This window comes from Lysinibacillus irui (assembly GCF_028877475.1).
Taxonomy (GTDB): domain Bacteria; phylum Bacillota; class Bacilli; order Bacillales_A; family Planococcaceae; genus Lysinibacillus; species Lysinibacillus irui.
The window spans coordinates 2,594,240-2,824,925 of record NZ_CP113527.1; the positions used below are offsets into that span (position 1 = coordinate 2,594,240).

216 protein-coding genes, 3 rRNA genes and 4 riboswitches (2 of these 223 cut by a window edge) are annotated in these 230,686 nt (G+C 38.3%); of the genes, 35 read left to right on the plus strand and 184 right to left on the minus strand.

Translation table 11 applies throughout. The features are described from left to right. Positions 1–610, minus strand: the 5' end (the start) of a protein-coding gene (locus tag OU989_RS13150) for an ABC transporter ATP-binding protein (protein ID WP_274793491.1). It extends 1,151 nt beyond the left edge of the window; 610 of the gene's 1,761 nt are visible here — the first part of the coding sequence; its start codon is at positions 608–610; its stop codon lies beyond the left edge, outside the window. Between the two features lie 418 nt (positions 611–1,028). On the opposite strand from OU989_RS13150, the gene OU989_RS13155 reads away from it, so the two are divergent. Together OU989_RS13155 and OU989_RS13160 are read left to right on the plus strand one after the other, a co-directional pair. Continuing rightward, entirely contained in the window at positions 1,029–1,790 is a 762-nt protein-coding gene (locus OU989_RS13155) for a TerC family protein (protein ID WP_274793492.1), read from the plus strand. 203 nt (positions 1,791–1,993) lie between these two features. Beyond that, on the plus strand, positions 1,994–2,503 hold the full coding sequence (locus OU989_RS13160) for a ferritin (RefSeq protein WP_274793493.1): 510 nt from the start codon (positions 1,994–1,996) through the stop codon (positions 2,501–2,503). 45 nt (positions 2,504–2,548) lie between these two features. Here the strand turns inward: OU989_RS13160 and OU989_RS13165 are convergent, their stop codons facing one another. From OU989_RS13165 to OU989_RS13275, 23 genes are all read right to left on the minus strand, one after another. Next, positions 2,549–3,850: a DUF4179 domain-containing protein gene (locus tag OU989_RS13165; protein ID WP_274793494.1), complete on the minus strand. Its 1,302-nt coding sequence runs from the start codon at positions 3,848–3,850 to the stop codon at positions 2,549–2,551. After that, complete coding sequence (locus OU989_RS13170; protein WP_274793495.1) at positions 3,851–4,360, minus strand: sigma-70 family RNA polymerase sigma factor; 510 nt, start codon at positions 4,358–4,360, stop codon at positions 3,851–3,853. It abuts the gene before it with no gap. A 123-nt stretch (positions 4,361–4,483) separates the two neighbouring features. Further along, a complete protein-coding gene (locus OU989_RS13175) occupies positions 4,484–5,656 on the minus strand; it encodes an iron-containing alcohol dehydrogenase (protein ID WP_274793496.1) in 1,173 nt (390 codons plus the stop codon). A gap of 17 nt (positions 5,657–5,673) precedes the next feature. Beyond that, on the minus strand, positions 5,674–6,519 hold the full coding sequence (gene ahlS / locus OU989_RS13180; protein WP_274793497.1) for an AhlS family quorum-quenching N-acyl homoserine lactonase: 846 nt from the start codon (positions 6,517–6,519) through the stop codon (positions 5,674–5,676). 20 nt (positions 6,520–6,539) lie between these two features. Then, the gene (locus tag OU989_RS13185) at positions 6,540–7,961 is read right to left on the minus strand and encodes an aldehyde dehydrogenase family protein (RefSeq protein ID WP_274793498.1); all 1,422 of its coding nucleotides are present in this window, start codon (positions 7,959–7,961) and stop codon (positions 6,540–6,542) included. Positions 7,962–8,053: 92 nt separating this feature from the next. Further along, positions 8,054–9,052 (minus strand): LacI family DNA-binding transcriptional regulator, encoded by a 999-nt coding sequence (locus tag OU989_RS13190; RefSeq protein WP_274793499.1) that lies wholly within the window; start codon positions 9,050–9,052, stop codon positions 8,054–8,056. Positions 9,053–9,118: 66 nt separating this feature from the next. After that, positions 9,119–10,351: an RtcB family protein gene (locus tag OU989_RS13195; RefSeq protein WP_274793500.1), complete on the minus strand. Its 1,233-nt coding sequence runs from the start codon at positions 10,349–10,351 to the stop codon at positions 9,119–9,121. A 104-nt stretch (positions 10,352–10,455) separates the two neighbouring features. Further along, a complete protein-coding gene (locus OU989_RS13200) occupies positions 10,456–12,306 on the minus strand; it encodes a dynamin family protein (RefSeq protein ID WP_274793501.1) in 1,851 nt (616 codons plus the stop codon). 292 nt (positions 12,307–12,598) lie between these two features. Next, entirely contained in the window at positions 12,599–13,477 is an 879-nt protein-coding gene (gene rbsK / locus OU989_RS13205) for a ribokinase (RefSeq protein ID WP_274793502.1), read from the minus strand. 75 nt (positions 13,478–13,552) lie between these two features. Next, positions 13,553–13,723 carry a hypothetical protein gene (locus OU989_RS13210; protein ID WP_274793503.1) on the minus strand — a complete coding sequence of 57 codons (171 nt, stop codon included), beginning with the start codon at positions 13,721–13,723 and terminating at the stop codon, positions 13,553–13,555. A 511-nt stretch (positions 13,724–14,234) separates the two neighbouring features. Further along, a 5S ribosomal RNA gene (gene rrf / locus OU989_RS13215) occupies positions 14,235–14,350 on the minus strand. Between the two features lie 167 nt (positions 14,351–14,517). Further along, positions 14,518–17,445, minus strand: a 23S ribosomal RNA gene (locus OU989_RS13220). Between the two features lie 366 nt (positions 17,446–17,811). Beyond that, positions 17,812–19,364: ribosomal RNA gene (locus tag OU989_RS13225) — 16S ribosomal RNA — on the minus strand. The 16S, 23S and 5S rRNA genes sit together here, the layout of an rRNA operon. Positions 19,365–20,218: 854 nt before the next feature. Continuing rightward, complete coding sequence (gene leuD, locus OU989_RS13230; RefSeq protein ID WP_274793504.1) at positions 20,219–20,809, minus strand: 3-isopropylmalate dehydratase small subunit; 591 nt, start codon at positions 20,807–20,809, stop codon at positions 20,219–20,221. Positions 20,810–20,840: 31 nt separating this feature from the next. Further along, positions 20,841–22,250, minus strand: coding sequence for a 3-isopropylmalate dehydratase large subunit (leuC, locus tag OU989_RS13235; RefSeq protein WP_274793505.1), 1,410 nt, complete (start codon positions 22,248–22,250; stop codon positions 20,841–20,843). A 17-nt stretch (positions 22,251–22,267) separates the two neighbouring features. Further along, positions 22,268–23,368, minus strand: coding sequence for a 3-isopropylmalate dehydrogenase (gene leuB / locus OU989_RS13240; RefSeq protein ID WP_274793507.1), 1,101 nt, complete (start codon positions 23,366–23,368; stop codon positions 22,268–22,270). A 183-nt stretch (positions 23,369–23,551) separates the two neighbouring features. Further along, positions 23,552–25,087: a 2-isopropylmalate synthase gene (locus OU989_RS13245; protein WP_274793508.1), complete on the minus strand. Its 1,536-nt coding sequence runs from the start codon at positions 25,085–25,087 to the stop codon at positions 23,552–23,554. Continuing rightward, positions 25,074–26,108, minus strand: coding sequence for a ketol-acid reductoisomerase (ilvC, locus tag OU989_RS13250; RefSeq protein ID WP_274793509.1), 1,035 nt, complete (start codon positions 26,106–26,108; stop codon positions 25,074–25,076). Before ilvC ends, OU989_RS13245 begins: the two co-directional genes overlap by 14 nt. A 68-nt stretch (positions 26,109–26,176) precedes the next feature. Next, positions 26,177–26,692 carry an acetolactate synthase small subunit gene (gene ilvN / locus OU989_RS13255; RefSeq protein ID WP_274793510.1) on the minus strand — a complete coding sequence of 172 codons (516 nt, stop codon included), beginning with the start codon at positions 26,690–26,692 and terminating at the stop codon, positions 26,177–26,179. Continuing rightward, positions 26,689–28,455 carry a biosynthetic-type acetolactate synthase large subunit gene (ilvB, locus tag OU989_RS13260; RefSeq protein WP_274793511.1) on the minus strand — a complete coding sequence of 589 codons (1,767 nt, stop codon included), beginning with the start codon at positions 28,453–28,455 and terminating at the stop codon, positions 26,689–26,691. Before ilvB ends, ilvN begins: the two co-directional genes overlap by 4 nt. Before the next feature lie 482 nt (positions 28,456–28,937). Further along, complete coding sequence (gene ilvD, locus OU989_RS13265; RefSeq protein ID WP_274793512.1) at positions 28,938–30,608, minus strand: dihydroxy-acid dehydratase; 1,671 nt, start codon at positions 30,606–30,608, stop codon at positions 28,938–28,940. A 372-nt stretch (positions 30,609–30,980) separates the two neighbouring features. Next, positions 30,981–32,303, minus strand: coding sequence for a D-arabinono-1,4-lactone oxidase (locus OU989_RS13270; RefSeq protein ID WP_274793513.1), 1,323 nt, complete (start codon positions 32,301–32,303; stop codon positions 30,981–30,983). Then, a complete protein-coding gene (locus tag OU989_RS13275; RefSeq protein ID WP_274793514.1) occupies positions 32,291–33,469 on the minus strand; it encodes an amino acid deaminase/aldolase in 1,179 nt (392 codons plus the stop codon). The genes OU989_RS13270 and OU989_RS13275 overlap by 13 nt, the downstream gene beginning before the upstream one ends. Before the next feature lie 840 nt (positions 33,470–34,309). Here OU989_RS13275 and OU989_RS13280 point away from each other — a divergent pair. After that, positions 34,310–34,567, plus strand: a complete 258-nt coding sequence (locus tag OU989_RS13280; protein WP_274793515.1) for a GlsB/YeaQ/YmgE family stress response membrane protein — start codon at positions 34,310–34,312, stop codon at positions 34,565–34,567. A 38-nt stretch (positions 34,568–34,605) separates the two neighbouring features. Here the strand turns inward: OU989_RS13280 and OU989_RS13285 are convergent, their stop codons facing one another. Then, on the minus strand, positions 34,606–35,301 hold the full coding sequence (locus tag OU989_RS13285; RefSeq protein ID WP_274793516.1) for a lytic transglycosylase domain-containing protein: 696 nt from the start codon (positions 35,299–35,301) through the stop codon (positions 34,606–34,608). A gap of 192 nt (positions 35,302–35,493) precedes the next feature. Here OU989_RS13285 and mscL point away from each other — a divergent pair, with 192 nt between their 5' ends. From mscL to OU989_RS13300, 3 genes are all read left to right on the plus strand, one after another. Then, the gene (gene mscL / locus OU989_RS13290; RefSeq protein ID WP_274793517.1) at positions 35,494–35,883 is read left to right on the plus strand and encodes a large conductance mechanosensitive channel protein MscL; all 390 of its coding nucleotides are present in this window, start codon (positions 35,494–35,496) and stop codon (positions 35,881–35,883) included. Positions 35,884–36,212: 329 nt separating this feature from the next. After that, positions 36,213–37,328, plus strand: coding sequence for a methionine biosynthesis PLP-dependent protein (locus OU989_RS13295; protein ID WP_274793518.1), 1,116 nt, complete (start codon positions 36,213–36,215; stop codon positions 37,326–37,328). A gap of 3 nt (positions 37,329–37,331) precedes the next feature. Next, complete coding sequence (locus OU989_RS13300) at positions 37,332–38,492, plus strand: aminotransferase class I/II-fold pyridoxal phosphate-dependent enzyme (RefSeq protein WP_274793519.1); 1,161 nt, start codon at positions 37,332–37,334, stop codon at positions 38,490–38,492. 54 nt (positions 38,493–38,546) lie between these two features. Here OU989_RS13300 and OU989_RS13305 read toward each other — a convergent pair whose 3' ends face one another. From OU989_RS13305 to OU989_RS13385, 17 genes are all read right to left on the minus strand, one after another. After that, entirely contained in the window at positions 38,547–38,975 is a 429-nt protein-coding gene (locus OU989_RS13305; protein WP_274793520.1) for an NUDIX hydrolase, read from the minus strand. Positions 38,976–39,500: 525 nt separating this feature from the next. Beyond that, the gene (locus OU989_RS13310; protein ID WP_274793521.1) at positions 39,501–41,828 is read right to left on the minus strand and encodes a M13-type metalloendopeptidase; all 2,328 of its coding nucleotides are present in this window, start codon (positions 41,826–41,828) and stop codon (positions 39,501–39,503) included. Positions 41,829–42,209: 381 nt separating this feature from the next. Next, the gene (locus tag OU989_RS13315; RefSeq protein WP_274793522.1) at positions 42,210–42,548 is read right to left on the minus strand and encodes a cupin domain-containing protein; all 339 of its coding nucleotides are present in this window, start codon (positions 42,546–42,548) and stop codon (positions 42,210–42,212) included. Between the two features lie 21 nt (positions 42,549–42,569). Then, complete coding sequence (locus tag OU989_RS13320) at positions 42,570–43,103, minus strand: hypothetical protein (RefSeq protein WP_274793523.1); 534 nt, start codon at positions 43,101–43,103, stop codon at positions 42,570–42,572. Between the two features lie 108 nt (positions 43,104–43,211). Continuing rightward, positions 43,212–43,364, minus strand: a complete 153-nt coding sequence (locus OU989_RS13325; RefSeq protein ID WP_274793524.1) for a YpzG family protein — start codon at positions 43,362–43,364, stop codon at positions 43,212–43,214. A gap of 510 nt (positions 43,365–43,874) precedes the next feature. Continuing rightward, complete coding sequence (locus tag OU989_RS13330) at positions 43,875–44,189, minus strand: DUF3784 domain-containing protein (RefSeq protein WP_274793525.1); 315 nt, start codon at positions 44,187–44,189, stop codon at positions 43,875–43,877. 11 nt (positions 44,190–44,200) lie between these two features. Beyond that, a complete protein-coding gene (locus tag OU989_RS13335) occupies positions 44,201–45,484 on the minus strand; it encodes an alpha/beta hydrolase (RefSeq protein ID WP_274793526.1) in 1,284 nt (427 codons plus the stop codon). 13 nt (positions 45,485–45,497) lie between these two features. Beyond that, entirely contained in the window at positions 45,498–46,577 is a 1,080-nt protein-coding gene (locus OU989_RS13340; protein ID WP_274793527.1) for a DUF1648 domain-containing protein, read from the minus strand. Positions 46,578–46,584: 7 nt separating this feature from the next. Next, positions 46,585–46,962, minus strand: a complete 378-nt coding sequence (locus OU989_RS13345; RefSeq protein ID WP_274793528.1) for a GntR family transcriptional regulator — start codon at positions 46,960–46,962, stop codon at positions 46,585–46,587. 186 nt (positions 46,963–47,148) lie between these two features. After that, on the minus strand, positions 47,149–47,964 hold the full coding sequence (locus OU989_RS13350) for a hypothetical protein (RefSeq protein ID WP_274793529.1): 816 nt from the start codon (positions 47,962–47,964) through the stop codon (positions 47,149–47,151). Positions 47,965–48,333: 369 nt separating this feature from the next. Beyond that, entirely contained in the window at positions 48,334–48,738 is a 405-nt protein-coding gene (locus OU989_RS13355) for a carboxymuconolactone decarboxylase family protein (RefSeq protein ID WP_274793530.1), read from the minus strand. 203 nt (positions 48,739–48,941) lie between these two features. Continuing rightward, positions 48,942–50,321 carry an argininosuccinate lyase gene (argH, locus tag OU989_RS13360; protein ID WP_274793531.1) on the minus strand — a complete coding sequence of 460 codons (1,380 nt, stop codon included), beginning with the start codon at positions 50,319–50,321 and terminating at the stop codon, positions 48,942–48,944. A gap of 80 nt (positions 50,322–50,401) precedes the next feature. Next, positions 50,402–51,595, minus strand: coding sequence for an argininosuccinate synthase (locus OU989_RS13365; protein WP_274793532.1), 1,194 nt, complete (start codon positions 51,593–51,595; stop codon positions 50,402–50,404). A gap of 285 nt (positions 51,596–51,880) precedes the next feature. Then, positions 51,881–52,690 carry a type II CAAX endopeptidase family protein gene (locus tag OU989_RS13370; protein ID WP_274793533.1) on the minus strand — a complete coding sequence of 270 codons (810 nt, stop codon included), beginning with the start codon at positions 52,688–52,690 and terminating at the stop codon, positions 51,881–51,883. Between the two features lie 76 nt (positions 52,691–52,766). Then, a complete protein-coding gene (locus OU989_RS13375) occupies positions 52,767–53,561 on the minus strand; it encodes a MerR family transcriptional regulator (protein ID WP_274793534.1) in 795 nt (264 codons plus the stop codon). A 106-nt stretch (positions 53,562–53,667) separates the two neighbouring features. Then, positions 53,668–54,423, minus strand: coding sequence for an SDR family NAD(P)-dependent oxidoreductase (locus OU989_RS13380; RefSeq protein WP_274793535.1), 756 nt, complete (start codon positions 54,421–54,423; stop codon positions 53,668–53,670). Between the two features lie 8 nt (positions 54,424–54,431). After that, positions 54,432–55,421: an MBL fold metallo-hydrolase gene (locus OU989_RS13385; protein ID WP_274793536.1), complete on the minus strand. Its 990-nt coding sequence runs from the start codon at positions 55,419–55,421 to the stop codon at positions 54,432–54,434. A 347-nt stretch (positions 55,422–55,768) separates the two neighbouring features. Between OU989_RS13385 and proC the strand changes: the two genes are divergently transcribed. Further along, a complete protein-coding gene (gene proC / locus OU989_RS13390) occupies positions 55,769–56,572 on the plus strand; it encodes a pyrroline-5-carboxylate reductase (protein ID WP_274793537.1) in 804 nt (267 codons plus the stop codon). A 48-nt stretch (positions 56,573–56,620) separates the two neighbouring features. Further along, a complete protein-coding gene (gene namA / locus OU989_RS13395; protein ID WP_274793538.1) occupies positions 56,621–57,631 on the plus strand; it encodes an NADPH dehydrogenase NamA in 1,011 nt (336 codons plus the stop codon). A 48-nt stretch (positions 57,632–57,679) separates the two neighbouring features. Here the strand turns inward: namA and OU989_RS13400 are convergent, their stop codons facing one another. Together OU989_RS13400 and OU989_RS13405 are read right to left on the minus strand one after the other, a co-directional pair. Continuing rightward, entirely contained in the window at positions 57,680–57,964 is a 285-nt protein-coding gene (locus OU989_RS13400; protein ID WP_274793539.1) for a YuzB family protein, read from the minus strand. A 249-nt stretch (positions 57,965–58,213) separates the two neighbouring features. Beyond that, entirely contained in the window at positions 58,214–58,963 is a 750-nt protein-coding gene (locus OU989_RS13405; protein ID WP_274793540.1) for a LysR family transcriptional regulator, read from the minus strand. Positions 58,964–59,082: 119 nt separating this feature from the next. Here OU989_RS13405 and OU989_RS13410 point away from each other — a divergent pair, with 119 nt between their 5' ends. After that, on the plus strand, positions 59,083–59,211 hold the full coding sequence (locus OU989_RS13410) for a hypothetical protein (RefSeq protein ID WP_274793541.1): 129 nt from the start codon (positions 59,083–59,085) through the stop codon (positions 59,209–59,211). Then, positions 59,212–60,108 carry a DUF2332 domain-containing protein gene (locus OU989_RS13415; protein WP_274793542.1) on the plus strand — a complete coding sequence of 299 codons (897 nt, stop codon included), beginning with the start codon at positions 59,212–59,214 and terminating at the stop codon, positions 60,106–60,108. Between the two features lie 58 nt (positions 60,109–60,166). Here the strand turns inward: OU989_RS13415 and OU989_RS13420 are convergent, their stop codons facing one another. The 26 genes from OU989_RS13420 to OU989_RS13545 form a co-directional block, all read right to left on the minus strand. Next, positions 60,167–60,733, minus strand: coding sequence for an NADPH-dependent FMN reductase (locus OU989_RS13420; protein ID WP_274793543.1), 567 nt, complete (start codon positions 60,731–60,733; stop codon positions 60,167–60,169). A gap of 13 nt (positions 60,734–60,746) precedes the next feature. After that, complete coding sequence (locus OU989_RS13425) at positions 60,747–61,802, minus strand: LLM class flavin-dependent oxidoreductase (RefSeq protein ID WP_274797345.1); 1,056 nt, start codon at positions 61,800–61,802, stop codon at positions 60,747–60,749. A 14-nt stretch (positions 61,803–61,816) separates the two neighbouring features. After that, positions 61,817–62,758, minus strand: a complete 942-nt coding sequence (locus OU989_RS13430) for a ring-cleaving dioxygenase (protein ID WP_274793544.1) — start codon at positions 62,756–62,758, stop codon at positions 61,817–61,819. Between the two features lie 57 nt (positions 62,759–62,815). After that, a complete protein-coding gene (locus tag OU989_RS13435) occupies positions 62,816–63,259 on the minus strand; it encodes a MarR family winged helix-turn-helix transcriptional regulator (protein WP_274793545.1) in 444 nt (147 codons plus the stop codon). Positions 63,260–63,356: 97 nt separating this feature from the next. Then, on the minus strand, positions 63,357–63,977 hold the full coding sequence (gene cdaS / locus OU989_RS13440) for a sporulation-specific diadenylate cyclase CdaS (protein ID WP_274793546.1): 621 nt from the start codon (positions 63,975–63,977) through the stop codon (positions 63,357–63,359). 105 nt (positions 63,978–64,082) lie between these two features. Then, positions 64,083–65,462, minus strand: coding sequence for an MDR family MFS transporter (locus OU989_RS13445; RefSeq protein WP_274793547.1), 1,380 nt, complete (start codon positions 65,460–65,462; stop codon positions 64,083–64,085). An 80-nt stretch (positions 65,463–65,542) separates the two neighbouring features. After that, a complete protein-coding gene (locus OU989_RS13450) occupies positions 65,543–66,124 on the minus strand; it encodes a TetR/AcrR family transcriptional regulator (protein WP_274793549.1) in 582 nt (193 codons plus the stop codon). A gap of 111 nt (positions 66,125–66,235) precedes the next feature. Continuing rightward, the gene (locus OU989_RS13455; RefSeq protein ID WP_274793550.1) at positions 66,236–66,466 is read right to left on the minus strand and encodes an acyl-phosphate glycerol 3-phosphate acyltransferase; all 231 of its coding nucleotides are present in this window, start codon (positions 66,464–66,466) and stop codon (positions 66,236–66,238) included. A gap of 214 nt (positions 66,467–66,680) precedes the next feature. Further along, complete coding sequence (gene rnz / locus OU989_RS13460; RefSeq protein WP_274793551.1) at positions 66,681–67,613, minus strand: ribonuclease Z; 933 nt, start codon at positions 67,611–67,613, stop codon at positions 66,681–66,683. A 97-nt stretch (positions 67,614–67,710) separates the two neighbouring features. Next, positions 67,711–68,547: a class I SAM-dependent methyltransferase gene (locus OU989_RS13465; protein WP_274793552.1), complete on the minus strand. Its 837-nt coding sequence runs from the start codon at positions 68,545–68,547 to the stop codon at positions 67,711–67,713. Next, complete coding sequence (locus OU989_RS13470; RefSeq protein WP_274793553.1) at positions 68,544–70,043, minus strand: cobyric acid synthase; 1,500 nt, start codon at positions 70,041–70,043, stop codon at positions 68,544–68,546. The genes OU989_RS13465 and OU989_RS13470 overlap by 4 nt, the downstream gene beginning before the upstream one ends. A 597-nt stretch (positions 70,044–70,640) precedes the next feature. After that, positions 70,641–71,177: a cob(I)yrinic acid a,c-diamide adenosyltransferase gene (locus OU989_RS13475; protein ID WP_274793554.1), complete on the minus strand. Its 537-nt coding sequence runs from the start codon at positions 71,175–71,177 to the stop codon at positions 70,641–70,643. A 13-nt stretch (positions 71,178–71,190) separates the two neighbouring features. Continuing rightward, complete coding sequence (locus OU989_RS13480; RefSeq protein ID WP_274793555.1) at positions 71,191–71,751, minus strand: nitroreductase family protein; 561 nt, start codon at positions 71,749–71,751, stop codon at positions 71,191–71,193. 33 nt (positions 71,752–71,784) lie between these two features. Beyond that, positions 71,785–72,552, minus strand: a complete 768-nt coding sequence (gene cobA, locus OU989_RS13485) for a uroporphyrinogen-III C-methyltransferase (RefSeq protein WP_274793556.1) — start codon at positions 72,550–72,552, stop codon at positions 71,785–71,787. Beyond that, positions 72,549–73,187 (minus strand): precorrin-2 dehydrogenase/sirohydrochlorin ferrochelatase family protein, encoded by a 639-nt coding sequence (locus tag OU989_RS13490; protein WP_274797346.1) that lies wholly within the window; start codon positions 73,185–73,187, stop codon positions 72,549–72,551. The genes cobA and OU989_RS13490 overlap by 4 nt, the downstream gene beginning before the upstream one ends. Further along, on the minus strand, positions 73,180–74,547 hold the full coding sequence (locus tag OU989_RS13495) for a cobyrinic acid a,c-diamide synthase CobB (protein ID WP_274793557.1): 1,368 nt from the start codon (positions 74,545–74,547) through the stop codon (positions 73,180–73,182). Before OU989_RS13495 ends, OU989_RS13490 begins: the two co-directional genes overlap by 8 nt. Positions 74,548–74,558: 11 nt before the next feature. Continuing rightward, positions 74,559–75,680: a cobalt-precorrin 5A hydrolase gene (locus OU989_RS13500; protein WP_274793558.1), complete on the minus strand. Its 1,122-nt coding sequence runs from the start codon at positions 75,678–75,680 to the stop codon at positions 74,559–74,561. Next, a complete protein-coding gene (gene cobM, locus OU989_RS13505) occupies positions 75,673–76,458 on the minus strand; it encodes a precorrin-4 C(11)-methyltransferase (RefSeq protein WP_274793559.1) in 786 nt (261 codons plus the stop codon). The genes OU989_RS13500 and cobM overlap by 8 nt, the downstream gene beginning before the upstream one ends. Then, positions 76,458–77,165, minus strand: a complete 708-nt coding sequence (gene cobI, locus OU989_RS13510; RefSeq protein ID WP_274793560.1) for a precorrin-2 C(20)-methyltransferase — start codon at positions 77,163–77,165, stop codon at positions 76,458–76,460. Before cobI ends, cobM begins: the two co-directional genes overlap by 1 nt. Beyond that, positions 77,158–78,378 (minus strand): precorrin-6y C5,15-methyltransferase (decarboxylating) subunit CbiE, encoded by a 1,221-nt coding sequence (gene cbiE, locus OU989_RS13515; protein WP_274793561.1) that lies wholly within the window; start codon positions 78,376–78,378, stop codon positions 77,158–77,160. Before cbiE ends, cobI begins: the two co-directional genes overlap by 8 nt. Continuing rightward, a complete protein-coding gene (locus OU989_RS13520) occupies positions 78,335–79,468 on the minus strand; it encodes a cobalt-precorrin-5B (C(1))-methyltransferase (RefSeq protein WP_274793562.1) in 1,134 nt (377 codons plus the stop codon). Before OU989_RS13520 ends, cbiE begins: the two co-directional genes overlap by 44 nt. Beyond that, positions 79,468–80,127, minus strand: a complete 660-nt coding sequence (locus OU989_RS13525; RefSeq protein ID WP_274793563.1) for a precorrin-8X methylmutase — start codon at positions 80,125–80,127, stop codon at positions 79,468–79,470. The genes OU989_RS13520 and OU989_RS13525 overlap by 1 nt, the downstream gene beginning before the upstream one ends. A 12-nt stretch (positions 80,128–80,139) precedes the next feature. Next, on the minus strand, positions 80,140–80,901 hold the full coding sequence (gene cobK / locus OU989_RS13530; protein ID WP_274793564.1) for a precorrin-6A reductase: 762 nt from the start codon (positions 80,899–80,901) through the stop codon (positions 80,140–80,142). Then, positions 80,898–81,812, minus strand: a complete 915-nt coding sequence (locus tag OU989_RS13535) for a sirohydrochlorin chelatase (RefSeq protein ID WP_274793565.1) — start codon at positions 81,810–81,812, stop codon at positions 80,898–80,900. Before OU989_RS13535 ends, cobK begins: the two co-directional genes overlap by 4 nt. Positions 81,813–81,827: 15 nt before the next feature. Next, on the minus strand, positions 81,828–83,498 hold the full coding sequence (cobJ, locus tag OU989_RS13540) for a precorrin-3B C(17)-methyltransferase (protein ID WP_274793566.1): 1,671 nt from the start codon (positions 83,496–83,498) through the stop codon (positions 81,828–81,830). A gap of 4 nt (positions 83,499–83,502) precedes the next feature. Then, positions 83,503–83,874: a (2Fe-2S) ferredoxin domain-containing protein gene (locus tag OU989_RS13545; RefSeq protein ID WP_274793567.1), complete on the minus strand. Its 372-nt coding sequence runs from the start codon at positions 83,872–83,874 to the stop codon at positions 83,503–83,505. Between the two features lie 146 nt (positions 83,875–84,020). Further along, positions 84,021–84,203: riboswitch (cobalamin riboswitch) on the minus strand. Between the two features lie 244 nt (positions 84,204–84,447). Then, positions 84,448–84,631, plus strand: a riboswitch (cobalamin riboswitch). Between the two features lie 144 nt (positions 84,632–84,775). On the opposite strand from OU989_RS13545, the gene OU989_RS13550 reads away from it, so the two are divergent. The 5 genes from OU989_RS13550 (at position 84,776) to OU989_RS13570 (ending at position 91,007) form a co-directional block, all read left to right on the plus strand. Continuing rightward, positions 84,776–85,522 (plus strand): energy-coupling factor ABC transporter permease, encoded by a 747-nt coding sequence (locus tag OU989_RS13550; protein WP_274793568.1) that lies wholly within the window; start codon positions 84,776–84,778, stop codon positions 85,520–85,522. A 1-nt stretch (position 85,523) separates the two neighbouring features. After that, positions 85,524–85,796 (plus strand): energy-coupling factor ABC transporter substrate-binding protein, encoded by a 273-nt coding sequence (locus OU989_RS13555; protein WP_274793569.1) that lies wholly within the window; start codon positions 85,524–85,526, stop codon positions 85,794–85,796. A 5-nt stretch (positions 85,797–85,801) separates the two neighbouring features. Beyond that, positions 85,802–86,575 carry a cobalt ECF transporter T component CbiQ gene (cbiQ, locus tag OU989_RS13560; RefSeq protein ID WP_274793570.1) on the plus strand — a complete coding sequence of 258 codons (774 nt, stop codon included), beginning with the start codon at positions 85,802–85,804 and terminating at the stop codon, positions 86,573–86,575. Then, positions 86,572–87,414, plus strand: a complete 843-nt coding sequence (locus OU989_RS13565; RefSeq protein WP_274793571.1) for an energy-coupling factor ABC transporter ATP-binding protein — start codon at positions 86,572–86,574, stop codon at positions 87,412–87,414. The genes cbiQ and OU989_RS13565 overlap by 4 nt, the downstream gene beginning before the upstream one ends. A gap of 92 nt (positions 87,415–87,506) precedes the next feature. Continuing rightward, positions 87,507–91,007: a S8 family peptidase gene (locus OU989_RS13570; RefSeq protein WP_274793572.1), complete on the plus strand. Its 3,501-nt coding sequence runs from the start codon at positions 87,507–87,509 to the stop codon at positions 91,005–91,007. A 91-nt stretch (positions 91,008–91,098) separates the two neighbouring features. Here OU989_RS13570 and OU989_RS13575 read toward each other — a convergent pair whose 3' ends face one another. Together OU989_RS13575 and OU989_RS13580 are read right to left on the minus strand one after the other, a co-directional pair. Then, entirely contained in the window at positions 91,099–91,539 is a 441-nt protein-coding gene (locus OU989_RS13575; RefSeq protein WP_274793573.1) for a GNAT family N-acetyltransferase, read from the minus strand. A gap of 119 nt (positions 91,540–91,658) precedes the next feature. After that, positions 91,659–92,747, minus strand: coding sequence for a glycosyltransferase family 4 protein (locus OU989_RS13580; RefSeq protein WP_274793574.1), 1,089 nt, complete (start codon positions 92,745–92,747; stop codon positions 91,659–91,661). Positions 92,748–92,998: 251 nt separating this feature from the next. Here OU989_RS13580 and OU989_RS13585 point away from each other — a divergent pair, with 251 nt between their 5' ends. The 3 genes from OU989_RS13585 to OU989_RS13595 are packed head-to-tail and all read left to right on the plus strand — an operon-like array spanning position 92,999 to position 95,523. Then, positions 92,999–93,598: a glycosyltransferase family 2 protein gene (locus tag OU989_RS13585; protein ID WP_274793575.1), complete on the plus strand. Its 600-nt coding sequence runs from the start codon at positions 92,999–93,001 to the stop codon at positions 93,596–93,598. Positions 93,599–93,640: 42 nt separating this feature from the next. Further along, positions 93,641–94,669 carry a polysaccharide biosynthesis protein gene (locus OU989_RS13590; RefSeq protein ID WP_274793576.1) on the plus strand — a complete coding sequence of 343 codons (1,029 nt, stop codon included), beginning with the start codon at positions 93,641–93,643 and terminating at the stop codon, positions 94,667–94,669. Then, positions 94,666–95,523 (plus strand): SDR family oxidoreductase, encoded by an 858-nt coding sequence (locus OU989_RS13595; RefSeq protein ID WP_274793577.1) that lies wholly within the window; start codon positions 94,666–94,668, stop codon positions 95,521–95,523. The genes OU989_RS13590 and OU989_RS13595 overlap by 4 nt, the downstream gene beginning before the upstream one ends. 48 nt (positions 95,524–95,571) lie before the next feature. On the opposite strand, the gene OU989_RS13600 is transcribed toward OU989_RS13595, so the two are convergent. From OU989_RS13600 to OU989_RS13610, 3 genes are read right to left on the minus strand one after another with little or no spacing between them, the layout of a single operon-like run. After that, the gene (locus OU989_RS13600; RefSeq protein ID WP_274793578.1) at positions 95,572–96,324 is read right to left on the minus strand and encodes an alpha/beta fold hydrolase; all 753 of its coding nucleotides are present in this window, start codon (positions 96,322–96,324) and stop codon (positions 95,572–95,574) included. Positions 96,325–96,349: 25 nt separating this feature from the next. Then, the gene (locus tag OU989_RS13605) at positions 96,350–97,588 is read right to left on the minus strand and encodes a DNA polymerase IV (protein WP_274793579.1); all 1,239 of its coding nucleotides are present in this window, start codon (positions 97,586–97,588) and stop codon (positions 96,350–96,352) included. A 49-nt stretch (positions 97,589–97,637) separates the two neighbouring features. Beyond that, a complete protein-coding gene (locus OU989_RS13610) occupies positions 97,638–99,035 on the minus strand; it encodes an aminotransferase-like domain-containing protein (RefSeq protein ID WP_274793580.1) in 1,398 nt (465 codons plus the stop codon). A 128-nt stretch (positions 99,036–99,163) separates the two neighbouring features. Between OU989_RS13610 and OU989_RS13615 the strand changes: the two genes are divergently transcribed. Next, positions 99,164–100,327 (plus strand): aminotransferase-like domain-containing protein, encoded by a 1,164-nt coding sequence (locus OU989_RS13615; RefSeq protein ID WP_274793581.1) that lies wholly within the window; start codon positions 99,164–99,166, stop codon positions 100,325–100,327. Between the two features lie 213 nt (positions 100,328–100,540). On the opposite strand, the gene OU989_RS13620 is transcribed toward OU989_RS13615, so the two are convergent. The 5 genes from OU989_RS13620 to bioD all read right to left on the minus strand — a co-directional run bounded on the left by OU989_RS13620 (position 100,541) and on the right by bioD (position 104,673). Beyond that, a complete protein-coding gene (locus tag OU989_RS13620) occupies positions 100,541–100,663 on the minus strand; it encodes a hypothetical protein (RefSeq protein ID WP_274793582.1) in 123 nt (40 codons plus the stop codon). A 370-nt stretch (positions 100,664–101,033) separates the two neighbouring features. Then, on the minus strand, positions 101,034–102,029 hold the full coding sequence (gene bioB / locus OU989_RS13625) for a biotin synthase BioB (RefSeq protein WP_274793583.1): 996 nt from the start codon (positions 102,027–102,029) through the stop codon (positions 101,034–101,036). Further along, on the minus strand, positions 102,026–102,619 hold the full coding sequence (locus tag OU989_RS13630) for a biotin transporter BioY (RefSeq protein WP_274793584.1): 594 nt from the start codon (positions 102,617–102,619) through the stop codon (positions 102,026–102,028). Before OU989_RS13630 ends, bioB begins: the two co-directional genes overlap by 4 nt. Continuing rightward, positions 102,612–103,988, minus strand: coding sequence for an adenosylmethionine--8-amino-7-oxononanoate transaminase (bioA, locus tag OU989_RS13635; RefSeq protein ID WP_274793585.1), 1,377 nt, complete (start codon positions 103,986–103,988; stop codon positions 102,612–102,614). The genes OU989_RS13630 and bioA overlap by 8 nt, the downstream gene beginning before the upstream one ends. Next, positions 103,969–104,673 carry a dethiobiotin synthase gene (gene bioD, locus OU989_RS13640; RefSeq protein ID WP_274793586.1) on the minus strand — a complete coding sequence of 235 codons (705 nt, stop codon included), beginning with the start codon at positions 104,671–104,673 and terminating at the stop codon, positions 103,969–103,971. Before bioD ends, bioA begins: the two co-directional genes overlap by 20 nt. A 324-nt stretch (positions 104,674–104,997) precedes the next feature. Between bioD and OU989_RS13645 the strand changes: the two genes are divergently transcribed. After that, positions 104,998–105,462: a hypothetical protein gene (locus OU989_RS13645; protein ID WP_274793587.1), complete on the plus strand. Its 465-nt coding sequence runs from the start codon at positions 104,998–105,000 to the stop codon at positions 105,460–105,462. A gap of 58 nt (positions 105,463–105,520) precedes the next feature. Here the strand turns inward: OU989_RS13645 and OU989_RS13650 are convergent, their stop codons facing one another. Continuing rightward, positions 105,521–106,558, minus strand: coding sequence for a beta-carotene 15,15'-monooxygenase (locus OU989_RS13650; protein ID WP_274793588.1), 1,038 nt, complete (start codon positions 106,556–106,558; stop codon positions 105,521–105,523). A gap of 100 nt (positions 106,559–106,658) precedes the next feature. Next, positions 106,659–107,546, minus strand: a complete 888-nt coding sequence (locus OU989_RS13655) for an AraC family transcriptional regulator (RefSeq protein ID WP_274793589.1) — start codon at positions 107,544–107,546, stop codon at positions 106,659–106,661. Positions 107,547–107,658: 112 nt separating this feature from the next. Between OU989_RS13655 and OU989_RS13660 the strand changes: the two genes are divergently transcribed. Both OU989_RS13660 and OU989_RS13665 read left to right on the plus strand, forming a co-directional pair. Beyond that, positions 107,659–108,585, plus strand: coding sequence for an EamA family transporter (locus OU989_RS13660; protein WP_274793590.1), 927 nt, complete (start codon positions 107,659–107,661; stop codon positions 108,583–108,585). 152 nt (positions 108,586–108,737) lie between these two features. Then, on the plus strand, positions 108,738–109,787 hold the full coding sequence (locus OU989_RS13665) for a Cj0069 family protein (RefSeq protein WP_274793591.1): 1,050 nt from the start codon (positions 108,738–108,740) through the stop codon (positions 109,785–109,787). Positions 109,788–109,817: 30 nt separating this feature from the next. On the opposite strand, the gene OU989_RS13670 is transcribed toward OU989_RS13665, so the two are convergent. From OU989_RS13670 to OU989_RS13680, 3 genes are all read right to left on the minus strand, one after another. Then, positions 109,818–110,450: a LysE family transporter gene (locus OU989_RS13670; RefSeq protein ID WP_274793592.1), complete on the minus strand. Its 633-nt coding sequence runs from the start codon at positions 110,448–110,450 to the stop codon at positions 109,818–109,820. A gap of 112 nt (positions 110,451–110,562) precedes the next feature. Further along, positions 110,563–111,303, minus strand: coding sequence for a tetratricopeptide repeat protein (locus tag OU989_RS13675; protein ID WP_274793593.1), 741 nt, complete (start codon positions 111,301–111,303; stop codon positions 110,563–110,565). 91 nt (positions 111,304–111,394) lie between these two features. Further along, a complete protein-coding gene (locus OU989_RS13680; protein ID WP_274793594.1) occupies positions 111,395–113,110 on the minus strand; it encodes a methyl-accepting chemotaxis protein in 1,716 nt (571 codons plus the stop codon). A 204-nt stretch (positions 113,111–113,314) separates the two neighbouring features. Here OU989_RS13680 and OU989_RS13685 point away from each other — a divergent pair, with 204 nt between their 5' ends. From OU989_RS13685 to nspC, 3 genes are all read left to right on the plus strand, one after another. Then, positions 113,315–113,521 carry a hypothetical protein gene (locus OU989_RS13685; protein ID WP_274793595.1) on the plus strand — a complete coding sequence of 69 codons (207 nt, stop codon included), beginning with the start codon at positions 113,315–113,317 and terminating at the stop codon, positions 113,519–113,521. Between the two features lie 420 nt (positions 113,522–113,941). Continuing rightward, positions 113,942–115,171: a saccharopine dehydrogenase family protein gene (locus OU989_RS13690; RefSeq protein ID WP_274793596.1), complete on the plus strand. Its 1,230-nt coding sequence runs from the start codon at positions 113,942–113,944 to the stop codon at positions 115,169–115,171. After that, positions 115,168–116,307, plus strand: a complete 1,140-nt coding sequence (nspC, locus tag OU989_RS13695; protein ID WP_274793597.1) for a carboxynorspermidine decarboxylase — start codon at positions 115,168–115,170, stop codon at positions 116,305–116,307. Before OU989_RS13690 ends, nspC begins: the two co-directional genes overlap by 4 nt. 45 nt (positions 116,308–116,352) lie before the next feature. Here the strand turns inward: nspC and OU989_RS13700 are convergent, their stop codons facing one another. The 6 genes from OU989_RS13700 to mce all read right to left on the minus strand — a co-directional run bounded on the left by OU989_RS13700 (position 116,353) and on the right by mce (position 122,294). Next, positions 116,353–117,234, minus strand: a complete 882-nt coding sequence (locus OU989_RS13700) for an amidase (protein ID WP_274793598.1) — start codon at positions 117,232–117,234, stop codon at positions 116,353–116,355. Between the two features lie 43 nt (positions 117,235–117,277). Beyond that, positions 117,278–117,369: riboswitch (cyclic di-GMP riboswitch) on the minus strand. 137 nt (positions 117,370–117,506) lie between these two features. Further along, entirely contained in the window at positions 117,507–117,995 is a 489-nt protein-coding gene (locus tag OU989_RS13705) for a chemotaxis protein CheW (RefSeq protein ID WP_274793599.1), read from the minus strand. Between the two features lie 25 nt (positions 117,996–118,020). Beyond that, positions 118,021–119,136, minus strand: a complete 1,116-nt coding sequence (locus OU989_RS13710) for a M20/M25/M40 family metallo-hydrolase (RefSeq protein ID WP_274793600.1) — start codon at positions 119,134–119,136, stop codon at positions 118,021–118,023. Between the two features lie 136 nt (positions 119,137–119,272). Further along, positions 119,273–120,226 (minus strand): coiled-coil domain-containing protein, encoded by a 954-nt coding sequence (locus OU989_RS13715; RefSeq protein ID WP_274793601.1) that lies wholly within the window; start codon positions 120,224–120,226, stop codon positions 119,273–119,275. A 101-nt stretch (positions 120,227–120,327) separates the two neighbouring features. Then, positions 120,328–121,875, minus strand: a complete 1,548-nt coding sequence (locus OU989_RS13720; RefSeq protein ID WP_274793602.1) for an acyl-CoA carboxylase subunit beta — start codon at positions 121,873–121,875, stop codon at positions 120,328–120,330. A gap of 5 nt (positions 121,876–121,880) precedes the next feature. After that, positions 121,881–122,294, minus strand: coding sequence for a methylmalonyl-CoA epimerase (mce, locus tag OU989_RS13725; protein ID WP_107949440.1), 414 nt, complete (start codon positions 122,292–122,294; stop codon positions 121,881–121,883). 125 nt (positions 122,295–122,419) lie between these two features. Here mce and prli42 point away from each other — a divergent pair, with 125 nt between their 5' ends. Continuing rightward, positions 122,420–122,515 (plus strand): stressosome-associated protein Prli42, encoded by a 96-nt coding sequence (gene prli42 / locus OU989_RS13730; RefSeq protein ID WP_155273190.1) that lies wholly within the window; start codon positions 122,420–122,422, stop codon positions 122,513–122,515. A 21-nt stretch (positions 122,516–122,536) separates the two neighbouring features. Here the strand turns inward: prli42 and OU989_RS13735 are convergent, their stop codons facing one another. From OU989_RS13735 to OU989_RS13780, 10 genes are all read right to left on the minus strand, one after another. Beyond that, positions 122,537–123,547 carry an aromatic acid exporter family protein gene (locus tag OU989_RS13735; protein ID WP_274793603.1) on the minus strand — a complete coding sequence of 337 codons (1,011 nt, stop codon included), beginning with the start codon at positions 123,545–123,547 and terminating at the stop codon, positions 122,537–122,539. 151 nt (positions 123,548–123,698) lie between these two features. Beyond that, positions 123,699–124,139 (minus strand): BrxA/BrxB family bacilliredoxin, encoded by a 441-nt coding sequence (locus OU989_RS13740; RefSeq protein ID WP_274793604.1) that lies wholly within the window; start codon positions 124,137–124,139, stop codon positions 123,699–123,701. Positions 124,140–124,300: 161 nt separating this feature from the next. Further along, complete coding sequence (meaB, locus tag OU989_RS13745) at positions 124,301–125,398, minus strand: methylmalonyl Co-A mutase-associated GTPase MeaB (RefSeq protein WP_274793605.1); 1,098 nt, start codon at positions 125,396–125,398, stop codon at positions 124,301–124,303. Further along, on the minus strand, positions 125,398–127,551 hold the full coding sequence (scpA, locus tag OU989_RS13750) for a methylmalonyl-CoA mutase (protein WP_274793606.1): 2,154 nt from the start codon (positions 127,549–127,551) through the stop codon (positions 125,398–125,400). Before scpA ends, meaB begins: the two co-directional genes overlap by 1 nt. Continuing rightward, on the minus strand, positions 127,548–129,251 hold the full coding sequence (locus OU989_RS13755) for a methylmalonyl-CoA mutase family protein (RefSeq protein ID WP_274793607.1): 1,704 nt from the start codon (positions 129,249–129,251) through the stop codon (positions 127,548–127,550). The genes scpA and OU989_RS13755 overlap by 4 nt, the downstream gene beginning before the upstream one ends. Positions 129,252–129,371: 120 nt before the next feature. Beyond that, positions 129,372–130,715, minus strand: coding sequence for a dihydrolipoamide acetyltransferase family protein (locus OU989_RS13760; RefSeq protein WP_274793608.1), 1,344 nt, complete (start codon positions 130,713–130,715; stop codon positions 129,372–129,374). Between the two features lie 167 nt (positions 130,716–130,882). Beyond that, positions 130,883–131,866 (minus strand): alpha-ketoacid dehydrogenase subunit beta, encoded by a 984-nt coding sequence (locus OU989_RS13765; RefSeq protein ID WP_274793609.1) that lies wholly within the window; start codon positions 131,864–131,866, stop codon positions 130,883–130,885. Then, positions 131,866–132,882 carry a thiamine pyrophosphate-dependent dehydrogenase E1 component subunit alpha gene (locus OU989_RS13770; protein ID WP_274793610.1) on the minus strand — a complete coding sequence of 339 codons (1,017 nt, stop codon included), beginning with the start codon at positions 132,880–132,882 and terminating at the stop codon, positions 131,866–131,868. The genes OU989_RS13765 and OU989_RS13770 overlap by 1 nt, the downstream gene beginning before the upstream one ends. 86 nt (positions 132,883–132,968) lie before the next feature. Then, positions 132,969–134,396 (minus strand): dihydrolipoyl dehydrogenase, encoded by a 1,428-nt coding sequence (lpdA, locus tag OU989_RS13775; RefSeq protein WP_274793611.1) that lies wholly within the window; start codon positions 134,394–134,396, stop codon positions 132,969–132,971. 183 nt (positions 134,397–134,579) lie between these two features. Continuing rightward, positions 134,580–135,674 (minus strand): Leu/Phe/Val dehydrogenase, encoded by a 1,095-nt coding sequence (locus OU989_RS13780; RefSeq protein ID WP_274793612.1) that lies wholly within the window; start codon positions 135,672–135,674, stop codon positions 134,580–134,582. A gap of 385 nt (positions 135,675–136,059) precedes the next feature. On the opposite strand from OU989_RS13780, the gene OU989_RS13785 reads away from it, so the two are divergent. Then, entirely contained in the window at positions 136,060–136,296 is a 237-nt protein-coding gene (locus tag OU989_RS13785) for a DUF2627 domain-containing protein (RefSeq protein WP_004231186.1), read from the plus strand. Between the two features lie 47 nt (positions 136,297–136,343). On the opposite strand, the gene OU989_RS13790 is transcribed toward OU989_RS13785, so the two are convergent. From OU989_RS13790 to nusB, 16 genes are all read right to left on the minus strand, one after another. Then, on the minus strand, positions 136,344–137,069 hold the full coding sequence (locus OU989_RS13790) for a glycerophosphodiester phosphodiesterase (RefSeq protein WP_274793613.1): 726 nt from the start codon (positions 137,067–137,069) through the stop codon (positions 136,344–136,346). Continuing rightward, entirely contained in the window at positions 137,062–138,633 is a 1,572-nt protein-coding gene (locus OU989_RS13795; RefSeq protein ID WP_274793614.1) for a flagellar assembly protein A, read from the minus strand. The genes OU989_RS13790 and OU989_RS13795 overlap by 8 nt, the downstream gene beginning before the upstream one ends. Before the next feature lie 308 nt (positions 138,634–138,941). After that, positions 138,942–139,133, minus strand: coding sequence for a hypothetical protein (locus tag OU989_RS13800; protein ID WP_274793615.1), 192 nt, complete (start codon positions 139,131–139,133; stop codon positions 138,942–138,944). A gap of 233 nt (positions 139,134–139,366) precedes the next feature. Continuing rightward, positions 139,367–139,681 carry a hypothetical protein gene (locus tag OU989_RS13805; RefSeq protein WP_274793616.1) on the minus strand — a complete coding sequence of 105 codons (315 nt, stop codon included), beginning with the start codon at positions 139,679–139,681 and terminating at the stop codon, positions 139,367–139,369. A gap of 301 nt (positions 139,682–139,982) precedes the next feature. Next, entirely contained in the window at positions 139,983–140,774 is a 792-nt protein-coding gene (gene spo0A / locus OU989_RS13810; RefSeq protein WP_274793617.1) for a sporulation transcription factor Spo0A, read from the minus strand. Between the two features lie 375 nt (positions 140,775–141,149). Next, complete coding sequence (locus OU989_RS13815; protein WP_274793618.1) at positions 141,150–142,097, minus strand: SpoIVB peptidase S55 domain-containing protein; 948 nt, start codon at positions 142,095–142,097, stop codon at positions 141,150–141,152. Between the two features lie 121 nt (positions 142,098–142,218). Then, positions 142,219–143,910: a DNA repair protein RecN gene (recN, locus tag OU989_RS13820; RefSeq protein ID WP_274793619.1), complete on the minus strand. Its 1,692-nt coding sequence runs from the start codon at positions 143,908–143,910 to the stop codon at positions 142,219–142,221. Positions 143,911–143,943: 33 nt separating this feature from the next. Then, complete coding sequence (ahrC, locus tag OU989_RS13825; protein WP_004231170.1) at positions 143,944–144,393, minus strand: transcriptional regulator AhrC/ArgR; 450 nt, start codon at positions 144,391–144,393, stop codon at positions 143,944–143,946. Positions 144,394–144,493: 100 nt separating this feature from the next. Further along, complete coding sequence (locus OU989_RS13830; RefSeq protein WP_274793620.1) at positions 144,494–145,312, minus strand: TlyA family RNA methyltransferase; 819 nt, start codon at positions 145,310–145,312, stop codon at positions 144,494–144,496. After that, complete coding sequence (gene dxs / locus OU989_RS13835) at positions 145,312–147,213, minus strand: 1-deoxy-D-xylulose-5-phosphate synthase (RefSeq protein ID WP_274793621.1); 1,902 nt, start codon at positions 147,211–147,213, stop codon at positions 145,312–145,314. The genes OU989_RS13830 and dxs overlap by 1 nt, the downstream gene beginning before the upstream one ends. A gap of 165 nt (positions 147,214–147,378) precedes the next feature. Then, positions 147,379–148,260, minus strand: a complete 882-nt coding sequence (locus tag OU989_RS13840; protein ID WP_274793622.1) for a polyprenyl synthetase family protein — start codon at positions 148,258–148,260, stop codon at positions 147,379–147,381. Positions 148,261–148,263: 3 nt separating this feature from the next. Next, complete coding sequence (gene xseB / locus OU989_RS13845) at positions 148,264–148,497, minus strand: exodeoxyribonuclease VII small subunit (protein ID WP_008179899.1); 234 nt, start codon at positions 148,495–148,497, stop codon at positions 148,264–148,266. After that, on the minus strand, positions 148,494–149,852 hold the full coding sequence (xseA, locus tag OU989_RS13850) for an exodeoxyribonuclease VII large subunit (RefSeq protein WP_274793623.1): 1,359 nt from the start codon (positions 149,850–149,852) through the stop codon (positions 148,494–148,496). Before xseA ends, xseB begins: the two co-directional genes overlap by 4 nt. Positions 149,853–150,085: 233 nt before the next feature. Further along, positions 150,086–150,901 carry an undecaprenyl-diphosphate phosphatase gene (locus tag OU989_RS13855; protein ID WP_274793624.1) on the minus strand — a complete coding sequence of 272 codons (816 nt, stop codon included), beginning with the start codon at positions 150,899–150,901 and terminating at the stop codon, positions 150,086–150,088. A gap of 128 nt (positions 150,902–151,029) precedes the next feature. Continuing rightward, the gene (folD, locus tag OU989_RS13860; RefSeq protein WP_274793625.1) at positions 151,030–151,887 is read right to left on the minus strand and encodes a bifunctional methylenetetrahydrofolate dehydrogenase/methenyltetrahydrofolate cyclohydrolase FolD; all 858 of its coding nucleotides are present in this window, start codon (positions 151,885–151,887) and stop codon (positions 151,030–151,032) included. A gap of 31 nt (positions 151,888–151,918) precedes the next feature. Beyond that, positions 151,919–152,302 carry a transcription antitermination factor NusB gene (gene nusB / locus OU989_RS13865; protein ID WP_008179889.1) on the minus strand — a complete coding sequence of 128 codons (384 nt, stop codon included), beginning with the start codon at positions 152,300–152,302 and terminating at the stop codon, positions 151,919–151,921. A 406-nt stretch (positions 152,303–152,708) separates the two neighbouring features. Between nusB and OU989_RS13875 the strand changes: the two genes are divergently transcribed. Together OU989_RS13875 and OU989_RS13880 are read left to right on the plus strand one after the other, a co-directional pair. Next, entirely contained in the window at positions 152,709–153,572 is an 864-nt protein-coding gene (locus OU989_RS13875) for a MerR family transcriptional regulator (RefSeq protein WP_274793627.1), read from the plus strand. Between the two features lie 164 nt (positions 153,573–153,736). Further along, positions 153,737–154,906 (plus strand): MFS transporter, encoded by a 1,170-nt coding sequence (locus OU989_RS13880; RefSeq protein ID WP_274793628.1) that lies wholly within the window; start codon positions 153,737–153,739, stop codon positions 154,904–154,906. Between the two features lie 95 nt (positions 154,907–155,001). On the opposite strand, the gene OU989_RS13885 is transcribed toward OU989_RS13880, so the two are convergent. Then, positions 155,002–155,412 (minus strand): Asp23/Gls24 family envelope stress response protein, encoded by a 411-nt coding sequence (locus OU989_RS13885; RefSeq protein ID WP_274793629.1) that lies wholly within the window; start codon positions 155,410–155,412, stop codon positions 155,002–155,004. 99 nt (positions 155,413–155,511) lie between these two features. Further along, positions 155,512–155,850, minus strand: coding sequence for a nucleoside triphosphate pyrophosphohydrolase (locus OU989_RS13890; protein ID WP_274793630.1), 339 nt, complete (start codon positions 155,848–155,850; stop codon positions 155,512–155,514). 181 nt (positions 155,851–156,031) lie between these two features. On the opposite strand from OU989_RS13890, the gene OU989_RS13895 reads away from it, so the two are divergent. Together OU989_RS13895 and OU989_RS13900 are read left to right on the plus strand one after the other, a co-directional pair. Continuing rightward, positions 156,032–156,406 carry a peptidylprolyl isomerase gene (locus OU989_RS13895; protein WP_274793631.1) on the plus strand — a complete coding sequence of 125 codons (375 nt, stop codon included), beginning with the start codon at positions 156,032–156,034 and terminating at the stop codon, positions 156,404–156,406. A 63-nt stretch (positions 156,407–156,469) separates the two neighbouring features. Continuing rightward, positions 156,470–157,057: a GNAT family N-acetyltransferase gene (locus tag OU989_RS13900; RefSeq protein ID WP_274793632.1), complete on the plus strand. Its 588-nt coding sequence runs from the start codon at positions 156,470–156,472 to the stop codon at positions 157,055–157,057. Between the two features lie 79 nt (positions 157,058–157,136). Here the strand turns inward: OU989_RS13900 and OU989_RS13905 are convergent, their stop codons facing one another. The 15 genes from OU989_RS13905 to OU989_RS13975 form a co-directional block, all read right to left on the minus strand. Further along, a complete protein-coding gene (locus tag OU989_RS13905; protein ID WP_274793633.1) occupies positions 157,137–157,850 on the minus strand; it encodes an MraY family glycosyltransferase in 714 nt (237 codons plus the stop codon). 185 nt (positions 157,851–158,035) lie between these two features. Further along, entirely contained in the window at positions 158,036–158,662 is a 627-nt protein-coding gene (locus OU989_RS13910; protein WP_274793634.1) for a hypothetical protein, read from the minus strand. A gap of 464 nt (positions 158,663–159,126) precedes the next feature. Continuing rightward, positions 159,127–160,485 carry an acetyl-CoA carboxylase biotin carboxylase subunit gene (gene accC / locus OU989_RS13915; RefSeq protein ID WP_274793635.1) on the minus strand — a complete coding sequence of 453 codons (1,359 nt, stop codon included), beginning with the start codon at positions 160,483–160,485 and terminating at the stop codon, positions 159,127–159,129. A 14-nt stretch (positions 160,486–160,499) separates the two neighbouring features. After that, positions 160,500–161,006, minus strand: a complete 507-nt coding sequence (accB, locus tag OU989_RS13920; protein ID WP_274793637.1) for an acetyl-CoA carboxylase biotin carboxyl carrier protein — start codon at positions 161,004–161,006, stop codon at positions 160,500–160,502. 200 nt (positions 161,007–161,206) lie between these two features. Continuing rightward, complete coding sequence (locus tag OU989_RS13925) at positions 161,207–161,761, minus strand: SpoIIIAH-like family protein (protein ID WP_274793638.1); 555 nt, start codon at positions 161,759–161,761, stop codon at positions 161,207–161,209. Then, positions 161,762–162,121, minus strand: a complete 360-nt coding sequence (locus OU989_RS13930) for a hypothetical protein (RefSeq protein ID WP_274793639.1) — start codon at positions 162,119–162,121, stop codon at positions 161,762–161,764. Between the two features lie 122 nt (positions 162,122–162,243). Further along, positions 162,244–162,387 carry a hypothetical protein gene (locus OU989_RS13935; protein WP_004231124.1) on the minus strand — a complete coding sequence of 48 codons (144 nt, stop codon included), beginning with the start codon at positions 162,385–162,387 and terminating at the stop codon, positions 162,244–162,246. A gap of 1 nt (position 162,388) precedes the next feature. After that, a complete protein-coding gene (locus OU989_RS13940) occupies positions 162,389–163,300 on the minus strand; it encodes a stage III sporulation protein AE (RefSeq protein ID WP_274793640.1) in 912 nt (303 codons plus the stop codon). 12 nt (positions 163,301–163,312) lie between these two features. After that, positions 163,313–163,690, minus strand: coding sequence for a hypothetical protein (locus OU989_RS13945; protein ID WP_274793641.1), 378 nt, complete (start codon positions 163,688–163,690; stop codon positions 163,313–163,315). A gap of 5 nt (positions 163,691–163,695) precedes the next feature. Next, a complete protein-coding gene (locus tag OU989_RS13950; RefSeq protein WP_012295089.1) occupies positions 163,696–163,905 on the minus strand; it encodes a hypothetical protein in 210 nt (69 codons plus the stop codon). A 90-nt stretch (positions 163,906–163,995) separates the two neighbouring features. After that, positions 163,996–165,003 (minus strand): NAD(P)H-dependent flavin oxidoreductase, encoded by a 1,008-nt coding sequence (locus tag OU989_RS13955; protein ID WP_274793642.1) that lies wholly within the window; start codon positions 165,001–165,003, stop codon positions 163,996–163,998. Between the two features lie 203 nt (positions 165,004–165,206). Continuing rightward, positions 165,207–165,764 (minus strand): elongation factor P, encoded by a 558-nt coding sequence (gene efp, locus OU989_RS13960; RefSeq protein WP_274793643.1) that lies wholly within the window; start codon positions 165,762–165,764, stop codon positions 165,207–165,209. Between the two features lie 17 nt (positions 165,765–165,781). Continuing rightward, the gene (locus OU989_RS13965) at positions 165,782–166,843 is read right to left on the minus strand and encodes a M24 family metallopeptidase (protein WP_274793644.1); all 1,062 of its coding nucleotides are present in this window, start codon (positions 166,841–166,843) and stop codon (positions 165,782–165,784) included. A gap of 2 nt (positions 166,844–166,845) precedes the next feature. Then, the gene (aroQ, locus tag OU989_RS13970) at positions 166,846–167,280 is read right to left on the minus strand and encodes a type II 3-dehydroquinate dehydratase (protein WP_274793645.1); all 435 of its coding nucleotides are present in this window, start codon (positions 167,278–167,280) and stop codon (positions 166,846–166,848) included. A 221-nt stretch (positions 167,281–167,501) separates the two neighbouring features. Beyond that, positions 167,502–167,930, minus strand: a complete 429-nt coding sequence (locus OU989_RS13975) for a hypothetical protein (protein ID WP_274793646.1) — start codon at positions 167,928–167,930, stop codon at positions 167,502–167,504. 151 nt (positions 167,931–168,081) lie between these two features. On the opposite strand from OU989_RS13975, the gene OU989_RS13980 reads away from it, so the two are divergent. Next, positions 168,082–169,014 carry a DUF1385 domain-containing protein gene (locus tag OU989_RS13980; RefSeq protein WP_274793647.1) on the plus strand — a complete coding sequence of 311 codons (933 nt, stop codon included), beginning with the start codon at positions 168,082–168,084 and terminating at the stop codon, positions 169,012–169,014. Positions 169,015–169,059: 45 nt separating this feature from the next. On the opposite strand, the gene OU989_RS13985 is transcribed toward OU989_RS13980, so the two are convergent. From OU989_RS13985 to OU989_RS14020, 8 genes are all read right to left on the minus strand, one after another. Next, positions 169,060–169,395 carry a hypothetical protein gene (locus OU989_RS13985; protein ID WP_274793648.1) on the minus strand — a complete coding sequence of 112 codons (336 nt, stop codon included), beginning with the start codon at positions 169,393–169,395 and terminating at the stop codon, positions 169,060–169,062. 192 nt (positions 169,396–169,587) lie between these two features. Continuing rightward, entirely contained in the window at positions 169,588–170,514 is a 927-nt protein-coding gene (locus OU989_RS13990) for an alpha/beta hydrolase fold domain-containing protein (RefSeq protein ID WP_274793649.1), read from the minus strand. A 121-nt stretch (positions 170,515–170,635) separates the two neighbouring features. Continuing rightward, positions 170,636–171,355: a metallophosphoesterase family protein gene (locus tag OU989_RS13995; RefSeq protein WP_274793650.1), complete on the minus strand. Its 720-nt coding sequence runs from the start codon at positions 171,353–171,355 to the stop codon at positions 170,636–170,638. A gap of 274 nt (positions 171,356–171,629) precedes the next feature. Next, positions 171,630–172,055, minus strand: a complete 426-nt coding sequence (locus OU989_RS14000) for a stage III sporulation protein AH (protein WP_274793651.1) — start codon at positions 172,053–172,055, stop codon at positions 171,630–171,632. Between the two features lie 335 nt (positions 172,056–172,390). Beyond that, the gene (locus tag OU989_RS14005) at positions 172,391–172,876 is read right to left on the minus strand and encodes a VOC family protein (RefSeq protein ID WP_274793652.1); all 486 of its coding nucleotides are present in this window, start codon (positions 172,874–172,876) and stop codon (positions 172,391–172,393) included. A gap of 195 nt (positions 172,877–173,071) precedes the next feature. Continuing rightward, a complete protein-coding gene (locus OU989_RS14010) occupies positions 173,072–173,833 on the minus strand; it encodes a Nif3-like dinuclear metal center hexameric protein (RefSeq protein ID WP_274793653.1) in 762 nt (253 codons plus the stop codon). 149 nt (positions 173,834–173,982) lie between these two features. Beyond that, on the minus strand, positions 173,983–176,553 hold the full coding sequence (locus OU989_RS14015; RefSeq protein ID WP_396631784.1) for a vitamin B12-dependent ribonucleotide reductase: 2,571 nt from the start codon (positions 176,551–176,553) through the stop codon (positions 173,983–173,985). 200 nt (positions 176,554–176,753) lie between these two features. Beyond that, positions 176,754–177,584: a lipoate--protein ligase family protein gene (locus tag OU989_RS14020; protein WP_274793655.1), complete on the minus strand. Its 831-nt coding sequence runs from the start codon at positions 177,582–177,584 to the stop codon at positions 176,754–176,756. A gap of 205 nt (positions 177,585–177,789) precedes the next feature. On the opposite strand from OU989_RS14020, the gene OU989_RS14025 reads away from it, so the two are divergent. Then, on the plus strand, positions 177,790–178,176 hold the full coding sequence (locus OU989_RS14025; RefSeq protein WP_036122960.1) for a rhodanese-like domain-containing protein: 387 nt from the start codon (positions 177,790–177,792) through the stop codon (positions 178,174–178,176). 711 nt (positions 178,177–178,887) lie between these two features. Here OU989_RS14025 and OU989_RS14030 read toward each other — a convergent pair. After that, positions 178,888–179,079, minus strand: a complete 192-nt coding sequence (locus OU989_RS14030) for a hypothetical protein (RefSeq protein WP_274793656.1) — start codon at positions 179,077–179,079, stop codon at positions 178,888–178,890. Positions 179,080–179,480: 401 nt separating this feature from the next. Beyond that, positions 179,481–179,557: riboswitch (glycine riboswitch) on the plus strand. Positions 179,558–179,720: 163 nt separating this feature from the next. On the opposite strand from OU989_RS14030, the gene OU989_RS14035 reads away from it, so the two are divergent. Further along, complete coding sequence (locus OU989_RS14035) at positions 179,721–181,061, plus strand: amino acid permease (protein ID WP_274793657.1); 1,341 nt, start codon at positions 179,721–179,723, stop codon at positions 181,059–181,061. A 43-nt stretch (positions 181,062–181,104) separates the two neighbouring features. Here the strand turns inward: OU989_RS14035 and OU989_RS14040 are convergent, their stop codons facing one another. From OU989_RS14040 to OU989_RS14115, 17 genes are all read right to left on the minus strand, one after another. Then, entirely contained in the window at positions 181,105–182,076 is a 972-nt protein-coding gene (locus OU989_RS14040; RefSeq protein WP_274793658.1) for a glutaminase, read from the minus strand. Between the two features lie 158 nt (positions 182,077–182,234). Then, positions 182,235–182,711, minus strand: coding sequence for an IS200/IS605 family transposase (gene tnpA, locus OU989_RS14045; RefSeq protein ID WP_274793659.1), 477 nt, complete (start codon positions 182,709–182,711; stop codon positions 182,235–182,237). 182 nt (positions 182,712–182,893) lie between these two features. After that, positions 182,894–184,309: a M20 family metallopeptidase gene (locus tag OU989_RS14050; RefSeq protein WP_274793660.1), complete on the minus strand. Its 1,416-nt coding sequence runs from the start codon at positions 184,307–184,309 to the stop codon at positions 182,894–182,896. A 17-nt stretch (positions 184,310–184,326) separates the two neighbouring features. Next, complete coding sequence (locus OU989_RS14055) at positions 184,327–185,550, minus strand: MFS transporter (RefSeq protein WP_274793661.1); 1,224 nt, start codon at positions 185,548–185,550, stop codon at positions 184,327–184,329. A gap of 318 nt (positions 185,551–185,868) precedes the next feature. Next, entirely contained in the window at positions 185,869–187,170 is a 1,302-nt protein-coding gene (locus tag OU989_RS14060; RefSeq protein ID WP_274793662.1) for a hypothetical protein, read from the minus strand. Between the two features lie 161 nt (positions 187,171–187,331). Continuing rightward, on the minus strand, positions 187,332–190,202 hold the full coding sequence (locus tag OU989_RS14065) for a hypothetical protein (protein WP_274793663.1): 2,871 nt from the start codon (positions 190,200–190,202) through the stop codon (positions 187,332–187,334). Between the two features lie 275 nt (positions 190,203–190,477). Next, the gene (locus OU989_RS14070; protein WP_274793664.1) at positions 190,478–192,832 is read right to left on the minus strand and encodes an ATP-binding protein; all 2,355 of its coding nucleotides are present in this window, start codon (positions 192,830–192,832) and stop codon (positions 190,478–190,480) included. Beyond that, the gene (gene comX / locus OU989_RS14075) at positions 192,805–192,963 is read right to left on the minus strand and encodes a competence pheromone ComX (RefSeq protein ID WP_274793665.1); all 159 of its coding nucleotides are present in this window, start codon (positions 192,961–192,963) and stop codon (positions 192,805–192,807) included. The genes OU989_RS14070 and comX overlap by 28 nt, the downstream gene beginning before the upstream one ends. 273 nt (positions 192,964–193,236) lie before the next feature. Then, positions 193,237–193,608 (minus strand): SMI1/KNR4 family protein, encoded by a 372-nt coding sequence (locus OU989_RS14080; protein ID WP_274793666.1) that lies wholly within the window; start codon positions 193,606–193,608, stop codon positions 193,237–193,239. A gap of 29 nt (positions 193,609–193,637) precedes the next feature. Further along, on the minus strand, positions 193,638–194,585 hold the full coding sequence (locus OU989_RS14085) for an ADP-ribosylglycohydrolase family protein (RefSeq protein WP_274793667.1): 948 nt from the start codon (positions 194,583–194,585) through the stop codon (positions 193,638–193,640). Positions 194,586–194,613: 28 nt separating this feature from the next. Further along, entirely contained in the window at positions 194,614–195,384 is a 771-nt protein-coding gene (locus OU989_RS14090) for a macro domain-containing protein (RefSeq protein ID WP_274793668.1), read from the minus strand. Between the two features lie 589 nt (positions 195,385–195,973). Beyond that, positions 195,974–196,600, minus strand: a complete 627-nt coding sequence (locus tag OU989_RS14095) for an Imm43 family immunity protein (protein WP_274793669.1) — start codon at positions 196,598–196,600, stop codon at positions 195,974–195,976. A gap of 88 nt (positions 196,601–196,688) precedes the next feature. Beyond that, positions 196,689–197,423: an RHS repeat-associated core domain-containing protein gene (locus tag OU989_RS14100; protein ID WP_319023463.1), complete on the minus strand. Its 735-nt coding sequence runs from the start codon at positions 197,421–197,423 to the stop codon at positions 196,689–196,691. A gap of 771 nt (positions 197,424–198,194) precedes the next feature. Then, on the minus strand, positions 198,195–198,593 hold the full coding sequence (locus OU989_RS14105) for an immunity 22 family protein (protein ID WP_269898168.1): 399 nt from the start codon (positions 198,591–198,593) through the stop codon (positions 198,195–198,197). Between the two features lie 2 nt (positions 198,594–198,595). After that, the gene (locus OU989_RS14110; RefSeq protein WP_274793670.1) at positions 198,596–200,050 is read right to left on the minus strand and encodes an RHS repeat domain-containing protein; all 1,455 of its coding nucleotides are present in this window, start codon (positions 200,048–200,050) and stop codon (positions 198,596–198,598) included. Positions 200,051–200,329: 279 nt separating this feature from the next. Beyond that, positions 200,330–200,485: an IS66 family insertion sequence element accessory protein TnpB gene (tnpB, locus tag OU989_RS23745; protein WP_396631823.1), complete on the minus strand. Its 156-nt coding sequence runs from the start codon at positions 200,483–200,485 to the stop codon at positions 200,330–200,332. 392 nt (positions 200,486–200,877) lie between these two features. After that, the gene (locus OU989_RS14115; protein ID WP_274793671.1) at positions 200,878–201,489 is read right to left on the minus strand and encodes an RHS repeat domain-containing protein; all 612 of its coding nucleotides are present in this window, start codon (positions 201,487–201,489) and stop codon (positions 200,878–200,880) included. Positions 201,490–201,790: 301 nt separating this feature from the next. Between OU989_RS14115 and OU989_RS14120 the strand changes: the two genes are divergently transcribed. Continuing rightward, positions 201,791–202,327: a hypothetical protein gene (locus OU989_RS14120; RefSeq protein WP_274793672.1), complete on the plus strand. Its 537-nt coding sequence runs from the start codon at positions 201,791–201,793 to the stop codon at positions 202,325–202,327. 97 nt (positions 202,328–202,424) lie between these two features. On the opposite strand, the gene OU989_RS14125 is transcribed toward OU989_RS14120, so the two are convergent. From OU989_RS14125 to OU989_RS14240, 24 genes are all read right to left on the minus strand, one after another. After that, positions 202,425–202,970 (minus strand): hypothetical protein, encoded by a 546-nt coding sequence (locus OU989_RS14125; RefSeq protein WP_274793673.1) that lies wholly within the window; start codon positions 202,968–202,970, stop codon positions 202,425–202,427. A gap of 14 nt (positions 202,971–202,984) precedes the next feature. After that, a complete protein-coding gene (locus OU989_RS14130; protein WP_274793674.1) occupies positions 202,985–203,704 on the minus strand; it encodes an RHS repeat-associated core domain-containing protein in 720 nt (239 codons plus the stop codon). A gap of 116 nt (positions 203,705–203,820) precedes the next feature. After that, entirely contained in the window at positions 203,821–204,075 is a 255-nt protein-coding gene (locus OU989_RS14135; RefSeq protein WP_274793675.1) for a DUF7660 family protein, read from the minus strand. Positions 204,076–204,704: 629 nt separating this feature from the next. Beyond that, on the minus strand, positions 204,705–205,250 hold the full coding sequence (locus tag OU989_RS14140) for an imm11 family protein (protein ID WP_274793676.1): 546 nt from the start codon (positions 205,248–205,250) through the stop codon (positions 204,705–204,707). Between the two features lie 2 nt (positions 205,251–205,252). Continuing rightward, positions 205,253–205,831 carry an RHS repeat-associated core domain-containing protein gene (locus OU989_RS14145; protein ID WP_274797348.1) on the minus strand — a complete coding sequence of 193 codons (579 nt, stop codon included), beginning with the start codon at positions 205,829–205,831 and terminating at the stop codon, positions 205,253–205,255. A gap of 551 nt (positions 205,832–206,382) precedes the next feature. Beyond that, a complete protein-coding gene (locus OU989_RS14150; RefSeq protein ID WP_131520647.1) occupies positions 206,383–207,234 on the minus strand; it encodes a hypothetical protein in 852 nt (283 codons plus the stop codon). Continuing rightward, positions 207,231–212,804, minus strand: coding sequence for an RHS repeat-associated core domain-containing protein (locus OU989_RS14155; RefSeq protein WP_274793677.1), 5,574 nt, complete (start codon positions 212,802–212,804; stop codon positions 207,231–207,233). The genes OU989_RS14150 and OU989_RS14155 overlap by 4 nt, the downstream gene beginning before the upstream one ends. 29 nt (positions 212,805–212,833) lie before the next feature. Beyond that, on the minus strand, positions 212,834–213,232 hold the full coding sequence (locus OU989_RS14160) for a DUF4280 domain-containing protein (protein ID WP_036075055.1): 399 nt from the start codon (positions 213,230–213,232) through the stop codon (positions 212,834–212,836). 86 nt (positions 213,233–213,318) lie between these two features. Then, positions 213,319–213,816, minus strand: coding sequence for a hypothetical protein (locus OU989_RS14165; protein ID WP_274793678.1), 498 nt, complete (start codon positions 213,814–213,816; stop codon positions 213,319–213,321). 50 nt (positions 213,817–213,866) lie between these two features. Then, positions 213,867–214,964 (minus strand): pentapeptide repeat-containing protein, encoded by a 1,098-nt coding sequence (locus OU989_RS14170; protein ID WP_274793679.1) that lies wholly within the window; start codon positions 214,962–214,964, stop codon positions 213,867–213,869. A 15-nt stretch (positions 214,965–214,979) separates the two neighbouring features. Then, positions 214,980–216,491 (minus strand): phage baseplate assembly protein V, encoded by a 1,512-nt coding sequence (locus OU989_RS14175; RefSeq protein WP_274793680.1) that lies wholly within the window; start codon positions 216,489–216,491, stop codon positions 214,980–214,982. Continuing rightward, a complete protein-coding gene (locus tag OU989_RS14180) occupies positions 216,491–217,132 on the minus strand; it encodes a hypothetical protein (protein ID WP_274793681.1) in 642 nt (213 codons plus the stop codon). The genes OU989_RS14175 and OU989_RS14180 overlap by 1 nt, the downstream gene beginning before the upstream one ends. 77 nt (positions 217,133–217,209) lie before the next feature. Beyond that, on the minus strand, positions 217,210–217,983 hold the full coding sequence (locus OU989_RS14185) for a DNA and RNA helicase (RefSeq protein WP_274793682.1): 774 nt from the start codon (positions 217,981–217,983) through the stop codon (positions 217,210–217,212). 42 nt (positions 217,984–218,025) lie between these two features. Next, positions 218,026–220,674: an acetate and sugar kinases/Hsc70/actin family protein gene (locus OU989_RS14190; protein WP_274793683.1), complete on the minus strand. Its 2,649-nt coding sequence runs from the start codon at positions 220,672–220,674 to the stop codon at positions 218,026–218,028. A gap of 23 nt (positions 220,675–220,697) precedes the next feature. Next, complete coding sequence (locus OU989_RS14195; protein ID WP_274793684.1) at positions 220,698–221,393, minus strand: iron-dependent peroxidase; 696 nt, start codon at positions 221,391–221,393, stop codon at positions 220,698–220,700. Further along, positions 221,384–222,661 carry a normocyte-binding protein gene (locus tag OU989_RS14200; protein WP_312507604.1) on the minus strand — a complete coding sequence of 426 codons (1,278 nt, stop codon included), beginning with the start codon at positions 222,659–222,661 and terminating at the stop codon, positions 221,384–221,386. The genes OU989_RS14195 and OU989_RS14200 overlap by 10 nt, the downstream gene beginning before the upstream one ends. 1 nt (position 222,662) lies before the next feature. Beyond that, on the minus strand, positions 222,663–224,309 hold the full coding sequence (locus tag OU989_RS14205) for a serine/threonine protein phosphatase (protein ID WP_274793685.1): 1,647 nt from the start codon (positions 224,307–224,309) through the stop codon (positions 222,663–222,665). A 28-nt stretch (positions 224,310–224,337) separates the two neighbouring features. Further along, positions 224,338–225,177, minus strand: coding sequence for a PP2C family protein-serine/threonine phosphatase (locus OU989_RS14210; protein ID WP_274793686.1), 840 nt, complete (start codon positions 225,175–225,177; stop codon positions 224,338–224,340). A gap of 6 nt (positions 225,178–225,183) precedes the next feature. Next, positions 225,184–225,711 (minus strand): FHA domain-containing protein, encoded by a 528-nt coding sequence (locus tag OU989_RS14215; RefSeq protein WP_274793687.1) that lies wholly within the window; start codon positions 225,709–225,711, stop codon positions 225,184–225,186. A 35-nt stretch (positions 225,712–225,746) separates the two neighbouring features. After that, entirely contained in the window at positions 225,747–226,322 is a 576-nt protein-coding gene (locus tag OU989_RS14220; protein WP_269898151.1) for an FHA domain-containing protein, read from the minus strand. Between the two features lie 29 nt (positions 226,323–226,351). Next, a complete protein-coding gene (locus OU989_RS14225; RefSeq protein ID WP_274793688.1) occupies positions 226,352–226,786 on the minus strand; it encodes a J domain-containing protein in 435 nt (144 codons plus the stop codon). 89 nt (positions 226,787–226,875) lie between these two features. Then, a complete protein-coding gene (locus OU989_RS14230) occupies positions 226,876–227,301 on the minus strand; it encodes a membrane-associated protease 1 (RefSeq protein WP_269898149.1) in 426 nt (141 codons plus the stop codon). Between the two features lie 196 nt (positions 227,302–227,497). After that, on the minus strand, positions 227,498–229,666 hold the full coding sequence (locus tag OU989_RS14235; protein WP_269898148.1) for a transcriptional regulator: 2,169 nt from the start codon (positions 229,664–229,666) through the stop codon (positions 227,498–227,500). A 462-nt stretch (positions 229,667–230,128) separates the two neighbouring features. Beyond that, positions 230,129–230,686: the 3' portion of a serine/threonine protein kinase gene (locus tag OU989_RS14240; protein ID WP_274793689.1), read on the minus strand. 366 nt of this gene lie beyond the right edge of the window; only the last 558 of its 924 coding nucleotides appear in the window; the start codon falls outside the window, past its right edge; its stop codon occupies positions 230,129–230,131.

Genomic DNA, 230,686 nt, shown 5'->3' on the forward strand with positions numbered 1-230,686 from the left:
GCACTCCAGATACACTATCCTCTACACGCCCGTTGACATCAGCAATTTTACCGTACATCGTCTTCCAAGCATTATTCATTTTAATATTACTAAAAGTCACAAGCCATGTTAAAAATGGCACCATAATCGCTGCAATTAAAGCGAGTGTCGGATTCACATTGAACATAATAGCAAAGGCCCCAACAAAGGTCATAATGGCAATAAATAAATCCTCTGGTCCATGATGGGCAAACTCACCAATATCAAATAAATCATTCGTAATGCGGCTCATTATATGCCCTGTTTTGGTATTATCGAAGAAACGGAATGATTGTCTTTGGACATGTGTAAATAATTCCTGTCGCATATCAGTCTCAATATTAATGCCGAGTTTATGTCCTAAATAGTTGACAATAAAGTTAAGTAAAGTACTAATTGCATAAACAAGCAGCAATAAAATACTTACTTTCACAATCATGTTCCAATCGCCTGTTGGTAACAGTTCATCGATAAACCACTGAACGGCAAGTGGAAAAGCTAGCTCTAAAATGGCTACAATGATAGCACTCGAAAAATCGATGACAAACAAACGTTTATGTGGTTTATAGTAGGAAAAAAATTTTCTATACATGTTTGTCTCCTTTCTAAGTTGTAAAATTTTCGCCTATCTTTTAATAGTACCATTTGTGCAAACATAACGGAAAAGTATTTTTTCTCCATAGCAGTATATTTTTATTTACTTTCATTTTTCCGCATGCTATTATTTATGTAAGAACTGAATAGCTTTTGACTTTATTGTCAAAGGGGAGTAGCTAGCAGATGCGATCGATGCATCTGATTTCACATTCGTCATTACATGGTATCTACCATCGGGTGTGATGGCATTTCTTGTCACACAGAATACATTCTGTGCAACGAACAGTTAATTGCTTAGCAAGACCTTTGCCTATTTTTTAGGCAGGGGTCTTTTTCTTTTGCTTAAAATTAGGAAAGAATAAGTTAGAAGCACGCCATTCATTTCTGTTCAAAATTTAAAGGAGGAAATACATTTGGAGGCAATATTTTTAGAATACGCATGGGTACTCATCGTATTAATCGTACTAGAAGGTTTATTAGCAGCTGACAATGCAGTGGTGATGGCTGTTATGGTTAAGCATTTACCAAAAGGACAGCAACAAAAAGCTTTATTATACGGTTTGGTTGGGGCATTTATCTTCCGTTTTGCCGCACTATTCCTTATCACGACACTCGTAAATTTTTGGCAAATTCAAGCGATCGGTGCTGCCTATCTATTGTTTATGTCGATTAAGCATATTTATGATTCACGGAAGGCTTCGCAAAACCCCGAAGAAGTGCAGGAGCCTAAAAAGAAATCTGGCTTCTGGATGACGGTTGTCAAGGTCGAGCTTGCTGATATCGCGTTCGCAGTCGATTCAATTTTAGCAGCCGTGGCCATCGCCGTAACATTACCACATATCGGTGATTTTGATATCGGTGGCATTAATGCTGGTCAGTTTGCTGTCATGTTCTTAGGTGGTATTATTGGTGTCATTATGATGCGTTTTGCCGCTCGATGGTTTGTTAAAATTCTTGATAAATTCCCTTCACTTGAAACTGCAGCATTCCTAATTGTAGGCTGGGTTGGTGTAAAATTAGCTGTTTTAACATTAGCACATGAAAAACTGGGCGTTATTCCACACGAATTCCCACATTCGACTGTATGGAAAGCTACTTTCTGGATTGTCTTAGTCGCTATCGCACTTGGTGGTTACTTAGTCGGTGTCAAAAATCAAAAACAACAAGAACAATAAAGTTGAAAAAATCGCTAAGACTTATGTCGAAGCGATTTTTTCATTTTTCCCTGAATAGTCATTTGGAATAAATTTTCTAATTGAGAACGAATATCAATTAATTTTTGCATAAATTTCCACGAAAAATAAATTTTTTGTATGTTCCTCTTCCTACACTGTATACTAGTAAAGAAGTCATTTACTGCAAAAGGAGGAAAACCTTTATGTTATCTGAAAAACTACACACAGCTCTTAACGAACAAATGAATTTTGAATTTTACTCTGCACATGCCTACATGGCAATGGCAGCCTATTGCACTGATCAAGATTATGATGGCTTCGCTAACTTCTTTTTAGTACAAGCAGAAGAAGAACGTTTCCATGCCATGAAATTTTATAATTTCTTAAGTGATATGGGTTACCGCGCAACGATTCATGGCTTTGATAGCCCAGACAATCATTTTGAATCGATTTTAGATGCCTTTAAAACGGCCCTTTCTCATGAAAAAGAAGTGACACGTCGTATTTATAATCTATCAGATATCGCTTTAGATGAACGCGAGCATGCAACAATGGCCTTTTTAAAATGGTTCATTGACGAGCAGGTGGAAGAAGAATCTACATTTGATACATTAATTCGTAAATTCGAACGTATCGAAAATGACTCAAACGCCATCTTTATGCTTGATGCTGAATTGGCTACCCGTACTTTTACACCAGATGCGGAAGCGTAACATGTGATTTTAAAAAAATCTGCCATCCACGGCAGATTTTTTTTGTTAATTCAATGGAAGATCTATTATTTCTGTTCCCTCTAGGTAATTTTCATAATAATTAAAGTAAATCCGTACTGGGTTCACAATACCCTTTAAATCATAGCTTTCATTCTGGACAATTTGATTCTCTTTCGGACCAGAATGACTAGAGCCATTACTATAAAGTTCAGTGCCTTGAGCATCGACTGCTCTTCCTAGAAATGCACTTAATTTATCTTGAGAGTGCTTTGGTGCATGTAAGGTTACCATCTGATCATTCACTTGTATAGCTAGCCCTGCTAGTGGTGGCTTTGCTAACACCTTATTTTTATTAAAATCTACCTCTATATAATCCTGACCTACTGGTAGGGCTACTACTTTCCCAATGGCTAATGATAACTGCTTAGGTTCCCTAAAATAATTACTTTGCAGATAGAATGTCGCTTCCCCATCTAGTAAAGTCCCTGTTGCTGTCAGACCATTTTGAATCGTTGTCCAAGCCTCTCCCCTTTCGTCCAACATACGAATATCCTCAAAGCCTAAAATCCGCATCGTATTATGGGGATCAAGAGCCATTGTAATACCTGTTCGAAGTGGCGATATAGAAACAGATTTTACCGTTATATGCTGGCCTTCAAAGCTCAGTTCTTTATTTACTACATATACCTTAGCTTTAGCGATTGGTTTTTTCACTGAAAATGGGATGGAAAAAGTTGTTTGCTGTTGATCATTAACTTGTATTACTAATTCAAATTGTGCACCTTGATAATTAATCGGCTCGTTAAATGTTACTTGAAAATTTTCCTCAATGACCGTCGTTTCTTCTCCATGATACCAGCCATATCCCAGACCTACGGGTATTATTTCACCATTCAGTTTGAGATGTATGTTCTTGATGTCGAGCTGTTGAATATCGAATGGGGCGGTTAATGTATAAGGGAGGATCATCCCTGTTTCATCCGCAATAACACCTTGAAGTGTAAACGTTAATTCATTTTTACTTTGTGACACGCCAAGCTCCTCGTAATATTGATTATTTACAATATCTTGGACACCTTTATCATCGTTGATCATATGGACAATTGGTGCAAAAATAGGTATTTTTGCCAAACTATTTGCAAGTGCAGGAGATACACGAATAGATGTTACTAGCACTACTATCAATATCGTTACAATAGCAAGGCTTTGCCAAATTCGTTGACGTATTCGTTTTTCAGAATGGTAGCGATTCATACTTTTCAAGCGTGCGTTGACCAATTGCTCTTGTGGTACTTTTATTTGTGTTAATTCCTGGGCGAATTTATCATAATCAAACCTGTCCCTCATTTAATGCTCCCCCTTTTCCATAAAGTAGTGTTTTAGCTTGCTTAGTGCTGTATGCAATCTAGATTTAACCGTACCCTCGGGGATATTATGTAGTGCAGCAATCTCCTTGTTTTGTAAGTCATGAAAATATTTAAGAAAAATGAGCTCCTGCTGTGCTTTTGGTAATTTTGCAATAATTTCTGTCATTTCAAAGCGTTGATGATCCTGTGAATGATCACCCATTTCTACATTCTCCTGTAAATCTACACGTAATCTTTTTTCTCGCATATCATAGCAAATATTGAGTAAAATTCGGACAAGCCATGTACCAAAATAAGCTACCTCTTTTAAAGTATGTATTTTTTTTAAGCTTCGATAGGTTGTTTCCTGAACGGCTTCTACAGCATCATGTTCATTTCTTAAATAGGCAAAGGCAATACGATACAATGTCTGTTCATGGTTTTGAATAAGGCAAAGAAATGCCTGTTCATCACCAGCGATGGCACGCTTTACTAATGCTTGTTCATCCAACTTCCTCACTCCCCTCTAATGATTAGACTGTTGAGCGTGCTATTTCGTTCAGGTTTTTCCAAGTATTTATATCATAAAGCATAAAAAAGAGAAACGCTGAAAAATCAACGTTTCTCATGTTCTCTATGGTTCACGGACTTCGCCATCAAAGGCAGCTAGGTAAATTTGATAAATATCATCTCGCTCTAATGGCATAGGACTGCGTGCTAAAATACGTGTTTGTTTGGTTGCATCCTCTGTTAACTGTTCGAGTGCTGAAGCAGGTATACCGAATCCTTGTAAAGTGGAAGGAATTTGAACATCTTTAATTAGTTGTTGTAATGCTTCTACACATTTATAGGAAGCCTCTTGCTGTGATAAGTAGATAGAAGATACCCCCATCGCATCGACGATATCTTTCATACGTTTCTCACAACTTTGTCGGATATAGCCCATAACATATGGTAACAGCACTGCATTGGAGTCACCATGAGCAATATGGAATTGACCTCCAAGCGGATAGGCTAAAGCGTGAACACCGGCTACACCGGCATTGAAAAAGGCTAAGCCTGCTAAATAACTGCCATAACTCATATCGGTACGCGCTTGCTTGTCTTGCCCATTATGGACAGCTGTTCGTATTGACTGACTAATTAATCGGATAGCTTGTAGTGCAAGTGCGTCTGTTACTGCATTCGCATTTACTGATACGTAGGCTTCTATCGCATGAGTTAACGCATCTACACCAGTCGCAGCCGTCACCTTCGCTGGTAAGGAAATCGTTAAGGCAGGATCTACAATCGCTACATCTGCTAGTAAATAATCGTGTGTCACGACATCCTTGGTTGTGTCGAGTGACAGCACAGAGATATTAGTTACCTCCGAGCCTGTCCCAGAAGTAGTTGGAATTAAGATTTTAGGTAATCCTTTATTGTCTACTGTTTTTGTTCCAGTTAAATTTAAATAATCTGCCACTTTTCCATCATGTGTTGCTAATACAGCGGCAAGCTTTGCTAAATCTAGTGCGCTGCCCCCACCTACACCAATCACTAAATCAAATGGATGCTTTCTCGTAAAATCAACCAGTTTTTCTCCAATTGCGAGCGGAGGCTCTGGTGCAATATCGGTATAAATGGTTGTCTTGTAGCCTTCTTCAATTAAAGGCTTTTCAACATAATCTGTTAAACCTATTTCTTTTAATAATGGATCTGTCACGATTAAAATATTGTAAGCGTTAAATTTCTTTACCTCTAGCAGAAGCTGACTCAAACAGCCCCAGCCAGTATAACTAGCAGGTGTAAAGGTTAATTTATGCATGGCTTCTCTACTCCTATCTACTCGTAATAGCCTTCCGTCGATTTTCTAAACGATTTGAATTGAACAGGGTCATGTCCAAACCATACTTGTGAATTTGTTTCATGTGCTAATCTTCGAATCCGTTCAACCGTTGCATTATAGCCTACAGAATCATAGATAATGCCTGGTGGCTTGACAGGAGGACCAAAGCTTTCAGCTGTGTATATGGCATCTGAAGCTAAAATGATGCCACCTGTGTCAGGCATTTGAATATGCAACCCTAGCATGCCCCAAGCATGACCACTACCAAAATTCAATACTTGTATACCTTCTGCTAGTTTCACATGATCCTCGCCACGTTTAATGAGACGCCATTGTAGATTATTTTTAATCCACATATCAATGTCACCCCATACATAGGCACCGTCTTTTACATTTCTGGCATATGTTTGTAATGTGCCATTAAACTCGTCCTCCTGCACTATAATCGTCGCATTTGTAAACAGTTCTAAGCAACCTGCATGGTCGAGATGCAAATGAGAAGCTACGACATATTTGATATCCTCTGGGCGAACATTTAATTCTTCTAATCGGTGATGTAAATAGCATTCTTCTGGCATATTGATAGGAAATGCTTTTTGCGTAAATTCACCCCAACGTCCTTCTGGTCCCATCGAGTTTGGATTACACGCAGTATCAAATAAAATTTTGCCTTCTGGATGATCAATTAGAACAGTATAAACTGGGAATTCCACAAATTCATTTGGCTGATTTGGATGGTCGATCGTTGCAGGATTATGCATCGCAATCATATAGTTTTTATCCATTCGCATCGTACCATTGTCCATCACATACAATTTTGGGTGTTGTTTAATCATTTTCATTTTCCCATCTCCATTCGTGATTATTGGTTATTCCATATTACTAGCTTCATTTCCGTCATTTCTTCTAATGCATATTTAATACCCTCACGACCAGTGCCACTTTCCTTTACACCACCATATGGCATATGATCGACTCGATAGGTAGGTACATCATTAATCAGGACCCCACCTACCTGCAATGCTTTCGTAGCTTGAAAAGCTGTCTGAATAGAAGGTGTGAAGATACCCGCCTGTAGACCATAGTGAGAGTCATTGATAGCCGCTATCGCCTCTTCAATAGTCGATACTGTATTGACAGTAACGACAGGTGCAAAAATTTCTTCACAAGACACACGACTCTGTGGTTGAACATTATATAGAACCGTAGGCAATAAAATATGATTGTCAATGCGGCCTCCAGTAATCACTTGTGCTCCTTCAGCAACCGCTTCTTCAATCCATTGATACGCTCGCTGTTGTTCAGCTTGTGATATCATCATTGCTAGATCTGTCTGGCTATCCATTGGATCACCAATAGTCAGCTGCTCGATTTTGGCGTTCAGCAGCGTTAAAAATTCCTCAATCATACTCTCCATAACATAGATTCGCTGTAGAGAAATACAGACTTGACCTTGGTTGGAAAATGCCCCCATTACAATACGATCCATAATACGCTCGAGCTGTACCCCTTCATCAATAATTACGCCTGCATTGGAGCCTAATTCTAAAGTTACTTTCTTCAAACCTGCTCGATTGCGTAGAGAAATCCCTACTGCTGGGCTTCCTGTAAACGTAATCATTTTAACGTTTGGATGTGCTAAAAACACGTCGCCTACTAATTTTCCTTGACCTGTTACGAGATTAAAGGCACCTGCTGGTAAATTAGTTTGGGCCAATAACCTAGCTAGAAAATGAGCAGACAGTGCTGTTTGTGTGGCAGGTTTTAGAACGATTGTATTGCCTGCTGCTAATGCCGGGCCTACTTTATGGGCCACTAGGTTTTGGGGAAAGTTAAAGGGGGTAATCGCTGCCACGACACCTATTGGTTCACGAATTGTATAAGCAAAACGCCCCTCTCCATTTTTCGATGCATCCATAGGAATCATTTCACCAGTTAGACGCTTCGCTTCTTCAGCGGCAAATTTATACGTTTCAATTGTGCGATCAATTTCAGCGTAGGCATACTTTAACGGCTTTGCTGATTCCATAGCAATAATACTCGCCGCTTCCTCTCGATTTTCTGCAAAAAGGGTGGATAAATGCTCTAATATCTCTGCTCGTTGAAAAGCCGTTAATGCAGCCATTTGAGGAGCTGCGGCCTGTGCACTTTCAATGGCCTCCTTTACATCTTGCTCTGTGGCCATCGCAATTTGTGCCAATACCTCTTGTGAATAAGGGGCTAGGACCTCCACCCATTCAGCAGTCATCTTCCATTCTCCGTTGATCCATAAGCCCTTTTTCAACTTGATTCACTCCTTTCTTTATGGTTACGTATTCATTTCAGAAAATAAAGAAATGAATACGTAACCATTATGGTGTAAAAAACAAACTGATATTACATCAGTTCATTTTTACACGTTGTATTTCTTGGAAAAAGTTTAACAGACTCTGTTTGTCTAATGCAAGAACTTTTTTTCTCCATAACCTCAAATAATTTTTCAATCGCTATAAAACCTAAGTTCTCTTCTGACGTTAAACCTACTGTCGTCAAGGCAATGGAGTGGTGTTTACTAAGCTCAACATTGTCAATGCCCATGACATTGAAATCGCTTGGAACCTTGAACCCTCTCTCTAAACATAGATTCAATATTTCAATGGCGATAGCATCTGTAGCCGCACATATAGCTGTAGGTCTTCTATCCAACTTTAATAGTTCCTCAAAGGCGCGTTCAATTTCATTTTTATTGGTGTTTGTAAAAAATGTAGGCACAGTTTTGTCATCTATTCCATGTTGCTTTAAAGCCTGGACAAATCCTTGATAGCGACCATAGAAGGTGCTCATTTGATGTGGACCACCTATCCAGCATAGCGATTGATGCCCTAAAGATAAGAGATGATTTGCCGCAAGATAGCCAGCATGCACATTATCAATTTCTACAAAATGTCTATTTTCTTGATGCTTACGATTAAACATAATAAAGGGAATTCCGCGTTTTTCTAGTTTAAAAAATAGCTCATCCTGATATAGCATAGAAGATAAAATAATGGCATCCGCCTTCGTTTCTAAAACGGCATTATAGATCGAGTTTAAATTGTCCTCTGTCCCAAAATAGACATTGACTTTATAGCCTCGAGCATTGACATAATTAACGATCGCTGTTGTTGTATCAACAAAAAAAGGATTATGTAATGGTCCTGAAATTAGTGTAATAATGCCTGTTTTTTGCTGAACAAGCGATCTTGCTATATCATTCGGTATATAGTTTAGTTCCTCAATCGCCTTCATTACTTTTTCAATTGTTTTTGGCTTTACTAGCTCTGGCGTATTCAACACCCTCGATACAGTTGTTTGTGAAACACCAGCGTACTTTGCCACATCTTTTGAAGATACCAAAAAACCACCCATTTCATTAATGTAAAGCTATATTATACCATTTATAGCCTATTGAGAATAGAATGGCTAATCATCCACTTTGCCCTTTCTCTCATACGGTTTTGCTGCCTCACTCGCTTTAAAATTATAGACAGGTTTAATGACTTTGACAATATCTACAGTTTCTCCTATGGCCGATATTATTTCTGACATTGGCTTATAAGCCATCGGTGCCTCATCCAATGTTTCCTCATTGACGGATGTTGTCCAAATGCCCTGCATCGTGTCTTTAAAATCGTTCATATTCAATGCTTTTTTAGCAGCTCGTCGTGAGAACATACGCCCTGCTCCATGTGGCGCTGAATAATTCCATTCTGCATTGCCTTTTCCAATACAAATAAGTGATCCATCGCGCATGTTCATCGGAATAACTAGCTTTTCTCCTTTATTGGCTCGAACAGCCCCTTTGCGAAGTGTCATTGTTTCAGTATCAATATAGTTATGAATCGTATCAAATGTATCCGTGAAATGCCACCCCATCTGTTTAGCGATTATTTCGGCAATAGTCCAACGATTCATACGTGCAAATTGTTGAGCAATCTTCATATCATGAATATAGTCATGGAAATAGTCACCCTCTAAATAGGCTAACTCTTTCGGCACAGCAGGATTTTGTTCTTTATAGGCGAGGATCATTGGTTGTATATCTTTTTCTCGCCCTAGTCGTTTAAGCTCTGCTATTTTTTCCGTCAAATCTTGTCGACGTAAATTTTCATATGCTCTTTTTTGATGCCAATTAGCTACTTTTGCTCCTACATAGCGTGAGCCTGTATGAATTAGTAAATAGTGCTGCTCTTCTTCATCCTTGGCAAGTTCGATAAAATGATTGCCACCACCAAGAGTACCTAATGACAGATTGGTATACTCATCTTTCAAACCGCTTGCTCGAAATTGTTTACCTTCAAATTCTAAAAATTGACGGGCAGGCGATACTTCCTTATGTATCTCCTGTCCACTTGGTACATGTGTACGGATGATAGAATCTAGCTTAGCAAAATCGACAGTCGAAACATCTAATTGTGCTACAAATACACCACATCCTACATCAATTCCAACAAGGTTTGGAACAACACGATTCTGCAATTGAATAGTCGTGCCAATGACACAGCCTTTGCCCGCATGATAATCTGGCATAATACGTACTTTCGTACCAGCCATAAACGCCTGATCTGTCAATTCTTGAATTTGGTCGATTGCTGTTTGGAGCGCTGTTTGAGCAAATATTTTTGCATCCGTAAAGCGGCCATTAATTTCAATCAAGTAAATCCCCTCCTTACTATTTATACGTAAAAATGGAATGATATGTTTCATCAAACATAAAAACGTTCTAAAAGGTCTGCCCTCTTAGAACGTTTTGTTCTAGCTTATTCTTCGTATTGGATCGCCAATTTCTTTGGAATTTCAGGAATATCGTTTGATTTTACATCCTCTTCCTTTAAAGAAAGCACTTCTAGATGATGCTTGTCTCTTACATCAAAAGGGATGGCGATACTTTCCATTTTATTATTCATTTGACTGCGTGTAAGTAAGCCGTTGTACGATAAATCGATACTTAAAATAGCCTGTACAGTTTCTTCAAGCATTTTGAGATCCTTGGCTTTCAAAGGTATCTCTTCATTCATTAAAAATGGCTGAAGGGTACCTTTAATATAGCCTTGAGCTTCAATTAAACATGAAAATTCATTTAGTTTTTCAGCATAGTTCTTTAATTGGCGCTTTTCTTTTGCTCTTTGTTGATTTAATTCTTGCACTTTTTGTTCAATCCGACTCATGCGCTCTTTTACTAATTCTATTAAATAAGGCTGTATGTCTTGAATCGCTTGCAACATTGCAGCTTCCGCTTGTTGTACTTTGTCATATTGCGCGACACAAATCACTTGTTGCTCATTTAACTTTTCTACTCGCTCTTTGAAAAAGTCATTTTGTGTATGTTGACCAAAAATAGCCTTCATGAGCCCTTTCCCATGAATTTTTTTATGCTGTGCATCTAAACGCTCGTATTCACGTGAATACTCACTGTGCATAGTACGATATTCTCTTAACATTTGTTGATAGTAAACAGCAATTTCTGTAAACTTATCTACCTTAGCATCCTGTAAATAATCATGTTGTGAGATTGTTTGTAATAGCTGATATAATGTTTGAACATGTTTAAATGTTTGAGCAACTTCTTCGTATTCTTGCTCATATTCCTTGACAATCGCCAAGTCTCGTTGGTTGCGAGAAAATTCATACTGGGTATCGCCTGCATATTTTTCAATATTCTCAACAGCAGATTGAAATGGATCGCGTTGTGGAATGACAGTTAATTCGAAGCGGAAACGTTCTAGCCATTGTAAGAAGCGAATTAAAATGGCATAGGTTTTTTTATCACTATTTTCAGCAAAACGATGTATTTCAGTAATTAAATGTTCGTACTGGCTTTTTTCCCAAAGCTCATGACTGTCCGTTTGCTTGGCTTCCAATGCATTTCTAGCTGAAACAGCGACAAAATCACTAATTAAATGACCTATTCGTTGTTGTTGCGAGGAGACAAATGCCGCAGCATGATCATCAGCATCAATACCATTAATAACACATAAAGGTTCAACCCCTTTATTTTTTAAGGCTTCCAGCAATAATATTTCAGCGTCAATAGCCATAGAGCCCGAGCGTAAAACCCAGAAAATTTCATCCACCCTATTCATCAATGCTTCAGAGAAATAAGCCATTTCTCCTCCCCCAGCTTCTAATGAAACAGAGTCAATGATCGTCACCGATTTAAGTAAATCATTTTTCAAATATACTTCTAAATAGTCCAAATGCTCACGTAAAATCTGAGAAGCAAACGTATCGCCAGTAGTTAATAGCTCTAATTTACTAAGATCGAATATGGCTACAACACCATCTAAAAAATAAGCTTTAATCTCCTCATGCTCGCCGTAACGTATAAATGTATTTACGCCTGTTGGATGTTGATCATCTACTGAAAGAATTTCACGTCCTAGCAGTCCATTAATAAGTGTTGTTTTACCTACACGTTCTTTTCCAACGATTAAAATCATTGTCTGATTATTGGCATCTTGAATAATACGATTTAAATGTTTAGCCGTATCTTTCACATATGTATTTTGGACAATAATGCCATATAGTTGTCGAAGTTGATCAACAAATTGTGGCAGAATATTATTCGCTGAGGTTGTATATTCGATTGGCGTGTTGTCAATGTTGGTCATCCTCAAAACCTCTTTTCGTATGTATCTATAAGTCCATTATAAATGAAACTATGGCTTTTCTAATACATGGATTGTCGAAAAGAGGACAAAATACTTATATGTTTATACAGCAAATAGGAATTCATCCTTATAACAATTCTCTGCTAACTTTACTTATTATTAGCTATTCAGACTAAAAGAAATAGTTTAAACAATGCTTTCTATTTTATTTGATAGAAATATTTTGAAATAATTATTTTAAACTTACATCTTTTTCTAATTGAATGACCTTTCTCCTAAATATCTACTACTTTTAAAATCCAGCCATACGTGCAAATACAGCATCAAGTGTCGGCATGCCGCCTTGTGCACTAAATTTTTCTACCGATAAAGAAGCAGCAATATTAGCAAAGTAGACAGCCTCATCCAACGATTGTCCCTCTACTAAGGCATAAGCTAACGCACCATTAAACGTATCCCCAGCACCTGTTGTATCCACAGCAGTCGTCATATAGCCTGGCACATGGATTGGATAGGTACCATCAGAATAACGTGCACCATCACTACCGAGCGTTATTATTAATTTATTTGGATACTTTTCTAAAAGGTGGTCAATCGGTTCATTAAAAATTTCTGCACATTCCGTTTCATTTGGTGTTAAATAGGTAATATCCTCCATCCATTGCACATCAAAATTTGCGGCAGGTGCAGGATTTAATAGTATGGGAACACCTGCCTCTTTACACATTCGAATGGCATAAGCTGTCGTCTCTTTTGGAATTTCAAGCTGGATGATCACCATTTGACTTTTTTGTATTAAGTGCTTGGAAGCCTCAAGATGTGATGGAGATAATTCATAGTTTGCTCCAGGTACAACAACAATGCGATTGTCGTTATTATAAATAAGAATATTCGCTATCCCTGTCAGAGCAGAAGGACTACTTACGATGGCACCCGTTTGTATATGTTCTTGTTGTAAAACACTCCGTAATGCCTCACCAAAGCTATCTTTACCCACACAGCCGATCATTGCCACTTCATGACCAAGACGGGCTGCCGCAACTGCTTGATTGGCCCCTTTACCACCAGGTACCGTTTGAAATGCCTGACCTAGAATCGTCTCCCCCTGCTTAGGAAAAGCATCCATTTGTACAATTAGATCCATATTTAAACTTCCTATGACTGTAATCATTGAATTCCCTACCTTTCTTCTACTTTCTATTTTAATGCAGAAAAAAGAACAAAGACAGGTTGATTTCAGAGCTTTTTATAGTTTTCCTAATAGCCCTTTTCTGGCCTCAAATTCAATTTTTGTATCACAATCATCACAGGAAAATTTCCCTTTCATATTTCTTTTATACATGGTATATTTTTTGGTCCCTTCAATTACTTCAAACGTCTTTTTACAAAAAATACATGAAACTGAATAAGTAATCATTCTATATTCCTCCTTCAGCAATTTACTACTTTTTACATCTACTTTCACATTATCAAAATATCCCATTTATGCATAGCAGTTATATTCTGAAAATTCATATTTATATGGTGATATTTCACATTCTATACATATTTATTTGCATCGATTGAAGCTAAGGAAAAAAACAGAATACAAGCTCAAATTCGTATTATTAGGTCAACTGATATCCTGTCAACCATTTTTATATGGTTTTATTAGGGGAGGACCCTCTTACAACATAGTTACTTTTTGGGCTTTAACAAGTGGAGCATTGACTTTGCATGGAGAAGTTAGGAATCAAACTATAGTTCTAGGAGGAAATTTATAATGAATCAAGTCGTTGGATATGGTTAAAGAAGAAAGCCAGGTTCGAGCATTTTTAGATATTAGAAGGTCTAAATGACTTTGTTATATTTTCAAGGTTTAGTGAAGCAGTATTGGTTAAGAGAAAATAAAAAAAGCCGAGGAATAAATCCTCGACTACTATTATTTTGCCTAGCGACGTCCTACTCTCACAGGGGGAAGCCCCCAACTACCATCGGCGCTAAAGAGCTTAACTTCCGTGTTCGGTATGGGAACGGGTGTGACCTCTTTGCCATCATCACTAGACTTGCACATGGATGTGCTGGCTTCTGCGTTGCAACATGGATGTTGCGTTCTTAGCAGAAGTTCCATTATTTTAAGCTTTAAAATACACAAGGTATTGAAGCTCTCTTTTGTTGAAAGGGTTGTTCATTCAAAACTGGATAAACGGTGCATTGAATGCTTCAAACAATTTGGTTAAGTCCTCGATCGATTAGTATTCGTCAGCTCCATGTGTCACCACACTTCCACCTCGAACCTATCTACCTCATCGTCTTTGAGGGATCTTACTTACTTGCGTAATGGGAAATCTCATCTTGAGGGGGGCTTCATGCTTAGATGCTTTCAGCACTTATCCCGTCCACACATAGCTACCCAGCGATGCCTTTGGCAAGACAACTGGTACACCAGCGGTGTGTCCATCCCGGTCCTCTCGTACTAAGGACAGCTCCTCTCAAATTTCCTACGCCCACGACGGATAGGGACCGAACTGTCTCACGACGTTCTGAACCCAGCTCGCGTACCGCTTTAATGGGCGAACAGCCCAACCCTTGGGACCGACTACAGCCCCAGGATGCGATGAGCCGACATCGAGGTGCCAAACCTCCCCGTCGATGTGGACTCTTGGGGGAGATAAGCCTGTTATCCCCGGGGTAGCTTTTATCCGTTGAGCGATGGCCCTTCCATGCGGAACCACCGGATCACTAAGCCCGTCTTTCGACCCTGCTCGACTTGTAGGTCTCGCAGTCAAGCTCCCTTGTGCCTTTACACTCTACGAATGATTTCCAACCATTCTGAGGGAACCTTTGGGCGCCTCCGTTACCTTTTAGGAGGCGACCGCCCCAGTCAAACTGTCCGCCTGACACTGTCTCCTGCCCCGCTAAGGGGCATGGGTTAGAATTTCAATACAACCAGGGTAGTATCCCACCGACGCCTCCTTCGAAGCTGGCGCTCCGAGATCTCTGGCTCCTACCTATCCTGTACAAGTTGTACCAAAATTCAATATCAGGCTACAGTAAAGCTCCACGGGGTCTTTCCGTCCTGTCGCGGGTAACCTGCATCTTCACAGGTACTATAATTTCACCGAGTCTCTCGTTGAGACAGTGCCCAGATCGTTACGCCTTTCGTGCGGGTCGGAACTTACCCGACAAGGAATTTCGCTACCTTAGGACCGTTATAGTTACGGCCGCCGTTTACTGGGGCTTCAATTCGCAGCTTCGCTTGCGCTAACCACTCCTCTTAACCTTCCAGCACCGGGCAGGCGTCAGCCCCTATACGTCACCTTACGGTTTTGCAGAGACCTGTGTTTTTGCTAAACAGTCGCCTGGGCCTATTCACTGCGGCTCTCATGCGCTTGCACGCTCAAGAGCACCCCTTCTCCCGAAGTTACGGGGTCATTTTGCCGAGTTCCTTAACGAGAGTTCTCTCGCACACCTTAGGATTCTCTCCTCGACTACCTGTGTCGGTTTGCGGTACGGGCACCTCTCACCTCGATAGAGGCTTTTCTTGGCAGTGTGAAATCAGGAACTTCGTCCATACGGACTCGCCATCACAGCTCAACGTTACAGTGTGCGGATTTGCCTACACACACGCCTTACTGCTTGGACGCGCATAACCAACAGCGCGCTTACCCTATCCTACTGCGTCCCCCCATTTCTCAAACGGTGAGGAGGTGGTACAGGAATATCAACCTGTTGTCCATCGCCTACGCCTGTCGGCCTCGGCTTAGGTCCCGACTAACCCTGAGCGGACGAGCCTTCCTCAGGAAACCTTAGTCATACGGTGGACGGGATTCTCACCCGTCTTTCGCTACTCATACCGGCATTCTCACTTCTAAGCGCTCCACCAGTCCTTCCGGTCTGACTTCAACGCACTTAGAACGCTCTCCTACCACTGACATCGTAGATGTCAATCCACAGCTTCGGTGAATCGTTTAGCCCCGATACATTTTCGGCGCAGCGTCACTCGACCAGTGAGCTATTACGCACTCTTTAAATGATGGCTGCTTCTAAGCCAACATCCTGGTTGTCTGTGCAACGCCACATCCTTTTCCACTTAACGATTACTTTGGGACCTTAGCTGGTGGTCTGGGCTGTTTCCCTTTTGACTACGGATCTTATCACTCGCAGTCTGACTCCCGTGTATAAATATCTGGCATTCGGAGTTTGTCTGAATTCGGTAAACCGGGATGGCCCCCTAGTCCAAACAGTGCTCTACCTCCAGTATTCTCATCACGAGGCTAGCCCTAAAGCTATTTCGGAGAGAACCAGCTATCTCCAAGTTCGATTGGAATTTCTCCGCTACCCACACCTCATCCCCGCACTTTTCAACGTGCGTGGGTTCGGGCCTCCAGTAAGTGTTACCTTACCTTCACCCTGGACATGGGTAGATCACCTGGTTTCGGGTCTACGACCACGTACTATTTCGCCCTATTCAGACTCGCTTTCGCTGCGGCTCCGCCTTCTAAAGCTTAACCTTGCACGTAATCGTAACTCGCCGGTTCATTCTACAAAAGGCACGCTATCACCCATTAACGGGCTCTAACTACTTGTAGGCACACGGTTTCAGGATCTCTTTCACTCCCCTCCCGGGGTGCTTTTCACCTTTCCCTCACGGTACTGGTTCACTATCGGTCACTAGGTAGTATTTAGCCTTGGGAGATGGTCCTCCCGGATTCCGACGGAATTTCACGTGTTCCGCCGTACTCAGGATCCACTCAGGAGAGAACGAACTTTCGACTACAGGGCTTTTACCTGCTCTGGCGGACCTTTCCAAGTCGCTTCATCTAACTCGCTCTTTTGTAACTCCGTATAGAGTGTCCTACAACCCCAAGAGGCAAGCCTCTTGGTTTGGGCTCTTCCCGTTTCGCTCGCCGCTACTCAGGGAATCGATTTTTCTTTCTCTTCCTCCAGGTACTTAGATGTTTCAGTTCCCTGGGTCTGCCTTCAAGACGCTATGTATTCACGTCAAGATACTACGCGATTAAACGTAGTGGGTTCCCCCATTCGGAAATCTCCGGATCAAAGCTCACTTACAGCTCCCCGAAGCATATCGGTGTTAGTGCCGTCCTTCTTCGGCTCCTAGTGCCAAGGCATTCGCCGTGCGCCCTTAATAACTTAACCTACAGCTTTCAATACACATCGCATTTCGTTGTCAGCTTCACTCGTTCAATCAGTCACGTACTGAAGTACGCTCCTTCATTCACTCGATTGCTTCCTAGAACTGCTTGTGTCTTGAAACCTTACTAATGTTATTAAGCCTATAAAAAACTTAAAAAATAAATGTGTTTGTTACAATTTCAATGTCGTTTTATCCAGTTTTCAAAGAACAAAGTTACTGCCTGCTTCTACTTCTTCGCAGCTTTGCGACGAAAGCGTAGCGACAGGAGCAAATATTTGAAGTATTTCATTCGGAAGAATGAACCTTCAAAACTGAACGCAAAACGTAATCTTACAAACCCTAGGTTTGTATTCCGAAATAATCCTTAGAAAGGAGGTGATCCAGCCGCACCTTCCGATACGGCTACCTTGTTACGACTTCACCCCAATCATCTATCCCACCTTCGGCGGCTGGCTCCAAAAGGTTACCTCACCGACTTCGGGTGTTACAAACTCTCGTGGTGTGACGGGCGGTGTGTACAAGGCCCGGGAACGTATTCACCGCGGCATGCTGATCCGCGATTACTAGCGATTCCGGCTTCATGTAGGCGAGTTGCAGCCTACAATCCGAACTGAGAACGACTTTATCGGATTAGCTCCCTCTCGCGAGTTGGCAACCGTTTGTATCGTCCATTGTAGCACGTGTGTAGCCCAGGTCATAAGGGGCATGATGATTTGACGTCATCCCCACCTTCCTCCGGTTTGTCACCGGCAGTCACCTTAGAGTGCCCAACTAAATGATGGCAACTAAGATCAAGGGTTGCGCTCGTTGCGGGACTTAACCCAACATCTCACGACACGAGCTGACGACAACCATGCACCACCTGTCACCGTTGCCCCCGAAGGGGAAACTATATCTCTACAGTGGTCAACGGGATGTCAAGACCTGGTAAGGTTCTTCGCGTTGCTTCGAATTAAACCACATGCTCCACCGCTTGTGCGGGCCCCCGTCAATTCCTTTGAGTTTCAGTCTTGCGACCGTACTCCCCAGGCGGAGTGCTTAATGCGTTAGCTGCAGCACTAAGGGGCGGAAACCCCCTAACACTTAGCACTCATCGTTTACGGCGTGGACTACCAGGGTATCTAATCCTGTTTGCTCCCCACGCTTTCGCGCCTCAGCGTCAGTTACAGACCAGAAAGTCGCCTTCGCCACTGGTGTTCCTCCAAATCTCTACGCATTTCACCGCTACACTTGGAATTCCACTTTCCTCTTCTGCACTCAAGTCCCCCAGTTTCCAATGACCCTCCACGGTTGAGCCGTGGGCTTTCACATCAGACTTAAAGGACCGCCTGCGCGCGCTTTACGCCCAATAATTCCGGACAACGCTTGCCACCTACGTATTACCGCGGCTGCTGGCACGTAGTTAGCCGTGGCTTTCTAATAAGGTACCGTCAAGGTACAGCCAGTTACTACTGTACTTGTTCTTCCCTTACAACAGAGTTTTACGATCCGAAAACCTTCTTCACTCACGCGGCGTTGCTCCATCAGGCTTTCGCCCATTGTGGAAGATTCCCTACTGCTGCCTCCCGTAGGAGTCTGGGCCGTGTCTCAGTCCCAGTGTGGCCGATCACCCTCTCAGGTCGGCTACGCATCGTCGCCTTGGTGAGCCGTTACCTCACCAACTAGCTAATGCGCCGCGGGCCCATCTTATAGCGACAGCGAGATGCCGTCTTTCAGTGTTCCGCCATGAGGTGGAACAGATTATTCGGTATTAGCCCCGGTTTCCCGGAGTTATCCCAAACTATAAGGTAGGTTGCCCACGTGTTACTCACCCGTCCGCCGCTAACGTCAAAGGAGCAAGCTCCTTCTCTGTTCGCTCGACTTGCATGTATTAGGCACGCCGCCAGCGTTCGTCCTGAGCCAGGATCAAACTCTCCATAAAAGAAATTTGATTAGCTCAAATTGTTTTGCTGGCATCAATTTTGATGTCCAAAATTTTGTTTCGTTCACTAGCTGAAACTAGTTACTTAAAACTTTATTGATTACGTTTTGCTTGTTCAGTTTTCAAGGTTCATTTTATACTGCCATACAGCGACAGGAATTTTATTATATCAAAACATTTTCGTGTTTGTCAACAACTAATTCAAAATATTTTATTCGCTAAATGATGTTTCACAATATATCAAAATATTTTTATGTTAACACCTGTGATTAATACTTATTAACATCTATCGATATTTCACGATAGAAATCAATAATATATTATATTAACAAAATAGTCAACATGAAATTAGTTAAAAACTTTCTTTTCTATCTCCCTACTATTAAATATTGTATTTTATACAATAGCACGTTTTATATCGTTTCTAAAAAATAATCCCATTGCTTTGCAGTTAGAACCGATAACCATAGCACTTTCATCAGGAAAAAGCCTTACATACTCCTTCAGCATTATTATCCTGAAGCTTAAATAACGTATACCATCTTTTCAATTCACTGATTCTCCTAACACTATGTCTTCCAGTTAGAATGAGTAATAACTGAATATGCTTTTTCTTCAACTGTCGAATCGAAAGTTTCTACAGAATAGCTTTGAAATGGTGAACATAGAAGGCAATACATTCTTTCTGTAACTTTACTTTTATATAAAGCAAAACTAATTAATATATTTTTGATGAGTTAATGTATCAGAAGACTTTCTTATTGAAAAAATTTTAAAAGCCAACGAAATTTTATTAATCGTAAAATTTCACTGGCTTTTTAGTTTATAGCTAGGATTTATCCAGCCACTTTTGCTTAGAATGCTACCCGCTTTGCCTCATAGGCAGCAATATGTTCTTCGTATTTAAAGGTTAAAGCAATTTCATCCCAACCATTTAGTAATGTTTCCTTATAGTACGGATCAATTGTGAAATGATAAACTTTACCATCTTCACCTGTCACTGTTTGCTCAGCAAGATTTACTTCCATTGTATATGGCTTTGCTAATCCCTTAGCCAGAATTTCATCACATTCTGCTTCTGTTAACTTAATAGGTAGAATGCCATTTTTAAAGCAGTTATTATGGAAGATATCTGCGAAAGAAGGGGCAATCACCACGTTAAAGCCATAATCTAAGATGGCCCATGGTGCGTGTTCGCGGGATGAACCGCAGCCAAAATTATCTTGCGCCACTAAAATTTTGGATTCTTTAAATTCAGGTTTATTTAAAACAAAGTCTTTGATCTCATTGTCTTGTGCATCGTAACGCCAGTGATAAAATAAAAATTGTCCAAATCCTGTGCGCTCAATACGTTTAAGAAATTCTTTTGAAATAATTTGATCTGTATCAACATTTTTACGATCAAGTGGTGTGATGACACTATTAACGATATTAATTGGTTCCATTTTTAATCATCCCTTCCGTGTAAAGCAAGACTTACACAGTTTCCTTCACAAATTCACGTACATCCACAAAATGACCTGCAATCGCAGCTGCAGCTGCCATCGGTGGTGATACTAAATGTGTACGAGAACCCGCTCCCTGACGTCCTTCAAAGTTGCGATTGGATGTAGAGGCACAGCGTTCACCAGCTGGTACAACATCATCATTCATCGCTAGGCACATGGAGCAACCTGACTCTCTCCATTCAAAGCCTGCCTCGATAAAGATTTTATCCAAGCCCTCTTCCTCTGCTTGCTTCTTCGTCGTATGTGAACCCGGCACAACAATTGCTGTTACATTATCATGCACCTTACGTCCCTGAATGACACTAGCAGCTGCGCGTAAATCACTAATGCGTGAGTTTGTACAGGAGCCAATAAAGACATGCTGAATATCAATAGATGTTAAAGGTTGCCCTTCCTCTAAGCCCATATAGGCTAAAGCTTTTTGAAGAGCTGCCTTATCAGATTCATCCTCATAATCTGCTTGTGTTGGAACATGACCAGAAACACCCGTACCCATCGATGGATTTGTGCCCCATGTAATGATTGGTTCGATTTCTTCTGCATTTATGATACGAACTGTGTCGTACGTAGCATCCTCATCGGAAGCCAAACTTAACCAATAAGCGGCTGCTTCCTCCAATTTTTCACCTTGTGGCGCATATTTGCGACCACGAATATAATCCACTGTTGTTTGATCAGGTGAAATCAGCCCAGCTTTCGCTCCTGCCTCAATCGACATATTACAGATTGTCATCCGTTCTTCCATAGACAATTTATGGATAGCCTCTCCAGTGAATTCCACAATATGCCCAGTGCCAACACCAATACCAAACTTTGCAATAATGGCTAAAATAATATCCTTTGCAGCTACCCCAACTGGTAGCTCCCCTTCAACACGAATTTCCATCGTTTTCGGCTTATTTTGCCATAAAGTTTGTGTTGATAAGACATGCTCAACCTCTGATGTACCAATCCCGAAAGCAATCGCACCAAAGGCACCGTGAGTTGATGTATGAGAATCGCCACAAACGATAGTTTTCCCTGGTTGTGTTAATCCCAGCTCTGGCCCAATAACGTGTACAATCCCTTGGTCAGGATGACCCATTCCTGCTAGCTCAACACCAAACTCTTTTGCATTTTTAGCCAATGTTTCGATTTGGTTGCGTGCAATAGGATCATGAATTGTCGGTAAATTTTTCGTTGGTACGTTATGATCCATTGTCGCAAAGCTTAAATCAGGACGACGCACTTTGCGTCCGTTCAAACGTAGACCTTCAAAAGCTTGCGGAGATGTTACTTCATGAATTAAATGAAGATCAATATATAACAGGTCCGGTTTGCCCTCTTCCTGATAAACTACATGTTTATCCCAAATCTTTTCAATTATATTTTTACCCATTGTCTTCACCTATTTCTTTAAATATATGTTGTCATAATACTTTGTGAAACAAAACTAGTATCAATTTCGTTAATCACTTTATCTGTCCATTCATTTGTTGATAAAATGCGGCTGCCGTCACGAGCAAGATCTGCTGTAAAGTAACCATCATCAAATACTGCACTAACAGCACGCTCAATTTCTGCCGCCTCTTCTTTCAGGCCAAAGGAATATTGTAGCATCATCGCAACAGATAGAATTGTTGCCGCAGGGTTTGCTACTCCTTGCCCTGCAATTTCCGGAGCTGATCCATGTACAGGTTCATATAAGCCAAAATTATCACCACGAATAGATGCCGATGGAAGGACGCCCAAAGAACCAGTAATAACTGACGCTTCATCACTTAAAATATCACCAAACATATTTTCAGTGACTACTACATCATAGTGACCAGGATTTGTAATTAGTTTCATCGCAACAGAGTCGACTAGATTATGTTCTACGATGACATCTGGATAGTCTTTTTTCTTTGCTTCTACGACTTCACGCCATAAGCGACTTGTTTCAAGAACATTCGCCTTATCAACAGAGCATAATTTGCCTCCACGTAAACGTGCTAGCTCAAAGGCATTTTCAACGATACGCTCCACCTCTGCTTTTGAATAAACAGTTGTATCAATTGCGCCATTTTCAGTACGCATACGTGGTTCCCCGAAGTATACGCCGCCTGTTAGTTCACGAACAATCATTAAATCAACGTTTTCAGCTACTTCACGTTTTAATGGTGAAGCATCTAGTAAACTCGGGAACGCCTTTACTGGACGTAGATTTGCAAATAAATCGAAGTGTTTGCGAATACGCAATAACCCTTTTTCTGGGCGTAATTCAGGTGGGTTTTGATCCCATTTTGGTCCACCAACAGCTCCTAATAGAATCGCATCGCTATTTTCACACATCTCGATTGTTTCTTCTGGTAATGGATTGTTGTGCTGATCAATGGCAGCACCCCCAATTGTTGCATATCCTAAATGAAATGTATGATTAAATCGTTTACCAATCACTTGTAGTACACGTACAGCAGAAGCAACAACCTCTGGCCCAATCCCGTCACCAGGAAGGACTGTAATTTTTTTCTCCATCGTCAAAACACCTTTCTTTTTTTAGCGCATTCGCTAATTTAGTAAGAACGCTCACCTACCTACTATTTAGATGAGCGTATTCATTACGACTAAGCGTAATTTTTTTTGAAAGATACAATACGCCATGACATCATTGCATCCGACGCGTGAATGGTACATCACACAATTCACTACCTTTACAACCTATACAGGCTGTGCGCGAAGACTTGCTTGTATTAAATGACGGTTAATGGCATTTAAATAAGCTTTAGCCGAAGCTTCTAAAACATCTTGTGAAGAATTGCGGCCTGTTGTCGATACATTATCATAACGAATATTAATAACCGCTTCACCAAGTGCATCTCGGCCCTTCCCTACAGATGACACACGGTAATCAAGCACCTGAACAGCTCCAGGTACAAGCTGCTCCAGCGTATTAAAAATGGCCTCCACAGAACCAGAGCCAGTCGCAACAACCGTTTTCTCTAGCCCCTCTGGTGTTAGGACAATGGCTGTAGCAGTAGGAATATTTTCTGTTCCATATTGCACTTGTACCATCTTCAAATCAAAGAGTGGTACATCCTCTATTTGAACCTGTTGTTCTGTGAGAAGAGTTAGTAAATCCTCTTCTGTAATCTCTTTTTTCCGATCAGCTAGTTTTTTAAATTCCACAAACGCTTTGTTCAGCTTTTCATCGGAAAGGTTGAAGCCCATTGTTTCAGCACGATCACGGAAGGCAGCACGCCCAGAATGTTTCCCAAGTACTAATGGTATTTCACCCTCACCGATTAGGGCAGGTGAGATAATTTCGTAGGTTTCCGGATTTTTCAAGACGCCATCTTGATGGATACCTGATTCATGCGCAAATGCATTCTTTCCAACAATTGCTTTATTAGGCTGAATCACAACGTTTGTCAATTTACTGACTAATTGAGACGTGCGTTTAATCTCTTGCAGCTGTATGCCAGTTTCCACTTGGTAAAAATCTTTGCGAATATGCAGTGCCACCGCAATTTCTTCTAGTGCTACATTCCCTGCACGTTCGCCAATACCATTGATGGTTCCCTCTACTTGCGCGGCACCATTTTCGATGGCAGCAATCGTATTGGCTGTGGCCATCCCAAGGTCATCATGACAATGGGCAGAGAATTTTACTTTGTCAGCACCTTTTACATTTTCCAGTAGGAATTTAAATAATGCGCCATATTCCTGAGGGGAAGCATAGCCTACAGTGTCAGGAACATTAATCGTTGAAGCACCAGCAGCAACCACTTCATTCATAATTCGTACTAAAAATTCACGATCCGAACGGAATGCATCCTCGGCAGACCATTGCACAAGAGGAAAGAATTTTTTTGCATATTTAACTGCCGCAACCGCTTGCTCGATCACTTGATCTGGGGATTTTTTTAACTTATATTCCATATGAATGGGTGAGGTTGCTAGAAAAACATGAATATGTGGTTGCTCTGCTACTTTAATTGCTTCCCAAGTCGTATCGATATCCTTTTGGATACAGCGAGCTAGACCTGTGATAATAGAATTTTTTACGGTTCCTGCAATGCGATGGACGGCATCAAAGTCACCGGGTGACGAAGCAGGAAACCCTGCTTCAATAATTGTCACTCCAAGGCGCTCTAACTGTTTGGCAATTTCAATCTTCTCGGCCGTATTTAAGTTGATCCCAGCAGATTGTTCACCATCGCGAAGCGTCGTATCGAAAATATCAATTTTTCGCACTTGTAGCCACTTCTCTCACAACTTTTTCTTTACCTTCATTAATGAATGGCATCATAGCACGTAATTTTGCACCCACTTCTTCAATTTGATGGTTTGCACCAGCCTCTTTGAATTTTGTATATTCTGGGCGACCATTTTCATTTTCTTGAATCCAACGACGAGCAAATGTACCATCTTGAATATCTGTTAACACATCTTTCATTCGTGCTTTTACTGACTCATCGATAATGCGTGGTCCCGCCACATAATCTCCCCACTCAGCTGTATCTGACACCGAGTAACGCATTGTTGCCATACCGCCTTCAAACATAAGGTCAACAATTAATTTAAGCTCGTGAAGTGTTTCAAAGTATGCTAATTCCGGTTGGTAGCCAGCTTCTACTAGCGTTTCAAATCCTGCTCTTACAAGTTGTGTTGCACCACCACAAAGAACTGCTTGTTCACCGAATAAATCTGTCTCTGTCTCTTCTTTGAATGATGTTTCAAGAAGTCCACCACGTGCGGCACCAATTCCTTTACCATAAGCAAGTGCTAAATCTTTTGCTTGACCTGTCGCGTCTTGATGGATAGCGAATAAACCTGGTACGCCAGCTCCTTCTTGGAATTGACGACGCACTAAATGTCCTGGGCCTTTTGGTGCTACTAAAAATACGTCAACATCTGCTGGTGGTGTAATTTGACCAAAGTGAATGTTGAAGCCGTGCGCAAACATTAAAGCTTTGCCAGCTTGTAGATGTGGTGCAATTTCTGCTTCATAAACTGCTTTTTGACGCTCATCTGGTAATAAAATTTGGATAACATCTGCTTCTTGTGCAGCCTCCGCCACCGTTTTTACATCAATACCATCTGCTTTTGCAGCATCGAAAGATCCACCTGGGCGAACCCCTACTACTACATCAAAGCCTGATTCCTTAAGGTTTAATGCATGTGCGTGTCCTTGTGAGCCATAACCGATGATTGCGATTTTCTTTCCTTTTAGTACGTCCTCGTTGATATTTTGTTCATAATACATAGTAGCCATAGTTCATTTCCTCCTAGAATTTGGTTTGTTTTTTTAGCTCCATAAAGCTTGTTAAATTTATATGCAAACTATTTTAAAATAGAGAGCTGTGGATTTGAGATTTTTTGTGTTTCACGAACAGAAGCAGTGGCCCCTGTACGAGTAAGCTCTTTAATGCCATATGGTCGAATGAGTTCGATAAAGGCATCAATTTTGTCTGGGTGCCCTACCACTTGATACGTCACAACGTTTTTAGCCGTATCAATAATTTGAGCACGAAATGGTTCGACAATCGAATTCATTTCCAAACGTAAATTTGGCGGTGAAATAACCTTTACCAGCGCTAGCTCTCGCAAAACAATTGATTTATCCGTTATGTCATTGACCTTTAACACATCAATTTGCTTCGATAATTGTTTCACTAGCTGCTCGATCTTGCGTTCATCCTCGACGTGGACTACAAAAGTCATCTTTGAAAAGTTTGCTTGTTCCGTATGACCTACTGTAATCGATTCAATATTGAATTGACGCTTCATCAATAGACCTGTCAAACGGTTTAACACACCACTTTGGTTAATCACAGTTACGGTAATTACTCGTTTCAATTCTTTTTCACCCCAATCATTTCATGTAAGCCTTTGCCTGGTGCTACCATTGGGTAAACACATTCAAGCTGTTTCACTCGACAATCAATTAATACTGGCTCATCAGAAAGTAGTGCCTCACGGAAAATATCCTCCGCTTCATCAATTGTGTTAATTCGATAGCCTTTTATATTATAGGCATCTGCTAACTTAACAAAGTCTGGTTGGATTGGCATAAGCGATGATGAATAACGCTCTTCATAGAATGTCTGTTGCCATTGACGGACCATGCCAAGGCAGCTATTATTCAAAATCACAATTTTTACTGGTAAGTTAAACTCCTGTAGAATGGATAACTCCTGTGCAGTCATTTGGAAGCCTGCATCTCCTACAATCGAAATAACTTTTTTGTCTGGCTTCGCAAATTGAGCGCCAATTGCGGCTGGGAAGCCGAAGCCCATCGTACCAAGTCCACCAGACGTTACCCATGCATGATCATTATTTAAATGGTAGTATTGCGCTGCCCACATTTGATGCTGCCCAACATCAGTCGTTACAATGGCATCACCCTCAGTAATTTTATGCACTAATTGCAATGCCTCTTGTGGTAAAACTTCCTGATCATCATCATTCTTGCAATACCATAATGGATAGTCATTGGCATGATTGTTTAAATAGGCTAACCAATCTGCTGTATCAGGACCTTCGAAGTCCTTTTTCAATAATGCTTTCAAAGCTTCTTTTGCATCTGCAACGATCGGAATATCTGTCGGAACGTTTTTGCCAATTTCAGCAGGATCTATGTCGATATGGATGATTGTTGCATTTGGTGCAAATGTGGCTAAATTACCTGTTAAACGATCATCAAAACGTGCACCAATATTAAGTAATAAATCAGATTTGGTGATGGCTGTATTTGCTGTTACTGTACCGTGCATACCTGCCATCCCAAGGAATAAATCATGTTCACCATGAATGGACCCAAGTCCTAGCAATGTGTTCGTTACTGGAATACGGTATTTTTCTGCGAAGGCTGTTAATTCCTCACGTGCATCAGCAAAGAGAACACCTGCACCAGCTAAAATGATTGGATTCTTTGCCAAGGAAATCGCTTGAATCGCTTTTTGGATCTGTAAGTAATTTGGTTTATATGTTGGCTGATAGCCTGGTAAATAAATATCATCAGGTGCTTGTGGCGGATTCTCTACATCAAACAACATTTGTGAAACGTTTTTTGGGAAGTCCACGACAACTGGTCCCTTACGACCTGTGCTAGCAATATGGAACGCCTCTTTAACAATACGTGGAATATCATTTACATCCTGCACTTGGTAATTGTGCTTTGTAATTGGTGTCGTAATCCCCATGATATCTGCTTCTTGGAAAGCGTCTGTTCCAATTACAGAAGTAGCAACCTGACCTGTAAAGACAACTAATGGAATGGAATCAATCATGGCGTCCGCTATACCTGTTACGAGATTTGTTGCGCCTGGCCCACTTGTCGCAATAACAACACCTGTTTTACCAGAAACACGAGCATAACCCTCGGCTGCATGAATAGCACCCTGTTCATGTCTAGTTAAAATATGGCGGATTGGATTTTTATACATTGCATCATAGATTTGCAATACGGCTCCTCCAGGATAGCCAAAGATGATTTCAACACCTTGATCGTGCAATGCCTGCACTAATACATCTGCACCGTCCTTTGCTTGATAGGTTTGCTCAGCAGTAACAGTTGTTACTAATTGTTCTTGTTCATTCATTGAAACATTTGCACTCATCAAATTATGCCTCCTTTATATCTTTCAAACTCACACATCAGTGTTGTAGATTAATGAAGTGTCACAAGCTGGATTATCTGCACTCTCTTCCATTTGGTTGAGAGTTTGCATTTCATTCGTGAAAATAATAAAAAGCCTTTTTCTCCACACGCAAAGAACTACCTTACGTAGGGATGAAAAAGACTTTCCATGGTACCACCCTTTTTTATAGCAAATAATTGCTACCTCGCGAATAAATGATTGCATTTATGCACCAATGCGAAAGAATTCGCATCCAATAGAGTGTCATAAAACATTTATTCATTAATAACGAGCACTTTCGACTATGCCCGGAGCTATCTAATGGTGTAAACACGTTTAATAGCCCACTCCGAGGGGATGTCGGATCTAGTTGTATCGCCGGCTTCCAGCACGACCGGCTCTCTGGTAGATACAAGGCTCTAGAACCTTTAACCTCATCAACGTTTTCATATATTTAGTTGTTAAATTTTCATTACGCCGCCAGTTGAGGCGTTCGTCACTAATTTTGAATATCTTGCTAGCCAACCTCGTTTAATTTTTGGCTCAAAGACTGGTAATTTTGCACGACGTTCAGCTAAAACTTCATCTGAAACTTGTAAATTAATCGTACGATTTGGTAGATCAATTTCAATAATATCTCCATTTTCAACTAAAGCGATTGGACCACCTTCAGCTGCTTCTGGTGAAATATGTCCAATTGAAATACCTCGAGATGCTCCTGAGAAACGACCATCTGTGATTAAAGCAACCTTTGTACCAAGACCACGACCTTGAATCGCAGAGGTAGGTGCAAGCATTTCTGGCATCCCCGGGCCACCTTTAGGTCCCTCGTAGCGAATGACGACTACATGGCCCTCTTTAACTGTTCCATTATCAATATTCTCTTGGGCTGCTTCTTGTGAATCAAAAACGATTGCTTCGCCTTTGAATACTTGGATGGAAGGATCAACCGCCCCTACTTTAATAACAGAACCATCCGGTGCGATGTTACCGAATAATACGGATAACCCACCTACAGCACTATATGGATTGTCTTTTGTTCGAATGACTTGATCATTCGTGATGTGATAATCTTTAACAAGTTCTCCCATTGTCACTCCTGCAACTGTAGGACGATCTGGGTGAATAGCACCTGGAATCGTTGTTAATTCGTTAATAATAGCGCTAACTCCACCGGCTTTATTGATGTCATCCATTGAAATATCCGAAGCAGGCATAATTTTTGCTAAATACGGTACGCGTTCCGCTACTTTATTAATATCTTCAATGTTATAGTCTATTTCTGCTTCATTCGCAATGGCTAATGTATGAAGAACAGTGTTTGTTGAGCCACCCATTGCCATATCAAGAGCAAATGCATCATCAATAGCTTCTTTTGTAATAATATCGCGTGGCTTAATATCTTCTTTTACCATACGAATTAATTGTTTAGCTGCTTCTTTAATCAGCTGGTGACGCTCTTCAGAAGTAGCTACGATTGTACCATTCCCTGGTAATGCGACACCTAGCATTTCCATTAAGCAGTTCATGGAGTTTGCTGTAAACATACCTGAGCATGAACCACATGTTGGACATGCATTATTTTCAATATCTAACAGCTCTTCAGCTGACATTTTCCCTGATTTATGAGCCCCTACTCCTTCAAAAACTGATGTGAGGGAAAGCTGCTTACCTGTAGCAGAGGTACCGGCCTCCATTGGACCACCCGAAACAAAGATAGATGGTACATTCGTACGAACCGCTGCCATAAGCATACCAGGTGTAATTTTGTCACAGTTTGGAATATAAAAAACACCATCAAACCAGTGTGCATTAATAACCGTCTCAGCTGAGTCTGCTATAATTTCACGACTAGGTAATGAATAACGCATCCCAATATGCCCCATTGCAATACCATCATCGACACCAATTGTATTAAATTCGAATGGAATACCACCCGCTTCAATAATAGCTTCTTTCACTACATCAGCGAACGTACGTAAATGAACGTGACCTGGTATTATGTCGATATAAGAGTTACAAACCCCAATAAATGGTTTGCCTAAATCTTTTGCTTTTACTTTGCCTGTTGCATATAAAAGACTTCGATGTGGCGCTCGATCTACGCCTACTTTAATCATGTCACTTCTCATTTTAAACGCCCCTCATTGCTTTCCATACTTTGTTCGTCACTATAATCAAAATGTTCTGTCTCTTTTGTTTTTATTTATAGATTAACAGCTTTCTAGTCGATCACTGCTGTAACGAACGTGTTAAATTGTTGTTATCATAGTACGAAAAAAAGGTCTCGTCAACACTATTTTTTGAATTGTTTAAACAATTCAAAAAATCTGTCAAAATTGAAATCGTTTACATGCTGATTAAGCATAAGTTTTATCTCGCTTTGATAAAAATTTTGACATTTCGTTCAAATTTAAATTTTTCTGATAAAAACAAAAATGAATAAATAATAGACCTACCAAATACTAGGACAAGGTGGAATCATATAAAAATAGAGAGAGCGCTTACAATAGAAACAGTTTTTTTAAGTATCCTGTAAAAAATACTTGATCTGGATCATACTGCTGCCGAACCGTTAAAAACTTTTCGATCTCCGGATATAACTCATACACTTTTTGTGCTGTTAAATGATGTTGTTTTCCCCAATGAGGACGACCTTCATATTTTTGCATCAATGTATGCACCCATTTAAAATAAGGCTCCTCCGACATCCCTTTATACATATGAAAAGCTATAAAGGCTGACTCACGCCCCTGCGTAGGACTTAAAAAACCTGCTTCACCCGCAGTTGTTCGACACTCTAATGGAAAATGTACATCAAAAAGGCCTTTTTTAAAGGTTGCATGAATTTCTTCTAAACAGGCTTCAAAGTGAGATAACGGGATGGCATATTCACTCTCTTGAAACTTTACACTACGAGGTGAAGGATAAATTTCATAGCTTATTCCTACTTTTTCACTTTCCACGACATTAGCAGCAGCTATTTTACTCATCGTACCACTAAACGAAGGTTTCCATTTACATAGCTCTGACATAGCAAAGAAAGCACCATTTTCTACTATTTGAAGTTTTAGAGTTTCAATTCTCTTATTCCATTCACTTTGATAGATAGGCGCTACAGCATTCATTCGCTTTACTTGAATCGTCTCACTGCCAGGGAAATAAAACCACTCTACATGTCGATGTAGACGAATATCCTCAGCAAATGTAGTAAGTCCATTGCTCAATGTCTCTCTTGCCCCCACATAATGTAAGCCATATAGTGGCATTACCTTGACCGTAACTTTGACAAGAATACCAAGCATACCTAATGATACATGAAGGGCTTCGGATACATCGTCCATCCCTCTCCTGTGCTCATGATAAGTACCCTTTCCATCTACAAAGCCCCATGCCATAACTGCAGATGACAATGAACCTAGTGTAACACCTGTACCATGTGTGCCGGTCGATACTGCCCCTGCAATCGTTTGCTCCTGAATATCCCCCATATTGATTAAAGCAAAGCCATGTTTTGCCAGCATTGGACCCATTTCATAGAGATAGGTTCCAGCCCACAAAGTTGCCTCCTGCCTTTCCTCATTTACAGCAATTAATCCACGCATATTATGTAGGGAAATAGCTATATGCTCCGGCATTGCCACAGCGCTAAATGAATGAGCTGCACCTGTGACACGAATCGATTTTCCTGTTTCGCGTGCTTGTTTTACAATAGTTGAAACTTCTTCAATAGAATGTGGTGCATACATTTCGCTTGGATATGAAATAACATTCCCTGCCCAGTTAGTCCATTTTTCTCCATTTCGCCATTTTTCTATAGAAAACATTGGCCATCCCCCCTGTAAGTTGTGTAACGCCCGATATACTTGTCCCCTCGAATACCATGTAGCACTTGGAAACGCTCACAAAGCTCTCCTGCTTTGGCATGTCGAAAATAAATTGTATCGCCAATATTGACCGTTTTTCCTTTGACCTTAATAGGTGTTTGCACCTCACCGGCTCCCTCTAAGGTAAGATATGCGAATGTGGTAGGTTCATAGAATACTGGCAAGCGGTCCATGTTTACTGCACCTGAAGCCGTATAGCCCCCTCCGTGACAAACAACGATATTTTTTTCAGGCTTTCTCGTCACCCTTAAAGCAAATCCAGCTGCTTTTTCTAGCTGTAAATGAGTAAATTGATCGAATAGTCCAGGAGCGTAAAATGCAGATCCTACAGTAATTTCTGTCACTTCTTTTTGCTTGGCGGTGTAAGACATACTCCCAGAGCCACCACCATTAACAAAGCGTAGGTTTGGAAAATACGCTTTAATATGGGCAATAGCTAGTCGACGGAATTGTGTAACTTGTTTTTTGGCCTGCACTTGCATGGCGTCTATGACCCTACCTTTTAAAGCATTTGCAGGACGATTACCAACCCCTGCAATTTGGGCCTCATAGCCCATCGCTCCAACAACTTCTAGGAAAGGATTTTTTTGAATAGCTTGTAAGAAAGGAGTTAACGTCTCAAGCGAATATAATGAGGAACGCTTTGTTCCAAAATACAATACTTTAAAATCATTCGACACATTGATATCGATACAGATTTGTACACGTACATCTATTTCTTCCCCTAACCTCGCCAATAATTGGACATGTTCCTGTCGATCAACCATAAAAGTAACCGTTTTTCCTTCTTTGACGAAATGCAACAAGCGGCGAATAGACGCTTCCTCCATTACCGGATAGCCTAGTAATACATCATCAAATTGCTGCTGAAGTAAGAAAATCGTCTCGGCAGCCGTGAACGTCATAAATCCTACAACCTGTGCGAGGTTTTTTTGAACATACCGGAGCACGTCGACAGAACGAATCGATTTTGTCGCAATGCGAATTTGTTTCTCGCCACAGGCATCTTGTACAATTTGGATATTTTTATCCAGCGCATCTAAGTCCAACCATGCAAAAGGTCTCTCCACATCAATGAATGCTTGATCTAATCTTAGCGTCATCATACCCCTCCCCTATATGTCTATGTATTTGACATTTGGCAGAAAAATCCCTCTTTTCAGTTATTTGGTCAAAATAAAAACAACCGTGAGCTGCAAATAATTTACACGACACGGTTGTTTTAGAATGAGACAAACATTTTATTCACCTTTCTATTTAATTGTTACGTTGTGTATAAGAAATCGGCTGCAAGATTTAGTAAAACTAACAAATGCAAACCAGCGATAAGAAAACCTTGACGATTCAAACGTTTCATGACAGCCATATTCATAAATAACACGCTCCTTTTCCTACATTATAATCGTTTTAAACAAAATTTTCAAACTATTCAAAAAGTGATGATTTTCCCATTTTTCCTTTCACTAAAATGAAAAATGATTAGGTAACTATGAATAATAGCCTATAACAAATACGGAAAATGAACATGCATATAGGTGATAGGTAATTGAAATTCTGCATCAACAAAAATGTGGGTTGTCGCGAATGAACAGGCTGTTTTTGCAAATAATTTAGTTAGATGGTTGATTTTATACTACTTACAATGGGGAGTTGGCGTAGATTGTAGATACTGGTACAAATTTCATTTGTGAACATACTATAGAAGTAAGCGATTCATTCGATGTATGGACCATATAGAAGTATTGTATTTAATGTGGACATTTTCACAATAAATTATGCAGAAGGTTTGGCTGTCATCCCTCCAGCCAACGCAAATTAGGCATCATACCCCAGCCTAATTTAAAGCATGTAATAATTACTAAACAAGATCAATGCGTTTAATCTACTCTATTCAGGGTATAACTAAGTAATCGCCATTATATCTTAATTTTAAGGAGATGAAAATAATGATTAGTTTCATTTGGTATTTAATCATCGGAGGAATTCTTGGATGGTTAGCTGGCGTAATTTTAGGTAAGGATGTACCTGGTGGCATCATTGGGAATATTATTGCAGGTATTGTTGGTTCTTGGATTGGTAGTATGGTTTTAGGGAACTGGGGTTGGAAAGTAAGTGATTTCTACGTATTCCCAGCACTAATTGGTGCTATCGTGCTGATCTTTATCGTCAGCCTTATTCTAAAAGGTATGCGTAAAGCAACTTAAATATGTAATAAAGAGCCATCCAATGTGATGGCTCTTTATTATTCATTATTTATAAGAACAGCCGCTTTGAGATCATCATGATAATCATCATATAATTTGTAGTAATACAACACATCTTCTACATATTCTTTGCTATGGTTGTATTCAAAAACAGCGTTCTTAATATTCCCTTTTGCAGCACCGTATTTAGATAAGTAATTAGCTGCGCTAAATACCGCATCCTCTATATCATATGGGTCAGCTATGCCATCTCCATTTGCATCTACGCCAAATCCTCCATATTTTGCAATGGTTTCTGGGTTCATTAATTCTGCCTTCGTGATATTACCTTTACCTAGCCCTGAACAAGTGGGATGCTTCCAACCAACGAATGTGCAAGGCATGAATTGCAAATGGCCTTCTGCTCCTGCTGACGAAACCATCGTTTTTATAGTAGAAAAACGTGTTTCAATTCGATGGTGTGCTGCAAGTAATGTCCATGGTACACCATATTTCTCCTCAGCCGCTACATATATAGGTATGTATTTCTCTGGAATATTCATATCGAAATGTTGTTGAATTTCTTCAATCGCCTTTTGTTGCGCGAGTTTTTCGAAAATCGGTAGTGTTTGAAGTTCCTTCCACGCAAAAAATGTCAGGACATAAACAGTTATCGCTATAGGAATTAATAATGCTATCATGCCCAATTTTGTGGCTGATGATAACATCGGTTTGTTATTCTTTTTCTTTGCCATAAGTCACACCTAATCTAGTATTCTTCATCCATTTTACCAAATTTTACGATATAGGTAGTAAATCTTTTGAAATTATGTACTTTATTAAACAAGATTACTATTTTCACTACGAAAGCGGTTGAAAGGTTTGGGAAAAATATAGTAAAATACAGATTGATTAATTTTATGGATAATAATAGGGAGGAATTTATTTTGTGGAAAGACTTTAAAGAATTTGCGATGAAAGGCAATATTGTCGATCTAGCAGTTGCAGTTGTTATTGGTGGTGCTTTCGGTAAAATTGTTACCTCCTTAGTTGAAAATATCATTATGCCATTAGTTGGTGTTTTAACAGGTGGTATTGATTTAACAAAGAGCTTTGTCTTTGGCTCAGGTGAAGCCCAAGTCAATTTAGGTGTATTTCTACAATCAATCATTGATTTTTTAATCATTGCATTTGCTATTTTTATGGCCTTACGAATCATGACGAAACTCACTCGTAAAAAAGAGGAAGCTGTTGTTGAAGAACCAGCTCCTGAACTGGATGCTAAAGAAGAGCTCCTCAAAGAAATTCGCGACTTGCTAAAAAAAGAACAAGCCTAACATAAGGGTCAAAAGCATCTGTCACATTGAGGCAGATGCTTTTATTTTGAGCTTCTATGTTGAAATTTACTTCTTTTGGTGGTCACTGCTTCCTTTCATAGTATTACCACTTCATAGTATTACCACTCTCCCTTCGTTTTATTTGACGTCATCACATTCTATACCCTACTATTCCTACTTGATTAACAATAAATAATCTAGCTAATTTTCTGAAATCACCCTTGTTCTTCTTGGGTATCCATGTTAAATTGGTAACAATTATTGAGAATACTATTAAATTGAAAGCGAAATTTGTCGCTTTTAATAATATTGGAGAAAAGAGTGACGTCATGACATTAAACAGAAGTATTGAAACAAAACTTGTACAACTAGGAAATTTAAGTGATCCGGCAACAGGTGCTGTGAGTCCACCAATTCATTTATCAACTGCTTATAAACATGGAGGAATTGGAGAATCTACTGGCTTTGACTATACTCGTACAAAGAATCCAACACGTGCTCTTTTAGAAGCAGGGATTGCAGATTTAGAAGGTGGCGACATGGGCTTTGCCTGTAGCTCTGGGATGGCTGCCATTCAACTAGTCCTATCCATATTTAAACCAGGCGATGAATTAGTGGTGCCAGATGATTTATATGGCGGTACATATAGACTTTTTAACTTCTTCCAAGAAACTTATAATATCAAAGCTGTCTATTCAAAATTTGAATCACTTGAGCAAGTGGAAGCATTAATTAATGAAAATACACGTGCATTATTTATTGAAACACCGACAAATCCCCTTATGCAGGAATTTGATTTACAAGTGTATGCAGAATTAGCACATAAGCACGGAGCTTTATTAATTGTCGATAATACCTTCTATACTCCTTACTTCCAACGTCCGATCGAATTAGGGGCAGACATAGTAGTACATTCTGCTACGAAATATATCGGTGGACATAATGATGTCTTAGCTGGTCTAGTAGTAGCGAAAGGCGCAGAATTAGCAGAACGTATTGGTTTTATTCATAATGGCAGTGGAATGGTGTTAGGGGCGATGGATTCATGGCTGCTTATTCGCGGCTTAAAAACAATGCATCTTCGATTAAAACAACATGATGTGAATGCGAAAGCAATTGCTGCTTATTTAGAGGAAGAGGAATTAGTGACAGATGTACTTTATACAGGAAAAGGTGGTATGTTGTCATTCCGTTTGCAAAAGCCTGAATGGATTGATCCATTCCTTCGTAACTTAAAGTTAATTACATTTGCTGAAAGTCTAGGTGGTGTCGAAAGCTTTATTACGTATCCGGCTACACAAACACATGCCGATATGCCTTATGAAGAACGTGTTGAACGCGGCGTTTGTGATCGTTTATTACGCTTCTCTGTTGGTATTGAGGAAGCAGAAGATTTAATTGCAGACTTACGTCAAGTGTTCGATATCCTTAGAAAAGAGGCATAAAAAATGAAGCAACATATTGAAACTAGTCTCATTCACGCAGGGGTTCGCGATGGCTATGCGAATCAAAAAGGGGCCGTCAACGTTCCTATGTATCTATCATCTACGTTCCACCAAGAAAGTATTGATGAGTTTGGCGAATATGACTATGCACGCTCTGGCAACCCTACGAGAGATGCGTTAGAAAAAGCTATTGCCGAGCTGGAAGGTGGCGTTCGTGCTCATGCGTTCTCTTCTGGAATTGCGGCCGTATCAGCAGCACTCATGTTGTTATCACAAGGTGACCATATCGTCGTGACGGAGGATGTATATGGAGGTACGTATCGTTTTGTAACGAAAGTGTTACCACGTTTTGGCATTTCCCATAGTTTTGTGGATTTTACAGATATAGCTGCAGTTGAGGCAGCGATAACCCCTGCTACAAAACTATTATATATGGAGACACCATCGAACCCAACATTAGGTATTACCGACATTCGTGGTGTAGTGGCACTTGCGAAGCAACATCAATGTCTTACATTTTTAGATAATACTTTTATGACCCCATTACACCAGCGGCCATTAGAACTTGGTGTTGATGTAGTCATTCATAGTGCAACAAAGTTTTTATCTGGCCATTCTGATATCATTGCTGGCTTAACAGTCACAGCTGATGAAAAGCTAGGACAAGAGCTATATTTTATCCAAAATTCATTCGGAAATATTTTAGGTGTACAGGATTCTTTCACACTATTACAAAATATTAAAACAACCGATGTACGCTTTAGTCGTTCTGCTGAATCTGCTCAAAAAATTGCAGAATTTTTAGCTAGTAACCCACTGGTGGAACAAGTCTACTATCCTGGACTTGCCTCACACCCAGGATATGCCATTCATCAGCAACAATGTACAAGTGCTGGAGCTGTATTATCTTTCCGTCTACCAAGTTATGCAGCTGCAAAAGCATTAGTCGAAGCGATGACAATTCCTGTTTTTGCAGTCTCACTTGGGGGAGTGGAATCAATTCTTTCCTACCCAGCAAAGATGAGTCATGCTGCTATGGAGCCTGAGGAGCGTGCAAAACGTGGGATTACAGATGGCCTTTTACGTTTTTCTGTAGGGCTTGAGCATGTAGAGGATTTAATTGCTGATTTCACACAAGCTTTGGAGATTGCTGCACGAGCATAATTGAAGAAACATGAAAACCGCGCCTAGTATGACGCGGTTTTTATTATTGAACGCTCAATTTTCCACCTTGGCTAATAAACGATATAAATAATCCCCATGCCCCTTCGCCAACAATGCATCTTGCTCTACCGAAATCCAATAAAAAGAAAATAGTAAGTCTCCTTCGTTCAATCCCGTTGGATGATGCTGCCAAGAATCTGGTGATTCATTCGTGGTTAAATGGTAAAAATATCGTTTCTGTAAAATACCTGACGGATGATTAAAGTAATCCTGTGCAATGAGTCCCTGGACGACAAGCGATGTGAGACCTGTCTCCTCCAACATTTCACGCTTCACTGCCTCTAATGGTGTTTCACCTTCCTCAACTGTACCTTTTGGAACTTGAATACCTGCCCCTATGGTATTTTGTTCAAATACGAGTACTTGTATTTGTTCCTCACGTTCTCTCGTAATATAGCCAAATGCTTTTTCAACTACTTGCATGAAAGTAATCCCCCTCTACTGATTGGATATTACAATAAAGATAAAAATTGGATTTTCAGGTGAAAAGTGTTGACACTTATTATACGATAGATACACGAAAATGACATTACTTTTGTACAGAATTTCCTAGTAAAAGTTGGTTTTAAATATATGAAGGTAACGCAGCTCCTGAAACTTAAATAGTTTATTATTATCTTTTTGAGACACTAGCGTTTTAATAAACATATCATATGGTAAAAGCCTGATGCTCGTGAAGAAATGGCGATGATATTGTGCAGACTTCTCAACAAGTTAAAAGTGTTTTGCGCAATATTATCAGTCGCCAGAGTTATACTTAATAAGATAAAGATTTTAGTTGAGATATCTTTTTCTTAAAATAACTGGCCCTCGTAGGATTAGCGATTCAGGAAAAAAGACAGAATTTAATCAACAAGCTTTGTCGATTAAATCTGTCTTTTTGATGTTTTTGAATATACAGCCTTACATTAAATGGTCTTCTTAGTCAGCTATCGATATAATTAAATTTTACCAGATAGAAACTCGGTCCTCCGGGGCTACATACATGCCATCTCCCGCCTTAATTCCATAGGTATCATAGAATTGCTGGAAGTTTACAATCGTACGGTTTACTCGAATTTTATTGGCTGAATGTACATCGTTTTTGCTCAGAACCGCTGCAAATTCTTTTGTAGTTGTGGATTTCCACATTTCTGCATTACTTTCGAAATAGGCTTTATAATCAGGATTACTCATTTGAGAGACAACTTGTAGTGAAGCAGCCATCCCACCTAAATCAGCGACATTCTCGCTTAGTGTCAGCTGCCCGTCGTTCAATACTCCTGGAATAATCTCAATAGCATTATAAAACTCAATCAATTTCTGATTTTTATCTTTGAATTTCTCAAAGTCCTCATCTGTCCACCAGTTATTTGCATTTCCATGTTCGTCGTAGGCAGATCCGTTGTTATCAAAAGCATGGCTTATTTCATGACCAATAACCATGCCAATAGCACCATAGTTTTCTTCAGGTTTAGCGTTAATATCATAGAAAGGAGCTTGCAGAATACCAGCAGGGAATGTAATTTCGTTATTAAGAGCATTGTAGAAAGCATTTACAGTGTATACGCTCGTTACCCATTCTGATCTATCCACCGGTTTTCCTAGCTTAGCTTTCGTGTTCTCAATGTATGCTTTGTTTACTGCAAAGGTATTAGAGAACAGTGAACCGCCTTCGTCATAAGTCTTGATCGCTACGTTATCTAATGTCGCATCCCACTTATCTGGGTAACCGATTTTAACGATCATAGTATCCAGCTTTTTAATAGCTTTCGCTTTTGTTGTTTCAGACATCCAATCAAGAGATTTAATTCTCTCTTCATACGTAGTAATTAACTTCTCTACCATCTGCTCAACATCTTTTTTAGCATTTGGTGAAAAATGTTTCTCGGCAAACATTTGCTCCAAATATCCGCTCATTGTACTCGTTGTTAGGGCTACAGCGTTTTCCTGTTCTGTTTTTTCTCCTGTAACTCCATATAACGTTGCAGCAAACTCATTAGCAGCGTCCCCAAATTCATCTGATAGTAAACTGCCTGTTGCCATAAGTAATTGCACTTTCGAGTAAGCTTTAAGCACATGAAGGTTCGTATCATTCAAGACTTCCGCACCTTTTTCCGCCAGCTTTAAATCGAATACGATTACTTTATCAGCACTGTCGACCTTCATAGATGTCAAGACTTGCTTCATATCTACAGTTTTAAACATGTCATCGAATTGTTGAATTGTATATGGATTATAATATTTATTAACATCGCCTTGTTCATGAGGATCGAGCGACACAGAAGCTAAGCTTTTTTCCATTTCGTAAACTTGCTCAGCAAGTGCTTTCGCTGTAGACTCTTCCTCGCCAGATACTACAAGAAGTTTTGTCATATATTCAATATAGGCATTTTTTGCATTTGCATCTTCCGTAACAAAACTGTTCTTATCCAAACCAGTTGCTAATCCGGCGTAATACAATGCATTTTCACTGCTGTTCTTTGCATCGTTCATGATGGCAAAGCCGAAAAGTGAGCTTAGTCCTAATTCTTTTTCTTGAGCAAGATCTGCTTGAACAAGTTCATCAAGAGTTTTAGCTTCGTTAATTGCCTTTACATATTTTTGGATGGGCTCAATCCCCTGCTTATTTCTATTTTTTGTATCTAACGCTGTCGAATAGAAGTCGGCAATTTTTTGTTCCTTAGTGCCTTCTGCAAATTCTTTACCAGAGAGCGCGTTTATTATTTCTTCAATTTTATCGGTATTTTCCTTTTGAAGCTCAGGGAAACCACCACCCATGATTTCTCCTACCGGAATTGTTGATTTATTTAACCATTCTTTATTGATTGCTTCATAAAAATCATCATTTAAATGTGAGCCTTTAAGTGACCATATTCTAGCGATGATGTTTTGGAATTCAGCAATCGTAATCGTGTCATTTGCACCTAAGGTACCGTCAGCGTTACCCGTCAGGACGCCTGCTTTTGTCAGTTTATCGATATCTTTTTTTGCCCATGCAGGTACATCTGTAAACTCAATGTCAAATGTTCCACTGCGAAGGTCATTGCCAACTGGCTCTGGCAATTCACCGAATGCTCTGCTCAACATGACTAATGCTTCCACTTTCTTAGCTGGCTCATTCTCTCTTAAATCTCCGTTTTTAGAGCCTTGTATTACAGTTGCTTTGTTAATTCCTGGTTGATAAGCATCTGCTGCTGTCAACAAGGTTGTAACGATATCTCCTCTTGTCGCTACTGGCGATGTTTCATCGGCATACACCGATACGCTAACGGATAGGACCATTATTATGGTCATGAGTAAAGATAAAAACTTCTTTTTCATCGTCGTGCTCCTCTAGTGTATTTTGTATAAATAAAGATAAATAGGTAGAATTTAGAGTTTCTACCATCCGTCTATTGTAGTTGATTTTCTTTAGTTTGAAAATATGTAAGTGGCATTTTCATTTTAAGCGGGATAATCTAGTCCGTTTTTTCGCGAAGGTAACTCATCAATAAGGTCGCTTTTTTAGTTAGCACAGTTAAGTACTGCTTTAAATAAAAAACGATGATCAATTTTCTACGATTAGAAAATTGGCCTTTATAAAGCACAGTGCATTTACTTAATACACCAAGCCTATAATAGACTTGCACCATCTATTGCTCTCTCTTAAGCTTTTTATACGAACAAATTCAATCTTTATGTAAGATGTAGATGCTCTGCCTGGATTACAAGTGCTGTTAATCCTGTCATACTGCCTGATTCGTGCGCTTGTCCTTGTTGCCAAAGTACACCCTCTCCTGTTTTTATAACCATCTTTTCTCCATCTTCACCGCAAACCCAACCTTCACCCTGAACAACAATAAATAGCTGTGGAATGGGGGCTTCATGCATACCTACGACACCGCCTGGTTCAATATAGATCAAGCCAATACTGGTAGGTTCTTCTGTTTTCATGATCTTTCGATAAAAAGCATCCACTGAATTATAATGGATGATTTCATTAGCTACTTCTTGTGTGAATTGTATTCGTTTCATTCATTCTTCGTTCCTTTCCTATTAGGCTAATTCTTCTTGCGCAAATGCTAGTAGTGTGCCAACCTCTTTCTTGACATAAAAAGCAAAAGCATCATAACCATTGCATTTGATTGTTTCCCAGTCTGCTGTTTGTCCACTGATGAGGAGCACATTTCCATGGTCATCTGAACGATAGTCATCAACCTCTTCATCATAGTCAATATTATAGAAAAATGAGACGACTATTTCAGTGGCCGGCATATTATATTTCTTTAACGGACGATTAACACGTTGATCTTCTGTATATTCATCGCAGAATAGCGCATTATAGCCATGTAGGGTCGCATCAAACAGTAATATCTCCTCCGTTGTTTCAGAATCTTTAGCGACGATTCTAGCATGTTCGCCAGTGATGAAAGGCAATGGTTCGTCTTCAATCGTTAATAAATCACCGTAAAACCAAATTTCAAACTGTCGATTGCCTGTACTAGAATGAAGCTGAAACTGGGTTTCAACATCTTCTTGTTGGATGTTTTCTGCAAATGACTGTAAATATGTAGGAATAGAAATATTCAAAGCTTAATCCTCCTTTTTATATAATAATACATGCCACTTTCTATTTTTATCCATAAAAAAAACCCAGAATTTTTTCTGGGCTTGATGACACTTACTTTTCTAGCATGATTAAAACTGACGGGCCTTTGCTTCACTTCGCAACAGGCGGTTATGGAGGGTAATCTCCGTTTCACCATTTACTTGCGATTTGGAATGCTTAATCCTTGACCAGTTGCGGTGGATTTTTTGAGATTTTGGATCTAAATTTTCGAACCTACTCATTTTTCATCCTCCTCATCATTATAGATTTCATAAGTGAATCTTTGTTATTATGAGCTACCTGGATGAATTTATACAAATTTTCATGGATGAAAACGCTACTCACTTTTTTTCATGAAGGAGATGGAGATTACAGTGATGACTACCACTTATAAAAGAGACGATGATGATCATTAAGTGAAAGAACATCATTTTAAAAAACACAACAAGATCAAAATAATGCTGTTGATTTCTATTATTGGCGGACGCTTTCCACGATCGGGGTCGAGTTGCTTCCCTCTTTGCTCTCAGTCCTGGATCTCGACTTTCCCGCTTTACCTCTGGAGTCGCCGTCCTGCGTTCCAATCTCCTTCTACTTAAAGAACTCCATATTCGTATGTTAATAAAAAGTAAACTTTCAAGGTGATTCATCACGAAAGAAATAAGATTGTAGACTAACTCGAAATTCATTGAGTTGGTCTACAGTCTGAAGAGCACCGGAAAATGTACATTATAGTCTTGTCATTGCACGATTTATCTTTTGAAACGATTGCCGGTATTCACAAAAATCATTAAGAAAATCGTTAGGGCTATGAAAAGAATAAATCCTATACTAAATAACCACTGTGTATGGAATACTTCATCCAGAATCCACAAGAGAACGCAAAAACAATAACCATACATCATTTTCCCCATAAATTTTGCTAGTGCTTTTTCGTCATATTGTTTTTTATCTTCTTGTGGCAACGTATTAAAGCCGGCAATTAAAAATGCTCCTTTACCTTGTGATAAAACGATGGCAAAGATGAGAAATGGCAACATGATTATTAAATAGACAAGAACTCCCATAGTCAATCAACCTACTTTTTCGTTTGTATAAATTGCTCTATCGCTGGTAGTAATTCTTCATGTAACGGCAATGAAGGGTCTGCATAGGTTGCTAAGTTTTTGGCACGATCGACTGGTGCCTTTTTCAGCACATGATTCATGCCCTCCATATAAAGCAGCTGTGCCTCTGGTTTGCGATTCTTTAATGCCTCCGCATCGGCTTCTTTCACTTGTAAATCGGTTGTTCCTTGGACTAATAATACACGACTTTTCACTTTGGCAAGCTCATCGGCAGGATGATACTTTAACAAGGAAATAAGGAAAGGCTGTACAGATGGTCGGAAGAGTGCTTGAAGCTCTGGCGAAACATTTTTCACTTGCTCACCTTGTTTTAACGATTTCAAAATGTCTGTCGATTCGTTGAATAGCTTTGGCGGTAACTGACCTTTTATTTGCTCTAATAGCACCTCATCCAATGGTCTTCCCGCTCCCGCAATCGAGACAAAGGACTCTACATCTGTTTTTTGGGCTGCTAGCAAACCAATGAGCGAACCTTCGCTATGTCCAATAACGTGAATACTTGAGTAAGCTTCATCAGCTTGTAATGCTTGGATAATTTGTACTGCATCATCTAAGTATTGATCGAACGTGCTATCCTCTTCCTTTGTTAAAAGTGCTTGATTATCACCAAGTCCACGCTTATCATAGCGCACTGTCGCAATGCCCTCTTGCGCTAACCCTTCAGCAAGCATTTTCAAGCTATTATTTTTACCAGCTAAAGCTGAATTTCCATCCTTATCTGTTGGTCCAGAACCAGCAATAATAAGTGCCACTGGCGTTGGAGATGCGCTAGCCTTTTGCAATGCTACGGTTAAGTTACCATCTTCAACAGGAATCTTTATTGTTTCGTACGTAACGGGTTGCTCTTTATAAGCTTTTAAGATTAATGGGAATTTGGCACCGTTTTGTTGGAATGTAGCCTCTATTTGCTCATTTTTTAATGTTCCATTTATAGCAATCACAGAGCCGTTTAAATGAATGGACACTGTTACTTTATCGCCTGTATAGCTCACGCTTTTAAATGGAAAGTTCGATAAGCCTTGCGCTGGGACAGATAATGTGCCAGCTTCCTTTTGTAAATCAACGATAATCGGTAGTGGTCCATTAGGTGTTTCAATATTTCCTTCCCATTTTCCAATAAACTGTTCACTCATGGCACGTTCCCCTTTTGTTTCTTGATTTTCAGCTGTCGCCTCTTTTTGCCCACAAGCCCCTAAGAGTAACAGCGTACAGCATAACAATAACCATTTTTTCATCTAATCTTCCTCTCTATATAAAAATCACCAATAAAATTGGCAATAATGTTATACCAATTAAGAAGTAGCTCCACTTGTTGGCAAAATTAACGGTCCAGCCAATTCCGTATTTTTTTTGCACTAATAGGGATGGATCATTTTTGTTGCAATAAAATATGCCCCATTTCCAGTATTGATCATCTGCTACAGCTGTTTCATTTGTATGTATTTCATCAAATCGCTCATTACTTGTACTGAACTTCCAAATTAGTAATAGCAAGCCCCCTAACGTAACGACATTAAAAACAAGAAAAAGTGGGAAAAAGTATGGGGCTGTTTGGTCATGTAAAATCACAGTTGTATAGTGTAAAACAACAAAAAGAATTGTCATACTAAAATTTATCGCAGCTAAATACCAGCTTCCATATTTACGATGAGCTAGCTCACGATGAATGGATGCTTCTTTAGCTTGTGCACTCAATTGTATTTTGGCACTTTTCATGCCCCGCCCCAGAATGAAAAAGCTGATTTGTATCGCTAATAATAGAAGCGGCATACTGATGACAGAGATCCATGATTTTTCCGTCCAGCCGTCTACCTTGCCTGCTGCATTCCAATGCGTCGCAAAAACATCTGGAATGGCCTCATAATTCATGTACGTAAAAGTGATGAGTGCTACTGTCATAATGATTGGTAAGCTAAAAAATACAGGCGATAGTGTTTCATCTTTTTGGCGAATAGATAAATCTGTAACGTAGACCATTTTTATGTGTGCTTCCCACTGCTCCTGTGCCTTTAATTTTTTCGTTCTGACATGGTAATTCATGTAAAGGCCAGATGAAAGAAGGAGCATAACATACAAGAAAATAAAGGAAATTAAAACCATCTTATCCTCTTTTATGGGTGAAAAGTATATGCCGATTTGTCCGAGTAAAAATAGACCTGTAAGAGCACCTATTATTTGGCTATACTTTTTCTTCCAAAGCAGTAATTGAGGATGCATGACATAGGGTTCTGGTATGGAAACACCAAAGACTATCGATTTTCTTGATAAGTGTGGTGTCATGGCTTCCAAAATCCCGACGATGATAAAGATGCCTACTATTATAAGCATACTACCCCTACTTCCATTGTTTTAAAATTCGTTGGAACAAATTTGTCATTTGTTCTTTTTCGAGCCCACGAGCAAAAGCTTCCGCCATAATAGGCTTTAAAGCATTTTCTACTTTTTCCACCTCTGTTTCCTCAAGCTCCCGCTTTTGACCACCAATAATTACAGCTTTTGCCTTTGGTTTTAATTCAATTAAACCCTTATCTTCAAGCTCATGATAGCTCTTACTCACCGTGCTTACATTGACTCCTAAATCCGTAGCCATGGCACGTACAGATGGTAATGTATCACCGTTTTTTAACTCACCTGTAGCAATCATTTCAATCAATTGATTGGCTAATTGTTTATAAAGCTGCAATTCACTGCTTGGATCTAACCGTATTTGCATGTCACCCCTCCAATCTGTATTGTTAACAACCAAACAGAATCTGTTATATCTAGGGTAATACAGATTTGATTATATGTCAAATGAAGGGATTTATTTTGGTGATGGCTATCTTGTATTGGAATTTTTACTCTTAAGGGTGGCGCCCTTACATATAGTGAGCGCTTTTGCCTCTACTTGGAGCGGATTCTACTGCTGTATGAGCGCTTCTGTTTTCTTTATGGGAAGGTCTTCACTTTTTTTGATTACTTTCGCTTCGTTTTCGAGCGGAGGCACACTCTTTATGATCACTTTCACCTCCTTTTCGAGCGGGTACACACACTTTATGATCACTTTCGCTTCCTTTTCGAGCGGGGGCACACTCTTTATGATCACTTTCACCTCCTTTTCGAGCGGGGGCACACTCTTTATGATCACTTTCACCTCCTTTTCGAGCGGGTTCACACACTTTATGATCACTTTCACCTCCTTTTCGAGCGGGTTCACACACTTTATGATCACTTCCACTTCCTTTTCGAGCGGCAACACACTCTTTATGATCACTTCCACCTCCTTTTCGAGCGGCTTCATACTCTTTATGATCAGTTTCACCTCCTTTTCGAGCGGCAACACACTCTTTATGATCACTTCCACCTCCTTTTCGAGCGGGGGCACACTCTTTATGATCACTTCCATCATCTTTTCGAGCGGGTTCACACACTTTATGATCACTTCCACTTCCTTTTCGAGCGGCAACACACTCTTTATGATCACTTCCACCTCCTTTTCGAGCGGGTTCACACTCTTTATGATCACTTCCACTTCCTTTTCGAGCGGGTTCACACTCTTTATGATCACTTCCACTTCCTTTTCGAGCGGCAACACACTCTTTATGATCACTTCCACCTCCTTTTCGAGCGGATACACACTTTTTATGATCACTTCCACCTCCTTTTCGAGCGGGGGCACACTCTTTATGATCACTTCCACCTCCTTTTCGAGCGGCTTCACACTTTTTATGATCACTTCCACCTCCTTTCAGAGCGGATTCCCCCCTTTTTTGATCATTTCCAAACACTTATGCGGTGGTTTCTCCCCAAATATCTTCTAACACCCTTGTTTCCTCAAACTAAACTAAAAAAGGACCCAGAAATAATTCTGGATCCATGGACACTTATTGCCTCTATTTGATTTTTAACTGGTATAGTTTACGCTTCTTCTTAATCTATAGCAAAACAGAATAGTTCTGTTTCACCTTTAGGCTTAAGATTTATGAAGCTTCAACCGTTGACAGTTGTGGCGGACTTTCCTGAGATTCTTGGTCTTTGGGTGTTTGACAATTACTCATTCTGCATCCTCCCCATCATCTTAGATTAATAAGTGTTTCCTCTTTTATTATGAGTCTTTGCTTTTGCTTTTATGCATGATTTTTTCTGCAAAAACTTGTTGTGCGATTGTTAAAGCATTTTGTACCTTTGGAAAGCCAATGTAGGGTACTAATTGTAAAAGTGCCTCGACCAATTCTGTTTGTGTTAAGCCAGCATGTAAACCTCGCTGGATATGTGTTTTTGTTTGTGGTGTGGCACCTTGTGTGACAACTGCAGTAATAACAACAAGTGCCCGACTTTTCACATCCAGGCCTGGTCGTGAATAGACATCACCATAAGCAAATTCAATAATCATTTTGCGTAAATCGGGTGCAACATCGGCTAAGGCATCAGATTCAATCATCCTTGCTGCTTCTTCCTCTGTGACATATTGTTTGATTGTTTCGAGCCCCTTTGTCAAACGGTCATTCATTGTCTTAATTCCTCCCCATCTTTCCATATACAAAAACCCCAATTCCGCGTCTCCAGAATTGGGGATTGTCCTTCACGTATGTAAGGGTCTCTTTTTCACTTCACCCTCTGGCTCAGTTGAAAAAGGTTAAAGGTTTTCATAGTGCCTCACAGGACAGCTTTAATGAATATCTATGCAAAAGTCACTTGGACATGCACGCAAAATTAATGTTCTTGAAGACAGGCTTTGGCTTTTTCAATTTGAATTTTTACTTGATCAAAGCCAGTTCCACCAAGGGAATGACGGCGACGAACAGCCGCTTCTGGTGCTAGCACATCAAAAATGTCGGCTTCAATGAGCTTACTTTCCTGCTGCATCTCTTCCAATGGTAAATCTAATAAGTAAATGCCCTTTTGAATACATGTAAAGACAAGTTTGCCTGTCACCTCATGCGCCTCACGGAATGGCATCCCTTTTGTAGCAAGATAGTCTGCTAACTCCGTTGCATTCGAGAAATCGGAATGGACAGCTTGATGTAAACGTTCCGTATTAACGGTCATTGTACCAATCATGCCTTCAAAGATTTTAAGTGAGCCAAGAATGGTATGCACCGTATCGAACATGCCTTCTTTGTCCTCCTGCATATCTTTGTTATACGTTAATGGCGTACCCTTTAATACAGTTAATAAGCCCATAAGGTTACCATAAACACGGCCTGTTTTCCCACGAATTAGCTCTGCCATATCAGGGTTTTTCTTTTGTGGCATAATCGAAGAGCCTGTTGAAAAGGCATCATCTAGCTCGATAAACTTAAATTCATCTGTAGACCAAATAATAATTTCCTCTGCAAAGCGCGAGAGATGGGCCATAAGCAATGACGAATTACTTAAAAATTCGACGATAAAATCACGGTCACTTACAGCATCCATAGAGTTTGCATATACTTCAGTAAAACCAAGTAACTCTGCTGATTTTATACGGTCTATTGGGAAAGTTGTACCCGCCATAGCCCCTGCTCCTAATGGCAGAATATCTATGCGTTTCACGGATTCTGTAAAGCGTTGTTTATCTCGCTCAAGCATCCAAAAATAGGCCATTAAATGGTGTGCAAAGGAAATCGGTTGCGCACGTTGTAAATGTGTATAACCAGGTGCAATCGTTTCGATATGCTCCTGTGCCTTCTCTAATAGCGTTTCTTGGAATGTTACAATTAAATCAATGGCTTCCTGCACTCGCTTTTTCAAGAATAGATGCATATCCGTTGCTACTTGGTCATTACGACTACGACCAGTGTGTAGCTTACCACCAACAGGACCAATTAAATCAATTAGCATTTTTTCTAAATTTAAATGTATATCTTCATTGGCAACGCTAAATTCAAGTTCACCTGCAATTGCCTTTTCTTCTAATTGGGCAAGACCACCTAGTATGGCCTCTACGTCAGCTGCCGGTAAAATTCCTGTTGCACCAAGCATTGTGACATGTGCAACACTACCTTCAAGGTCCTCTAGCACAAGTTGCTGGTCAAAGCCAATGGATGCGCCAAACTCGTCTACCCATGCTTCTGCTGATTTTTGGAAACGTCCACCCCAAAGTTTTGTCATGTCAGCTCACCTTTTCCTTTAGTCCTTAGCCAAAGTGTAGTAAAAACACAAATGCCTCACCACACATTGCTCGTTCAATATTACTTTTTATTAACAGAAGAATTCACTACAGTTGGTAAACCCCATAATTCGATAAAGCCAACTGCGGAAGCGTGATTGAATTGATCTTCCTTGGAGTATGTTGCTAGCTTTTCATTGTATAGTGAATTCGGTGATTTACGTCCTTCTACAATAGCGTGACCCTTGAATAGTTTCACACGTACTGTACCATTTACATATTGCTGTGATTGTGCAAGGAACGCTTCAAGTGCATCACGTAATGGTGAGAACCATAAACCATCGTAAATTAATTCAGATAGCTTCTTCTCAATTACTGGCTTGAAGTGTGCTAATTCTTTTACAAGTGTTAAGTCTTCTAGTTCTTTATGAGCTGTTAACAACACTTTAGCGCCTGGAATTTCATACACTTCACGAGATTTAATACCAACTAGACGATTCTCCACGTGATCGATACGTCCTACGCCATGTGCACCTGCTACCGCATTTAATTCTTGAATTAAATCAGCAAGCTTCATTTCTTTACCGTTTAAGGCTACTGGTTTACCAGCAACAAATTCGATTTCCACATATTCAGCTTCATTTGGTGCATTTTCAACAGAAACGGTTAAACCGTAAGCTTCTTCTGGTGGAGACACCCACGGATCTTCCATAATACCTGCTTCATTGGCACGTCCCCATAAGTTTTGGTCAATTGAAAATGGTGAGTCTAATGTCGCTGGAATCGGTACATTATGTTTCATCGCATATTCGATTTCCTCATCACGGCTCCAACCCCACTCACGTACAGGTGCTAAAACTTCTAAATCAGGGTTTAAAGCTTTAATGGAAACTTCAAAACGAACTTGGTCATTTCCTTTTCCTGTGCAACCATGTGCAACAGCATCTGCGCCTACTTGGTTCGCAATCTCTACTAATTTTTTCGAGATTAAAGGACGAGAAAGTGCTGATACTAATGGATATTTTTGTTCATACCAAGTATGTGCTTGTAATGAAATTAATGCATATTCCTCAGCAAATTCGTCTTTTGCATCCACCATATAAGATTCAATAGCTCCTACTTGAAGAGCTTTATTTTTTACGAATTCAAGATCTTTTCCTTCGCCAACGTCAAGACATACTGCAATTACATCCCAACCTTGTTCTTTTAACCATGGAATTGCTACCGAAGTATCAAGTCCACCTGAATAAGCTAATACAACTTTTTTATTTGCCATTAAAAATGCGCCTCCATTGCTCTATAGATATGTATGTTTATACATTCATTTAAAAGTTTATACACGAATAGTATCATGTTATAAAAATAAATACAAGTGTATTTTTATAAATTCATAGACAATTATTTTTCCTGTCAAAAGTCTGTCACTGCAGACATTAAGTCATGATGGTAACACGAATATTTACTCTAAAAAACGCTTTTTTACTATTTATATAAATGTATACAATATAAATTTAGCAATGAACAAAAAAAAAAGAATCCATCTTAAAAACTGGATTCTTTTCTAATTATTCATGGGAATGGTCTTATATAATACATTTTTGGGGTTAATTAAAATAAGAAGAATGGCGGCTAGTGAATAAAGAATGGCATTGTACATTAATAAATCGACTAAGTTGCCATTGATCAAACCAATAAAAAAATTAAAGAACTGATGAATGATAATGGGGATGATGAGAATTTGGTTTAAATTATAAAATGCTGCCATGATGATACTCGTTGCTATGATAGACAACATAAAGAATAAACTATATTTGATTAAATCTATCCCCATAAATCCTGTTGTAAGCCAAATTGGTACATGCCACATCCCCCACCAAAATCCTATGATGATGGAAGCTATTAATGGGGAATATTTCTTTTGAAGCTCTAGTAGTGCAAAGCCTCGCCATCCTAATTCTTCACCTAATGGTCCAGATAAAAGATTTTTAATAAAGTAATAGCTTAGCATCCCCCAAGAAGATATTGTCAAAATAGAGTCTACCCCTTCCTTATTCCATACAAGTAAGACAATCATGAAAAAGATAGAGACTTGTATTGCCAGTACAACAACAATGACTGAAAGATGAAGCTTATTGGTTAATTTCTTTTTCACAAAGTGGGCAAAGCTTTGCGTAGGATAGATTTTTTTAAATAAGATGGCAAAGGCAAACGTTGATGACCAAGCTGACAAACAGCGAACTACGTCAAACACCCAAGTTGGAAGCCCTAAAAGCTTGATGGCTCCCACAAGGCAAAAAAGTGGCCAAAATATGACATTAGTTAAAAGTATAAAGCTTGCTACTGGTCTTTTAAGCTTCTTTGTTCTACTCATGTTAAATCCCCCATTTCACTACGAATACCTTTAGCATAAACCTGGGGGTTACTCACAGGTCAATCGTATTTTTTCTTTACTTGACCGGTACATACATTTCTAAAAAAATACGTTCAAGTCCCTCTTCATAAGTGGTCAGTAATAAGTTAACATAAACAAGCCCTACCAGTTCATAGCCGTATTCTTTGGCTACTTGTCTAATGCTCGCTTCCACTTTTTCGTCTGTATTTTTGCCACCCGTAGACCATCGCCCATCTTCAATGACTGTATACAAACATTTGGGATGAGCTACAATGTCTCCATCGATTATGTTTTCACCATCTTCTACTTTCCTGACAATCACAAATTGATTTTCTACCATGCCTTCATCATTGAACCGTATGACTCTTCTTAACGAAGTAAGAATCACCGCTTTTTTTAAACTGTCAGTGTTTTCTTTTAACGTGTCATAATCATCATAAGCTTTATAATGGTCGATCTCCCCCATTACTTCTAGAGGTTTCATTTCTTTTATCGTGTAGTTTCCTAAAAATTGTTTTATTTTTTCGCAGTCTTCTTTTACGAGCTGGAGCTTTTTTAATTGGAGCTTTTTATAAGCAATCTCCTCTAACACTTCCTGTTCTTTCTCTTCTACTATAGATTGAATCCCTTCAATGCTCTTGCCTTTTCTTAATTCCTGGATTTTTTTGATTTCCAAATCAATTTCTCTATAAAAGTTGATCGTTGTTAAATCATAGATATCAAAATGATTGTAGGTTCTATACCCGTTTTCTCTATTATGCTGTGGTCTTACCAATTCCTTTTCCTCATAAAATTTGATTGTATCTCTTGTAATGCCTAAAAATTTAGCAACTTGTCCGATTGTATACATCGTATTCTCCTTTATTTGCTTCATTTTCACTACTATATCAACAAATTTACATAAATATGAAAAAAACTGTAGACACGCATAAAGCATGTTTACAGTTAGATTTTTGTTATTTCTTATGGAAAAACGATTTGCCTAAAAATTCAATGGTTGCAGGCGCAAGTGCATATAATTTACTTGATAATCCCATGATTTTTGGTAAGTTGACTTCACGTACTGGGCGTTCGATCGTTTTCACTGTTGCTCTTGCCACTTCCTCGGCTGATAATAAAAATCTACCTAAGGACTCTCGATAACCACTTGCATCATTTGCCTTATCTAAAAATGGTGTATCAATTGGACCAGGATGGATAGCGGTTACGTTGACCATGTAAGGTGCTAACTCCATTCGAAGTCCATTTGTAAAACCTACTATCGCATGTTTTGTAGCAGCATAGACACTCGCTTTCGGGGTAGCTACCTTTCCCGCCTGTGAACCGATGAATATCAAATGGCCTTGTTGACGCTCCATCATCGTAGAGGCTAATCTTTTCGCAAGATAGATTGGTACACTGACATTCAATTCGATCATTTGAGCAATATCCTCATCCATTAAGGCAGATGCATTAGCGAATTTTCCAACGCCTGCTGAGAGAATCGCAACATCAAGAGTGGGGAGCTGTGCACAAACATCATCCAGTGTATGTAAATTAGTTAAATCTGCTTGAATGACATGTGCTCCTAATCGTTCTAGTACTTTTAGAGCGACAGCATTGCGACCTGTGGCATATACCGTATGGCCTTGTGCAACAAGCAATTCTGTAATTTTTAAGCCTACACCACTTGTCGCTCCAGTCACAAAGATCGTCTTGTTATGGTTATTCATGTATGAACCTACTTCCTTTGAAATAAATAAATACCTGCTTCCGTTTTTGTAGAAGTTATATAATTTCTGGCTTCTAAATAATCTAAATGACCTAGTGTTTTGGAAAGGGTTAAGCCAAGCTGATGCTGGAAAATAGCTGGATACAGCCGTTTTGTTACTTGTACAACCGTTAATTGATCGTCTCCTAGTAATTCATACACCTTCATCGATTGCTGGTGCTGACGCTCTAAACGTTTATCAATTAAATATGGTATATCCACTAGCTCTGCCCCATGCCCTGTATGCATCATTTTGACAGGTAATTGGCGTAAAATTTCAAGAGATTCATTATATTGCAGTAATGATTTTGGTCGTCCAATCGTACGATCCAATGGTGGCTCTATTAATGGGTTTGGCGTTATTTTTTCGAGTAATAAATCACCGCCAATAACATGATGTGTTTTTTCATCCCAGAAAATAAAATGACTTTGAGCATGACCCAAAGTTTCAATCGCCTTTAATCCTGGATGACCAGGCACTTCATCTCCATCTGCCAAGATTTGTGTTAATGGCCGTTCGCCCACTAGCTCTAATTCACGACGAACATGTACACTTTTTGAAATATATTCTTGTGGTACCCCATGCTCCAACAAACGCTCACTATAAAATTGCTCGTGATAGCGTAAAAATTCTTCATCATGACGTAGCCATTTATCATTATAGGCATGCCCCAAAATTTCTGCATGTGGAAAAGCATCGACCCATCCAGCATGATCTGGATGATGATGGGTTAACACAACTTGTTCAATATCACGCATGTCAAAGCCAGCTGCTCGAATCCCCCATTTCAAAGCATCATAGGCTTCCATTGTTTTTGGTCCAACATCAAATATGCTAAGTGCATCGCCTTTGACAACAAATGCGTTGACATCTCCTACTTCATAGGGTGTTGGTATTTCTATTTTGTATATAGACAAAGTTGTCTCCCCCTTTTCAAGCGCTAGTGAATACTGATTCATTCTATTTTACAAGTTTTTTCTGTTTTCGTCATCCTCCTGTTGACACGTTGCCGATTCATCACTATAATTTTGAATAATCTAATTATTTATGTGCGTTGAGGAAGCCAAGTACGTAACTGGTGAAGGTGTTAGAGAGTGTTACATATGCTGAAAGTAACATCACCCACTCCCATTACCGAACCTACTTCTGAGCAGTTATGTAAACATAACCGTTTCCCTTGCGATAAAAGGGCTAAGAGTTGTGCCAACTAATGGCAAACAAAGGTGGTACCGCGGAAACAATAGCGTTTTCGTCCTTCTAAATAAGGACGAGAGCGCTTTTTTATTTTGAACTGGAGGTTTTGTTCATGAAAAAAATTTTATTTATTGGTGCAGGATCAATGGCAGAGGCATTGATACAGGGCTGGATTAAGGAAAAGGTCTTTACCCCACAGGAAATTTACGTCACCAATCGCTCTGACAAAGAACGCTTACAATTTCTACAAGAAACATATGGCGTTCATTGTCTGTTTGATCAGGCGATTTACAAGGAGGCGGATCTTATTATTTTAGCGATGAAGCCAAAAGATGCTATTGCTGCGATGTGTGACCTTCAATCTAAGATTACGGAGCAATCTGCTATCCTGTCGATTCTAGCGGGAATTGCCATTACTACCATTACAGAATATTTAGGGAATCGTCCTGTAGCAAGAGTGATGCCTAACACGTCTGCCACAATTGGTATGTCAGCAAGTGGCATTGCATTTAATAACGAGGTGTCTTCAGGTCAGCGTATCATGTTCCTCCAATTATTAGAGGCTGTCGGCTCTGTTATTGAAGTTGATGAGGATCAATTACACGCTGTAACAGCTCTTTCAGGCAGTGGTCCTGCATACATTTATTATTTAATGGAAGCCTTTGAACGAGTAGGTACGAAGGTGGGGTTATCCAAAGATACTGTGCGTCTTTTAATGACCCAAACATTAGCAGGTACGGCCGAAATGCTTAAGCAATCAGTAGATGAACCAGATGTTTTACGCAAAAAGGTTACAAGTCCAGGCGGCACGACGGAGGCAGGTATTCAAGCTTTAGAGCAATATCAATTTAATGAAGCCATCGAAGCATGCATTAAAGAAGCAGAGGCTCGATCTCGTTCACTTGCAAATGGTTAATATTATGTGCAAAATAAAGTGTATCACTAGGAATTAGGAGGCTTTATTTTGAGTAAATTATTTGAACCCTATCAATTGCAATCAATCTCCTTAAAAAATCGTGTTGTCATGGCACCGATGTGCATGTACTCTGCTGAAGATGATGGCATGGTAACACCTTTTCATTTGGTCCATTATGCCACACGTGCAGCAGGTCAAGTTGGTTTAATTATTTTAGAAGCGACAGGTGTTGTTCCAGAAGGGCGCATCTCCAATAAAGATTTAGGAATTTGGGATGATGCACATATTGAAGGCTTGCGTCAAGTAGTGGAAGGAATAAAAGCTTATGGTGCAAAAGCAGGTATCCAGCTTGGCCACGCTGGGCGGAAGGCAGCAGTAGATGGTGAAATTTTTGCCCCTTCAGCCATTGCCTTTAGCTCAGATTATAAAACCCCGACGGAAATGACTGAAGATGACATTCACTATGTAGTAGAAGCATTTAAACAAGCAGCAGTTCGTGCCGCAAAAGCTGGCTTTGATGTGCTAGAAATTCATGGCGCACACGGCTATTTAATTAGCGAATTTTTATCACCTGCTTCCAATAAACGTCAAGATCAATACGGTGGTTCACAAGAAAATCGCTATCGTATCCTTCGTCAAGTTATCGATGCGATTCGCAGTGTTTGGGAGGGGCCTTTATTGGTGCGTGTCTCTGCAGAGGATTATGCGGAAGATGGCACGACAATGGAGGATTTCATCGTCTTTAGTCGCTGGATGAAATCCCAAGGTGTTGATTTAGTCGATGTCTCAACAGGTGGTGTTGTCCATGCAGCGATTAATGTCTTTCCTGGCTATCAGGTACCACATGCCGAGGCCATCAAGCACGGGGCTGACATCCCTACTGGCGCTGTTGGCCTGATAACAAGTGCCATTCAAGCTGAAGAAATTCTCCAAAACAATCGGGCAGATTTAATTTTCTTAGCACGTGTTTTACTACGGGAACCCTACTGGCCATTACATGCGGCTAAAGAATTAGGCGAAGAAGTTCAACCACCTGTACAATACGCTCGTGGTTGGTAAATGAGTATCCAGCAAAAACAGCTTGCTATCTAGCAAGCTGTTTTTTCATTAGAAAAGTGGATTTTGTTTTAATTCTTCATCAATAGCCTGTACCAATGTCTCCGCGTCATCTGCTGTCACAACTTCTCCATTTACTATTGCAAAAATACCTTGCTCGCAAATTTCACAATGGGATGTGCAACCCGACTCCTCGATATCTATATCATCACGTTCCATTAATATGTCATACGCATCTGCTGCACCCAGTGACAAATTAGTGATACAAAACTCAACTCTATTTTTAAATGGCTGTGGCTGTGCTTCTTTCTTTTTTTTAAAAAGAGAAAATACCATATTTATTGCCCCCTTGCTCTCTAGAACTCTATGATAACATAATTAGTTAGGATATTTTTGAAAACCCTTTCAACTAACTGCATCATGTATATTGCATTTTTGAACGTCTTGTGAATTATAAATAATTTCTTGTTTGCAATACATCGACCAATCCCTGTGTAACCTGTGTAGACTCTTTATAAAATAAGTATACTGGCACACTAGGTAATGGGAAAGCTTCAAAAGGAACAATATTAAATCGCCCCTCCATCAAAGTTCTTTTCTTACAATCATACGAGGTAAAAATGACATCCCTAACCCATCTTTAATAAAGCGTTTTACCACATACGATTGAGAAATGGATACTTGCTTCGTTACAACATATTTTTCTCTTAATTTATGTAATAACTCTCCCCAAATGGTTGGATGATGGTGCGTAAACAAAGTGTACGTTTGAAATAGCTCCTCATAATCAATATAGGTTCCTGTTTCATCATCATAGGCATCAAGTGGAATAACTAACTCGAGTGGACTATCGATAAGTAATTCTTGATACCATTGTCGATAACGTGTAGGTAATAACGAAATACCAATATCGGCCTTATCCTGATTGACTAAATCTTCTATTTTCGTTGAATCCTCTACTAAAATTGCTATTTCAAGTGTCGGATTGTCATTGCTAAATTGATAGATGACATGAGGCAATATAGTTTCAACCATTAAAGGGGTCATCGCAATAATCATCTTCTCCTGAATACCTATACTTGCTAATCGGATACGTTCAATACTTTGCTCCCACTGGCTCATCATTTGCTGTGCTTCCAGTTGAAACAGCTTTCCAGCGTCCGTTAATTGGACACGGTTTTTTTCACGCTTGAACAATTGGACATGTAAAAATTCCTCTAACTGCTGGATATGGACGGTAATGCTTGGCTGTGATAAATGCAGTTGCTCCGCTGCTGTTCGAAAATTACAAGTTTGAGCTGCGACAATAAAAGATTGGACCCACTTATATTCCAATATCTCACCTCCCTGATTAAAATTTTTAATTAAATTCATTAAATATATTTAATTTACTAAATTATACAATAATAATAGACTGATAATTAATATAGATGCTACCAAAAGGAGAGAAACGTATGCTGAATACTACATTAAGTCAACAATTTCTGTTGTTTGCCAAAAATGAATGCAAAGGATCAAGCCCACTGTATGAACATTTAGCTTATAAAATTGCCATTGATGAGGATTTGTTAGCTATTGCCTAATTGATCCCACAGGGTCAGCCTGCGCCCAATTTATTGTTGGCAGCAGTTCATTATTTGTTAGCAACATCTGATGAGCCATTATCTCATTATTATGCATCTTTAACACCCTCTCCTCTCCCAATACAGGAGGTGTTCCCTGCTTTTAAAGCATTTGTACTGTCCCATACAAATGAATTAAAGACATTGTTACAAGAAAGGCTTGTCCAAACAAATGAAATTCGACGTTGTTCCTATCTCTACCCAATGATGACTGAAATTTATGACAAGCATCAACAACCGCTAGCTTTCATTGAAATTGGAGCAAGTGCAGGGTTGCAGCTTGGCATGGATCACTACAATTATTGCTATAACCAACAATTAGCCATTACCAATACTGAAAATGATATCATGTTGATTTCAGAAAATCGTGGTGAACCATTGCCTGCCTCTCTGTCAAAGCCTCCTGTTGTTTGTCAACGAATAGGTATCGATTTAAATCCGATAGATTTGCGGGATACGAAAGAATGCCAATGGCTTCAGGCTTTGATTTGGCCTGAACACCATGAGCGCAGAACATTAGTCAATCAAGCTCTCCCAATCATGAATGAAATAGATATTCAGTTGGTTAAAGGAGATGCTATTCAATTGATTAAAAAGCTCAGTCGGACAGTTGAGCAAGAAGCTATGTTGGTGGTGTATCATACACATGTTGCCAATCAAATACCACTCGAATTACGAAATTCTTTACTAGAACAATTAAAAGAGATTAGCATGGAACGACCGCTCTACCATTGCTATAACAATTTTTTTGATGGACAGCTACATCAGGATTTTATGAATCAAGGCACAATCGAGTCCATTCGTACAATGGAAAGTCCAGACGGTCATGCACGATGGTTTCAATGGTCAAATAGCTAGCCTATAGCACAAAAAAACGCTGTGTCCTACTACTAACACAGCGTTTCTTTATTAATCTTTAAAAATCATATTCTGCATCTTTTTTTGCCCGAATATCTGCAAAAGCATCCGTAACCATAACTGTATCCTCTGCCAATCGTTCTAGACGGAAAAGGACATCATCATTGACAATTTCTTTGCGTAAAAAATCCTTTTCTTCTATAAATACATAAGTCGGAACTATATGTGCTTTCATATAGGCAAGGATTGGCTTTAGTTGTTGCTCCACCATTAAATAGTGCTTTGACGTCCCCGCAGTCACAATGACACTAACCACTTTATCGCGAAAGGCATTGACAGGTAACAGGTCAAAGATATTTTTTAATGTAGCGGGTATAGAAGCTTGGAAGGTTGGTGTCCCAATGACAATAGCATCTGCAGCCATAATCGTTTCTGTGACATATTTTGTATCACCATCATAGTCAAAGTAATTGCGACCGTCACTAAATACTAGCTGATAGTCTGCGAGATCCAGTAGCGTGACTTCATGCTCTGGGTATTTTTTTTGTAATAGATCAACCATTTTAAGCGTAGCTGTTCTTGTTTTGGAACCGACAATCGAACCGGCAAGCGCGACTATTTTCATGATGGTACACTCCTTATTTTACTGTATATTTTTTTATTGCAGGGATAATATCATTGCCGATTATTTCAATGTTTTTCATGATTTTATCGAACGGTACCCCACCGAAATCAATTTGTGCCATAAAACGTTGCATACCATATAATTCATACTGATAGAGTAATTTCTCTATAATCTCTTCCTTACTACCGACCATCAAGGCATCACGTGTATCAGTAGCTTGAGCAAATTGTTGTTTTGGATACCCTCCACCACGAATGGCTTGGAAACCACCGTTTAAATGTGGATACATACCTTGTAAAGCCTCTTTCGTTGTGTCTGCTACATAAAATAAGCTTGTTGTCGCAACTGGCAATTCCTTTGGATCATAGCCTTGTCGCTCTGCCGCTTCTCGATAGGCGTCTACAGATGGTTTAAAATTAACAGCTGGTCCTCCTAATGTTGTGAGCATCATAGGGATTCCCATATAGCCCGCCTTGATAGCACTTGCAGGAGGGCCACCGACAGCGCGCCAAATCGGTAATGAGCCATTTTTTGGCTGCGGTAATATTTGTGCATGATGGAGTGGTGCACGGAATTGGCCCTCCCACGTCACAAGCTCTTCATCATTGATTTTCATAAGTAGCTCTAATTTTTCCTCAAAAAGCTCTTCATAATCATGTAAATCAACACCAAGCAAATGATAGGCCCCTACTCGCGAACCGCGTCCCGCAACAATTTCCGCACGACCATCCGATAATAAATCAATTGTGGCAAAATCCTCATAGACACGTACAGGATCCGAAACACTTAATACCGTTGCAGAACTAGACAGCTTAATTTTTGATGTTGCTTGCGCGATTGCACCTAACACGACTGTATGTGCTTGTGTTGTGAAATAAGCTTGATGACTTTCACCAACACCGAAAACATCAATACCAGCTTGCTCTGCTAATTGACTAGCCTCTACTAGCTCTTTTAATCGCTGCTGTGCAGAAATACGGTGTCCTGTTAATGGGTTTGGAATATGGTCACCTAAAGAATATAATCCAAATTCTAGTCCTTGTGATTGATTAATACGATATTTTTCCATCATGTTCTCTCTCCTTAATCAAGTGGTTCTAAAATCGCTTCAATATCCGCACGTTTCTGTTCTAAAAACGGTGGAAGATCGAGCTCTTTTCCTAGGTCCTCGATGGCGGAATCCACTGTAAACCCTGGGCCATCTGTTGCTATTTCAAATAAAATACCGTTACGATCTCTAAAATAAAGACTGTGGAAATAATAACGATCAACGACACCTGAACTCTCCAATCCTCGCTCCTTAATTTTATCTTCCCATTGCCGTAACTCTTCAACGGTTGAGACACGTAATGCAAGGTGATGGATACTGCCCTTACCAGGTTTCTCGCTTGGCCCTTCTAATTCCTTGACGACAATTTCTCCATGCACTTCCCCTTCACTTGATTGCAGAATGGCTTCTTTGTCATCATCTTCAACCACTGAATAGTGAAATAAATCTTTTAGTAAATTTACTGTTCGTTGTAAATAACGTACAGTGATTTCAATTGTACCCATCCCTAAAATGCGATGTTCTTCTGGTATATCTGTGCCATCCCATGTTTGCCATTGAGCAGGCGCTTCCTTCCCCTGATGGTTTAACAGCACCATCCGTAATCCTTCGTGGTCTTCAAAAAATAACGCATCTTTACCTGCATACGATGTGAGGCCACTATGTTCAACTCCTAGCTCTTGAAAACGCTCCTGCCAATAAAGTAAGCTTTCAAAGCTTGGTACGAGTAAGCCAATACGTGTAATGGCATTCGTCCCTCTCACTGTACGTCCCGCAACCGGCATTTCGAAAAATGTCAATTCAGTACCAGGTGCTCCTGTTAAGTCACCATAAAATAAGTGATACATAGATGGTGAGTCTTGATTTACTGTTTTTTTCACACGGCGTAGCCCTAGAATTTTAGTGTAAAAATGATTATTTTGTTTGCCATTTTTCGTCAGCATCGAAATATGATGGTGTCCGTTTAATTTGTGCATCCTCAATTTCCTCCTTCTCGTTTTCACTTGACTAAGCAAGTGACGATGCAAAAAAAATTACACAGGTGGCAATTTTTTTTCTCGACTATGCTTTTCAAGCTTTGTCATGACTTTATATAAAGATTTTAGTTCTTCATCTGTTAACACTTCTTCAAAAAATGAGGACTGGAAGTGAAGCTGACTGGGGGTTGCAGCTTGAATCATGTGCTCCCCTTTTGCCGTCAATGAAATTGTTTTAGTCTTCCAATTTTGCTTACGCTCAATTAGTCCCTCTTTTTCAAGTCGGGCAAGCATACGAGACATGCCCCCTTGAGTAACCGTTACTTTCTTTGCTAATTGAGATTGTGTAATAGGTGCATAAGTTTGAATTTGAATCAGAACATCGAATTGTGCTGTTGTTAAATCAAAACGTTTTAAAAATTCATTCGATAGCTGATTACTTTGGGTTGTAAAGCGCATCATACGAATCCATGTTAATGAGCCTAATGTATGATTTCTCACGACTTCATCCTCCCTTCAGTTATCACTTTACCACGCAAGTGATAACTTAGCAAGAAAAATATCTTGAATTTGAGATATTTATTCATAGGGAATATCCCTATATGATGCCAGGTGTTGAAATGGGATATAGATTGCCTTGAAAGGCGAAGGAGATTTTGCCTGTTTCTTCGGAAACAACCATTACAAGAGCATCACTCATCTCACTTAATCCTAGCGCAGCTCGATGTCTTGTTCCTAATTTTTTTTCACCCGTGTAACGCTCTGACAGTGGCAGTACGTTGGCTGCTGACTCTATCTGATTACGATTGACTAACACTGCCCCATCATGTAACGGATTGCCCGGGAAGAAAATAGATTCTAATAAGGAATGAGTTAAATCTGCACCGATATGAATACCAGGCTGAATGAAAGCCTCTAAAGCATCTTGTCGCTGAATTACAATTAAACCACCATGCCTTCTCAATGACATATTTTGCACACTATGCGACAATTCCGGATACTTTTCTGTAAACGGGGAAAGATAACAATTTAAATAAAACGTAGCCGCCTTCATTTCAATTGTCATAAATCTCTCTTTAATTTTTTCAAAATTGCTGAGAAGACAATTCGTATTTGTATCCATTTCTTCAACACTTTGCTGCAAGGACAAAATTACTTGGAGAAGCTCATCCTTTAATGTTTCTTTCATCGGTGAAAAATCACAATTGATTGGATTCACAAAAAGCACCTCTCTTTTCTATAACTGCGAAGTCTCTTCTTGCCTTAGTTTCTCTAGGTGGGCTATTTTTATGCGCAGTGCATTTGAATGAAACAAGCGTAATGGTTATTCAGCCTTGTTTTCTTTACTTAAGTAGAAAGATAATAGTAACCCTATGGCACTCAATAATGTTGTCACAAAGAAAGACGCACGGATTCCATTTAACAAGGCGTTAGCTGCATCCATTGGCTGTTGTAATGTTGACACGGTACTCATGATTGTTACCAGCAATGCTGTTACCAATGCTCCCCCAACCATACGCAGCGTGCTATTAACTGCTGTCGCATGTGCCATCAAATGGGTAGGTAAAGCGTTCATGCCTGCAGTTGTAAGTGGCATCATGATCATTGATATACCAAAAGAAATGATTGTAAATGTCCCTGCAATGAGCCAGAGTTTTGTATGCATTGATACCCACATTAAAAAACTTGAGCCAAGTAAAATGCTTGTAAAGCCTACAAGTGCCAAGCCTTTTCCTCCAACCTTATCAAAAATTTTACCGGTCACTGGAGACATAAAGCCCATTACAAGGGCACCTATCAATAACACCAGCCCTGTTTCCAATGCCGAAAGTTGACGTACATTTTGAATATAAAAGGTTAATAATATTTGAATGCCGATCATGAGCGCATAAACCAAACCCGATAAAAAAGTTGTAATGGAAAAGATCTTTGATTGAAATACACGAAATTCAAGCATCGGTTTGGGTAATTGAAGCTGACGTCTAATAAATAGAAGAAGCATAATCCCACCAATTACTAGCGGTACAAATACTTGCATCGATTTGAATCCAACCGCTCCAGCTATACTGAATCCATATAATAGGCCACCCCAACCTAACGAAGAATAGACAATTGATAGACTATCTAACTGCCGCTCTTTTTTAGTCGTTACATTTTTCATAAAAATTGTGGCCACTGTCAATACAATGACCGAAACAGGTAATACCGTAAAAAATAAATGTCTCCATGTAAGCTGCTCTAAAATCCATCCTGATAAAGTTGGGCCTATTGCCGGTGCAAAACCTGTAACAAGACCTGCCAATCCCATAATAGAACCTCTTTTTTCTTTCGGATACAACGTTAATAATACCGTTTGCATTAAAGGCATAATAACACCTGCACCAGCCGCTTGAATGATTCGTGCTAAAAGTAAAACTGTAAAAGATGGTGCAAATGCGCCTAAAAAAGTTCCGACACTAAATAAAGTGAGGGCAACTATTAACAGTAAACGATTCGAGAAACGACCGATTAGAAAAGCTGTAATCGGGATAAGAATGCCATTTGTTAATAAATACACAGTTGTGAGCCATTGTGCTAAATTGGCATCTATCTTGAAATCTTCCATTATTGGTGGCATAGCAATAAGTAATAATGTCTGATTGAGAATAGACACAAATGCAGCAGCTAGTAAAATAGCTACTATTAAATTTCTTTTTCTATTCATATAAACCCCCTCTTCTATGTATGTTAGTACTAACTAACATTTTGTTTTAAAAAAATATAGTAAAGTTGTGTGAGTGAAAGTTATACAATAACTCCACTCACAAAATTAGTTATTAAATTATGAACAAAAGTATCCCTTTGATCTTTTAAGAAATGATAATCCCATAATGCATTTGATACAAAAAATCCAAAAAGGCTTGTTAAAAAAACAATAGCCTGTCCTTTTGTATCTATTTCCTTCATCCTTCCTTGTTCGATTTGAGATTGGAAATAAGCAGCTAATAATTGGAGCAATTGCTTCGTTTGGTTATCCGAAATGGTATCCATTAATCCAGGTAGCAAACTTCTATCTTGGGTTGTAATAAGAAAAATAGGTTTATTTTTCTCCATAAAAGCTAGATATGTATTGGCAATCTGCTGTAAGTCATTAGCAAGGTCCCCTGATAACTCTTGCGCAAATAAATGCTCAAAGTATGGGATATAAGAATGATGATGTAGCACTGCTTGTAGGATACCCAATTTTGTTTCATAATGACGGAAAACAGTCATTTCGCTAACACCAGCAGTTGAGGCAATATCTTTCACCGACACATTCGAGTAGCCCCTTTCCGTCATTAAGGTTGTGGCAGCAGCAAGAATTTTATCTTTTGTATCTTTTTTCATTCTAACTCCCCCAAATGTTAGTTGTAACTAACAAAAATATAGTCGATTGAGCACAACTTGTCAAAAAAAGTGTTACCCTAGAAAAAAATCTAGTGATAACACGTAATACACTTACATATGTCCCGCTCGAATTTTCTTGACGATACTGAAAGTCGTGTATGTCGCAGCTGGTGCTAGTACAACAATAAAAATAATCCAAACGGTTAGGTTGTTCGTCGCTTTTAATGTTTCATAATTGGTCATGACAAAAATAATTAAACCGAATAGTAATAAATAGCTCAGCACATTTGGAAAAATAACGATTAATCGTAATAGTGCTGGTGGCATCTTTTGTTGATTCATTTCACCACACCCCTTTTTCAATTATACGTGAAACAAGCTATTTATCCTACTATATTTTTCCTATATAGGTATCTGCTGATAGTTGGAGGTTTTCTAGTGTCGTATGTAACTGATCGATAAAGTCAGTCATGCTGTTCTTTAGCTTTTTGGGCTAAGAATCTTTATCTTCTTCACAAAAAAACATCTATTAGCAGCAATAGATGTTTTTTAGACATTAAATTAATTGATTGTTTTGCCATGTAAAGACGGCTTGGTCAGCAGTCAGGAGCGTTTGAGGGAAAATTTCCTGTGCTTCTGCCAAAAATTGAGGTAAATCATGTGGAAGAAAACGAGCACTTAAATGATTTAATAGTAAATACTGCGCACCCGCTTGCTGTGCGACTTTTGCCGCCTCCACATTTGTAGCGTGGCCATAGCTGGCAGCTAAATCCGTTGTTGTGCCGTCAAATGTGGCTTCATGCACCAGGATATCAGCACCCATCGACAACTGTATGGCCTCTTCACAATATTTCGTATCACCTAAAATCGTCAGGGTGAAGCCTTTTTTTGCAGGTGCCACAACGTCCTTCGCTTGAATCACTTTGCCGTTTTCAAGCACAATATCTTGGCCATTTTTCAATTGTCCAAGCAACGGTCCTTTAGGCACACCGAGTGCTTGTGCTTTGTCGATTAATAACTCGCCCGGTAAATCCTTTTGTTCAATACGGTAGCCGTAGCATGGAACAACATGACGAAGTTCTCTTGCACGAATTGTAAAGTGTGCATCCTCATAAATAAGCCCTTCCTGCACTTCTACAAAGCGAAGTGGATACGTTAAATGAGTTTTGGATAAGGCCAATGTTTGTTCAATCCATTGCTGTAACCCTGCTGGTCCGAAAATCGTAAGGGGTTCATCTCCTCCTTGAAAGGATCGAGAGCTTAAAAAACCAGGTAATCCTAAAATATGATCCCCATGTAAATGTGTAATGAAAATTTTTGTTACTTTCCGAGGCTTTAATGACGTGTGTAAGATTTGATGCTGTGTTGCCTCCCCACAGTCAAATAACCACATTTCGCTCACTTCATCTAACAGTTTTACCATCAATGCACTCGTATTTCGTTCTTTTGAAGGCATGCCTGCGCCTGTCCCTAAAAAATGTAGCTGCACATATGCCACCTCACTTCTTTTTTTATCATTTTATTGTACCTTATCATTCCCCATAAGAAAAACCTTTGGTGAATGGCCTTCTCCAAAGGTTTCTCGTTTATTTTGGTTGCCATGAAACAAGTGCTGCATGAAAATCATGACGATAATAATATCGCCCATCCTTTTCTTCAATAAAAGGGAGGAGAGATTCCTCCACATGTGCTCGCTGGAAGTTCGTCGTTAGTATTTTTTTACTTTGCGTTGTTATAAGCTGTTCATAGCTTTCATATTCATAGACACGTTCCAGCGGGATAATTTGACAATCCGCATAGATATCCATTTCATACAGTAAATTCAAAAATTCTATATAATCTCTGCGCGGGAATTTGATCTCATAGCCATACTTTTCATATAATCGCTCGTAGTGTGGCTGTATAGGCCCTGTTGTCATCCCAATGATGGCACGCTTTTTTGCTAGTCGATTCATATGGTGTAAGGCAGATTTAATCTCATACATGCGGTAAAAGCAATTCACACCCAAGACGATATCATGCTGTTCCATTTCATCATTCTCTAGACTTTCCCATTTAGCATGAACATATGAAACGTGCTCCTGATGAGCCATGCATTGTTGTAAGTATTGTAAAATGCTTTCTGAGCTATCCACACATGTTAGCTTGTTTACTATCTCGGCTAATGGCAATGTATAATTACCCCAGCCTGGGCCAATTTCTAACACAGAATGCTGTGGTTCAATGCTTTTCTGAAGCTCCTGAAAAATACGTGCAGCATAAGGATCTGTTTGCCCCTTTTTTTTACGTGCAACAGACTGCGCCCAAAATTGCTCCTCTAGCTGATCATTCACCATACGCTCAGGCATATTACCATGCCAGTCCTTCATGCCTTCTTGCCATAAAGCCTCATAATTAATGGCTAACGGTCCTTTTCTCGTCATACAGATACCTCTAATGCTAAAATTTCATAAATCTTTTTCATATCAAGATTGGCTCGAACATGCTCGGCTAACATATTATAGGCATCTTCTCTTCGTTCGGCGTCACTTTTTACATCACTTGGTAAAGCTGCTAACCCTTTTTTTGCTCGTATTTCATTAACTAGCTGACGAGTGAATGTACGATTATGAAACAGGCCGTGGAAATACGTTCCTATCACTTGTTCATCACGACTAACCGCACCATCTTCTCTGCCATCCTCTAGCTGTAAGAACGGCGATACTTCATCACGTAAAATTTTCGTGCGTCCTAGATGAATTTCATAGCCTGTCAATGTGTCCTGTCCTCTTGTTCCTGTCATTTGTACCGTTTTTTTATTGCCTACAAAAATCGTTTCCATTGGCAATAAACCAAGACCATGAGCAGATTCACCATTTCCCTCTACCGCCTCAGGGTCTAGCAATGTTTCACCAAGCATTTGAAATCCACCGCAAATGCCGATTATTTTTGTTCCGCGCTCACGTAAATGATGGATGGCTTGATCGAAGCCTTGCTCTTTTAACCAAGCTAAATCATCCATAGTACTTTTTGTACCAGGCAGTATAAGCAAATCTGGTGTGCCAAGCTCGTTAACATGTCCAATTAAGCGTACACCTACTTCTGGCTCATCAAAAAATGGATCAATATCGGTGAAATTTGAAATACGTGGCAAACGAATCATCGCAACATCTACGGCAAACTCGCCACGTTTTGGCTTTTTAAAGCGCAGTGATGATAAAGCAAGGGAATCCTCTGCTTCAATATTGACATCTACATAAGGGATAACACCAAGAACCGGGATGCCTGTTTCACGCTCCACCCATGCTAAACCATCATCTAATAATTCACGCATGCCTCTAAATTTATTGATAACTAGTCCCTTGACACGTGCACGTTCATCATCATCTAACAATGCTAATGTACCAACAATCGAGGCAAAGACCCCACCACGATCAATATCAGCAACAAGCACTACTGCTGCATCTGCTAAATGCGCCATACGCATATTGGCAATATCGCGATCCTTTAAGTTAATCTCTGCTGGGCTACCTGCCCCCTCTAGCACAATAACATCATATGTATTTTGGAGTGTGCGTACTGATTTTTCAACGATCGGCATCGCTTCCTGAACAAAATTATTGCGGTAGCTTTTGGCATCCATATTTAAAAAATGCTTGCCATGGACAATGACCTCTGACATCATATCTTGCTTCGGTTTCAGCAGGATGGGATTCATATCAGTCGTCGCCACAACACGTGCTGCCTCGGCCTGTACCCCTTGTGCACGGCCGATTTCTCCACCATCAGCTGTTACAAATGAATTTAGGGCCATATTTTGTGATTTAAACGGCACTACATGAAATCCATCATCCGAAAATATACGACACAATGCCGTACATATCATACTTTTTCCAACATCGGAAGCGGTTCCTTGAATCATGATCGATTTTGCTGGCATAGTCACTTTCCTCCGTAATTATTGGTGTAACGCGGTTTATGCTCTGGCCCCGCGGGTATTCACCTTGCTTCGTGGGTATTCACCTTCACTTCGCGGGTATTCACCTTCGTTCCGCGGGTATTCACCTTCACTTCGCGGGTATTCACCTTGCTTCGCGGGTATTCACCTTCACTCCGCGGGTATTCACCTTCACTCCGCGGGTATTCACCTTCGTTCCGCGGGTATTCTCCTTCACTTCGCGGGTATTCACCTTCACTTCGCGGGTATTCACCTTCACTTCGCGGGTATTCACCTTGCTTCGCGGGTATTCACCCTCACTCCGCGGGTATTCTCCTTCACTCCGCGGGTATTCACCTTGCTTCGCGGGTATTCACCTTCACTCTGCGGGTATTCACCTTCACTCCGCGAGTATTCACCTTGCTTCGCGGGTATTCACCCTCACTCCGCGGGTATTTACCTTACTCCGCGGGTATTCACCTTCACTTCGCGGGTATTCACCTTCGTTCCGCGGGTATTCACCCTCACTCCGCGGGTATTTACCTTGCTTCGCGGGTATTCACCTTCGCTCCCAGGTATTACCCTTCATCCAACGGATTGTTAAAATTCTAGTCCTTTTACTGCTGGAATACCTTCATCATAATAGTGCTTTGTTGCATCGATGGTCGATACTAAATCAGCCATTGCTAGTAACGCAGGATGTGCGCTTCTTCCTGTGATGACAAGGTGCATGGTAGATGGGCGTTGCTGGATAGCCTCGATGACTTCTGCTAATGGTAGGACATCATCGATTGGAAACTTGCTAATCGCGAGTGCATTGTTTAATTCATCTAGTACCAATAAATCGATGCTCTCATCTTGCAGAGCTGCCTTCGTTTTTATCCATGCCTTTGCTAAGGCAGTACGATGCTCCTCAGGTGTTTTTGTCCACGTAAAGCCAATACCCATCTGCTCCATCTCTACGCCAAGTTTACGAAGGGCAATTTGCTCTCCGTAAGTACGTTCGGGGGATTTGATGAACTGTAAATAGCGCACAGTTAAGCCTCGGCCAACCGCGCGTAATGTTACACCAAGTGATGCTGTCGTTTTACCTTTTCCTTCGCCTGTATATACTAAAAACAAGCCTTTTCTTGCCATGCTGTTAGCCTCCTTAGAGCCAAGTTGTCTTTTCTTCAAATGGCGTGCGCTTCTTGTCGTTCAGTTCTTGCTCTTGTGGGTACCCAATAAATATTGTTCCGACTACTTTTTGACTAGCACTTGCTCCAATAAATGCGTGCATACGTGGATCATGAACAAGTCCGACACCACGTGTACGCCAGACAAAACCAAGTCCAAGCTCTTCAGCTGTCAGCCACATGGACATAATGGCACTACATACGGCAAAGACATTGTCTTGCGTTGCATCGGCATCACCTTCTACCACATCTGCTGTTACGACAATCGCTACAGGCGTTGTTTGGACAACCTTTAAAGAGCTTTCTACTAAATTCGGCTTTGTTGGGAAACGCTCTTGTAAATAAGCACTCGCCATTGCCTCATAGCGCTTCATGGCTTCATCTTGGATGACATAAAAATGCCAAGGCTCACGCATACGGTCATTTGGCGCATAAGTTGCTGCCTGTAAAATTTGTTCAATTTTTTCCTTTTCTACTGGCTGCGTTGTGTAATTTCGAATTGCTCGTCGCTTTTTTAATGCTTCGATGACTGTCATATTACTTCCTCCTATTGCGCTTCAACTAAATGATTATGAAAAGGCAAGTCCCTGCTCTTCAAACCATTGAATTTTTTCTCGTACATTGACTACATCGCCAACTACAATCATAGAAGGATTATGATACCCTTCACGTTCAATAATGCCTGCAATCTCATCAAGTTGCCCTGTAATCGTTCGTTGTTGAGCAGTTGTGCCCCATTCAATGACTGCAACAGGCGTTGTTGCCTTACGTCCATTCTCGATTAATTTTCGAGCAATATAGGCAATATTGCCAACGCTCATATAAAAAGCAACGGTATCAATGCCAATTGCTAGTGCAGGCCAATTTAAGAAATCTTGCCCTTTTTCTTCACGACCATGGCCAGTCACAAGAGCAAAGCTTGTCGCAAAATCTCTATGTGTCACAGGAATCCCTGCATAAGCAGGAGCCGCAATTCCTGCTGTAATACCCGGAACGATTTCATACGAAATACCATGATTTTTTAGTATTTCTGCTTCTTCGGCACCTCGACCAAAGACAAAGGGATCGCCCCCTTTAAGGCGTGTGACAACCTTTCCTTGTTGTGCTTTTTCAACAAGTAATGCATTAATTTCATCTTGGATGAGATGATGCTTCCCTGGAAGTTTGCCGCAATAAACGAGCTCGGCATCCTTTTTTGCAAAATCAAGCAATGTAGGATTCACAAGACGGTCATAAGCGATGACATCTGCCTTTTGAATACATTCCAGGCCATACACAGTAATGAGCTTCGGATCTCCAGGGCCTGCTCCAACGATATATACGATTCCATCCTTCATTGCTTTTCTCCCATCAATAATTGTTGTAAATATGATTCACGTTGATCGATTTCACCATGACGTGTCCATTCCAAAATGTTTGGCTCTAGCAATGCTTGCAATGCCGCACGTCTTTGTGGGCCCTTGTCATACTTTGCAGCAATCATTAACCTGGCTTGTTGTAAGAAGCATACATAGTCTTCATAGATTTCATCAAATTGATCTTCTAAATCTGCTTTAATTTTGCGGGCTAAAGCTGGGCTTGCTCCCGATGTTGAGACAGTTAATACCAATGGACCTCGGCGAACAATCGCTGGCGTAATGAAATCACTTTCACTTTGCTGATCTGTTCGATTAATTAATTGCCAATGCTGTGCAGCCTCTTGTACAGCTTCGTTAACAGCCGTCTCATTCGTTGCTGCAATAATGAGAATCGCATCATCCAAATCACGTGGTTCAAATTCCTTTTGCTTCCAAGTAATTTGCCCTGATTCAGCAAGTGGCTGTAATGTGTCATGGAGTGTAGGACTGACAATGACGATATGGGCCTTTGCTGGTAACAAGGATGCTACCTTCTGTGTTGCAACATGACCGCCACCTACAATCACAACTGTTTTATATTCTAAATTGATATGAATTGGAAAATAATTAGTCATCATTTTTCACCTTCTTACAAGCTGTTAACCAATTATCAACTAGCTTTGGGTTTGATACAAAATGGAAATGTGTGTAACCAGCCACCAAATTTCCCCTTTGATAGCCTTCTTGCTTTTTACCAAAACGTCCAATCGTTTCGTAGGCAGGGGTGTGAAGAGAGCCACTATATTTAGAATAATGGAATTCATGTCCTTTCGCTTGTTCCTCTGCACCGATTAAGAAATTATCCGCAGTACCAAAAATTTCACGATAGCCTAGTGCTGCTAATTTTGTTTGCATCGCTACTTCTCCTGGAATGACACCTACCATATCATAACGTTCACCATGGCTATTGGTAATCGCCTCTGTTAAATACATAAAGCCTCCACATTCTGCTAATGTTGGCAGACCTTTAGTGATAGCTTCACGTATCGAATTTTTCACAGCGATATTTTTAGCAAGTGTCTCCGCAAATTCTTCAGGGAAGCCTCCACCAATATATAAGCCATCAGCTTGTGCTGGTACAGGTTCATTGGCAAGTGGTGAGAAGAATTGCAATGTCGCACCCTTCGCACGTAACAAAGCCAAATTTTCTTCATAATAAAAATTAAAGGCTGCATCTCTTGCCACAGCGAGACAAATATTTTGTGAAGGCTCTTCTCTAAATAGCTGACCGCATTCTTGAAGCATGGGAGCCCTTGTTAAATCAAGTAATTGATCTAAGTCAATGGTCTCAGCCATAAGGTCACCTAGTTTCTCAAAAAAGGAATCGAGCTCCCCTCTTTCAATGGCTGGCACTAAACCTAAATGACGACTTGGAATATCAATCCCTTCCTCCCGCTTTAGATAGCCAATGACAGGGATACCACATTCTTGTTCAATAGCGGCCTTGGCGATTTCGTAATGACCCACACTGCCAACTTGGTTAGCAATAACGCCTACAATTCGTGGTTTATCTGAGAGCAATTGGAAGCCCTTTACAACAGCCGCCACACTACGTGCCATACTTGCACAATTGACTATTAAAATAACCGGACTCTCTGTCACTACACTAATATCTGCTGCAGAACCCGCATCTGATAATGGACTTTTGCCGTCGTAAAAGCCCATCACTCCTTCAATAATGGATACATCGGCATCTTTACTGGCACGTGCCACAATATCACGGACTGCTTCATGCGAGAACATCCAGCTATCAATATTACGTGAAACCCTGCCTGTTACAGCCGTATGATAGGTAGGATCGATATAATCAGGACCACATTTGAAGCCCTGCACAATGTTCCCTTTATTTTGTAGAGCTTTCATCAGACCAATAGTAAAGGTCGTTTTGCCTACGCCACTGCCCGTACCAGCCAGTACAAAACGATTTGTTTGCATGGACTTCCTCCTTAAAATAGGTATCTAGCAACTGAAATCGTAGCATTACCTGATTTTTTCTTTTCTAGAATGAGTGATTGGACCTGTGCATAGCGCATCGCCGCTGGTTCACTAACACCATATGCTCCTGTATATTTAAAAACCGTTTCTGAAGGTGATGGAAAGTCGATTTCATTTAATTCGGCCGGTGAATAGGTGATGAACTCCCAATCATATTTCTTTGTAATATCTATGAAACATGGCTCATCTTTCTTTAGATCAATTGTACATAACGCTCTTACACTTTTTTTCGAAAGTTTAAGCTCTGCCAACGTTTCATCAATTACTTGTTCAATTTCCTCTAAAGATGTACCACGATTACAGCCCATTCCTAGCACAATGGATTTTGGTCGATAAATAACACCATTTTCTAGAAGAATCTCTTCCTCTTGCTCGATAATTCGGTCTGTTATTAATAAGGTAGCATGAGGTTTGGCATCAATGGCTGCCTGTGTAGATGGATATATTTTAATTTGCTCTGGCATTGGTGTGTCACGCATCCACCAATCACGTTCACCTGTTTCCTGCACGATCGCCACATGCTCCTCGTTGACGACAGAAGCACTAACAGGTGTCAATTTGTCGGCACTATCCCATACCCACCCAAAACGTGCGCCAAATAAATCAACAGGAATGGTCTTTTGCACATCAGAAGCAGTTGTAATGATCGGATTAGCACCAAGTGCAGCTGCCACTTCATGTGTTAGCTCATTGGCCCCACCCAGATGCCCCGATAAGACACTAATAACGTTTTCGCCTCGATCATCTATGACGACAACACCAGGATCTGTCTTTTTATCTTTTAAAATCGGCGCAATCATTCGGACGACTGCACCAAGTGAAATGATTAATATCAACCCTTTGTATTGCTTAAATAGCGTTGGCAATAATAAGCGTACTGTGCCCGTAAATAGTTGAATATGCCTTTCTGCTTCATCACCTTGTTCAAATTTGCTCATGTAATATAAATCACTGGCTGCAAATGTTTGCTGTAGGCGACGTCCAATTTGAACACCGTGCTTAGTAATCGCCACAACAGCATAGGGATTGCGTTGATCAACTTCTGGTAACACGCCCTCTTGTAACTCAATCACTTGTCTTCACACCTTTTCTAAAGCCATGTGTAAAGGTTGCATCATACAACTTTGAGCGATATTGGTCCTTATCATGAATAGTCGGATCTAACGCCCAACCTGCTAGAATCATGGCATGCTTACGAATACCGTTAACACGCATCGCTTCATCTAATTCTACTAATGTCGTACGGACTATTTTTTGATCTGGCCATGAGGCACGTTGAATTACCGCTACTGGCGTATCGTCAGCCCAGCCAGCACTTTGTAGTTCCTTGACAATTTTCTTTGTAAGCGTTGCACTTAAAAATAAAGCAATTGTACAATGATGACTCGCTAAATCACGAAGCTTTTCAAATTCTGGCACAGGTGTACGCCCTTCAGCACGTGTTAAAATAAGTGTTTGTGTTAAATCAGGAATGGTTAGCTCAGCACCAATAGCCGCTGCCGATGCAAATACAGAGCTGACTCCAGGAATGACCTCATAGCCAATGCCTTCTTTTTTTAAAAGTGCCACTTGCTCCATAATCGCACCATACATCGCTGGGTCACCTGTATGCATACGTGCCACTACTTTCCCAGCATTAACGCGATCAACCATCACAGCCACCATTTCCTCTAAATGCATACCCGCCGTCCGAATGACCTCTGCATCAGGTCTCGCTTTCGCAATGAGGTCTTCACTCACTAATGAATCTGTATACATCACAACGTCCGCTGTTTGTAACATATGTAAACCTTTAACAGTAATTAAATCTGGATCACCTGGACCAGCGCCGACTATATAGATTTTATTCATTATTTACGCACCACCATTAATGTTAAATATTCTAAATCGACACCATCTAGCTCCCGTACATCCCAAATGACTTCTTCATCTGATGTTACTTTTGTCACCACAGAAGCTTTATCAAGTAAATCTAGATCACGTAGCACCTCAAGCATTAAATCAATTACTTTTGCCACTTTTATAAAGACAACTGCATCATGGCTTTCAATGGCTTCACGCATTGCCTCATAATCATCATACGCAGGGATAATTGCAACACGGTCATCACCATCCGCTAGCGCAATTCCTAGACGAGATGCGGAACCATTGAATGAGGATATCCCTGGAACTGTACGGATTTCTACATCCGGATGCATCTCCTGCATTAATTTCATCATATGGATGAACGTACTATATAATAATGGATCACCTTCTGTGACAAAGGCTACATCCTTGCCCTCTTGTAATTTTTCGTAAACTAGTTCTACAGACTTTGTCCATTCACGTTCTAGAACAGCCTCATCTTTAGTCATTGGAAAGACAAGCCCCAGCATATCTTTTTCGTCAGGGTTTATATACACATCTACAATACGATGGGCATAGCTTTTACTACCTCTTAGCTTTTTTGGATAGGCAATAACAGGAGATTCCTGGATCACACGAAATGCCTTCACTGTAATTAATTCTGGATCGCCAGGACCGACGCCCAAGCCATATAAAACACCTAGATTACTCATGATTTTCTTCCTTTCGATAAGCCGAAATAATATATATTGGATTTAATGGTACAAAGCGTGTCATATCTAAAATAGGTTTGCTGCGTGCAAGCTGAGCCTGTAAAATGTCAACCGCAAAACCACAAGCCTTAAATGCCTCAACGGCTTTATATAAATTTTCAATTGTCGCTGCATTTAACACAATGCGCCCATTTGGCTTTAAACGCTGACAGCATAATTGCAGTAACTCAACCATTTCCCCACCAGTGCCACCAATGAAAATGGCATCAGGGTCAGGAAAGTTGTCTAGTCCTTGTGGTGCTTTACTATGAATAGCCGTTATATCGACTCGAAACTTTTGCTGATTTTGAAGACAGTTTTCTAAATCAGGTGCATTTTTTTCTACTGCAAATACTTGTCCCTCTGGAGCCAGTTTACCTGCCTCAATAGCCATAGAACCCGTACACGTGCCGATATCCCAAATAACACTATCCTTTTGAAGCTGCATCGCTTGTAAACTTAAAACACGAATTTCTTTTTTCGTAATAAGCCCCTTATCTGGCTTTCGTTGTGAAAACTCCTCATCATCTATCCCGAGTGTATAGCATTTTGGTTCCATTGTTTGCTTTAAAATCACGACGTTCAACGGAGAAAAATGACCGACTTCCATTTCATCAAGCGAGTACCAGCCGTATTTTTCATGAACACCCTGTAAGTTTTCTGCTACAAACGCACGGTATTCCGTCATACCAAAATGCTTTAAATAACGAGCAAGGGCATTTGGACTATTTTCTGCATCTGTTAAAAGCGCTACTTTCTTTTTCCCATCAATCTTTTGTGCCAAGCCTTTCATTGGTCGACCATGAATACTCGTTACATAAGCATCCTGCCAGCTTTCTCCCATCTTCGCAAAAGCAAGCTGGAGGGAGCTCATATAAGGGTAAATCTCTATGTCAAGCTTTTTCGCAAGATAGCTCCCAATACCATAAAATAATGGATCGCCAGAGGCCAGGATGACTGTATTTCTAGTTTCTTCTGACAATCTCTCAACAAGTGTTGAAAGTCCTCCTTTGATGGTGATTTTTTCACCTGCAAAGTCTGGGAAAAATTCAAGGACACGTTCACCCCCAACCAGTACCTCACAGTTTTCAATCAACTGCAGATATTGAGGGTATAAGCTTGCTAATCCGTTATCCCCGATCCCAATCAATTTCATCGATCGATGCAATGTCATCAGCCCTTCCTAATAATTGTCCCTGCATCGAATAGATCGATGTAGAAAGCGTTAAACCACCCTTTATATGACGGATGGATGAGTAGCAGCAAGCCTCACATAAATGATGGAAAAATGCATCATAGCCCTTGTCCATCATTATTTCTCCTACTTGTGACGCTGTGTTGGCTTCACGTACTTGTGCTATTGTTTCTTCATTTGCTCCTATATCTACTGCCAGTTGCGCTAAAAAATTAAAGTCAATGGGTGCACTTTTGGAATGCACCATCATCACGCCTTGTGCCACCTTCGAGAATTTTCCCATCATGCCAACAAGAGAAACTTGTTTGATGCCGAGTCGCTTACAATGTTTTAATGTAAAGCCGACAAAATCACCCATTTCAATAAAGGCCTCTTCTGGTAAATGAGGATATTGTTTCATCGCAAATTTTTCACTGCGACCACCTGTTGTTACCACGACATGCTCACAGCCTGCCTCTTTGGCAACGCTAATGGCTTGAACAATACTTGCCATATAGGCTGAACTTGAAAAAGGCACGACGGTTCCCCTTGTGCCTAAGATCGAGATGCCCCCAAGTATACCGAGTCGTCCATTTAACGTCTTTTTAGCAATCTCCTCTCCCTTCGGTACAGAAATCACCACATTCACGCCTCTTGTAATGTGAAATTCGTCCAGAACACCTTGGACAGTACTAACAATCATTTTACGTGGTACAGGGTTAATGGCTGCCTCGCCGACAGCTACTGGCAAGCCTGGCTTTGTTACACGCCCGACACCAATTCCTCCATCTAAATGGATGCCTGGTGTATCTGCCCAGCTTACTGTGCCAACGATGAGTGCCTGATGTGTGGCATCAGGGTCATCGCCAGCATCTTTAATCGTTTCACAGCTCACTGCATTTTCCTCAAAGGTGCATTTTTCAATGGTAAAGGTTGCATCCCGACCAATAGGTAAATGAATGGTACTTGTCTCTTGTTCTTCCTTCGTAATAAGGGCCAGTAATGCTGCCTTTGATACTGCCGTCGCACAGGCTCCCGTCGTATAACCGTGACGCATGTCCTTGGGATCCTTTTTGGGCTTCCGCTCCATTATTTTTTCGCCTGCTCATCCGCTAAGAGTGAGATGGCGTTTAATGCGGCAACCGTCACTGTACTACCGCCTTTACGGCCAACATTTGTAATGTACGGAATACCTTCCAGTTTGAGCAACTCTTCTTTCGACTCAGCAGCTGACACGAAACCAACTGGCATCCCGATAATTAAATCTGGTTTTGCTAAGCCTTCCTTAATTAAACGAATCAATTCCAGTAATGCTGTTGGTGCATTACCGATTGCATAAATACCACCTTCATGCAACTTAGAAGCCTTTTGCATAGAAATGATGGCACGTGTTGTATTTTGTTTTTTCGCTTCTACTGCTACATCCTCATCTGCAATATAGCAATGCAGATCACCACCGTGCTTTTGGAAACGTTTTTTACCAGATCCACTTTCAATCATTTGGACATCGGCAATGACATGACGACCAGCAAGGATCGACTTAATACCCGCTTCAATGGCGCCGGGAGTAATAATGACACTACGACCTAGTTCGAAATCAGCCGATGCATGGATAATACGACGTACAATCTTCCATTCATCTTCGGAGAAGTCATGCTCACCCATCTCCTCTGCAATAATCGAGAAACTATAGTCGTAAATTTTATCTGGGTCTACTGTTAACGGTTTGAAATCTGTTTTAAAATCCATGGATAATGCCTCCTAAATTGTATGTTGAACAGCCTGTAAGACTTCTTCAAATGTTGAATATTGTTGCCCATATTGAATATTGGGTCTTGCTATCAAAATTGTTTCAATATTACAGGCAAGAGCTGCCTCTAGCTTTTCATCAACCGAACCGACTTTACCGCTTTCTTTGGTAATCATCAAAGTGACCCCATATTGACGAAAAAGGGCTTCATTTAATTCCTTTGAAAATGGACCTTGAATGGCTACAATATCACGTTGTACAACACCAAGTGCCTCACATTTTTCCATATTGTCCAATCTAGGTAGCATGCGAGCGATCACTCTTGTATTTTCTAAGCCTTGTAAAACCTTTGTAAATGTCGCAAGTGTTTTACTGCCTGTTGTCAACATGATGACACCGCGTTTTTCTGCTGCTAGCTTGGCTGCCTCCTCATAATCCTTCACCACAGTAATAAGTGGATGCGTATAATGCTCATGCGCACGTTCATAACGGATATAAGGTACTTGCGCCTGTTTAGCTGCAGCCATTGCATTTTTCGAGGCTTCCTCTGCAAAGGGGTGGGAAGCATCTACTACCAATTGATAGCCCTGGTCCAAAATAATGGACGCCATTTCTTCCGCTGTCAATCGACCTATTAAATGTGGCAAGCCAACATCAGCAAGACTTGAAGCTGCCGATTCTGTTACAACTGTGGCGGTTACAGCATGGCCTGCACTTTGAAAGGCAAGAGCTAGATCCCTTGCATCACTCGTCCCTGCTAACATGAAAATCATTTTACCGGCTCCTCTTCATGATGATGCTCGTGATGTTCGTGATCATGATGGTGGTGGTGGTCGTGACCATGATCGTGATCGTGATGATGGTGATGATGGGCATGTCCATGAACCGCCGCATAGGCGCGATAATTTTCTAAATCTTGCATCCCTGTTGATGTACCGTTAACTGCTTGCTCAATACGCTCTAATAAAACATTTTGTAATCGTTCGTGGTAGCCAAAATAGTTAGCAATTTGAATATCACACGCTGGATATTGCTCATTAAATTTCTTACACATATCATTCATACGTTCCATTAAAATCCCTGTGAATAAAAAATAAGGAAGCATAACAATTTTTTTAGCACCTAGCTTGACACAGCGCTCGATCCCTTCTTCGACACGAGGATCCGTTACACCCATAAAAGCGCTTTCCACGTATTTAACAGGTAGCTCCTCCCATAAAAGACGAGTAATTTTATAAAAATCACCATTTGCAGATGGATCACTGCCACCTCGTGCAATTAATAAAATCGCTGTATCTTGCTCTTCCTGTTCCGCATTAAAACCAATTTCAGCGAGACGATCTTGTAATATCGCAAAGATTTCTTCATGAATTCCAATTGTTTGACCGTACGTGAAAGTAATATTCGGGTAATGCTCACGCGCATGCTCGATCTCTGCTGGAATATGTAGCTTCGAATGACCAGCATGCAGTAATATGATCGGTATTACATGAACCTCTGTCGCGCCCTTCTTCACGCAGTTTGTAATACCCTCTTCAATATTTGGTGAAGCAAATTCAAGGAAACAAGTTTCCACTAAAAACTGTTCATCAATACGAGGCTTCATTTGCTCGATAAATGTACGTACCTCATCATTCCCTGCTGCTAAACGGCTCCCATGGCCGACAAATAAAATTGCTTTCATCTCTTTTCTCCTTACCTAGTCGCCGCACGGAGCTGGCTCTACTTTTATTTTGGAAGACATATCTTGATACGTATAATGCAGTATCTTTTTCACACGTTTAAAGTATTTAAACAAGCGTTCATTTGGATGAGCATTTGCTTTATATTCTTCAATAATGTCTGTAATAAGTGGGAGTAGCTGTTCAGGCTCCAACCCTTCTACAACTGGCTGCGCTGCATGAGCCGTACGACCGACTGGCTTTGCTCCAATAAAAACATCAAATTTACTTTTACGATAGACGATGCCAATATCATCAAATACAGCTCGATAACAGGCCATACCACAGCCATTGAAGCCAATATTTAATGTTTTAGGTAAGGACATGCCGCCTAGTTTTTCTTGTATTTCTTCCGCATATGGAATGGAATCAGCCTTTTCACCGTAGCAAAAATCACAAGCCTTCAATGACAGGACATCCCCAATAGGCGCTAATAAAAAGCCTACTTCCTGTAATTTCTCTGTAATGCGTTCAGGCTCTGTCGTCGGAATTTTTAAGTGGATTTGATGGTCTGGCGTATATTCCATCGTACCCTCTTCTCCAACCACCTCTGCTAATGTCATCATTTGCTGTGGTGTGAAAAACTTATTGGCTACCCCTGGACTTACTGCTAGCTCAAAAATAGATTCTATTTTTTGCTGCACAAGCTTCGGCGGCGTGACCTTAATTGCACTTGTTCCTTTCACCATGGCGAGTGCCGCTGTTGCCATTTCAAGCGCTGTTTTTTTCGGCCGAGGCGTAGCCGCTACACTGGGTTTATTAAATCGGCCAGCATTAGGGTCTGCTGCAAAGTCATCACGTGCAGTCCCTGTCTCTTGGTTCATTGCCCACGGCTCATTTTCTTCACGTAAACGCTGATGTGGTCGTAATGGCTGTTTTTCTTCCCCAAGTGTATATTTACGCTGGTAGCCACGTGGCGTAATCATTTTATTATCATAGAAAAATGTCGATGAATTCCCGATAATCACGGTTGTCAGCATACCAATATCATGTTCGAGCATTTCTGCTAATGTTGTCATCGTCACTTCCTGACGTTCTCTATAGGCACTTTTTACAAGTCCTACTGGTGTGTCTGGCGAGCGATATTCTAAGAGAATTCGTTGTGCTTCTACAATTTGTCTTGTTCTCCTACCACTTTTAGGATTGTATAAAGCAATAACAAAATCAGCCATTGCAGCAGCCTCGACACGCTTTGCAATTAAATTCCATGGTGTTAGGTGATCACTCAGACTAATGGTACAAGCATCATGCATAATCGGAGCCCCTAGTAAACTAGCACATGAATTGATTGCTGAAATACCAGGAACTATTTCTACTTCAATGCCTGTAGCTTCTGTCCAGCCTAATTCGATTAACACTTCGTACACTAATCCCGCCATACCATATACGCCCGCATCCCCACTCGAAATTACGGAGACGATGCTGCCTGCTTCTGCTTGACGAACAGCCTCTTGAGCACGTGATACCTCTTCTGTCATTCCGGTACTGACAATAGACTTTGCACTGACTAAATCTTGAATAAGCTCTACATAGGTTTTATAGCCTATGATCATATCACTTTGTTGTAAAGCTTCTACTGCTCGTGTCGTAATATGCTTAAAATCTCCAGGTCCAAAGCCCACTACGAAAATTTTCCCTTTTTGCGCCATGCTGTTACCCCTCTTTCACCTTTTCGATCCCTTTAATGGCTGTCGTTTGTGCTGTACGCTGTAATGTACCTTCCCGAAGTGTAAAGACATGTTCGTTGTATAATGTTTCATGATGTAAATCTTGTACGAGTATTCTTGCATGCTCTGTTGATGGCACTCGATACCAATTTCCTTGTGGATAGGCGATGACTACACAAGCATCCTTGCATCGTCCATTACAGCGCGTTCTTGTCGTATGTATTTCCTGATCGAGTGCTTGTCGCTGTATTTCATCTCGAATGGCTAAGGTAATTTCCTCAGCATCCTTTCTCATGCAGCTACTGCCATTGCAAATAAAGAGATGTGTTTTCATCCCCTCTAAATTCCATGTTGTCATCTTCTGTCTCCCCTCATTTGCTTTCTGGAAAAAGAAAAAACCCTCACTCTTAACGAAGAGTAAAGGTTTTGTAGAAGCCAAATAAAAACGAATAGAATAAAATACAGGTACTCGCTCTCGCTTCAACTTCTCCCTCCGAAAAGTTTGCATGCACAATCAAATAAGCAGGTTTCCTGACTTAAGCTTCATTTTACTATCGCACCTTCCCAAGTTTTCACCAGTGGTACCTGCGAATTCATCAGCTATTACAGTAGCGGGGGCTGTATTGGATTTTCACCAATTTCCCTATTATCTCGAGCTATTCGAGCACTTATTGACGTTTTATATGAAATTTATTATCTTCTTCAATTGTTTAGAAAACTGTCTCTATCATATCTTATTATTTTAAAATTTCAATATTTCTTTAAAAATTTATGACAAATTTATCAATTTTGCTCGAATCTTATTCTTTAAAAAACTAAGTTCTCCTTACTTCTATCTAAATTTTCTATATGGATATGCAATTAAAAATTTTTATATAAAAAAATCTAGCACAATTATGGAAATTTATGTTACACTTTGTCGTGAAATCTCACAACTTTATGTTTTTTCGGTGTAAAATGCTTGCCATTTTACTTAAAAGGGAAGCCGGTTTGAATCCGGCGCGGTCCCGCCACTGTAATAGGGAGCTTTATAGATAATGTCACTGTCCAATGATGGGAAGACCTATAAAGTGTTGAACTAGAGCCAGGAGACCTGCCGAAAAAAAGGTGATCGTTTCAACCTACGAGGATAGGTGTGCGGCTTAGCAGATGAGAATGATTTGCTTTTTTTAGCTATGCACTTTTCCAGCAGCGGAGAAGTGCTTTTTTATTTTACGCACGCTACATTCTTAAAAAACTAATCGTTAGGAGGAAAGCTTTTGACATTTTCATGGTGGAAACTTAGTTATTTTTTATTGGCCTTGTTAATCGTGCCAAACCGAGCCTTTGCTATGCATATCATGGAAGGCTTTTTACCCATTGAATGGGCCATTTTTTGGTGGGTCATCACGACTCCCTTTATTATTCTAGGATTGCGTTCCATTCGAAAAACAATGGAAGAAAACCCTGAAACAAAAATGCTCTTAGGGCTTTCAGGAGCCTTTGCTTTTGTGCTATCGGCCTTAAAGATCCCCTCTGTTACCGGGAGCTGCTCCCACCCAACTGGCGTTGGACTTGGAACAGTTTTATTTGGACCTTTAGCAATGAGTGTCATTGGGACGATTGTGTTATTATTCCAATCATTACTATTAGCGCATGGTGGTATCACTACTTTAGGAGCCAATGCCTTTTCTATGGCTATTGTCGGTCCGTTTATTGCTTACTTTGTTTTTAAAGGGGCTCAACAAATAGGGTTGTCATTTTCACTTGCCGTTTTCTTTGCCGCTATGCTTGGTGACTTAGGTACATATATTGTGACTTCTGTCCAACTAGCACTAGCCTTCCCTTCAGAGGTTGGAGGTTTTATGGCATCCTTTACAAAGTTCGCAGGAATTTTTGCCTTAACTCAAATTCCGTTAGCCGTTAGTGAAGGAATTTTAACAGTCATTGTGATGAATTTCTTGAAAAAATACAATGTCAGCGAATTAAAAACTTTACGTGTTTTCTCTACAAAGGAGGCACATTAAAATGAAACGTAATGTATTGCTATTAGTGATTGTAGTGCTGTTAGCCATCATCCCACTGTTCATCCAAAAAGGAGCAGAATTTGGTGGTGCTGATGGAGAAGCAGAAGCTGCTATTGGAGAAATCGATGCAGAATATGAACCGTGGTTCGACAGCTTATGGGAGCCGCCAAGTGGTGAAATCGAAAGCTTATTATTCGTCCTACAAGCCGCTATTGGTGCTGGTTTTATTGGCTACTTCATTGGCTATATGCGCGGCAAACATAAAGAAGGTTAACCAACATGTTGCTCATTGATAAATATGCCTACCTCAATAAGCTAGCGTTCGTTCATCCACTTGAAAAAATGATCTTTTCACTTGGACTACTTCTAGTAACGCTTATCATGAAAGATGAACGTCTTTCACTCATTACATTTTTTGTAATGAGTGCTTTTATCATTATAGGTGCGAAAATCCCGCTTAAATACTATATTAAATTACTATTACTACCAGCTTTTTTCTTGCTGACGAGTCTCGTATCCATTTTACTAGCTATTACACCTTCAACCACTGTCTTACCTGCGCATGTTTGGTCTTTCACGTGGATGGCTTGGACAATATTCATCGGGAAAGCAAGTGTCCTAACTGCGCAACACTTGTTCTTTATCGTTCTTGGCAGTATTAGCTGTTTATATTTTTTAATTTTGACCACATCCGTACAAGGAATTTGTTTTGTGCTACGACAATGGCGACTTCCCTCACTCCTAGTCGAGCTAGTAGAATTAACCTATCATTTTATCTTTATTTTTTTAGGGAGCATGCAAAAAATTCATCTAGCCCAGCAGGCCAGGCTTGGCTACCATTCACCTATGCAGTGGCTACGCTCTATATCTATGCTTATTGCGGCACTATTTGTTGAAATGTTTCAGCGTAGTCGAGAGCTCAACAATGCCATGCAGTCACGGGGCGGTGAAAGCGTTTATTGGCAAGAGACGAGCTCTTATAGCAAGAAAAACTGGCTAGGCATGGCCGTTATTTTTCTAGTGCTCATCGTATATGGAGGATACTTCTCATGAAAAACTGTTATTTTGAACTAAATCAGCTGTCCTATGCCTATGCTGATGGAACGAAGGCTCTGACAGACATTACCTTACACATACCTAAAGGAAAAAAAATCGCCATCCTAGGTCATAATGGTGCTGGAAAATCGACTTTATTTCAGCATCTGAACGGCATCTTGAAGCCAACTGCTGGAACGATATTATTTGAAGGAAATAAGCTTCAATACAATCGAAAGGCATTAAAGGCACTTCGCCAGCAAGTCGGCATCGTTTTTCAAGATGCGGATCATCAACTTTTTTCAGGCACTGTCAAGCAAGATATCGCATTTGGACCACTGAACCTTGGTTGGTCTACTGCAAAAGTTGAAGAAAAAATAGCATGGGCTGTTGCACAGACAGAAGTGGGAAATTTACTCGAAAAACCGATTCATTTTTTAAGTGTAGGTCAAAAAAAACGTGTGGCAATGGCAGGTGTGTTAGCGATGGAGCCCTCTGTCCTCCTGTTAGATGAACCAACAGCTGGTCTTGATAATTATTATTCTTCAAAAGTTTTACAAACTTTAGCTAAATTAGCAGACGGTAAAAGAACGATTTTACTAGCTACTCATGATCTCTCTCTTGCTTATGAATGGGCGGATCAAATTATTGTTATGGAGGGTGGATCAATTATTTATAATGGCGATCCTATCACCTTGTTTTATGATGAAGATTTGCTAACACAAGCTCATCTAGAACGACCATGGGTTTTAGAAATGGTCTTAGCATTCCAAAAAAAGAAATTAGTGCAGGAAAGCATCCGTATGCCTCGCTCTAAAAAAGATATAGAAAAATTAATTGACCAAATTGATTGCTAGAGAAAAATTTTCCTCAATTACGAAACTTTACTAATCTTTATTCGTATATGTATAGTCGAGACTAAATTTACAACCCCAAGGAGAGATAACAATTGAAAAGTTGGTTTAACAAATCTGTCGCAGTTGTAGCATCCGCTGCACTAATGGTTCCTACCGCTTCTGCCTTTGCTGAGACACCACAACATACAGCAAAAAATGTGCTGGCAAACAGTTCGAAACAAATAGAAAAGAATGAAGAAAAATGGATGAGCAAGGATACAATTGTTATCAAGCATTCAGGTCTTGATAAAAATGTACATAAAAAAATTGGCTCTAAAGTCATCCGCTCTATTCCTTCTTTAGGTTACGATGTAGTTCAACTGAACAAAGGGGTAACAATCGAAAAGGCCGTTTCATACTACTTAAAGCAAAACGGGATTAAAAGTGTATCCCCTAGCTATGTATATCATTCTTTCACTAAAGACATAGATCCAAAAAAACAAGAGATGTATCATTTAAGTCTACTGCAAATGGATCAAGCACTCCAATTAGCTGGCGATCATGATGTAAAAGTTGCTGTCATTGATTCTGGTGTCGATTTTAAACACCCCGATCTCAAATCTCAAGTACTCCCACCCTATAATGCAGCAGCACCTGCAAATGCTACTTATCCAGGCGACCATGGAACACATGTGGCGGGAATTATCGCCGCAGCAAAAGATAATGGTATTGGTGGACACGGGATTAATCCAAAAGCAAAGCTACTGCCAATTGATGTATTCAATGGCAAAGAGGGCGCAAATGATTTCATTATTGCACAGGGCATTCTCTATGCCATTGAGCAAGGTGCCGATGTCATTAATATGAGTCTAGGGGGCTATGGGGAATCTCCACTGATGAAGGAAGCTGTTCAGAAAGCCATTGATAGTGGAATAACAGTTGTGGCTGCTGCTGGAAATGAATCAACAGATGATTACTCCTTCCCCGCTTCATTCGAAGGTGTCATTAGTGTTGGTTCGACGAATGATCGCAACAAGCTATCAAGTTATTCAAATTACGGACCGTCCGTTGATGTTGTGGCACCTGGTGAGGAAATATATAGTACGGTTCATGATGGGAAAAAAGGTTCTTCCTTTGTCAAATTTAGTGGCACATCTATGGCATCGCCAGTCGTGGCAGGTATTGTCTCCCTTCTTAAATCAAAATATCCAAATTTAAAGCCGCATGAAATAGAAGCCATTCTGGAAATGACAGCACAAGATTTGGGCGAGAAGGGTTATGATCTTACGTATGGTCATGGGCTTGTAGATCCTGTAAAAGCATTACAGTTTGATTTAAATAAACTGCCTAAGCATTATTCAGAGACTAAGGAAAATCAGCTTAAAAATGCCAAAGTACTAGCTAAAAATAAGTTGAACACGGAACAAGGTGTATTTGAGCAACAGGACGAGATAAAATGGTACAAGGTTGAATTAGACCAGGATGAATATGCTCAGCTTACATTAAAAGGTGCTGATAAATATGATTATGCCTTTGACCTATATTTCTACCCAAATAGTGGGATTGGTGATGTAGAACCGATCAATGTGAATGATGTTCGTGTAGGTAAAAAAGAAGGATATTTATTTAAAGCAGATCAAAAAGGCACACTATTAGTTGGTGTTAAAGATCATAATGGCAGCTATAGCTTAAAAGGTAAATCTACTTATGTCTTTACAGCACAAACGACGAAGGACCTGCCAATCGATACATTGGATAAGTCTGCAATGGAGCCCATTAAAAAGTTCCCATATAGTACAGCAGGCAAAAACTATACCCTTCTGTCAAAAGATCAACAGCAAGATCAAGATTATTTCACGTTTTCTGTAAAAAAACCTACGACGTTAAAATTTGATCTTACTGGGATTCCAGGTGTTACCGCTTCTATGGAGCTTTATCTAAAAGATGACCTTTCTCCAATACCACCACAAGAAGCCGGCAAAGCTGAAAATGAGGAAGTTGAAGAAGAGGAAGCTTATCCAATACAATCTGCTTATGGTGCAGCGAAAGGTGAAGCAGTCAGCATGATAATCGATGCTGTTCCAGATCAAGAATACGTATTAAGTGTATCTAATGAGAGTAATAGTGAGTTTTCAATGGAGATGTTCTTTAGTGGTGGCATTGAAAAAGAGGAAACGATCAGTGAATCTATGATTCCTTACACATTAAAAGGTGAAGTGGTGACCCTTCCTCCTGACGAGGATGGACTACCTTTAGATGAAGCCATGTTAGAAGAAAACGTCCCAGAGGAACAAGTACCTATTTCACCAAGTAACATAAAAAAACGCAATGAAATGGATAGCCTGATGAGTATGTTAATGACACCTATGACGTCGGGCAATCTTGAAAATGTTGATCAAATTCTGAAACAGGCGATACGCTTTGATATCGGCGAAGATCAAAAAGCTTATTTCCAAACTGAATATGATGAAGATTTCTTCACATTTAAAGCGAAGGAAGACGCTCTCTATAGTTTTAGCTTTAACAAAGGTACAAACCAAATGCCTACGGGTACAGTGTTTGAATATGACGAGGAAGCAAAGGAATTAATTCCGGTTTCTTCCTTAACAAATGATCTCGGCATTTTAGCACTACTACTTGGTTCAGCCGGTAATGAAAATGAAGCAAAGGTCATTCCATTAAAAAAGGACAAAACATATGTAGTAGCTGTTGTTAATGCTGGTGAACGTTCTGCTGATCCTTACACATTGAAAACTAGTAAAATAGGTGAAATTCCAGCAGATTATAATCCGGAAAATAATGAGGAAGCAAAAGCCCTCAAAATTCAACCGGGTACTACTTACAAAGATCATCTCATTTATTCAGATGATGTAGATTACTACTACTATAAGCAAGAAGGCAATGATGAAGTGATGAGCCTGCTTCTTTCTTCGGTTCCGTTTACAAATGAACAATTAGCGCAACTACCAAATGAACTGCAAAAAGACTTGAAATTTGCAGGAGCGATTATCGAGGATACGAACGGTAATATGAAAATTGATCCGAAGGAAATGGAAACTGAAGTTCCATTTGGACTTGGTGACAACATACTTGAAATGCTCCTTGGAATGATGGGAACAACTGATGTCAACACATCCTTTACGGCTAAAAAAGATCGAGGCTATTTTATCCTTGTTAACAGCATGGGGCTTGGTCAAGTGTCCGCTCAACCGTATACATTAACGCTGTTTGACCATAAGCGAGCAGACGAAGATGCCGATTCTAAATTAGTGAATGGAATCCCAACCAAACCATCTGCTCTTACGAAAAAAGAGGATCGATGGATCGCAAGTCAGTATTTAAATGCAGGTATCCCATTTGGTGATAAGGATTATTTTGAATGGAACAATGACCAAAAGCGCGACGTGACATTCTCTCTTCAAACAGAAAAATCACTAGATGGCGTCATCCGAGTGATCGATGCAAATGGAAAAACAGTCAAAACGCTAGATCTTTATGGGGCAGGAGATGCTGAGGTAGGTACAGTAGAACTAGATGCTGGTAAATACTATATTGAAGTCAGTGAATATTATGGTCAGGCAAGTACCCTACCTTATACGCTAGAAATTAAATAACCAACCTAATTTCCCCTAGATTATGATAGATCTAGGGGATTTTTAGCACAAAAAAGCATCCGTCCGTAGACAGGATGCTTGCTCGTTTATTTTACATAAAATATTTCACATAATTACAGTATTCATCTTGCTTCATGTGAAGTTTTTCATAAAGTTTACGCGCATTTACATTATCGGCTGCTGTTTGTAGCGTAACATAGCGAGCATCTTGTTGCTCACAATATTGAAATACCTGTTCCATCAATGCCTTGCCCACCCCTAGGCCTCTAGCATCTTCGGTTACATAAATATCATTGAGAATAAAGGCGCGTTGTAAAGCGACAGAGGAAAATGTTGGATATAATTGTGTAAATCCAATCACCCTACCATCTTCCTGCGCTACAAAAACAACAGACTCTTTTAAAGCCAATCGTAATTGTAAAAATGCCTTGGCACTACTTATATCTGAATCAATCCCATAAAATTGGCGATATTCATCAAATAATTTTGCTAAGTCTTCTAGTTCGTTCATTGTTGCTTGTAGTATTTCCATTCCTGTCTCCCCTTGTGTCTACCCATGATTGTCTAACCTATATTTCTAGAATCTATTATATAGGAAATAATGGTATAAAGAAAAGAATACTCCACTATTTAGAGAAAGAATATTTACGTTTATTCATCCAAATATACAGCAACCTTCTTCACAAGTTGCTGCCAGTTTAGTTCCTTTCGTGCAAATGCTTGCAATTCTACACAAGTATTTGCTAGCAATGCTTCCTGCTTCGTGACTTGCTGGAATGTCCGGCCAATACTTTCCCAGTCATGTGTCGGATGTATGGTGCCAAAACGTTGTTGCTGGGTTATATCATCAGCACCATCCACATCAGTTGTCACAATATAACAACCATTTTTAGCTGCTTCTGCAAAAACATGTGCATAGCATTCAACTAGAGATGTTAAACAAAAGATTTTAGCCTTACGGTATTCCTCCTCTAATTTCACCCTATCATAAATGGGCCCTATGATTGTCACTTGCTTCGCAAGTGGATGACTATCCAGTATCATTAGCAGCTCCTGCTGGAATGTTGCAGACATCGGACCTACTAACCGAAGCTCCCAGTCTGGAATTTGTGCTGCTAGAAAAGCTCTAACAGCCAATATAGTTTGCTTCTCTGGCGAATCTAAGCGTCCCACCATTAAAATTCTATTTTCTTTTTCCTGAAACGGCACCGGCTCTGTGTAAAAATGCTCATAAAAGCCATTGGGCAGATGTTTAATTTCCAATTGTGAAAATTCTTGAATGGCCTTTTGAATAGATACACATTCAGAGGTGAGGAGATCACAGAGTTTTAGTAACTCTAGAAAATATGGATAGGTTTTTAATCGGTTTAGCCAAAATCGATTCACATCTAACTTCATATATATTTTCCCATCTGGATGATAGTGCTTATAGGTCTGGAGAATAGGAAGGTAGGATGGATAGGGACCGATAGCGAATACTATGTCGATCTCCTTTGCATGCTTCACTAAATAGGCATTCATATTCGCCACATAGTCAATGCCAAATGGGACATGTTCAAATTTCACATTAGGAAAAGATTGTTGAAGTAGGGCGTCGTTCATCTCTGTTGTAACAATACTCACTTCATAGCCTAAGTAGTCCCCAAGTAAAATAGGTACAAGGCATAAATCTTTGAAAATATGTGCATCGGAAAGTTTATAGGACTCCACGCTACAAATAAAGGCGATCTTTTTTGACATCGTATCCCTCTTTCTAATAAAGCACTCTAACTAGTTTATGTCCCCCCCTGTTAAACGTGCACAACTTAGTAAATTTTCGCCCTTAGCAGCACATTTCTCTAGTAAAAGAGCTTGATAGATGTAAAAACTACTCTCTCAAAAGCTTCTAAAAACAAGCATTGGCCTACAGTCACACTATATTCACGCATATTGTATTAAAGAATCCGCTCGGTTAAGTAACTCTACTAATTATAAAAGAATGGAGGGATCACATGAAAATCAGCTTTTTATCACCCGCATTTAATAGTGAAGAATGGATCATAACAATGCTTGACAGCATTCCAAAAGAATATGCCTATGAAATTATTGTTGTAGATGATGGTTCCACTGACAATACATTAGCTATTTTACAAGACTATCAAAAAAACTGTGCGGCTTTAAAAATTATCGTTCATCCAACAAACCTAGGTGCGAGCGTTGCATATAATCGGTGTATTGCAGAGGCAACAGGAGACTATATAGCCATCATTGATAGCGATGATCATTATTTGCCTGCCATTCGCAACGTACTCGCACAGGTAGATGGTGAGTTTGATATTTATTATTACAACATGATTATAAAAAATGGCTATGGATTTATTAAAGATGAATCCAACCGCTACTCATTACCTGGTCAGTTTAAAATCATTCGAAGAAGTTTTATCGGTGATGCTAAGTTTACCATTCGGAAAGATATTGCGGGAGATTGGGATTTTAACTGTGCACTCATGGATAAAAATCCAACTTGTAAATATACAAATGAATTTGCCTACTGGTACAACTATCCTAGGGAAAACTCTGAATGTGATTTGCATGAAAAAGGCCTGAAATAAAATGATCCTAATCAACATACAGGAGGTGCTACAAACCATACAATGTTTACAGATAAAATATTACTGATTACAGGAGGCACTGGTTCTTTCGGTAACGCAGTTTTAAAGCGATTTCTAAATACTGATATTAAAGAAATTCGAATTTTTTCAAGGGATGAGAAAAAACAAGACGATATGCGTAAGCTCTATCAGCATTCGAAAATAAAATTTTATATTGGGGATGTCCGTGATATACAAAGTATTCCCAACGCTATGTATAACGTAGACTATGTATTCCATGCCGCTGCGCTTAAGCAAGTTCCCTCCTGTGAATTTTTCCCTTTAGAAGCTGTGAAAACCAATATTTTAGGAACCGACCATGTATTAACTGCCGCCATCCAAGCAGGTGTGAAAAAAATCATTTGTCTATCAACAGATAAAGCAGCCTACCCTGTCAATGCAATGGGGATTTCCAAAGCAATGATGGAGAAGACGTTTATAGCAAAGTCTCGAATGGTTGATCCTCATCAAACGCTTATTTGTGGCACTAGATACGGCAATGTCATGGCTTCACGAGGCTCGGTGATTCCATTATTTATCGAACAAATAAAAGCAGGAAAACCTTTAACGATTACTGATCCAAATATGACACGTTTTATGATGACGCTTGAGGAGGCAGTTGAATTAGTTATCTATGCTTTCTCACATGCACAAAATGGAGATATTATGGTACAAAAATCGCCCGCTGCAACGGTCGAACATTTGGCACAGGCTTTACTTGAAATTTTTCAGGCAAACAATACCATTCAAATTATCGGGACACGGCATGGGGAAAAAATGTATGAAGTATTATGTACAAAAGAAGAAGCAGCAAAGGCCATTGATATGGGCAAATTTTATCGCATCCCAGCGGATAATCGGGATTTAAATTATGGAAAATACCTTGAGGAGGGCTCTCCAAAAATTACTTTAACTGATGAATATAACTCTAACAATACACAACGATTAAGTGTGGCTGATATTAAAGAAAAATTATTAACATTACCTCTTATTCAAAAAGAGCTTCTCCATTGGACGGGAGGAACACCATGAAATTTTTAGTGCTCGGTGCTACCGGTATGGCTGGCCACACCATTGCTATCTATTTATGGGAACAAGGGCATGACGTAACAACATACTCTAGAACTTCTTTCCCATTCGGACACAATATAACAGGTGATGTAACCGACTCCAATTTTTTACGATCCCTGCTGCAAGACAATGATTTTGATGTCGTAATTAATTGTATAGGTGTTTTAAACAATGCTTGTGATGCAAATCCCGCGCAAAGTATTTTGCTAAATAGCTATCTACCACATGCGATTGTAGCTCTCCTAGAAAATCAACAAACAAAGCTTATTCATCTAAGCACAGACTGTGTCTTTTCAGGGCAGAATGCCCCCTATCATGAAAAAAGTATGCGAGACGGGGAGACCTTTTATGATCGCACAAAAGGGTTAGGTGAAATTGAGCGAAACAAGCATTTAACATTTCGTAATTCGATTATTGGTCCTGATTTAAAACAAAACGGCATCGGATTATTCAATTGGTTTATGCAACAAGATGGCCCTATTAATGGTTATACAGGTGCTATTTGGACTGGTGTCACAACAATTACATTAGCTAAAGCCATTGAACGTGCTACCTATGAAGAACTAACAGGGCTCTATCATCTCGTCCATACTTCGAATATATCAAAATATGAACTTCTTCAGTTATGTAACCGACACTTTTTGGATAGTAAACTGGACATTCTCCCCTATCAGCTTGTTAACGTGAATAAAACATTACTAAATACAAGGAACGACTTTTCCTTTGTTGTCCCAAGCTATGAAGAAATGATTGTTGAAATGAAGGAATGGGTGCTACAGCATAAAGATTTATATCCACACTATTTTCGTAAATAATTTCGTATAAACTCCATTATGTGGAAGGTTACTCATAATGGAGTAGTTCTATTGAATCTCGATTCCCTCAGGTAAATGACCCTTTTGAATCCAATTTTCTACAAAATGGTTGAAAAATGCAGGCTTAGCTAACGATACTCCATGACCTATGTTAGTCAATAACACACCGTTGCTATTGGGATGACTGCGAACTAGTTCTATTGCTGATTTTTTCATAATACTTTTCTCTTTGTTTCCAACTGTTATTAAAATTTTCCCTTGGGCTTTGCGAAAACCGGAGGGAATGGTAAACGACATATTTTCCTGTAAAACTCGAACTAATGTATTGACAGATATAGCTGAACTTTCACGATAATAGCGTTCAAAATAATGGTCATCGATATATAAAGATTTCGCTTGGAGTTTCGCGAATGTTTTATTTTTTATAAGCGGAAATGTCAGCCGAATGAGCGGTGGTAGCATCCATTCTAATACAGGAGAAGGAAGAACAAGCGCACTATTAATGATGGTAAAATCAATTAAACTTGGATTTATACTTAGCATTTGAATAGCTATTTGAGCTCCTAACGAGAAACCTATTACTATAATGGGCTTACCATTAGCTTTTTCTTCAATTAGCAGTAGCAGCTCTCTAGCACTTTGCTCAATGGAAAAAGAGGATTGTGACATAAGCTCTGGTACTACACAGTAATAATTGGTAAAATACTGAATTTGCTGATCCCACATCCAGCCCCCAACACCCCCACCATGAATAAACATCATGAACGGATTATTAGTATCGCCATATTCCTTGTAGTACATGTTTACACCCGCTTTCATTCACTCTTTAATCATGGTCATCTAAAAAATCTTTACTGAAGCTTGTTTGTGATTGATAAGATGACCGTTTCCCTAGATCTACTCCTCGTTTTATAATCCCCTTGCCAAAACGCCCCTCAATTTCATCGACTATTTTGAGAATAGGCTCATCTTTTACATGCTCTTGATAATTAAAAATCGATAATTGCTGGGTATAGTCCTTACGATCCACCACATTGGAAACTGTTACACCTAGTAATCTTATTGGAGATTCATCCCAATGCTTATCAAATAATGCACAAGCAATATCATAAATTTCTTCAAAACGATAAAGGACATTGGATATTGTTTTTGAACGCGTGTGATTATGCCAATCTGCATCACGTATTTGAATACTGATCGTAGAACCAGCTAAACGTTTGGCATCAAGGCGTTCTGCTACTTTTTTACATAGCCCTTCAATCGTCTTATGTAGTGTGCGAATATCTGTCACATCTTCTGGTAATGTTGTTGAATTTCCTACGCTCTTCGTATCAAAAATCGCCTCGGGATCAACTACTCTATGATCTATCCCATTGGCCCTTGCTCGAAGTCGCACACCATTCTTCCCTAAAATTTGCTTCATCTTAAACTCTTCTGCTTGAGCTAAGTCACCAATTGTAAAAATACCATGTGCATTTAATTTTTTTGCTGTACTTGCCCCAATACCATGCATATTGACAACCTCACGATTCCATAGCTGCTGTTCAATATCACGTATCCGTAAAATGGTTATACCCATCGGTTTTTTCATATCAGAAGCGGTTTTCGCTAAAAATTTATTGGGTGCAATACCGATGGAACAAGGTAAATCAAGCTCCGCTAACATACGCTCTTGTATTTCCTGGGCAATACTTAACGCATGTTTTTCCTTACTTAACTCTGTAATATCCATGTAGCCTTCATCGATTGAAACAGGCTCTACTAAAGGAGTATAGCTACGCAAAATCGTAAACATTTCTTTAGATGCTGCTCGATATTTTTGAAAATCCGGAGGCAATAACAAGAGCTCAGGACATTTACGTTTTGCTTCATGGACTGTCATTGTTGTATAAATACCGAGAGCTCTTGCTTCATAGGAACAGGTTACTAAAATGCCACGGCGCTCCTTTGGGTTACCTGCGATTGCGATGGGCTTGCCCTTTAAGCTAGGATCATGTGCCTGCTCCACTGAAGCATAGAAACTATTCATATCCACATGTAAAATTACACGTCCTTTATGAGTCATGTTAAATCACCTCTTTGTTCTCTTAGCTTTATTATACGCTTGCTATCCATTAATCAACAAATGCATAATCACCATTACTTTCGAGTATATCCTTTAAGATGATTAATGCCTGCTCCAATTGCGTTTCTGGTGCTGCAATGGCTAATCGAACTGCATTCACAGGCTTTGTATTCCCAACAGCGAAACGCTCCGCCGCATAAACTTGTACACCAGCTTTGGAGGCTAACAATTCAAATTGAACACCTGTAAATTTTTCAGGTAAGTGGAGCCATCTGAAAATACATTCGTCATCCCCTAAAATGTGATAATCTCCTAAATACTGATTAACAAGCGTATTTTGCTGCCTAGCATAGGCTCGATGTTTTTCTAAAATCGTTTGCGCCACCCCTTCATGAATCAATCTAGCAGCAAGTTCCAGCATCATAGGAGAGATGGAAATGTTGATATTATAGAGAGTTTCCATAATTCTTTTGCGAAAAGTTGGAGGTGTCACAAGGAAAGAAAGCCGTAATCCTGGTGATAGCGTTTTTGACAGGCTAGCAATATAAATGACCTTGTCTGGAGCATAGGAAGCAATAGGGGCAAGCGCTCGTTCCTTAAGAAAGCTATAAATGGCATCCTCAATAACGATTAAATCTTTCGCTCTGGCCACTTCCGCAATCATTTTTCTCGTTTCCACGGACATCGTATGTGTCGTTGGGTTATGAAAATCAGGGATAACATAGATGCCTTTGATATGTTCATTTTTACAGGCATACAATAAACCTTCTCTTGTCATCTCGCCCTGGCATTGTTGTATGGCCACCAGTTGTATACCTAGCATATTAGCGGCTGTTTTAATGCCAGCATAGGTAATAGGATCTGTACCAATTCGGTCTCCGGGCTGAAATAGGGCGGCGAGTGTTCCCACAATGGCATTTTGTCCGCCAGCTCCGAGCAAAATAGGTTGATCGGTTTGAAAATTCACCAATTCAAAAAGCTTCATGACAGCTTCATTTTGCCAAGCATTTCCCTCTGGTCGTCCATATTGAAATAGCTTGCTAAAACTAGGTTCGTTCAACATCTTTTTCATAAATCGTGTAATATCATCATTTACAAAATTATCTGGTAACACTGAGCCCATTTCAATGATAGGCGTGGCACGATTCGTGGGGAGTAACATTTTGTTGCTAGCCGCATCCGTTGAAACAAACGTTCCACTCCCAATTGAGGCATAAATTAATCCTTTTTGTCCACAGAGCTTGAAGGCTCGTGTGATGGTGCTTAAATTGACATCTAAAAAATCAGCTAATTCACGCTGTGGAGGAAGTTTTGTCCCTGGCGCTAGCTTTCCATCCTTGATATCTTGTTCAAGTTGATGTGCGATAGCTATATATAATGGAGCCGAAATATGGCTAATATCTGGCTTCCAACTCATTGGGTATTCGTCAAATGAATTAATAGGCATTGAAGAAGCCCTTCTTTCTGTTAATTTGCATACAATAGTTTAATTGTCTTGCATACAATGATAATATTGTATGCACACGATGACAATGATATAATTTTTAAAAAATCAGAAAAAAAGGACCGATTATTATGCAATATTCAGAAAGAATCTTAAAAACCCCATCCTCATTTATTCGAAATATTTTGAAAGTAACAGATGCAGAGGATGTCATTTCCTTTGCAGGTGGGCTTCCAAACCCAATCTCTTTCCCTATTGACGCGTTAAGAGCATCAGTGGACCATGCCATTATGGAAAACGGCAGCCGTTTATTTCAATATTCATCAACACAAGGATATGCACCACTGAGAGAATACATTGCTGCGAAATATCAGCGTGTTCATGGATTAGATGTACAGGCAGATGATGTCTTTATTACTACAGGTTCACAGCAAGCACTTGAACTCATTGGTAAAGTACTCATCAATAAAGGCGATGGCATTATTATCGAAGAGCCTGGTTACTTAGGGGCGATTCAAGCCTTTACATTAAGTGAGCCAACTTTCTATGGGGTGACACTTGAAAACGATGGTCTTAACCTAGAGGAATTAGAGCGCGCCCTTCAACAGCCTAATGTAAAATTCATTTATACGGTACCAAACTTCCAAAATCCAACAGGGCTCACTTACTCAAAAGAAAAACGTGAGCAAATTTGCGAAATAGTGTCCAAATACGATGTTGCTTTAATTGAGGATGACCCATATGGCGAGTTACGATTCCAAGGCGAGCCACTTCCATATATCGGTGCTGGTAAATTAGAAAATAGTATTTTACTAGGTTCTTTCTCTAAAACGGTCACACCAGGCATGCGTCTTGGTTTTATCATCACGAAAAATAAAGAGCTTTTACAGCATATCGAAACAGCAAAGCAAGCTTCTGATCTTCATACAAATATTTTCTCTCAATATGTTATCTATGATTATTTAGCTAGTAATGATTATGCGGAACATGTAAAGAAAATAATTGCGCTGTATAAAAATCAGTCAGATGCGATGCTTGAGGCAATGCAAGAGTTTTTCCCTGCCCATGTTGAATATACACGCCCTGACGGAGGGATGTTTATTTGGGCAACAATGAAGGATGGTACACCAGCCCTTGATGTTTTCCATAAAGCAATGGAACAAAAAGTTGCCTTCGTACCTGGTGATCCATTCTACACGTCAAAAACAAACGTGAATACAATGCGTCTTAACTATACAAATGCAACACCTGAAGTGATTCGTGAAGGAATTAAACGTTTAGCAAGTATATTATAAAAAGTGAAACCGTATAAACGCTTACACAGCGCTTATACGGTTTTTTAATACGAATAATGAATGGTCATCCTAAGACCTGTAGTGTATTACTTGGATTGATGTATGTGTCGATCGGCCTTACATCTTATATCATCCCCACTTTATAGTTCCTTTTCAATTGTCGTTTATTAAAAAACAGCCCTCAAAGAAGAGAGGGCTGCATGTCTTAAAAACCTATTTTGTATATGTTAAAACTGCATTTTTCTTGAATTTTAACATCGCTTCTGTTGCCTCATTTTTACTTGCATACTCAAAAATCCGAACATCCTTTTTATCAAAAACTGTAATAACCCACATGTGAAAAGCTCCCTTCGCTTAGTTTTTATTGTAATATAACAACCACCAAAACTTGAGCTACATATCGTCAACTGTTTTATAACAATTCCTTACTTGATTCTTATTTTACGCTGTTTTTTTTGAAAAGAAAGCTTTATGTGAAGGTCTTCACAAACTGTTCAATTTCAAAACGCTTTCATTGAACAATTTGTGAAAATTGTTATTTGATAGGCATAAAACAGTAAACTCTGTTAGTTCTATCCGTCATTTTTCAATTTATATCCACCAATTTGCTTCTCTCATCCGTCATTTGCCTTACTTTATCTGTCTCAAGCAAAAAACCGTACGAATGTACGGTTTTTTCTGTAGTAGTAAATTTCATTTCATAAGGTTAACAAAAAACTGCTTCTTGCTTTTGTGTTAATTCAATCTCGAAGCCTAAGTCTTCCAACATACGATAATCACTATTCGCCTCTTGACCAGCTGTTGTTAAATAATCGCCTACAAAAATACTGTTTGCTGCATAGAGGCCAAGCGGTTGAAGTGACCCTAAATTAATTTCACGACCTCCCGAAATACGTATTTCCTTTGTAGGATTGATGTAACGGAATAACGCCAAAACTTTTAAACAGTACCGGGGATTTAATTCCTTTGTTCCCTCTAACTTTGTACCATCAATGGCATTTAAAAAGTTCACTGGGATGGAATCAGCGTCCAATTGATGGAGGGCACGTGCTATATTGACTACATCCTCTTTCGTCTCCTTCATACCGATAATGGCACCAGAACAAGGTGAGAGCCCATGCTTTTTCACAATCTCCACCGTATTGACACGATCCTCATAGGTATGTGAAGTAGTAATATAAGCATGATGACGTTCGGATGTATTCAAATTATGGTTGTAGCGATCCACACCAGCTTCCTTTAATTGCTGTGCCTGTTCTTCTTTCAGCAAGCCAAGACAGGCACAAACCTTTAAACCGTATTTTTCTTTAATTTCAGCGACCGCCTCGCTCACTACATTAACATCTTTACGAGTTGGCCCTCGACCGCTTGCTACGATACAATACGTCCCAATTTTGTTGTCAAACGCTCGTTTAGCACCAGCTAGAATTTCTTCTTTTGAAATAAAAGGATATTTTTCAATAGGAGCAGTAGATTTAGACGACTGCGAGCAATAACCACAATCCTCTGGACAATAGCCGCTTTTTGCATTCATAATCATATTTAATTTTACTTTTTTACCATAATAATGACGACGAATCGCAAAAGCACCATCCATCACCTCCAATAGCTCATCATCTTCACAATTTAAAATGGCCAGTGCCTCCTCATTGCTAATGATTTTGCCAGCAATTACTTCTTGCGCTAATTGTTTATAATTCATATGACATTCTCCCTTTCCACTTGTGAAATTTTCACATTTCTTGCCGACTGAAATACTTTATACAATCTTTCTGCTAGTAGGCCTGATGTGATAGCTAAGCAAAAGTCAGCCACAATGCTGCTTAGAAAACCAATAGCGAAAACGTGTGACCAGCTCGACTTCATGTCTAACCAGAAATTCAAAGCCACATATAAATAAGGAACGGCTACAGCATAAATAAGGATAAGCCCCATAATCGTTGCCCCAATGAAATGCTTTTTTGTTGGTGTCTTTATTCTTTCCATAATGAACCCAATGCAATAGGCAGCAAGGGCAAAGCCAATCAGATAACCGAATGTAGGCTGCAAAACATACATAATACCTCCACCCTGTGTAAATACTGGTAATCCCACTAACCCTACTCCAATATAAATAAGTTGACTATAAAGGGCATTGCGACGACCTAATAAGCACCCAGCTAAAAACACAAAAACAATTTGCAATGTGAATGGTACGACAGGTAATGGGATTTTAATAAAAGCCCCGATTGCCGTAAGAGCAGCAAACATAGCAATCATGACAAGTGCTAATGTATGGTGACGTTTACTCAACTGTAACCCTCCTGTCTTGGAAAAATTGTTCAATCGTTTCTTTTGTTGTTTCGATCATGAAGATCATTTCTTCATCAGAAATAATATACGGTGGCATAAAATACAGCACATTGCCAAGAGGTCTTATGAGTAGACCATGTGCTAAAGCACGTTGGTAAATTTGATAACCAATTCTTTCTTCACTAGGGAATGGTTCCTTTGTCTTTCGATTGGCAACAAGTTCAATAGCTCCCACTAAACCAACTTGTCTGTATTCACCTACATAAGGTACGTCATAAAATGCAGCTGTAGCTAACTCTCGCATACGCTCACCTTTCTGTTGAATCATTGCAATCACTTGCTCCTCTTCAAACATCGTTAACACTTCAAGCGCAACTCGGCAGGCCAATGTATTGCCCGAATAACTATGAGAATGTAAAAATGCCTTCATTGTTCCATAATCGTCATAAAAAGCTTGATAAATTTGGTCCGTCGTTAAGACAGCAGATAATGGTAAATAACCGCCTGTAAGCCCCTTTGATAAACACATAAAATCAGGTGAAATCCCCGCTTGTTCACAAGCGAACAATGTACCTGTGCGGCCAAAGCCAACAGCAATTTCATCTGCTATTAAGTGCACATCATACTGAGAGCACAGTGCTCGTAAGCGTTGCAAATAGATGGGTGGATACATTTTCATACCTGCTGCCGCTTGTATAAGCGGTTCTATAATAACAGCCGTAATTTCTTCATGATGTTCTTTGAGCTGATCTTCTATAAAGCGACTACATGGCGCATTACAGCTTGCTGGCTCTTTGTGAAATGGACAACGATAGCAGTCTGGCCCTTTGGCACGAACAGTATCTAATAAAAGAGGCTTGTACACTTCATTGTAAAGCTCTACTCCTCCTACAGATAAAGCCCCAATCGTTTCTCCATGATAAGCATCCGTCAAAGCGAGAAAGCGCTTTTTCTTTGTTTTACCTGTCTGCATATGGTATTGAAAGCTCATTTTCAAGGCCACCTCTATGGCAGAAGAGCCATTATCCGCAAAAAATACTTTATGTAAGCCTTCTGGTGCTAAAGCTGATAATTTCTCGGCTACTTTTATTGCAGGCTCATGGGTAAAATTAGCAAAGATCGTATGCTCTAATGTAAATGCTTGCTCACTTAAAGCCCGGCTAATACGTGGATTAGCATGCCCAAATAAATTGACCCACCAAGAGGATACGGCATCTAAATAACGTCGGTCGTGCTCGTCATATAACCATACTCCTTGTCCTTTTTTTATAACAATGGGTGGAAACGCCTCATAATCCTTCATTTGCGAGCATGGATGCCAAATATGCTTTACATCTCTTTTCTGTAAGTCAGTTAATGCTTGATTCATATGCAAAAAGCCTTTCAAACAAAGTTGTGTGTGTTATGGAATACTCCATTAGCTGTGACATATTATTTAGCTTCGGGATAATTGCATAAGGTATAGGGTGGTATTGTAAAATCGTTTGTATATTGTCCTGTTCCATTTTGCTACCTGTGTCCCCATTAAAAACAATACCTGCCACATTAATTTGACGAGAATGTAATGCCTCCATCGTTAGCAATGTGTGATTAATCGTCCCAAGAGATGTCCTTGTAACTAGCACTACTGGCAGCTTGCTCCTAACAATCACATCCAGTAAAGTCGGACCATTAGGAGCAGTGAGCGGCACAAAAAGTCCACCAGCCCCCTCGCATATCACGACATCATAGGATTCTTGTAATCCTTGAAGGTGCTGAAATAATTCGTCTACATGAATTTGCTGTCCCTCCAGCTGTGCAGCAAAATGTGGTGAAGCGGCTTCTCTAAAAGAATAACTATTGATGTGCCCTTGCTTAAGCTTCTGTAAGGAATACGCTTCATACATGGCTGTATCATGATAATAGCCATGCCCATTGTCATTTACCTCCCCTGTCTGAACAGGCTTATATGGGGTAACGTTTAACCCCTTTCTTTGTAAATGACACATTAACATGGTGGTGACAATGGTTTTTCCTACATCCGTATCTGTTCCTACAACCCAAAAATGTTGCATTGTTAACTTCCCCCCTTTTTAAGTTAACCAACTTCATTATTTAAGTTAACATAAATATTTTTGTTTTGTAAATGCTATTTCTCTATTTTTCTGAATTTACTATTTTCCTTAATAAAATCAGTAAATTCCGTCCTAAATGAAGAAAAAACACTAGAGCCCCTCCTTCTAGAGAAAGAATCTAGCGTTTACTGTCATACCCAATAAAACAATTTCATACTTTGGAAAAGTTCAAGAACCTAGGAATTATTAACCTTTTGATTATTAGGATGTTTTTAAAGGATTTTAATCATTACTCGTAGTATTAAATTACATGGGGGTGGTTGTATGTTTGGCATTTTTAAAGAACCAGAGAAGATTATCGATACATATGAACAAGTACATGTTATTTTGAAATCCTTACTCACCTATGAATTAAAAGAGTTACCGCATCGTTATGAATTTTGGTACCGTGTGGCGATTCGTCAGGAGGAGTTGCGTACATTACAGGCAGAGCATCGAGCTAAAATATCCATGTCGTCTGCAGTTGGACGCTTTCATCAAGTGCAATATGAGGTTATGACGCAAAAGCTAGCAAAGCTTGAACGTGTTGCAGATATTTATAAACTATTTTGTATTGAAGATGAACGAGAAGCTTTAAATCATCGACTATACTTTCATCAAAATAATATTGCTATTCTATACGACCATATTCAGCATAAAGAGCTTTATACGTATTGTGATGCGGCTCAGCAGCAATTTTGGGAAGCAGTCCGCGATGATATTCTTCATGCGATTGCCCATCTTGATTAAATAAAAAGGCCAGCGTTTTGATTAACCTATTCAAAACGCTGGCTATTGAATTGTTACGCTAGAAGTGTTTGGACATTCCTTTTTCTAGCATTTGTCTAAATTCCTGTACTTGATCTGCTTTAATCGCTACTTGGTTATAGTGTTTTTTTATTCCTAACATAAATGTCACTTCTACCGGTTCTTTCATTTTTAAAATAAATTGTGGATAGGCTTCTCCAAAATCACGGGCAATAAAATCTATCGTATCCTTTGATAATTTTCCTTCTAGTTGCCCTTTGTCTTCAACCATTTCTGCAATATGAGCAAAGCGGACTTCTGTTCGTTTCATTAAACCAAGAGATAAATATAAAGTATCTTCAGTGACGTATACGGGGTTTAAACGTATAGCCTGCATATCCGCTATAAAAAAAATAACTGAATACAAATTAAAAATAAGCAGTACAATCGAAAGGATCATGGATTTTTCATGTAGCCACCAGTGAATACCAATTGTCTCGATGGCAATACCATGAATAATCATAAGCTGAAAAGCGATATAGCTTGACTGTTTATGCAAAGTTAAGCCTTGAGGTTCTTTCCTTCTCCAGCTTGCAAAACTATAATAAAGCACTAGTAAATCTGCACAAATCATTTGAATAACCGGATGCTTTGGTGCATGCTTTTCTACGGCCTTTGAAAATGAAAAGAGATCAGGTAAGGAACTTTCACGAACATCCTTTAAAATAGATGGCAAGTATCGTACAAGGGTTGCTACAAGGACAATTTCCAATAGAATAACCGTTCCTTCGACCGCAAAACCAGCCCACGTTACGGCCACAAATGGCTGAAGATGCTCTATGGGAATGATAAAGCGTGCGGCAATACAGCCAAAAGCGGCCAATAATATAGCCTGCTTTAAGGAGAATTTCCCTTTATAAAGCATATATAACACAGGCATGACCACAACAAAGTCAAACAATGAACCCATCACTACACCGTTCGTTTTAAGGGGTAAAATGGACGAACCTAATCCACTATGATAGAGCGTAAAATTGCTAGCTAGCACTAATAGTAACAAGGCTAGCCATATATTTTGCTTTCTTTTTAAAACGATCATTTTCCTTAAGCCCCCTTTCTACTGTTAATTAAACTTTATTTCAATTGGTTAATCTTGTATATATTTTAAGTAAAAAAGTTTATCGTCTTTCCATTTCAGTTCAATTATTTTTCACACTTAGAAACTTTCTGCGATAAACATGTGGCGAGTAGCCTGTATATTGTTTAAATTTCTCAATATAGTAACTGACTGTACTAAATCCAGTATTAATCGCAACGGCAGTAACGGATTGCTCATCATTCTGTAATAGCTCTATGCTTTTGCGAAGTCTGTATTGTAATAAATAGCTAAATGGTGTCATCCCCACTATTTTTTTAAAGAAGCGGCTACATTCGGCACGACTTAAGTAAACATGACTAGCTAAATCTTCTAATGCTATTTTCTCGTGATAATGTGCGTGAATAAAATCCAGCATAGCTTTTGCTCGTTCATGCTGTACGATAATACTAGAATCCACGATTTCTTTTGTTAGCATGGATTGTGTTAGCATCGATTCCCAAATGAAGAGGAGTTCTCTCCATATCTTAAACTCAAAGAATGCTACCTGCTCTCGCATCATATCCGCTATATCCGCTACTTTTTCTGATAACTCCCCGGTTAACTTAACATATGGCAATCGATTAGTCGTTATATAGGGCTGCACATATTTAGAGTGAAAGATGCTGCCTTCATGTCCCCCCATCAACTTTGCATCCACATTTACACAATAAATCAAAGCTTGCTCAAATTGATATGGTTTGGCTTCATGTAATCCCGATACATTGATAAAAAGTCCCTCCCCCTCCTCCAATATAAATACATCTGTTCCTACTCGATATTGGACACGTCCACTTTTTATATAAACAAATTGAATTTCTTTATGCCAATGAAGTGGTAGGAAATCCATGCTTTCTAATCGCATGACCGTTTCATATAAGGCAACTGGAAATTCCTTTGTGCCATGTAATGTTAGTTCTTGTAAATCCTTCGAAATGTTTAAGTGTGGCAACAATTTTCACATCCCTCAATATATTGATATTTTCACAGTATTGAACCGCTATTTTTTCATATTTAATTCCTTTATAATCACTTTATCATGATAGTTTAGGAGATGTTAGGATATGGGTCAAACCATCAAGAAAAATCGTACATATGGTTTATTACTTGTCATTCTAGGAGCAAGTTTTTGGGGAATTGGAGGAACCGTAGCGCAGAGACTGTTTCAACAGGACAATATAGAGGTAGGCTGGCTTGTTTCTAGTCGGTTGCTTATGGCTGGAATACTACTACTTGCTGTTTATAAAATTACTCATCGTCATGCCTCCATATTTGTTGTGTGGCGGACAAAGCAAAATGCATATAGACAAATTTTATTTAGTTTACTTGGGATGCTTGCTGTCCAGTATACCTATATGATGTCCATCGCTATTGGTAATTCAGCAGTGGCAACATTACTACAATATTTAGCACCTCTGTTTATCATGGCTTATTACTTTTTAACGAAGCAAAGTCCATTAACAAAACAAGATGGCATTGCAGTCACATTCACTCTTGTGGGAACATTTTTGCTCTTAACAAACGGTTCCTTGTCGACCTTATCAGTTCCATTTCTGGCTGTGTTGTGGGGTGTATTATCAGGACTTTCAGTTGCATTTTACACGCTATATGCCGTGCCGCTTCTGCAACAGTTTCACTCTTTATTAGTTGTTGGCTGGTCTATGATCATAGGTGGTTTAGTAATGAGTTTTTTCCATCATCCTTGGGCTATTGATATGTCAACTTGGACCTTTTCTACCGTTATTTATTTCCTTTTTATTATTGTGTTTGGCACGATGCTTGCGTTTTGGTTTTATATTGCTAGTTTGCAGTATTTATCGCCAAAAGAATCTAGCTTACTAGGAAGCCTAGAACCATTAACTGCTGTCGTCACGAGTGTATGGTGGTTAAAAATTCCATTTGGAGGCTATCAGTTTTTGGGGACATTATTAATTCTCTTGATGATTTTATACCTCACAGTTTTTCAAAAGAAACAGCCCGAAACATATTAAAATCAGATAATTCAAAATAGTAATAGTTAATACTTCCTATTATAGATATAGCAAAATATGAATTTATACATAAATTTTACATATTTCATATATCTTTTCTCCCTTTTTGTCAACTATACTGAACATAATAACAGACAAAGGGAGGTACTATTATGGATAAAAAAGTTATTATTTTCGAGGTTGAGGGTGGCACAGATAAAGGACCAGACGGCTATCGCCCAGATACAATGCCCATGGTGGATGCATTAAAGCAACGAGGGCAAGATGCTGAGGTTCTTTTCTTTGATGTCACTAAAAAACAGGCAATTTTTGAGTATGTAAAAGAGCATGGTGTAGCCTATGTATCCCGCATTAATCCAGGCAACTTGCAGCATGAAGAAGAGTATTTTGAAATGTTGCGGGAGCTATGCCAAGCGGGAATTATAGGAATGCCACATCCAGATGCCATGATTAGCTACGGTTCTAAAGATGTGTTATCAAAGCTTACGACGACTAATTTAGTACCTGATGATACATTTGCCTACTACACAATCGAAGCATTCAAAACACAATTCCCTATATCCTTAGCCGTGACTGAACGTGTTCTAAAGCAAAACCGTGGTTCAACTGGTGAAGGAATTTGGCGAGTAAACTTGGTGGACCCACTGGCCGAGGGCGTTACTGCAGTGCCACTTGATGCTCAAATTAAATGTACAGAAGCGAAAGATAACCATGTTGAATATTGGCAACTTGGCGACTTTATGACGTTTTGTGAGCAGTATATTACTGGTGCCAATGGTATGTTAATTGATATGCGATTTCTTCCACGTATTACAGAGGGGGAAATCCGTTTATTGATGTTACGAGATCACCCTGTTCATGTCGTACATAAGAAACCTGCTGAAACGAAGGATGCCTTTAGTGCAACGCTCTTTTCAGGTGCTCACTATCGTTATGATCAGCCCGAAGAATGGCCAGAGCTTGTAGAAAACTTTTTAGCACAGCTCCCTCAAGTGACAAGCTTATTAGGGAATCATGATTTACCGCTGATTTGGACTGCTGATTTTATGTTAGATACAAATGAAGCGGGAGAAGATTGCTATATTTTAGGGGAAATGAATTGTTCCTGTGTTGGTTTTACGTCTGAACTTTCGTTAGCGCAGCAAGTAGCAGAAGAAATAGTCATGTGTATGGATGAGCGTACAGAGGTTGTTGCGCAATAAAAAAAGTGCGATCTTTTTATATCGCACTTTTCATATATAAATCTTAATTGCTCGTATAAATTCATATATAAAATAACCAGCAAAGCCAATTAACAAGAATCCTGCTACAATGGTAAATGTTTTAATCATTTTACGATTCATTGCTTTACGTGTCACCGAGACAATTGTTAGTAAACCGATATCGTGGAGTAAAATTCCACTAAGAACACCAGCAGCAATGATTAAAAAGCTTGTCTGCTCTCCTTGTCCATAGGATTTCGCTAAAACCACTCCAAATACATTAACCCAAAAAACGAGATTACCAGGTGAAATTGCTACTAGTAGGCCATTAAAATAAGAGGCAAAAAACGATTTGGTGACTTTTTCTCCTACCAACGTAATATCATGGTTGGCATTCTTGATCGAATCATACCCTAACAAAAATAAAAATCCTGCCCCTATAATCCACATGGGTAGTTGTACCATCGGCATAGCCAATATAGAAGCTAGTCCCATATACAAGGCAAAAACTAATACTATATCAATGGTCATGCCACCAAGTCCCACAGCCCAGCCGTGTATAAAACCATTTTTGAGTCCTTGCTTTGTCATTTCTACCGTAATTGCTCCTACAGGCATGGCAATGGCAAGTCCTACTAATACATACGCTACATATAAACTCAAAAAAACACTTCTTTCATGTCATCGATAAGCTTCATACGTCCGTTTATACATTCATGGTAGCATAAATATACTTTAAAGGAAATAATTATCAATATTAAATATATTTCTAGATTTATAGCATCTGCTTTTTCCATTGAGCCAGTACATCGTTTGATTTTGCTAGGTCCATTTTCAATGTAACTTGCTTGGCTGTGCAACGTTTTTTGGCTTTTTCCCATGCTTCTTCTAAGGCCGGTAAATAGCTTAAATTTTTAGTTGCGGCTATAAGTTGTAAAAAAATATTCCCTTGAATATAGTGCCAACGAGGATTCATACCATCTAATAGAATAGCTTCCTCAATTAAGCGCAGCGCCAGATAGGGGCTTCCCTCATGTCGATTTAAAAACTGTGCAAAAGCCCCCCAGTATAGCGCTTTATTTGGCTGTAGCTTGATGGCCTCAGCATATTGTACGGTTGCCTTATCATGTTCTTTAGCAAGGACATAATATTCAGCCATTGTATAATAAGCATTCGCCTGTGCTTCAATGGTCCCTGCTAATAATTCATCGACTACTTTTCCAAACTGTTCACTATCTTGACTACCTATATAAGCAGCAAGAACATCTCGTTCTGGATAGGAGCCATCTGTTCGTTCTACACTTTGCTTCACCTTCTCATCAGTAGTTGCCGGTATATTGGCATAACCATTTGCCTCAAGCAATGCAACATGTTGCAAAATGAGCTGTTTAGCCTCCCCATCTTTAATGGTTTCATTGGCAAGTATATCTTTAGCTAGTTGATAACTCTCTTTTACTTGTCCACTTACAAATAAGTCATTGATTTGTTGAACTTGCTCATCCATTCGATTAACCACTATTCATATCCTCGCCTTCACCTAAAGAAAAATCTTATAGTTAGTGTACCATCTTCATAGTGTAAGAAAAAGATAACCTGTCCTAATCTTTCTACAATTCTTTTAATTTAAATGCTTTAACATGTTGCTCTAGTGTATGAGCCATTTGATTTGTTTCATTAGACCCTTGTGAAACCTCATCAATACTTGTAGTTGTTTGCTGTGCTGCGAGAGTAATCATATTCATCGTTTCCTCAATATCTCGAATCGATTCTGTTAATCGTTGAATCATTTGAACAATATGAGCTGATTTTTGATTTTCAGCGGTCATGGCATTCGATATAGCAATCATTTCATCCACTGTAGTAGCCACTGCTGTTGAAATATTTCCTAAAGCTTGTGCTGTTAAACGCACCGTCTCTGTTCCTTTTTGGATATATTGCGTATTATCATTCGTTGATGTCATGACTTGCTGTACATGTTGCATAATATCCCCAATAAGTTGCTCTACTTGTAAAACCTCCTGATTGGATTGCTCAGCAAGCTTACGTACTTCCTCTGCTACAATGGCAAAGCCCTTCCCATGATCCCCTGCTCTAGCAGCTTCAATTGAAGCATTTAAGGCGAGCAAATTCGTTTGTGAGGCAATAGTAGCGATAGACGTTGTAATAGTCTGGATTTTGGTGGCAGAGCTAACTAAGTTTTCTACTGTCTGACGTACTTCACCTGATCCGCTATGAATTAATGCCATAGCATTGCTTATATCCTTTGCTAATCGCTCACCCTCTGTTGCTAAATTCATTGTTTGTCGAGCATTCTCTGCACTTTTATTGGCATTGTTTTGAATCATTTGAAGATCTTCTGCTAAAGATGTAAGAACATCTGTGGCATTTTCCGCATGATGCATCCCTGCAGTCACAGCACTTGTTACCTCTTCAATATTATTAGCGACACCTTGAATTGTATTAGTCATATTCATCAAAGTGGAAGCGGTTTCATCTGCATTATTAGTTAGAGTATTAGAAGTAGAACGCATTGTCATAATCATATTTTGTAAATTAGCCGTCATTCGATTTAATGTATTCGCTAAATCCTCCACTTCATCCTTACTGTTAATCTTTGTTTCAGGTACAGCTAAATTACCATTTGCAATTTCTTTTGCCTGCTGAATAAGGACAGTAATAGGTTTTACTTTTCGACGGATTAAAAATCCAGTAATGATAGAAGCAATAAGCATTGGGAAAATACTAATTAATATACCGTTCCGTACGACATCCCAAGTTCGCTCCTTGACGATATTGGCATCAAAATCGATAACACTAATGGCAATAATCTCTTTATTAGAGTCGTGGTCTTTAAAAATAGGCGCATAGCCAGATAAACGCTCCATCCCAGCAAAGGTATATGGTTGTGAGTATGTCGGGTGTTGATGTGAAAGCAAATTTTCAAGCGCTTCTTTGTCTACATAAAATGAATCGCCAGGTGCAAAGCCTTTCTCAGCTAATTGATCATCAAGGGCTATTAATGTACCATCAAGGGCTAATATATATTGTGTTTGGAAAATATCTTTATGGCCCGTTGTCCAGTTTAAATCCTTCCCAATACGCTGCTGTGCAGCTTGATCGCCGCTAATGGCCCTATCTATCTGTTCTGGATTGATCAAACCTGTCGTAATATTGGCACAGCCATAGGCCTCTACACCAGCAGCATCATATAGTTTATTGTATGCAGTTATGTATGTGGCGAGCGAAGTGATCCCTAGCATAACAACTAAAATACCAGCGATAATCGTCCCTAGTTGAAAAGTTAATGAATTGCGTAATTTCACGATTCATCGTCTCCCCTTTCTTGTCATAATCTATGAATATTTCCTATTATTTCTCATCATACTATAAAAAGATGTATTAAAAAAGCATCTTTAATTTATCTTAGAAGTTTAAAGTGTTGGATAAAAGTTCTGAATTGTGCGATAATTGAAGTTAACTTTCTTCATTTTGAAAGCAAAGTACTTCAACAAATAGGAGGGCTTGCTATGAATAAACGTTTTCATTTTATATCGCTTATTACGGGAAATTTGTTAACAATAGGAGCTATCTTCATTTATACCGTGCATAGTCAAGTGCATGTAGCCCTCAGTACGTATGCTCTAGTGATGGGATTTTTAAGTACATTGCTCGTGATCTTCTTTTATGTTTGGGGAGAGGAGAAGCAACAAATACCAAACCGTTATTTGAAATAATATGCATAAAACTAACTTGACTTGCCATTACTACTATAAAACGTTCCCTTTCTACCTTTAGTGTAAAAGGGATATTTTTATGTAAAGTTAGAAAGCATTAGCTCTTTAAGAATCCTATTTCATTCTTTTATTGATGTTACAGTTATTTTTTAAAGAGATTTAGTCGAACTGCTTCTCCTAACAGAAACATTTTGATATGAGTTGATTTCAATTCATTTTTTTACTAAATAGGCTGATTCGTTTAGTTCTTTTCATTCACAATTGGCTTCTTTTTCGAGGTATTCCCCTCTGATTACGACTAATTGTTGTAGAAAAACAAAATTTTTTGTAGAAAATTTTAAAACAATGATTGAGTACTATATCAAATTTCTGTATAATCAGCTTGTTTGACAATACTTTTATGAACTTGGGGGTAGACAATTGGGTAAAGCATTGATTATCGGAGCTGGCGGAGTTGCCAGTGTTGTGGTACACAAGTGTGTTCAAAATTCGGACGTATTTGAGGAAATTTGTATCGCAAGTAGAACTGTTTCAAAATGTGACGCTCTAAAAGAAAAACTAGACGGCGGAAAAACAAAAATTCATACTGCACAGGTAGACGCAGACAACACAGAAGAGGTTATTGAGCTTATAAAATCTTTCGGACCTGATGTTGTTATTAACGTTGCACTACCTTATCAGGACTTAACGATTATGGATGCTTGCTTAGCGACAGGTGTGCACTATGTGGATACTGCAAACTACGAGCCACCTGAAACGGCTAAATTTGAATATAAATGGCAATGGGCTTATAAAGAGAAGTTTGAAAAAGCTGGCTTAACTGCATTACTTGGTAGCGGTTTCGATCCAGGGGTTACAGGCGTTTTCACAGCTCATGCGCAAAAACATGAATTTGATGAAATCCACTATATCGATATCGTGGATGCAAATGCGGGAGATCATGGTTATCATTTCGCAACAAACTTCAACCCAGAAATTAACATTCGCGAAATTACAGCGAATGGTCGTTACTGGAAAGATGGTGAGTGGGTAGAAACTGCACCACTTGAGAAAAAAGAAGTTTATAACCTACCAGAAATCGGGCCAAAAGATATTTACCTTCTATACCATGAAGAGCTTGAATCACTAGCGAAAAATATCAAAGGTTTAAAACAAATCCGCTTCTGGATGACGTTCTCTGAAAAATACTTAACACACTTAAAAGTATTAGAAAACGTAGGTATGACATCAATTGAGCCGATCGAATTTGAAGGTCAAATGATTCAACCAATTCACTTCCTAAAAGCAGTATTACCAGATCCAGCTTCTCTTGGACCACGTACAAAAGGTAAAACAAATATCGGATGTATCATTCGCGGTCTAAAAGATGGCAAAGAAAAAACGTATTATGTTTACAATGTTTGTGATCACGAAGAGTGCTATAACGAGGTTGGTTCACAAGCGATTTCTTACACAACTGGTGTACCAGCTATGATTGGTGCAATGCTTGTGATGAATGGTCAATGGCGTAAACCGGGTGTTTGGAACGTGGAAGAGTTCGATCCAGATCCATTCATGGATGCACTAAATAAATGGGGTCTACCATGGCAAGAAAGCCATAACCCAGAATTACTTGACCTTGATTTAGATGCAAAGGAATTAAGCCGATGAAACCAATTGATTTTTCAAAAGTTCCATCCCCTTCCTATGTAGTGGATGAACGATTATTAACAAAAAATCTTGAGCTTTTAAAATCAATTCAAGATCGTACAGGCTGCCGAATTTTACTAGCCCTTAAAGGTTTCTCAATGCATTCAACATTCCCTTTAGTTGGGGAATATTTAGCAGGTATTACAGCCAGCTCACTGCATGAGGCACGCCTGGGCTATGAAAAAATGGGCAAGGAAGTTCACGTTTATGCTCCTGCATATATTGAGCATGAAATGGACGAGCTTCTAGGATATGTGGATCACATTGTTTTTAACTCATTTAACCAATGGGCACAGTACAAGGATAAAGTGAAATCTGCAGGTAAAACAATTGAATGTGGTATTCGAGTAAATCCTGAGTACTCTGAAATTGAAACTGCGCTTTACGATCCTTGCTATACAAATTCCCGTCTTGGTACGACTTTAGCTAACTTCGATAAATCACAACTTGACGGCATTGATGGCTTGCACTTCCATGCGATGTGTGAGCAAAACTCTGATACGTTAGAGCGTATTATTGAAGTAGTAGAAGAAAAGTTTGGTGATGTTTTACACCAAATGAAATGGTTAAACTTTGGTGGTGGCCACCATATTACACGTGAAGATTATGATGTAGAGAAACTTGTTCACATCATTAATTATATTCAAGAAAAGTATAACCTGCTTGTTTACCTAGAGCCAGGTGAAGCAGTAGCGCTTAATACAGGCTATTTAGTCGCTACAGTACTTGATATTCAAAAAAATGGGATGGACCTTGCTATTTTAGATACGTCAGCAACATGTCATATGCCTGACGTACTTGAAATGCCATACCGCCCAATGATCATTGGTTCTGGTCAAGCGAATGAATTCGCACACACATATCGCTTAGGTGGACTTACATGTCTTGCTGGTGATGTGATTGGCGATTATTCGTTTGAAGAGCCATTAAAACCAGGTGATCGACTTGTCTTCACAGATATGGCCCATTATTCAATGGTGAAAAACCATATGTTTAACGGCGTCAACCTCCCTTCTATCGTTTCTTATAATGATGAAGAAGGTATTAAAGTCATTCGTGAATTTAAATTCGAGGACTACAGTGGTCGACTGTCCTAATACCAATAGAAAAGTCCTTCCAGTTTTACACTGGAAGGACTTTTTTTATGGCCGCATGGTCATCCAATTCTCCACATAATGAATGGCTACTCCATGAAAAGCATCGTTATTTGAAAAATGTTGGTGAACAAGTATAAGCTGTTCATTCATATAAGCTTCTCCATTATCATAAAAAGTAATATTTTGCCCTTCCTCTGAAGCGCCTGTTTCTACACCAATTACAATCGATTTATTCACCGTGGAAGCATAAGCAATTTCATGCTCAACAATAGAAATAATATCTTTTGCAGCATCGCGATAGGCCATGATCGTCACACTATCCACATGGTCAATGACCCAATCAGCTAATAACCCTTTTCCAAATTCGTTATGATACTGAACTTCATCAAACCAAAATGGCATATCTACTTCTAAAGTAAGTTGTAACTGATTTGCTTGCTCACTTGCTTTCATTATTAGTGTTTGATAGGATCCTATCGTTTGTGCTTGATGTGAGCTCCATCCACTATTTAAATAAGGTTCAACATCAAGATGAACCCCAGAAAATTGCTCAGATTCAGTTGAATTCTCATTATATGTATGTAACCAATTAAACAACTCGTCTTGGCTTCGACTACCCTCAGCTGAAACCCAGCTTGCAGCACCATCCAATGCATAAATGCGAATACCTTTGTCAGAAGCGTTGCTAATAAACTGCTTATAGTCATCGTTCGCTATGCCTTGATCGATTTGCAGATAAACCTTTTTAACATCGTTATGTTCTAAAAATAATAATATTTTTTCTTGGTCATCCATGATGAGGGATGTATCCCACAGCCACGTAGCCTTTTCCTGTGTAGCCATTGCATCAACCTTTCCACTTGATAAAGCTAATGAACTAATCATGATGACGATTAGTGCTGTCCACATTTTTAATTGTCTCTTCATACAAACTAACTCCATTCTACTCGCCACGGCTCCTAGAACAGAACCTGGCAACCTGACAATCATGCACTGAAAATATAGTGTTTAGACTCATGGCTTTGCGTCCTTCCCTTTCGGTGAAGTTTGCCTTTTTCAGTTTTTTCTTACTCATTATCATACGCGGTTAGCAACGGTTTGTCTGTAGGTATAATGCATAATTGTCACATGTATGATCAGGTAAAAACGATAAAATACAGGTTAAATTTACTAGTCAAATATAAAAAAACGTAGAGTACTTAAGCCTCTACGTTTTCCTTTTCATTTTCAAGCATTTTGTGTAAATAATCGATAATTTCCCGAATGCCCTCTAATGAATTAACCAGTATTTTTGGATCAACATATGTTATCATACGATTTTCTAGATTAGCTACAGCTGTAAAGTAGCGCGTTTTACTATAATTGACAAGACCCAATTGTTGCAGTATGGAATCATCAAAATCAAGAATTTCACGGGCCTCTGTAACAAGTAATCCATAATTGACAACGTCCGTATTCATCACAATAATACGAGCAGTTGCTGTATTGGAGGAGCGGTTGTATAGTATTCGTTCAAAATCGAGAACGGGTACAAGCTCACCTCGAATTCTTGTAAAGCCTAGAAGATAGTTCGGTAAATGAGGAATAGGTGTTACATGCTCTAATTTTTCAATTGATATCGCTTGCTCTACAGGTACCGCATATTCCTCTGTCCCACAAGCAAAAACGACTGCTTTGACACTTTCCATGCGTTCACATCCTTCTATTCGACTGTTATTTTTTTGCAGATTCCTTGACGATTTCAACGAGTAAATCTGCTAATTTTTCTAATTCTTCGACTGGTATTTTTTCATTTGTTGTATGAATATCCTCGTATCCGACAGATAAATTCACTGTAGGAATACCAAATCCTGCGATCACATTCGCATCCGATCCTCCACCAGAAATACCTAATGTTGGTGTACGGTCAATATTGCGAACAGCTTCCATAGCAACCTGCACAACTTTATCTGTTTCTGTTACACGGAATCCAGGATACATAAGCTTCACTTCCACTTCTGCACGTGCGCCTAATGAAGCTGAAACCTGTTCAAATGTTTCCTGCATATGCTTTGTTTGGGCATCTAATTTAGCTTGATCAATGGAACGTGCTTCAGCTAGAATCGTCACTTCATCACATACGATATTCGTTGCTTGGCCACCTTCGAAGCGTCCAATATTAGCTGTCGTTTCCTCATCTAAACGCCCAAGCTTCATTTGAGCAATACACTTAGATGCTACTGTAATAGCGGAAATACCTTTTTCAGGAGCAACCCCAGCATGTGCCGTTTTGCCAATAATCTTTGCAAAAATTTTCGCTTGGAATGGTGCGGCTGTTACGATCCCACCTACTTTGCCATCACTATCCACCGCAAAGCCATACTTTGCTTTAATGTTAGATGGATCTAACTCTTTAGCACCAGCAAGACCGCTCTCTTCACCAGCGGTAATAATGAATTCTATATCTCCGTGCTCTATATCTTGCTCTTTTAATCGCTTGACCATCTCAAAGAGTGCTGCTAGGCCTGCCTTATCATCAGCACCTAAAATTGTCGTACCATCGGATACGATATAACCATCTTCACGCAGGGATGGTTGAATGCCTTTCCCTGGAACAACTGTATCCATATGAGAAGTAAAATAGATTGGCTCTACATCTAGAGTACCTTTTAAAGTGGCGATAATATTGCCTGCTCCATGTCCATTACGCGTATGTGCATCATCTTGGATGACTGTAAATCCAAGTGCAGTTAATTTATCTACAAGAATTGGTGCAATTACTTGTTCATGCTTTGTTTCTGAATCAATTTGAACGAGCTCAAAAAACTCTTCTACTAAACGACTTGTCATGTTGTAAAACTCCCTTAGTTTACGTGTTCTTCCACGTTATAGTATACGTATTATTTTAGCACAACGTCAGAAGAGTTGAAATCACTTGAACAATCCGACAGACAAAAAGTCCGAGAAAAAAATCCTCAGACTTTCCTTAGACATTTAAAATAGCCTCTTTTTCTTCTATTATCGTTTGTAGATAGCTCACTGCTTTGTTATGTTTATCCCGTAAGCGCCAAATTGTATTATGTACATCATCTTGCACACGTGATACCTGTTCCCTTGCAGTTGAAATTTTAGAATGGACAGACCAGGCTGAAAAAATATCATCAAAGAAGTAGTCAGCAAATTTAACGAAACCATCTGTCTCCACATGGAGTGATTTTGTTGACATCTCATGAACATCCAATAATTCATTATGAAAACGTTGCAAGGCAATTTGAGCACTGTGTAAGTAGTTCTCCGATTGATCGAGTGCATCGTGCTTTAAGTGAGTGGCAATAAGTCCACCGCCAAAAAAAGTATCCCAAGTGGAGTATCCGCTGGCAGAATGTAATGAAGCTGCCGCTTGCCCTAGCTTTGTTAAGGCTACTTCTCCTGCTTCCTCAGCTTCTTGGATTTCTGTTATCAGTTGTTTGGTTAACATTTCTTCATTTGCTAAATGCTCTAGTCTAGCTGCTTGTGCTGGATCATGAAGCTGTAAGTACTTGTTCTTTTTTGAAAGTACCTGTTTCAGTGCTTGTTGTAAGGCCACTTCATCTATTTGCGTTAGTTTATGCTTTACTTGAATGTTATCTTCAGTTAAGTCAACTTGCATTTTTTTTGCTTCATTCATCTTTAATTCAAGTACCGCTGCTTTATCAATTTTTTCTGCACGAAGCTCATCTTGTTGTCCAGTCCACGTACGAATCATATTCATAAACGAGAAACTATCTAATTTATCCAGTTTGGATCGAATTTGATTGAGTGCTGCTGTATGTTGGTCTATTTCCTGTTGTGTAAGTTCAATTTGGCTATTCAGTAACTGACTTTGCTCCTTTAATCTGGATGCTTTTCTTAGTTGTGCATGAATCTTTTCTTGCTCTGTTTGTAATTGCTGCCATTCCATTCATCTCAACTCCTCTTATCTATCAGTACGGATGACAAGGAAAAATGTTTCATTTAAAAAAAGAAAAACCTAGTAACTATCACGCTACTAGGCTTGTTTTTTTATAGTGGAATGTTACCGTGTTTTTTCTCTGGACGAGTTTCGTGTTTGTTTGCTAGCATATCTAGTCCTTGAATTAGCTTAATACGAGTATCTCGAGGATCGATAACATCGTCTACCATTCCACGTGAAGCTGCAACATAAGGGTTTGCAAATTTTTCTTTATATTCTTCAATTTTGGCAGCACGTGTCGCTTCTGGGTCATCCGATTTCGCTATTTCACGTGCAAAAATAATGTTCGCGGCACCTGCTGCACCCATAACAGCAATTTCAGCATTTGGCCAAGCAAATACCAGGTCTGCACCAATAGATTTAGAGTTTAAGGCAACGTAAGCGCCTCCATAAGCTTTACGTAAAATAACTGTAATTTTTGGTACTGTCGCTTCTGAATAAGCATAAAGGATTTTCGCACCATGACGAATAATACCGCCATGCTCTTGTTTAACACCTGGGAAGAAGCCAGATACGTCTTCAAATGTGATGATTGGAATATTGTAAGCATCACACGTGCGAATGAAACGAGCCGCTTTATCAGAAGAATCAATATCTAATCCACCTGCAAGTACTTTTGGTTGGTTACAAACAAGTCCAACTGATTCACCAGCAATACGTGCAAAACCAACAACTACGTTTTTTGCAAACTCTGCGTGAACCTCCATGAACGAATCTTCATCCACTACTTGTTCTACAACTCTTCGTACATCATATGGTCGCGTTGTTTCAATTGGCACTGTATCCACGATTTCTGGACGGTAGTCATCCCCTTCAGGACGTGCTTGACGAGGTGCCTTTTCTTTATTATTTTGTGGTAAATAGCTTAATAGTTTCTTAATTTGATCAATTGCTTCTTCTTCAGATGGTGCGCGGAAATGAGCGTTTCCACTTACTGCATTATTGACTTTTGAACCACCTAAATCTTCAGCGGAGATTTTCTCACCCGTTACGGTTTCGATTACTTTAGGTCCTGTAATGAACATTTGAGATGTTTTATCAACCATTAGGATAAAGTCAGTAATAGCCGGAGAATATACCGCTCCACCAGCACATGGTCCCATAATAACAGAGATTTGCGGAATCACCCCTGAATAAATCGCATTACGGTAGAAAATGTGACCATAACCATCAAGAGAAAGAACACCCTCTTGGATACGTGCGCCACCTGAATCATTGATGCCGATAAATGGTGTACCATTTTTCGCAGCTAGGTCCATTACCGTCGCCATTTTTTTCGCATGCATTTCACCAAGAGCTCCACCAAACACTGTGAAATCTTGAGAGAATAAGTATACAGGACGGCCATTGATTTTTCCGAAACCGGTTACAACACCATCACCAGGACCTTCCATTTTGTCCATCCCGAAATCTACTGTACGATGCGTAATAAATGGATTGATTTCAAAAAATGTGCCATCATCTAGCAATAATTCAATACGTTCACGAGCTGTTAATTTTCCTTTTTCGTGCTGTTTGTCGATGCGCTCATAGCCACCACCAAGTTCAATTACCGTCTTACGATCATATAAATCATTGATTTTGTCGAACATATCCATATTGATCACTTATCCCCTTTTCCACTTTTATCACATAATTCATATAACACACCGAATGAAGATTTCGGATGCATGAACGCAACCTCTGCACCACCAGCACCTGGCCCTGGCTCGTCGGATAATAGACGTACACCTTTCTCCCGAAGCTCTGCCATACGCTCACGAATTCCTGTCACTCCGAAGGCCACATGATGAATGCCTTCTCCACGTTTCTCAATAAATCCATGAATGGCGCTCTTTTCACTCATTGGTTCTAATAGCTCTATTTTTACGTTGCCTGCGTCGATAAATGCCACACGAACCTGTTGAGATTCTACTTCTTCTACTTTCAACAACTTTAAACCTAAAGTTTCTGTATAATATGTAATGCGTTCATCAAGATCGCGCACCGCAATCCCAATATGGTCTACTTTCTCCATGGTGACATCTCCTTCTGTTATGGTACATACTCTATTTTACAGACTTTTTTGTCAAAACTCTACTACTTGAGAAATTTTTCAGATTTGCTAAACTATTTATAAGAAAAGAAGGAGCGAACGAGCATATGAGTAATAAAAAGTTTCAAAAAATTGTTGTTTATAGCATGATAGCGATTATGCTAATCTCATCTCTAGCATTCGGATTATCTATGCTAGTTTAAGGCAAGGCACAAGCGTCCACACTACTGTGGGCGCTCTTTTTTGACCTTTAAACCCTTAAATGATTGCTTTATTTCTAAATACCTGTCCATTTCCTCTATAAACTGATAGAGGGCTGCCTGGGCGATAAATTGCTCATGATTTTGTGGTAAAGGTAACTGTGAAAAATCATGTTTAACCTGCTCTAACTTTTCTCGATAATGTCGCGCTGTATTTCCAGAGTGAACATGCTCACCAAGGTCTTGTAAAAAATCTGCCACAATTTCAGCCTCTTGTACTATAACAGGTAATGTTGTAATTTTTGGAAGTACTCTTTCAATAATTTCTAACTGCCGCTCACGCATATCAAAATACTTGTAGTAATCATTTTTTCGTCTCATAAAATGATTTTCAACATCTTTAAATGCTAAAGACTTGGCATCATCTAATGTTTTTATCGCTTCTATGATTTCATGCCCATCCCACAGCATATCTCCTTGTCGTAAATAGCTTGCAATTTCTATAAAAATCTTACTATAAAGCTCCTCAATTTTAACTCTATAGTAATTTAATTCCTTTTGAATGTCTGGCATATACATATTAATGGCAATTCCCGTTCCATAACCGATAGCCATTAATGCTAATTCATTATAAACAAGTGCCAGCGAAAAACCTTCAGCAGCGTATATATGCATAATAATGACGACACTGGAAATAAATCCGTCTGCAACTTTTAACGACACGATGGTTGGTATAAACAGTATTAACATACCCGCTAATGTAAGTGGATGATAAGCAAAAAGCTCAAAGCTCACAAAAGCAAAAATCATCGCAATAATACTTGAGACCAATCGTGTATATGCTGCATAAATGGATTTCTTTTTCGTAGGCTGCACACATAATATGGTTAGAATACCAGCAGATGCATACGAGGCTAAATCAAAATATTGAGCAATGGCAATTGCAATTGCTGCACCGATTGCTGTTTTTAACGTTCGATAGCCGATTGAAAACTTCTTCAGGCCGACTGCCTCCCATCCTTTAGTACTCTTCACTCATATAGCTAATCATTTAGCCAATATTACAAAAATTTTAATAATAACGGAACTCACTATATATGGAGATAAGTAGGTAGCCTACATAGATAAAGTTATCTATGTGGCTATTCTACTTACATTTAATGATTTTTCTTATACAAGAATAGAATTACAGTTCGTCACAGTATTCTTCAAAGTTAGCTTGTAAATTTGTTACAACTGACATTGGGTCATGCCCTTCGATTTCATAGCGACCAACTTCGGCTACTACTTGTCCATCCTTTAAAAGCACGAATGATGGTGAAGAAGGTAAGTGATCTTCCCCGAAATGATAACGTGCTGCTGCAGTAGCTTCTTTATCTTGCCCTGCAAATACTGTTACTAAATGATCTGGGCGTTTATCGTAATGTACGCATTGTGCAGCTGCTGGACGAGCAATACCACCCGCACAACCACATACTGAGTTAACCATAACTAATGTAGTACCTGGGCGAGCAAACGCCTCTTCAACAGCTTCTGGTGTTTTAAGTTGTTCGTAACCAGCTGCCTCAATTTCAGCACGTGCTGTTTTTAAAATTTCCTGCATAAATAAATCGTAATCCATATTCATATAGCGATAGCTCCTTTCAAGTCGGCGTCATTTTAGCTTTATTTTATATAGTTGGTATTTGACGCTCATACATCTCTTATCATAGCAGTTTGCAAAGAATTTGTGCACCTTCTTGCTCAACACAAATCACTTGATTTTACTAAGATTTCAATATGACTAGTTTACTTGTCTTCCTGCTCTTCGCTAAATAAACGATCAACACCCTGTGTGACTGTCAATTGTCCGCTTAAAATTTGGCGTTCAAGCAGCTGTACATGGGCTTTTCGCTGTGGATTCCCATAAAATAAATCAATTAGATGATCAGTAATCATAGTTTGGAACCACTCTTTTGTTTGATTTTGACGTCGAGTAGCCCAATATTGATTGTCTTCCACAATTTGTTTGAATTGTTCAATTGTCGCCCAAACCTTATCAAGTCCCCGTTTTTCTAGTGAACTCACTGGCATCGATGTTGACATCCAACCAGGTGTGGCAGGCTGTAAAAAATGTAAAATTTGCTTATACTCTGCAACTGTTTTTTTGGCTAAACGAACATTATCACCATCCGCTTTATGCACGATAATGGCATCCGCTAATTCCATGATTCCTTTTTTCATGCCTTGCAGCTCATCGCCAGCCCCTGTTAAAACGAGTAATAGGAAGAAATCAACCATCCCACGGACATAGGTTTCACTTTGCCCAACACCAACGGTCTCAATTAAGATCACATCATAGCCAGCCGCTTCACAAACTAACATTGTTTCACGTGTCTTTTTATGAACACCCCCTAGGGTACCTGCTGATGGGGATGGACGGACAAATGCAGTAGGCTTCTTGACGAGCTCCTCCATGCGCGTTTTATCCCCAAGAATACTTCCTCCGGATAATGAAGAGCTTGGATCAATCGCAAGGACAGCAACTCGTTTCCCCATTTCACAAAGCATTGTTCCGAAAGCTTCAATGAAGGAACTCTTCCCTGCTCCTGGAACACCTGTAATGCCTATTCGAATACTATTCCCTGTATGCGGGAGCAGCTCCTGTAATAGCTCTTGTGCTTGCACTTTATGGGTTGCATTAGAGCTTTCTATGAGGGTAATGGCTTTTGACAAATGGGTGCGAGAGCCCGCACGTACCTGTTGTGCAAGCTCTCGTATATTCAAATTGTCGGCCTTTTTCTTTCGGAATTTTTTCGGTGTACCATATTGCATACCGTCGTGAGTTGCCTCGACTCCGTCCATGACAAATAGCGCACTGTCTTCCATTTCTTTATTTTTGTCCATTATTCAGACACTTCCTCATAGCCTAAACGTTTGTAGATTTCTTCTATAATTTTTTGTGCGGATACAGGAATTACTGTACCTGGTCCAAAAATAGCTACTGCGCCGGCATTATAAAGGAATTCATAATCTTGCGCTGGAATAACACCGCCAACGATAATGATAATATCTCCGCGTCCTAATTTTTCAAGCTCTGCAACCAATTCAGGGACCAATGTTTTATGACCTGCTGCTAGAGATGATACCCCAATGACATGAACATCATTTTCAACAGCCATTTGAGCTGCCTCGGCTGGTGTCATAAATAATGGTGAAATATCCACATCAAAGCCTAAATCAGCATAGCCTGTTGCAACAACTTTAGCACCACGGTCATGTCCATCTTGTCCCATTTTGGCTACTAAAATACGTGGACGACGACCTTCATTTTCAAGGAATTCTTCTGTCATTTGTTTTACTTCTGCAATTTGCTCCTCATCAGAGAAGTTTGCAGAGTAAACACCAGAAATAGAGCGAATTACGGCCTTATGACGTCCAGAAACCGCTTCGATGGCATCAGAAATTTCACCTAAAGAGGCACGTGCACGCGCTGCATCCACTGCTACAGCAAGTAAGTTTTCTTCCCCATCTTGAGCAGCTTTCGTTAAACGAGCTAAATGTTTTTGCACTTCCGCTTCATCTCGAGCTGCCTTCATTGCTTCTAAACGTTCAATTTGCTTTTGGCGTACAATTGTATTATCGATATCGAGAATATCAATTGGCTCTTCTTTTGCTAAACGATATTTATTTACCCCGACAATGGTTTCCGTTTTAGAGTCGATTTTCGCCTGACGTTTAGCCGCGGCTTCCTCGACTTTCATTTTTGGAAGTCCAGTTTCTATTGCTTTGGCCATTCCGCCAAGGGCTTCAATTTCTTCGATTAGTGCCCAAGCGGATTTTGTGATTTCGTCTGTTAATTTCTCGACGTAGTATGAACCACCCCACGGATCAATCACTTTCGTCATCGCTGTTTCTTCTTGTAAAAATAGCTGAGTATTACGAGCGATACGGGCAGAGAAATCGGTTGGAAGAGCAATTGCTTCATCTAGTGCGTTCGTATGAAGAGATTGTGTATGCCCCATCGCAGAAGCATTCGCTTCGATTAGCGTACGTGCAACATTATTAAATGGATCTTGCTCGGTTAAAGACCAACCAGATGTTTGTGAATGTGTTCGCAATGCTAATGTTTTTGGATTTTTTGGATTAAACGTTGACATCATCTGTGCCCAAATACGACGTGCTGCGCGCATTTTAGCAACTTCCATGTAATAGTTCATGCCAATTGCCCAGAAGAACGATAGTCGAGGTGCAAATGCATCAATATCAATCCCTGCTTTTAACCCTGTACGTACATATTCCAAGCCATCTGCTAATGTATATGCAAGCTCAATGTCATTCGTTGCGCCTGCTTCTTGAATATGGTAACCAGAAATCGAAATAGAGTTAAATTTAGGCATATACTTTGCTGTATATTCAAAAATATCTGCAATAATTTTCATCGACATAGCTGGTGGGTAAATATATGTATTACGCACCATGTATTCTTTTAAAATATCGTTTTGAATCGTACCTGCTAATTTCTCTGGAGTTACCCCTTGCTCTTCCGCTGCTACAATATAGAATGCAAGAACTGGTAATACTGCTCCATTCATTGTCATAGAAACGGACATTTGGTCTAACGGTATTTGATCGAAAAGGATTTTCATATCCTCAACAGAATCGATAGCTACACCAGCTTTCCCTACATCCCCCGTTACACGTGGATGATCTGAGTCATAGCCTCGGTGTGTTGCTAAGTCGAATGCTACAGAAAGCCCTTTTTGCCCCATTGCCAAGTTTCGTTTGTAAAAGGCATTAGATTCTTCAGCAGTTGAAAAACCTGCATATTGTCGAACTGTCCACGGACGAGCTACATACATGGTAGGGTATGGACCACGTGTATTAGGTGCAATACCAGCTACGTCGTTTAAATGTTTAGCTTCCTTAATATCTTCTTTTGTATAGATATCTTTAATTTCAATTCCTTCATTCGTCATAAATTTGTCTTCAGACGCTTGAGGTGCTTCAGTTGTTAAAACTTTTTCTATTTCTACTGCATTAAAATTTGGCTTGCTCATCGTTGGACCTCCTTCATGCTCGCGAACACAGACTGTAATTTTTCAATGATATTCTGTCCTGCGAAAATAAAGCCGTTTAAGCCATTTGCTAACCATGCTTCTTCTTCGTCTTTAAATTTACCAGCAACATCTACTATCACATCTGCTGGTTTATTAGCTAAAATGGCTGGTACAAGCTCTTTTGTATCTTCATCATTACCTGCAATCACCACATATCTAGCCTCTGTTGCCTTTAGCCATGCTACTGCCTCTTCAACAGTTGTTACTGGCTCGCTTTTTTCGGGAACTAGGCCAACCGTATTTAAGAAACCAGCTACAAAATCGGCACGTGGCTTAGCGCTTTTTAATGTACCTATTGCTAGAATGCCTGTTTGGACATGGGCTGCTGTCATTTTTCCACGCAGATTTTCAAATGGAATGGCGATACGCTTAATGTCAGCAAATAATGGATTTGTTTCCTGTTCAAGGGCATCGGCTGGATTAGCATAAATGTTTGTTCCAATTAATGATTGCTTGCGTGTTTCTGCAGCATTTATACGAGTTCGATAGGATTTTTCTATTTCCTCTGCCAGCTTACCAGATGCTGTGTATTCATCAATTCCACCGGCTGCCTCAATTTCTAAAAATAATGCCCATGCTTCTTTCACAAAGTCCGCTGTTAACGACTCAATGAAATAAGAACCGCCTGCAGGATCAGTTACTTTCAGGACATTTGTTTCTTCTTTTAAAATTAATGATACATTACGGGCAATACGAATAGATTGCTCCGTAGGCTTCGTTAATACATCATGTGGATGAACAGTAAAGAGGTCGGCACCACCGATTAATCCCGAAAGCGCTTCATTTGAAGAACGCAATAAATTGACATAAACATCTAATTTAGAAAAGCTTCTTAACGATGTCTCGGCAACTGTTGGGATTTTTACATTGTTTGACACACCATAAGCAGATGAGAACGCTTTCCAAAGTACTTTAAAAGCACGAAGTTTTGCAATCTCCGTAAAGAATTGTGTATCAATAGCAAACGAGACAAAAAACTTCTTCGAAAAGGCTTCAAAGCTATCTTCCTGCTCGGCAAATTTTGCTGCTAATGCAAGTGCATAGGCTAATTCTTGTACTGCATTGGCACCTTCATTATGATAAACAGTTGTATCTGCACTGACTGAGCGCACGCTCGGAAAAGCACCTAAAGAAATAGGATCTTTCGAAACAATGAATCCTTTAACTGCCTCTCGTTGATCCTCTACTATATGATCGAATACTGCTAATAATGGGTCTTTTGAATTTTGAATAGTAATTTTAAATGAATATTCAGAGAAATATGATGCTAATTTGACCAATACTTCTTCTGTCCAAACAAAATTCACACGGCTATCAATCGTAATAATTTCATTGCCTCGTGCTAAACTATCTTCAAGTTGAGCAAAAAAAGCTTCACTTGTATCAGCATGAATTTGCTGTGCCACCTGAAAAACTTGATTATTTTGTTGTGAACGGATTGTGGCAACTTGTAAATCAAGCTCTTCGCCAAGCTTTGCTACTAAGCTTTCTTGTGTGTAAAGTGGCTGTAGTGTAACACCTTCATTTGTTTTCGTAAATAGTGACTCAAATGGTTTCCCTTTTAAAGCTTTGATTGCTGCATCTTGCCAGTCTGAATAGGCTGGTATTTCAAATTCAATATTTTTCATGTTGTTTGACATGCGGACGCTAATCAGCTTCCCCCCTTAGTAGTTTCTATTTGTTATTCTACATGACAAATAGCGACTCGAAAAGCATAAAAAAAATCGGAAACCTTTATACAGCAGGTTTCCGACGAGTCATCAGTAGACTGACGTTGAAGATTTATTCGTATTTTCGAGTATTTCTTTTACTCTATTTAGGAATTTGCCACATACAAGTCCATCAAGTACTCGATGATCTAATGATAAACATAAATTCACAATATCACGAGCAGCAAACATTCCACCTGGTAAAACAACTGGTTTCTTTACAATACTTTCCACTTGTAAAATTGCTGCTTGTGGGTAATTGATAATACCCATTGATTGAACTGAGCCAAATGCTCCCGTATTATTAACTGTAAATGTACCACCTGTGATGTCATCCATTGCCAATTTTCCTGTACGAACTTTTATTGCAAGCTCATGGATTTCTTTAGCAATTCCTTTAATGGATTTCTCATCAGCGTGTTTTATAACAGGGACAAATAAGGCATCATCTGTCGCTACCGCAATCGAGATATTGATGTCATGCTTTTGGATAATTTTATCTTCTGCCCACATCGAATTCAACATTGGGAACTCCTTCAAGGCTTGAGCAACTGCTTTTACAAAGAAGGCGAAATATGTAAGATTAAAGCCTTCTTTTTGCTTAAATTCATTCTTTAAGCTATCACGGTAAGCTACTAAATCTGTTACATCCACTTCCATCATCATCCAAGCATGTGGCGCTTCATGAACGCTTCTTACCATATTATTTGCAATGGCACGGCGCACTTTCGTCACTGGAATTTCAATATCTCCTGGGTGAACAGGTTGTGCTGGTGCTGCTGGTTTTTCTGCTTGTTGCTGCTGAGCTGGTGCTACAGTAGCATCTGATGTTGTTTGAACAGCTGATGGTGCTGGCACGACATCATTTGCTGTTGGAATATTGCCAGTTTCAATGAGCTTAAGCAGATCTTTTCTTGTAATACGACCACCCTCGCCTGTTCCTGTTACTTGATCGAGTGCAATATCATGCTCCTGGGCAAGACGAAGAACAGCTGGTGAGTAGCGCACTTTATCCTTGCGTACTTCTTTTGGCGTAGCTGAAGGCGTAGGAGCTGGTTGAGGTGCCTCCTGCTTCTTTTGAACCCCTGCATTTAAAATAGCTGAGCTTACTGAAGATTTTTTTTCTTGAGGCGGTGGTGGTAATTCACCTTCCCCTGCTATTTCAATAGAGCATACGACGGCTCCAACTGGTAATGTTTGACCTTCTTGCGCGATAAGCTCCGTAATAACCCCTTCAAATGAGGATGGGATTTCTGCATTTACCTTATCTGTTACGACCTCTGCTAGTGGATCATATTTTTTAACTGTATCTCCAGGCTTTACAAGCCATTTTTCAATTGTACCTTCTGTTACACTTTCACCGAGTTGAGGCATTGTAATATTTTGAACTGACATCCTTTATTCCTCCCATCAATTAAGCCTAGGCGTCATTGTATCTAATGTCGCGCTAAATCATAAAACATAGATAGGCAACAAGACAGATTTTGACTATTTTATGATCAAGTCAAAATCTGTACTTCCGTCTAAGGCTTTCATTTTTTTAAACAGCCTTGTGTGATTTACTAAAATGCCGCAAGTTCTCGCATTGCACGTTCAACTTTTTCAGGATTAATCATAAAATATTTCTCCATTGTTGGTGCATATGGCATAGCTGGCACATCAGGTCCTGCTAGACGTTGAATTGGTGCATCAAGCTCAAATAAACAATGTTCTGCAATAATTGCTGCAACTTCACTCATGATACTACCTTCTTTATTATCCTCTGTAACAAGTAAAACTTTTCCTGTTTTACTTGCTGCTTCAATAATCGCCTCTTTATCAAGTGGATAAACAGTACGTAGATCAAGAATATGAGCAGAAATACCATCAGCAGCAAGACGTTCCGCTGCTTGTAGAGCAAAATGTACAGCTAAACCATAGGTAATAACTGTTACATCATCCCCTTCACGTTTCACATCTGCCTTACCAATAGGTAATGTGTAATCGTCTAATGGTACTTCACCTTTAATTAAACGGTACGCACGTTTATGTTCGAAAAATAATACCGGATCCTCATCACGAATAGCTGCTTTCAGCAGGCCCTTTGCATCATAGGGTGTTGATGGAATGACAATTTTCAAACCAGGTGTACCAGCAAAAAGTGCTTCTACAGATTGTGAATGATAAAGCGCCCCATGAATGCCACCGCCAAATGGTGCACGGATGACCATTGGACATGACCAGTCATTATTAGAACGGTAACGAATTTTAGCTGCCTCCGAGACGATTTGGTTAACAGCTGGCATAATGAAATCGGCAAATTGCATTTCAGCGATTGGACGCATGCCATACATCGCAGCCCCGATACCTACCCCAGCTATAGCACTTTCTGCAAGAGGTGTATCAAGGACGCGGTATTCACCAAACTGATCATACAGACCCGTAGTTGCTTTAAATACACCGCCCTTACGACCAACATCCTCCCCTAAAATGAAAACACGTTCATCACGTTCCATCTCTTCCTTCATTGCCAATGTAATCGCATCAATATAAGACATTACTGCCATTACACGTCACCTCCGTCCACTGGTGCATAAACATATTTAAGTGCATGCTCTGGTTGTGCATATGGAGCCGCTTCTGCATAATCTGTTGCTTCATTAACTTCAGCCATAACACGCTCTTCAATTTCAGTTCGTATTGCTTCTGTCATAACGCCAGCATCCATTAAATACTTTTCGAATAATAGAATCGGATCTTTAGCCTTACCTTCAGCAATATCTTCAGCCGTACGATATTGACGGTCATCATCATCTGATGAATGGGCTGTTAAACGATATGTTACCGTTTCAATTAAGCTTGGCCCTTCCCCATTACGTGCGCGGTCTGCGGCTTCTTTCACCACTTTATACACTTGTAACGGATTTTTCCCATCAACTGTCACTCCAGGCATTCCGTAGCCAATTCCACGATCAGATACTTTGGCACAGCCTAATTGACGTTCTACGGGTACTGAAATAGCATATTGATTGTTTTCTACCATAATAATAACTGGTAGCTTATGAACACCTGCAAAGTTTGCTCCTTCATGGAAGTCCCCTTGATTGGATGAGCCTTCACCAAGCGTAACGAAAGAAACAAAATCTTCTTTTTGTAGACGTCCAGCCAGTGCAACACCAACTGCATGTGGAACTTGCGTTGTAACAGGAGATGACCCTGTTAAAATACGATTTTTCTTTTGACCAAAGTGACCTGGCATTTGACGACCACCAGAGTTTGGATCTTCTGCTTTTGCAAAAGCAGACAACATCAATTCTTTTGGTGTCATTCCAAAATGTAATACAACACCCATATCACGATAATAAGGTGCGATATAATCCTTGTTTTTATCAAGTGCAAAGGCTGCTCCTACTTGTGCGGCCTCCTGCCCTTGACAGGAAATAACAAACGGAATTTTACCAGAACGGTTTAATAACCACATACGCTCATCTAATCTTCTGGCCATTAACATTGTTTCGAACATAGCAAGTACATCTTCATTTGACAAACCTAATTCTTCATGTTTGATTTGAACATCTTGCATACGAACACCCCTTTCGTATTATAGAGAAATAACTATCTTATCCTATATCCCCACTTTTGGATAGTTTAGCTAAGAAATTCAGAAAATTAAAAATGGATAGCACGATCATCTACTGCCAAAGCAGATTCCACTAAAACCTCATTTAAGGATGGATGTGGATGAATAGCCTGACTAATTTCCCAAGGTGTGGCATCCAATAATTTCGCTAACGATGCTTCCCCAATTAAATCTGTTACATGCGGTCCTACCATATGAATACCTAAAATATCATCTGTTTCTTTATCAGCGATTATTTTGACAAAGCCCTCAGTCTCTCCATTTACAAGAGCCTTACCAATGGCCTTAAACGGAAACTTACCGATTTTTAAAGAATGGCCATGCTCTTTTGCAGCACCTTCTGTTAAACCAATGCTTGCAACCTCTGGATAAGAATAAACGCATTTCGGTACATTGAGAGCATCCAATGTCTTTGTTTTACCTGTCGCTATGTGCTCAATGGCTGATAGACCTTCATGAGAGGCAACATGTGCTAATTGTAAGCCACCAATGACATCTCCAATGGCATACATATGGGATTCCTTTGTTTGATAAGAATCATTCACTTTAATAAAGCCGTTTTCAACTTCGATTTCCGTATTTTCTAACCCGATACCTTGCGTATTCGCTTCACGTCCTACACAAAGTAATAATTTATCCGCCTCAAATATTTCTTCCTGATCATTCACTTTCGCCGAAATGAAAACGTTATCATTTTCAATTTTGAAGGTAGTAGTATCTAATCGAGCATTCGTAACGATCCGAACACCTCGTTTTTCAAGTTGCTTCGTCACTTCTTTTACAACGTCTGCATCTTCTGCAGGTAAAATAGATGGACCATATTCTACAACCGTTACATATACACCAAAATCACAAAGCATAGATGCCCACTCAATGCCAATTACTCCGCCACCGACGATTAATAATGATTTTGGCAAGCTTGCTAACTCTAAGGCATGATCTGAATTTAGTACGTATTGCCCATCAACTGTTAAACCGGCCATCCCTCGAGGCTTCGAGCCAGTTGCGATCACAACATTTGTAGGAACAAGCATTTCATTCTCATCACCATTGGACATTTCAACAGAAATTGTGCCTGGCATTGGTGAGAAAATAGATGGTCCTAAAATTCGCCCTGTGCCGTGATAAACATCTATTTTGCCTTTTTTCATCAGTGTATTCACACCTTGGCTTAATTGCTCTACGATTGCTTGTTTTCTAGCTTGAACTTTGTCAAATTGAAGTGTCACGCCTGCAATATCGACACCATATTCACTAGCCGTTTTATTGGCCATTCGATATACTTCTGCACTTCGAAGTAAGGCTTTACTCGGAATACAGCCTTTATGCAAGCAGGTACCACCTAAACGCTCACGTTCAACAATTGCTGTTTTCAAACCTAGCTGCGCAGCTCGGATGGCTGCAACATATCCGCCGGTACCGCCACCTAGAATGACAACATCATAATTTTGAGCCATGTTTATTCCCCCTTTTGAGAAAAGTGCTAAAGTCTCTATTTACTTAACAATCACTTTGCCAATTTTTTAACGTCCGTTTTTGCTACAGAAAAACTTTAGCTTCACTTTATTCATGGTCTTTTTTCTTGTTGAAAATTAGAAGAAGTCGACAATGCGACTTCTATAATGTTTTTACTGTGTCTATTAGCGACCGTGTAAAATATTTTTTTCATTTTTTAAGAATTGGCTACGAGATTTTGCTACGCGAGCAATGCGTTCCTCTGCTAAGCGATTCGCTGCCACATATGTTGGAATGCCATCTCGTTTTGAAATCGCAAAGATTTTTTCAATACTATCATAAATTCCATCCACGCGTTTCATTGCACGTTCACGATTATAACCATATAATTCATCTGCAACGTTAATAACGCCACCAGCATTGATAACATAGTCTGGCGCATAAACAATACCTAATTCATGTAGATAGTCACCATGACGTGAATCTTTTAATTGGTTATTAGCAGAACCAGCAATTACTTTGGCTTTTAATTGTGGAATTGTTTCATCATTTAAAATGGCACCTAAAGCACAAGGTGAGAAAATATCAACTTCCTGTGCATATATTTCGTCTGGTGCTACAGCCATCGCATCAAAGTCATTGACAACTCGGTCAATTGCAGCTTGATTGATATCTGTTACAACAAGTTTTGCCCCTTCATTATGTAAATACTCGCAAAGCTTGTAGGCTACATTTCCTAGACCTTGTACAGAAATTTTTAATCCTTCTAATGAATCGGAACCGAATGCTTCTTTTGCAGCCGCTTTCATACCACGGTAAACCCCATAAGCTGTTACAGGTGATGGATTACCTGAAGAACCGAATGCAGGAGAAATTCCTGTTACATAATTTGTTTCCTCATGGATTAAATCCATATCTGAAACAGTTGTACCTACATCTTCAGCAGTAATATAACGTCCATTTAATCCTTGGATGAAACGACCTAACGCACGGAACATTTCTTCGTTTTTATCTTTAAATGGGTCTCCAATAATAACCGTTTTTCCACCGCCAAGGTTTAAACCAGCTGCAGCATTTTTGTAAGTCATTCCTCGTGCTAAACGCAACGCATCTTCAATAGCATTTTCTTCCGATGCATATGTCCACATTCGTGCTCCACCTAGTGCTGGTCCTAGTGTTGTATCATGGATAGCGATAACCGCTTTTAACCCTGATGCTTCATCTTGGCAAAATACCAATTGTTCATAATCATACTTTTCCATATACTTGAAGATTTCCATGAAACTCGCCCCTTTGCTTTGGAAAGTGCATCCCCAAATGCCCATCCCATCATGTTTTGTCTAACAATCTATTCCTCTTAGCGTTATCTCTTAACTAGCTCTGAACCCCTCTTATTCAGTAGGTGTTTAGACCCCAATGCTTGAAGAAAAAATTGTTTAGTAATGGATAATATTGCTCCACTTATTTTTACAATACTGACAAATTCACAATTTCGCAACTATTATTACATATTCTTATTTAAGTAAGAATTTTCTAAACATTCAGTTACAAATGCTACTTTCTGTCCCTCCTCGTTTTTATGCGAAAATATTATATTCGTTTCTACCTTCCTTGACATTCCACCATCCACAGGTACAATTAATCATAGGAATAAGGAGGGGTAGTATGGCCCGTTTAGCTGCATTTATTGTAATGCTTATTCCAGGTCTTATGGCTGCAGGTGGCATTAAATTTATGCGTGATACATTATTTGGTAAGCTTATTTCGCCATTCCCATTTTTATGGCTACAATTTGTAGTTGGTGTTATATTCTTCGTGATAGGCTTTGGTTTTTTCGCAGGATTTTTACTACATCGCGACAGAAAAAATGGAAAAGTAGCACCACGCTTCCAAAAGAAATAAAAATAGCTATCCAAATAAGTCACACTCGACTTACTGGATAGCTATTTTTATACACGTTCTTGTACTGCGATGACTTTATCAGGATAATCCGTAATCCATCCAATGACAGCATGATGTGGATTCGTTAAAAATAGTTCACTGCCATCAATCGCATAAAAACGACAGGCTTTTTCATTTATAACACAAGCCTCCAAGTATCTTGGTTTATAGTACCTTTTATGCATATGCACAGTATCAGCTGCTTTATAATCAGCTAGAAGATCCCATTTGATTTTTTTTGTGGCTATAAGGGCCGTTTCAAATTCCGGTCTATGTTTTTTAACAATCTCTAAAAGCTCATAGTGAAAGGATGAAAAATGACTCCCCTCTGGCAGAACTAACCCCTGTAGGAAATTAATCAGCCCTCTCTTATTGTCTAAGATGGTTGATTTTAATTCAATATTCAATGGCATCTGATGCATATTTGCCCACACTAAAACTGCCTCAAATGCCGGCATTTTATACGATGAAAATAGACGTCTCCAAGGCTTGCCAAGTTTAAAATGTAGAAGCTCCTCCATCGTACAATCGCTCACCAGTTTATTGCTGCCCACAAGTCTTGATAGCTGTGGATCGTGATACACTACGGGTAATCCCTCTTTAGAAAATTGAATGTCTAATTCAATGCCATCAGCCCCTAGCTCCATCGCCTTTTCAAAAGCTTGAAGAGTATTCTCTAGTGCATAAGCAGAAGCACCTCGATGTGCAAATACAGGAATACAAGAATTAGACATTGAGCTCACCAAATTCTAGCAGGAATTTACCATTCGTCATTTTGCTTAATAACGATGACTTTCTGCCAATTTGAATATAAGTACCTGGATGTGCTTCTTTTGTCACTACAATCTCTTCTTTCCCTACATGGCGCATTTCATCCATTAATAGCTTAATTTCACGATCTAACTCCACTGCTTCAGCTTTTAATTTGGTTAAGGCTTGTTTTGTCTCTTCAAATGAAGCAGTTTGTTCTTTAGACATCTGATTGAGAAATGGCAATAGACTTTTCATTTTGTTCTCATGTGCTAAAATTTCTGCTTGCAACTGTTTTAACTGGGCTGCTTTTTCTTGCATGACTGAATTATTTTCTTGCTTATTGATGCTTTCAATGATTAAATCCGTTCGGCGTTCTAGACGGTTTCCAGAAATGGCTGTGACGATCGTATTTTTTGCTACTGCTCGCCCACCAATGATTTTACCTTTTCGTTCATCAACATAAATAGAATGGGCAGAAAGCTGTGATCCTAGCGCATAAAAACCAATATGAATACTATCACCTGCAAATAAATTCGCTTCATTGACATGCTTAACAAATATATTGCCACCCGCTTCCACTACTGTTGAACCAAGTCCAAAAATCCCTCCCCGAATATAAACATCCCCCTCTATGGATTTAATCAATTTGGCACCGCTTACACCTTCGGCACCATCGATTGAAATATCACCAGTTGCAATAACCGTATAACCATTTGTTACTGTTCCTTTAATACTGAGAGAACCATTAAATTCTAGGTTGCCTGTTTCCACGCCAACATCACCGTTTATAGGAAGGTGTCTGTTTACACCAATCATTCCTTTGACATCATCTAAAACACCCGCAATTTTAGAGCGAATGACGATTTTCCCGTCCTCTTCCACTTCATAGGCCGATTTTGTGTCGTATTTAATAGGAAAATCTCTCCCAGGTACAGCAGCGACTACTTCACCAAGCACGTTTTTTCCTGGTTTACCTAATGTAGCAGGAATCTTTTCACCAAGCCACGAGCCTTCTGAAATTTCTGAAATAAAATTCATATCATAGTAATCGGCTTTACCGTCTTCTCGAATGACCGGTTTTCTCTCCGGTTTAGGCAAATATGTAATTTGTGCATCCATCCCTGCTATAGGTTGTTCGCCTTGAGCAATTAAAAATGCTTTTCCTGATTCAGCCTTTGAAATATCAAAGTCTACTATTCCGTAAACAATTCCTTTTTCTTCAAGTGTTTCTCGTATTTGCTGTGTCAATTTTTCTTTATTATTTTGAATATACTCTTGTGTTTCATATATAAAAATAGAGGCTGACATTTTATCACGTGCGATCTCCGCTTCAACATTCGGAAGCCAGCGTCCAATTTCAACTGGGCTTGTGTTTGGGGTTGATAACACGTTTTTTAAAATTGAAAAATTAGATAATTTAAGTCGTGGATGACTACGTAGGATGCTATCAAATTCTTTTAATGGGAATCCGGCACTAAAAGTAAGCATAAATACCTTGCCATTTTCTTCAGAAATTTCAAAGTTGTCATTCCGAACTAGAATCAAGCTACCTCCTCCTTCCCTCTATATGTAAGTATATACAATCCCCTTACATTTGTTTAGAGACCATTGTCACTACCGAGAAAGAAAATAGTACTACTCAATTATTAAAAAATCCGCCAAAAATTTCATTCCAACAAATAAAATTAAACAATTTTAACTATTTAAATGTTTATTTATCTGCTTTTTTATTAAATTTTCCTTTTAATTCAAAGTAATTCCATTTAATTATTTTGGAGGAATAGTATGCTATGGAAAGATAGCAAGTGGGTTCATCTCTATTAATAGTAGTTTTATATAGGTATTTTGAACCTTTAGTTATTCAACAAGCTACCTATACCTCCTTCAATATGGAAAGTGCAGCCTAGTTGAGCTAATTGCTCATGAGTCATATAGTGCATACTAATTTTACCATCTAATGCTAAACGTACCTCAAATAGTTCCTCCCCAATTTGCGTTATTTCTATCGAATTCATTCCATCTAGTTGGAAATTTACACTTTTCATTTTCATCACCTGTTTTAGTATAACGAATACAATCGCAATGAGTAACTAATATGCCGACTTTTCTTTGATTGTTCCAGTTCTCGTTATTCAGTTAAGATATTTCTACAGCATTTTCTGTAAAACTATCGATTAAATTCCCTAATCAATGCTACCGAGTTTTGTAATGATGAATTGAACACCAGCGTATAAGTTTAGCTTATAAAAAATGGATAAGGGCTTACAGTCTCACACCATTATTTACCCCATGGCTGTTCACCATATCTTTTTAGCATCACGACTTCACCATCATTATTTAACCGATTGTAAACATATTTAACTTTGTATTCGTTGTATTTTTCTAATTCGATTTTATCGTAATACTTTTTCGGTAATATTAACTCACGCTCATCAATTAACAGGTAGTATTCTCCGTTCTTTTCAACAATATTTTGTTCATCAATTTTCACTGTTTTTTCAACTAGTGCATCATTAAATGTATAAAAACCTGCTGCAAATACTCCAACTAAAATAAATACTAAAAAAATAACGAATAACTTACTCCTACTCAAGTATCTCATCCCCTTAATTTTGATATTTAATACTACTATTAATCAATTTATGTCATATTATCAAAATTAACCATATTAATCCTCTAAAAAGAGGTTTTTGCGAAAGAATGCTTTTTTGATTCACAACTTCATTGCATGAACCTTTCTAAAAAGGACAAATTCGTTAATAATGGACATAAAAAATACGCCCCTCAAACAGTCGACGTAAACTGTCTAAAAAGGCGTTATCATTTTCGTAATAAATTAGGTTTACCGGACATTCTCCGCTAAGCTACACGCTAAAAACACCAATATAGCACGCTTAGCTAGCCATCATATCAATACGGATTTTGTCTGCGATCATGGCAATGAACTCGCTATTGGTTGGCTTGGATTTTAGGTGGTGCACTGTATAGCCAAACATCGACGAAATCGATTCATAATTGCCACGATTCCATGCGACCTCGATGGCATGACGAATTGCACGTTCCACACGGGATGGCGTTGTATTGAATTTTTTCGCGATTTCTGGGTATAAAATTTTCGTGACAGATCCTAATAATTCTATATCTTCAAATACCATTTGAATGGCTTCACGTAAATAAGAATAACCTTTAATATGTGCAGGTACACCGATTTCTTTTATGATTGCAGTAATCGTACTGTCTAATTGATGCTGATTTAATTTTTGAGGTACTGTCGGTTGTAACACGCTTGTCTTTTTTGGTAGTGTCGCCTTTTGTCCAGCACAATGTAGAATCTTTTGTACCAATTGATCGAATTCAAATGGCTTCAGCATGAAATAGGAAGCCCCTAAATCTACCGCCTGTTTCATGACATCTTCCTGACCAAAAGCTGTTAGCATAATAACTTGGATAGATGACATTTTTTCGTTTTGATACATGGCTTCTAATACAGCTAAACCGTCAAGATGAGGCATTATTATATCTAGAAGTAAAATATCTGGTGTAAATTCCTCAAGCATTTGTAGACAAACTTTTCCATTTGAAGCTGTTGCAATAATTTCTATTTCGGCATGTCCTTGAAAATACTGCTCCATTGTTTTTAATAACTCACGATTATCATCAGCAATCGCTACTTTTACTTTTGTCATTTCAATTCCTCCTTCTGGACTTGCTTTGAACACCTCAAAGCGTTAACCTAACCCCTAAATGCCGTTTTTGGCACACTGTGGAATTTTCGACATTTTTGTTTTAAAAACCTTTTTCATTTTCAAAAATGAGTATGTAGTCCGATACTTTCTTTTTTTATCGACAAGTTACGATAAATAATTGCAACTAGTCGAATGCTCTTATTACTTATTTTAGATAAAATTAGTTGATAAAACTACAGTTTTTTTAAATATCATGACTCCTTCAGGGAATTATTAGAAATACATGTTGAATTCCTAGAAAAAAGGGTAAAATTCGCTTCTTTCCCTGGGCTTTTGTTGCCCCTGAAAATGAAGCGAATTCTTACCAGACATAATTCATGAAGATCTTCTTAACATTTCTGCTACAGTTAGTGCCGCCCCTTTTTTCGGCTCTTCAACAAACATATGCGTCACAGCACCGACAAAACGACCGTCTTGAATGATAGGACTGCCACTCATTCCCTGCAAAATACCACCTGTTTTTTCAATGAGCTTTTCGTCAGATACTATAAATTCAAGGCGTTCATTTTCAACCTTTGTAATTTCAATCGAAAAAGATTCCACCTTACTGCCTTCAATAGCCGTATAAATTTCGGCTTTCCCAGTTTTTATATCTTTTTCATGCATAATTTCAATGGCTTTGGGTAATCTTTGTTGATAACCGTCTTCCCAACGGCCAAAAATACCATAAATAGTATTTTTATCTATACTGCCGAGTCGTTCTTGATGCTTCTCAATGGAGGATATTTTATAGCCTGGTTGGCCCGGTGTACTTTTACGAATTTGTTGAATGGAAGCTAAAAAAATGGAGCCAGCTTTAAAAACAGGGGCTTCTTGTAGGGTTGAATCGACAATTTGATGACCTAGTGCTCCGTAATTTTTTGTCTCTGGATCAATATAAGTCAGTGTTCCTACTCCATCTGTTTCATCTTTTAAAAAGGAAATGACATGCTCTGCTTCTTGATTTTGTAATTCCAATGTAACTTGTTGGCCTTCACTATTGATCGTCCATTTTTGTTGGCCTTTTTTTGCCACAGCTTGTTTGGCATCAGCAAGAGATTTAACAGGGATATCATTTATTTTTTCAATGACTGCTCCTCCCTTCATCCACTGATTCGAAGCTAATAATACATCATGTGCGACAAATACATGTGATAATTGGAGCTGGATCCCAATTGCTTCACCCATTGGTATAAGCTTTTTGGCGGCTAAAGCTTGTACAGGCATCACTAACAAAAAGATGAGCATAGGCAAAATGACTAATTGACGCCAATGACGATTCATACGACACCTCCTTTTCATTTTTGTCTTTTTACTATGTGTTGTTGTGCCATTCTTATAAGCGGTAAATATTTGTGCAAAAAGAAAAAACCCAGAAACAGCGTGACTGTTTCTGGAATAAAGATTAACGCATTTGTTTTTTTCGTTCATCTGCCATTTTTAAAAGCTCTGTTGCATGCTGTAATGTTAAAGCTGTAATTTCTGTACCAGACATCATACGGCTAACTTCCTCAATTCGAGCATCTTGATCAATTTCCGATAACGAAGTGAACGTTCGATCATGCTCCACCTCTTTTTTGATAAAGTAATGATGATCAGCCATAGCCGCAACCTGTGGTAAATGAGAAATACATAATACTTGAGAATTAACGGAAATCGCTGCGATTTTTTCTGCAATGGCTTGCGCTACACGACCACTTACACCTGTATCGACCTCATCAAAAATAATGGAGGTGATACCATTTGAGGAAGAGAAAATCGTTTTCAATGCAAGCATCATTCGCGATAATTCACCGCCAGATGCAATTTTGGGTAACGATTTTGGTGGTTCTCCAACGTTTGTGGAGATGTAGAAAATGATTTGATCTTTTCCATTGGCATCGAAATATGGTAATTCATCGAAATTAACAATAAATTTTGCTTTTTCCATATGTAGTTCACGTAATTCTGCCATTATGGCTTCACTCAATTGATGGGCAGCAGTTTTACGTACCGCCGAAAGTTTTTCAGCAAGTTCATTAAGTACCGATTCCATCTCTAGCACTCGGCGTTCTTTGACCTGCAAAATTTCATCTCGATTCAACAATTCATTTAATTCTGTTTTAATTTTCTCATAATACGCTAAGATTTCTTCCAGTGTCGAACCATATTTGCGTTTTAAATTTTGGAATAGTGCTAAACGCTGCTCAACCTCGTTTAAACGTGCTGGATCGAACTCTAAGTCATCTAACACATTTTTGACCTGATAGGCTGCATCTTGTAAGGCATAAAATGCAGATGTCACAGCTTCAGATGCTTCTTTGAATTGATCGTCAACCGTCGCGGCGTCTTCTAAAGCACCCATAGCATTACCAATCCAATCAAGTCCCTTCGAATCGCCTTGAATGGCATCATAGGCTGCACTAGAACGTTCAAAAATTTTATTAAAATTCATCAAACGACGGCGTTCATCTAAAAGGTCGTCTTCCTCACCCAACTTTAGATTGGCTTCCTCTAGCTCTTTTATTTGAAATTGGTACAAATCAATACGTTGTGCCATCAATTGTTCATCAATCGATATGGAAGCTAAATCTTTTTTTAGTAAACGATATTCTTCATATTGTTCACTATATGTTTTTTGTATAGGGGACAGTTCTTCCTCCGCAAACTGGTCGAGTAAATTAATATGCTGCTTTTCATCCATCAGCTCTTGATTTTCATGTTGACCATGAATATCAATAAGGCTAGCGCCAATGTCTCTAAGTACCGATAATGGCACAAGCTTTCCATTTACTCGGCAAATGCTTTTACCAGAATCATTTAAATCCCGTCGTAAAATAATGCTATCTTCTTCAATTTCTATGCCTGCTTCTTCTAATTTTTTCAGAACAGGATGAGCTAAACTTGAAATTTGAAATAAGCCACCTAATTCTGCTTTTCTTGCACCGTGGCGAATAAATTCAGTATTGCCTCGTCCACCCGCAAGTAAATGCACAGCATCAATGATGATGGATTTCCCAGCACCTGTTTCCCCTGTAAGTACTGTTAAACCTTCTGAAAAGCTTACTGTCAGATCCTCAATGATGGCAAAGTTTCGAATACTAAGCTCTCTTAACACAAATTGTCACCTCTGAATCAAATTCCCCATTTTTTAAAGCATGTCTAATAAGCGATTTTTTGTATTTTCACGCTCATTTTCATTACGACAAATAATTAAAATGGTATCATCCCCAGAAATTGTACCTAAAATTTCTGGCCAATCTAAATGGTCAAGTAAAGATGCAATCGCGTTTGCATTACCTGGAAGAGCTTTCATCACTAGAAAGTGAGATGCTCCATCAATGCTGACAAATGCATCTGCTAATGCACGATGTAATTTTTGGACTGGGTTGAAACGTTGATCTGCGGGTAAGCTATATTTATAGCGACCATCCTGTAACGGTACTTTCACTAAATGTAGCTCTTTAATATCTCGTGACACCGTTGCTTGGGTCACATTATAGCCTGCTTCTTTTAAAAAATCGACTAAATCATCTTGTGTTTCGATTTCATGATTGGCGATAATATCTCGAATTCGTATATGTCGTTGTCCTTTATTCAACGAGATCACCTCTTATAAATAATTGTATATGTGTATAATCACACTACCATTTTCAACAAAAAAGCACAAGAAAAAACACGGCTCTATAAGCGAGCACGTGTTATTTTAAAGAATTATGCGCTTCTTCAACGAGTGCATTAAAAGCTGTATATGAAGGAATTATTTCATCACCGACAGGATTCACTAAATGGAATAAAAATTCAATGTTCCCTTCCCCTCCTGTTATAGGTGAAAAGGAGGCATCTTTTACAACAAAGCCAATTTCTGTTGCCATAGCAGCTGTTTTTTCCAATACTTCGAGATGTACTTTTTTATCACGAACAATACCTTTTTTACCAACCTTGTCTTTCCCAGCTTCAAACTGTGGTTTCACTAATGCCATCACATCGCCACCTGGAAGCAACAATGTTTTTAATACAGGTAAAATGAGCGATAAGGAAATAAAGCTAACATCAATGGTTGCAAAATCAGGTAGCCCTTCCGTTAAATCAGCGGCTGTTGTATAGCGAAAATTGGTTTTCTCCATGACCGTGACACGTTCATCCGAGCGAATTTTCCAAGCTAACTGGTTAGAGCCCACATCCAATGCATAACAATGTCTTGCTCCATGTTGTAGGGCACAATCTGTAAAGCCGCCTGTAGAGGAGCCAATGTCAAGCATTAGCTTTCCTTCTACAGTCATATCAAAAATTTGTAGGGCCTTTTCAAGCTTTAGGCCACCACGACTAACATATTTTAAATCAGAGCCCTTCACTTGTAGAGGCGCATCGATGGCAATTTTTTCTCCTGCCTTATCAATACGTATTTCATTTGAAAAAACAAGACCTGCCATAATGGATCGTTTTGCTTTTTCTCTTGTCTCGCAAAGCCCACGCTCTACAAGTAAAATATCTACTCTTTCTTTTGGTTGTTTTGTCATTATTTATTCAAACCTACTTGCTGTTTTTGTTGAAGTAATACGTGCATACGTGCAACCGTATCCTCTGCTGTCATATGAATTTCTGCGAGTAACTGATCTACATTACCATGTTCGATATATTGATCTGGAATTCCCATGCGATCAATAAGTGCATTTAGATAGCCATGATCATGAGCAAACTCTAATACGCCACTACCAAATCCACCTTGCAGGACAGCTTCTTCAATCGTTAAAATTGGCTTATGACTAGATAAAATACGATGTAGCATTTCCTCATCCATTGGCTTGATGAAGCGAGCATTAACTACTTCAATCTCAATACCTTGTTGTGCCAGCATTTCAGCTGCCGCCATTGCCATTGGAATCGTCGTTCCAAATGTTAAAATAGATGCGTCTTTCCCCTCGCGCAAGACTTCCCAGCTTCCAATTGGTAAAGCGATAAGCTCTTCATCTAATGGTACGCCAATCCCATTCCCACGTGGATAACGAAGAGCAATTGGGCCACCATCATATTCAATCGCTGTCTTTACCATATGCTGACCTTCATTTTCATCTTTTGGCATCATAATAGTCATGTTTGGAATATGGCGAAGGAAAGCAATATCAAATACACCTTGATGGGTTTCTCCATCCGCTCCAACTAAACCAGCACGATCAATGCCGATAAAAACATTCAAGTTTGGACGAGCAATATCATGTAATACTTGGTCATATGCACGTTGCAAGAATGTAGAATAAATGGCTAAAAACGGCTTCATTTTTTGAGTAGCTAGCCCTGCAGCCATCGTTGCTGCGTGTTGTTCAGCAATTCCTACATCAAAGAAACGATTTGGGAAATCCTTTTGAATACCTTGTAGCTTCGACCCAACAGGCATTGCTGGCGTAATCGTCACTACTCGCTCATCCTCATGAGCAATTTTACGAACCGTTTCTGCAATTAAACTACTCCACGCTGGTCCTTTTGCTTCAGATTTAACAAAGGCACCGTTTTCAATTTTATAGGGACCTGTCCCATGCCAATTACCAATAGTATCATCCTCGGCAGGTTTATAGCCCTTTCCTTTTTTTGTAATGACATGGACCAAAACAGGCCCTTTCACTTTTTTAGCATGTGATAATGTCATTTCTAGGGCTTCGAAATCATGTCCATCAATTGGGCCCAGATATTTAAAACCTAGCTCCTCAAAAAACACACCGGACACCACTAAATATTTTAAGCTGTCCTTAAGGCGCTCTGCAGTAGAAGCAAGCTTGCCTCCTAGCACTGGAATTTTATTTATAAGTGACTCTAGCTCTTCCTTCGCTTTTGAGTATTCCTTAGCTGTACGTAAACGACCTAATACATTGTGTAATGCTCCAACATTTGGTGCAATGGACATTTCATTATCATTCAGAATGACAATCATATTTGTTTTTGCATGTCCAATATGATTTAACGCTTCAAGTGCCATTCCGCCTGTTAAAGCACCGTCCCCAATAATAGGGATTACATAGCTATGTTCTTTTTTAATATCACGTGCCGCTGCCATACCCATGGCTGCTGATAAGGACGTCGAGCTGTGACCTGTTTCCCACTCATCATGTTCACTCTCCACGCGCTTCGGGAATCCACAAAGCCCTTTGAACTGACGTAGTGTGTCAAATTGACTCGCACGACCTGTTAAAATTTTATGCACGTAAGCTTGGTGGCCAACATCCCACAAAAACTTATCTTTTGGACTGTCAAACATTTTATGCAGCATTATCGTAAGTTCAACTACACCTAAATTTGGCCCGATATGCCCACCTGTGACAGAACATTTTTCGATTAAGAAGGTACGAATTTCTTGTGCAAGTTGCTCAAGCTCCTTCTTATTTAAGTTTTTTAAAAAGGATGGACTAGTTATTTTATTTAAATCCACCTTTCTCACACACCTTTTCAATAAAATATTCACCGCAATTGTGTTTCCACCATTATAGCAGTGTTATCAATATGCTAAAAGTACGAGCACTTCATTGAATGCAAATTGCAAACGTTCCCACCTATTCTAGCATATTCTTTTCCTTCAACGCCTTGATTTTCTCTCTTAGTTTTTACGATGAACAATATACGCAGCAAAGTCGCGTAATAAGCTGGTATCGATTGGTAATTGATCGAGTGCGTTAATGGCATGTTGATAATGCTCAGCAAGCTTTTCTTTTGCTCCCGCTAATGTTAAAAGCGCTGGATAGGTGCTTTTATCACTAGCGATATCTTTCCCTGCTGTTTTCCCTAGTTCTTCAGTTGTTCCTTCAATATCTAAAATATCATCCTGAATTTGGAAAGCTAGACCAATGTGATGTGCATATTTCTTTAATGTAGCACGATCTTGATTGGACACATCTGCTAACACGGCTCCCGCTTCAATACTAAAGCGTAATAATGCACCTGTCTTATTGACATGGACCTGTTCTAGCTCTGTTAAATTAAGCTGACGTTGCTCTCCTTCCATATCAAGTACTTGACCACCAACCATGCCTTCTGCTCCTGCTGCGACACTTAATAATTGGACAAGTTCAATGCGCTTTTCAGCAGACAATTCCATACGTGCTAAAATGCCAAATGCCAACGTATTTAGTGCATCTCCAGCAAGCGTTGCAAGTGCTTCACCATAAACTTTATGATTCGTCGGCTTTCCTCTTCTGAAATCATCATTATCCATACTTGGTAAATCATCGTGGATTAAAGAATACGTATGAATGATTTCAATTACAGAACCGACAAGAAAGCCGTCCTGTAAATTTTTATGGTAAAGCTCAAGTACTGCTAACACAAAAAGTGGGCGAATTCGTTTACCGCCAGCCTTTAATGAATAAAGCATAGATTCCTTTAAATCGGCTGGTGCATCAATTTGTTCAACAAGCGCAAACATGGTTTCTTCAATTTGTGGTATGTTACTTTCAATAAAGTACTTTAATGGCTCATTCATTTCCTAATTCTCTCCCTTTAGTGGATCAAATGCTGTTGTTTCACCAGTCTCTTGGACAATCGATACGAGCTGTTCTTCTGCATGTTGCAGCTTACTATGGCAAAACTTTGATAGCTCCATTCCTTGCTTATATAAATCTATTGCATTTTCCAATGGCACATCGCCTTGCTCCAACTGGCGAACGATTTCTTCTAGTGCCGTCATGGCTTCTGCAAACGTTTGTTGTTTCTCTGTCACAACGTTTCCCCCTCATTCTTTGGCAAGATATTTTTCACTTCAGCCACAACTTTCCCATCATGGAAAGAAAGTGTAAGTTGATCCTGCTTTTGTACCTCAGTGGATGATTTGATCATTTGTTGATCTTTATATGCTACTGTAAAACCTCTTGTTAGAATGGATAGCGGATTTAATGCTTCTAATGTTCTAACAGTGGCCTCAAATTGTTGTTGTTGCTTCGCTACATAATACGTAGTAGCACGGGATAATTGTTGAATGCGTGCTTCAAGTTCACGTTGATGGAACGCCAGTGCCTTTTTAGGTGAATGCTGCTCGACCGTACTATGTAATTGTTGAAGCTGAGATTTTTTCTTCATCAACTCCACCTGCATCGCTGTCTGCAACCCAGACTCGAGCTGTGCTAATCTTTCAGTAAATGGTCGATAAAGTCTTTCTGGCATGGACAATGGATAAGACTGCTGGAGCTTATTTAGACGTTGTCGTTCAGCCATAAGTTGCGACCTCACTATTTGATGAAGTTGTGTTTTTTGCGTAAGTACCCGCTGGTAGAGCTCTGCTTGATCTGGAACAGCCATCTCTGCAGCTGCCGTTGGTGTAGGAGCTCGTAAATCAGCTACATAATCTGCAATGGTTGTATCTGTTTCATGTCCGACTGCGCTAATAATAGGAATTCGGCTTTCAAAAATAGCCCGTGCCACTATTTCTTCATTAAAAGCCCATAAATCCTCAATAGAGCCTCCACCACGACCTACAATTAACACATCACAACTCGCATTCTGATTGGCACGTTGAATATTTTGCACAATATTTGGAGCCGCCTGCGCTCCTTGCACTAGAGTTGGATAAATCAAAATTTTAGCAAGGGGGTAACGTCTCTTCAACGTCGTACAAATATCTCGAATAGCAGCACCTGTAGTCGATGTTAATACACCTATTTTTTCAGGAAACTTTGGTATCGGTTGCTTCCACTCTTGTTTAAAAAGCCCCTCTTTTTGTAATTGTTCTTTTAATTGATTAAAGGCAACAAATAAGCTACCAATGCCATCAGGTTGCATCTCCTGTACATAAAGTTGGTAGGTACCATAACCTTCGTAAACGTTTACATCGCCTCGAATAAATACTTGCATACCTTCCTTTGGCTCAAACGCTAATTTTGTAGCCGCCATTTTAAACATCGTAGCCGCAATGCGGGCTCCATCATCCTTTAGCGTAAAATAAATATGGCCTGATTGATGGAGTTTAACATTCGATAATTCACCCTTTACATATACTTCACGTAGATGAGGGTCAGCATCAAACTTTCGTTTAATATATTTCGTTAACGCTTTTACTGTTAAATAAGAAGCAGACGACATGTTTTCGGCTCCTTTACTATAATCAAGTTTTTCACAAAAACTACACCTATCATAACATTTTTTACTGTCGTTGACGTGCCAAAATGCAGTTTCGCTAGAAAAAATGACGAGGTTACAACTATCGAAAAACAACTATAACATATTCATACACGATCAAACTATTAGAAAACAGCTTATTACCATCCATAACAAAACAAAGCCCCATAACAATAGTTGTTATGAGACTTTACATTTTAATAGAATAGTAATAGAAGCGTACCTACAATAAAACAATAGTACGTAAAATAGCTAAGTTTACCGCTTTTCATAATACCCATAAACCATCGCATCGCAAAATAGGTCATAATGAGCGTAGCGATGAAAGTAGCTGCATAGGGAAGTGCCAATGCGCCTTTATTCGGCTCCTCTAAAAAATCCGTAATCCCAAGGACCACTCCCCCTAAGCTTACAGGAATATAAAGCATAAAGGAGAACCGTAAGGCTGTATCCTGCTTCATACCTACTGCTATTGCTGAAATAATCGTTGCTCCTGATCGGCTAATACCTGGCGTTAAAGCTACTGCTTGCCCTAATCCTACAATAATAGCGTCTTTTGCCCTGAGATCAGCATCATTCTTCTTCCCTCGCATATTACGTATTAACCATAATGCAGCTCCTGTGACAAATAACATAAGCGCAATTGTAGTCATACTGACATTGTCAGCAATGACATCACTTAATAACACCCCTAAAACGCCTGCTGGAATAGATCCTATGATAATATACAATGCAAAGCGAAAATCAGCTTTATAGCGCCTCTCCCCTGTCTTTAAATAGAGAAAGAAATGACTTATAAGGCGCACAATATCCTCTCGATAAATATACATAATGGCAAGTAATGATGCTGTATTAGTTAAAATGGCGAATGTAAAACCTTGTTCTCCAAGCCCTAGTATTTCACTGGCAATCATAACATGTCCACTCGATGAAACGGGAATAGGCTCTGTGAAACCTTGGACAAGACCAATGATGATATGTTTAACAATTAACATAATATCGATGTTTTCCATAAAAACCTCCTTCTACGTATGTATGTCCCAAACGTTACATTAGACGTCAAAAATAGCAAAGAAGTTCTTTTTTACTCATCAAAAAAGTCATCTCAAAGCAATGTTGAGATGACTCTTTTATGGTTATGTTATTTATTTTGCAAGCTATTTTCAGCTGCTTGCACTGTGTTGAATAGTAACATCGTGATTGTCATTGGTCCGACACCACCTGGTACAGGAGTAATATGTGATGCAATACCATCTACTTCTGCAAAGTTTACATCACCGCATAATTTATTGTTCTCATCACGATTAATACCGACATCAATGACAACCGCTCCATCTTTTACATGCTCCTTTGTAATAAAGTTTGCACGTCCGACAGCAGCTATCAAAATATCTGCCTGTTTTGTAAATGAAGGTAAATCAGGCGTTTTAGAATGTGTATATGTCACCGTTGCGTCTTTTTGCAAAAGTAGTTGTCCCATTGGTTTACCAACGATATGACTACGTCCTACAATAACAGCATGTTTTCCTGCAATGTCAATTCCTGAATACTCAAGAAGCTTCATCACGCCGAACGGTGTACAAGGTAAAAATGTGTCTTGGCCAAGCATCATTTTCCCCACACTTACTGGTGAGAAACCATCGACATCCTTCTCGACAGCGATTGTCGCTATGACTGTATCCTCATCAATATGTTTTGGGAGTGGTAGTTGTACTAAAATTCCGTGAATATCCTCACGTTGATTTAAAAGTTGAATTTGTGCTAATAATTCCTCTTGCGTAGTTTCAGCTGGTAATTTAATCAGTTCTGAAAACATACCAATTGCTTCACAAGATTTTTGTTTATTTCTCACATATGTAGCTGAAGCTTGGTTGTCTCCAACTAATACAACCGCTAAACCAGGTGTTAATCCTCGCTCTTTTAAGCGAATGACACGCTCTGCTACAGCATTACGAATTTCTTGACCAATTTCTTTACCATTAATAATTGCACTTGACATAAACCTTCGTTACTCCTTCCAATTCAACACATTATTCTTGTTCTGTAAATTTAGAAAGTACACCATTGACAAATTTAGATGAACTATCATCGCCAAATGTTTTACATAACTCGATTGCTTCGTTTAGTACTACTCTTTTTGGTGTTTCTGGCATGTATAAAAGTTCGTATACAGCTAGACGTAAAACCGTTCTTTCAATTTTCGGTAGACGGGCAAGTGACCACTTTTCAAGATGCTGTTCTAAAGTAGCATCGATTTCCTCCAAATGTTCAGCTGTTCCAGTAACAATCTTTTCGTAAAAGGCATTGGTTGGTTGTCCTTTAATATGACCCATTGCTTCTTCTACTGTTAGATCCGTATTGTCTAGCTGAAACAAAACTTGCAACGCTTTTTCGCGTGCTTCATGTCGTTTCATGTAAAGCTCTCCTTCTTAAGTGGCATTAAGGTTTATAATAGCATAAAATCGCACGAGAAACACGATTTCAAGCAAGTTTTCAATAATCTGAAACCTTTTTTAAGGAACTTTTTACATCATTCCTAATTGAGCTCCCTTTTAATCAAATAAGCTCTCCAAAAATGATTGTTTCCTCCTCATCATGTATAATAAAGAAAAACGAAAACAAACTTCAGAGGTGTTCACAATGCAATATGAAGCCATATGTACGAGTTGTAAAAAACCATTTAAATTGGTTGAAGGTGAAGAACAATACAAACTAATGAAGGAACGTAAATCTCACCTATTTTACTGTGACGATTGCAAGCATAAAATTCGCTTTGACGCCATTCGAAACTTCTTTAGGTATTACTAATGGAGGCAATTTATGAAGGAACATTATTATACCATTGGTGAGGTTGCCAAACTTTCAAACTTATCGATTCAGACGTTACGCTATTACGATCAAATTGATTTATTTAAACCAGCTTATACAGATACCTACACCAATTACCGCTACTATAAAGACACTCAGCTATTCTATTTAGATATAATAAAATCACTTAAATATATCGGTGTTACCCTCGAAGATATAAAAAAAGCGCTCAAATTAACCTCAAATGAATTGCTTGATTTTCTTGCACAGCAAGAGCTACGAATAAACGAGAAAATCTCACGCTTAAATGAAGCGAAAAATACTTTATTGAAAACAAAAAAGCAATTACAAGAACAAATAGATATCCCGATCTTCGGTGAAGTATATGAACAGGTAGAAGAAGCAATGCCCGTTCTTCAAGTGACAACGACTGAATTAACACCAACATCGAGCGCTAATACATATTATGCAATACTAACAAAAATCATTGAAAACGAGGGCAGTGTGTTAAATAGTCGATATGGTTGTATATATCCTCTTAAGCCTTATCAAGATGTCCATGATATTTTTTATGATGTTATTTTCACTCCTCTTTTAACAGAGCGCACATTTTCAAAGCTCTCAGCAAATATACAGCAAACTACCATTCCCGCTGGAAAGTATGTATGTATTGCCTTTATATATGACCCTGAAACTTATTTTTCGTACTATGAAAAATTAAGAAATTATGTATTGGCGCAGCAAGAAATATTTGAATCACAAGTGTATGAACTCTATATGCCAGCGACATTAACAATGGAGCAAGAAAAGAAGTTTATTGTAGAATTAAAGGTTAGACAAAAACAAGAAGGACAAGAATCTTCCCTAAAAATTTAAAGGCCAATCGTATAAACTCCTCAAAAACTCCCAAACTGATAAAAACTTTAAAAATGGAAAACAAATCTTTTGACCCTATAGTTACTATAGGGTTTATCGTATTACATGGAAATATTCTAGTAGATTTAAAACATGTATCGTTTAACAGGTAGAAGGAGAGCTTTATGAGCAAGAAACAAAATATAACATTAGCAATTTTATTATCCAATCTTTTCATTGCTTTTTTAGGGATTGGTTTAGTCATCCCTGTTTTACCAACTATCATGAATGAGCTTCATATCTCGGGCTCTGTTGTTGGTTATATGGTAGCAGCATTTGCTATTACCCAATTGATTGCATCACCTATCGCAGGTAAATTAGTCGATAATATCGGTCGTAAAATCATGATCGTGTTAGGTCTTTTTATTTTTGGGCTTTCTGAGTTTTTATTCGGATTCGGTCGTTCAGTGGAAATTCTTTTTGCCTCCCGTATGCTCGGTGGCGTAAGTGCAGCTTTTATTATGCCAGCCGTAACAGCTTATATTGCTGATATTACGACATTAGCACAGCGTCCTAAAGCACTGGGTTATATGAGTGCTGCCATTAGCACAGGGTTTATTATCGGTCCTGGTATCGGAGGATTTTTAGCAGAATATGGTACACGTGTACCATTTTACGCGGCAGGGGTCCTTGGTCTTTTCGCGGCTATTCTGTCGTTGATCTTATTAAAAGAACCGTCGCGTGCTACGGACAATGAGGAAGTTACACCATCTATGCTAGGTAGTGTGAAGCGTGTGTTTAGCCCGCTTTATTTTATTCCATTCATTCTTATTTTCGTGCTATCCTTTGGTCTCGCTGCATTCGAATCACTATTTAGCTTATTTGTCGATCACAAATTTGCATTTACGCCATCAGATATTGCCATTATTATTACAGGAAGTGGTATTGTAGGAGCCCTGGCTCAATTAATTCTGTTTGACTGGCTAACAAAGAAAATGGGTGAAATTAATGTCATTCGTTATTCATTGATTCTCTCGGCGATCCTAACATTCGCTATGACGATTGTCAGTCATTATTTTGCCATTTTATTTGTCACATTCTTTATTTTCGTTGGCTTTGATTTAATTCGGCCAGCGGTTACTTCATATCTATCAAAAATTGCTGGCAATGAACAAGGATTTGTTGGTGGTATGAACTCCATGTTTACAAGCCTAGGTAATATTTTTGGGCCTATCTTAGGTGGGATCTTGTTCGATGTAAATTTGAACTATCCCTATTACTTTGCCACAATCGTGTTAGTGCTTGGCGTTATTCTGGCATTGTTCTGGAGAAAGCCAAAGCATATTGAATTATAAAAAAGGCGATACATTTAGACTAATGAATCCTAGAGAAATCCTTAAAAAAGGGCTGCCCTTTGATGAAAAATCATCTTAGGGCAACCCTTTTTTTGTTATTCATGTACTGCTGTTTCTTCTTTTTCGAACTGTATAGCAGTAATATGCACGTTGACTTCTGCTGTTTCTAGTGCTGTCATATTAAAAATAGCTTGGCGTATTTGCGTTTGTACTTCCTTTGCAACCTTAGGAATGGCATATCCATATTTTACAGAGCAAAATACATCAATTGCAATTTCACCCGTTTCTGTGACACCGGATTTAATGCCCTTATTGTGTACTTTTTTACCGAATCGTTCCACGACACCTGTCGCAATATTTCCACGAGTTGCAGCAATGCCTTCAACCTCATTGACAGCAATACCTGCTACAACTTCGATTACCTCTGCCGCTACCTCTATTTTTCCAAGCTCTTCTTTTCCAGAAGGTGTTGGTTGTACGAAAGATTGTCCTACTTTCTCTGCCATACAAATATCATCCTTTCCCTTACAAATCACAAACAAATGCTGTACTACCGTTTATTATACTATAAAAAGGAAGGTTTGGCTGTCGAAAGCCGTTTTAATTTATAGCGACCCTGATGGATCTTCTACATCTAGCAAAAAAATTCTTTTTTCAAATCCACCACGAATTTTTTTCTTCTGCTCACGCATCGCTTCTAGTTCTTCAAAACTTACGCCTAACACACGTATAGCTGTATGAATGAGTTCGAGCAGATCTGTCAATTCTTCAACGCTTTCCTGACTATTTTTCGCCTCGTGAAATTCTGTAGCTTCCTCTATCATCTTAGTTTTGATTGCCTTGATAAATTCTTCTGATTCTAAAGTTCGTGCATAATACGATAAACCTTTCTCTTCTATCATTTCTAAAATTTTATCCCTTACAAGTTTATTATATACTGGCATTTATCCATCGACTCCCTTTATGATGAACTCTTCTATTAATTTCAAAGTGATTTAACCCTCACTTATATCGTTAGTAATTCTTTGTCAGTACTCCCTCTCCATTTCGACCTACCATACCTTTACTATGGTACAATTCAATTAATGGAAATTATAGTAAATCAAGAGGAGGTATGAAAAGGCATTGAAAAAATTATTATTTTTTATGTTTTTCACCGTATTTCTTTTTACAGCATGTCACTCATCAACATTAAGCATTACTGAAATTGAGGTAGTTCCAGATAAAGTGCAAAAGGCTATGGACGAAAAATCAACACTACAATTACTCAATGTAGTAGATCAAGATGTTTCTTACATCGTTTTTCGATCAAAAGGAACCGTTACGGTAGATCTTGAAACACAAAATAATACAATAACGATCAAGTTAGATGTGACAAACGAGCAAGATAATGCAATAAAACAGCATGTTTACAAATTAACGTTAGAACCTCACCATGATACGATTGATATTCAAATTAATGGTAAATCTACATCGATTGATCTTGTAACAGGTATATGATGGGCAACCAATGGCTCAAGTTCATTGTAGGTAAATTACTGATTGAAGTGGAGGTATATTGAATTGTTAATTAGAAACTATAAAAAAGAAGATGAACTAGGCTGGCTACAATGTAGAGTTCTTGCTTTTTTAAAAACAGCTTATTTTGACAATGTGCTAAATAAAAAAGAAGTCTATGAACAGCCTTCCATTGAATTAGTAGCTGAAATTGATGGAAAAATTGTTGGTTTAATTGATATAGAATATGAAATCAAAGAAGGCACAGTTTGTTCAAGAGGAAAAGGACTAGGTGGTATGATTTGGCACATCGCTGTACATCCTGATTATTCACGAAAAGGAATAGGCGAAAATTTATTAAAGGTTGCTGAAAAAAGAGCCATTGAACTAAATTTAAATCGCTTTGAAGCATGGACGCGAGACGATGAATGGGTGCAAAATTGGTATAAAAAAATGGAGTTTTCTCAAGTCGAATCCTATTATCATATTTATCTTGAAGGGAGTGAAATGACTAATAGAATCACAACGAATGTTCCAAATCTATTTCCTGTTTCAACATTCAGTCATTATGTCGGCCATGATATGGAACAATTCACTAATATCACACGTAAACACCAATGTATCTGCTATGAAAAGTATTTAAAGACTGTTTAAGCATTTTAGGACTTGTTTTTATGATTAATCGTCATATACGCAAGTCCTACAATGTTTATTAGGATGCTCCCATCCAACTTTAAATTATACGGTATTTACGTGAGGATTGTGTGATCACTAAAAGTATCGTTAATCCAACAACAAAATACCAGAGCATATAAAAAGGAACTATGAACATTAGGACACTAAATACTATTGCTGTTACAACGCTAACTGTAATAGCGTATACACTTGTAAATTTATCTTTCATCCAATAATATAATGTGAATGGTAGTGCTAAAGTAAATATGGGAATATAAATATTTACAATAGATGCTTTGATAAGAGATAGTGATAGTACAGCTATGATGAAACCAATTGTCGTAGTAAGCGTTCGTCCTACAATTACTTTACCAGAAAAATAGCTGTATAACAGAATAGACAGCATAACTAAACAACTACAAAATCCTATGATTACTACAAATAAATTACCCATAATGTAAGCTAATATTGACAAGCAAACGAAAGACACAATTGGTAACAGCAAGATTGATGGATTATGTACTTTTTCTAGATTTATTACATTTGTAAAGCCAACAAGAAATAATATTGTAAAAGGAATCGTCAAATAACCTAATTCGAAGGTATTACCTATAGTAATATGACTAACCGAAAGATTACCGACTATGCTGATCGGTAGTGCCGCACAAATTTGACCAAGCACCACCCAAATGCCTGATAGCTTAAAAGCTTGAGTAAGTTTATCTGTAATTACAATGAAAACAATACCAAGTAATAAAGCCAAATATAACAACTTTCCCCCTCCTCTTCTTTAGAAATAAACAACGTTATTTACCCTACCTAAATTATACAGTATATACAAAAAATATACGAATAGAAAAATAATCGTTGATTAAACTTAGCGGCACCGTTAGTTCACCAATAAAACTACCGAAATCTAGGGTTACTTTTTCTACCAGCCGAAAACATGTATGTAGATCAATTACTTCTTTGTATCTGTTTACTTTTCTTGAATCCGATCATACTTCCTAAAAACGCGAAAATAGCAGCTCCTACGATAACTACCATTAATTCGTTTGTATTGAAATGAAAAAACGAGGTCAATGAATTAGTAAATGATCTTATAAAAAGTACTATTGCGTAGGACGTAAAGAAACCGATAGTTGCTCCACATGTAAAGCCACTGATATGCAGCCAGTTGTTATATTTCTTCAATAAGAAGTGTGATAAAAAGACAAGTAGGATCGGCAATAACAGGATAGAAAGATCAATTGCATCGCGAATGAAGATATTTGGTATATAATCTTCGTTAGATTTGTAATTATAGGAGCTATATAAACTGTTGATTACTTGTATAACCTTGATTAACCAAAAGCCGATAATTGTCCCAAAAAGTATTGGTTTAATCGTTATTTTTTTAATTAACAAATAACAGATGATAAACGAACAAATGACAATAATAGGTGAAAAATAGATGATATAAAGCCCAAAATACGCATCATCATTTCCGCTTACATTTTGATAAATTACTGCTAAAGGAAAAGATGCGAGTAATGTGGTGATAGCCGTAACTAAATAAGCTGTTACATATAAAAATAATTTCAATTTGGTTGCTCCTTTTTAAATCCATTGAATACTTTACCTATCAAATCTTAACAATGAATTTCGCTATTTTATATATGTAAATTCTTCCATCATTAATAAAATTGCTCCTTTAGCTCCATAAAAAAACTCCCTCTGCAATGCTCTTTAATTAACCCCCCAATAATTTACCAGGTTCTAACTCTTCAAAAGACTGATAAATGGGTTTCGGAATAGGGATAGAAACGATACCTTTAATATATGTAAATATATGTAATTCAGCCTATCAATCATTAGCTTTGGTGTAGTAATCAGTCACGTGTCTCCTCTTCTTTAAACGCACCCTCTAAAACACTGGTCATTGTATACTCCTCTGTCACATCCTCTAAATCAAAAATCCAAATAAAAAACCTTCTAACAATTGAATGTTAGAAGGTAATTTTATTACGATATTTGGAATTATTCTATTCCTTAGATTCACAAATTAATTATTTGTTTGTCCCCAATACATCGTTCTCTTCAAGGAACTTCGTATTAAATTGAGCTGATTTGAAAACATCATTGTTCATTAGTGCTTGGTGGAATGGGATGGTTGTGTTGATCCCAGGACCTGATACTTCGAATTCGCTTAGCGCGCGATTCATTTTTGCAATCGCTTCCTCACGTGTATTCGCATGAACAATAAGTTTCGCTACCATTGAATCGTAATATGGTGGAATAGTATAGCCTGCATAGACTGCCGAATCAATACGTACACCATAGCCGCCTGGCGTTACATACGTATCGACAGTTCCTGCTGATGGCATGAAGTTTTTGTAGGCATTTTCTGCGTTAATACGGCATTCAATCGCCCAACCATTTAATTGAATATCATCTTGTGTGAATGGTAGCTTCTCACCAGATGCAATTTTTAACTGCTGTTGTACAAGATCTACACCAGAAATCATTTCTGTTACTGGGTGCTCTACTTGAATACGAGTATTCATTTCCATGAAGTAGAACTTGTCCTCTTGATAGTCATAAATAAACTCGATTGTGCCAGCACCTTCATAGTTACATGCTTGTGCAGCTTTTACTGCGGCCGCTCCCATTTCAGCACGACGCTCAGAAGATAGAGCCGGAGATGGAGCTTCCTCTACTAGCTTCTGCATACGACGTTGAACTGTACAGTCACGTTCGCCTAAATGCACAACGTTGCCATAACCATCTGCTAACACTTGAATCTCACAGTGACGGAAGTACTCGATGAATTTCTCTAAATATACGCCAGGGTTACCGAATGCAGCAGCAGCCTCTTTTTGCGTAATTTCAATACCTTTCACAAGGTCTTCTTCTGTACGTGCTACACGAATCCCCTTACCGCCACCCCCAGCAGTTGCTTTGATGATAACAGGGTACCCAATTTTCGCAGCCCATTCTTTACCTGTTTCAATATCTGGTACAATACCAGTACCTGGAACAAGTGGAACACCTGCTGCTTCCATTGTTGTACGTGCAACGTCCTTGATTCCCATAATTTTAATAGAATCAGATGATGGACCGATAAATTTAATGCCAGCGTTTTCACAAGCTTCTGCAAAATCAGCGTTTTCGGATACGAAGCCATACCCTGGGTGGATCCCGTCTGCACCTGTTTTTTCAGCTACACTAAGTAGAGCTGGGAAGCTAAGATAAGAATCTTTTGATAGCTTCGGTCCGATGCAATAAGCTTCGTCTGCTAATTTCACATGTAATGCGTCCGCATCTGCTTCAGAGTATACAGCAACCGATTGAATGCCTAACTCTTTACAAGCACGAATGATACGCACAGCGATTTCGCCGCGGTTTGCAATTAAAACTTTTTTCATTTGTTTTGCACTCCTTACTCAGCTTTTACAAGGAATAATGGTTGGCCGTATTCTACTAAGTCGCCATCTTTAACAAGAATTTCAACGATTTCCCCTTGCACTTCTGCTTCGATTTCGTTGAATAATTTCATTGCTTCCACGATACATACGATTGTTTCGTTTCCTACTTTATCACCCACTTTTACGTAAGCTGGTGAATCTGGGTTTGGTGCTTGATAGAAAGTACCGACCATAGGAGATACAATTTTATGTAACGATGGGTCGTTAACTGATGGTGCAGCTGCAGCTGATGCTGGCGCTTCTTCTTTAGCTGGAGCTGGTGTTGCTACTGGAGCTTCTACTGGTGCAGATTGTTGTACAACAGGGGCTACTACTTCTTTTTTAGGTGCTACAGTTTCTGTAACAACAACATTATTCTTTTTTAGTTTTACTTTTGCGCCATCTACTTCATACACAAACTCGTCAATGGAAGAAGAATCTACTAATTTAATAATTTCACGAATTTCTTGAATTTTGAACATTTCTAACTCTCCTTATGAAATAAAATCTACTACAATAACTATTCTATATTTTTTCGAATCAATTTGAAATAGTTAAATGAAAATTAAGTAAATCTGAACAAAATAAAAGGCTTTCCTTTACTAAACGAAAGCCTTTTCATTATGCTGATATATAACAACATTTTATAAATAAATTAAATATTTATTTTTTTCTATATATTTTAATAATTATTCGCACTAAACTTTACTTGCACATCATTTGCGCCTTCCATCTCTGTTTTTACAAGGTAAATAATTTCGTTTGCTTGTGCCTTTGACAGCTCTTCTGCCATCACTGTTACAGAAACTTTTTCTCCTTCAGCGCGAACAAACGCATCGGAATAACCTAATGATTTAACGAGCATTTCAAGCATAGCTTCAGCTGATTCACGCTTAATCAGTCCATCCATTTCATTAAATGCCTCATTTTTTTCTTCAGCAGAAGCCTCTTCAGAAGCAATTTTTTGTGTTAACTGTTCACGAAGCTGGCTTCTTTCATCACTAACCTGCATACGCATTTCTTCGAATAAGTGACTCGGTGAAGATACTTCTTGTGTTGCATCATTTGTTGCCTTCTGATCTGTAACACCTGTGACAGCTGTTTGTTGTAGTGTATCATCTGTAAAGATAGTAAGACCATTAAACTGCTTTGCTGGATCAACCAAATAATACACTGAAATGACTGCTACTAAACTTAATAATGTCATAAACCAAACTGTTCTTCTACGTACGCGCATTTACTTTTCCTCCTTATTTTCCATTGGAACGATAATAATTCGATGAATCGGTAACTGCATCACTTGACTGACGACCGCACGAATTTCATTTTTCACAAAGATATCGGATGCACCTTCTGAAACAACTAGCATGCCTGTTACGTTTTTCGCGCTTTGCTCAGTCCCTCGAAAATATTGGCTAAATAGTTTATTGGCATCTTGATCATCTGTCATCTCTCCATAATAAAAATAGACTTTAACCTCCCCAACACCTTGCATTGCCTTCAGTGTTTGCTCAAGCTTTTCTTCATTTGTGAGCGGTGAACTTTTGTCGCTTGTTGAATTCGTTTGATACATAGGTAAAATGATGAATATTCCCACGGAGGCAGCTATCAAAATTAAAACCATCAATGACGTTGTTTTTTTTCGTGTCTTTTCCACATCACTTGTACATTGCCTCCTTTCATCTTCTCTTTTTCAAGTGTATGTACGCTTGTTTCTTCCTATGAATTGATAAATGGAATCTTTAATAGCAATTGCAAAAATACTAACGTGATGACCAACTTTGTCAGTGAAATTATTTCCTTATCATCCGTTAGAAACACAAAAATCTGACAAACAAAGAGCAATGCCAATAAAAGAATCAATCTATCTCCCTCCTGCCATGACTTGTACAAACACAATGAGGAAAAAACAAGAAAACATAAATGAAAAAGCAATTAAAAATGATACAGCACATAGGGTAAATAGCGATTTACTAATTTGATCTAGTAATCTACAAATATCATCAAAGGCAATTGGCTCTAAAATAGCGGCAAGCATTTTCAACGAATAGGCACTGACAACTAGCTGAACCGTTGGGATAAATGACACCGTAATGACGGCAATAAAAGCACTAATGCTTGTAACGGATGAAGTGAATTGTGTCATATGCTGAAACATCGAAAAACTATCTACAATAAAAGAACCAACAACCGGAATATTTTCTTCAATTAATTTTTTCACAGGCTCTGCTACTGCCGCATTGACACTAAATGCCGCAACACCACTTGCAGTCATCAAAAGAACGTAGCAAATGACAGAGGCCGAAACGATACTCATAATGGTAAAACGAATTAATTCAGCAATTCGTGTAAAAGATATTTCCTTGACAATAACACTGCAAACATCAAAGACAATGGCCAAAAGCACGCCTGGTATAAGCCACTTACTACTAATAATCGTAAGGACTTGTACAAAAAATAGTAAAAAGGGCTGCCAGGAAGCAATCGCTGTAATACTACTTGATAATAGAAAGCTTGATGTAAGAATCGGATAAAATGCTGTAAATAGATGGGCTAGTCCTTGTGCAATTTCATCAATTAAGGTAAAGGACTTTACAACAACAGGACCAATCGTTGCTAAAACAATAAGAAAAAATAGTATCCTTGTCCCTTTTTCAAATTCTGGTAATATCATGTTAACAATCAAAATAATGATGACGTAGCCGCAAAGCATGAGCGTCATCTTTAGCAAGAGAAAGAATGGGTCGATTAAAAATGATAGTATTTGCTCCTGCAATGGCTTCGCTCCTTAGTTTAGCCTTTTTAAAATGGACGACACCTCCTGTAAAACAGCCAAAAATTCTTTGAACCAATACAATAAAATGACGATCTTCACTGCAGCAAAAACGATGTTCCCGAGCACTTTATAATTATGTTCTGCCAGCAGCAATGACACCCACTGTCCGACATAGAACATACTTGCACTGATTAGAATAGCTTTCGCATAAGGTAAAAACGCAAGTGTTTCTAGAAGCTGCTTGACGAAAGGCAATAAAAGTGTCGAGAACAACATGCCAAAAAGCAAAAACGAAAACATCACACTTATTAGCGCATGGAGTGGCTGTATAACTTCTTTTATCAGCAATAATAAAAGCAGCATGACAACAGCGACGATGACAATTTCCATTTACATTACCCGGATGATGTAAGCCATTGGAAGAATGTTAATATTTCATTAAAGAATAGACGTAAAAATCGAAGTAACTCTGCTGTCATATATAAGTAGGCAATGAAAAAGAGGAAAAATGAAAACTCCTTCTTCCCTGTTTGATCAAAGAAAACATGAAGAAGCGCAACGACTAGTCCCACTCCAGCAACTCTTAATACGTCTTGTAATTCCATTCCTACGCCCCCTCGTGTACAGCAATATATGTCGCACTATAAAAAAAAAGACCTCTATACAGATGTATAGAGATCTACTACGAAAAAAATTTATAATAGTTTGTTCACGATGCTTTTAACCGTACCTGTTTGCTGTACGAGATGACTATTTTCGCCCATCCACATGGATAAATATTCGGCATTGCCCTGCTCTGCACTTTCCTTACGAATGGTAGTTGTTAGATAGTTTTGTAGTGGATAAGGTGCCACTATCGCATCCTTCATGCGTTTAGTAAATTCATTCGCTAGGCCTCTTGCTGGCTTACCAGTAAATGCAAGCGTAATCGTTGTTTGCTGTGCGTTCGATGCCAATACTGCATTTTTATAGAGCGGAGAAATTTCGCATTCATCTGCTACTAGTAAAGCTGTACCAATTTGAACAGCTTGTGCTCCGTTTTCAAGTGCCTGCTGAATAGCTTCTTTTGTCACGAGCCCACCTGCTGCAATCATTGGAATCGCAATTTGACCAGCTACTTGTTGTAGCAACGCATCTAAGGGAATTAATTGGATAGGGTCAGTAAAGGAACCTCGATGCCCCCCAGCCTCTCCACCTTGTAGGACAACCGCATCCATGCCAGCCTGTTCCACCAGTTTAGCCTCTTCTAATGTTGTTGCAGTGCCAATGGTATAGATACCATTGTCTTTTAATTGTTGAAGAACCTCTGCTGATGGAATGCCAAATGTAAACGAGCAAATTGCTACCTTTTCCTCTATAACCGCCTGAACTTGCCCTGTAAAAACATCCTTAGACACTACACTCTGTACAGGTGATAACCCAAGCTCATCATAAAAAGGTTGCAGCGCCATACGAGCTTGTTGTAACACCTCGATATCGATTTTTGGGTCCTCTTGTACAAATAAATTAACTGCAAAAGGCTTTGTCGTTAATTTTTTCACTTCCTGAATGAATTGCTTTGTCTGTTCGCCATCTAAGTAGCCCGCTCCAATTGAGCCTAATAAACCTGCTTCAGCACAGGCAGCCACAAATTTAGGTGACGTGACACCTGCCATTGGCGCTTGAATAATTGGGTGTTGCATATCAAATATTGTTTGTAACATACCTTTCACTCCTTACTATGTTATTATTGTAAACTTTCTTTCCAAAAATGACCATCTTTCTGATGATAGAAAGAAGGAGGATGACGAGAAAAAAAGGTCTTTTTCCTGTATCGAATGGCACAACGATTGAAGCTTTTCACATGATATGTATAAAAATAAAATAAAAACCTACTCTTTTATACTAAAGAGTAGGTTTTTATTAATTAGGCACGAGATACGTAAGAGCCTTCTTCTGTGTTAATGATTAAAACATCACCTTGGTTTACGAAGAATGGTACTTGTACGATTAGACCCGTTTCAAGAGTAGCAGGTTTTGTACCGCCTGAAGCTGTATCACCTTTGATCCCAGGTTCTGTCTCTGTAACTTCTAATTGAACAGTGTTTGGTAATTCAATACCTAACATTTCACCTTGGTAAGATTGAATATGAACTTCCATGTTTTCTTTTAGGAATTTTAATTCATATTCAATAGCAGCTGAAGATAGTTCAGTTTGCTCGTAAGATTCTAAGTCCATGAAAACATGCTCGTCACCTTGTGCATATAAGTATTGCATTTTACGGTTATCGATTTGTGCTTTTTCTACTTTTTCACCAGCGCGGAATGTTTTTTCATTTACAGAGCCATTACGTAGGTTACGTAATTTAGAACGCACGAATGCAGCACCTTTACCTGGTTTAACGTGTTGGAAATCTAACACGCGGTATAATTGGCCATCAACAATAATTGTTAGACCTGTACGGAAATCGTTTACTGAGATCATTTGTGTTCCTCCAAAGTTTATAAAATAATGAGTTCTTTTGACGAATGTGTTAGTAGTTCATTACCCGTTTCGGTGATTAAAATATCATCCTCGATACGAACACCACCAATTCCTGGTAAATAAACACCAGGCTCAATCGTCACGGCCATACCTGGCTCTAGCACTGTATCAGAACGCATCGATAAGCCAGGGCCTTCATGTACTTCAAGACCAATACCATGTCCTAAAGAATGACCAAATGCTTCGCCGTATCCTTGTTCTTTTAAGTAATCACGTGCAATCGCGTCCGCTTGAATGCCTGTTAATCCAGGACCCACTTTTTCAAGTGCTAACAGTTGAGAAGCAAGGACTGCATTGTACATATTTACTAATTTTTCGGATGGTTCTCCAACAGCCACAGTACGTGTAATATCCGAAATATAGCCATTGTATAGCGCACCAAAGTCTAATGTAACAAAGTCGCCTTTTTCAATTACTTTATTCGTTGCTACGCCATGTGGTAGTGCTGAACGAAGACCAGACGCAACAATTGTGTCAAACGAAGACTGAGTTGCTCCTTGTTTACGCATGAAAAATTCTAATTCATTCGAAACCTCAAGCTCTGTTTTACCAGGCTTGATGAAGCCTAAAATATGTGTAAATGCGTGATCAGCAATTTCACACGCAGCCTTAATAATATTAATCTCTTGTTCCGTCTTAATCAAGCGAATTTTTTCAATAAGTCCAGAAATCGGCACTAAATCAGCTTGAATCTTCGATTTATACAGTTCATATGTGCCATAACTGACAGTATCTCTCTCAAAGCCCAATAATTTGATGCCCATGTTACTCACTTGAGTAGCAATCTCTTCAATAATTGTTGCTTCATGCTTTACAATTCGGAAGTCCTGAATTTGTGCAGCAGCCTGCTCAGTATAACGGAAGTCTGTAATAAACACAGCATCGTTTTGAGACACAATTGCTACGCCCGCTGTCCCTGTAAAACCAGTCATATAGCGGCGGTTGTACTCATTTGTAACTAAAATACCATCGATGTTTTGTTCTTGCAGTGCTTTACGTAGCTTTTGTAATTTCAACATAATCAATTCTCCCTCTCGATAAATGTACGTAGTGCCAGTTCATAGCCTTTCGTACCTAGTCCACAAATTTGACCAAGGCAGGCCGGAGCAAGATAAGAATGATGACGGAAAGCCTCACGTTTGTGGATATTGGAAATATGTACTTCGATAACCGGCACAGAAATCCCTGCAATCGCATCATGTAACGCGATGCTTGTATGGGTATATGCACCGGGATTAAAGATAATACCATCATATTTTTCGTCCTCTGCTTCATGCACCCAATCAACTAGTACCCCTTCATGATTGGATTGACGAAATTCAACTGTAGCCCCTAAAGAAGCCGCAAGATTTTGAACATTCTTTCTAACATCATCTAATGTTTCATGTCCATAAATATGTGGCTCTCGTTTACCCAGTCGATTTAAGTTAGGTCCATTCAAACATAATAACTTCACGCTTCTATTCGCCTCTTTCTATGTACTTGCCATTTATTTTATCATACACGGTGCATTCAGCAACTAATTTCCATTAGAAGCTCCATCCACTTTGACGTAGTGTAATCATGTCAGCTGAAATCACTGAAAAAACTTTTGAAAGTCTGGAGCATCTTTTCGCAAAAACATCATCAAATGGTGCAAAAAAATACCCCCTTTTAATACCAAGGGGATATTGTGAGCTACGTCCTTTCTCTATGTGCATTCATCTCCTTCTGATGGAAATTTGCAGTTTCCAGCAAGAAACGTAATAGACAAACGACAATCACGATGAACGGTATCGAGAGTTTCTTAAATGAAGTTAGTTGTAAAGGTAAATCTAATACAATCCACTCTAAGGTGATGGTCACCAAAAGGCCTAATAAAAGTGAAGAAAAGACAGCTGGAATGATATACACATAGCGCATTGTCATATATAAAAATAAACCGATAATAAATAGAAGTATGATAAAGAAGGTCCACTGAAATAATTTAGAGCTATCTTCGAACCAATTCCACTTCTTATAAAACCCAATCGGATGCCATTTGATGAGATGAAAATAATGTAATCCCTTTAAGCACAACGCTAAGACAAGCGCATTGACAAAAGCTGTAATCGCTGCTGTTTTCACAAGATAACCTCCATTTTTACACACTAATCTTTTCCTGAAATGTACGATTAGTGTAGCCATATAGAAAATTTACTATGCGTAACGGTAGAGGTTTTTCACTAAATTTAGTACAATGGTACAGTTGAAATATATATAGAGAGTGGTGTTAGCCTTGAGCAATTCACCTGTATACGGGGGACAAGCACAATTAGAGGGTGTGATGTTCGGAGGAAAGGAACATACCGTTACAGCCATTCGTCGTAACGATGATTCCATTGATTATTATCATTTTAAAAAAGTTCAAAAACCTATTTTACAAAAACTTAAAAAAATTCCTTTTGTAAGAGGCGTAGTTGCGCTTATTGAATCTGCTGGCTTAGGTTCTCGTCATATGCAATTTGCCGGAGATCGTTTTGATGTGACTCCTGGCGAAGAAGAAGATCATAAAGAAGAAGGCTCTAAACTTCAAATGATACTTGGAGTTGCTTTAGTTGGTATTCTTTCTTTTTTATTTGGAAAATTTGCTTTCACATTAATTCCTGTTTTTATAGCCGATTTTTTCTCTAAATGGATTGAAGGAAAAACCGGACAAATTTTACTGGAAAGTGGCATTAAACTATTATTACTGCTAGCCTACTTATATTTTATCTCGTTAACGCCCCTCATTAAACGAGTATTTCAGTACCATGGTGCAGAGCACAAGGTCATTAATTGCTATGAAGCGGGGTTAGATATTACGGTAAAAAACGTCCAAGCTCAATCACGCCTACACTATCGTTGTGGTAGTAGCTTCATTCTATTCACAGTGTTCGTCGGCATGTTTTTATATTTCTTTGTGCCTACAGACCCACTGTGGCTTCGTATTTTAGATCGTATTCTATTAATTCCTGTTGTTCTTGGTATTTCCTTTGAAGTATTACAAGCAACCAACGCTTGCCGTAATATCCCAGTGTTACGCTTCCTTGGCTACCCTGGCTTATGGCTTCAATTATTGACAACACGCGAACCAAAAGACGATCAAGTAGAAGTAGCGATTGCATCCTTCAATATGCTACGCCAAGTAGAGCAACAACCCGAGATTGCTGCAACATTAAATCATGATTAATAGAAAAAGGCAGCCCCAATAAGTAGTTGGGGCTGCCTTTTTACGTTAAGCACGCATTTTACGTTTAAAAGCAATCATGGCGAAAATCGTGATCAATATCGTATAGCCAATCACAATAGATAGTGATTGAAGCATGTCAACATAGGCTCCTTGTAGAATAGCTTTTGCTGCATTGAGAGTATGAACAAAAGGTAAAAAGTGCGCAATTGATTGAAAAGTCCCACCAACCATATCTAGTTCGAACCAAGTTCCACTTAACCAAGTTGTAACATTTACAAATATTGCAAAAATCCCACCTACCTGCTTATCTGTAAATAATGTGCCAAACACTAGGCCAATACCAATATTTAGTAGAGCAATGATCAACGGTACAAGGAACACAAATAGGATAGACGAATTAAAAGAATCTTCTTTGATATCCGCAATGCACGAATTCTATTTTGCATAATACTTCCTTTTAAATGTAAGCTTACTTTATAATTTTTAATTTTCGTTTCAACTTATAGTGATTTTCCGCTAATAAAAAGAACAAGAAAAGCGTGTTTTGAATACATCAAAACACGCTTCTAGAAATTATTTACTTAAGATATTTACAATTTTCTGTTGAGCATCTATAGCTTCAGGTATCGGCATCACAACAAAAACATGATTCATCTTAGGATATACATAGGTAGTGATGGCGACACCTTGTTCTGTTAGTAGTTCATCAAATTGAATGGCGTCTGGATATAAACTTTCATGTGTGCCAATAAAATGAGTAATCTTGCCAATCCCTTGAAAATCACCGTAAATTGGACTAATTAATGGGTCCTTTAGATCTTTATCAGCTGCCCATATCTTTGTAATAACTTCCATTCCTTCACTAGCCAACATAGGATCGTTTTCTTCATATTCAGGTATAAGAGGGTTTTCTAAACTCATATCAACACATGCAGAAAATAAAATAATATCTTGCGGTTGAGGCAGCTTATCTCGTTTCAAAAGTTGAATGAGGCCAAGTGCTATATTTCCACCTGCCGAATCTCCCATAATCGTACATTGGTTGGTTCTTTCAACATTTTCTACTATTTCCATATATAAATTGAAAATTTTTGAGTAGGTATCTTGATAGTTAAAATGGGGTACTTTAGGGTAAATGGGCGCAATAACCTTGGCATTTAACGATTGTGCTATTCTATCCATGAACATCCAATGTAAGGATAAAGGTTGACTTGTCCAGGCGCCACCATGTATATAGAGAATAACTTTTTGCTCCAAGGACTTTTTGTCATTTAAAGTGAAAACCTGCATTCCCTCAAAACTTTGTTCCTTTACCTCACTTACAAAGGTTACATCATCCCCAATAACATAGGGCTGAATATTTTCTGTGCCCCTTTGCTTCGTAAACTGCTTTGCATTTTCAATACTAGAAAAACTCTTTTTATTACTCTGAGCAATTAACCATTTTTCAAATTGAACGCTTTCTTCGGAACGCTCTCCATTAAAAACTTCTACACTCATATTTTCTCCCCCTTTTTTCTACATCTTTGGTAAGTTTATATAGCTAAAGAGATGTCAAGTATTAGCCTTTATAACTTGTTTCCCCATCTATTATCCGCGGTGTTGTTCACCACTAAAAACCCTAAGCATTTCGATATTTTGCTAACATAATTTCATCGTAATATTTATCTAATTGTGGCAAACCTAGCTGTTCTGCCATCAAAAGTTCTGCCTGTCTATCATACTCAACTCTAATAAATTGAATGGCGTTGTTTGAATATGAGCCATCTAGAATCGCATAGGAAGCTGAAGTTAAGTCAAGTGAATTTCCGACACTCCCAACGTTACACAGAATCCCCATTTTATATGTATGTAAAAAAGTTGTATGTAAATCGCCGTAGAAAACAATATCAGGAAGTTTTTTAGAATGAATTGAATTAGTTTTTTCACTATTCTCAAACATTGATAAACGCTTTTCAATTGGATGGCTAGGCACAATGCGTTCAAACTCGCTTCTTGGGGAAGCGTGGAAAAACCTTATTAATTGTCCATTTAATTCAAGATCAATACTATATGGTAATGAAGCTAGATAGTGATAATCCTTTTCTGTTAATCTATCTTTAAACCACTGTAATAATTCAAGCTCAGTTGGAGATTGAATAAAAACATCCCAGTTGCCTCGAACTACTCGTTCGCAGTTCTTTTGGATAAGCTCGATACATTCAGAGCCTCGGGGTCCTTTGCCAATTAAATCGCCTAAACAAAAAATTCTTTCAATATTTCTTAATCGAATGTCTTCTAACACGGCTTCTAGTGCCGTTTTATTCCCGTGGATATCTGAAATTATTGCAATTTTTGTCACAAAGCTACCCCCTTATAAATCCCATCTATTCCAAAATAGTGGTTTCTTCTAATTTTATTCGATAAGATCTCTTTTAACCCTTTAAAACTAGGATTTCAGAAAAAATACATACATCATACCCAAAATTTAAGATTCTTTCACCCCATTTTATTTCAAGGGATACTGCATTAATTGTAAGAATAAAAGTAATTCGTTTCCGTGGGTTATATTGAAACTATCAATTTCTTTTAATGTAGGACACTAGAAAATTACTTGCATTGAACAATCTCCTTCGTTAGCTTAATATGAAACTGTTCCATAAGTTTTCATCAACCCTAAAAAAACCTTCGTGCGAACACGCTGCTAGTAAACATTGATCATCTTGGTAAAACATTAAATCCTCTGGTAATTTTGGATAAACCCAGTCAAAAAGGGAGTAGCTATGGTCCTTCAAAAATTGTGCGGTAATATCATTTAAAATAAAATAAAAAACATATGCTGTACCTTCGCCAAGCCATGTTGTCTCCCACTTGCGTTGTATTTTTCTTTCGATAAATTGATCGCCAATATCTGCGATTAATTCACCCACAATGGCTAGTCGTAATTCTTCATCAGCCATTAATTGTCTATTCTCAACAAAGGCGAAGCGGTTACATTGACTTGCTAGTAATTTGATAAGCTGTTGGTAGCGTTGCCCTTTTATATTTTCGGTAATAATCAATTTTAATTCCTCCTCACACCTGCACTATGAGTAACTTTATAATCCTTTATTAACACGAATAAACTCTTTCCTAAATTAAATTTTGCAAAGGAATTACTGTATTTCTATATTGAATGCATCCATTGGAAATCATGATTTTTCTTATGGGAAGATTGTCAACTTATGCCTTCCCTAAATAAGATTCAATCTACTTCAATCTTATAGTGATATTAACATAAATATCCATCAAAAAAAATCTCCCCTCTAAAAATCTACAGAGGGGAGATGATTTTTTAGACGTTACAATTGATGAATAGAATTTGAGTAATCATAATGAAGTAATTTTAGTTGCAAGATTATTTAATCGCCTCAGCAAGCTCCAAAATAATTCCTTCTGGTCCACGAACGTAACATAACTTATAAACGTTTTCGTAATTATATATTTCACCAATAAGTTCTGCCCCCTTCATTGATAATTTGGTAACTAGGGCTTCAATATCTTCAACTGCAAAGGCTATATGCTGGTTACCTATATTATTTACTAAAGGATGCTGTTGGCCATTTTCATCTGATGGCGGGTGATATTTTACTAGTTCTATTTTTGTGTCCCCTTCTGGTGTACGCAACATTACTATTTCTAGATTTGTGTCATCTGTTGTGCGTAATATGGCAGCTTCCTCTTGAACGTCTTGAAGCCCTATTATCTGCTCCATCCGCTTCACCCATTCGCCTTCCACTTTTCCTTCCCCAAGTATTTCTAGACCTAAGTCAAGAAAAAATGCTTTGGCAGCAGGAAGATTATGAACGAATATACCTATATGATCTATTCTATGAACTTTCATACCTCACTTCACCCTTTTCTATTCTTATACATTTATCACTATTTCAACAAACAAACTTTCCCTTGAATAAATCATTAAAAGTACCCGAGGTAGGAAAACACTTTTTCCTTACTACCAGTTCGGCAAAAAATTAATATCACGAGCACACTATGAGCTCAGCCACCTACTGAAAGATTTCCTCTTTCCTAATATGCCTTATCTTATATTCGCTTCATGATGGAATTCGTTAAGTCTCACTATTTCAAGATCTTTATTATTGGCCTTCAATTTCAATGCTAAACTTTCAATTCCAGGTAATTCTGTGAAAGTATGACTTCCGATAATTAGATTTATTCCTTTAAACTGAGCATATTGAATCGTATACAAATTACTTTCACCTGTAATGTATGTATCACACTTATGTTCAACGGCTTCCTTAAGACAAGCTGTTGATGCTCCATTACCACAGACTAAGCCCACTCGTTTCACCTTTTTGTCATTGAACCGCCAAAATCTAACGGGTTCTTCAAGTACGTTTTCAATTTTTGATACGAATTCATGAAATTCAATTTCTTTATCGTATTCAGCGATTCTACCAAAATATAATCCTTCCCATTCGTGGGTTCTTTTCATATTTTTTAAGTTCAATTTTTTTAATAAACTATCATTTGTTCCAAAATGACAGTCATCGAGCGGTAAGTGATTATAGTAGTGACTTATACCATACTCCGCTAGTTTTTCGATGCATGCGTCTTTCAATCCATATAGTTCCTCCCAAGCATCATGATGTGTCAACATCATATCAACGCCTTGAATTCTTGCTTCCTCTATTGTTTCAAGGGTTAGGTTAACACAGTATCCTATTTTTTTTATTTTTTTATCTGCCTTGTATGTAATCCCAGATTCACTAGCATAGATTTTCTTATTTTTCACATTAAAAAGTTCATTAATTTTTTCTACAATTTGTGAAACATCCATTTACTTACATACCCCCTCAATCATCTTTTCTGTATTCAAAAATTCGTTCCTAAATCGCTAAACAAAATATTTCCATTTGAAACAAAAAATACCCCTTTAGATTATCTTATCTAAAGGGGTAAAAAGGTACAACTGATTTTATATCTAATTTATAGACCGCATTTTAACTGTGCGCCACAGTTTGTGCATGTATTACAGCCGCCCATTTCTTCGACTGTGCCTTTACGGCATACAGGGCATGTATTCCCTACGTCAGAGCCAATTACAGTTGTTGACTCTAACGCTTGAATCGTATCTACTAATACGACCGGACGTTTTGTATGTTCTTCTACTAATTCCTCTTCAAATGAAAGTTGATCCATATCATTTTCTTCAGCTTTTAGTGTAAGTACTTGTGAATCACGGCTACCATCAACATAGACCGTACCGCCTTTAGCGCCACCTTTATATAGTCGCTCGTACACTTTTTCAACTTGCTGTACTGTATAGCCTTTTGGTGCGTTTACAGTTTTAGAAATAGATGAATCAATCCATTTTTGAATAATACATTGAACATCAGCATGTGCTTCTGGTTTTAGCTCCATCGCTGTAACGAACCATTCTGGAAGCTCTTGCTCATTTACTTCTGGATGACGCTCTAAATATTCTTGGACAATTTCAGCTTTCACTTCAATGAATTTACCTAAACGACCAGAACGGTAGTACGTGAAGGAGAAGTAAGGCTCAAGACCTGTTGCCACACCTACCATTGTTCCCGTTGAACCGGTCGGCGCAACAGTTAATAAATGTGAGTTTCGAATACCTGTTGCTAAAATTTGCTCTTTAATGTGAGCAGGCATTTTTTGCATATAGCCTGTCTCTGTAAAGGCTTTACGTAAACGAGCTGTTTCTTCGTCAGTAGCACCTACTAAGAATGGGAAGCTACCACGTTCTTTAGCAAGCTCTGTAGACGCCTCATATGCTGTTTCAGCAATGGTTTTAAAGATTTCATCGACTAAAGCATTGCCTGCTTCTGAACCGTATTCTTTCTCGCAATAAATAAGTAAATCTGCTAAGCCCATTACCCCTAAACCTACACGACGCTCGCCTAGTGCTTGTACACGGTTTTCTTCTAAGAAGTAAGGTGTTGCATCAATTACATTATCCTGCATACGAACGCCTACACGTACTGTTTCACGTAGTGCTTCGTAATCAACTGATTGATTTTCTTTATTTGCAAACTGTGCTAAATTCACAGCAGCTAAGTTACACACAGAATATGGTGCAAGTGGTTGTTCGCCACATGGGTTTGTCGCTACAACACTTTGTCCATATGCTTTGGCATTTGTCATGTCATTTGCATTGTCGATGAAGAAAATACCTGGCTCTGCAGAGTAAGTTGCACAAACATTAATTAAATTCCATAATTCTTTTGCTTTAATTGTACGGTATGTGCGGACTTTATAGCCCATTTTCTCCCATTCACGAACATCGCCAACTTTATGCCATTCCGTGTTGTAAATGTTCATTTCTTCTTTTGTATATTCCTCTACAGCTGGGAAGCGAAGCTCAAAGTCAGCATCATTTTCAACGGCTTCCATAAATTCTTTTGTTAATGTTACGGAAATGTTCGCACCTGTTAAAAACTCAGGATTATGAACTGTATAAGTACCACCATCACGTAACTTATTTTCAGCTTCACGTATAATCGCTGTATCGAATCCACCTAAGCCTTCTATATTTTTGTAGTTCACGATGCCTTGATACATCGCTTCTTCCTGCATAGAAAGAGGTTTAAAGTTTAATTTTTCTTTTGCTAGTCGAATGATTGATTCATCTGTCGTATTTTCAATTAAATAACGCAGAATACGTGGATTTTGCATTTTCGAAATAATAAATTCCACAATATCTGGATGCCAATCTGCTAGCATAATCATTTGTGCTCCACGACGTGATCCACCTTGCTCTACAAGATGTGTCAATTTAGCAATATCATCTAACCAAGAAACTGAGCCAGATGATTTACCGTTTACACCACGTGCTAGCGTGTTACGTGGGCGTAATGTTGAACCATTTGTTCCAACACCACCACCGCGGCTCATAATCTCCATAACTTGCTTACGGTGATCACTGATACCTTCACGAGAGTCAGCGACAAATGGCATAACGTAACAGTTAAAGAAGGTTACATCAGTTTCAGATCCAGCTCCATAAATCACTCGTCCAGCTGGAATGAATTTCAAGGATACTAATTGCTCATAAAATTTTTCAAACCATTCTTGACGTTTTTCTGGTGTTTTTTCAACAGCGGCAAGGCCCGTTGCATTTCGTTTTGCGATTTGTTCATAAAATATTTCAAGAGGCTTTTCTAGCACGTCAATTGAACGTGTAATCACACCCGTTTCCTGCTCTTGCGGATCGTCTAATGCGCTACGATAATCTTCCTCAATCAAAATATCTGCTGTTTTTGTAGCCATGTCCAGCTTTTGAATTGTCCCTAAACCTCGTGCAGGGAATTTTGGATCAGCTTTTACCGTTAAAACAACAAAATCACCAGCTTTTAGTGTTTTCTTTTCCGTGTCTTTAAACGAGTAGCGATCGATCATGACAAGTCTTGATACACCTTTATGTGTGATATGCATGTCAGGTGTTACTGGGTGAACCTGTGAAAATTGTTCAATATCTTTGTTTAATTGCTCAAATTGTTTGTTTACATCGGGTTGATGATTTGTGAGTACCATCATTTTGCCTCCCTTGTTTTCTTCATTACAAAATAAATACACAATATCATGTGTTATTAAACACTACATATTGTGTATATGTCTTAAAAAAAGATACTATATATAGTTTTTTAATTCAACTCTTGCTTTTTTAAATAGATTCAGAACTACTTGTTATAACTAGGATTGAACGTAAAAAAATATTTTTTCCATACCATTTTTTACTTTTTAAAGTTCCACTCGTCACATGCATATTTTTTTTCTTCTAATGCATGGACATATTCTAATTGCTCCTCTGAAAGTGTAAATGGTTTTAAATCAATTTGCAACGATTTTGCAAAGCCATCTCGAAAAGCTGTCACACATTGCTCAACTGTCACTGGCTCTTTGACAAGACTATTAATCGCGACTGCCTTTTCTGGCAGCTTTCTACGCATACGATCCTTTGCTTCCTCGCTTGAGAAATTAAATACCGATAATAATTTCTCTTGATCTAAATCTAATAAAATGGCGCCATGCTGTAAAATAACACCTTTTTGACGTGTTTGGGCACTTCCCGCTATTTTTTTCCCTTCAACGACAAGTTCATACCAGCTTGGTGCATCAAAGCAAACAGCACTTTTCGGACTCTTTAAGTCAGCTCTTTTCTCCTCTGTATCAGGAACACTAAAATAGGCATCCATTCCTAGGTTGTGGAAACCTTGCAATATTCCCTCACTTAATACACGGTATGCTTCTGTCACAGACTCTGGCATATTCGGATAACTTTCAGTAACAATGACGCTATATGTTAGCTCATGTTCATGCAGGACAGCTCGTCCACCAGTTGGTCGACGGACAAAACCTAAACCTTGTTCTCGAACAGCATCTAAATTAATGTCTCTTTTGGCTTGTTGAAAATAACCAATTGATAGTGTCGCAGGTTCCCACTCATAAAAACGGATCACTGGTGGAATTAACCCCTCACTATGCCAATCAAGTAATGCTTCATCTAGCGCCATATTAAAAGAAGGACTACATTTCCCTGAATTTAAAAAATACCAAGTTGTCATATGTTCATCTCCTACAAATATAAAATGATCCCTCAGGCCCCACCTGTGGTTCAACCTTAACAAAAATTACTCTACGGTTGCTCGATATGCTTTTGTAACAAAATAGACGAATTTGCCACAACCTAGTTAATTTTATCAAACTCATTGGACTATCGCTAGCGCATCTTTTATAATAATAGAGAAGATAGAAAGGGGTAAGAAAATCTTGGACATACTTATCACAATCGGTGTCGTTTTAGTAGTTATCATTGCATATATTGGTATTAATGCACTACGACTAAAAAAAGCCGTAACCAACTTAACACAAGAGCAATTCATAGAAGGCTATCGTAAAGCACAGCTAATCGATGTCCGTGAACAAAAAGAATTTGATGCAGGTCACATTCTTGGTGCACGTAATGTTCCTTCTACAACACTTCGTCAACGTTATAAAGAAATCCGCCCAGATTTACCAGTATATCTATACTGTCAAAATACAGGCCGTAGCTCACGTGCTGCATTATTTCTTAAAAAACGTGGGTACAACCAAATTTACCAACTTCAAGGCGGTTTTAAAACTTGGACTGGTAAAATAAAAGCAAAAAAATATTAATACTCTCATGAAAAAAAGTCGTCTCAAAGAACTATGAGACGACTTCTTTTTTAAAAAATTCAGAGTTTCTACTATATTATATCTATTGCAAATCATTAAATACTAGCTCTCGTTTCAACCAGTCTTTAATCCTGCATTTGGACCAGAAAAAAACCCAACAAAAAGGGGTAACCTATAGCCCATTTTCCCTAATGATACCACACTGTAAATTGGTCCTTACTAGAGACTGATACTTTGCAATCTTAGTTGAGCGGCTCTGCATGATGAATGATCACTTTGACATCAATTTGGAGCGGCTCTTCCTACAGATTGAGCACTTTGCTACCCTTTTGGAGCGGGTTCACTCTTCATGTGAGCGGTCCTCCCTGTAGAATGATCACTTCGATATCAATTTTGAGCGGTTCTTCACACACAATGAGCACTTTGCTACACTTTTGGAGCGGTTCTCACATCATATTGAGCGCTTTTCGCTACTTTTGGAGCGGGTTCACTCTTCCTGTGAGCGGTCCTCCCTACAGATTGATCATTTCTCCGAAACTTTGAGCGGCTCTCCCTGAAGAATGTTCACTTTGACATCAATTTGGAGCGGCTCTTCCTCCAGAATGATCACTTTGCAACTCTTTTGGAGCGGTTCTCGCATCATATTGAGCGCTTTTCGCTACTTTTGGAGCGGGTTCACTCTTCCTATGAGCGGTCCTCCCTACAGATTGATCACTTCTCCGAAACTTTGAGCGGCTCTCCCTGAAGATTGTTCACTTTGACATCAATTTGGAGCGGCTCTCCCTCCAGAATGATCGCTTCGACAGCAGTTTGGAGCGGTTCTTCACACATAATGATCACTTTGCAACTCTTTTGGAGCGGATTCACTCTTCCTTTGAGCGGTTCACTCTCCAGATTGATCACTTCCCCCGGCTTTGAGTAGTTTCTCGACAATATTGAGTACATTGCCTTCATGTTCAGAGCGGAGCTACCCCCTTTTCAAGCGCCTTTCCAACAGAAGGGGTGACCTCACCACTCTTTGGAGCGAACTATACCGTCTTTCCTGCTTGCTTCTCTCCCTATGCAAGCTTCCACTAAAAGTGTCTCCCCTTTTTTAGCAATTCTCCTTACTAAATCTTCTATGTCTAGAATTCCTATTTTTCGTCAGAGATTTCCCATTTAGTAACCCATTCTTCTATTTTTCTGAAAATAGTTAAAATTTATTGTTGAATTATTTTACGTGCACTGATAGGATGTATAATATCTTACAATAACAATTGATTAGAAAGTTAATAAGCTATGAATGCTATGGATCAAACTATAGCAGGAGCAGTTCTGGAGAGAGCGCACAATGCGTCGCCGAAGGGTTCACTATCTCAGGCAAAAGGACAGAGGAGTAATAGCAGCTTTTATAAGCGAAGCCACATGAATGTTAAAAGATTTCATGAAATATTTGCGAATAAATGGTATTTGTTATTCTGACGTTTTTCCGAGACTAGTGTCACAACTAGTCTCTTTTTTATTTTTCCAGTCATAGTTTTTACGCATCTTTGAGGGGGATTAACGTGGAACAGCAACAATTAAAACGTGATTTAAAAAATCGCCATGTGCAGCTTATTGCCATTGGTGGAACGATTGGCACTGGTTTATTTTTAGGCTCAGGGAAAGCCATTGCCCTTGCAGGACCTTCCATCATTTTAGCCTATTTAATTGTCGGTACCGCACTATTTTTTGTTATGCGCGCATTAGGCGAACTGTTACTATCTAACGCGGGCTACACATCATTTACGGATTTTGCATCTGAATACATAGGATCCTGGGCTGGCTATGTAACAGGCTGGACATACTGGTTCTGTTGGATTATGACGGCCATGGCAGATATTATTGCTGTAGGGGTTTATACACAATATTGGTTTGATATCCCACAGTGGGTGCCAGCCATTGGTTGCTTAGTATTATTATTACTACTGAATTTATTAACAGTTAAGCTTTTTGGGGAGCTAGAATTTTGGTTTGCCATCATTAAAGTTATTACTATTGTAGCTCTTATCATTATCGGACTTATTATGTTAGTGACAGGCTTTCATACTAGCTCTGGGCCAGTTTCTGTGGAAAACCTTTGGGCACATGGTGGGGTGTTCCCAAATGGGTTATATGGCTTTTTAATGGCCTTTCAAATGGTTGTTTTTGCATTCGTTGGTGTAGAATTAGTCGGGGTTTCAGCTGCTGAGACAGCAGATCCTCAAAAAAATATTCCGTCTGCCATTAATAAAATTCCATTCCGTATTTTACTCTTTTATGTAGGAGCATTATTTGTTATTTTATGTATCAATCCATGGTATGAAATGTCTGCCGAAAACAGTCCTTTTGTCCAAGTATTTACATTAGCAGGAATTCCAATTGCTGCTGGTATTATAAATTTTGTTGTACTCACTTCTGCCGCTTCAGCTGGTAATAGTGGTTTATTCTCTACAAGTCGAATGCTCTTTAATCTTGGTAACAATAAACAAGCTTCTCCTGCGTTTGCAAAACTGAACAAAAACAGTGTTCCAAGTAACGCACTCGTTGTGTCTGCTGTTGTTGTATCAGTAGGTGCATTGCTAAGTAAGCTGATGCCAGAGAATGCCTTTAGTATTGTGACGACGATTAGTGCAATTTGTTTTATATGGGTATGGAGCATTATTGTTATTTCTCACATCATCTATAAACGAAAAAATCGTGCTTTACATGAAGCATCAAACTTTAAAGCACCACTAACACCATTTATCAACTATGTCATTCTTGCATTTTTCGCATTTTTACTTATTGTCATGTTGATTTCTGAGGCTACGCGTACAGCACTGCTGTTAACACCAATTTGGTTTATCGCGCTATTGATTATTTATAAAATCAAAAGAAAAAAATAAAAAGAAGATGGCTTCAGACTACCCTGAAGCCATCTTCCACTTGTTAAAAAATTGTCATGTCCCATTCCGTCGCTAAATGCTTGAGTAATTGTACACCAGCGACACTATTGCCGATTGAATCGATAGCTGGTCCATAAATACCTATACCACAGCCAGCGGGGAACGGTGAATGCAAGCCAGCATGTCCTGGAACGGCTGTTAGGATTGCACCTGACACACCACTTTTAGCAGGTAGGCCAATAAATGCTGCAAATTTTCCTGAAGCATTGTACATACCACATGTCACCATCAAGGCCTTCGCTAATTTTGCCACTTGTTTAGGAAAAAGCTGTTTCTTTAATAGTGGATGATAGCCGTCATTGGCAATGACTAAACCAATCATGGCTAAATCTGAGACATTAACTTCAATCGCACATTGCTTCAGGTAGACCTCAAGTGCCGCATCTACTGGACAATCAAGGAAACCAGAGTCCATTAAATAATAGGCCAATGCTCGATTTCGATTAGCTGTTTGCCATTCCGATTGAAATACCTCTTCATTGATACTTAATTCCTTGCCGATGATTTGTTCTAAAAATGCTAGAATCTTTGTGACCTTCTCTTGTGGCGAACTCCCAGCGAGCAAAGAGGACACTGTAATAGCCCCTGCATTAATCATTGGATTAAAAGGTTTTCCTGGCTGATGGCTTTCCAAGCGAATAATCGAGTTAAAGGTATCTCCTGTCGGTTCCACATCTACTCTTTCTAACACATAAGGTACTCCTCGATCCATACAGGCTAAAATAAATGTAATAACTTTGGAGACACTTTGAAGCGTAAATAATTCTGCTGTATCTCCTGCTTTGATTTCGCGGCCATCATTTCCAATAATCGCAATACCTAATTGATTCGGGTCTTTTTTGGCTAAGGCTGGAATATAACTAGCACATTGTCCCTCTTTTGCAGCAGGACGAAATTGTGTCACCCATTGTGCCACTAGTTGATCATGTTCATGATGATTAGCTTGTGTTGACATTGATGTGTTCTCCTTTCAAAATGAGGCAATCAGAACCACCAGTCTAACTGGTGGTTTGCTCTACGCGTGAAACGCTGGGGTACTGGCCCATGTCTAAAGACACACTGAAAGGTCCGCCAACCGCACTCCGTTTTCACGCTACCACTAAAGTGGTTTTATTATTTTCGCTTTTTTGCTTGTATTTCTTCTCCTGTAAATGGATCAATGAATTCTTTCATAGTCATTTGATCCTCAAGAATATCCTCTTGCAATTGATTTTTTATATATTCCTGTATGATTTTTCTGTTTCGACCTACTGTATCTACATAATATCCGCGACACCAAAACTTCCTATTTCCATATTTGTATTTCAGGTTCGCATGCCGATCGAATATCATTAAACTAATCTTCCCTTTCAAATAACCTACAAACGATGAAACACTTATTTTTGGTGGAATACTCACCAACATATGAATATGATCAGGACAAGCTGTAGCTTCAATGATTTCTACTCCTTTTCTTTCACATAACTGGCGAAGAATTCTACCTATATCTGCTTTGATTTTTCCATAAATAATCTGCCTTCTATATTTTGGCGCAAAGACGATGTGATACTTACAATTCCATGTCGTGTGTGCTAAACTTTTATTATCCATTTGGAGCCCCTTTCGTACGAAGTCGGTTGACCAGACCTGATTTCATTGTACGGCTGGGGTTTTTTTCTTGTCCATAGCTAGAAGCCCTTTGGAACCCCTCGCATAGCAAGGGGTTTTCAAAAGATACAAAAACAGAGCCTTCATAGTTCTCCTATGAAGACTCTATCTAGATCGCTATCCTTTTATAGCTTTGGAGGCTGTGTTCCCTCCGGAATTAAAGATATATATGTCTCTCCATCAAGACGTTCTTGCCATTCTTTTTTTGCTTCTTCAATTAATGCTGGATTATCAAGTAATGCGATAGCTGTACAAGCCATGATTTTAGCCGCTTGTAGCATACCTTTATGCGCAATTGGCATAACCCCCTGTGAAACAACCTGCCATGTATGCAACGGTGTACCTAATGCCATACATACGGTTGTACATTGTACGGTTGGTACTTTCCAGCTGACATCTCCAACATCTGTTGAGCCACCCATAATAAATTCAGGGAGCATGTCTGGGACGTGATCCGCAATGACTTTTCCTTGTAAACGCTTAACATCTTCTTTACGCAAACCTACCAACGAAGAAGCTTGTACTTCAGGTGTAAATGTATTAAAAATTGCCTGTGCGTACTGCTCATCCTCTATTGTATAGTCTGGCATACCAATTTCAAGTATTTGTTGATACATTACATCATAAAGTGTTTTATTTGTAATGAGATTTGAAGCAGCACCCTCAAAATCAATGTCAAGCGACGTACCTGTCATAAGCGTTGCACCTTTTGCAATATTTTCAACGCGCTGATAAATCTCTTGTACTTGTTGTTTTTTAGGGGCTCTAACGAGATAGGTTACCTCTGCATAGGGTTGTACTACATTCGGTGAAGTTCCACCAGAGTTTGTGATGGCGTAATGCACACGAGCTTCTGGAATGATATGTTCTCGTAAGTAGTTTACCCCAACATTCATCAGCTCAACAGCATCTAAAGCACTTCGTCCAAGATGTGGTGCTGCTGCTGCATGTGCACTTTTCCCAGTAAACTTAAAAGTAGCAGCATAGTTTGCTAGAGAGCTACAAGTCATTACAGTAGAAAATGTACCTGGATGCCAAGAAATCGCAATATCAACATCATCAAAAAGTCCAGCTTTTGCCATATACGCTTTACCTGAACCATTTTCCTCGGCAGGACAGCCGTAAAATCGAATGGTTGCTGATTGATTATGCTGCTCAAGATAATCTTTCACTGCCACAGCAGCAGCAAAGGCTCCAGTTCCTAATAAATTATGCCCACAGCCATGACCGCTTCCTCCATTTTCAATAGGTTCATGTTGTGTAGCGCCACCTTTTTGACTCAAACCAGGAAGTGCGTCATATTCCCCTAAAAAGGCAATGACAGGCTTTCCAGAACCAAACGTCCCTATCAGAGCTGTACTAAGTCCAGCAACACCCACTTCGGTTTGAAAACCCTCTTTTTCTAGCGCCTCTTTCATATAGTGCATTGATTTTTTTTCTTGAAAATGAAGCTCTGGTACAGCCCATATAGCATCACTTAATGCCACACTAGCTTCTTGTTTTGCTTCAATTAATGTCGAAATTTTTTCGTGAAAACTCATTAAAGTCCCTCCAATTTTTATGCTTTCAATAAAGTCCCTTTTTGGTCATTAAGCGTGACAATGGACACAATACAGATGAGCGCAAAGCCAATTAACATCCAAAATGCCGCATCAAACGAACCATTAAAAGCATCTACCATAAAGCCAATGGCCATAGGTGTGACAAAACCTGCTAACTGTCCACCTGTATTGGCGATACCCATTGCCGAACCTGTAATTGAAGAAGGTAATTTCTTCAGTACGATAACAGGTAATAACGTAATGACGAACGCAATAAAGATCGAAACAACTGTTTGATAACCAATAAATAACGTCACTGTTTTGGCCGTAAACATTAAATACAATAATATGCCGATAACTGCACAGGATATGGACCCTAGTACCTTTTCTATTCCTCTTGGTAGCTTATCAATAATAAATCCGCTGCCATACACACCGATAATCGTTGTAATAGCAGGAATTGTTTGTGCCCAGCCAATGGACATTAAATCCAATCCACGATTTTTCTGAAGATACGTAGGAATCCAAGAAACTAATCCCCAGTTCACTGCATAAATACAAAAATATGCAATGATCAAATTCCACATAAGTGGTGTTTTCAATAATTCTTTAAAATTTACCTTTGTAGTAGGATGATTTGTCCCAGCTTCTTCTACTATTTCAGCCTTCGGAAGCTGAATATACTTCCAGTATAATAAGGCAATAATCGCTCCAATCGACCCGATAATAATAAACATCATGCGCCAACCTATCGTTCCTAATAAATAAGCAGCTAGCAGCGGCACAATTAATGATACAATCCCTCCAGAAGTAAGCATGATGGACATGGCTCTTCCTCTTTCTTCTTTCGGGAAAATCGTCGCAATAATCTTAGAGCTCGCTGGCTGAAATCCACCCTCTCCGATGCCAAATAAAAAGCGAATCACAATCATAGCCGTTAATGACCAAGCAATTGCTGTTAGACCGGTGAAAATAGACCACATAATAACAGCCAACAGTAAGATTCGTTTTGCGCCAAATTTATCAGCAAGCCAGCCACCTGGTATTTGCATAATGGCATAGCCTAAAAAGAAAGCGCTTAAAATAATACCCGTAGAGGATGCATCTAATTGCAAATCACCTGTAATTGAAACAACTGCATAGTTCATAATGTAACGGTCTAAGTTTCCTAAAGACCAGCCCAAAAATAATAGCGCAAGGATAACATTTCTAGATTTTTTAGTTACTTCATTTGTTAACATTCATATCCCTCCCATATCTCAAAACATTCTCTAACATTGCAGTCTCTACTTCACTGCTTTTTTTCCTTAATGATCTTTGCCCCCTTGTAATATCTAGTAAAATAAAACCCCTTTTATATACCGACATTTTCGTTATATATTCGTATAATAATCAAACTTCTATGAAAAAACAATATTTTTTTGAAAATTTCTAATAGATAATCGTCTTTGTAAACGAACATTCATCTCTTTAAAAGGTTCACAATTCCTTGATAAATCAGTTTTTAAAGGACAAAAAAAGCCCCAAACCATTTTTGGCTTGGGACATCTTCATTATTTTTAAACAAGCTGATACATTTTTATCGGCCTACCACGAGTATGCTGTAATTCTTCTCCACAAATTCTCGCTAAATCCACTCCACATAAATCTGCCACGATTCGTTGGGCATTTCTTTCACTCATCTGAAGCTGTGTCGCTAAATCCTTTGTCGTAAAATGCTTCCAGTGCATTTTCTGCACAAGCGCATAAATTTTCATGTACGTTTTTACACTAATATTACCTTTTTTTAGTTTTTCTAAAATAAAAGGGTCTTCTGCTCGATAGGAATACGTAAGTTCTTCTACATTCCCTACGGATTCAATAATTGTTCCATCATCCTGAATCATAACAATATCTACCGCTTCATTTTCCTTCGTCTGTCTTAATCCTCGATGAGCATGTAATTCAGCATTGAACACCGTTTGAGCAAAACCAATGCCTGCCGTTACCTTCGCTTCCATTTCAATGGACAGCTGGTACATTTTTTCCTGTAAAAATTGGATTTGTCCTTCAATGGCTCCCCTTGTACTAAAAATAGTATACTTTCCATTCCCTTCTTCAATCAGTGAGCCATCAATTTGTTCACAGAGCTGAAGCAGGTTTTCCTTTATGCGCAATTCTAAATACTGTATACGGTACCCTTGCTTCATTCTTTCTTTTAATGAATCGAAGTCCTTTATTTCCAGCATAACTGCACCAATTTGGGTCTCTTTATAATAGGACGTTTTGATTTTTTCTGTAAAAAGCTGAACGGTATGGTAAATTTCCGTTTTGGTCGGTGAAACCCAATAAGACGGCACACCTCGTTTTTTCAGCTCTTCATCAACAGAAGGATAGCAAGTAATCGCAAAATCGATTTTGCCCGCCTGCCAGAGATCATAGTGGAAATCAAATAGCTCTTGTGGATTAACAGCCACATCAAATTCCTTTAAATACATGTGATGGACATTATGCTGAATTTCCGCAAGACTCTCTGACGCCATTTGGGAAGGCGATGGGATGATGTCGATACTGACATTTTCAATAAACTTTTTTTGTTGATAGGACTGCTCTAAAAAGCCCCGATAAATGGCTGCTTCGGAAAAAATAATATGAGTCAATTTATCCTTGGAAACATTCGTTTGACTGGCAAGCTTATAGGGGATGTAGCCAGAAAATAGCCAGAAATCCACATCCTGATTATAGGTTTCGACAAGATGCTTTGTTTCCGTCGCCACTTCATAAATATACGGAATAAACTCCATATCCTGTTCAATTTCCCGTGCTAACGCAATAATTCTCTCAACCGATTTAGCGGGACCAACAACACCTATTTTATACATCTTTTGTTCCTACCTTCTTTGTGAAACTACAATCGTTTATGTAAAAAATTTCATTCTCTGTAGTACATAGTATAGCGAACATTGAATTTACTAGACAAATAATAATGACTTTATCTATAAAGAAAGCCCCGAAAATCCATCGGGGCTTCTTGTAGTAATTATTATTGTTCAGTTGGATACATGTTGTTATAAAGTAACTCTAATTTCTTTGAAAGCTTACCATAGGCAGTTTGCCATGCTTTGCGAGCCTTCTCATCTCCATCCACTGGAACGTATAGAGCATGAACGTCTGCTACCTTTTTCAAATCCCCTTCCGCCTGTGTCAGCTTCGAATAATTTTTTACGATCTTCTGATCAGTAGCACTTAATTGATCATAAATCGCACGAATTTCTTTCACTTTTTCCTCTAACCCAGCTATATATTCACCTTTTACAACTAGAGAATTGATAGACTCAATTAACAGCAAAGCACTTTCATTTGTTTGCTGTTGCCCTTTCTGCTTATCAATAATCAACTGTCTAGTCGCAGCATCAATCAGGCTCACTTGTTTAGACGTCAGCTTTTCAAATGCCTTGATGACTGTACTTGGATTATTATTAAACGATTTCTCATAAGTCTTCATAAAGGATTCTACCTTTTTGACATCCGCCAATGCTGCTTTTAATATATCATAATTTGTAATTAATTTTTTATCACTTGAGCTAAGGCTACTATACTGTGTCGATAGATTTTTAATTCTATCAATGGAAACTGTATAAAGATCATTTGCTAAAATGCTTGCAATATCATGATTTAGCTGTGTAATATTCGGCGCATTTTCATCAATAATTTGATTATTTAATAAAGCCTCATATTGCTCTTTTGCTAAATGTTGTTGATTCGAAGGTAATTTAGCATACGCTTTTTGCACTGTTTCAATTTTTTTAGCTTGTTTAGCAGCATCTGTTTCTTCTCTAGCTGTCTGGACTTTTTTATGGAATGATTTCACACCTGAAATATCCTTCTTTGCTGCTGTTAATAAATAATAATTCGTCACATATTTTCTTGCACCTGACGATAGACTTTTATACGTTTCTGACGCTTTATCAGTTGCGGATTCTAATTGTTTGAATGTAAAGGTAGTGACATCTGCAAATTTAGCTATTTCGGCCTTCAATGCTTCCGCAGCAGCCTTATCAGCAGGCACTTTACCATTGTCATCAATCGAAACCTTAGGCGTATTCAGTAAAAAGTCATCGGCATTATAGACAAGGGACTGTTGTAAAGTCGTAAGCTTATTATAAGCTTTGAGAGCACTCGTATAGCTTGAATTCAGTTTACTTTCTGTCACGCCAGCTGTTCGAGATAATTTTTGATAAGCGTCCATATCTTTTATCACTTTTTCAGCTGCTTTTAAATCTTTTTGTAAAGTAACAAGACTGTCATAGCCAACAATTTGAGCTGCCGATGTTTTCGTTAAGCTCTTATATTCTTTAATCATACGATTGACATTATTGACATGACTCTGCCATGAGCTAGCTGATGGATTGATTGGATAGATATCATCGCCAATATAGCTCTCTATATCATGATTTAATGCGGCAATTTGACTCACTTCAGCACTTTCCGCTGTCGCTAAAAGCTGTACATACTTGTCTGATACTAATTTTAATTGCTTATACGTCAATTTTTCATAGGCAGATCGAATGGACTTCGCCACTGTAACTTGCTTATTCGGTGTATTGTCTGCCGATAATTTATCAAAGGATTTAATAAATTGCTCCACTTTTTTAATATCGGATTTAGCTTCTGTTAAAATAGCTTGATTTTGAATTGCACCACGATAATTTGGGGATAACTTTGCGATATCCTCTTCAATGCTAGTCACTAACGCTTTTAGGGTATCCTTATCTGAAGGTACATATTGTGCAAGAGAATTTTCGTATGATAGTAAATGAACAATAGCTTGATTTAATCGTCGAACTTCTGAAATTTCCTCCAGATCATTTGGCTCATTTAATAAATTTTTAATGTTCGTATAGAGGACTTCATTCGCATCTAAGCTGCGTTGTAGCTGATCAAGCTTATTATAGGCCTCTTCCATCTCTTGAATATATTTAGGTCGATCCTTTTCATTCACGTCCTGTAATTTATCTACTTTTTCTTCTAATTTATTGAGTAGTGCCACATCAGCGAGGGCTCTCTTTAGAACATCATAATTGGACACATTTGCTTTTGCTGGTGCCGATAAAGCTTGATACTTACTTTCTAATTCCTTTATTTTGGCTTCGAATGATTCAAAATCTGATACATTGTATTTATTATCATGGATTAGTAATGCTTTAATTTCATTTGTTAACGTATCAGTAGGTACGGTCGATACAGTAATGGTATTTGAAAGTTTAGATTCCACAAAAGAAAGACCTACTTTTGCTTTAACAGTGACGCTAATATCCTTGATGCCTTTTTCAATGGCGTCCTTTGGAATTGTATATGTACTCCCAGCGGCACCTTCAATAATTGTGAAGGAATTATCGCCAAGCTTATAAAACCATTGATAACTATATGTAATTTGGTCACTTTGTAGTTTGGCACCACCCTTATCTGTAACAGAAACGCCAGCTACTTTCACTGTTTCACCAGGTGCTACAAAACTGGAAGAGGAATGACCCTCCAAAGTTGGAATAGTGATGTCCAAGTCTAATGCTTTTATATCACGTGGCTCACTTTGAAACTTTTTACCGTCAATTGTAGTTGCTTCTACAAAGATTGATTTTCCCGCTGCTTCAACTGGCACTTTAAATGATCGTGAAGTTGCGCCAGAAATCGGCTTATTTGTTACTGAATTTGAACTATCTTCACTCGTAATGTCCTCTAGGTAATACCATTGATAGAGATTGACCACTGCATTATTAGGTAATTGCTCAACTGTTAATGTTCCATTGACAATATTTTCACCACTAATCGAAACCGTTTCTGCTGCATTTGCTACAGCTGGTACAATTAGTGCTACTGGAACGGCTGCTGCTGTTAAAAATAATTTCTTATTCAAATCTATTGACCTCCTTAATCCTTCTAATGAATTATATCGGTCTTGCTGCTATAATTTCCTTTGTTCTGGAGAAATAATTGTAAAAAGTGTATTTTCTCTCTATTCTTCTCTTATAAAACAATATTTTTTTGATGATAATATTTTATTTTTGATCAACCCTTTCAAAAAGTAAAAGATATCAAAAAACAAAAGCCTTCTAATCCGCATTCGTAGCCTCTACGAAGAGATTAAAAGGTTTAAATAAGTATATGCCTATGTGCTTACACCTCATTTGGTTATCCTCGTATCATATAAGTTGGCCGGTTCAGCGTACTATACGTATAAGGATGCGTTTGATTGGTTTCACTAACTTGTATACGAATGGTTAGTCCTTCACCTACTTTGCTATCTAAGGCGAATTTCCCATTAAAAGCCTGAACCCTCTCTTGCATACCTTGAATGCCCATAGAATCCGCAAGTAGAATGTCATCTATATTACAGCCTACCCCATCATCGGTATACAAAATTTCAAAACCTTCTTCAGTGCCTAATAAATAGATTTCAACGGTATTCGCATTGGAATGTTTTAGAGCATTGTTTAACAATTCTTGGAACAAGCGATAAATCATTAAGTTTAACCGTTCATCCTCTAAATAAAGTCGATCAATCGTATAAACCAACACAAAATTTGCTCGTTTATGAATTTTTTGAATCAGTTTTTCAAGGGCGGCATTTAATCCTAACGTATCGAGAAGTGGTGGCTTTAAATTTTCACAGTAGCCCCTTAAATCATTCAAGGAAGTTACCATATGTTCATGCAGCTTTATGAGTCTCGCTGGGATCTCCTCTTTTTCCTTTGTATGCATAAGGACATCCATTTCTCTCGCAATATGAAGCTGTTCCTGTAAAATCGTATCATGAAGTTCCTGAGCAAGTTGATATTTTTCTTCCTCGAAGCGTAGCCAAAGTAATTTATTGAGCCACGGTAGTTGTCGATTATCAGCCTCTTTCATATGCTTTAACTGATTTAAAAGCTCCTCAACCATTTTCGTATTTTCAATAAAATTGTTTAAATAGAGCAATAACAATTCAAGCCATAACAACTCCTCATCCTTTAGATAAATCGATTTATTATGGTCAACAACAAGGATTCGTTTATAATTCGCATCTTGATGAATAAAGGCGATATAGAAATGATCTGTTTTTTTAATATCCCCTAGCCCTAAACGCTCGACAAGGACCTCATCAATTTGATGTTGCGTGTATTCCTTCGATTTATTCGTTAACGTCACCTGATGTGTTTGAAAATCATAGGTCAGAACATAAACACTTTCCATTTCAAGCTGGAGCACAACCTCCTGCACAAATTTCTCCAATAGATCTTCGATTTTGACCACTCGACCTATACTATCAACGGTAGTATACAAGCGATGAATGTAGTCCCCTTTCGTAGAGAAAAGGATTTTCCGCTTACGATAATCAATCCGCTCCTTCATGTAAAACAGGGCCATTAACGAGAGAAAAGCGAAAAAGAAAATCTCCGTCATGCGTGTAATCGAAAGATCCGTAAGCCAATACAGCCCCAATAACAGCCATAGTGTAAAAGCAAAAGAAAAATTAAAATAATAACGTAATCGAGAAATGAAATACTCCATATCAAAAATACGCTCAGTAAGTTGTGTAAATATAAAGCTGAATGGAATAAGCATTAGAAATAATGAACAAATATCAGCAGAGAGTAATTGTGTATTGAATAAGATTTGGGGTAATGCATAGAAAAGTAGAAAGGGCAAAAATGGAATAATGATACTCATTAACAATATCTTTAGTTGAGATAATTTATACTTAAAATAACCTACAATCAATATTCCAAGATTTAATATTAATAATAGAAAAAATACCCATAGCACAATTTCAGATAGAATAGGGTTGATTGATGGATAAAAAATACTGAAAACACTAAACGCAATCGCTAAAACAGGAAATAAAAAAAATACTTTTAGTTTTTTTATAAAGAGCCATTTTATCTTTAAAAACGCAAAATAATTTTCTAAAAAAAGTAACAGAATTACTAAACATAATAGCATACTACTACGGTTAATAATCATACCTATACTATCTAAACGCCCTGAAGCACCAATACTCACATATGCTAAAGAAACACTTAGAATAAATAATATTAGTAAATTGGTAAGGTGTTGATTTATTTTTTTAAAATATAAATATACCGTAATAAATAATGTCAAAGCATAGTAACATGCCGGTATTATCAATAAATAGTAAAATTGCTGAGGTATATCAAGATTTTTTATTTGTATAGAGATTATTTTTCCATCAGGCTTTTGGATCGTTAATTCTTTTGCTGCCCTAATGGCTGAATCAAAGGATATATAAGATAAATTATTTATTTTCACATCATCAACATTTAAAACAATATCCCCAGGTGTAATTTGATGCTTTGTTGCCCAATTTTTATAATAGGAATCCGTTATTGTCCAATTATTATTTATTTTTTCTAACTCAATATTTAAAAAGGGTTTGCTATAAGTAACATTAAGTAGGTACATCCCTAAAATTAAATAGATACCTATAGCAAGCCCAAACCATTTATTTTTTTTATGTTTTAATACCAAACACGATTTTCTAAACATACATCTTCATCAAACGAATCCAAAATTGCTTTTTGTTCAAGATCTGTTACACCAATTAAAGAAGCTTTTTTTTCTTTTAACAATGTTACCAACGACGGATTTTGCTCTAAATATTGAATCATGTTAATCATAAAATATCGCCTCATTTCATTAGTTTTAATTTATAATTACATAATTTGCTAAAAACTCTTTAAACAAAGGAATTATTAACAAAATTTGTAACTATAATTTTATTATACTACCACTCTCCAATAATTCAACATAATTTTCTAAAAAATACAAATAATTAATAGAATATGTAATAATTTAGCTTTATTTCTCCAAGAAAAGACATAGAACCCACCTAAAAAAGCCCATTCCAAAGATAGGAATAAGCTTCTACTATTTATACTGATTAATTTGTTTTACTGACAGCCATTTTGTAGCCACTTACTTAAGTCCATAGTGACCAACGTGGCATGTTGTGGATTCATATCCCCGCCATCTACTGCAAAAACGCTAGAATTATTCCCCTGAATGGCCATTAAAAATACCATTCCACCACCATCGTCACCAATAGCTATATAGCCTTTCGCATATTCCTCCACTTCCCAAGTCTCATTTCTTTCTATCAATTCCTCTGTACCGTAAATTAACACCCCATTAGCCAGTGATACACCATTCACCTCTTGTAGGACTCGCCTATAAACGGTTGGGAGTTGACATGATATACTATGTTCCACTTGTAGAATGTCGTTCTCTGTAGCTGGTAAATTTGCATTATGTATAGGAAGCATTTTGACACATCCTTTCGTTTACATTCTCTTTACACCTGTGCTGCACAATACTCGTAAAACGCCAAAATTAAGTCATCAACCTTTTGTTTACTGACAATTTTACCCAACCATTCTTCCGGAATTTTATCCAACTGTTTATACATACCCGCTATCGAACCTGTAATGGCTCCAACGGTATCCGTATCTTCTCCTAAATTAACTGCCATCAGAATCGCTTCTTTAAATGTTGTAGAATTACCTACACACCAAATAGCCGCTTCTAGCGAATGAACAATATAGCCGCTTGATTTAATCTCGTCTTCAGGCGTATTTAAAAAGTTTTCATGAAAAATCCTTGTGTAAGCATCTAACTCTGCTTTCATTTCATTTTGTAAATTATTTTGCAGTAAGTCAAATACCTCTTTTAAGGCCACTTCTAGTGAATTATTTTGGTATAAGCTTAATAATAGCTCAATGTAAATGATGGACCCTACTATGGATCGCGGATGACCATGAGTAATCTCTGTATATTGATGAACTAATTCTTTTCTTTTAGCAAAATCTAACTCATGCATGACCACGAATACTAAAGGAGCTATCCTCATTAGTGTACCATTGCCATTATCAAACTCGCCCGTTTTACCACATTGTGCTGGCGGAACACCTTTTTTATAGTTGGAAACGGCTTCCGCTGTAGTAATTCCAATATCAAACATTTCGCCAAATGGTGTAAGATAGCCATGCTCCATGTATTGCACAAATTTGTTCATCAATGTTTTGGTATCGCCTTTTTCAATAATGTTTTCTACCAAGCAGAGTGTTAGAGAAGTATCATCAGACCAAGTACCAGGTGGTTGATTGTAAGTACCATACCCCATCACATCTTGCACACGGAACGTTCCTCTTTGTTTAAATTCGACTGGTACGCCCATTAGATCACCGATAATCCCACCGTATAAAGTGTCAAACACACGCTCCCTCAATTGTGTATCTACCATAGATGCCACCCCTAACTTTTATTTATTATCACAATTCAAAAACAGTACATTTAATTTTATAATAAATCAATTCCTCATTTATTATTTTTTCAATCTCTTCCCAATCTCCTCCAGCTAAACCTGAACCAATTTTAGGCATCTGTATCGATAATCTATTTTTTAATGCAAATCTCGCAACTTTTCTTAAACATAAACGAAGTGCATCATAATCAATATAGGTTGTATGATCTTTATCATTTTTCCTCACACCGTGTTGTGCAAGCATATTGGCAACAAAAGTAGCTCTCTCCTGGTCTACACATACAAACTGAACTTCTCCTAACCCAAAAGTTTCTTTATCCTTAGACCATTTTACATATTCATTTTTGGCAAAAGGGAATTGCTTTGATAAAGATAAAACAAAACCTTTTCCCCATTTTCCTAAAATATTGACAACATGAATGATGAGTGTATGTTCTTCTAAAGGAAGCGAAGCATCGCCCTTTAAGTAGTTAATTTGAGATTTGTTAGCTACAATTCCTTCCTGCCACTTATTCTCAAATTCTAATTGAGTAATAGGTACACTATCGCTTAAATCTAAACTATCGATATGTCCGTCATACAATAAAAATCCAACATCTTCGTTCCAATCGTGCAATGATGAAGAACTATATATATCATTATTTATTATGTTGATCTGCCTAGTTGCAACGCAATCATCAAATTCTGTATATAATTGACCATAACCTTTTAAAAATTCAATATTATCACATTTATAGTATAATAGACTATTATTAGTCCTTGCATGACTCACTACCACTGCTAACCTCCATTTCGGAATATCCAAATACATTTTTCCATCAATATAAAATGGCTAAAAACTCTTTAATTCTTTTAACAATCAAACAATTCATTAGCCAATTGAGGAATTTCTTGAACCGCATCTTCAATCCTGTTTTGTTCATCTAAAGAATATTTCTCTTTATTAAAATAAAAAAATTACTAATATCAACGAAACATAATGCAAGTTTTTTAGGAACGACTTCAAAACTCTTATATTCAGCTATTAATATTTTCATTGCTGTAATTAATTCACTATATTTAACTTCAATCCTTCACCATTTCTTAATTGTATTAAAATAGAATGCTCTCCTAATATGGTTTCATAAATACTATTTAAAGCATTATTCATAATGTTCTCCGTTATAATTGGTGTAGAAGGAACAAATTCATTCTTCTCCCCTTTACTCTACAATAAAAATCTATTTATATAAAAAAAATATGTAAAGAAAGAGCTTAAGACAATTTCTTTACATATGTGTTTAATAACTTTAAATCAAGCTAACGCTAAGATAATACTGTTAATTTTAATTCTATGAGGTATTAACAAGGTTCAAAGATTTTATTAATTATACGATCGATTGTAGATAGTTAGGCACTAACTCTAACTCCATAAATTGAATCCCTTTAAGATTGCCTTTTTCACATAATGATTTAAATTTTTCTGAACCAAACAAGTATCTTCCCAGTTTTAAATCGTTTAATTGAAATAAATCAAGATCAGTGTCTTTTAACACCAACCTTATATACTTATCAACGAAACTTCCATCAACTTTTAATTTTGCATTACTTGGAACTTCTCTTGTAAGATACTCAGATTTATCATAATCAACTAATGCATGTCTTTTAATACATTTAATAAAGCAAAATGAGTCTTTTACTTTTGGTTTACCTTTTGTACTCACAACATGTAAATTAGCTATAACATAATCCTGTAATACATTTATTTGATCCATTGAAGATAAAAATTTTTCAGAGATTATATGACCGAAGAAATTTTCGTAGTAGTCAAATTGAATTTTGCTTCTCGTTATTAACCATAGTTCTTTAGGAAACTCCATTTGTTCAATAAATGGTCGGTTCCAATTATAGCTCATTCCTTCTTCATATTTGTCTTCATTAAAACTTTCGTGCAAAACCCCATCTAAATAGATGGGAGAAGCAGCATTATTATTGACTAACATAAAATATTTCATAAAATTACCCCAATCGTTTACAAGTTGGATATTTTCTTAATGGTACGTAATCTTTACTAAAATGCCCTGTTTGAAGTTGATTTTTAAGTTACATTTGTAATTTACGAATTTGTTTTCTAGCCTGTTTTTCATCTATTAAATTATTATCAAATTCTGCATATATATTGCCTACTCTGTTCATCACATTACTATTATAAGCACTATGAGAAGTATTATGGATAAAATCAAATATACTACCTTTTAAAGTATCAGGATTACTAGGAATCATCATACCATTGAAAGCTTCATCTCTTAAACCACCCATACCAATATCATTGAAGAAAGTTTGATATTGTTTCCACACATTTGTCGGAATTACATGATGCGCCTGATGTCCAGCTGTCTTACTTCCGCCCTTTTTTAAGTTAGCTGCTAGGATTTGACTCGGTGCTCTCGATAAACCAAATATATCAATCCATGTATTCGGATCACTGACATACCCATAAAGCGTAGGATTTCCACCCGCAAGTCCAATCGGGTCAATTTGAGTATAATTCCCTTGCACTGGGTCATAGTATCGGAATCTGTTATAATACAATCCAATTTCTACATCATCATACTGACCTTGATATCTAAATGGAATAAAGTCTTTCTCACCTGTAACTTCTTTCACTCGTCCATAAACATCAAGTTCAGCTGTCCAAACCCTATTCCCTTTTTCATCATAGGCTTCAACAGGCGTTCCGAGATAATCAGTAATAATACTGTAATGACCTTCACTCGTAATCTTTGCAGAAGGGACGAAGCTATCATTGAATACCCATGTAACTAGATTATCTGCTATAGCAGTACAACTTCAATAAAAAAACATATGTAAAGAAAATGCTTACGACAACTTCTTCACATATGTTGCGACAACTTAATTAAGGCAGTAATAAGTGGTACTTCCCTCTTTGACAAACATTACTCCTTTTATCTTTTCTTCTTTACATGCTTTCTTTCATTCTTACAATATGATGCCCTTCTAAAGAATGGGGAACATATTTTATAGCAGTAGTTTGATTGGTCCGGCTGGTAAGGTTTTTAATAATGTCTATACTCGATTTCTCGATATCTAAACAAGGTACTAGATTTAATATATTTATGACAAAAAACAATTCATTCATTTCACCAGTGTTTGTAGACGTTATTACTGAAGAAATCCACTGAAATCATCCTAATTGCTCAATCATCTATTATTTAATGTTACTACTTTACCTGTTGCAGGATCGATTGTATATGAAATAAAAACTCATTAGGATTGATTCTACCGAGACTAATATCTTTGGCAACCTCAAGTATTGGCCTACCAACAATTGGTCATTAACTTGGCTTATTTAACAAAAAAATTTTTTACGCTTTTTGTAGGTTTCCTTAACTACAAGATAAACGGAGTTGCATTTTCGACTTTTTGTAATTTAACCTCTTATATCCTTAAAGTTAAATTAGTTATCTTAGTGTAAAAACAATCAAAGCCATTGAAATTTTATCGTAGTAAAATTTCAACGGCTAATTAGCTTTCAGAAGATAGTTTCTTCATAACTTCCTATAATTACCTAGCTATGAAGTTAAATTATTATAAATTTGTATCAAACTTCCCAATATAATGTAATTCATTATAAAGTTTATTTTTATCAGTTACTTCTATCTCTGGATCCATGTAATAAAACATTGCATTAACATTTTCTAACCCTTTTTTAATACAAATATTCTGAATTTCTTCCATTGTATCCTGTGATACCGATAACTCTTCCAACAATACCCTAACATTCACCATGCTATCTTCCTTATAAACTCCAATACAATCCTCATCATACCATTTTTCGTTTATATCCAGACAAAATTGGCATACTTTGTAAAGAGGATCATCAATATCCATATCTGGATCGTCATAGTCTAATTCAAAGTAACTTTCAAAAGTCTCATCATCACTATTATTGATTCCTACCCAAACATGCACTTTAGACATATCCATTTTTATTTACAACTCACTTTCATATATTTTCTATGGTACTGCCCTATTATTAATCTTGCTTCTCTCTTTGTGTTTGCTCCCTGTAAAGCATTTGATAGGTGTATATGGAAGTTACTACTTGCTTTACTAGACTGATTACCTATTCTTTTCTTACCTGTTGAATGCGGACCTGTGTGTAAGTTACCATCTTTATCAGGTACATCGACAAATATAAATTTATCTTTATCAATTGCCATCTTTTTTAGTTCTTCTGCTTTAAAACCTAATTCTCTTGCTTTAGCTGCATCTGATACTGGAAAAAGTTCATGTTTACCACCGCCATTTCTCAGCTGTTTTTTAACAGCTCCTATGTTAGCAGAAACTTCTTCTGGTGTAGCATTATTAAACCATTTATCAAATCCTCCATTTTTCCAAGGTGCCATTCCAAAGACATCGAACCAAGTATTCGGATCTTTTACATATCCGTACAAAGATGGATTCCCACCCACGAGTCCAATCGGGTCAATTTGAGTATAATTCCCTTGTTCGGGGTCGTAGTATCGGAATCGGTTATAATACAATCCTGTTTCTACATCTTTATACTGCCCTTGATAACGGAATGGAATAAAGTCTTTCTCACCAGTGAACTCTTTCACTCGTCCATAAATATCAAGCTGAGCAGACCAAACCCTATTACCCTCTTCGTCATATGCCTCAACAGGTGTTCCAAGATAATCACTAATAATACTATAATGACCTTCACTCGTAATCTTTGCAGAAGGGACGAAGCTATCATTGAACACCCATGTAACTAGATTATCTGCTATAGCAGTATCGGTTTGTGAGGAATTTAGATTTTCTAAAGTATCTGCAACATTCTCCGTGGAATACTCATGCAGAATCGTATTGCCATCCCATACAAATTGCGTTGCCTTATCCTCAGAACTCTTCTCTATTCGCCTACCTAATGAATCATACTTGAAAGTAACTTCCGTATTATCTGGCTTAATGACCTTCGACATCATGCCATTGCCATAATACTCGTACTTCCACGTATCTCCATTCTTTTCGACTTTCTCTATGAGATTTCCTTCTTCATCATAAGAGAATTGGGCATCTTGTGTTTCTAGTAATCTACTGCCAGCACCATAAACACGATCTTTTTTGTCTTTTGTTTCATATAGATTGCCGACATCATCGACGCTACGGTATAAGAAATCAAATTTACTATCTTGATTGGCCCAGACGAGGTTACTGAATTCGTCGTAACCATACGTTACTTTTACACCGGTTAGCTCATTGACCATGCTGCGTAATTGGTGATTCACATCCCAATTATACACACGTCTTCGCATATCACGGCTTTGACTACTTACGCGATGGTGTGTCGGTCTACCTGTGATGTCATATTGCCATTTACTGATGACATCCCCTGGTAGGATTCGCTCAATCTCTTGCCCGAGTTCATTGTATTGCATCGAGGCTGTCCACTGGGCTTGCTCGGAGCGAGAGGCAGTCATCGCACATGCGCCAAACAATTTTCGAATGTGATATTCGGTAGTTTGTCTTAAGGAGATTAGCCATCACACACAAGGACTTTCTGAATATCCGCTAAATATATCCCTTTAATACATCCTTCTCGGTAAAACAGGTTCAAATAATACAATCATCGATCCCTCTGAAGGCAGAGCGGAATACCCAGTTGCAGGTATTCGATAGTGTAGCTTTACCGTCTGTGCGATTCAATATTTGAGTGGTTATTTCATCGGCGTAAAGTATGATAACACTTCCAGTAGCCAACGTAATTCTTGCTGGTTGTTTCGAACTTGTTCATCTTCTTTTGGCCATTGAAGTCGATCGTTCTCTAAACGTTTGTACAGTAAATCGAAACCTTTCCCGTCAAAATCTAAAATTTATAGTGATCGCCAAAAAAAGAAAGACAGCTTTACTATATGGGTCCAATTTGAAGGTATGTTGGAGATGATTGGATCTTATTTCTAAAAGAGAATGGAATAATTTATATTTAGGACGTTTCATAGGAAAATCTCGACAAATATATATAATAGATGAAAATAAAGTAGCTAATGATTATTTTTATGTTTCTATAATATTAATGATAAAGCTAACTTAGTATCTTTTATTATCTAGGTACTTTGCAAAAATATACTACGAAAATGAAAATAAAGACTTCTTACTAAAATTGGATATAATCTTATTGAAGGAATCAAAATATTAAATCATTATCTACAACAATATGAAAATGAGAAAACAGATCTGTAACTATCCTGTCTTAGTAAACTATCAACTAAAGAGGCTGGGACAAAACCCACCTCCGTTGCATCTTGTGTGCAACCCTATCTATTAGCTTATCGGCAAATGCGCGATTACTATTTCCATACTGTGCCCATATTCTTTTAATCATATCTTGTCTAAATGCTTTAGTTACACTTCTATCCCTCGATACTTTTGCAACTTTATATAGAAGACCTTCTTCTCCAAGTTTTTGAAGTGTTTGAGCTTTTCTGAGAAATTCATTTTTAGGCATCCAGTCTTTGTAAACTAGTGTAATTGTTACATCTAGCCCCAAAATATCCATATACAAATTTGGATTATTTACATATCCATAAAGCGTAGGATTTCCACCCGCAAGTCCAATCGGATTTATTTGAGTATAATTCCCTTGCACTGGGTCGTAGTATCGGAATCGGTTATAATACAATCCAATTTCTACATCTTCATACTGCCCTTGATAACGGAATGGAATAAAGTCTTTCTCACCTGTAACTTCTTTCACTTGTCCATAAACATCAAGTTCAGCTGTCCAAACCCTATTCACTTTTTCATCATAGGCTTCAACAGGCGTTCCAAGATAATCACTAATAATACTGTAATAACCTTCATTCGTGATTTTTGCCAAAGGGACGAAGCATCATGAAAATACTCATGCAACTAGATTATTTGCGATGTCGGCATCAGTCTGTAAAGCATTCTGTGTAAAATTTCTAAATATATCTGAATTATCTTGCAAGAAATATTCATGGAGAATTGTATTCCCATCCCACACGAATCTCATAGTTTATTTGCTAGACCCCAACCAGAATTAAAAATTTATCAAAATCGTCCTATCCTGATGGATAATATCTATAAAAGTCTTTATAATTAACATCTTATCTAATGCATATGGTAAAATTAAACAAAAATATTGGAGGAATAAGAGAATGATACCTTTTGAAGAAAACATAAAAATTTGGAATGACACATTAGAGGAAATTAGTCATCCTATTTATAAATCTATTTTAAATAATTTTCATATAGATTTGATTAAAGAAATTTCATTTAACATCCAAGCTGGTATTGTCCAAAAAGATTTTGATTCCATTATGAATTATTCATTAAAGTACATTTTACAATCTCTTTTCATTCAAATTAAAAAATCAAAAGAATTCGAATTAATGGTATTAGTTTTTGGAGATAAAGTGTGCGATGAGTTTGAAAAGCTACTTCTTTTGGATGCTATTGATATTTCTTACCATATAGATGATTTTATTACCGAGAAAGAAATGGAGGAAGAAGGTATTACTGTGGACGACTTAGATAATTTTCTTAATATCATTGTGAATTTTAACGAAAAGCAGTTTGCCATGTTAAAACTAACTAATTCTGTCCATGAGCTAGGAGAATTAGCTTTTTTGAATCTAGACACTTCAGATACATTCATTAATGGTAACCATTATAGTGACTATGAAGAGGAGTAATTCCTCTTCATAGCCATTTAAGTAAAATTGCCTCCAAAGAAGATAAAGTAATGAATACTTAGAATTTATTAAAAAATATGATTATCACAATTACATTCTAATTATTACTTGCAGTCCCTACCGTATCAAAATTTAACCCTTTAATTCCGTTTTTTTCAATAAAATCAATAAACTTTTGTGTACAATAATAGTTTGAACTAACTTTAGCATCTCTAAATAAAGTTTCATTTTCTACTTTATCTAAAATAAATCTTATGTTTTCACTTCGCATCATTGCAAGAGATTCTTGCAAATCTAAACCATCAAAATTAATTGCTGTGACTACATTCGTTACATTTATATAAATAAAATCTTCTGCAATGCCTTTGATTTTTATCGGGAAGATTTCTATAATGTCAGAAAATTTTTCAATAAAAAGATTTTTAAATTTCGCTTTTATTATTAATGTATCTCCATAACAGCGTGAATCAAAATCTAACAATTTTCCTCTTGTATGTTTATCTTCAGAGATACCAAAAATCTCTTCTTTCCAATCCAGAGTAATTTTTTGTCCCGTAAAACTAGAAAAAAGACTAATATCCTCCTCATTCAAAAAAGTTAGGTCTTTAAAACTAAAGTCATTCTCTATTTTAAATATTTTCATTATAAAATCCCCTTTTACCAAATTTTAACGTTAAATAATAAATCATTCCTTATATTTTCTAGCTCAGTCAACACTGCTTCTCTTGCTTTCGCTCCACCCAATTTTTCAGCCATGTCTAACCTATTATAGACATTTTTAAAATACTCGTTGGTATGAATTACTCTATGATAAGCACCAGGTTGTAAACTATTTGGATCTATATGCTTCAAATAAACACCATTTTCTGCACTGTTGACATCAATCTTGAGTCTTTTCAAGATTTCTCTGGCTCTTCCAGCGTGTACGTTTGAATGATCCCCCGCTACAATATGATGAGCTGCTGAACCTTTATACTTATGCCAAGCACGTTTCATGTACCCTTCATTTTTTCTTAACTCTCGATTAGCTTTGTTCATATTTTTCTTTAACTCTTTAGTACAAGAAAGACCAAAAATATCTATTGAGTTATTTGTATCTTGTACATAGCCATATAAGACCAAACCTCCATTAAGCCCAATTGGATCCTTTTGCGTATACATACCCTCAATTGGTGAATAATTTCTAAATCTGTTGTAGTAAAGGCCAGTTTCTTCATCCTCGTATTGCCCTTGATATCGGAATGGTATAAAATCCTTGTCACTGTTAAACTCTTTTGACTGGCCATAAATATCTAACTCATTGGACCAAACCTTATTACCATCATTTTCGTAGGCTTCAGAAGGTGTACCTAGATAATCACTAATAAGCTTCTTCAACTAATCAATCGATCTAATAAATTCCTTAAATTGATTTATTATTTACACCACACTCATCAATTTAAATTCTCTCCATACAAATCTCACATAACTAATTCTTTTTTAGCGTGGGCCTTTTATTCATATATCTTACCTACATATAGCATAATAGACAATAGTTTCCAGTCGATATTTTTGGGTGTATCTAAACCAGAATTTTCATAAAATCCTTCCATATCTTCCATCCATCCCTCAATGGCTTGAAGAAATAAATCTATAGATTTATTCTCCCATTCATCTATATTTTTTTGATAATCCGCTGATAATAAATTTACAAATTCTAAGAATTGTTGCTTGTTTGATACGTTTTCAATTTTGTTGTACCAATCCATATTATTCACACCTCTCTATTTCAACTATTGACTCTATTTTTTCCTACAAATCACCTGTCTAGATCCACCTCTTTAAAACAATTGATGTCCCACCATTTTTTGTTGATATTTTAAACCATTGATTCTTCACTTGCCCAGTTTACTGGAATTTCATAATACCTGCTAGTATTCATCAGTATCCTTTCAAACATTAACATAGTAAAACAGTTGTATTTAGCTTAACTGAGAAGATATTTTCTTATCCATAGCCTAAGAGTTACAAGGAAGCTCCTAGCATAGAAAAGAGTTTTCGAAATATTAAAAGAGATGACTTCGGCAACATGCAGAAGTCATCTAATTAATACAGCATTCTTTTTTTACTAAACTGCTAAATTATGGGGCACAGTTGACAAAATTTAATTTTTTTACTACAAAAAATTAAAAACGCATCATTTTAAATAGTAAATAAAAGCTATCTAATGAAAACATCCCTTTATATTTAAATTTCATTTTTTCGAATTTGGAAGAAGCTAAAACCAAATCTCTGGAAGCGATAACACATCTTCAATAGTAATTAGTTTAATTTTTTTCGGAACAAAAATAATAATTTGTAATATCCTGTTTTGTATATTTTCGTTATACGTTTTTTACTATTCTGTATGACCAACTTTTTCATAACGTAATCCTTTGATTTGATTATTATTCATTAGATTAATAAAGAAATCTGTAACAAAATAGCTTGATGACATTTTGCTATCTCTAAATATGGACTCGTTTTTTACAGTTTGAAGATCAAAAACGTACCTATTATTTCTTACCATTTCCATTATTTCGTCTGAAGACATTTTATCCACATTTTTAATAGATTTAATTTTATTCGTTACATTTATATAATAATATGGACCTCTATCCGTATTAACTGGCAAAATTTCAACTTTTTCACTATAATTAGCTTCCAAAATCTCTTTCAGATTATTATTCACGATTAAAATACCATCAAAATAGCATGAAGCATCAAAATCTTCAAATCGTTTATCCTTTTTCTTTCCTTTTTCTTTGAAAATTTCAAACTCTAAAGGTATCCAATTGTCTCCTAATTTTTGACCTTCAAAGTTTAAATAGTTAGATGAACTTCCTTGATTAAATACAAAAAATTTAAAAACATCATAGTCACTTTTAATTTCATATATATCCAAAATTAATACACCTTCTTGTCAAATAATAATTCATTCCTAATTAACTCTAATTCTTTTTCTACAGCTGATTTCCCTCCAACTTTACTTGCATTGATTATTTGTTTGTTTACATCCTCATAATATTTATTTGTATGAATCACCCTATGATACGCTCCTGGTTGTTTACTATTTGGGTATATGTGTTTCAAATAAATACCATTATCAGCTGAATTTACATCGATTTTATAATGAGCTAATATATCCCTCGCAGGCTGAGCCCTTAAATCATCGCCAGCAACAATATGATGGGCAGCCGACCCTTTCTCTTTATGCCAAGCCCTTTTCATATATCCTTCTGTTTTGGCCAGTTCTTTGTTAGCTTTATTCATATTTTTCTTAAGCTCTTTTGTACAAGAAAGCCCAAATATATCAATCCAAATATTCGTATCACTGACATGCCCATAAAGCGTAGGATTTCCTCCTGCAAGACCTATCGGATCAATCTGAGTATAATTCCCTTGCTCTGGGTCGTAGTATCGGAATCGGTTATAATACAATCCTATTTCTACATCCTCATACTGCCCCTGATATCTAAATGGAATAAAGTCTCTTCAGAACCAGATGGATCTCGCTCAAGCTTGAAGATTGCATGTATGTTTATTCTCAGTCTCTATTAACAGACTGTTTTCTCAAAACATTTCTTAAATGCAACGGAATGAAAACTGTTCGCTTACGCGATGATATGAAAAAAGAAGGCTTAAGCGCCTTCTTTTTTATATTTCTACTATTATTTATCTAACTATGATATTGCCAATATTATAATCTTTCTCTTATTATATTTTTAAAAATTACCACTTTACCCCCTATATTAAAGTTATACCTTCCATCTTCCCATAGATTATTAAGCCTTCTAATTCATTAATTGCACCAATATCTTCAATAGTCCTTATCTTCCCATTCAACTTCAGATAACTGTTTACAATTTTCATGTTTAAGGTAAAAAGGTAAATACTACTTTAAAACAAAAAAACGATTATGATTAACTTGAAATTTTTCTGAATTTTCCAACCTATCTATTTCGGGCTTTATAAGCCTCTTTTTCATAAATTAAATTCCTCTATATTTTAGTTTCTAATGAATACACTATAATGATTTATTTCTGCTCAATCCTCACTTTTGCACCTAAAGAAATAAAGTATTCAGCTAAAACTAAAATATTTTCTCCATATCCCGCAGCTATTAGAAATCCTTTATTATTTAAACCGTTTCGTATCTCATCAAGTGATAATCCTGTTTCTTTTTTTAATGCTAGTATCACTTTTGATTTATTTTCACCTGGATTATCCAGATACACATAATTCTTTTTTGCTTTTTCTATAATCCGTTGCTCAATTGGAGCAAAATTATCTTTTGATTTTACAATAGGAAGAAATCCGCATAAAACCCTAATTTCCTCCTCACTTAACTTAACTTTCCACTCTTTCTCCATTAAATCATAAAAATCAGATTGATATTCACCTCTTTTATAGTATCTATCATCGTGTTTATCAAGCCAAACAGATAGAAAATAGTCGAATTTTTCTAGTGAATCCACTAGTAGTTTTGGTGAAAAATCTTCTCCAACATAATCGTAATAAATTGGAGTTTCTGCTTTACTTATATCGGCAATCACTGGATTTCCACTCCAACTGGAAATAATAATCCAATTTTCACGCCATTTCATTGTCTTTGAAATATCTATCCAACCTTTATCATCTCTTATAAACCTGTAACCTTCTAACGCAACTGTTAGATTTTCTATACCAAATATATAGAAATCGTTAGTCCAATAAAACATTATATCTTTGGATTTTGGTAAATCACTGTACCATTTCAAAAGCGCTTGGCTTAAAATTGGAAGTTTGAAAACTTTTCCTAACTCCCGTTTAGTTTCTGTAGATGTTCCTAAACATTTTATCTTATTGGCATTTTCTTGCTTAGAAATTGAACGAGCTAGATACTTCATCGTTTTTTACAGCTCCTTTCACTGTTATATCTATCTATCATTGCTTGGCGATCAATTAGTCTACCAGTAGTTGCATTAGTATAACTACCTCTATGACCTCTCTCACCATATAAATGTTCATTATATCCTCCAACATGTTTAGCATTAGGTAAAAATCTAATATTTCTTGGATCTCCCTTCCAAGCATTCCCTAAAGCCCCGTTCTTATGATTAGTAATATGATGTCCTGTATAACCACTCACTTTTCCCCGGCTTTTTAGTTCTTCTATTTCAGCTTCATCCCAAGGATGAGATCCACTCCCTGTTTTTTCAACCAATTCTTTTTCTAATTCCCAAGCACGTTCTATACCTTGATAATACGATCCATTTATTGGTGTTACTTTTGTTGGTTTATACATAATTAAGTTCAATTCTGATAAATCTACACCAGGAAGCATTGGAGATTTAGGGGCTAGACCAAATATATCCAATGAATTATTTGGGTTCCCGACATAACCATACAAAGTAGGATTCCCACCCGCAAGTCCAATCGGATCTATTTGAGTATAATTCCCTTGCTCTGGGTCATAGTATCGGAATCGGTTATAATACAATCCTGTTTCTACATCTTCATACTGCCCTTGATAACGGAATGGAATAAAGTCTTTCTCACCAGTGAACTCTTTCACTCGTCCATAAATATCAAGCTGAGCAGACCAAACCCTATTACCCTCTTCGTCATATGCCTCAACAGGTGTTCCAAGATAATCACTAATAATACTATAATGACCTTCACTCGTAATCTTTGCAGAAGGGACGAAGCTATCATTGAACACCCATGTAACTAGATTATCTGCTATAGCAGTATCGGTTTGTGAGGAATTTAGATTTTCTAAAGTATCTGCAACATTCTCCGTGGAATACTCATGCAGAATCGTATTGCCATCCCATACAAATTGCGTTGCCTTATCCTCAGAACTCTTCTCTATTCGCCTACCTAATGAATCATACTTGAAAGTAACTTCCGTATTATCTGGCTTAATGACCTTCGACATCATGCCATTGCCATAATACTCGTACTTCCACGTATCTCCATTCTTTTCGACTTTCTCTATGAGATTTCCTTCTTCATCATAAGAGAATTGGGCATCTTGTGTTTCTAGTAATCTACTGCCAGCACCATAAACACGATCTTTTTTGTCTTTTGTTTCATATAGATTGCCGACATCATCGACGCTACGGTATAAGAAATCAAATTTACTATCTTGATTGGCCCAGACGAGGTTACTGAATTCGTCGTAACCATACGTTACTTTTACACCGGTTAGCTCATTGACCATGCTGCGTAATTGGTGATTCACATCCCAATTATACACACGTCTTCGCATATCACGGCTTTGACTACTTACGCGATGGTGTGTCGGTCTACCTGTGATGTCATATTGCCATTTACTGATGACATCCCCTGGTAGGATTCGCTCAATCTCTTGCCCGAGTTCATTGTATTGCATCGAGGCTGTCCACTGGGCTTGCTCGGAGCGAGAGGCAGTCATTTGTAAGATATTGCCCAGCTCATTACGCATGACATCGATTTTGGCACCGAGGCTGCTTGTTATTTGGGAGCGATTGCCTAACTCGTCATAGCTACTGGCAATCCACTGGTCATTTTGCCACTCCTTGATGACTTGGCCGGATGGGTCTCGTTCTAGTTTGACGGTTACATACTCGTTTTCCGTTTCTCGTAGCGAGCCGTTTTTGTCATAGGCAAACGTTTCCCATGTGCCATCATAGTAGTCTGATCGTATGACATTCCCTAGATCATCATGCTGATACGCTGTCCAACGATTTCCTGGACGTTGGATGCGCTGAACCAATCCTGCTGGACTTCGCTCATACGTTTTTTCCATATCATCAAAGCCGATTTCCTTGATGATATGGCCTTTCGTATCACGTTCAAACGTATATGCTTCTCCTCTTTCATTGATCACAGCGGTTAATTGCTCCTCTGTATCATAGGTGAATTGTACTTTCTTACCACCTTGTTTTCGAGACGTTAGGCTACCAAGAATCGTGTAATCAAAGGCAACTTGCGTATGGTTATCCTTCGCAAAAATAATATCGTCATAGGCATTGTACTGTAATTGCACATCGTTACCATCTGAAAGATTTGCGCGAACAAGGCGATTCAAGTGATCGTAATGGAACTTCTCTGTCGCCCCTAATGGATTGGTTGTACTAATGCAGTTACCTCGGCGGTCATATGTCCAAGTGGAGCTTGTCCCGTCTGGTAATGTCACTTGGCTCAAGTTCAAATCTGCATCATATGCTAAGCTTACCATATGACCTTGCGCATTTGTCACTGTGTCAATTAAATGATGCTCATTATAGGAAAATTCAGTCTTTGTACCGTCTTCTAACATAATTGCCTGCAATGTACCGTCTTCATTATAGATCCACTGACGACTTCCGCCCTCTGCGTTAACTGCTTGAATGAGCCTATCCTTAGTATCATACTGTGAGGATAATGTACTGCCATCTGCAAGAGTGATGGTTACCGGATTTGCCCATTCATCATAGCTGAATGTTGTTGTGCGGCCATCTTCATCTACTTCTTGGAGTAATTCAAAGTCCTCATTATATTGATAGCTGACTTCACTGCCATCTGGATAGACAATTTTCGTACACAAGTTATCTTCATTAAAATAGTAATAGCTTGTATGTCCTAAACTATTAGTGATTTCATTATAGCCGTCGAAATAGGCAAGCTCACCTGCTAGAACATTGCCATCTCCCCATGTTTTGATTACTCGTGCCCCTGTTGTTGGGCCATCGTAGCGCCAGAAGAAGCTATTTTTATTGCGGTCGATTTTTTGCATCATTAAGTGATTCACATAGGTTATATGCGTGCTCTGACCTAATGCATCCTGAATTTCGATTAGATCCTGAACATCATTATAAACATAGCGCACCAATACTTCACGATTGTTCTGATTACGTAAGGCAACTTCTGTCATTCTTCCTGCCTCATTGGTCGTAACATCTAGAATTCTGCCAACGCTATCTGTTACTTGAGATAGGAAACCTTTATTGTTATAAACAAATTGAAGATTGTGCTCTTGCTCATTTTTTACTTCTTTTAATCGGTATGTTGTTGTTGTTACTTGTTCGAATGCATAAATTAATCGTGTATCATGCTCAAACAAATGATACTCTTCCCCTATATTTATCAGGGTCATTCTTTCTTTTTTATTAAAATATGGCAAATTTATTGGTAAAATTGGAAACCCGACTGCACGACCATCTGTTACTACAATCCCAATCAGGTCTTCTTCCTCAAATATCTCTAAGGCAAGATCGTAGATAAAGTGCATACCATGACCTGACAAGCCAACCCTGCTACTATCACTGTACCAAGCTCGTTCCCATGAAAGAGGGATTGGTCCAGGTAGCTCAAAGTCTACACCTTCATATATCATTCGTCCTGTAATTAAATCAACAGGTTCAAAGCCTTTTTTACAGAATTTATCACTTAACCCTTTTGTACAATTAAATTTCTTTAATACCCCATGGTTAAATTTCGTTAGCTCTGTTTTGGCCATTGCTTTCATACCGTCTACTGCCTTCGAAACAGCTAGCACTTCGTCCATCGAGGCGATGACTTTATCTGCTGCTGTCTTGACGCTCTTTGAGCCTTTGTTGGCTACCGCTGATACAGTATCTAGCGTCTTGGATACTTTTGTGTAAGCTGCTTTCAGTCCTTTTACTGCTTTTGAGGCATCAACTGCCTTATCCGCAGCCTTTGCCGTTTTACTCGCCGCCTCTGCCACTTTGGCCGCTTTCTTGGCCTTATATGCTGTTTTTGCTGCATCACCAACTATTGGAACTGCACCCACTAAGTTCATGGCTGCTCCCATATAGTCTCCCCTCGCTAAACTAATACCTGCATTCGCAATATCTGCAATTGTCCCTATACCAGGAATGAATCCGGCTACATCCAATGCCAAACTTACACCATCTAATAAACTACTAAAAAAGCCTTTTTTCTCTTTTTTCACCTCTGCCTTTTGGGGGAAAATGACGTCAACTTTCGACGTAGCTTCGATTGCTTCTTCATTTAACTTCGGTGGTTGGCTTTTCTTCTCCGTACCTTCCTGATCAATAAGTGTACTGATTAACTGTGTGTCAGCGGCAAGGATTACATGACTTTGCTCCTTTGCTGAAATGGCAATCCACTCTTCCGCCTCTACAGATAGCTCTTTCATCCCGCTAATGTCAAGTGTTTCATCCGCTGCAAGCATGATGGTACTGTTACTAAGAAATGTTACACCTTCTCCATCATCCATCTTTAAGTCCAATACCCCATCTACTGCACTAAAGGTAATATCCCCAACACCTAATGTCACATCTTTCCCAGCATTGGTCGCTAATGATTTAACGGTCGTGTCCGCCATTTTCTTCGTCTGCTTTTGACCACCCTCAGGTGTGACTGGGTCTACCCGGACAGAGCTAATAACGATAGCCTCTTCTTCCACTGCACTCGGAAAATGTAATTGGGCACGTGCTCCTATTTGAGGCATTAAATACATAACCCCATTCGCATCGGCAGAATAAGCAAACCAATGGGCCTTTGCTTTATCCTGTTTTTTATCGATATCCAAATGAATTTTCACCGTGTTCTGTGTGACATCGATGATCTTTCCTGTAAAAGCTGCCCCAATAAGATCTAAATTGCGTACCAATCGCTGGCGAATACTTTTCTCTGGTTGGGCGGAATATTGAAACTTTAAGACACCACCCTCAAGACAGACTTCCCGAGCCGTAATAACATAGGATCTTCCTTTTAATTGGACTGAAGTGCCCAGCTCATAGGCCTCTGTGCTTTCAAACTCACAAAAAGTATAATCGATTTCGCTTACATCAGTGCCATCGTTTTCAGTAATTAGCCGATACGTATCGATATCCATACGTAATGTGGAAGGTAAATGGTCGATTGATATGCTTTTCCTACTTTGCGGTGTACCAAACCAAAATCGCGGACCTTTTCCTTTTAAATCTGGGAAAACAACCGCATGTAAATTTGAGGCCATTCTTTTAATAAATGCCCAATCTGTTTCTAAGTATTGAATGGAAATATGACCAATGGCTTGGCTATTAGAAGCATGGTCGATGTAATCACCATGAGGGTAGGCTCCCACAATATGATTCATTAACTCTACATACGTCATATTCGCATCTTGGAAAGAACGGGAGCGTTTCTCAATATCCATGTTTGCTGTAAACGATACCGCTTCAACTAAGACATAATGCACCCCTTGAACAGCCTGTAACTCTGCATTTTCTATTCGTCCTGAAAACAAAATACCTTGCTCTCGTCCAAATTTCACAACCACTTCATCAGTATGACTGACCCTTTGAATATACTTTTGTGCTTGCTCTTCAGCAATCATTCCTGTAAAGTACAATCTCGCATGGTCATTGCCTTTATGTTTAATGGTTAGTTTATCTAAATGAATTAGAGGATAAGGCCATTCAAGCACAAGATCCTCATACGTACTAATCATGTGGACTTCCTTTTTTTCTAGCGTTGTCATTGCTTACCTCCTTTCAAGCAATTATTTTTTTAAAAACCTTGTTTTGGTATTTCCAAATCCTCTTGTCCATCATGAACTATATCGATTTTTCCTCCGCCTGCAGAGCATTGCGTATGACAACGGTTTAATAGCGCTTGCTTCCCCTCGATATTGACATTTTCCATCCCTTCCATCCAGTCGATGGAACATGCTGGCGTACAAGGCTTTTTTAATTTCAAGCAAACACCAAAGGTTGGGATATTTTCAGGATTTCGATCGCCTACATTCATAACGGCTTTGCCTTTTATATAAACACCATGATCCTGTGGTAAATTTAAATAATTCAGATGGCTACCATGCTCACAGGAAATGATTGCTCCATGTACCACATAACTAAATTGCTCTTGTCCCGAACCCTCTGTCTCCAAATTTTCTACAACTTGAGCCATTTGCTATCCTTCCCTTCGGATTATTTGTGAACAATTTCGCGTTAACACTGTAGCAACAGTGTTTCATTATAATTTTTTAGAATGGTTTATCGTCTCTCTAGCTTTACACGCTGTAGCTGAATTCCAAGAAATGGTCGTCTTAAGAGACTTTCTGCAACATCTAAATTAACGATGGTAAAAGATTCCCTTTTGCTATCGACCTGAAAAATACAATCCAATTCCACTTTTTTGGGGTTAATCACAAGCTCCTTTATACGTCCGTCTGGATAATACGTCGTTTCATGGGAAATACAATGCTTTTTCACAATGTCTAATAGCCAATAGATGCGCTGTGTCCCTTTCTTAACATCCGTAAAAACAATGGCTGTAAATCCCAAATTATCCTCGTATTTTACTAATAACTTTTTTAATTGTTCAGACACGATTCTCCGAGGCTTTTCTAAATAATCCAAATAGAGTGCATTCTCTTTTTCTATCACTTCTCCCAAAACAGACGAACAGACAAAATCATCATCGAGGTCTGTCTTCAAAGGAATAATTGGATTGGTAATACTTTGATCTTGCCGCAGAATAAAATACTCCATCTTTTCCTCCTGTAACCACTATTGCTTTCCCACATCACTTTTGCACAAAGTTAATGAATCCAATGAATGTCTTTTATCTGTTCTGGGCTGAATAGATACTTTTCTTGATCGCGTTTAAAGAAGGTTGCACCTTTTAGATTGGCACCTGTAAAATTAGCACCTGCCATCTGCGCAAACTCAAATCTTGCATTTTCTAAATTTGCATTACTGAAATCTGTGCCAAGATAGCTCGCAACTTCATAATTGGAAAGCCTTAGCGTTTGTCCCTGCGCATGAATAAAATTCGCACCTGCTAAATTAGCCTGTCGAAAATCAGCATCTTGAATGGCTGCATATGAAAAATCAGCATTGGCTAATCTACACTGTTGAAAACTAGTACCGATGCATACACTGTGTTTCCATGAGGAGCCTTCTAAATTACTCTCTTTGAAATTCGCATAGGAAAAGTCCATCTGATTGAAATCTATCTGCTGTAAGGGAAGGTTCGAGAAGTTTTCAAACGTATACGATTGGTCGGTCTCTTTTTTCTCTAACCATAAGAGAAGGTTCTTCTCCTCACGTTCCCGTTCGTCGATGATTGCAACATCTTCACTGAACCCTTTATATTCACCGACACGAAAACGTAAGCACGCTGTTCGTTGAAAATTGATTTTTGGTACGCATTCTTTTTGATAGCGAAAGAGATAGCGTATCAATTGAATGATAAAGTGATGAAATAGGATAACTGTCTGCTGAATAATGACTCGAACGTCCGCTGCTTGAATACTGAGATAGGGTTTTCTTTCTTTTTCAAGTATTGTTTGTAACTCTGTAATTGCTTCACTTAGCCAATCCGCTTCATACTGTGCCGTGCATTCTGTCCATTCGTAATACCAAGCTTCTCCATAGGCTTCTAGCAAATACGTAAACTTGTTTTCTAGCAAAGACGTTCTTAGCAATGAAAAATGAATAAAAGCAACAGATGCTAATCTTCCCTGCCCTTGCTGCTCTCTAATATTCGCAAACAGCTGTTCAAGGGAGTGAATGATTGGCTGTAGCAAAAGTTCCTTGTTTTGGCGAAACTGTCGAACAACTTTCTCTTGCAATCGGCTGACATGAACTGACACGCATTCATCCATAAAATGCTGTAATGCTTCTTCTCGTTTCATGCATCCACTTCCTCACTAATTTGCTCGTACTTCCGTTCCCTTAATTTCCATTTTATCTTCCATCTTGATGGAATTATCTTTACACGTCATCTCAATTTTCTCATTTGCATTAATCATAATTTGTTTCGCATTGATGACGACTTTATCTGTTGCTTTTAAGTTAATATTTTTATCACTTATGATGGAAATACCATTATCATCCATAAGTGAAATCATTAATCCCCCACCAGAAATGACAATCCGATCAGGTGCTAGTAGAATTTGTTTCCCATGCTTCGTTCTCAGTGTTTTCACATCTGGATCAGCCATTCGCATCGGATCTTGGCGACTATCTTCTGAAGGTGCAGCACCTGATTGCCCACCGCCATCTTGACTAGTAGGATTCGTTGCTGCTAACATTGCTCCGGATTGGGGAGGTGCTTTTGATACGGAGCTAATGGCAATCCCTTCATCCTCACGATTGCTTGGGAAATAAATTCTAACGTTGTCAGATAGCTCGGGCATAAAATACCATCCTGTATTATCTTCCGATGCATAGATTGTTGAATATGGAAACCAATAGGCCGTGTCCTTTTCTTGTCCCTCATCAAAATTGACATGAATACGAATTTTGTCCCCAGCCACATCAATTACTTTTCCTTGAATAGAGGCACCAATAATAGCTTGATTGTAAGTCGTGTGGACACTAAAGCCATTTTGTGGTGTTAACGTATAGATATGCTTTAATAAACCATTTTTTAGCTTTGAGACAATTTTATACACATACAATTTCATTGATTGGAAAGTAACTTCATTACCTATTTTGAATGATTGAGTCGACTCCACCTCATAGTACATGTAGTCACTATCCGTAATGCTATCGAGATGATTTTTACTAGAGATCAAGAAGTTGCCGATTGCTTTTTTAACTCGGTAATTAAGGGCATCCATTTTTGGTGTGTTGCCCGGTTGAAACGGTACACCGAAGTAGAACTTTGCCGCCCCATGAATGGTATCTGGCACCAAGCCTGTATGAAATCTCGATGCCATTCGTTTAAGAAATTCCCAATCGGTCTCTAAATATTGCATCGTGAAGCTACCAAGACTAGCCCCCTTTGTGACATGGTCCATAAAGTCCGCGCCTGGTTGATCGGCAATACATACATTGATTAATTCACTATAGGGCATGCTTGCATTTTGATATGTTTGATTTTTCTTCTTCACATCTAACTTATACGTATGTGAAACGGCTTTAACCTCAAAATAATACGTACCCATAACCATTTTCACTTGCACATCCAACGCAAGCCCATTAAATATAGGTTTTGATTGTCCATTGCTACTAATTTGTAATACTTCAATGGCCGTTTCTGCATCTGTCATATAGACGTAGGAATCTTCAAGTTCATCTGGAATCACGCCTGTTAAACGCAATGTTGCATGCTCGTTCATTTGTTGTGTAATTTCGATTTCACTAACGCGGATATTATAGGGCATCACAACCATATCTTTATACGTTAAAGCTGTTTCCTTATTTACTCGCTCCATCAAACAACACCTTCTCCATCTAATGATTTGTTTTCGATTGAGATTGATTCCATCATGCCGTATGCAATTGGTTGCCAAATAGGCATTTCTGTTTTCAAGCAATTCACGGAGCCTGTTGCTACATTATCGCCTACCATAAACAAAAACATTAAATTGTAAATTTTAGAATCTAGAGCCTTCGTAATGAAATCGAAATAGCCGATTTGACGACCATCCACTTCTTTTATGCCGATATCTAACATATCAGCATCTGGCTGTAATTTTCGAAGGATATTCATCATCGTTTGTGTGAAATCTTCTAATTCCTCTTCTTGAATCTGTTGCTCCATCATTTTCATCGTGATGTTAATAGATGTACTTTCACTTGTGTAGATATAATCGGGTCTACGGCTTGATGGATATTTAATATCCATTAATTCAGGTTCCATCTCTTCAAAAGCTGTAGGAATAAACATCCGAATTTGGTCCTCATAAAAACTACTCTCTGCAAATTCAATCATTTCATCTTCAATCGTTAGCTGGCCTTCTTTAATAGCTTGAACGATGTCAGTATGTAACAATTGGTTTTCGATGTTCTCCAGTCGTTTCTTCTGCCTTGCATGCTTTGTCATCTCAATGACTTCTTCATCCATGAAATTCATTTTATTTCCCCTCCTTTGTTATTCGTATCTCCTTTTCTTCCCCTAACGAGCCAGCATCTTAATCCACTAGTAGACTACTAATCAACTATCATGCGCTTTGGTCGCCCTTGACCAATCCCTTTCATATGACCACCGCCCTTAGATTCCAACAAAATACGATTTAAATATTTATGAATTTGGCTATTAGATAAAGTTTGATAGTCCAACTCTAGCCGGTTGCAAATATAGAAATCAATTACATCTCTTTGCACTCTCTCCTGATTTAAGCACTCTAAGGCAAAGGCAATATCATACGGATTAGCAGGCCGGTTTTTTAAAAGCTCTCGTGCAAAGTATTGCAAAATGAGTGGATGGTAGGTGCTTTTTTCTAACCCTGCATACTGACAATGAAGATAATTTACGGTGTTATATTCTGTCGCAAAGTCGAAAAAATCGGTATGCTGTGAGCGTAGTTTGGCACCTAATTTTAATTTAAAGCGCGCTAATTCTAGTTCATTATGAGCAAGCTCTAACGCATCGTCTAAGACAATCTCTGTTGTGTAATTGCTAAAATCTAAGTCATTTGCTTCTTCAGCAAATCGTACTTTTAAAATCGTTTCACTTCCTGTAGCTTCATAAGGAAGCTCATAGCTACTATCTAGCAAATAGAGCCTTCCTTTATGCTTAATTATGCCTTTTGTAATGATAAGACGTGTATCCGCTACAATAATATGGACACCAGCAATGATGCCGTTTGAATAATCTTGAAAATATAAATCTAAAAAATCTCTTGGGTAATCTCGTAAATTCTCCAGCATTTCTCGCTTTAAAATGCGACCTTTATGAAAATGTGGATATTGATTAGCAAACAAGCTGTCACCCACCTCTTTTCTTTTTTATCACGTGAGCTTGCTCTACTTTAATCCGTCAAAGAAATCTAGTTCCGATAAATCAGCTTCAAAGGCGAAGAATTCTTTTTTTCCAATAAACAGTTGTTCGTCTTTTCGCGCTACTGGCACCACATGGAAGCCCCAATGATCTTCGCCTGCAAAAACAAAGAATTTCACTTCGCCATTCATGATAGAATCCGTCTCGTCTTGTGGAATTTTATCGTAATAGTTTGCCGCAATATTTTCATAAAGAACAGGCTTAAAATTCTCAGGACGATTAAAGTAAGTGTATTTATAGGATGACTGATTGTCACTGCCAGTTAGGAAAAACTCCACTTCTGTTACACCCCATGGACGGGAAATAGTACCATGAATTTGGTTTAGCCTTTCTAAGCTACTAATAAGTAATTTTTCCTGGCGATTATGTGTAAAGGCACTTACAGCATAAGGTACAACAGGAGCATGATTTGTCACTTTTGTTTCAATCATGCCTATCTTTTTCGCATTTAAATAGCGCAGTGCTCCTCTAAGGCAAGCAAGCTTTAATTCTGGCACTTTACCAATATTTTCAGCTTTTTGCCTAAATTCAATGCTTCGTCCTGGTACAAATTCTTTTAAAGCCTCACGAAATGCATCAATCTTACAGGACTGTCCAGTTAATTTAATAATGGAGTATTCGCCCAAAAGGCCGCTCTCATAAAATTCCTCTAAAAACTCACGCACAATATCATAAATATCAGCCTTGATAAGATGATTAATTTCTTTTATGTTGAAAAAGACATTTGGATAATCATAAACTTCCTTAAATTGATTGTTTTCAAGCAGAGATAGGCACCATCGATCTACTGCTGTCACATTTAAATCGCTATCGTGCTGCATATCACTGTCTGAATAAAAGCGGCTTCTTAAAATGCCTGTTTTACGGAAAAATTCTTTCTTCATTTCCTCTGCCATTTCCCATAAGAAATAATAATTATTTCGGACACGTAAATATTCATCACGTGTGCGATTTTCGTATTCCTTAAAGCGAGTTGGAATGATATACTCAGCATCCGAAAAGGCTTTTTCAAATTGTTTGTATACCTCATCAACCCCATGATCGTCTACATATCGATAAATATCCTTGCCTGGAATATCAATTAGTGCATCAATATCATAAGCACTTTTTCCCCGACTATAGTAATTGGCAAAGACAATCTTCATAAATTGGAAAATACGATAGGTAATATTGTTACCACCAAAATTGGTATCTCCATTTTCATAGGTTGTATGAATATCAATTTTGTATGAAATATGTCCATCCTCTATTCGAAACTTACAGGAGGAAAGATCGGTTGTTCCACCACCACAATCAATGACCAGTGCCTTATATTCCTTCCCATCCAAGAAGCTATTATTCTCTATTTGATTGGCGATTGTATTATAAAGAACGGCCATCCCTTCATCGAGAGCATGTTCCGTTTCGATGTTGTATTCGGGTAAAATTGTCTGAAACATATCTAAAAATTGATTTTTCAGCTTTACAGGACTCGAAATATGTAAATGCTTGAAGCGACATTTAAATTGATGCTCTGCCATTTGAATAATATAAAGCATAAACTCTCTTAATATCTGACTTCGCGGAACAAGTGCTGTATTGCCGTTCGCATCCATTATCTCTTCCAATTTGGCATAATTACTAACCCAGCGTTTAATGCCTTGGAATTTCGTTGCCAATGAAGTGTAGCTATTTTTTTTCATCATTTTTAACGCTTCATAGCCATAGTAATAGCTCACTTGGTCTTGATTTGAGCAATCTGCCACTGTCATGACTGTCGGCACTACTTCGATCCATTCATTTTGGTGAAGTGGATCGGGAAACTGGACAAAATTGATGCTATTTAGCTGAATTCTGTCATTTAATAGGTCGTGGCTACAAGGAGAAGAGACATAATCACTTTCTAAGTAAACACCGGCCGTTGTATTGGTAGTTCCAAAATCAATAGCAAGAATCGCATCGGTTGTTTCTAGCTGTTTAATCTCTAAATCTGGTATTGGAACCTTATAATAGTGAAGATTTGTAGGCGGAAGTGGGGTCTCCTGATAGTAAGTCTTATAGATATACTCAGAATCTTGCTTTCTTAAAAATATAAAGCTGTAGTTTTTATTGTTAGTCTTTCGAATTTCTAATGCCTCATCTGCCGCAAAATAATACTTGTTTGGCAGCTGATCGTCTTTTATAACATGAAGGATGCCGCAAAGATCTAGCTGCTCATTGACTAGCAGTACATTGGATTCAACTAGAAATCCACCGGTTTCTACGAAATACTGATCTGGCTTATCAATTTTCATACCGCTATATAAGCTCATTTTGGCAGGAATCTTTATCTCACCATTGTCAGACAGTGGTGTTTTTAAATACTTCTGCATTGCTGCTTCTACTCTTTCGAATCCCCCATCCTTACTTTCTTTAATTAGAGGGTTTTCTTCAGCGCCACGATATCGTAAAATTTTGTCGATTAACTCGTCTCTAGTTAATGTGTTAATAAGCCCTGTCACAAGTTTTTCCTTATAACATATATTCCTCAGCTGGAAGGTTGTCATTTCCATTAATTCTACTCGTGTATAGGTCATATATTTCTTTTCTGTATAACGCTTATTCGCATACAGCTTATATGAATATTTAGTCGTCATTACGAATCCCTCCTCTGCCCTGTTTAGTAAAGAGCTATTCGATCTAGCTTCATTGTTTCCTCTGCATCGATTATGCCGAAGTGATACTGCCAATAAACCTCTAAATGGAAGCTGATAGGCAAAAATATTTCCTGTATGAGTTGTACTTTTTGCTCATTCTGCTCTGTCTTCTTCTGACTTATATATAAAAGCAGCTCATCTTGCTCCTCTGATTTTACATAGATGAAACAACCTTTAAAGAGCCTTTTTAGCGTATCCTTTAATAAATAAATTTCATCCCCTGTCTGGTACAGTCTCAGCATGTTCAGGACCACTATTTCTTGTTCCTTTTTTGAAAACGAACGAATATTTTGACGTACTACATTGCCAAATACATTCGCTTCGATATCTTTTAAAATAAAGCGAATAAAAAACTCTTTTTTATTCATCCCCTGCATACGATCAATGTCAGCTAAGAAATGCAGTACGATGTCGAAAAGATATTCCCTAAACGCTCTATCAGACGTATTATCCGGATGAAAAAGGTTGTTAAAAATATCAAAGTAGCGATAGTACGGATTTACTTCGACGTGCTGCTCAACCAACTGTGTATTTAAAAACTGAGGACTAAGCTCCATATAGGGCGAATATGTCTCGGCAAGATGAAAATTTATATCCTTTTTAGAAAGTCCCTCATCCTCGGCTTTAATGAGCAAATCCCAAATATAATTCATAGCCACACACCTACACATTTATATTCAAAGAAATGTCGTTGTACTTCGGATACTAAAAAGCTCAAAATATCATTTGCTATAAAATCTTTTTTCGCTTTTGCCTTAAACTTTAGTAGCATCGTTTTTTTATGACTATTTTCTCCTATCATTTCTGTTAAGAAAGGGTTTGCTGAATGCGTAATACCTGCCCTTGAAAAAGAGTCCACTATATCTACATCTACTAGCTCAACGCTAACAGCTGCCTCGAAGGAGTTAATCATCCTAGTAATCTCCCCCTTCGTTTTAACATTTGCAGTATACTTACTAGCAAATTTGTGCATAAAATGCTCTATTCGTCGATTGGAAACAAGCTCATAATGAAGCTTTCCAATTTTCTCATCTTCCATTTTTGCAATTTTAATTAACTGCCAAACCCCTGACTTGTCTTGTGGTGAAACAATGGTTAATTCATTATCTGAACGTTTAACGTAACGAACATTCTCTTCATCCGCTTCAACAAGATACCCATGCTCGTTGCCGGTTTTGCGGATTGAAAGGACATGCTCATAATTGATCTTATCGATAGCAGGAATGGGGAACCCCACATTCTTGACCTCATGTCGTTCAATATTCCATAGTGGAACCATGTCCAGTCTCTTTTTTGACTCGTATTCCTCTAAATCAACCATTATCTCAATGATTTCAGTATCTTCATTTAAAGGGGGACAATCTACTAAATTTACATCCAAAAATTTATAGGCGTACGGGTGATTAATGGTTTTCCACGGCAATCCATTAATTTGGAATATCGGATATAGCTTATCGATTTCTTGCAAATAGTCTGAATTTCTTGAAAGACTTACCTTTATCTCAACTTGTCCTTCTGTTGTGACGAGAGTTCCATTAAAGCATCGTTCCTCAACTAGTAACTGATGAATTTGTATCGAGTCACACTCTAGAAATAAAGTACACAGGACGGCTTGTTCTTTGTTTTTTAACGATTGAAGTAAGTTAGCTGTATCGATTACTTTCGTTTCTAAATCAGCTGGTCGCATCGGAAATAAACATTGATGAATCGGGTCAACATCCTCCTTTGAACTAAGCGTTACATAAATGTCAAACCTATTCTCAACATCTTCTATTTCGTTAAATACTCGCTCTTCAAGCTTTCTATTCATTTCATCCTGATAGTCAATTAAATTTACAAAAACGCCACTGACAATATCTTTTAGCAGTTGACGTTGCTCTAAATCCTCTATTTTGCGTAACCGTTCATACATGAGCTCTTTTATCACTTTACTTTCCCTCTTTCATCACTTCAGCATCAGATGACTCATTGGCAGCTGCCCCTTCTTCAAATGGTATTGCCGCTTCGTAAGATGGGTCTATATCAGTAGCCGGTGCCTGAGGAGGTGGATTTAATTTATCATTGGCGTTCATAACCTTTCGCTCAAGACCTAAAACCTTTGACAGTAGCTCTGTCTCCTGATAAATTTCCTGTGCAAGTGTGTAATATTCAATCGCTTTTCCGTACTCTTGACGTGCATAGCTCTGATCTCCACTTTTTTCTAAACCTTCTGCCCTCAATTCCTTCTGGGCCTTTTTCAATTCAGCAATTTTAGCCTCTGTCTCTTCTATTTTTGTCTTTATTTGAGGCTCACCAGTATAGGAGATGGTGAGAGCTTTTTTCCTTGCCTTTTCATATGTTTCAAGTGCACCATTGTAATCTTCTGCTTCAAATCGAAAATCTCCATCCTTCACAGCTTCAGCAATTTGAACAATCGTATCCATATTCGCTATTCTTTGCTCAGTTGCTTCCTTTCCAAAGTTCTTAATGAGCTTTCCTTCTTTTTTAGCCTTTTCATATTGCTCAAGAGCATCTGTAAATTTTCCTTCTTCGGCTGATTTATCTCCATTTAAGATGAGATCTGTAATTCTTAACTTTTTAGCCAGTAAATTTCTATGTATTGGATCTTTCAATTTTTTGGCTGCATTTCTGCCCTCACTATATTCCAGAAGCGCTTTTTCATAATTTCCATCTTGAAAATAAAGATTTCCGCTCTTTTCATGGTCCTTCATTTCAACGGTTAATTCTGCCATTTTTTTAGCTTGCTTCGCTTGATAAAACAGGGTACTGCCCCCAACGACTAAAGCTACAATTAATGCCGCAGCAATCATTTTAATGTACTTCATTTTTTTCTTATTTGTTTCCTGATAAACCTTATTAGCAAATATAGTGGCAATTGTATAATTATTTACAACCTTCCTTTGCCTACTTAAAAGCACCTCTTCTAATAAATCCGTGTATTGCTCAGGATCTTTCGCATCTTCCAGCGCGTCGGCCATTTCAATCTCATTGACATCCTCCCAAAAGCCCGCCGTGCAAAGCACTAACACATCGCCATCCAATAACTTCATTTTCTTAGAAACAAAGGGCTTAAAATCTTCAGGTTTACCAAGATAATTTAGTAGGTTGCTTCTTTCCTCGTGCTGGCTTATATCCAGCGAACGATTCCTGCTGTTAACGATCTCCTGCGCTAAGCTTTGATCAGTGGTTTTATACGATAAAGTACCATTACGAAAATGATATAGCCTCGAATTCCCCGCGACTGCAACAATCATTTTTGAGTAATCAGATACGACCATAACAATACTTGCCTTTAATCTCACCCTTAAGCTTTGAGCCTGAAGTATAGCTTGCGCATTTCTTAAATATTTTTTAATACTTCTTCTAGACATGGATGGCTTTTCCATAAATTTTTCTAAAATTGCCTTCACAGCAAGTTCTGCGCTACTTATTTCCTGATCAGAATCTAACCCTTTTACAGCTACCCAGCAGGCTACATCGTCGAGCTCTGTATAGGCAAAGTAATCTTTGTTCTGCAAAAATGAACCAGCTTCGGATAGAAAACTAGTTTTAAAGTCGCTGTTTTCTTTTCTCATGATTACTCCTCCTTAACATGTAAAATGTTTACCATGTTTTTTCTAGAATAACGATGGTTGCATTATCTTGATTTTTTAAGCGTTTTTGTTCAACAGCTTTAATAATGTCTTGAGCAATATCATAGGGAGGAGTTTGCTGTGAGAGAATTTTTTCCATTTCAACCTCTGTTAACGTGTCATAGACTCCATCGCTAAAAAGACATACCTTGTCGCCTCTATTTAGCTGAATAGGGCTCTTCCCAATATCAAGATTTTTAAAGCCTTCATACCCTAAATAATTGATAAGTCTCTTTTTCAGAGGATTTTCTTGCACCTCAAGCTGAGTTATTTCACCTGATATATATCGCTCTGTTAACACTGATTCAAAAATATGCTTTTGGTTAACCGCTATAAATTCGCCATTTCTAAAAATTTTGATAACACTATCTCCTACAGCCCCCCAATGGAGTAAACCTTCATTGTCGATAATAGCCGTGACTAACGTAGTTCCTCCGTTCGAGCCATTTAAATTTTCTAAAATCATATGATTACTTGCCATCGCTGCATCCTTAAAAAAGTTAGGTAGATTTTTTAAGGTAGTAAGCCTTTTAAATTCTTCTATAAATGTCGTGACAGCGATAGTACTGGCCATACGACCATTGGCTAAACCACTTATACCATCTGCAAGCACTGCAATTGTGCCATGCGTCGTTTCGGTTGTGGAGAAATAATCATCCTGTTCATCACGTCTTCCTATCGTTTGGCCATTTCCAATATAAATTTTCCCTTTATCCATTTTTTGAGCTAGAATACCTCTGATAATTAGCAAAACGATGAGGATAATGATGAAAATTAAGGCAATTATGTAAGGCACTAAATTTTGGTCCATATATCATCATTCCTCACTTTGATTGTTTTCCCATTCAAAGTGAACACCACATAATGGAATAAATAAAAACATACTTCTTCCTAACTGAATAACATCATAAGCTGCTAATTCCGTTGGTGTATAAACGGCTTCATTATTCAGATAAGCTAATCCAGAGGCATCACCTGGTAATAAATAAAAATTACGCTTTTTTGGATCATAAACAATGACAGCATGATTACGATTCGAGATGGAATTATCTCCTGCTATCCGGATATGCATATCTTCTGCTCTACCTATAAAATTCTTTTCAGATAAGATGCGATAATCTCTACCCATTTGAGGGCCTTCAATACAAACCAACCAACCTGTTACTGGATCAATTCCATCCATTTCTCCTAAATAGGGCAATGTTTTATCATCTGATTCAACGACAGGAGCGGTTGGGCTATTTTGTCTGTGCTCCTGCTCCACCATCACGTTACAATATGGACAAATATTGCGATGTCTCCTTGAACTAAACATGTGACCATTTGTACATCTTATCAAACTCATTTCGTTATCCCCCATCTATGTTCCGAATTCTTTCTCTATTTCACCAAAATTCGCGTATTTGCTATGTATATTGTGTCTCCATTACCTAATGGGTAAGGGATCTCTTGTTTCAATCTATTTTTAACGCGCTTATTAGCTTTTTTTAAGCCAACACCATTTACAGAATCTATATCCTCTATATACCAAATTCCAGCTACACAATTTAATACAGCATGCTCATAATTCACAAGAGATTCATATTCCGTTCCACACAAATCAATATCTGCCTTATGTTCAGCTGTACTTTTCCCGATAAGCAATGAAATTTGATCACCCAGCTCCCATTCATCTACTTCCATCCCACGTTCATTAAGAAGTACTAGCTTTGAAATGTCGTTGTTTGTCTTAGCTTGAGTGAGTGATTTTGCCTCGTACTTGAGAGAACCATAAATAATAGCAAGTATCACCATTACGGTTCCGATAACAAATTTTAAAAGGACTTCCTGATTCATAACAAAAACATATAGGATAAAAAAGAAGGCAATTGTGATAATAATAATATCGATGATTCTTATAAACATTTTTTTCCTTGCATTGTCACTATAATCTTTACTTGAATATGGTTCCTGCATATAATCACACTCCCTCCTGCCATTTTGAATTATTTATTAAAGAAACGTTCGAATAAATCTGTAGTATCAAGAGGATTCTTCTTATTTTTCTTATGTAACGTTGAGGACGTCTCTTTTGTTTTAGGATTAAAGCCAAAGAAATGCTCAAAGTTTTTTTCAATATTGTTCATATTAAAATCTGGCCTCTGTGCAGTCGACTGTTGACTTGTCGATTGCTTATTAGCTGAGTGTTCATTATTCCAACTTTGCGCAGTACCATCTAGTCGAGCATCATAGGCCTTCCTAGCAGCTTCATCCTTCAAAACTTTATATGCCTCTGTGACTTCTAAGAAAATTTTTTCAGATTCTTTGTTTCCTCCGCTTACATCAGGATGATGCTTTTTTGAAAGCTTTCGATAAGCGAGCTTTATTTGATCTTGTGTCGCGTCTTTACTAACACCTAATGTGTCATAATGTGTTTTCATCTTTTCATCCCCAGTACTAGGATTATTCAAAAATTATCTAAGGAGCTATATTAAGCCCCTTAGATAATTTTTAGTGTGCTATCTCACTCTTAGACAGCGTAGCCGCCTTCGATTTTTGCCAAGTCTGTTTTGTCTTTCTTTTGTTTAACAAATAAGAAGAATTCACCAATACCTTCTGTGTCACCGAATCTTTCTGTATAGTCCACCACAAAAGCGTTCGGGAAATGAATTTTTCTTACTACTTGATCTGCTGAAACAACTTCTAATGTCACTTTACGGTAACAGTCAGCCTTTTCAGCTGGTACTAATGACCATAAACCTAATTTCATCGTATCATCAGAATTGTCACCATCAGTTGCTGTAAGAATTTTACCTCTTACTTTTAAAGTGGCTCCAACATCTGTAGAACGTGCGTTAGAGTCATTTGGCGTATCTGTTTCATATTCAACAGACATAATACTTTCTAACCCTAGTTCAATTGCCTCTGATCCTTCTACTTTTAATACAAAACCCATTCTTATTCCCTCCTAATATTTTTTGAATCTTCTGTTCATAAGATGAAAGTTTTGAACACTTGCTGTTTTCATTTCTCAATAAAACATCGAGAAATATGTAACACTCCATCTTAATGAAGATTCATATTTATGTTAAAAGATTTAAAAAATCTTAAACATACGACTGAAAAATTGAATAATTGTATGTTTAAACTTGTTAGGCTTTAACAGCACTAGTTCCTTTTGTAATCATCACTTCTAAATTCTTCACATTACCATTAAACACAAGGTCAATTTGACACGTGCTCGTTTTCTCATCGATAATGTAGCCGATATCATCTCCATCTTGGATAATGGAGTTGACATAGCCTTTATCATTCAGCCATTTACTTTTTTGACTACTTGGATTATTACTGAAGAACCTAACAATATTTTCATGCTTAAAGTCACCTGATTGGAATCGTAAAATTCTTTCAATATACGTACTCACCTGTGTTTTGTAGATGGAATCGAATCCATCCTCTTCCATCGCTAAGCTTCTAGCTTTATAGACAGTAATACGTTTAATATCTTTATCTTGAAGCTGAGCATTTTCTGAAGAGAACACAAAGCCAAAGCTTCTGCTGTTAATCGCATCTTTAATATTATTCGTAAATCCTGAGATTTCCTTTGCCATTGTTGTAACAGCTCTAAGTGAGTGATCCCCAGCTTCAATATCGAATCGTACGCCAGGATAATTTCTCTGAACATTTCTAAACGACTCTTTTAAATATTCTGGACATTGATAAGCTGAAACGATACCGGCAGCTACATAGCTAGCACCGACATAGACCCCTTCAATCCATAGCTTTAAAATATCTTCCTTTTCCTTAGATAATCGTGCACCATTTTCAGTAGTGTACATTCTCGCATCAATAACGACACCCGATTTATCCTTTGGAATTATGGTGAAGTTCGGTAAGCACGGTATCGCAAACTCACTATAGTCTTTTCGAACAAGCACAGAGCATTTATCAATCAGACGATCTATCCCTGCGGTTGCAATGCCGTTGAATGTTGTTTCTTCCTCCGCCATGAAGTTGAAGAAAACCTGAACTTTGTAATCTTTTATCGTATCTAGAAGAATCGATAGGGATTCCATTGTGTTGCCTTCTTGTTTGGCAACCTTATCGTTCCCTTTAAACCGTGATCGGCTTACCTTCATTTTTCCAGTAGCCTCTAGTTCTAGTGCAGGAACAATGCCATACCACACCGTATCCGTAAAGTCATTTTTAGAGTTTACTGTATTTAAATACGTACGTAACCGTGGTAGATTATTACTTTTTACGAGCATATCGAGCTTAGTGTTTGTCACAAGCAATGATGGCTGCATCCCTTTATTTTTCGTTGTGTACTGATCAAAGTACATTTTGATGCCTAATAGCTTTTCCACTAAAGGCTTGACCGTTTTTACAAATTCATCCTTCGCATTCTTATAGAACTCAAGGTATGTATTGTAATTTTGAACTTCTGTTTCCACATCAAATTCGGCTTTCACAGCTGGTAGAGGTGAGAACGTTCTTACAACTAAATCTTTTACATAGGAAGAAGGAGATTCTGTAATCGCCTCATAATCCTCTTCAAAAACAGTACTTAAACCATAGTTACTATTTTCTTCAATCACCATAAGTTCCGAGCTATTGTTTTGAGGTGCCTCAATAATTTTCAACTCACCATTGTCACCAATAGAAAGGGTCCCAATTTGTAATTTTTCGGATTCCCCCTCATCCTGATTAACACCTAACAATAATCTAGTTTTAATATCCTCGATTGCTAAAGGTAGCATGGCCATGACATTGTTGTAATTTTTACTTGCTACTTCAAACATTAGATTTAGTTTGTCCCCTGTATCCAATTTTTTTGGATCACCATCATCTAATTTCTCATATTCACCATACAAGTAATGGATTTCTTTTCTGACTTGTCGAATGTCGTCCATGACTTTCTTAGGAGAGATCATATCAAGTAGATTTTCAAATTTAAAATCGACATTCGTAATGCCCTGACTTCTTTTTGTATCAATGAGGGTGAAGAGCATCTTTAAAAAATCATTATTTTGATCGATTGCTATTTCAGAAATACAGTCTTCTTGAATTCCTTCAGGTTTTTTCAGGGTATACATTACCTTTTGATTAGCAGCATTGTAGAATGAATAAACCGTTGGAGAAAACTTATCTAAAAATTCATCAAAGCTTTTGACAAGAAGATATTGATTAATTTCTTTAATCTTTTCATCACTTAGACTGTCAATCCCCTTTACATCACCAACAAGCGTAATTAAGTCCATCTTTTCAGGATTAATTTCCTCAAATAGCATGGTTCTGTTTGTTTGACTAATAATCTCCATTCAGTCGGCCGTATGATTATACAGCCATCCCTCCTTTTTACATCGGATTTCGAGTAAGCATAATCATCTGCGAGAAGTAACTTAAAATTAACTTTTTAGTTATAAAATTCCATTAACAGAAAAAGAAACTGCAGTTTAGCTAAACTGAAGTTAAAATTTTATAACCATTTTATCTACATCACAAATGACATTATGTATCACAAAGTAACTATACAATATCTTAATTTATTGTCAATATTTACATTAGAATATTTTGTTAATTAAAATGTAAATGGATAGGTTTATAGGAAAAATTAAACATAATAAATTTTATGATATTTCTTTAGGAAAAATGTAGTTTTCCACTTTTTTTTATTATAAAAAGACAGCCTAAGGTGAATTTCTTAACCCCCTTAGGCTGTACAGAGCTCTTAGCTTACACTACAAAATGATAATATCGGATTACTTCTTCTAGATAATTGGTCATTTAGAATTATTTACCTTAAAATAGTTCCTTATCCTATTGACAAATTTTTCAACAGTTATTACCCACTTCATGATTTGTAGGGAAGGACATCGTTTTTTTACTTGCACTGCCAACCCCCACATAATGATGTAGGATAAAAGAATACTTACACTTTTATTATGCTCTTTTACTTGTTCAATTTTATCCTCAATAAGCCGCTGAGAAACATCAGGCGGAATACTATTTGTCATTGAATAGTAAAATGTTGCTGCAAAACTATAAATATCGGTATAGACACCTTGCGCGGACTTATTAGAATATTGCTCAAGCGGGGAGTAACCTGAGCTTGTAAAAATTTGATAATCTGTAGCTGTTTTATAAAAAACAGCGGAACCAAAATCTAGTAAAAATGGATTACCTTCTGAATCTATCATAATATTACTTGGCTTAATGTCACGGTGGAGAATCCCCTGTTTATGTACATAACATAGCGCATCTATTAAAGGGAGAAAGATACTTGTGTATAAATGGTCTCGATCATGGACAGGAAAATCCTTTAAATATTCATCTAATAG

Excerpts from the sequence above, each read along its gene's own strand:
- ahlS (WP_274793497.1), bottom strand. The coding sequence starts at position 6,519 with ATGAAAATGATTAAACAACACCCAAAATTGTATGTGATGGACAATGGT.
- OU989_RS13340 (WP_274793527.1), bottom strand. The coding sequence starts at position 46,577 with ATGCTTATAATAGTAGGCATCTTTATCATCGTCGGGATTTTGGAAGCC.
- OU989_RS13885 (WP_274793629.1), bottom strand. The coding sequence starts at position 155,412 with ATGGCAGAGAAAGTAGGACAATCTTTCGTACAACCAACACCTTCTGGA.
- accB (WP_274793637.1), bottom strand. The coding sequence starts at position 161,006 with ATGTTCAAAATTCAAGAAATTCGTGAAATTATTAAATTAGTAGATTCT.
- spo0A (WP_274793617.1), bottom strand. The coding sequence starts at position 140,774 with ATGACAAAAGTAAAAGTAGCGATTGCTGATGATAATCGTGAGTTATTA.
- OU989_RS13710 (WP_274793600.1), bottom strand. The coding sequence starts at position 119,136 with ATGACAAGTCGTTTAGTAGAAGAGTTTTTTGAGCTCGTTCAAATTGAT.
- OU989_RS13300 (WP_274793519.1), top strand. The coding sequence starts at position 37,332 with ATGAAGCAACATATTGAAACTAGTCTCATTCACGCAGGGGTTCGCGAT.
- OU989_RS13585 (WP_274793575.1), top strand. The coding sequence starts at position 92,999 with ATGAAAATCAGCTTTTTATCACCCGCATTTAATAGTGAAGAATGGATC.
- OU989_RS13955 (WP_274793642.1), bottom strand. The coding sequence starts at position 165,003 with ATGTTACAAACAATATTTGATATGCAACACCCAATTATTCAAGCGCCA.
- OU989_RS13565 (WP_274793571.1), top strand. The coding sequence starts at position 86,572 with ATGAAAAACTGTTATTTTGAACTAAATCAGCTGTCCTATGCCTATGCT.
- OU989_RS13650 (WP_274793588.1), bottom strand. The coding sequence starts at position 106,558 with ATGATCGTTTTAAAAAGAAAGCAAAATATATGGCTAGCCTTGTTACTA.
- OU989_RS14015 (WP_396631784.1), bottom strand. The coding sequence starts at position 176,553 with ATGGTACTCACAAATCATCAACCCGATGTAAACAAACAATTTGAGCAA.
- OU989_RS13600 (WP_274793578.1), bottom strand. The coding sequence starts at position 96,324 with ATGTACTACAAGGAATATGGCGATACTAATAATCCGTTCATGATGTTT.
- OU989_RS13965 (WP_274793644.1), bottom strand. The coding sequence starts at position 166,843 with ATGTTGAAATTACAAAAGCTACGTAAAGCACTGCAAGAACAAAACATC.
- OU989_RS13790 (WP_274793613.1), bottom strand. The coding sequence starts at position 137,069 with ATGTCTAATTCTTGTATTCCTGTATTTGCACATCGAGGTGCTTCTGCT.
- OU989_RS13470 (WP_274793553.1), bottom strand. The coding sequence starts at position 70,043 with ATGCCAGCAAAATCGATCATGATTCAAGGAACCGCTTCCGATGTTGGA.
- OU989_RS14040 (WP_274793658.1), bottom strand. The coding sequence starts at position 182,076 with ATGTCAACACAAGCTAATCATCATGAACATGATCAACTAGTGGCACAA.
- OU989_RS14225 (WP_274793688.1), bottom strand. The coding sequence starts at position 226,786 with ATGAAAACACATTATGACACATTAGGTGTTAGTAAAGACGCGACACAA.
- OU989_RS13620 (WP_274793582.1), bottom strand. The coding sequence starts at position 100,663 with ATGTGGGTTATTACAGTTTTTGATAAAAAGGATGTTCGGATTTTTGAG.
- OU989_RS13740 (WP_274793604.1), bottom strand. The coding sequence starts at position 124,139 with ATGAATATGGATTACGATTTATTTATGCAGGAAATTTTAAAAACAGCA.
- OU989_RS13715 (WP_274793601.1), bottom strand. The coding sequence starts at position 120,226 with ATGGAATGGCAGCAATTACAAACAGAGCAAGAAAAGATTCATGCACAA.
- OU989_RS13445 (WP_274793547.1), bottom strand. The coding sequence starts at position 65,462 with ATGAATAGAAAAAGAAATTTAATAGTAGCTATTTTACTAGCTGCTGCA.
- OU989_RS13495 (WP_274793557.1), bottom strand. The coding sequence starts at position 74,547 with ATGCAAACAAATCGTTTTGTACTGGCTGGTACGGGCAGTGGCGTAGGC.
- OU989_RS14070 (WP_274793664.1), bottom strand. The coding sequence starts at position 192,832 with ATGTTTAGAAAATCGTGTTTGGTATTAAAACATAAAAAAAATAAATGG.
- cobJ (WP_274793566.1), bottom strand. The coding sequence starts at position 83,498 with ATGGCGCAAAAAGGGAAAATTTTCGTAGTGGGCTTTGGACCTGGAGAT.
- OU989_RS13370 (WP_274793533.1), bottom strand. The coding sequence starts at position 52,690 with ATGAGTAGAACAAAGAAGCTTAAAAGACCAGTAGCAAGCTTTATACTT.
- OU989_RS13365 (WP_274793532.1), bottom strand. The coding sequence starts at position 51,595 with ATGGCAAATAAAAAAGTTGTATTAGCTTATTCAGGTGGACTTGATACT.
- cbiQ (WP_274793570.1), top strand. The coding sequence starts at position 85,802 with ATGTTGCTCATTGATAAATATGCCTACCTCAATAAGCTAGCGTTCGTT.
- OU989_RS13875 (WP_274793627.1), top strand. The coding sequence starts at position 152,709 with ATGAAGGAACATTATTATACCATTGGTGAGGTTGCCAAACTTTCAAAC.
- OU989_RS14210 (WP_274793686.1), bottom strand. The coding sequence starts at position 225,177 with ATGGACCAAAATTTAGTGCCTTACATAATTGCCTTAATTTTCATCATT.
- OU989_RS13335 (WP_274793526.1), bottom strand. The coding sequence starts at position 45,484 with ATGAAAAAATGGTTATTGTTATGCTGTACGCTGTTACTCTTAGGGGCT.
- OU989_RS13610 (WP_274793580.1), bottom strand. The coding sequence starts at position 99,035 with ATGCCTATTAATTCATTTGACGAATACCCAATGAGTTGGAAGCCAGAT.
- OU989_RS13595 (WP_274793577.1), top strand. The coding sequence starts at position 94,666 with ATGAAATTTTTAGTGCTCGGTGCTACCGGTATGGCTGGCCACACCATT.
- argH (WP_274793531.1), bottom strand. The coding sequence starts at position 50,321 with ATGACAAAACTTTGGGGTGGACGTTTCCAAAAATCAGCAGAAGCATGG.
- OU989_RS14135 (WP_274793675.1), bottom strand. The coding sequence starts at position 204,075 with ATGGATTGGTACAACAAAATTGAAAACGTATCAAACAAGCAACAATTC.
- cbiE (WP_274793561.1), bottom strand. The coding sequence starts at position 78,378 with ATGACATTGCATCGATCGATGAAATTGATTGGGATCGGGGATAACGGA.
- cobI (WP_274793560.1), bottom strand. The coding sequence starts at position 77,165 with ATGAGTAATCTAGGTGTTTTATATGGCTTGGGCGTCGGTCCTGGCGAT.
- comX (WP_274793665.1), bottom strand. The coding sequence starts at position 192,963 with ATGATTAACATGATTCAATATTTAGAGCAAAATCCGTCGTTGGTAACA.
- bioB (WP_274793583.1), bottom strand. The coding sequence starts at position 102,029 with ATGAATTATAAACAATTAGCGCAAGAAGTAATTGCTGGCAAAATCATT.
- OU989_RS13855 (WP_274793624.1), bottom strand. The coding sequence starts at position 150,901 with ATGGAAAACATCGATATTATGTTAATTGTTAAACATATCATCATTGGT.
- OU989_RS14180 (WP_274793681.1), bottom strand. The coding sequence starts at position 217,132 with ATGAATTTCATGGATGAAGAAGTCATTGAGATGACAAAGCATGCAAGG.
- OU989_RS13420 (WP_274793543.1), bottom strand. The coding sequence starts at position 60,733 with ATGAAAATAGTCGCGCTTGCCGGTTCGATTGTCGGTTCCAAAACAAGA.
- OU989_RS13305 (WP_274793520.1), bottom strand. The coding sequence starts at position 38,975 with ATGCAAGTAGTTGAAAAAGCATTTGGCTATATTACGAGAGAACGTGAG.
- OU989_RS14095 (WP_274793669.1), bottom strand. The coding sequence starts at position 196,600 with ATGAAATATTTTATGTTAGTCAATAATAATGCTGCTTCTCCCATCTAT.
- OU989_RS14110 (WP_274793670.1), bottom strand. The coding sequence starts at position 200,050 with ATGCAATACAATGAACTCGGGCAAGAGATTGAGCGAATCCTACCAGGG.
- xseA (WP_274793623.1), bottom strand. The coding sequence starts at position 149,852 with ATGTCGTCTGCTTCTTATTTAACAGTAAAAGCGTTAACGAAATATATT.
- OU989_RS13700 (WP_274793598.1), bottom strand. The coding sequence starts at position 117,234 with ATGAAGAGACAATTAAAAATGTGGACAGCACTAATCGTCATCATGATT.
- OU989_RS14155 (WP_274793677.1), bottom strand. The coding sequence starts at position 212,804 with ATGACAACGCTAGAAAAAAAGGAAGTCCACATGATTAGTACGTATGAG.
- OU989_RS13575 (WP_274793573.1), bottom strand. The coding sequence starts at position 91,539 with ATGGAAATACTACAAGCAACAATGAACGAACTAGAAGACTTAGCAAAA.
- ilvB (WP_274793511.1), bottom strand. The coding sequence starts at position 28,455 with ATGAGTGCAAATGTTTCAATGAATGAACAAGAACAATTAGTAACAACT.
- OU989_RS14160 (WP_036075055.1), bottom strand. The coding sequence starts at position 213,232 with ATGGCTCAAGTTGTAGAAAATTTGGAGACAGAGGGTTCGGGACAAGAG.
- OU989_RS13175 (WP_274793496.1), bottom strand. The coding sequence starts at position 5,656 with ATGCATAAATTAACCTTTACACCTGCTAGTTATACTGGCTGGGGCTGT.
- OU989_RS13525 (WP_274793563.1), bottom strand. The coding sequence starts at position 80,127 with ATGGATTTTAAAACAGATTTCAAACCGTTAACAGTAGACCCAGATAAA.
- nusB (WP_008179889.1), bottom strand. The coding sequence starts at position 152,302 with ATGAAACGACATGAAGCACGCGAAAAAGCGTTGCAAGTTTTGTTTCAG.
- OU989_RS14020 (WP_274793655.1), bottom strand. The coding sequence starts at position 177,584 with ATGACAACTTGGTATTTTTTAAATTCAGGGAAATGTAGTCCTTCTTTT.
- OU989_RS13815 (WP_274793618.1), bottom strand. The coding sequence starts at position 142,097 with ATGAATCGTCATTGGCGTCAATTAGTCATTTTGCCTATGCTCATCTTT.
- OU989_RS13425 (WP_274797345.1), bottom strand. The coding sequence starts at position 61,802 with ATGGAAAAATATCGTATTAATCAATCACAAGGACTAGAATTTGGATTA.
- ilvC (WP_274793509.1), bottom strand. The coding sequence starts at position 26,108 with ATGGCTACTATGTATTATGAACAAAATATCAACGAGGACGTACTAAAA.
- OU989_RS13590 (WP_274793576.1), top strand. The coding sequence starts at position 93,641 with ATGTTTACAGATAAAATATTACTGATTACAGGAGGCACTGGTTCTTTC.
- OU989_RS13890 (WP_274793630.1), bottom strand. The coding sequence starts at position 155,850 with ATGCCAGTATATAATAAACTTGTAAGGGATAAAATTTTAGAAATGATA.
- OU989_RS14055 (WP_274793661.1), bottom strand. The coding sequence starts at position 185,550 with ATGTTAACAAATGAAGTAACTAAAAAATCTAGAAATGTTATCCTTGCG.
- scpA (WP_274793606.1), bottom strand. The coding sequence starts at position 127,551 with ATGAGCAAGCCAAATTTTAATGCAGTAGAAATAGAAAAAGTTTTAACA.
- OU989_RS13785 (WP_004231186.1), top strand. The coding sequence starts at position 136,060 with ATGGCCCGTTTAGCTGCATTTATTGTAATGCTTATTCCAGGTCTTATG.
- OU989_RS13210 (WP_274793503.1), bottom strand. The coding sequence starts at position 13,723 with ATGATTACTTATTCAGTTTCATGTATTTTTTGTAAAAAGACGTTTGAA.
- OU989_RS13400 (WP_274793539.1), bottom strand. The coding sequence starts at position 57,964 with ATGGTATTTTCTCTTTTTAAAAAAAAGAAAGAAGCACAGCCACAGCCA.
- OU989_RS13545 (WP_274793567.1), bottom strand. The coding sequence starts at position 83,874 with ATGACAACATGGAATTTAGAGGGGATGAAAACACATCTCTTTATTTGC.
- OU989_RS13555 (WP_274793569.1), top strand. The coding sequence starts at position 85,524 with ATGAAACGTAATGTATTGCTATTAGTGATTGTAGTGCTGTTAGCCATC.
- nspC (WP_274793597.1), top strand. The coding sequence starts at position 115,168 with ATGAAACCAATTGATTTTTCAAAAGTTCCATCCCCTTCCTATGTAGTG.
- mce (WP_107949440.1), bottom strand. The coding sequence starts at position 122,294 with ATGGAGAAAGTAGACCATATTGGGATTGCGGTGCGCGATCTTGATGAA.
- OU989_RS14080 (WP_274793666.1), bottom strand. The coding sequence starts at position 193,608 with ATGCTTCCTATACATAATGCAAATTTACCAGCTACAGAGAACGACATT.
- tnpA (WP_274793659.1), bottom strand. The coding sequence starts at position 182,711 with ATGGATAATAAAAGTTTAGCACACACGACATGGAATTGTAAGTATCAC.
- proC (WP_274793537.1), top strand. The coding sequence starts at position 55,769 with ATGAAAAAAATTTTATTTATTGGTGCAGGATCAATGGCAGAGGCATTG.
- OU989_RS13385 (WP_274793536.1), bottom strand. The coding sequence starts at position 55,421 with ATGAATCAGTATTCACTAGCGCTTGAAAAGGGGGAGACAACTTTGTCT.
- OU989_RS13950 (WP_012295089.1), bottom strand. The coding sequence starts at position 163,905 with ATGGAATTACAAGACGTATTAAGAGTTGCTGGAGTGGGACTAGTCGTT.
- OU989_RS13660 (WP_274793590.1), top strand. The coding sequence starts at position 107,659 with ATGGGTCAAACCATCAAGAAAAATCGTACATATGGTTTATTACTTGTC.
- OU989_RS13615 (WP_274793581.1), top strand. The coding sequence starts at position 99,164 with ATGCAATATTCAGAAAGAATCTTAAAAACCCCATCCTCATTTATTCGA.
- OU989_RS14190 (WP_274793683.1), bottom strand. The coding sequence starts at position 220,674 with ATGACGACTAAATATTCATATAAGCTGTATGCGAATAAGCGTTATACA.
- OU989_RS13430 (WP_274793544.1), bottom strand. The coding sequence starts at position 62,758 with ATGCACAAATTAAACGGACACCATCATATTTCGATGCTGACGAAAAAT.
- OU989_RS14005 (WP_274793652.1), bottom strand. The coding sequence starts at position 172,876 with ATGAAAGTTCATAGAATAGATCATATAGGTATATTCGTTCATAATCTT.
- OU989_RS13345 (WP_274793528.1), bottom strand. The coding sequence starts at position 46,962 with ATGCAAATACGGTTAGATCCAAGCAGTGAATTGCAGCTTTATAAACAA.
- OU989_RS13410 (WP_274793541.1), top strand. The coding sequence starts at position 59,083 with ATGCTGAATACTACATTAAGTCAACAATTTCTGTTGTTTGCCAAAAAT.
- prli42 (WP_155273190.1), top strand. The coding sequence starts at position 122,420 with ATGAGTAATAAAAAGTTTCAAAAAATTGTTGTTTATAGCATGATAGCG.
- bioD (WP_274793586.1), bottom strand. The coding sequence starts at position 104,673 with ATGCAACATTTTTGGGTTGTAGGAACAGATACGGATGTAGGAAAAACC.
- OU989_RS14170 (WP_274793679.1), bottom strand. The coding sequence starts at position 214,964 with ATGAAACGAGAAGAAGCATTACAGCATTTTATGGATGAATGCGTGTCA.
- OU989_RS14050 (WP_274793660.1), bottom strand. The coding sequence starts at position 184,309 with ATGAGTTTTCACGAAAAAATTTCGACATTAATTGAAGCAAAACAAGAA.
- OU989_RS13375 (WP_274793534.1), bottom strand. The coding sequence starts at position 53,561 with ATGTATACAATCGGACAAGTTGCTAAATTTTTAGGCATTACAAGAGAT.
- OU989_RS13520 (WP_274793562.1), bottom strand. The coding sequence starts at position 79,468 with ATGGAGCGGAAGCCCAAAAAGGATCCCAAGGACATGCGTCACGGTTAT.
- OU989_RS14105 (WP_269898168.1), bottom strand. The coding sequence starts at position 198,593 with ATGGATATGTCTAAAGTGCATGTTTGGGTAGGAATCAATAATAGTGAT.
- OU989_RS13685 (WP_274793595.1), top strand. The coding sequence starts at position 113,315 with ATGAATAAACGTTTTCATTTTATATCGCTTATTACGGGAAATTTGTTA.
- OU989_RS14060 (WP_274793662.1), bottom strand. The coding sequence starts at position 187,170 with ATGTATAAAATAGGTGTTGTTGGTCCCGCTAAATCGGTTGAGAGAATT.
- OU989_RS13480 (WP_274793555.1), bottom strand. The coding sequence starts at position 71,751 with ATGACAGTCATCGAAGCATTAAAAAAGCGACGAGCAATTCGAAATTAC.
- OU989_RS13720 (WP_274793602.1), bottom strand. The coding sequence starts at position 121,875 with ATGGATATGTTCGACAAAATCAATGATTTATATGATCGTAAGACGGTA.
- OU989_RS14220 (WP_269898151.1), bottom strand. The coding sequence starts at position 226,322 with ATGCAGGAACCATATTCAAGTAAAGATTATAGTGACAATGCAAGGAAA.
- leuB (WP_274793507.1), bottom strand. The coding sequence starts at position 23,368 with ATGGAGAAAAAAATTACAGTCCTTCCTGGTGACGGGATTGGGCCAGAG.
- OU989_RS14085 (WP_274793667.1), bottom strand. The coding sequence starts at position 194,585 with ATGGTAGATACACAATTGAGGGAGCGTGTGTTTGACACTTTATACGGT.
- meaB (WP_274793605.1), bottom strand. The coding sequence starts at position 125,398 with ATGGACAAAAATAAAGAAATGGAAGACAGTGCGCTATTTGTCATGGAC.
- OU989_RS13455 (WP_274793550.1), bottom strand. The coding sequence starts at position 66,466 with ATGAATCAACAAAAGATGCCACCAGCACTATTACGATTAATCGTTATT.
- OU989_RS14125 (WP_274793673.1), bottom strand. The coding sequence starts at position 202,970 with ATGAAAATATTTAAAATAGAGAATGACTTTAGTTTTAAAGACCTAACT.
- OU989_RS13330 (WP_274793525.1), bottom strand. The coding sequence starts at position 44,189 with ATGGGAGTTCTTGTCTATTTAATAATCATGTTGCCATTTCTCATCTTT.
- folD (WP_274793625.1), bottom strand. The coding sequence starts at position 151,887 with ATGTCAAGTGCAATTATTAATGGTAAAGAAATTGGTCAAGAAATTCGT.
- OU989_RS13275 (WP_274793514.1), bottom strand. The coding sequence starts at position 33,469 with ATGATGACGCTAAGATTAGATCAAGCATTCATTGATGTGGAGAGACCT.
- OU989_RS13770 (WP_274793610.1), bottom strand. The coding sequence starts at position 132,882 with ATGCAAGATGTTCAAATCAAACATGAAGAATTAGGTTTGTCAAATGAA.
- OU989_RS13270 (WP_274793513.1), bottom strand. The coding sequence starts at position 32,303 with ATGTTTTCTATAGAAAAATGGCGAAATGGAGAAAAATGGACTAACTGG.
- OU989_RS13990 (WP_274793649.1), bottom strand. The coding sequence starts at position 170,514 with ATGAGTGTAGAAGTTTTTAATGGAGAGCGTTCCGAAGAAAGCGTTCAA.
- ilvD (WP_274793512.1), bottom strand. The coding sequence starts at position 30,608 with ATGAGAAGTGACATGATTAAAGTAGGCGTAGATCGAGCGCCACATCGA.
- OU989_RS13925 (WP_274793638.1), bottom strand. The coding sequence starts at position 161,761 with ATGCGCGTACGTAGAAGAACAGTTTGGTTTATGACATTATTAAGTTTA.
- OU989_RS13765 (WP_274793609.1), bottom strand. The coding sequence starts at position 131,866 with ATGGCAGTAATGTCTTATATTGATGCGATTACATTGGCAATGAAGGAA.
- OU989_RS13295 (WP_274793518.1), top strand. The coding sequence starts at position 36,213 with ATGACATTAAACAGAAGTATTGAAACAAAACTTGTACAACTAGGAAAT.
- OU989_RS13280 (WP_274793515.1), top strand. The coding sequence starts at position 34,310 with ATGATTAGTTTCATTTGGTATTTAATCATCGGAGGAATTCTTGGATGG.
- OU989_RS13535 (WP_274793565.1), bottom strand. The coding sequence starts at position 81,812 with ATGAAAGCAATTTTATTTGTCGGCCATGGGAGCCGTTTAGCAGCAGGG.
- OU989_RS13355 (WP_274793530.1), bottom strand. The coding sequence starts at position 48,738 with ATGAATGACCGTTTGACAAAGGGGCTCGAAACAATCAAACAATATGTC.
- OU989_RS13645 (WP_274793587.1), top strand. The coding sequence starts at position 104,998 with ATGTTTGGCATTTTTAAAGAACCAGAGAAGATTATCGATACATATGAA.
- OU989_RS14010 (WP_274793653.1), bottom strand. The coding sequence starts at position 173,833 with ATGGATGTTTCACAAATTGTAGAAAAAATTAATGAACTTTTTAATGTG.
- cobA (WP_274793556.1), bottom strand. The coding sequence starts at position 72,552 with ATGAAGGATGGAATCGTATATATCGTTGGAGCAGGCCCTGGAGATCCG.
- OU989_RS14215 (WP_274793687.1), bottom strand. The coding sequence starts at position 225,711 with ATGAGTTTGATAAGATGTACAAATGGTCACATGTTTAGTTCAAGGAGA.
- OU989_RS14165 (WP_274793678.1), bottom strand. The coding sequence starts at position 213,816 with ATGGAGTATTTTATTCTGCGGCAAGATCAAAGTATTACCAATCCAATT.
- OU989_RS13605 (WP_274793579.1), bottom strand. The coding sequence starts at position 97,588 with ATGACTCATAAAGGACGTGTAATTTTACATGTGGATATGAATAGTTTC.
- OU989_RS13830 (WP_274793620.1), bottom strand. The coding sequence starts at position 145,312 with ATGACAAAACAACCAAAAGAAAGAGTAGATATTTTACTTGTAGAGCGT.
- OU989_RS13780 (WP_274793612.1), bottom strand. The coding sequence starts at position 135,674 with ATGGAAATCTTCAAGTATATGGAAAAGTATGATTATGAACAATTGGTA.
- OU989_RS13465 (WP_274793552.1), bottom strand. The coding sequence starts at position 68,547 with ATGACGAGAAAAGGACCGTTAGCCATTAATTATGAGGCTTTATGGCAA.
- OU989_RS14120 (WP_274793672.1), top strand. The coding sequence starts at position 201,791 with ATGATACCTTTTGAAGAAAACATAAAAATTTGGAATGACACATTAGAG.
- OU989_RS13705 (WP_274793599.1), bottom strand. The coding sequence starts at position 117,995 with ATGGAAAGTGTCAAAGCAGTCGTTTTTGCTTGTGGGACAGAGGAATAT.
- leuD (WP_274793504.1), bottom strand. The coding sequence starts at position 20,809 with ATGGAACCAATTAATATCGTTAATAGTGTCATCACACCACTTGATCGT.
- OU989_RS13325 (WP_274793524.1), bottom strand. The coding sequence starts at position 43,364 with ATGAGTAGGTTCGAAAATTTAGATCCAAAATCTCAAAAAATCCACCGC.
- accC (WP_274793635.1), bottom strand. The coding sequence starts at position 160,485 with ATGAAAAAAGTTTTAATTGCAAACCGCGGCGAAATCGCTGTGCGTATC.
- OU989_RS14230 (WP_269898149.1), bottom strand. The coding sequence starts at position 227,301 with ATGGGTTTTGTATTAAAAGTAGAAGGATCAGAGGCAATTGAACTAGGG.
- OU989_RS13165 (WP_274793494.1), bottom strand. The coding sequence starts at position 3,850 with ATGAGGGACAGGTTTGATTATGATAAATTCGCCCAGGAATTAACACAA.
- efp (WP_274793643.1), bottom strand. The coding sequence starts at position 165,764 with ATGATCTCAGTAAACGATTTCCGTACAGGTCTAACAATTATTGTTGAT.
- lpdA (WP_274793611.1), bottom strand. The coding sequence starts at position 134,396 with ATGGCTCAAAATTATGATGTTGTCATTCTAGGTGGCGGTACCGGCGGA.
- OU989_RS14150 (WP_131520647.1), bottom strand. The coding sequence starts at position 207,234 with ATGAAGTATCTAGCTCGTTCAATTTCTAAGCAAGAAAATGCCAATAAG.
- OU989_RS14175 (WP_274793680.1), bottom strand. The coding sequence starts at position 216,491 with ATGGAGCGAGTAAATAAGGAAACAGCTTTAACGTATAAAGATATGGTT.
- OU989_RS13800 (WP_274793615.1), bottom strand. The coding sequence starts at position 139,133 with ATGAAAAGTGTAAATTTCCAACTAGATGGAATGAATTCGATAGAAATA.
- OU989_RS13160 (WP_274793493.1), top strand. The coding sequence starts at position 1,994 with ATGTTATCTGAAAAACTACACACAGCTCTTAACGAACAAATGAATTTT.
- OU989_RS13840 (WP_274793622.1), bottom strand. The coding sequence starts at position 148,260 with ATGAATGAGCCATTAAAGTACTTTATTGAAAGTAACATACCACAAATT.
- bioA (WP_274793585.1), bottom strand. The coding sequence starts at position 103,988 with ATGAATCAAGCATTAACTGACTTACAGAAAAGAGATGTAAAGCATATT.
- rbsK (WP_274793502.1), bottom strand. The coding sequence starts at position 13,477 with ATGATTACAGTCATAGGAAGTTTAAATATGGATCTAATTGTACAAATG.
- OU989_RS13285 (WP_274793516.1), bottom strand. The coding sequence starts at position 35,301 with ATGGCAAAGAAAAAGAATAACAAACCGATGTTATCATCAGCCACAAAA.
- OU989_RS14235 (WP_269898148.1), bottom strand. The coding sequence starts at position 229,666 with ATGGAGATTATTAGTCAAACAAACAGAACCATGCTATTTGAGGAAATT.
- OU989_RS13755 (WP_274793607.1), bottom strand. The coding sequence starts at position 129,251 with ATGTCAAACAACATGAAAAATATTGAATTTGAAATACCAGCCTATTCA.
- OU989_RS13450 (WP_274793549.1), bottom strand. The coding sequence starts at position 66,124 with ATGAAAAAAGATACAAAAGATAAAATTCTTGCTGCTGCCACAACCTTA.
- OU989_RS13380 (WP_274793535.1), bottom strand. The coding sequence starts at position 54,423 with ATGAATAACCATAACAAGACGATCTTTGTGACTGGAGCGACAAGTGGT.
- OU989_RS13665 (WP_274793591.1), top strand. The coding sequence starts at position 108,738 with ATGGATAAAAAAGTTATTATTTTCGAGGTTGAGGGTGGCACAGATAAA.
- OU989_RS13580 (WP_274793574.1), bottom strand. The coding sequence starts at position 92,747 with ATGTCAAAAAAGATCGCCTTTATTTGTAGCGTGGAGTCCTATAAACTT.
- OU989_RS13315 (WP_274793522.1), bottom strand. The coding sequence starts at position 42,548 with ATGAAACGAATACAATTCACACAAGAAGTAGCTAATGAAATCATCCAT.
- OU989_RS13475 (WP_274793554.1), bottom strand. The coding sequence starts at position 71,177 with ATGGCAAGAAAAGGCTTGTTTTTAGTATATACAGGCGAAGGAAAAGGT.
- leuC (WP_274793505.1), bottom strand. The coding sequence starts at position 22,250 with ATGGGTAAAAATATAATTGAAAAGATTTGGGATAAACATGTAGTTTAT.
- OU989_RS14205 (WP_274793685.1), bottom strand. The coding sequence starts at position 224,309 with ATGAGAAAAGAAAACAGCGACTTTAAAACTAGTTTTCTATCCGAAGCT.
- OU989_RS13945 (WP_274793641.1), bottom strand. The coding sequence starts at position 163,690 with ATGGAAATTGTCATCGTCGCTGTTGTCATGCTGCTTTTATTATTGCTG.
- OU989_RS13490 (WP_274797346.1), bottom strand. The coding sequence starts at position 73,187 with ATGACTAATTATTTTCCAATTCATATCAATTTAGAATATAAAACAGTT.
- OU989_RS13310 (WP_274793521.1), bottom strand. The coding sequence starts at position 41,828 with ATGACCATAATAATGGTCCTATCCGTTAGCGTATCGGTGTATGCCGAT.
- cobM (WP_274793559.1), bottom strand. The coding sequence starts at position 76,458 with ATGAATAAAATCTATATAGTCGGCGCTGGTCCAGGTGATCCAGATTTA.
- cobK (WP_274793564.1), bottom strand. The coding sequence starts at position 80,901 with ATGATTTTCATGTTAGCAGGGACGAGTGATGCAAGGGATCTAGCTCTT.
- OU989_RS13200 (WP_274793501.1), bottom strand. The coding sequence starts at position 12,306 with ATGACCAACATTGACAACACGCCAATCGAATATACAACCTCAGCGAAT.
- OU989_RS13880 (WP_274793628.1), top strand. The coding sequence starts at position 153,737 with ATGAGCAAGAAACAAAATATAACATTAGCAATTTTATTATCCAATCTT.
- OU989_RS13760 (WP_274793608.1), bottom strand. The coding sequence starts at position 130,715 with ATGTCAGTTCAAAATATTACAATGCCTCAACTCGGTGAAAGTGTAACA.